Annotated in this window: 218 protein-coding genes, 2 tRNA genes and 1 pseudogene (1 of these 221 only partly in view); 123 read left to right on the plus strand and 98 right to left on the minus strand. The window is 64.7% G+C overall.

Annotation, left to right across the window (positions count from 1 at the left end):
• Positions 1 to 2,059, minus strand: partial view of a winged helix-turn-helix domain-containing protein gene (locus QAZ22_RS03120; protein WP_278205522.1) — the 5' portion only. Its footprint begins 767 nt before the window's first position; only the first 2,059 of its 2,826 coding nucleotides appear in the window; its start codon is at positions 2,057 to 2,059; its stop codon lies beyond the left edge, outside the window.
• Positions 2,060 to 2,298: 239 nt separating this feature from the next.
• On the opposite strand from QAZ22_RS03120, the gene QAZ22_RS03125 reads away from it, so the two are divergent.
• From QAZ22_RS03125 to QAZ22_RS03140, 4 genes are all read left to right on the plus strand, one after another.
• On the plus strand, positions 2,299 to 2,715 hold the full coding sequence (locus QAZ22_RS03125; RefSeq protein ID WP_278205523.1) for an organic hydroperoxide resistance protein: 417 nt from the start codon (positions 2,299 to 2,301) through the stop codon (positions 2,713 to 2,715).
• Between the two features lie 58 nt (positions 2,716 to 2,773).
• On the plus strand, positions 2,774 to 3,835 hold the full coding sequence (locus QAZ22_RS03130; RefSeq protein WP_278205524.1) for an alpha/beta hydrolase: 1,062 nt from the start codon (positions 2,774 to 2,776) through the stop codon (positions 3,833 to 3,835).
• 82 nt (positions 3,836 to 3,917) lie between these two features.
• Positions 3,918 to 4,694 carry an alpha/beta hydrolase gene (locus tag QAZ22_RS03135; protein WP_278205525.1) on the plus strand — a complete coding sequence of 259 codons (777 nt, stop codon included), beginning with the start codon at positions 3,918 to 3,920 and terminating at the stop codon, positions 4,692 to 4,694.
• Positions 4,695 to 5,058: 364 nt separating this feature from the next.
• Positions 5,059 to 6,312, plus strand: coding sequence for an epoxide hydrolase family protein (locus tag QAZ22_RS03140; protein WP_347566935.1), 1,254 nt, complete (start codon positions 5,059 to 5,061; stop codon positions 6,310 to 6,312).
• Positions 6,313 to 6,400: 88 nt separating this feature from the next.
• Here QAZ22_RS03140 and QAZ22_RS03145 read toward each other — a convergent pair.
• Together QAZ22_RS03145 and QAZ22_RS03150 are read right to left on the minus strand one after the other, a co-directional pair.
• Positions 6,401 to 6,477 (minus strand) — tRNA-Arg (locus QAZ22_RS03145).
• Positions 6,478 to 6,666: 189 nt separating this feature from the next.
• Positions 6,667 to 8,160: a HAMP domain-containing sensor histidine kinase gene (locus QAZ22_RS03150; RefSeq protein ID WP_278205526.1), complete on the minus strand. Its 1,494-nt coding sequence runs from the start codon at positions 8,158 to 8,160 to the stop codon at positions 6,667 to 6,669.
• Between the two features lie 23 nt (positions 8,161 to 8,183).
• Between QAZ22_RS03150 and QAZ22_RS03155 the strand changes: the two genes are divergently transcribed.
• From QAZ22_RS03155 to yidC, 4 genes are read left to right on the plus strand one after another with little or no spacing between them, the layout of a single operon-like run.
• Entirely contained in the window at positions 8,184 to 8,378 is a 195-nt protein-coding gene (locus QAZ22_RS03155; protein ID WP_278205527.1) for a hypothetical protein, read from the plus strand.
• 39 nt (positions 8,379 to 8,417) lie between these two features.
• Positions 8,418 to 8,552, plus strand: a complete 135-nt coding sequence (gene rpmH / locus QAZ22_RS03160) for a 50S ribosomal protein L34 (protein ID WP_008833937.1) — start codon at positions 8,418 to 8,420, stop codon at positions 8,550 to 8,552.
• 16 nt (positions 8,553 to 8,568) lie between these two features.
• A complete protein-coding gene (gene rnpA, locus QAZ22_RS03165; RefSeq protein ID WP_278205528.1) occupies positions 8,569 to 8,922 on the plus strand; it encodes a ribonuclease P protein component in 354 nt (117 codons plus the stop codon).
• A 14-nt stretch (positions 8,923 to 8,936) separates the two neighbouring features.
• Positions 8,937 to 10,760 (plus strand): membrane protein insertase YidC, encoded by a 1,824-nt coding sequence (gene yidC / locus QAZ22_RS03170; RefSeq protein WP_278205529.1) that lies wholly within the window; start codon positions 8,937 to 8,939, stop codon positions 10,758 to 10,760.
• A 641-nt stretch (positions 10,761 to 11,401) separates the two neighbouring features.
• On the opposite strand, the gene QAZ22_RS03175 is transcribed toward yidC, so the two are convergent.
• The 3 genes from QAZ22_RS03175 to QAZ22_RS03185 are packed head-to-tail and all read right to left on the minus strand — an operon-like array spanning position 11,402 to position 14,692.
• Positions 11,402 to 12,946, minus strand: a complete 1,545-nt coding sequence (locus QAZ22_RS03175) for a DHA2 family efflux MFS transporter permease subunit (protein WP_278205530.1) — start codon at positions 12,944 to 12,946, stop codon at positions 11,402 to 11,404.
• A complete protein-coding gene (locus QAZ22_RS03180; protein WP_278205531.1) occupies positions 12,943 to 14,235 on the minus strand; it encodes an efflux RND transporter periplasmic adaptor subunit in 1,293 nt (430 codons plus the stop codon). Before QAZ22_RS03180 ends, QAZ22_RS03175 begins: the two co-directional genes overlap by 4 nt.
• A complete protein-coding gene (locus QAZ22_RS03185) occupies positions 14,228 to 14,692 on the minus strand; it encodes a MarR family transcriptional regulator (RefSeq protein ID WP_278205532.1) in 465 nt (154 codons plus the stop codon). Before QAZ22_RS03185 ends, QAZ22_RS03180 begins: the two co-directional genes overlap by 8 nt.
• A gap of 161 nt (positions 14,693 to 14,853) precedes the next feature.
• Between QAZ22_RS03185 and QAZ22_RS03190 the strand changes: the two genes are divergently transcribed.
• The 3 genes from QAZ22_RS03190 (at position 14,854) to yihA (ending at position 16,564) form a co-directional block, all read left to right on the plus strand.
• Positions 14,854 to 15,174: a hypothetical protein gene (locus QAZ22_RS03190; protein ID WP_278205533.1), complete on the plus strand. Its 321-nt coding sequence runs from the start codon at positions 14,854 to 14,856 to the stop codon at positions 15,172 to 15,174.
• Between the two features lie 83 nt (positions 15,175 to 15,257).
• Positions 15,258 to 15,896, plus strand: a complete 639-nt coding sequence (locus QAZ22_RS03195; RefSeq protein ID WP_278205534.1) for a CatB-related O-acetyltransferase — start codon at positions 15,258 to 15,260, stop codon at positions 15,894 to 15,896.
• Between the two features lie 86 nt (positions 15,897 to 15,982).
• Positions 15,983 to 16,564 (plus strand): ribosome biogenesis GTP-binding protein YihA/YsxC, encoded by a 582-nt coding sequence (yihA, locus tag QAZ22_RS03200; RefSeq protein WP_278207776.1) that lies wholly within the window; start codon positions 15,983 to 15,985, stop codon positions 16,562 to 16,564.
• 85 nt (positions 16,565 to 16,649) lie between these two features.
• On the opposite strand, the gene QAZ22_RS03205 is transcribed toward yihA, so the two are convergent.
• Positions 16,650 to 19,079, minus strand: a complete 2,430-nt coding sequence (locus QAZ22_RS03205) for a DNA translocase FtsK (RefSeq protein ID WP_278207777.1) — start codon at positions 19,077 to 19,079, stop codon at positions 16,650 to 16,652.
• Between the two features lie 553 nt (positions 19,080 to 19,632).
• Complete coding sequence (locus QAZ22_RS03210) at positions 19,633 to 20,331, minus strand: TetR/AcrR family transcriptional regulator (RefSeq protein ID WP_278205535.1); 699 nt, start codon at positions 20,329 to 20,331, stop codon at positions 19,633 to 19,635.
• 134 nt (positions 20,332 to 20,465) lie between these two features.
• Between QAZ22_RS03210 and QAZ22_RS03215 the strand changes: the two genes are divergently transcribed.
• Positions 20,466 to 21,650, plus strand: coding sequence for an HlyD family secretion protein (locus QAZ22_RS03215; RefSeq protein WP_278205536.1), 1,185 nt, complete (start codon positions 20,466 to 20,468; stop codon positions 21,648 to 21,650).
• 124 nt (positions 21,651 to 21,774) lie between these two features.
• On the plus strand, positions 21,775 to 23,379 hold the full coding sequence (locus QAZ22_RS03220; protein WP_278205537.1) for a DHA2 family efflux MFS transporter permease subunit: 1,605 nt from the start codon (positions 21,775 to 21,777) through the stop codon (positions 23,377 to 23,379).
• Between the two features lie 97 nt (positions 23,380 to 23,476).
• On the opposite strand, the gene msrB is transcribed toward QAZ22_RS03220, so the two are convergent.
• From msrB to QAZ22_RS03240, 4 genes are all read right to left on the minus strand, one after another.
• Positions 23,477 to 23,980, minus strand: coding sequence for a peptide-methionine (R)-S-oxide reductase MsrB (msrB, locus tag QAZ22_RS03225; protein WP_278205538.1), 504 nt, complete (start codon positions 23,978 to 23,980; stop codon positions 23,477 to 23,479).
• A gap of 198 nt (positions 23,981 to 24,178) precedes the next feature.
• Positions 24,179 to 24,736, minus strand: coding sequence for a fasciclin domain-containing protein (locus QAZ22_RS03230; RefSeq protein WP_278205539.1), 558 nt, complete (start codon positions 24,734 to 24,736; stop codon positions 24,179 to 24,181).
• A 200-nt stretch (positions 24,737 to 24,936) separates the two neighbouring features.
• Complete coding sequence (locus tag QAZ22_RS03235) at positions 24,937 to 25,656, minus strand: anti-sigma factor (protein WP_278207778.1); 720 nt, start codon at positions 25,654 to 25,656, stop codon at positions 24,937 to 24,939.
• On the minus strand, positions 25,653 to 26,192 hold the full coding sequence (locus tag QAZ22_RS03240) for a sigma-70 family RNA polymerase sigma factor (RefSeq protein WP_278205540.1): 540 nt from the start codon (positions 26,190 to 26,192) through the stop codon (positions 25,653 to 25,655). Before QAZ22_RS03240 ends, QAZ22_RS03235 begins: the two co-directional genes overlap by 4 nt.
• 144 nt (positions 26,193 to 26,336) lie before the next feature.
• Here QAZ22_RS03240 and QAZ22_RS03245 point away from each other — a divergent pair, with 144 nt between their 5' ends.
• The gene (locus tag QAZ22_RS03245; protein WP_278205541.1) at positions 26,337 to 27,833 is read left to right on the plus strand and encodes an amidase; all 1,497 of its coding nucleotides are present in this window, start codon (positions 26,337 to 26,339) and stop codon (positions 27,831 to 27,833) included.
• 90 nt (positions 27,834 to 27,923) lie between these two features.
• The gene (argB, locus tag QAZ22_RS03250; RefSeq protein WP_192249238.1) at positions 27,924 to 28,817 is read left to right on the plus strand and encodes an acetylglutamate kinase; all 894 of its coding nucleotides are present in this window, start codon (positions 27,924 to 27,926) and stop codon (positions 28,815 to 28,817) included.
• A gap of 7 nt (positions 28,818 to 28,824) precedes the next feature.
• On the opposite strand, the gene bchE is transcribed toward argB, so the two are convergent.
• Positions 28,825 to 30,393, minus strand: coding sequence for a magnesium-protoporphyrin IX monomethyl ester anaerobic oxidative cyclase (gene bchE / locus QAZ22_RS03255; RefSeq protein WP_278205542.1), 1,569 nt, complete (start codon positions 30,391 to 30,393; stop codon positions 28,825 to 28,827).
• A gap of 312 nt (positions 30,394 to 30,705) precedes the next feature.
• Here bchE and QAZ22_RS03260 point away from each other — a divergent pair, with 312 nt between their 5' ends.
• On the plus strand, positions 30,706 to 31,767 hold the full coding sequence (locus tag QAZ22_RS03260; protein ID WP_278205543.1) for a class I SAM-dependent methyltransferase: 1,062 nt from the start codon (positions 30,706 to 30,708) through the stop codon (positions 31,765 to 31,767).
• A gap of 202 nt (positions 31,768 to 31,969) precedes the next feature.
• Here the strand turns inward: QAZ22_RS03260 and QAZ22_RS03265 are convergent, their stop codons facing one another.
• Together QAZ22_RS03265 and QAZ22_RS03270 are read right to left on the minus strand one after the other, a co-directional pair.
• Positions 31,970 to 33,949 carry a GGDEF and EAL domain-containing protein gene (locus QAZ22_RS03265; protein ID WP_278205544.1) on the minus strand — a complete coding sequence of 660 codons (1,980 nt, stop codon included), beginning with the start codon at positions 33,947 to 33,949 and terminating at the stop codon, positions 31,970 to 31,972.
• Between the two features lie 323 nt (positions 33,950 to 34,272).
• Positions 34,273 to 34,749: an Lrp/AsnC family transcriptional regulator gene (locus QAZ22_RS03270; protein ID WP_278205545.1), complete on the minus strand. Its 477-nt coding sequence runs from the start codon at positions 34,747 to 34,749 to the stop codon at positions 34,273 to 34,275.
• A gap of 138 nt (positions 34,750 to 34,887) precedes the next feature.
• Here QAZ22_RS03270 and phhA point away from each other — a divergent pair, with 138 nt between their 5' ends.
• Positions 34,888 to 35,721 carry a phenylalanine 4-monooxygenase gene (phhA, locus tag QAZ22_RS03275; protein WP_278205546.1) on the plus strand — a complete coding sequence of 278 codons (834 nt, stop codon included), beginning with the start codon at positions 34,888 to 34,890 and terminating at the stop codon, positions 35,719 to 35,721.
• A gap of 151 nt (positions 35,722 to 35,872) precedes the next feature.
• Here phhA and QAZ22_RS03280 read toward each other — a convergent pair whose 3' ends face one another.
• Positions 35,873 to 36,364, minus strand: coding sequence for a MarR family transcriptional regulator (locus QAZ22_RS03280; protein ID WP_278205547.1), 492 nt, complete (start codon positions 36,362 to 36,364; stop codon positions 35,873 to 35,875).
• Positions 36,365 to 36,459: 95 nt separating this feature from the next.
• Between QAZ22_RS03280 and QAZ22_RS03285 the strand changes: the two genes are divergently transcribed.
• Positions 36,460 to 36,621, plus strand: a complete 162-nt coding sequence (locus QAZ22_RS03285; RefSeq protein WP_278205548.1) for a hypothetical protein — start codon at positions 36,460 to 36,462, stop codon at positions 36,619 to 36,621.
• On the opposite strand, the gene QAZ22_RS03290 is transcribed toward QAZ22_RS03285, so the two are convergent.
• The 3 genes from QAZ22_RS03290 to QAZ22_RS03300 all read right to left on the minus strand — a co-directional run bounded on the left by QAZ22_RS03290 (position 36,616) and on the right by QAZ22_RS03300 (position 39,235).
• A complete protein-coding gene (locus tag QAZ22_RS03290) occupies positions 36,616 to 38,115 on the minus strand; it encodes a GMC family oxidoreductase (protein ID WP_278205549.1) in 1,500 nt (499 codons plus the stop codon). The genes QAZ22_RS03285 and QAZ22_RS03290 overlap by 6 nt on opposite strands.
• Positions 38,112 to 38,270, minus strand: coding sequence for a hypothetical protein (locus tag QAZ22_RS03295; RefSeq protein ID WP_278205550.1), 159 nt, complete (start codon positions 38,268 to 38,270; stop codon positions 38,112 to 38,114). Before QAZ22_RS03295 ends, QAZ22_RS03290 begins: the two co-directional genes overlap by 4 nt.
• A gap of 203 nt (positions 38,271 to 38,473) precedes the next feature.
• Positions 38,474 to 39,235, minus strand: coding sequence for a GGDEF domain-containing protein (locus QAZ22_RS03300; RefSeq protein WP_278205551.1), 762 nt, complete (start codon positions 39,233 to 39,235; stop codon positions 38,474 to 38,476).
• 150 nt (positions 39,236 to 39,385) lie between these two features.
• On the opposite strand from QAZ22_RS03300, the gene QAZ22_RS03305 reads away from it, so the two are divergent.
• On the plus strand, positions 39,386 to 40,093 hold the full coding sequence (locus tag QAZ22_RS03305) for a pyrimidine 5'-nucleotidase (RefSeq protein WP_278205552.1): 708 nt from the start codon (positions 39,386 to 39,388) through the stop codon (positions 40,091 to 40,093).
• Positions 40,094 to 40,446: 353 nt separating this feature from the next.
• On the opposite strand, the gene QAZ22_RS03310 is transcribed toward QAZ22_RS03305, so the two are convergent.
• The 3 genes from QAZ22_RS03310 to QAZ22_RS03320 form a co-directional block, all read right to left on the minus strand.
• Positions 40,447 to 40,944 carry a hypothetical protein gene (locus tag QAZ22_RS03310; protein ID WP_278205553.1) on the minus strand — a complete coding sequence of 166 codons (498 nt, stop codon included), beginning with the start codon at positions 40,942 to 40,944 and terminating at the stop codon, positions 40,447 to 40,449.
• Positions 40,944 to 41,393, minus strand: a complete 450-nt coding sequence (locus tag QAZ22_RS03315) for a hypothetical protein (RefSeq protein WP_278205554.1) — start codon at positions 41,391 to 41,393, stop codon at positions 40,944 to 40,946. The genes QAZ22_RS03310 and QAZ22_RS03315 overlap by 1 nt, the downstream gene beginning before the upstream one ends.
• A gap of 151 nt (positions 41,394 to 41,544) precedes the next feature.
• Positions 41,545 to 41,961 (minus strand): hypothetical protein, encoded by a 417-nt coding sequence (locus QAZ22_RS03320; RefSeq protein WP_278205555.1) that lies wholly within the window; start codon positions 41,959 to 41,961, stop codon positions 41,545 to 41,547.
• A 285-nt stretch (positions 41,962 to 42,246) separates the two neighbouring features.
• Here QAZ22_RS03320 and QAZ22_RS03325 point away from each other — a divergent pair, with 285 nt between their 5' ends.
• Positions 42,247 to 42,936: a sensor histidine kinase gene (locus tag QAZ22_RS03325; protein ID WP_278205556.1), complete on the plus strand. Its 690-nt coding sequence runs from the start codon at positions 42,247 to 42,249 to the stop codon at positions 42,934 to 42,936.
• A gap of 384 nt (positions 42,937 to 43,320) precedes the next feature.
• Positions 43,321 to 43,962: a response regulator transcription factor gene (locus QAZ22_RS03330; RefSeq protein WP_278205557.1), complete on the plus strand. Its 642-nt coding sequence runs from the start codon at positions 43,321 to 43,323 to the stop codon at positions 43,960 to 43,962.
• 12 nt (positions 43,963 to 43,974) lie between these two features.
• Here the strand turns inward: QAZ22_RS03330 and QAZ22_RS03335 are convergent, their stop codons facing one another.
• A complete protein-coding gene (locus QAZ22_RS03335) occupies positions 43,975 to 44,814 on the minus strand; it encodes an LOG family protein (protein ID WP_278205558.1) in 840 nt (279 codons plus the stop codon).
• Positions 44,815 to 44,957: 143 nt separating this feature from the next.
• Here QAZ22_RS03335 and dapD point away from each other — a divergent pair, with 143 nt between their 5' ends.
• The 4 genes from dapD to QAZ22_RS03355 all read left to right on the plus strand — a co-directional run bounded on the left by dapD (position 44,958) and on the right by QAZ22_RS03355 (position 47,328).
• Positions 44,958 to 45,812: a 2,3,4,5-tetrahydropyridine-2,6-dicarboxylate N-succinyltransferase gene (gene dapD, locus QAZ22_RS03340; RefSeq protein WP_278205559.1), complete on the plus strand. Its 855-nt coding sequence runs from the start codon at positions 44,958 to 44,960 to the stop codon at positions 45,810 to 45,812.
• A 72-nt stretch (positions 45,813 to 45,884) separates the two neighbouring features.
• Positions 45,885 to 46,247, plus strand: a complete 363-nt coding sequence (locus QAZ22_RS03345) for a DUF805 domain-containing protein (protein ID WP_278205560.1) — start codon at positions 45,885 to 45,887, stop codon at positions 46,245 to 46,247.
• Positions 46,240 to 46,617, plus strand: coding sequence for a DUF805 domain-containing protein (locus QAZ22_RS03350; protein WP_278205561.1), 378 nt, complete (start codon positions 46,240 to 46,242; stop codon positions 46,615 to 46,617). Before QAZ22_RS03345 ends, QAZ22_RS03350 begins: the two co-directional genes overlap by 8 nt.
• Before the next feature lie 9 nt (positions 46,618 to 46,626).
• Positions 46,627 to 47,328, plus strand: a complete 702-nt coding sequence (locus tag QAZ22_RS03355) for a hypothetical protein (RefSeq protein WP_278205562.1) — start codon at positions 46,627 to 46,629, stop codon at positions 47,326 to 47,328.
• On the opposite strand, the gene QAZ22_RS03360 is transcribed toward QAZ22_RS03355, so the two are convergent.
• Positions 47,303 to 48,337: a 2-dehydropantoate 2-reductase gene (locus tag QAZ22_RS03360; RefSeq protein ID WP_278205563.1), complete on the minus strand. Its 1,035-nt coding sequence runs from the start codon at positions 48,335 to 48,337 to the stop codon at positions 47,303 to 47,305. The two genes, QAZ22_RS03355 and QAZ22_RS03360, sit on opposite strands and share 26 nt — an antisense overlap.
• A 118-nt stretch (positions 48,338 to 48,455) precedes the next feature.
• Here QAZ22_RS03360 and dapE point away from each other — a divergent pair, with 118 nt between their 5' ends.
• The 4 genes from dapE (at position 48,456) to QAZ22_RS03380 (ending at position 50,939) form a co-directional block, all read left to right on the plus strand.
• On the plus strand, positions 48,456 to 49,655 hold the full coding sequence (gene dapE, locus QAZ22_RS03365) for a succinyl-diaminopimelate desuccinylase (protein WP_278205564.1): 1,200 nt from the start codon (positions 48,456 to 48,458) through the stop codon (positions 49,653 to 49,655).
• 2 nt (positions 49,656 to 49,657) lie between these two features.
• Positions 49,658 to 50,263, plus strand: coding sequence for a transporter (locus QAZ22_RS03370; RefSeq protein WP_278207779.1), 606 nt, complete (start codon positions 49,658 to 49,660; stop codon positions 50,261 to 50,263).
• Between the two features lie 80 nt (positions 50,264 to 50,343).
• On the plus strand, positions 50,344 to 50,625 hold the full coding sequence (locus tag QAZ22_RS03375; protein WP_278205565.1) for a type II toxin-antitoxin system ParD family antitoxin: 282 nt from the start codon (positions 50,344 to 50,346) through the stop codon (positions 50,623 to 50,625).
• The gene (locus QAZ22_RS03380) at positions 50,622 to 50,939 is read left to right on the plus strand and encodes a type II toxin-antitoxin system RelE/ParE family toxin (protein WP_278205566.1); all 318 of its coding nucleotides are present in this window, start codon (positions 50,622 to 50,624) and stop codon (positions 50,937 to 50,939) included. The genes QAZ22_RS03375 and QAZ22_RS03380 overlap by 4 nt, the downstream gene beginning before the upstream one ends.
• Here QAZ22_RS03380 and truA read toward each other — a convergent pair.
• The 4 genes from truA to def are packed head-to-tail and all read right to left on the minus strand — an operon-like array spanning position 50,888 to position 53,692.
• Positions 50,888 to 51,697, minus strand: coding sequence for a tRNA pseudouridine(38-40) synthase TruA (truA, locus tag QAZ22_RS03385; protein WP_278205567.1), 810 nt, complete (start codon positions 51,695 to 51,697; stop codon positions 50,888 to 50,890). The genes QAZ22_RS03380 and truA overlap by 52 nt on opposite strands.
• A 20-nt stretch (positions 51,698 to 51,717) precedes the next feature.
• Entirely contained in the window at positions 51,718 to 52,224 is a 507-nt protein-coding gene (locus tag QAZ22_RS03390; protein ID WP_278205568.1) for an N-acetyltransferase, read from the minus strand.
• Positions 52,221 to 53,156 carry a methionyl-tRNA formyltransferase gene (gene fmt / locus QAZ22_RS03395; protein ID WP_278205569.1) on the minus strand — a complete coding sequence of 312 codons (936 nt, stop codon included), beginning with the start codon at positions 53,154 to 53,156 and terminating at the stop codon, positions 52,221 to 52,223. The genes QAZ22_RS03390 and fmt overlap by 4 nt, the downstream gene beginning before the upstream one ends.
• A 5-nt stretch (positions 53,157 to 53,161) precedes the next feature.
• A complete protein-coding gene (gene def, locus QAZ22_RS03400) occupies positions 53,162 to 53,692 on the minus strand; it encodes a peptide deformylase (RefSeq protein ID WP_278205570.1) in 531 nt (176 codons plus the stop codon).
• A gap of 103 nt (positions 53,693 to 53,795) precedes the next feature.
• On the opposite strand from def, the gene QAZ22_RS03405 reads away from it, so the two are divergent.
• On the plus strand, positions 53,796 to 55,043 hold the full coding sequence (locus tag QAZ22_RS03405) for a DNA recombination protein RmuC (RefSeq protein WP_278205571.1): 1,248 nt from the start codon (positions 53,796 to 53,798) through the stop codon (positions 55,041 to 55,043).
• Positions 55,044 to 55,332: 289 nt separating this feature from the next.
• Entirely contained in the window at positions 55,333 to 56,202 is an 870-nt protein-coding gene (locus QAZ22_RS03410; RefSeq protein WP_278205572.1) for a transposase, read from the plus strand.
• Positions 56,203 to 56,434: 232 nt separating this feature from the next.
• Here QAZ22_RS03410 and QAZ22_RS03415 read toward each other — a convergent pair whose 3' ends face one another.
• Both QAZ22_RS03415 and QAZ22_RS03420 read right to left on the minus strand, forming a co-directional pair.
• Complete coding sequence (locus QAZ22_RS03415; protein WP_278205573.1) at positions 56,435 to 56,839, minus strand: GFA family protein; 405 nt, start codon at positions 56,837 to 56,839, stop codon at positions 56,435 to 56,437.
• Between the two features lie 29 nt (positions 56,840 to 56,868).
• The gene (locus QAZ22_RS03420; RefSeq protein WP_278205574.1) at positions 56,869 to 57,828 is read right to left on the minus strand and encodes a cation diffusion facilitator family transporter; all 960 of its coding nucleotides are present in this window, start codon (positions 57,826 to 57,828) and stop codon (positions 56,869 to 56,871) included.
• 248 nt (positions 57,829 to 58,076) lie between these two features.
• On the opposite strand from QAZ22_RS03420, the gene QAZ22_RS03425 reads away from it, so the two are divergent.
• Together QAZ22_RS03425 and sugE are read left to right on the plus strand one after the other, a co-directional pair.
• Positions 58,077 to 58,202 carry a hypothetical protein gene (locus QAZ22_RS03425; RefSeq protein WP_082953831.1) on the plus strand — a complete coding sequence of 42 codons (126 nt, stop codon included), beginning with the start codon at positions 58,077 to 58,079 and terminating at the stop codon, positions 58,200 to 58,202.
• 201 nt (positions 58,203 to 58,403) lie between these two features.
• Positions 58,404 to 58,718, plus strand: coding sequence for a quaternary ammonium compound efflux SMR transporter SugE (gene sugE, locus QAZ22_RS03430; RefSeq protein WP_278205575.1), 315 nt, complete (start codon positions 58,404 to 58,406; stop codon positions 58,716 to 58,718).
• Positions 58,719 to 58,800: 82 nt separating this feature from the next.
• On the opposite strand, the gene QAZ22_RS03435 is transcribed toward sugE, so the two are convergent.
• Positions 58,801 to 59,229 (minus strand): DUF6481 family protein, encoded by a 429-nt coding sequence (locus QAZ22_RS03435; protein ID WP_278205576.1) that lies wholly within the window; start codon positions 59,227 to 59,229, stop codon positions 58,801 to 58,803.
• A gap of 227 nt (positions 59,230 to 59,456) precedes the next feature.
• Here QAZ22_RS03435 and QAZ22_RS03440 point away from each other — a divergent pair, with 227 nt between their 5' ends.
• From QAZ22_RS03440 to QAZ22_RS03460, 5 genes are all read left to right on the plus strand, one after another.
• Complete coding sequence (locus tag QAZ22_RS03440; protein ID WP_278205577.1) at positions 59,457 to 60,509, plus strand: LLM class flavin-dependent oxidoreductase; 1,053 nt, start codon at positions 59,457 to 59,459, stop codon at positions 60,507 to 60,509.
• Positions 60,510 to 60,685: 176 nt separating this feature from the next.
• Positions 60,686 to 61,855, plus strand: coding sequence for an AI-2E family transporter (locus tag QAZ22_RS03445; RefSeq protein WP_278205578.1), 1,170 nt, complete (start codon positions 60,686 to 60,688; stop codon positions 61,853 to 61,855).
• On the plus strand, positions 61,855 to 62,766 hold the full coding sequence (locus tag QAZ22_RS03450; RefSeq protein WP_278205579.1) for an arylamine N-acetyltransferase: 912 nt from the start codon (positions 61,855 to 61,857) through the stop codon (positions 62,764 to 62,766). The genes QAZ22_RS03445 and QAZ22_RS03450 overlap by 1 nt, the downstream gene beginning before the upstream one ends.
• Before the next feature lie 3 nt (positions 62,767 to 62,769).
• Positions 62,770 to 63,768, plus strand: coding sequence for an LLM class flavin-dependent oxidoreductase (locus tag QAZ22_RS03455; protein WP_278205580.1), 999 nt, complete (start codon positions 62,770 to 62,772; stop codon positions 63,766 to 63,768).
• 70 nt (positions 63,769 to 63,838) lie between these two features.
• Entirely contained in the window at positions 63,839 to 64,633 is a 795-nt protein-coding gene (locus QAZ22_RS03460) for an inositol monophosphatase family protein (protein ID WP_278205581.1), read from the plus strand.
• A 109-nt stretch (positions 64,634 to 64,742) separates the two neighbouring features.
• Here QAZ22_RS03460 and QAZ22_RS03465 read toward each other — a convergent pair whose 3' ends face one another.
• Complete coding sequence (locus QAZ22_RS03465; protein WP_278205582.1) at positions 64,743 to 65,363, minus strand: L,D-transpeptidase; 621 nt, start codon at positions 65,361 to 65,363, stop codon at positions 64,743 to 64,745.
• Between the two features lie 482 nt (positions 65,364 to 65,845).
• Here QAZ22_RS03465 and dnaK point away from each other — a divergent pair, with 482 nt between their 5' ends.
• The 6 genes from dnaK to QAZ22_RS03495 all read left to right on the plus strand — a co-directional run bounded on the left by dnaK (position 65,846) and on the right by QAZ22_RS03495 (position 71,875).
• Positions 65,846 to 67,762, plus strand: coding sequence for a molecular chaperone DnaK (gene dnaK, locus QAZ22_RS03470; RefSeq protein ID WP_278205583.1), 1,917 nt, complete (start codon positions 65,846 to 65,848; stop codon positions 67,760 to 67,762).
• A gap of 221 nt (positions 67,763 to 67,983) precedes the next feature.
• A complete protein-coding gene (dnaJ, locus tag QAZ22_RS03475; RefSeq protein ID WP_278077510.1) occupies positions 67,984 to 69,114 on the plus strand; it encodes a molecular chaperone DnaJ in 1,131 nt (376 codons plus the stop codon).
• Between the two features lie 164 nt (positions 69,115 to 69,278).
• The gene (pmtA, locus tag QAZ22_RS03480) at positions 69,279 to 69,884 is read left to right on the plus strand and encodes a phospholipid N-methyltransferase PmtA (protein ID WP_278205584.1); all 606 of its coding nucleotides are present in this window, start codon (positions 69,279 to 69,281) and stop codon (positions 69,882 to 69,884) included.
• A gap of 355 nt (positions 69,885 to 70,239) precedes the next feature.
• Positions 70,240 to 70,836, plus strand: coding sequence for an NADPH-dependent FMN reductase (locus QAZ22_RS03485; RefSeq protein WP_278205585.1), 597 nt, complete (start codon positions 70,240 to 70,242; stop codon positions 70,834 to 70,836).
• Positions 70,836 to 71,552: an orotidine-5'-phosphate decarboxylase gene (pyrF, locus tag QAZ22_RS03490; RefSeq protein WP_278207780.1), complete on the plus strand. Its 717-nt coding sequence runs from the start codon at positions 70,836 to 70,838 to the stop codon at positions 71,550 to 71,552. Before QAZ22_RS03485 ends, pyrF begins: the two co-directional genes overlap by 1 nt.
• 35 nt (positions 71,553 to 71,587) lie before the next feature.
• Positions 71,588 to 71,875 (plus strand): DUF1330 domain-containing protein, encoded by a 288-nt coding sequence (locus QAZ22_RS03495; RefSeq protein WP_278205586.1) that lies wholly within the window; start codon positions 71,588 to 71,590, stop codon positions 71,873 to 71,875.
• 261 nt (positions 71,876 to 72,136) lie between these two features.
• Here the strand turns inward: QAZ22_RS03495 and QAZ22_RS03500 are convergent, their stop codons facing one another.
• The 7 genes from QAZ22_RS03500 to QAZ22_RS03530 all read right to left on the minus strand — a co-directional run bounded on the left by QAZ22_RS03500 (position 72,137) and on the right by QAZ22_RS03530 (position 80,156).
• Positions 72,137 to 73,195, minus strand: a complete 1,059-nt coding sequence (locus QAZ22_RS03500) for a D-alanine:D-lactate ligase-like protein (protein ID WP_278205587.1) — start codon at positions 73,193 to 73,195, stop codon at positions 72,137 to 72,139.
• A 98-nt stretch (positions 73,196 to 73,293) separates the two neighbouring features.
• On the minus strand, positions 73,294 to 74,169 hold the full coding sequence (locus QAZ22_RS03505; RefSeq protein ID WP_278205588.1) for an SMP-30/gluconolactonase/LRE family protein: 876 nt from the start codon (positions 74,167 to 74,169) through the stop codon (positions 73,294 to 73,296).
• Positions 74,166 to 74,804, minus strand: a complete 639-nt coding sequence (locus QAZ22_RS03510) for a 2-dehydro-3-deoxy-6-phosphogalactonate aldolase (protein WP_278205589.1) — start codon at positions 74,802 to 74,804, stop codon at positions 74,166 to 74,168. The genes QAZ22_RS03505 and QAZ22_RS03510 overlap by 4 nt, the downstream gene beginning before the upstream one ends.
• The gene (locus QAZ22_RS03515) at positions 74,801 to 75,736 is read right to left on the minus strand and encodes a 2-dehydro-3-deoxygalactonokinase (RefSeq protein ID WP_278205590.1); all 936 of its coding nucleotides are present in this window, start codon (positions 75,734 to 75,736) and stop codon (positions 74,801 to 74,803) included. Before QAZ22_RS03515 ends, QAZ22_RS03510 begins: the two co-directional genes overlap by 4 nt.
• Positions 75,733 to 76,500: an SDR family oxidoreductase gene (locus QAZ22_RS03520; RefSeq protein ID WP_278205591.1), complete on the minus strand. Its 768-nt coding sequence runs from the start codon at positions 76,498 to 76,500 to the stop codon at positions 75,733 to 75,735. Before QAZ22_RS03520 ends, QAZ22_RS03515 begins: the two co-directional genes overlap by 4 nt.
• A gap of 404 nt (positions 76,501 to 76,904) precedes the next feature.
• On the minus strand, positions 76,905 to 78,254 hold the full coding sequence (locus QAZ22_RS03525) for an EAL domain-containing protein (RefSeq protein ID WP_278207781.1): 1,350 nt from the start codon (positions 78,252 to 78,254) through the stop codon (positions 76,905 to 76,907).
• Positions 78,255 to 78,362: 108 nt separating this feature from the next.
• A complete protein-coding gene (locus QAZ22_RS03530) occupies positions 78,363 to 80,156 on the minus strand; it encodes a GtrA family protein (RefSeq protein ID WP_278205592.1) in 1,794 nt (597 codons plus the stop codon).
• A gap of 122 nt (positions 80,157 to 80,278) precedes the next feature.
• Between QAZ22_RS03530 and QAZ22_RS03535 the strand changes: the two genes are divergently transcribed.
• The 5 genes from QAZ22_RS03535 (at position 80,279) to QAZ22_RS03555 (ending at position 85,776) form a co-directional block, all read left to right on the plus strand.
• On the plus strand, positions 80,279 to 81,289 hold the full coding sequence (locus QAZ22_RS03535; protein ID WP_278205593.1) for a glycosyltransferase: 1,011 nt from the start codon (positions 80,279 to 80,281) through the stop codon (positions 81,287 to 81,289).
• The gene (locus QAZ22_RS03540; RefSeq protein WP_278205594.1) at positions 81,289 to 81,663 is read left to right on the plus strand and encodes a GtrA family protein; all 375 of its coding nucleotides are present in this window, start codon (positions 81,289 to 81,291) and stop codon (positions 81,661 to 81,663) included. Before QAZ22_RS03535 ends, QAZ22_RS03540 begins: the two co-directional genes overlap by 1 nt.
• Positions 81,664 to 81,742: 79 nt before the next feature.
• Positions 81,743 to 82,684: a glutathione synthase gene (gene gshB, locus QAZ22_RS03545; RefSeq protein ID WP_278205595.1), complete on the plus strand. Its 942-nt coding sequence runs from the start codon at positions 81,743 to 81,745 to the stop codon at positions 82,682 to 82,684.
• A 314-nt stretch (positions 82,685 to 82,998) separates the two neighbouring features.
• Positions 82,999 to 84,060: a cyclic nucleotide-gated potassium channel gene (locus tag QAZ22_RS03550; RefSeq protein WP_278205596.1), complete on the plus strand. Its 1,062-nt coding sequence runs from the start codon at positions 82,999 to 83,001 to the stop codon at positions 84,058 to 84,060.
• A gap of 186 nt (positions 84,061 to 84,246) precedes the next feature.
• Positions 84,247 to 85,776 carry a YifB family Mg chelatase-like AAA ATPase gene (locus QAZ22_RS03555; RefSeq protein WP_278205597.1) on the plus strand — a complete coding sequence of 510 codons (1,530 nt, stop codon included), beginning with the start codon at positions 84,247 to 84,249 and terminating at the stop codon, positions 85,774 to 85,776.
• Between the two features lie 51 nt (positions 85,777 to 85,827).
• Here QAZ22_RS03555 and QAZ22_RS03560 read toward each other — a convergent pair whose 3' ends face one another.
• Entirely contained in the window at positions 85,828 to 86,415 is a 588-nt protein-coding gene (locus QAZ22_RS03560; RefSeq protein WP_278207782.1) for a TetR/AcrR family transcriptional regulator, read from the minus strand.
• Between the two features lie 132 nt (positions 86,416 to 86,547).
• Complete coding sequence (locus QAZ22_RS03565; protein WP_278205598.1) at positions 86,548 to 87,138, minus strand: DUF308 domain-containing protein; 591 nt, start codon at positions 87,136 to 87,138, stop codon at positions 86,548 to 86,550.
• A 395-nt stretch (positions 87,139 to 87,533) separates the two neighbouring features.
• On the opposite strand from QAZ22_RS03565, the gene QAZ22_RS03570 reads away from it, so the two are divergent.
• Complete coding sequence (locus QAZ22_RS03570) at positions 87,534 to 88,730, plus strand: IS256 family transposase (protein ID WP_278203348.1); 1,197 nt, start codon at positions 87,534 to 87,536, stop codon at positions 88,728 to 88,730.
• A 239-nt stretch (positions 88,731 to 88,969) separates the two neighbouring features.
• On the opposite strand, the gene QAZ22_RS03575 is transcribed toward QAZ22_RS03570, so the two are convergent.
• From QAZ22_RS03575 to QAZ22_RS03605, 7 genes are all read right to left on the minus strand, one after another.
• A complete protein-coding gene (locus tag QAZ22_RS03575; RefSeq protein ID WP_278205599.1) occupies positions 88,970 to 91,141 on the minus strand; it encodes a malate synthase G in 2,172 nt (723 codons plus the stop codon).
• A 263-nt stretch (positions 91,142 to 91,404) separates the two neighbouring features.
• A complete protein-coding gene (locus QAZ22_RS03580) occupies positions 91,405 to 93,441 on the minus strand; it encodes a hydantoinase/oxoprolinase family protein (RefSeq protein WP_278205600.1) in 2,037 nt (678 codons plus the stop codon).
• A gap of 387 nt (positions 93,442 to 93,828) precedes the next feature.
• On the minus strand, positions 93,829 to 94,455 hold the full coding sequence (locus QAZ22_RS03585; RefSeq protein WP_278205601.1) for a CDGSH iron-sulfur domain-containing protein: 627 nt from the start codon (positions 94,453 to 94,455) through the stop codon (positions 93,829 to 93,831).
• Between the two features lie 164 nt (positions 94,456 to 94,619).
• The gene (locus QAZ22_RS03590; RefSeq protein WP_278205602.1) at positions 94,620 to 94,991 is read right to left on the minus strand and encodes an endonuclease domain-containing protein; all 372 of its coding nucleotides are present in this window, start codon (positions 94,989 to 94,991) and stop codon (positions 94,620 to 94,622) included.
• A 131-nt stretch (positions 94,992 to 95,122) separates the two neighbouring features.
• The gene (locus tag QAZ22_RS03595; RefSeq protein WP_278205603.1) at positions 95,123 to 95,470 is read right to left on the minus strand and encodes a hypothetical protein; all 348 of its coding nucleotides are present in this window, start codon (positions 95,468 to 95,470) and stop codon (positions 95,123 to 95,125) included.
• Between the two features lie 204 nt (positions 95,471 to 95,674).
• Positions 95,675 to 96,181 carry a hypothetical protein gene (locus QAZ22_RS03600; protein WP_278205604.1) on the minus strand — a complete coding sequence of 169 codons (507 nt, stop codon included), beginning with the start codon at positions 96,179 to 96,181 and terminating at the stop codon, positions 95,675 to 95,677.
• A gap of 10 nt (positions 96,182 to 96,191) precedes the next feature.
• Complete coding sequence (locus QAZ22_RS03605) at positions 96,192 to 96,704, minus strand: hypothetical protein (RefSeq protein ID WP_278205605.1); 513 nt, start codon at positions 96,702 to 96,704, stop codon at positions 96,192 to 96,194.
• 526 nt (positions 96,705 to 97,230) lie between these two features.
• On the opposite strand from QAZ22_RS03605, the gene QAZ22_RS03610 reads away from it, so the two are divergent.
• Positions 97,231 to 97,440, plus strand: coding sequence for a DUF1508 domain-containing protein (locus tag QAZ22_RS03610; protein ID WP_278205606.1), 210 nt, complete (start codon positions 97,231 to 97,233; stop codon positions 97,438 to 97,440).
• 853 nt (positions 97,441 to 98,293) lie between these two features.
• On the opposite strand, the gene lepA is transcribed toward QAZ22_RS03610, so the two are convergent.
• Both lepA and QAZ22_RS03620 read right to left on the minus strand, forming a co-directional pair.
• Positions 98,294 to 100,099 (minus strand): translation elongation factor 4, encoded by a 1,806-nt coding sequence (lepA, locus tag QAZ22_RS03615; RefSeq protein WP_278205607.1) that lies wholly within the window; start codon positions 100,097 to 100,099, stop codon positions 98,294 to 98,296.
• Positions 100,100 to 100,469: 370 nt separating this feature from the next.
• Complete coding sequence (locus tag QAZ22_RS03620; RefSeq protein WP_278205608.1) at positions 100,470 to 100,595, minus strand: hypothetical protein; 126 nt, start codon at positions 100,593 to 100,595, stop codon at positions 100,470 to 100,472.
• Here QAZ22_RS03620 and QAZ22_RS03625 point away from each other — a divergent pair.
• The 4 genes from QAZ22_RS03625 to msrA all read left to right on the plus strand — a co-directional run bounded on the left by QAZ22_RS03625 (position 100,582) and on the right by msrA (position 104,185).
• Positions 100,582 to 101,589 carry a TadE/TadG family type IV pilus assembly protein gene (locus QAZ22_RS03625; RefSeq protein ID WP_278205609.1) on the plus strand — a complete coding sequence of 336 codons (1,008 nt, stop codon included), beginning with the start codon at positions 100,582 to 100,584 and terminating at the stop codon, positions 101,587 to 101,589. The genes QAZ22_RS03620 and QAZ22_RS03625 overlap by 14 nt on opposite strands.
• A 522-nt stretch (positions 101,590 to 102,111) precedes the next feature.
• On the plus strand, positions 102,112 to 102,828 hold the full coding sequence (locus QAZ22_RS03630; RefSeq protein WP_278205610.1) for a DUF1223 domain-containing protein: 717 nt from the start codon (positions 102,112 to 102,114) through the stop codon (positions 102,826 to 102,828).
• An 84-nt stretch (positions 102,829 to 102,912) separates the two neighbouring features.
• Positions 102,913 to 103,230 carry a hypothetical protein gene (locus tag QAZ22_RS03635; protein WP_278205611.1) on the plus strand — a complete coding sequence of 106 codons (318 nt, stop codon included), beginning with the start codon at positions 102,913 to 102,915 and terminating at the stop codon, positions 103,228 to 103,230.
• 226 nt (positions 103,231 to 103,456) lie between these two features.
• Positions 103,457 to 104,185, plus strand: a complete 729-nt coding sequence (msrA, locus tag QAZ22_RS03640) for a peptide-methionine (S)-S-oxide reductase MsrA (protein ID WP_278205612.1) — start codon at positions 103,457 to 103,459, stop codon at positions 104,183 to 104,185.
• Positions 104,186 to 104,342: 157 nt separating this feature from the next.
• On the opposite strand, the gene QAZ22_RS03645 is transcribed toward msrA, so the two are convergent.
• A complete protein-coding gene (locus QAZ22_RS03645; protein ID WP_278205613.1) occupies positions 104,343 to 105,347 on the minus strand; it encodes a cytochrome d ubiquinol oxidase subunit II in 1,005 nt (334 codons plus the stop codon).
• A gap of 286 nt (positions 105,348 to 105,633) precedes the next feature.
• Positions 105,634 to 106,995, minus strand: a complete 1,362-nt coding sequence (locus QAZ22_RS03650; RefSeq protein ID WP_278205614.1) for a cytochrome ubiquinol oxidase subunit I — start codon at positions 106,993 to 106,995, stop codon at positions 105,634 to 105,636.
• Positions 106,996 to 107,291: 296 nt separating this feature from the next.
• On the opposite strand from QAZ22_RS03650, the gene QAZ22_RS03655 reads away from it, so the two are divergent.
• Both QAZ22_RS03655 and QAZ22_RS03660 read left to right on the plus strand, forming a co-directional pair.
• The gene (locus QAZ22_RS03655; protein WP_278205615.1) at positions 107,292 to 108,218 is read left to right on the plus strand and encodes an ABC transporter ATP-binding protein; all 927 of its coding nucleotides are present in this window, start codon (positions 107,292 to 107,294) and stop codon (positions 108,216 to 108,218) included.
• Between the two features lie 14 nt (positions 108,219 to 108,232).
• Positions 108,233 to 108,994 (plus strand): ABC transporter permease, encoded by a 762-nt coding sequence (locus QAZ22_RS03660; protein ID WP_278207783.1) that lies wholly within the window; start codon positions 108,233 to 108,235, stop codon positions 108,992 to 108,994.
• A 265-nt stretch (positions 108,995 to 109,259) separates the two neighbouring features.
• Here the strand turns inward: QAZ22_RS03660 and QAZ22_RS03665 are convergent, their stop codons facing one another.
• On the minus strand, positions 109,260 to 110,297 hold the full coding sequence (locus tag QAZ22_RS03665) for a phosphatidylglycerol lysyltransferase domain-containing protein (RefSeq protein ID WP_278205616.1): 1,038 nt from the start codon (positions 110,295 to 110,297) through the stop codon (positions 109,260 to 109,262).
• A 216-nt stretch (positions 110,298 to 110,513) separates the two neighbouring features.
• Between QAZ22_RS03665 and QAZ22_RS03670 the strand changes: the two genes are divergently transcribed.
• The 5 genes from QAZ22_RS03670 to QAZ22_RS03690 all read left to right on the plus strand — a co-directional run bounded on the left by QAZ22_RS03670 (position 110,514) and on the right by QAZ22_RS03690 (position 113,591).
• A complete protein-coding gene (locus QAZ22_RS03670; protein ID WP_278205617.1) occupies positions 110,514 to 111,020 on the plus strand; it encodes a MarR family transcriptional regulator in 507 nt (168 codons plus the stop codon).
• The gene (locus tag QAZ22_RS03675; RefSeq protein WP_278205618.1) at positions 111,017 to 111,697 is read left to right on the plus strand and encodes a GNAT family N-acetyltransferase; all 681 of its coding nucleotides are present in this window, start codon (positions 111,017 to 111,019) and stop codon (positions 111,695 to 111,697) included. Before QAZ22_RS03670 ends, QAZ22_RS03675 begins: the two co-directional genes overlap by 4 nt.
• Before the next feature lie 374 nt (positions 111,698 to 112,071).
• Positions 112,072 to 112,410: a hypothetical protein gene (locus QAZ22_RS03680; RefSeq protein WP_278205619.1), complete on the plus strand. Its 339-nt coding sequence runs from the start codon at positions 112,072 to 112,074 to the stop codon at positions 112,408 to 112,410.
• Between the two features lie 120 nt (positions 112,411 to 112,530).
• A complete protein-coding gene (locus tag QAZ22_RS03685; RefSeq protein WP_278205620.1) occupies positions 112,531 to 113,232 on the plus strand; it encodes a phosphatase PAP2 family protein in 702 nt (233 codons plus the stop codon).
• Positions 113,233 to 113,321: 89 nt separating this feature from the next.
• The gene (locus QAZ22_RS03690; RefSeq protein ID WP_278205621.1) at positions 113,322 to 113,591 is read left to right on the plus strand and encodes a helix-turn-helix transcriptional regulator; all 270 of its coding nucleotides are present in this window, start codon (positions 113,322 to 113,324) and stop codon (positions 113,589 to 113,591) included.
• Between the two features lie 24 nt (positions 113,592 to 113,615).
• On the opposite strand, the pseudogene QAZ22_RS03695 reads toward QAZ22_RS03690, so the two are convergent.
• Positions 113,616 to 113,705 (minus strand): annotated as a pseudogene (locus QAZ22_RS03695) (EamA/RhaT family transporter); the annotation flags it as partial.
• Between the two features lie 471 nt (positions 113,706 to 114,176).
• Positions 114,177 to 115,037, minus strand: coding sequence for an ATP/GTP-binding protein (locus tag QAZ22_RS03700; protein ID WP_278205622.1), 861 nt, complete (start codon positions 115,035 to 115,037; stop codon positions 114,177 to 114,179).
• 112 nt (positions 115,038 to 115,149) lie between these two features.
• Here QAZ22_RS03700 and QAZ22_RS03705 point away from each other — a divergent pair, with 112 nt between their 5' ends.
• Positions 115,150 to 115,935: a helix-turn-helix transcriptional regulator gene (locus tag QAZ22_RS03705; RefSeq protein ID WP_278205623.1), complete on the plus strand. Its 786-nt coding sequence runs from the start codon at positions 115,150 to 115,152 to the stop codon at positions 115,933 to 115,935.
• Between the two features lie 188 nt (positions 115,936 to 116,123).
• Here QAZ22_RS03705 and QAZ22_RS03710 read toward each other — a convergent pair whose 3' ends face one another.
• Both QAZ22_RS03710 and QAZ22_RS03715 read right to left on the minus strand, forming a co-directional pair.
• A complete protein-coding gene (locus QAZ22_RS03710; protein ID WP_278205624.1) occupies positions 116,124 to 117,056 on the minus strand; it encodes a CHAD domain-containing protein in 933 nt (310 codons plus the stop codon).
• The gene (locus QAZ22_RS03715) at positions 117,053 to 117,526 is read right to left on the minus strand and encodes a CYTH domain-containing protein (protein WP_278205625.1); all 474 of its coding nucleotides are present in this window, start codon (positions 117,524 to 117,526) and stop codon (positions 117,053 to 117,055) included. Before QAZ22_RS03715 ends, QAZ22_RS03710 begins: the two co-directional genes overlap by 4 nt.
• Before the next feature lie 90 nt (positions 117,527 to 117,616).
• Here QAZ22_RS03715 and QAZ22_RS03720 point away from each other — a divergent pair, with 90 nt between their 5' ends.
• Genes QAZ22_RS03720 through QAZ22_RS03735 form a run of 4 tightly spaced genes read left to right on the plus strand, consistent with a single transcriptional unit; the run spans position 117,617 to position 121,330 of the window.
• The gene (locus tag QAZ22_RS03720; RefSeq protein ID WP_278205626.1) at positions 117,617 to 118,318 is read left to right on the plus strand and encodes a CerR family C-terminal domain-containing protein; all 702 of its coding nucleotides are present in this window, start codon (positions 117,617 to 117,619) and stop codon (positions 118,316 to 118,318) included.
• Positions 118,315 to 119,268, plus strand: coding sequence for an HlyD family efflux transporter periplasmic adaptor subunit (locus QAZ22_RS03725; protein WP_278205627.1), 954 nt, complete (start codon positions 118,315 to 118,317; stop codon positions 119,266 to 119,268). Before QAZ22_RS03720 ends, QAZ22_RS03725 begins: the two co-directional genes overlap by 4 nt.
• The gene (locus QAZ22_RS03730; RefSeq protein ID WP_278205628.1) at positions 119,265 to 120,185 is read left to right on the plus strand and encodes an ABC transporter ATP-binding protein; all 921 of its coding nucleotides are present in this window, start codon (positions 119,265 to 119,267) and stop codon (positions 120,183 to 120,185) included. The genes QAZ22_RS03725 and QAZ22_RS03730 overlap by 4 nt, the downstream gene beginning before the upstream one ends.
• The gene (locus QAZ22_RS03735) at positions 120,182 to 121,330 is read left to right on the plus strand and encodes an ABC transporter permease (protein WP_347405204.1); all 1,149 of its coding nucleotides are present in this window, start codon (positions 120,182 to 120,184) and stop codon (positions 121,328 to 121,330) included. The genes QAZ22_RS03730 and QAZ22_RS03735 overlap by 4 nt, the downstream gene beginning before the upstream one ends.
• A gap of 69 nt (positions 121,331 to 121,399) precedes the next feature.
• On the opposite strand, the gene QAZ22_RS03740 is transcribed toward QAZ22_RS03735, so the two are convergent.
• A complete protein-coding gene (locus tag QAZ22_RS03740; RefSeq protein ID WP_278205629.1) occupies positions 121,400 to 122,377 on the minus strand; it encodes a threonine/serine dehydratase in 978 nt (325 codons plus the stop codon).
• A 315-nt stretch (positions 122,378 to 122,692) separates the two neighbouring features.
• Positions 122,693 to 123,016 carry a hypothetical protein gene (locus tag QAZ22_RS03745; RefSeq protein WP_278077043.1) on the minus strand — a complete coding sequence of 108 codons (324 nt, stop codon included), beginning with the start codon at positions 123,014 to 123,016 and terminating at the stop codon, positions 122,693 to 122,695.
• A gap of 167 nt (positions 123,017 to 123,183) precedes the next feature.
• Between QAZ22_RS03745 and mbfA the strand changes: the two genes are divergently transcribed.
• Complete coding sequence (gene mbfA / locus QAZ22_RS03750) at positions 123,184 to 124,167, plus strand: iron exporter MbfA (protein ID WP_278205630.1); 984 nt, start codon at positions 123,184 to 123,186, stop codon at positions 124,165 to 124,167.
• A gap of 158 nt (positions 124,168 to 124,325) precedes the next feature.
• On the opposite strand, the gene QAZ22_RS03755 is transcribed toward mbfA, so the two are convergent.
• Both QAZ22_RS03755 and QAZ22_RS03760 read right to left on the minus strand, forming a co-directional pair.
• The gene (locus tag QAZ22_RS03755) at positions 124,326 to 124,670 is read right to left on the minus strand and encodes an antibiotic biosynthesis monooxygenase (protein ID WP_278205631.1); all 345 of its coding nucleotides are present in this window, start codon (positions 124,668 to 124,670) and stop codon (positions 124,326 to 124,328) included.
• A complete protein-coding gene (locus QAZ22_RS03760) occupies positions 124,667 to 125,035 on the minus strand; it encodes an NIPSNAP family protein (protein ID WP_278205632.1) in 369 nt (122 codons plus the stop codon). The genes QAZ22_RS03755 and QAZ22_RS03760 overlap by 4 nt, the downstream gene beginning before the upstream one ends.
• A gap of 172 nt (positions 125,036 to 125,207) precedes the next feature.
• On the opposite strand from QAZ22_RS03760, the gene QAZ22_RS03765 reads away from it, so the two are divergent.
• Positions 125,208 to 125,882: a winged helix-turn-helix domain-containing protein gene (locus QAZ22_RS03765; RefSeq protein ID WP_278205633.1), complete on the plus strand. Its 675-nt coding sequence runs from the start codon at positions 125,208 to 125,210 to the stop codon at positions 125,880 to 125,882.
• A gap of 314 nt (positions 125,883 to 126,196) precedes the next feature.
• A complete protein-coding gene (locus tag QAZ22_RS03770) occupies positions 126,197 to 127,393 on the plus strand; it encodes an IS256 family transposase (protein ID WP_278205634.1) in 1,197 nt (398 codons plus the stop codon).
• 200 nt (positions 127,394 to 127,593) lie between these two features.
• On the opposite strand, the gene ligD is transcribed toward QAZ22_RS03770, so the two are convergent.
• The 3 genes from ligD to QAZ22_RS03785 form a co-directional block, all read right to left on the minus strand.
• Entirely contained in the window at positions 127,594 to 130,110 is a 2,517-nt protein-coding gene (ligD, locus tag QAZ22_RS03775) for a DNA ligase D (RefSeq protein ID WP_278205635.1), read from the minus strand.
• Between the two features lie 12 nt (positions 130,111 to 130,122).
• Positions 130,123 to 131,007, minus strand: coding sequence for a Ku protein (locus tag QAZ22_RS03780; protein ID WP_278205636.1), 885 nt, complete (start codon positions 131,005 to 131,007; stop codon positions 130,123 to 130,125).
• Between the two features lie 105 nt (positions 131,008 to 131,112).
• Complete coding sequence (locus QAZ22_RS03785) at positions 131,113 to 131,616, minus strand: ferritin-like domain-containing protein (RefSeq protein ID WP_278205637.1); 504 nt, start codon at positions 131,614 to 131,616, stop codon at positions 131,113 to 131,115.
• Between the two features lie 391 nt (positions 131,617 to 132,007).
• Between QAZ22_RS03785 and QAZ22_RS03790 the strand changes: the two genes are divergently transcribed.
• Positions 132,008 to 132,154, plus strand: coding sequence for a hypothetical protein (locus QAZ22_RS03790; RefSeq protein WP_082980733.1), 147 nt, complete (start codon positions 132,008 to 132,010; stop codon positions 132,152 to 132,154).
• Between the two features lie 245 nt (positions 132,155 to 132,399).
• Here QAZ22_RS03790 and QAZ22_RS03795 read toward each other — a convergent pair whose 3' ends face one another.
• The 3 genes from QAZ22_RS03795 to QAZ22_RS03805 are packed head-to-tail and all read right to left on the minus strand — an operon-like array spanning position 132,400 to position 135,899.
• The gene (locus tag QAZ22_RS03795; RefSeq protein WP_278207784.1) at positions 132,400 to 132,780 is read right to left on the minus strand and encodes a DUF1850 domain-containing protein; all 381 of its coding nucleotides are present in this window, start codon (positions 132,778 to 132,780) and stop codon (positions 132,400 to 132,402) included.
• Complete coding sequence (locus QAZ22_RS03800; protein WP_278205638.1) at positions 132,777 to 134,903, minus strand: TRAP transporter permease; 2,127 nt, start codon at positions 134,901 to 134,903, stop codon at positions 132,777 to 132,779. The genes QAZ22_RS03795 and QAZ22_RS03800 overlap by 4 nt, the downstream gene beginning before the upstream one ends.
• A gap of 36 nt (positions 134,904 to 134,939) precedes the next feature.
• Complete coding sequence (locus QAZ22_RS03805; RefSeq protein WP_278205639.1) at positions 134,940 to 135,899, minus strand: TAXI family TRAP transporter solute-binding subunit; 960 nt, start codon at positions 135,897 to 135,899, stop codon at positions 134,940 to 134,942.
• Between the two features lie 257 nt (positions 135,900 to 136,156).
• Here QAZ22_RS03805 and QAZ22_RS03810 point away from each other — a divergent pair, with 257 nt between their 5' ends.
• On the plus strand, positions 136,157 to 136,528 hold the full coding sequence (locus QAZ22_RS03810) for a YciI family protein (RefSeq protein WP_278205640.1): 372 nt from the start codon (positions 136,157 to 136,159) through the stop codon (positions 136,526 to 136,528).
• Positions 136,529 to 136,534: 6 nt separating this feature from the next.
• The gene (locus QAZ22_RS03815; protein WP_278205641.1) at positions 136,535 to 137,782 is read left to right on the plus strand and encodes an RNA polymerase sigma factor; all 1,248 of its coding nucleotides are present in this window, start codon (positions 136,535 to 136,537) and stop codon (positions 137,780 to 137,782) included.
• Between the two features lie 219 nt (positions 137,783 to 138,001).
• Here the strand turns inward: QAZ22_RS03815 and cysK are convergent, their stop codons facing one another.
• The 5 genes from cysK to hrcA all read right to left on the minus strand — a co-directional run bounded on the left by cysK (position 138,002) and on the right by hrcA (position 143,496).
• Positions 138,002 to 138,982, minus strand: coding sequence for a cysteine synthase A (cysK, locus tag QAZ22_RS03820; RefSeq protein WP_278077053.1), 981 nt, complete (start codon positions 138,980 to 138,982; stop codon positions 138,002 to 138,004).
• A 393-nt stretch (positions 138,983 to 139,375) separates the two neighbouring features.
• Positions 139,376 to 139,993: a LysE family translocator gene (locus QAZ22_RS03825; protein WP_278205642.1), complete on the minus strand. Its 618-nt coding sequence runs from the start codon at positions 139,991 to 139,993 to the stop codon at positions 139,376 to 139,378.
• Positions 139,994 to 140,447: 454 nt separating this feature from the next.
• A complete protein-coding gene (locus QAZ22_RS03830; protein WP_278205643.1) occupies positions 140,448 to 141,788 on the minus strand; it encodes a sorbosone dehydrogenase family protein in 1,341 nt (446 codons plus the stop codon).
• A gap of 382 nt (positions 141,789 to 142,170) precedes the next feature.
• The gene (locus QAZ22_RS03835) at positions 142,171 to 142,368 is read right to left on the minus strand and encodes a hypothetical protein (RefSeq protein WP_278205644.1); all 198 of its coding nucleotides are present in this window, start codon (positions 142,366 to 142,368) and stop codon (positions 142,171 to 142,173) included.
• Between the two features lie 30 nt (positions 142,369 to 142,398).
• The gene (gene hrcA, locus QAZ22_RS03840; protein ID WP_278205645.1) at positions 142,399 to 143,496 is read right to left on the minus strand and encodes a heat-inducible transcriptional repressor HrcA; all 1,098 of its coding nucleotides are present in this window, start codon (positions 143,494 to 143,496) and stop codon (positions 142,399 to 142,401) included.
• Between the two features lie 152 nt (positions 143,497 to 143,648).
• Between hrcA and rph the strand changes: the two genes are divergently transcribed.
• From rph to QAZ22_RS03885, 9 genes are all read left to right on the plus strand, one after another.
• Positions 143,649 to 144,365, plus strand: coding sequence for a ribonuclease PH (gene rph, locus QAZ22_RS03845; RefSeq protein WP_278205646.1), 717 nt, complete (start codon positions 143,649 to 143,651; stop codon positions 144,363 to 144,365).
• A gap of 202 nt (positions 144,366 to 144,567) precedes the next feature.
• Complete coding sequence (locus tag QAZ22_RS03850; RefSeq protein ID WP_278205647.1) at positions 144,568 to 144,978, plus strand: VOC family protein; 411 nt, start codon at positions 144,568 to 144,570, stop codon at positions 144,976 to 144,978.
• A complete protein-coding gene (gene rdgB, locus QAZ22_RS03855; protein WP_278205648.1) occupies positions 144,978 to 145,655 on the plus strand; it encodes an RdgB/HAM1 family non-canonical purine NTP pyrophosphatase in 678 nt (225 codons plus the stop codon). The genes QAZ22_RS03850 and rdgB overlap by 1 nt, the downstream gene beginning before the upstream one ends.
• Positions 145,652 to 146,830 (plus strand): radical SAM family heme chaperone HemW, encoded by a 1,179-nt coding sequence (gene hemW, locus QAZ22_RS03860; protein ID WP_278205649.1) that lies wholly within the window; start codon positions 145,652 to 145,654, stop codon positions 146,828 to 146,830. The genes rdgB and hemW overlap by 4 nt, the downstream gene beginning before the upstream one ends.
• A 70-nt stretch (positions 146,831 to 146,900) precedes the next feature.
• Positions 146,901 to 147,320: a HEPN domain-containing protein gene (locus QAZ22_RS03865; protein WP_278205650.1), complete on the plus strand. Its 420-nt coding sequence runs from the start codon at positions 146,901 to 146,903 to the stop codon at positions 147,318 to 147,320.
• The gene (locus QAZ22_RS03870) at positions 147,299 to 147,778 is read left to right on the plus strand and encodes a hypothetical protein (protein ID WP_278205651.1); all 480 of its coding nucleotides are present in this window, start codon (positions 147,299 to 147,301) and stop codon (positions 147,776 to 147,778) included. Before QAZ22_RS03865 ends, QAZ22_RS03870 begins: the two co-directional genes overlap by 22 nt.
• Positions 147,779 to 147,835: 57 nt before the next feature.
• Positions 147,836 to 148,138 carry a hypothetical protein gene (locus tag QAZ22_RS03875; protein WP_278205652.1) on the plus strand — a complete coding sequence of 101 codons (303 nt, stop codon included), beginning with the start codon at positions 147,836 to 147,838 and terminating at the stop codon, positions 148,136 to 148,138.
• A gap of 88 nt (positions 148,139 to 148,226) precedes the next feature.
• Positions 148,227 to 149,117: a 16S rRNA (cytidine(1402)-2'-O)-methyltransferase gene (gene rsmI, locus QAZ22_RS03880; RefSeq protein WP_278205653.1), complete on the plus strand. Its 891-nt coding sequence runs from the start codon at positions 148,227 to 148,229 to the stop codon at positions 149,115 to 149,117.
• Positions 149,118 to 149,168: 51 nt separating this feature from the next.
• Positions 149,169 to 149,546, plus strand: coding sequence for a YraN family protein (locus tag QAZ22_RS03885; RefSeq protein ID WP_278205654.1), 378 nt, complete (start codon positions 149,169 to 149,171; stop codon positions 149,544 to 149,546).
• 246 nt (positions 149,547 to 149,792) lie between these two features.
• On the opposite strand, the gene QAZ22_RS03890 is transcribed toward QAZ22_RS03885, so the two are convergent.
• Positions 149,793 to 150,599: an undecaprenyl-diphosphate phosphatase gene (locus QAZ22_RS03890; protein WP_278205655.1), complete on the minus strand. Its 807-nt coding sequence runs from the start codon at positions 150,597 to 150,599 to the stop codon at positions 149,793 to 149,795.
• A 160-nt stretch (positions 150,600 to 150,759) separates the two neighbouring features.
• Between QAZ22_RS03890 and QAZ22_RS03895 the strand changes: the two genes are divergently transcribed.
• The 11 genes from QAZ22_RS03895 (at position 150,760) to QAZ22_RS03945 (ending at position 162,441) form a co-directional block, all read left to right on the plus strand.
• Positions 150,760 to 151,452, plus strand: coding sequence for a glutathione S-transferase family protein (locus QAZ22_RS03895; protein ID WP_278205656.1), 693 nt, complete (start codon positions 150,760 to 150,762; stop codon positions 151,450 to 151,452).
• Positions 151,433 to 152,590, plus strand: a complete 1,158-nt coding sequence (queG, locus tag QAZ22_RS03900) for a tRNA epoxyqueuosine(34) reductase QueG (protein ID WP_278205657.1) — start codon at positions 151,433 to 151,435, stop codon at positions 152,588 to 152,590. Before QAZ22_RS03895 ends, queG begins: the two co-directional genes overlap by 20 nt.
• A complete protein-coding gene (locus QAZ22_RS03905) occupies positions 152,590 to 153,495 on the plus strand; it encodes an SDR family oxidoreductase (RefSeq protein ID WP_278205658.1) in 906 nt (301 codons plus the stop codon). Before queG ends, QAZ22_RS03905 begins: the two co-directional genes overlap by 1 nt.
• An 84-nt stretch (positions 153,496 to 153,579) precedes the next feature.
• Positions 153,580 to 154,662 carry a penicillin-insensitive murein endopeptidase gene (gene mepA / locus QAZ22_RS03910; RefSeq protein WP_278205659.1) on the plus strand — a complete coding sequence of 361 codons (1,083 nt, stop codon included), beginning with the start codon at positions 153,580 to 153,582 and terminating at the stop codon, positions 154,660 to 154,662.
• 360 nt (positions 154,663 to 155,022) lie between these two features.
• A complete protein-coding gene (locus tag QAZ22_RS03915) occupies positions 155,023 to 156,042 on the plus strand; it encodes a glucokinase (protein WP_278205660.1) in 1,020 nt (339 codons plus the stop codon).
• A 350-nt stretch (positions 156,043 to 156,392) separates the two neighbouring features.
• Positions 156,393 to 158,264, plus strand: a complete 1,872-nt coding sequence (locus tag QAZ22_RS03920; protein ID WP_278205661.1) for an ABC transporter ATP-binding protein — start codon at positions 156,393 to 156,395, stop codon at positions 158,262 to 158,264.
• Positions 158,261 to 159,082 carry a 4-hydroxy-tetrahydrodipicolinate reductase gene (gene dapB, locus QAZ22_RS03925; RefSeq protein ID WP_278205662.1) on the plus strand — a complete coding sequence of 274 codons (822 nt, stop codon included), beginning with the start codon at positions 158,261 to 158,263 and terminating at the stop codon, positions 159,080 to 159,082. The genes QAZ22_RS03920 and dapB overlap by 4 nt, the downstream gene beginning before the upstream one ends.
• An 84-nt stretch (positions 159,083 to 159,166) precedes the next feature.
• A complete protein-coding gene (locus tag QAZ22_RS03930; RefSeq protein ID WP_278205663.1) occupies positions 159,167 to 159,787 on the plus strand; it encodes a 2,3-bisphosphoglycerate-dependent phosphoglycerate mutase in 621 nt (206 codons plus the stop codon).
• Between the two features lie 425 nt (positions 159,788 to 160,212).
• A tRNA-Leu gene (locus QAZ22_RS03935) sits at positions 160,213 to 160,297 on the plus strand.
• Positions 160,298 to 160,444: 147 nt separating this feature from the next.
• Positions 160,445 to 162,136: a cyclic nucleotide-binding domain-containing thioredoxin-disulfide reductase gene (locus QAZ22_RS03940; RefSeq protein WP_278205664.1), complete on the plus strand. Its 1,692-nt coding sequence runs from the start codon at positions 160,445 to 160,447 to the stop codon at positions 162,134 to 162,136.
• Positions 162,136 to 162,441, plus strand: a complete 306-nt coding sequence (locus QAZ22_RS03945) for a UBP-type zinc finger domain-containing protein (RefSeq protein ID WP_278205665.1) — start codon at positions 162,136 to 162,138, stop codon at positions 162,439 to 162,441. The genes QAZ22_RS03940 and QAZ22_RS03945 overlap by 1 nt, the downstream gene beginning before the upstream one ends.
• 39 nt (positions 162,442 to 162,480) lie before the next feature.
• Here the strand turns inward: QAZ22_RS03945 and QAZ22_RS03950 are convergent, their stop codons facing one another.
• From QAZ22_RS03950 to QAZ22_RS03970, 5 genes are all read right to left on the minus strand, one after another.
• Positions 162,481 to 162,663 carry a hypothetical protein gene (locus tag QAZ22_RS03950; RefSeq protein ID WP_278208017.1) on the minus strand — a complete coding sequence of 61 codons (183 nt, stop codon included), beginning with the start codon at positions 162,661 to 162,663 and terminating at the stop codon, positions 162,481 to 162,483.
• A gap of 431 nt (positions 162,664 to 163,094) precedes the next feature.
• On the minus strand, positions 163,095 to 163,910 hold the full coding sequence (locus QAZ22_RS03955; protein ID WP_278205666.1) for an aspartate/glutamate racemase family protein: 816 nt from the start codon (positions 163,908 to 163,910) through the stop codon (positions 163,095 to 163,097).
• A gap of 53 nt (positions 163,911 to 163,963) precedes the next feature.
• On the minus strand, positions 163,964 to 165,205 hold the full coding sequence (locus QAZ22_RS03960; RefSeq protein ID WP_278205667.1) for a D-amino acid dehydrogenase: 1,242 nt from the start codon (positions 165,203 to 165,205) through the stop codon (positions 163,964 to 163,966).
• A 359-nt stretch (positions 165,206 to 165,564) separates the two neighbouring features.
• Positions 165,565 to 166,734 carry a cystathionine gamma-synthase gene (locus QAZ22_RS03965; RefSeq protein WP_278205668.1) on the minus strand — a complete coding sequence of 390 codons (1,170 nt, stop codon included), beginning with the start codon at positions 166,732 to 166,734 and terminating at the stop codon, positions 165,565 to 165,567.
• Positions 166,731 to 168,167 (minus strand): pyridoxal-phosphate dependent enzyme, encoded by a 1,437-nt coding sequence (locus QAZ22_RS03970; RefSeq protein ID WP_278205669.1) that lies wholly within the window; start codon positions 168,165 to 168,167, stop codon positions 166,731 to 166,733. The genes QAZ22_RS03965 and QAZ22_RS03970 overlap by 4 nt, the downstream gene beginning before the upstream one ends.
• A gap of 529 nt (positions 168,168 to 168,696) precedes the next feature.
• On the opposite strand from QAZ22_RS03970, the gene QAZ22_RS03975 reads away from it, so the two are divergent.
• Together QAZ22_RS03975 and QAZ22_RS03980 are read left to right on the plus strand one after the other, a co-directional pair.
• Positions 168,697 to 169,026 (plus strand): hypothetical protein, encoded by a 330-nt coding sequence (locus QAZ22_RS03975; protein WP_278205670.1) that lies wholly within the window; start codon positions 168,697 to 168,699, stop codon positions 169,024 to 169,026.
• Positions 169,023 to 169,670 carry a cysteine hydrolase gene (locus QAZ22_RS03980; protein WP_278205671.1) on the plus strand — a complete coding sequence of 216 codons (648 nt, stop codon included), beginning with the start codon at positions 169,023 to 169,025 and terminating at the stop codon, positions 169,668 to 169,670. The genes QAZ22_RS03975 and QAZ22_RS03980 overlap by 4 nt, the downstream gene beginning before the upstream one ends.
• A gap of 119 nt (positions 169,671 to 169,789) precedes the next feature.
• Here QAZ22_RS03980 and QAZ22_RS03985 read toward each other — a convergent pair whose 3' ends face one another.
• A complete protein-coding gene (locus tag QAZ22_RS03985; protein WP_278205672.1) occupies positions 169,790 to 170,143 on the minus strand; it encodes a helix-turn-helix domain-containing protein in 354 nt (117 codons plus the stop codon).
• Between the two features lie 111 nt (positions 170,144 to 170,254).
• On the opposite strand from QAZ22_RS03985, the gene QAZ22_RS03990 reads away from it, so the two are divergent.
• The gene (locus tag QAZ22_RS03990; protein WP_278205673.1) at positions 170,255 to 170,389 is read left to right on the plus strand and encodes a hypothetical protein; all 135 of its coding nucleotides are present in this window, start codon (positions 170,255 to 170,257) and stop codon (positions 170,387 to 170,389) included.
• A gap of 177 nt (positions 170,390 to 170,566) precedes the next feature.
• Entirely contained in the window at positions 170,567 to 171,025 is a 459-nt protein-coding gene (locus tag QAZ22_RS03995) for a type 1 glutamine amidotransferase domain-containing protein (protein ID WP_278205674.1), read from the plus strand.
• A 76-nt stretch (positions 171,026 to 171,101) separates the two neighbouring features.
• Here QAZ22_RS03995 and QAZ22_RS04000 read toward each other — a convergent pair whose 3' ends face one another.
• The gene (locus QAZ22_RS04000; protein WP_278205675.1) at positions 171,102 to 172,442 is read right to left on the minus strand and encodes an FAD/NAD(P)-binding protein; all 1,341 of its coding nucleotides are present in this window, start codon (positions 172,440 to 172,442) and stop codon (positions 171,102 to 171,104) included.
• A gap of 690 nt (positions 172,443 to 173,132) precedes the next feature.
• Between QAZ22_RS04000 and tauA the strand changes: the two genes are divergently transcribed.
• From tauA to QAZ22_RS04025, 5 genes are all read left to right on the plus strand, one after another.
• Positions 173,133 to 174,146 (plus strand): taurine ABC transporter substrate-binding protein, encoded by a 1,014-nt coding sequence (gene tauA / locus QAZ22_RS04005; protein WP_278205676.1) that lies wholly within the window; start codon positions 173,133 to 173,135, stop codon positions 174,144 to 174,146.
• A gap of 168 nt (positions 174,147 to 174,314) precedes the next feature.
• On the plus strand, positions 174,315 to 175,088 hold the full coding sequence (locus tag QAZ22_RS04010) for a taurine ABC transporter ATP-binding protein (RefSeq protein ID WP_278205677.1): 774 nt from the start codon (positions 174,315 to 174,317) through the stop codon (positions 175,086 to 175,088).
• The gene (locus tag QAZ22_RS04015) at positions 175,085 to 175,945 is read left to right on the plus strand and encodes an ABC transporter permease subunit (RefSeq protein WP_278205679.1); all 861 of its coding nucleotides are present in this window, start codon (positions 175,085 to 175,087) and stop codon (positions 175,943 to 175,945) included. Before QAZ22_RS04010 ends, QAZ22_RS04015 begins: the two co-directional genes overlap by 4 nt.
• A gap of 21 nt (positions 175,946 to 175,966) precedes the next feature.
• Positions 175,967 to 176,167, plus strand: coding sequence for a hypothetical protein (locus tag QAZ22_RS04020; protein ID WP_278205680.1), 201 nt, complete (start codon positions 175,967 to 175,969; stop codon positions 176,165 to 176,167).
• A gap of 41 nt (positions 176,168 to 176,208) precedes the next feature.
• Positions 176,209 to 177,138, plus strand: coding sequence for a TauD/TfdA family dioxygenase (locus QAZ22_RS04025; protein ID WP_278205682.1), 930 nt, complete (start codon positions 176,209 to 176,211; stop codon positions 177,136 to 177,138).
• Between the two features lie 174 nt (positions 177,139 to 177,312).
• Here QAZ22_RS04025 and QAZ22_RS04030 read toward each other — a convergent pair whose 3' ends face one another.
• Complete coding sequence (locus tag QAZ22_RS04030) at positions 177,313 to 177,498, minus strand: hypothetical protein (RefSeq protein WP_278205683.1); 186 nt, start codon at positions 177,496 to 177,498, stop codon at positions 177,313 to 177,315.
• A gap of 307 nt (positions 177,499 to 177,805) precedes the next feature.
• On the opposite strand from QAZ22_RS04030, the gene QAZ22_RS04035 reads away from it, so the two are divergent.
• The 3 genes from QAZ22_RS04035 (at position 177,806) to QAZ22_RS04045 (ending at position 180,771) form a co-directional block, all read left to right on the plus strand.
• The gene (locus QAZ22_RS04035; protein WP_278205685.1) at positions 177,806 to 178,168 is read left to right on the plus strand and encodes a septal ring lytic transglycosylase RlpA family protein; all 363 of its coding nucleotides are present in this window, start codon (positions 177,806 to 177,808) and stop codon (positions 178,166 to 178,168) included.
• Positions 178,169 to 178,404: 236 nt separating this feature from the next.
• Positions 178,405 to 179,682 (plus strand): polyhydroxyalkanoate depolymerase, encoded by a 1,278-nt coding sequence (locus QAZ22_RS04040; protein ID WP_278205687.1) that lies wholly within the window; start codon positions 178,405 to 178,407, stop codon positions 179,680 to 179,682.
• Positions 179,683 to 180,153: 471 nt separating this feature from the next.
• Positions 180,154 to 180,771, plus strand: a complete 618-nt coding sequence (locus QAZ22_RS04045; protein WP_278205688.1) for a transglutaminase-like cysteine peptidase — start codon at positions 180,154 to 180,156, stop codon at positions 180,769 to 180,771.
• Positions 180,772 to 181,113: 342 nt separating this feature from the next.
• Here the strand turns inward: QAZ22_RS04045 and QAZ22_RS04050 are convergent, their stop codons facing one another.
• Genes QAZ22_RS04050 through QAZ22_RS04065 form a run of 4 tightly spaced genes read right to left on the minus strand, consistent with a single transcriptional unit; the run spans position 181,114 to position 183,859 of the window.
• On the minus strand, positions 181,114 to 181,476 hold the full coding sequence (locus QAZ22_RS04050; RefSeq protein ID WP_278205690.1) for a helix-turn-helix transcriptional regulator: 363 nt from the start codon (positions 181,474 to 181,476) through the stop codon (positions 181,114 to 181,116).
• Positions 181,477 to 181,501: 25 nt separating this feature from the next.
• A complete protein-coding gene (locus tag QAZ22_RS04055) occupies positions 181,502 to 182,026 on the minus strand; it encodes a Smr/MutS family protein (protein ID WP_278205691.1) in 525 nt (174 codons plus the stop codon).
• Complete coding sequence (locus QAZ22_RS04060; RefSeq protein ID WP_278205693.1) at positions 182,023 to 183,129, minus strand: murein transglycosylase A; 1,107 nt, start codon at positions 183,127 to 183,129, stop codon at positions 182,023 to 182,025. Before QAZ22_RS04060 ends, QAZ22_RS04055 begins: the two co-directional genes overlap by 4 nt.
• Before the next feature lie 22 nt (positions 183,130 to 183,151).
• A complete protein-coding gene (locus QAZ22_RS04065) occupies positions 183,152 to 183,859 on the minus strand; it encodes a Tim44/TimA family putative adaptor protein (RefSeq protein WP_278205695.1) in 708 nt (235 codons plus the stop codon).
• Positions 183,860 to 184,061: 202 nt separating this feature from the next.
• Between QAZ22_RS04065 and QAZ22_RS04070 the strand changes: the two genes are divergently transcribed.
• Positions 184,062 to 184,559, plus strand: coding sequence for an FxsA family protein (locus QAZ22_RS04070; RefSeq protein WP_278205696.1), 498 nt, complete (start codon positions 184,062 to 184,064; stop codon positions 184,557 to 184,559).
• A gap of 394 nt (positions 184,560 to 184,953) precedes the next feature.
• Positions 184,954 to 185,445: a protein-export chaperone SecB gene (gene secB, locus QAZ22_RS04075; protein ID WP_278205697.1), complete on the plus strand. Its 492-nt coding sequence runs from the start codon at positions 184,954 to 184,956 to the stop codon at positions 185,443 to 185,445.
• 96 nt (positions 185,446 to 185,541) lie between these two features.
• Here the strand turns inward: secB and QAZ22_RS04080 are convergent, their stop codons facing one another.
• The 6 genes from QAZ22_RS04080 to QAZ22_RS04105 form a co-directional block, all read right to left on the minus strand.
• Positions 185,542 to 186,456 (minus strand): IS110 family transposase, encoded by a 915-nt coding sequence (locus tag QAZ22_RS04080; RefSeq protein ID WP_278203224.1) that lies wholly within the window; start codon positions 186,454 to 186,456, stop codon positions 185,542 to 185,544.
• 726 nt (positions 186,457 to 187,182) lie between these two features.
• The gene (gene dnaQ / locus QAZ22_RS04085; protein ID WP_278205698.1) at positions 187,183 to 187,887 is read right to left on the minus strand and encodes a DNA polymerase III subunit epsilon; all 705 of its coding nucleotides are present in this window, start codon (positions 187,885 to 187,887) and stop codon (positions 187,183 to 187,185) included.
• 108 nt (positions 187,888 to 187,995) lie between these two features.
• A complete protein-coding gene (gene coaE / locus QAZ22_RS04090; RefSeq protein WP_278207785.1) occupies positions 187,996 to 188,586 on the minus strand; it encodes a dephospho-CoA kinase in 591 nt (196 codons plus the stop codon).
• Positions 188,587 to 188,602: 16 nt separating this feature from the next.
• Positions 188,603 to 189,436, minus strand: a complete 834-nt coding sequence (locus QAZ22_RS04095) for a shikimate dehydrogenase (protein ID WP_278205699.1) — start codon at positions 189,434 to 189,436, stop codon at positions 188,603 to 188,605.
• A complete protein-coding gene (locus QAZ22_RS04100) occupies positions 189,429 to 190,028 on the minus strand; it encodes a Maf-like protein (protein WP_278205700.1) in 600 nt (199 codons plus the stop codon). The genes QAZ22_RS04095 and QAZ22_RS04100 overlap by 8 nt, the downstream gene beginning before the upstream one ends.
• Positions 190,029 to 190,442: 414 nt before the next feature.
• Entirely contained in the window at positions 190,443 to 191,264 is an 822-nt protein-coding gene (locus QAZ22_RS04105) for a pyruvate, water dikinase regulatory protein (RefSeq protein WP_278205702.1), read from the minus strand.
• 498 nt (positions 191,265 to 191,762) lie between these two features.
• Between QAZ22_RS04105 and hemE the strand changes: the two genes are divergently transcribed.
• From hemE to rho, 3 genes are all read left to right on the plus strand, one after another.
• A complete protein-coding gene (hemE, locus tag QAZ22_RS04110; protein ID WP_278205704.1) occupies positions 191,763 to 192,791 on the plus strand; it encodes a uroporphyrinogen decarboxylase in 1,029 nt (342 codons plus the stop codon).
• Positions 192,788 to 193,324, plus strand: coding sequence for a protoporphyrinogen oxidase HemJ (hemJ, locus tag QAZ22_RS04115; RefSeq protein ID WP_278205705.1), 537 nt, complete (start codon positions 192,788 to 192,790; stop codon positions 193,322 to 193,324). Before hemE ends, hemJ begins: the two co-directional genes overlap by 4 nt.
• Positions 193,325 to 193,492: 168 nt before the next feature.
• Entirely contained in the window at positions 193,493 to 194,758 is a 1,266-nt protein-coding gene (gene rho, locus QAZ22_RS04120) for a transcription termination factor Rho (protein WP_278205707.1), read from the plus strand.
• Positions 194,759 to 195,039: 281 nt separating this feature from the next.
• Here the strand turns inward: rho and QAZ22_RS04125 are convergent, their stop codons facing one another.
• Positions 195,040 to 197,076 (minus strand): thioredoxin domain-containing protein, encoded by a 2,037-nt coding sequence (locus QAZ22_RS04125; protein ID WP_278205708.1) that lies wholly within the window; start codon positions 197,074 to 197,076, stop codon positions 195,040 to 195,042.
• A 116-nt stretch (positions 197,077 to 197,192) separates the two neighbouring features.
• Here QAZ22_RS04125 and mnmE point away from each other — a divergent pair, with 116 nt between their 5' ends.
• From mnmE to QAZ22_RS04160, 7 genes are all read left to right on the plus strand, one after another.
• A complete protein-coding gene (mnmE, locus tag QAZ22_RS04130) occupies positions 197,193 to 198,506 on the plus strand; it encodes a tRNA uridine-5-carboxymethylaminomethyl(34) synthesis GTPase MnmE (protein ID WP_278205710.1) in 1,314 nt (437 codons plus the stop codon).
• A 732-nt stretch (positions 198,507 to 199,238) separates the two neighbouring features.
• Positions 199,239 to 201,113, plus strand: coding sequence for a tRNA uridine-5-carboxymethylaminomethyl(34) synthesis enzyme MnmG (gene mnmG / locus QAZ22_RS04135; RefSeq protein WP_278205711.1), 1,875 nt, complete (start codon positions 199,239 to 199,241; stop codon positions 201,111 to 201,113).
• 11 nt (positions 201,114 to 201,124) lie between these two features.
• Positions 201,125 to 201,766: a 16S rRNA (guanine(527)-N(7))-methyltransferase RsmG gene (gene rsmG, locus QAZ22_RS04140; RefSeq protein WP_278207786.1), complete on the plus strand. Its 642-nt coding sequence runs from the start codon at positions 201,125 to 201,127 to the stop codon at positions 201,764 to 201,766.
• A gap of 17 nt (positions 201,767 to 201,783) precedes the next feature.
• The gene (locus QAZ22_RS04145; RefSeq protein ID WP_278205712.1) at positions 201,784 to 202,581 is read left to right on the plus strand and encodes a ParA family protein; all 798 of its coding nucleotides are present in this window, start codon (positions 201,784 to 201,786) and stop codon (positions 202,579 to 202,581) included.
• A gap of 66 nt (positions 202,582 to 202,647) precedes the next feature.
• The gene (locus tag QAZ22_RS04150; protein WP_278205713.1) at positions 202,648 to 203,541 is read left to right on the plus strand and encodes a ParB/RepB/Spo0J family partition protein; all 894 of its coding nucleotides are present in this window, start codon (positions 202,648 to 202,650) and stop codon (positions 203,539 to 203,541) included.
• 644 nt (positions 203,542 to 204,185) lie between these two features.
• Positions 204,186 to 204,812, plus strand: coding sequence for a DUF1326 domain-containing protein (locus QAZ22_RS04155; RefSeq protein WP_278205715.1), 627 nt, complete (start codon positions 204,186 to 204,188; stop codon positions 204,810 to 204,812).
• 26 nt (positions 204,813 to 204,838) lie between these two features.
• Positions 204,839 to 205,627 (plus strand): DUF2182 domain-containing protein, encoded by a 789-nt coding sequence (locus tag QAZ22_RS04160; RefSeq protein ID WP_278205716.1) that lies wholly within the window; start codon positions 204,839 to 204,841, stop codon positions 205,625 to 205,627.
• Positions 205,628 to 205,876: 249 nt separating this feature from the next.
• Here the strand turns inward: QAZ22_RS04160 and holA are convergent, their stop codons facing one another.
• On the minus strand, positions 205,877 to 206,923 hold the full coding sequence (gene holA / locus QAZ22_RS04165; RefSeq protein WP_278205717.1) for a DNA polymerase III subunit delta: 1,047 nt from the start codon (positions 206,921 to 206,923) through the stop codon (positions 205,877 to 205,879).
• 517 nt (positions 206,924 to 207,440) lie between these two features.
• On the opposite strand from holA, the gene QAZ22_RS04170 reads away from it, so the two are divergent.
• From QAZ22_RS04170 to QAZ22_RS04190, 5 genes are all read left to right on the plus strand, one after another.
• Positions 207,441 to 208,673 (plus strand): 3-methyl-2-oxobutanoate dehydrogenase (2-methylpropanoyl-transferring) subunit alpha, encoded by a 1,233-nt coding sequence (locus tag QAZ22_RS04170; RefSeq protein ID WP_278205719.1) that lies wholly within the window; start codon positions 207,441 to 207,443, stop codon positions 208,671 to 208,673.
• Between the two features lie 2 nt (positions 208,674 to 208,675).
• The gene (locus tag QAZ22_RS04175) at positions 208,676 to 209,689 is read left to right on the plus strand and encodes an alpha-ketoacid dehydrogenase subunit beta (RefSeq protein WP_278205720.1); all 1,014 of its coding nucleotides are present in this window, start codon (positions 208,676 to 208,678) and stop codon (positions 209,687 to 209,689) included.
• A gap of 19 nt (positions 209,690 to 209,708) precedes the next feature.
• Positions 209,709 to 211,004 carry a dihydrolipoamide acetyltransferase family protein gene (locus tag QAZ22_RS04180; RefSeq protein WP_278205721.1) on the plus strand — a complete coding sequence of 432 codons (1,296 nt, stop codon included), beginning with the start codon at positions 209,709 to 209,711 and terminating at the stop codon, positions 211,002 to 211,004.
• A 250-nt stretch (positions 211,005 to 211,254) separates the two neighbouring features.
• Positions 211,255 to 212,652, plus strand: coding sequence for a dihydrolipoyl dehydrogenase (gene lpdA, locus QAZ22_RS04185; RefSeq protein ID WP_278205722.1), 1,398 nt, complete (start codon positions 211,255 to 211,257; stop codon positions 212,650 to 212,652).
• Between the two features lie 198 nt (positions 212,653 to 212,850).
• A complete protein-coding gene (locus tag QAZ22_RS04190) occupies positions 212,851 to 213,711 on the plus strand; it encodes a glycosyltransferase (RefSeq protein WP_278205724.1) in 861 nt (286 codons plus the stop codon).
• Between the two features lie 182 nt (positions 213,712 to 213,893).
• On the opposite strand, the gene QAZ22_RS04195 is transcribed toward QAZ22_RS04190, so the two are convergent.
• Positions 213,894 to 214,997, minus strand: a complete 1,104-nt coding sequence (locus QAZ22_RS04195) for a saccharopine dehydrogenase family protein (protein ID WP_278205726.1) — start codon at positions 214,995 to 214,997, stop codon at positions 213,894 to 213,896.
• Between the two features lie 121 nt (positions 214,998 to 215,118).
• Here QAZ22_RS04195 and QAZ22_RS04200 point away from each other — a divergent pair, with 121 nt between their 5' ends.
• Entirely contained in the window at positions 215,119 to 215,547 is a 429-nt protein-coding gene (locus tag QAZ22_RS04200; protein WP_278205728.1) for an Lrp/AsnC family transcriptional regulator, read from the plus strand.
• A gap of 225 nt (positions 215,548 to 215,772) precedes the next feature.
• Here the strand turns inward: QAZ22_RS04200 and QAZ22_RS04205 are convergent, their stop codons facing one another.
• Genes QAZ22_RS04205 through QAZ22_RS04220 form a run of 4 tightly spaced genes read right to left on the minus strand, consistent with a single transcriptional unit; the run spans position 215,773 to position 220,666 of the window.
• Positions 215,773 to 217,800 carry an aldo/keto reductase gene (locus tag QAZ22_RS04205; RefSeq protein WP_278205729.1) on the minus strand — a complete coding sequence of 676 codons (2,028 nt, stop codon included), beginning with the start codon at positions 217,798 to 217,800 and terminating at the stop codon, positions 215,773 to 215,775.
• A 57-nt stretch (positions 217,801 to 217,857) separates the two neighbouring features.
• Entirely contained in the window at positions 217,858 to 218,943 is a 1,086-nt protein-coding gene (gene ugpC, locus QAZ22_RS04210) for a sn-glycerol-3-phosphate ABC transporter ATP-binding protein UgpC (protein ID WP_278205730.1), read from the minus strand.
• 12 nt (positions 218,944 to 218,955) lie between these two features.
• Positions 218,956 to 219,792 (minus strand): carbohydrate ABC transporter permease, encoded by an 837-nt coding sequence (locus QAZ22_RS04215; protein WP_278205732.1) that lies wholly within the window; start codon positions 219,790 to 219,792, stop codon positions 218,956 to 218,958.
• 13 nt (positions 219,793 to 219,805) lie between these two features.
• The gene (locus tag QAZ22_RS04220; protein WP_278205734.1) at positions 219,806 to 220,666 is read right to left on the minus strand and encodes a sugar ABC transporter permease; all 861 of its coding nucleotides are present in this window, start codon (positions 220,664 to 220,666) and stop codon (positions 219,806 to 219,808) included.
• Between the last annotated feature and the right edge of the window lie 211 nt (positions 220,667 to 220,877).

Raw genomic sequence — 220,877 nt, forward strand, 5'->3', positions numbered from 1 at the left:
CGTCAAAGCCGAGATAGTTCGTCGTGGTCAGGTCAGAACGAGGGCCGTATCGCAGCGCCTCTTCGAGCGCAGTCCGCGCACGGTCATGCTCTCCGTTCAGATGGAGCGAAATTCCCATCAAAGAATGCGCCAATGTCGTGGAGACGGAGTCCTCGAGAGTGCCAGCGATGACGGAGCAGCGCTCCGCATAGCTGAGCGCCGTCCTGAACCCTCCCGTGCGCAGGTGGAACATCTGCAATGGACCCAAAACCTGGAGCTGATCGAGCCCATTGCCTCGCTCCTCGGCAATGGCGAAGCTTCTGTTCAATGCCGCACGCGCAGCGTCCTGTCCTCCGCGCGTGAACATCACGGATACGCCCGAGGCCGCCTGAAGACGCATCTCGTCGGGCCCTCCATGCGTGCTGTTGTCCAGAGCGAGAATTGCCTGGGCAGCCCAGCGGTGGCATTCGGTGAGCAAGGACATCGACAGGAAGACTGGAGCTGCGGCAGTGGCGAGCCGGATACCGAGTTGAGTGTTTCCGTTAGGCCCGAAGCACCACTCCAAGGCCGCTCGCACATTCGCAATGCCGGCGAGGTGAAGAGCGCGCTGCGCCGCGCTCGACAAGGTCGGCCATTCGGTTCCAGTCTCCTCCAGCCATCGCAGATAGTAGGTGACGTGGCGGGCGGCCAGCTCCGTGAGTTCGGCATCGTGGACGTCGAGATGGAGGGCATAGGCCCGCGTCGTATCGAGCAGCCGATAACGCATTGTTGCGCCGGCGGGTCTTGCCGCGACCATCGACTTGGCTACGAGGCTGTCGATGGCACCAAACACCAGAGTCTCGTCAGCGGTGCGGCTCGTCACGATCGCCAGGGCGGCCTCAATCGAAAAGTGGCCAACAAACACGGCGAGCCGGCGAAGCACTAGACGCTCGAACTCGGACAGAAGCCCGAAGCTCCAGTCCAAAGTGGCCTGGAGGGTCTTCTGGCGCGGCGGGGCGGTGCGCTGCCCCGGCCACAGCAGAGTCAGTCGTTCGTCGAGAAGGGCCGCGGTCTTGTGAAGGCCGTAGCTCGCAACCCGTCCGGCCGCCAGCTCAATCGCGAGCGGCATGCCGTCAAGCTTCCGGCATATGTTGGCCACGACCTTGGCATCTGCATCGTCGAGATCGAGGCGAGCGCCGCTCGCCGCGGCGCGTTCTACGAAAAGCTGGGATGCGGGGAAGCCCTGCGCAACTGACACCGTGAGCTCCGGATCGTCCGGCGGGTATGCCAGCGGCGCCAGCTTGTAAACGTTCTCCCCTTCGACTTGAAGCGGCTCGCGGCTCGTCGCGAGGATGTGAGTCTGCGGCGTGTTGGCGAAGATACGGGTTGCCAGGTCTGCAGCCGCATCGATGACATGCTCGCAGGTATCGAGGATCAGGAGGGTCCGCCGCCCCACCAGACAGGCGATCAGCTCGGGGATGGCGTCGTCGGACTGTGGTGACAGCCCGAGCGTCGAGGCCACTGTGGTCGCGACCAGGCTGGAATCGCTGAGCGCGCCTAGATCGACGAAATGCACGGCGCCAGCGAACATCTCGATCAGATCATGTCCCACCGACACCGCAACAGTGGTCTTGCCGACCCCACCGGTGCCAACGATTGTGACGAAGCGCGTGGCAATGAGCTGGGTTGAAAGCGCGATAGCATCATCGGCCCGCCCCACCATCCGAATGAGCCGGCTTGGTAGATCGGCGTGATAGCTGGCGGCGACCTCCCTCTGCACGTCGTTCCGACTGCCCGATCGCGAGATTGGCGCCACAAAGCAGTAGCCTCGTCCGGCCAAGGTCGCGATGTAGCGCGCGCCGTCCTTGCCGTCCCCCAGGGCTTTTCGCAGGTTGGCCATGTGAAATCGCAGGCTGCCCTCCTCCACGGTGACATCGGGCCAGACATGGGCCAGCAGGTCCTTCTTACTGACGACCTCGTTTGGGCGGGCAGCCAAGGTCGCCAGGATGTCGAAGGCGCGTGCACCGAGATCAACCGGCACGCCCTGGCGCAGAAGGAGTCGTTCGTTCGCAACCAGGGTGAAGGGACCAAATGAAATCATGTCGCTTGTCGCGGCTCCGACAGTATCATGGGGTCATCCTTCGCCTGATTGAGGAAGATCCTGGCTCGCAGAAGGCCTTCCCTCAGGACAGATCCGCCACGCCGGGTGACGATCTGCGGCGGGACTTGCTGCTGCTGGCGAGCACTAACAGCTCCTCATAACGCATAACGGGCAAGCAGGGCGACCTCTCTCTATGTATCGAAGCAGCACAGCCTTCCATTGACCAACGGAGAGTGATCATGCCCGCACAAACAAACAAACTCTATACCGGAAAAGTCCGCACCGCCGGTGGCCGGAACGGAGCATCTCGCAGCTCCGACGGGAGGCTGGACATCCGGCTCTCGCCACCCGGAGGCCCGGGCAGCGGCACCAATCCCGAGCAGCTGTTTGCCGCGGGCTGGTCGGCCTGCTTCGAGGGCGCGATGGCGATCGCCGCCCGCAAGATGAACGTCGCGCTGCCCGCCGGAACGGCAATCGACGCAGAGGTGGACCTCAACGTCGACGAAGGCGCCTACTTCCTCGGCGCGCGTCTCAGCGTGAGTCTGCCAGGTCTCGATCGCAACGTCGCACGAGCGGTCGTCGATGCAGCCCATCAGACCTGTCCCTACTCGAAGGCCACGCGCGGCAACATCGATGTCGAAATCAACCTGGTCTAGCCTCATGCCGACCGTCGGGTCGGAGTTGGCCAAAACCTCACAGCAAGGCGGTTTACCAATGAACGCAATCAGAACTCCAGAAGAGATCGACCATTCCCGCCGACGCCTGTTCGGCATCGCCGCAGCGACCTTCGCGGCTGCGCAACTCGGCGCGATCAGCGGCGCGAGAGCGCAAGGTGGCCAGACAGACGCCGCCGCTTCCGCCTCCATACAGCCCAGGACCTCTTTTGCTTCCCTGAAGCAAATCGACGCCGGCCTGCTGAACATCGGATATGCCGAGGACGGCCCTGCAGGCGGCCCCCCGGTCATCCTCCTGCACGGCTGGCCCTATGACATCTATAGCTATGTCGATGTCGCGCCGCTGCTTGCGGCCGCAGGATACCGCGTGATCATGCCCTATCTCCGTGGCTACGGCACGACGCGCTTCCTGTCGGACGCCACCGTCCGAAACGGCCAGCAGGCGGCGCTCGCCGTCGACATCATCGCCTTGATGGATGCCCTCGCCATCCAGAGGGCGGTCGTCGCAGGCTACGACTGGGGGGCGCGGACTGCCAACATCGTCGCCGCGCTGTGGCCGGAGCGCTGCAAGGCCATGGTGTCCGTCAGCGGATATCTGATCGGCAGCCAGGCGGCCAACATGGCGCCGCTGCCACCGCAGGCCGAGCTGCAATGGTGGTATCAGTTCTATTTCGCCACCGAGCGCGGCCGCGCAGGCTACGCGAAAAACACGGACGACTTCGCCAAGCTGATCTGGCGGCTCGCGTCGCCGCAATGGAAGTTCGACGACGCCACCTTCGCGCGAAGCGCGGCAGCCTTCGCCAATCCGGACCATGTCGACATCGTCATCCACAATTACCGGTGGCGTCTCGGCTTGGCCGCAGGCGAACCCAGATACGACGACCTGGAAAGAAAGCTCGCCACGGTTCCGACGATCGGTGTGCCGACGATCACGATGGAGGGCGATGCCAATGGCGCGCCGCATCCAGCCCCTGGTGCCTACGCCAAAAGATTTTCCGGCAAATACGAACACCGGCTGATCACGGGCGGCATCGGGCACAACCTGCCGCAGGAGGCACCACAGGCCTTCGCCCAGGCAGTCATCGACGTCGACCGGTTCTAGCCCCCGCGCGCTCAGGGTCACGATTACGTCTTCACGCGGCTTGCGCCAAAGTCCAACCAATCAACCGTCAAAGGACATCGAGATGAAAACACTGCTTGCAGCCTTGGCAATCGCCAGCGCCTTGTTCGGCAACGCATATGCGCAGGCCAACAAACCCACCGTCGTTTTGGTTCACGGCGCGTTCGCGGATTCGTCGAGCTGGAACGGCGTCGTCAAAATCCTGGAGAAGGATGGCTATCCTGTCGTAGCCGTCGCCAATCCGCTGCGTGGGGTCAAAAGTGACGCTGGCTACGTCGCCGACATCCTTGGCTCCATCAAATCGCCTGTCGTCCTCGTTGGCCATTCCTACGGCGGCTCGGTCATCAGCGAATCGGCCGAAGGCCATGCGAACGTCAAGGCACTGGTTTATGTCGCGGCCTTCGCGCCGGATGCGGGCGAGACCGCCGCGCAACTCGCCGGCAAATTTCCCGGCAGCTCGCTCGGTCCGACCCTCGCGCCGCCGGTCACCCTGTCAAGCGGTGGGAAGGACCTCTACATTCAGCAGGATAAGTTCCACGATCAGTTCGCCGCCGACGTCTCCGAAGCCGAAGCCAGGCTGATGGCCGCGGGGCAGAGGCCTATTGCAGAAGCTGCGCTGAGCGAAATCCAAACTGAAGCAGCGTGGAAAAAGCTTCCAACCTGGTTCGTCTACGGGGACGGCGACAAGAACATACCGGCGCAAGCCTTGGCCTTCATGGCTGCACGGGCCCACTCTCGGGATACCGTGGTCATCAAGGGCGCCTCGCATGTAGTGATGGTATCGCACCCTGAACCGGTGGCGCGGCTGATCGAGAAGGCCGCTACAGAGACATCACGATGAAAGCGGTGGTGATGACCGCCCAAGGCGGACCGGAAGTGATTGAACTTGTCTAGTTGTCCGAGCCGGAGTCCGGCCCGGCCGAGGTCGCATGGCAAACGAAGGTCTTGAACTTTCCCGGCGCAGGTTGCTGGGATTGATGGGAGCAACGACAGCGGTCGCCGTAATTTGGTGCCGGCACGGCGATTGCCGCGCCCGCAGTCGGGCAGGAGCGGCGCACCGCTCGGCTATTCTTCACCGACGTGGGGTGCGGCCCCGACGTCATGCTGCGGCGTGGGTGGACCTGCGATTCGCACGACTGGAGCTGGCAGATGCCGGCGTTCGAGAGCAAGTATCGCGTGATCGACGTGTTGTAGGCCATGGGGGCTTGGACCCGGCCGCGACACTCGGCGCGGTGCCGGCAGATTGGTGCGCTGTTCTGCGTAGCGACTTCGACAACCTTCGTGAGGCCTGTATGGAAAGCCGTCCTTTCGCGATCCACGTAACCGACGAAGCCATAGAAGACCTGCACCGTCGCCTGTGGAACAGTCATTGGCCCGGTTCGATCGATGCAGATAGCTGGGAGGACGGCACCAGCCTTTCGTTCCTCAAGCGTCTGCGAGATCACTGGCTGCACCAGTTCGACTGGAGGACGCAGGAGAGTCGGCTGAACAGGCTGCCGCAGTATGTTTCGACGATCCGAGGCCTCGGCATCCACTTCGTTCACCAGCCCGGGGTGGGACCTGCGCCCATGCCACTCGTCCTGACACATGGCTGGCCGGGTTCATTCGCGGAGATGGAGCGCATCATTCCACTTTTGGCCGATCCGGGTGCCAATGGCGGCGATCCCGGCGATGCGTTCCACGTCGTCGTGCCATCGCTGCCCGGCTACGGCTTCTCCCAAGCGCCTGCCGCTCCGGGCGTCAGTGCTCGGGAGATTGCCGCCATATGGCGAGAACTCATGGCCGGACTTGGCTATGACCGCTTCGCAGCCCAAGGCGGCGACATCGGTGCGGGTGTCTCGTGCTGGCTGGCGCGCAGTTTTCCGGAAAGCCTCGTCGGCGTCCACCTCAACTATGTCCCCGGCAGCTTCCGTCCGGGGCGGGATAAAAGCACCGCGCCATTATCCGCCGAAGAGATGGCCTTCCTCGACAAGGCGGCGGCCTTCGCGGCAGCTGAGGGCGCCTATGCGGCGCTCCAGGCCACCAAGCCGCTAACCCTGGCCTTCGCGCTCTCCGACAGTCCCATCGGTCTTGCTGCCTGGATTGCCGAGAAATTTCGCGCCTGGAGCGATTGCGGCGGCGAACTCGAGCGAGCGATACTCATCGACACGCTGCTCACCGACATTTCGATCTACTGGTTCTCAGGCAACATCTCTGTATCGTTGCGACTTTACAAGGAACTGCGCTCTCAGCCGCTGGCCTTCGAGGTAGGCGAGCGGGTTGGCGTGCCGTTCGGAGTGTCCGTCTTTCCGCGCGAGCTGCCCATGCCCCCGCGTTCTTGGGTCGAGCGTGCGCTCAACGTTGTGCGCTGGACCTGCATGCCCGCGGGCGGTCATTTCGCTGCACTCGAGCAACCCGAGGCGCTGGCCGAGGAAATCCGAGCGTTCTTTAGGCCGCTTCGTTCAAGGGACAATGTCTAGGACCGCCGGCCACGTGGAAGTTCCGTGCTTCCGCAACTGCCAGAAACACTGAAATGCCTTCAAAGTCCGGCCAATATCTGGAATTTGTTGGCGCGCCCGAAGAGATTCGAACTCCTGACCCCCAGATTCGTAGTCTGGTGCTCTATCCAGCTGAGCTACGGGCGCGCAACAGGCCGTGTAAGACACAACCCCGCGGTCCGGTCGAGACGGCCGGCCGCGATGTGGAGTGTTCCCTAACGACTGAATTTCGGAAAAGCAAGCCGATCCGGCAAAAGTTTTGTCGCAGGCATTGCGGCTGAGCCTCCGACGGCGTCGTTCAGGACGGAACGGGCGCCGTTGTTGGGATGGTTGCGGTCAAGCGGGGCGGCGCAGGCCGTTACGCGCCTGGTCGAGCCGCACCGGCTGGTCGGGGATGGTGACGGCGAAGACCGTGCGGCCGCCGATCGATTCGACGAGCTCCACCGATCCGCCGTGGGCACGGATCAGCTCATGGGCGATCGCCAGGCCAAGGCCGGTGCCGCCGCTGCGCGCCGAACCGCGGAAGGCGGCGAACAGGTTCTCGCGCGCTTTCGGTGGCAGGCCGGGGCCGGTGTCGGTGACGGTGATGCGGCTGACGCTGCCCGAGCGCTCGGCCGAGACAGCCAGCCGGCGCACCACCGCGCTCTCGGTATCGGCGGCCATCGCCTGCACCGCGTTGCGGCAGAGATTGCTGAGCACCCGGAACAGCTGGTCGGAATCGGCATCGACCTCGAAGGTCAGATCGACGGCGTTGATGAACTCGATGCCTTCCTCGATGTCGAGCAGGCCGTGCACGTCGTCGACCAGCTGGCGCAGCCGCAAGCGGCGGCGCGACGGCGCCGGCTCCTGCGTGCGGCCATAGGCGAGCACGCCCTCCGAATAGGCGACGGCGCGGTCGAGCGCGCGGAGCAGCTTCGGCGCGAAGGACTGCACGGTCGGATCCTTCACCTGGCGCAGGCGGTCCGACATCAGCTGCGCGGAAGCGAGGATGTTGCGCATGTCGTGGTTGATCTTCGACACCGCGAGACCGAGGTCGGCGAGGTGCTTCTGCTCGGAGAGCATTTTTTGCAGCCGATCCTGCATCTGCGCCAGCTCGCGCTCGGCGACGCCGATCTCGTCGGCGCGCTCGGTCGGGCAGATGATGCGACCGGGATCGTCGGGCGCTTCGGAGAAGGACAGGATCGAGCGCGTCATGGTGCGGATCGGGCCGATCATGATGAGGTCGATCGCCGCATAGACGAGCATGGCGGTGAACAGCGAGATAAGCAGCGAGACGACGGCGACGTTGCGCGAATAGCGCAGCATCGCGTTGCGCAGGCTGTAGTCCGGCATGATCAGCTCGAATTCCTTGTCGCTGTCGCCGACCGGACCGAAGACGCGCAGCATGCGGTTGCCGCCGGCGAACAGCGTTTCCAGCGCGCCTGTCATGCCGTTGACCAGGCCGACATTGGCGATGTCGACATGCTCGTCGACCTTCGGCGGCATGTCGGCCACGACCAGCAGCCGCGAGACGCCGCCGTCGCGCACCGCGATCGCCTTGGCGCCGATCGCCATCAGCACGTCGTTCTGGGCGGTGTGCGACAGCGAGTTGGGCTCGCCCTGCAGCAACACGATCGAGACGGCCGCGGCGGTGCTCAGCCGTTCCTTCAGCCAGTTCACCCGGTAGCTGGCGATCCAGGGCAGGAAGATCAGGATTTCGGCGAGCAGCACGAAGACGATGGTGAGAAAAAGAAGCTTGGTCGACAGGCCGCGCGACAGCGGCACCCGGCGCGGCGAGCTCTCAGCCGCCGGGCGTGCCTTTTCATCCGTGGACTGGATTTCACTCGTCATGACGCGGTCTTCACGAAGGCTTGATGGGGCAAGATTATGCGATTTGCGGCTTTTTTGCCAATTTCGCCCCCGACGTCGCAAAAAAATCGCCCGCGGCAGGCTGGATTGACTTCCAAAAACCTTCTTTCTATAAGCCCGCTCACGCTCGGGCCATTCGTCCCGGCGCGGTTTCGATCGCGCCTAAAACCGGCTGGGCGAAAGCTCCTGTTACAAAGTGACAGAATCAAGAAGGGCCGCACGCCGCGGTATTAAAACAAATGAAGCGTACCTACCAACCGTCCAAACTCGTCCGCAAGCGCCGGCACGGTTTCCGTGCCCGCATGGCCACCAAGGGTGGCCGCGGTGTCGTCGCAGCCCGCCGCAACCGCGGCCGCAAGCGGCTCAGCGCCTGAACGAAAGACGAGATCGTTGCCCGCAACCGGCAAGCCAAAGGGACAGACTCCCGGGCGGCTTCTGAAACGCGCGGATTTCCTGGCTGCGCGCGGCGGCGAGAAGCGCCGCGGGCGGCTTTTTCTCGTCGAGGTTCTCGACCGTGGCGACGACCTTTCGCCGCGTGTCGGCTACACCGTCACCAAGAAGGTCGGCAACGCCGTGATGCGCAACCGCGTCCGGCGGCGGCTGAGAGAAGCCGTGCGCATGCATGCCGCCGATGACATGGCGCCCGGTAATGACTATGTCATCGTCGGGCGCGAAGACGTGCTTGCCGTTCCGTTCGGCCAGTTGAAGGCCGAGCTTTCCCGCCGGCTGCGCGGAACACGATAGGCCAAGGGCTTTCGATGGAAAACAACCGCAATTTCTTCATCACCATCGCGCTGTCGGTGCTGATCCTGACGCTGTGGCAGGTGTTCTACATGAACCCGCGCATGGAACAGCAGCGCGAGCAGGCCCGCATCGAGCAGCAGCGCGCCGAAGCGCAGAAGAAGGAAGCGGGCGGCGCCAATCCGACCGGCGCTGCCACATCGGCAACGCCGCAAGGCATTCCCAATACTCCAGGCGCCGACGGCTCGGCACCGGCAAATCTGCAGCAGGCGCTCGCCGCAACCACGCGCGTCAAGATCGATACGCCCAGCCTGTCGGGCTCGATCAACCTTACCGGCGCCCGCCTCGACGATCTCAAGCTCAAGCACTACACCGAGACTGTCGACAAGAATTCACCCCAGATCCAGTTGCTCAACCCGGAGCCGTTGTCGAACGGCTATTTCGCCGAGATCGGTTTCGTCGGCGACAGCAATGTCGGCGCGCTGCCCGGGCCGAAGACGGTGTGGAGTGTTGACGGCAATGCGACGCTGAGCCCCTCGACGCCGGTGACGCTCACTTTCACCAACGACAAGGGATTGGTCTTCAAGCGCACCTTCTCGGTCGACAACGACTATATGTTCACGGTTTCCGACACCGTTCAGAATACCGGCAGCGCCGCCGTCTCGCTGTTCAATTACGGCCGCGTCGCCCGTTTCGACAAGCCGGCCGTCGCCAGCACCTATGTGCTGCACGAGGGTCTCATTGGCGTCACCGGCAGCGAAGGCCTGCAGGAGCACAAATACGCGGCGATTGAGAAGGACAAGCAGGTTAAGCCCGGAAAGTCGACCGACGGCTGGCTCGGTATCACCGACAAATACTGGGCCGTGACGCTGATCCCTTCGGAGAAGCAGCCGTTCCAGCCCAGCTACTCCTATGTCGACATCAACAACGGGCTTCGTCACAGCTATCAGTCCGATTTCATGACCGATGCAATCGCGGTCGGGCCTGGGCAATCGACAACAGTCGAGACGGAGATCTTTGCCGGAGCCAAGGAAGTCAACAAGGTCAACGCATACGCTCAGGACCGGAACATCCGGCTGTTCGATCGCCTGATCGACTGGGGTTGGTTCATCTGGATAACCAAGCCGATGTTCTACCTCATCGACACGCTGTACAAATTCTTCGGTAATTTCGGGCTGGCGATCCTCGCCACCACCGTCATCGTCAAGGCCATCTTCTTTCCCTTAGCCAACCGGTCCTACGCGTCGATGGCGAACATGAAGAAGGTGCAGCCGAAGATGCTGGAGATCCGCGAGAAATACGCGGACGACAAGATGAAGCAGCAGCAGGCGATGATGGAGCTCTACAAGACCGAGAAGATCAATCCGCTGGCCGGCTGCTGGCCGGTGGCGCTGCAGATCCCGGTGTTCTTCTCGCTCTACAAGGTGCTCTACATCACCATCGAGATGCGGCACGCGCCGTTCTTCGGCTGGATCCACGACCTTGCCGCGCCCGATCCGACCTCGGTGTTCAACCTGTTCGGCCTGCTGCCCTTCGCGCCGCCGGCCTTCCTGCCGCATCTTGGCGCCTGGGCGGTGGTGATGGGCATCACCATGTTCCTGCAGATGCGCATGAACCCGGCGCCGCCGGATCCGACGCAGGCCGCGGTCTTCACCTGGATGCCGGTGATCTTCACCTTCATGATGGGCAGCTTCCCGGCCGGCCTCGTCATCTACTGGGCCTGGAACAACCTGCTCTCGATCCTGCAGCAGGGCGTGATCATGAAGCGCCAGGGCGCCAAGATCGAATTGTGGGACAATCTGGCGGCGATGTTCCGCAAGAAACCATCGCCGGCGGAATAGAAGCCGCATGATCTTCCAAAGCGAACCTTGGCCATTGGCCGGGGTTTTCGTTGGAGATACCGATGGGACAGCGCCAACCTACGTGATTGGCCGTGTCCCTCTTCCCGGTCGTCATTCTAGGGCGGAGCAAGGAGCGAAGCGACGCGCGCAGACCCTAGAATCCATGCCGTTACGCTAACGCGTTGCAACGGTTACAGAATTCTGCACTGCCACACTCTGCGGCAGAGGTCACGGAATGGATCTTCGGGTCAAGCCCGAGGATGACGACGTCACGGGGCCGGTTCGGCCGATCTCCAACGTCGGCGCCATTCGGACAAGGCGATCGCGTATGGCTTTCTGAGCTCAGATAACCGGCATGTCCTGATCGGCGTCATCCTCGGGCTTGACCCAGGACAAGATCGAGGATGACGGCGTTGCGTTGGCCTTCGCCGATAAACCCATACGTCATTGCCCTCGATGCCACGGGGCGGGAATAATTTTCGGCAAATATCAGGAGTTCCTGAAACTCCGAGCAGCCCCGCCTCGTATGATTCCCGGTCCTCCCCAATAAGGCCGCGACGGCTTCCGGCGCGACGACGCCGGTGTTTGGGAGGCCGTCCGGCAGACCGGGGTCCCCGCGGGCGGGACCCCGGTCTTTCCTGTCACTCCACGACGGCGCTGTGATCGACCTTGGCCGGCGTGCCGGGCTTGCGCAGCAGCAGCACCAGCGGGATGGCGGCCAGGGACAGGATCATCATCAGCTTGAAGTCGTCGACATAGCTGATGATCGTCGCCTGCAGCGTGACCAGGCCGTCGAGGGCCGCGCGGCCGGCGGCGGTGTAAGGGCTGAGCGCCTGTGCGATCGTCGGGTCGGCGAAGGCCTGATTGTAGGGCGTCACATAGTCGGCGATGTCGGCGTGGTTGATCTGCTGGTTCTGCGTCAGAAGCGCGGTGACGACCGAGATGCCGACGCTGGAGCCGATGTTGCGCGACAGATTGTAGAGGCCCGTGCCTTCCGCGCGCCTTTCCGGCGCCAGCGTGGCGAAGGTGATGGTGGTGAGCGGGACAAACAGAAAGCCCAGCCCGGCGCCCTGGATGAAGCCGGTGCTGACGATCGTCCATTGCGAGACGTCGGGCGTCCAGCCGGTCATGTCGTACATCGCCCAGGCGGTGATCGTGAGACCGATGAAGAGCAGCCAGCGCGTGTCGACCTTGCCGACCAGCCGGCCGACGAGGAACATACAGGCCATGGTGCCGAGGGCGCGCGGTCCCATGACGATGCCGGCGGTCACCACCGGATAGCCCATCAGCGTCTGCAGGTAGGGCGTCATCAGCGCCAGCGAGGCGAGATAGGTGATGCCGATGATGAAGATGAACACCATGCCGACGGCGAAATTCCGGTCGAGAAAGAGCCTTGGATTCACGAAGGTGTCGCGAGCGGTGAAGGTGTGGACGATGAAGATGTAGAAGGCCGACACGCAAACCAGCGCCTCGACGATGATCTCGGACGAGGAGAACCAGTTGAGCTGCTCGCCGCGGTCGAGGAACATCTGCAGCGAGGCGATGGCGACGCTGAGCATGCCGAAGCCCAGCCAGTCGAGCCTGGCCTTCAGGTCGAGCTTGGTTTCCTGGACGAACATCGAGACGCCGGCGAAAGCCAGCGCGCCGATCGGCACGTTGATGTAGAAGACCCAGCGCCAGGAAACGTTTTCCGTCAGCCAGCCGCCGATGACCGGGCCAAGCACCGGGCCGACCATCACCGAGACGCCGAACAGCGCCATGGCCGAGCCGCGCTCCTCGACGCTGTAGATGTCGAGCAGGATGCTCTGCGAGAGCGGAACAAGGGCCGCGCCGAACAGGCCCTGCAGCAGGCGGAAGCCGACGATCTGCGTCAGCGACTGGGCAAAGCCGCACAGCACCGAGGCGACGACGAAGCCGGTGATGGCGACCAGCAGGATGCGCTTGCGGCCGAAGCGGTTGGCAAGATAGCCGGAGGGCGGCGTCATCACGGCCGCGGCGACGATGTAGGAGGTGAGCACCCAGTTGATCTGGTCGGCGCTCGCCGAAACGCTGCCCTGGATATAGGGCAGCGCCACATTGGCGATGGTGGTGTCCAGCGCCTGCATGATGACCGCCAGGATGACGCAGGCGGTGATGGCGCCGCGATTGGCGACCGCAGGCGCGCCTGTCGCGGAAGCTGTGCTCATGACTTCTGCCCGAAACGCTTGACGAGGTCGGTGACGAAATCGGGCAGGCCGCGGGCATGGCCGGTGTCGATGCTGACCACGGCGCTCATGCCGCCCCTCAGCGGTGGCTTGCCTTCGGCATCGTCGATCGTCACCCGCATCGGGATGCGCTGCACGACCTTGACCCAGTTGCCGCTGGTGTTCTGCGCCGGAAGCAGCGAGAAACTCGAGGACGAGGCCGGGCTGATTGAGCCGACCTCGCCATGCCAGACTTCGCCCGGATAGCCGTCGATGCTGATCGTCGCCTTCTGCCCGGGCCGGACATAGGTGAGCTCCGTTTCCTTCGGCTCGGCCGCGATCCAGATGTCGGTTGACGAGACCAGGCTGAAGGCCGGCTGCGAGGCCGGCAGGTATTTGCCGACCTGCAACGCGTCGACATTGGTGACGATGCCGTCGAACGGCGCCTTGACCACCGAGTCGTTGAGGTTGCGCTGAGCGTCGTCCACGGCCGACTGCGCCTGAAGATAGAAAGGGTTCCTCTCGACCGGCTGGCTGGCGTCGCCGCCAAGCTGGGCGAGCGTCGCCTGCGCCTGCGCCTTGGCGACCGTCACTTTCTGGCGGGCGGCGACGAGATCGTGCTGGGCCTGGTCGAAAGTCGCCTTCGAGGCGGTGGAGGTCTTGAGCAGATCCTGCTGACGCTGGAAGGCGGACTCGTAATAGGGGATGTCGGCCTCGGACTGCTCGATCTGCGCCAGCGACTGCTGGTAGCTCGCCTGCAAGGTCAGCACCTGGTTGCGCACGGTGCCGAGCTGCGCCTGAGCACCGGCGAGCGCGGTCTCGAACGAGGCCGGCCGCAACCGGAAGAGCACCTGGCCCTTCTTCACCGCCTCATTGTCATGCACGTCGATCTCCTGCACGGTGCCGGAGACGTCGGTTGAGACGCCGAGCGACTGCGCCTGGATATAGGCGTTGTCGGTGGTCATGACCTGGCCGCCGACAACGTAGGAGTAGCCGCCGACGGCCAGCGCGACCGGGAGCAACGCAAACAGGACCGGCCGGGTCAGGCTGCGCCGCGGCTTCGCTGGGGCTGGCGGGGCGATCGTCACGGCGGCCGGCTTCGGCTGTGCCGAAGGGGCCTCCAGCGTGGCGGGTTCCGGGGTGACGGGCGCTTCCAACTCGCCGTTCTCTGCGACGGGGTTGCCACCCCGCCTTTGCTCGCGCTGGCTGTCCAGACGGATGACGTGGTCGCTCTTTCTTTCGCCGGCGTTGTCGCCTTCGGCGGGCTTTCTCGGTGAAGTTGGTTCAGACATGGACTTTCTCCCGGTCGGCGGCCGGCTGGGCGCAGGCCTCGAGCAGATTGGATTTGATCAGGCAAAGGGTTTGCAGCAGCTGTTGCTGCGCATCCGCGGAAAGGCCGGCGAAGGCCTCCTCGCGCGTCTTCAGGCCGTTGCTGCGCATCACTTCGATCAGCGGATGCACCCGCGGGGTCAGGTAGAGGAGCCACGCCCGGCGATCGGCAGGATCGGGCCGGCGCTCGATGAAGCCGCGCGCCTCCATCTTGTCGAGCAGCCTCGCCAGCGTGATCGGCATGATCTCGATGAGGTCGGCGACCTTGTTCTGGTGAATGCCTTCATGCCGCGACAGGTAGGCCAGCACCTGCCATTGCGCGCGGGTCAGGCCCGAGCTGCCCGAACGCTGCTCGAAACGCTTCCTGAGCAGGCACGCGACATCGTGCAGCACGAAGCTGATATTGGGCGAAGAGGGCATGGGAGGAGACCGGAGTCGGCGGACAAACTTTCGTGAGCATGCTTATTATCATCATGCACATAATCCTGCTGGACGCCGCGCGCAAGACCGGTTAAGCCGCCTGGAGCAAATGTCGCATCGGTGTGGCGCAACGAAAGGAGCCGACACGGGCGGGCGAAAAGATGAAGATGAACCGGCTCAGAATCGCGATCGTGGCTGCCCTGTTTGGGTGCGCGTTTCCCGCGGCCGCCAAGGAGGCGGTGAGCTGCGGCGGCGCGGCGATGCTGGGCGGCGCGCAGCTCAACTGCAGCCATGTGCAACCCAAGGCGCCGCCGCAGTTCTGCACCTTCAGCTGGGCACTGCACACGATGGGCGGCGACCAGAAAATCGTCGAGGGCAGCTTCTCCTTGCCGCCCGGCGCAGCCAATGTCCAGGTCTACCAGGGCAGCGGTTTCGACAGCGCGCTCTCGAACCCGATCGTGATCTGTCGCGGCAGCCATTGAGCATGGTTGGTGCCGTGACCGGATCACGTTAGTTTGATCGGCGCAACAGCTTAACCGTGCCCGCCAAATCGTGGACCGACCCGATGACCGGACCTAATCCCCACATCAAGCATCCGATTGCGATGCATCCGCGCGTCGGCTTCCTGAAGCCGCTGGTCAACGCGCCGAACATCGAGATCGGCGACTTCACCTATTACGACGACCCGGAGGGGCCCGATAAATTCGCCGAGAAATGCGTGCTGCACCACTATCCCTTCATCGGCGACAGGCTGATCATCGGCAGGTTCTGCGCGATCGCCGAGGGCGCGCGCTTCATCATGAACGGCGCCAACCACGCGATGTCCGGCTTCTCGACCTATCCGTTCAACATCTTCGGTCATGGCTGGGAGGAAGGCTTCGACCAGGAGACCTGGTCGAAGGAGATCCGTGGCGACACGATCGTCGGCAACGACGTCTGGATCGGCATGGATGCGATAATCATGCCGGGTGTCGAGATCGGCCACGGCGCCATCGTCGCGGCGAAATCGGTTGTCACGCGCGACGTGCCGCCCTATGCGATCGTCGCCGGCAATGCGGCCAAGGTGGTGAAGATGCGCTTCGACGAATTCACGGTGCGGCGGCTTTTGAAAGCGGCCTGGTGGGACTGGCCGGTCGACAAGATCAGCCGCAACCTCAACGCCATCCGTGGCGCCGACATTTCCAAGCTGGAGGCCGCCGTTTGAACGCGCCGGATAGAACCACGAACGAAACGGCGATCAGTCCGGAACTGTTCACCCGCGCGTGGATCTTCATCCGCGGCGTGCCTTCGATGAAATTCCTGCCGCCGGAGGGGCCGCCGGAGATCGCCTTCGCCGGCCGCTCCAATGTCGGCAAATCCTCGCTGATCAACGCGCTGGTCGGCCAGAAGGGCCTGGCGCGCACCTCCAACACGCCGGGGCGGACGCAGGAGCTCAATTATTTCGTGCCGGACGGCTTTTCCGGCGAGGGCGCCGACCTGCCGCCGATGGCGCTGGTCGACATGCCGGGCTATGGCTACGCCAGCGCGCCGAAGGACAAGGTCGACGCCTGGACGAAGCTGATCTACGAATATCTGCAGGGCCGCGTGACGCTGAAGCGCGTCTATGTGCTGATCGATGCCCGCCATGGCATCAAGGCCAAGGATGAGGAAGTGCTGTCGCTGCTCGACAAGGCGGCGGTGTCCTACCAGATCGTGCTGACCAAGACCGACAAGATCAAGGCGGCCGGCGTGCCAAGGCTGATCGAGGAGACGCTGGCCAAGATCAAGAAGCGGCCGGCAGCGTTTCCAGCGGTGCTCGCGACCTCGTCGGAAAAGGCTGCAGGCCTCGACGAGCTGCGCGCGGCGATCGCGCTGGTGGCGAACGGCGGCTGAAGACGCGCCGCGAATGCGCGTCTGATTGAATAAGGCGGGCAGGATCAAAGCCGTATCTGCTCAGCTTGGCCCACCCGACCCCTGCTCAATCCGTCTCGTCGCGCTCCGGCGCGTGGTCGCGCCGGCCGGTCAGGATTTCGCGCTTGCCGACGTGGTTGGGAGCGCCGACCAGGCCTTCCTTCTCCATGCGCTCGACCAGCGAGGCGGCGCGGTTGTAGCCGATGCCGAGGCGGCGCTGGATGTAGGAGGTCGAGCATTTCTTGTCGCGCTTGACCACCTTGACGGCTTCCTCGTAGAGGGCGTCGCCATCCTCGGCGTCGATCGAGCCCTTGTCGAAGACCGGACCGGTGTCGGCCGCCTCTTCCTCCGCCTCCTCGTCGGCGGTGACCGTATCGAGATATTCCGGACGGCCTTGCGCCTTCAGATGCGCCACGACGTGCTCGACCTCCAGGTCGGAGACGAAGGGGCCATGCACGCGCGCGATGCGCCCGCCGCCGGCCATGTGCAGCATGTCGCCCTGGCCGAGCAACTGCTCGGCGCCCTGCTCGCCAAGGATGGTGCGGCTGTCGATCTTCGACGTCACCTGGAAGGAGATGCGGGTCGGGAAATTGGCCTTGATGGTGCCGGTGATGACGTCGACCGACGGACGCTGCGTGGCCATAATCAGGTGGATGCCGGCGGCGCGCGCCATCTGCGCCAGCCGCTGGATGGCGCCTTCGATCTCCTTGCCGGCGACCATCATCAGGTCGGCCATCTCGTCGACGATGATGACGATGTAGGGCATCGGCGCGAGGTAGATTTCCCGTTCCTCGAACAGCGGCTCGCCCGTGCCTTTCTCGAAGCCGACCTGCGTTTGCATGACCACGACCTCGCCGCTGTCGCGGGCGGCGGCGGCGCGCTGGTTGTAGCCGTCGATGTTGCGCACGCCGAGGCGCGCCATCTTGCGGTAGCGCTCCTCCATCTCGCGCACCGCCCATTTGAGCGCCGTGACCGCTTTCTTGGAATCGGTGACGACGGGCGTGAGCAGATGCGGGATGCCGTCATAGACGGACAGTTCCAGCATCTTCGGGTCGACCATGATGAGGCGGCATTCCTCCGGCTTCATCCGGTAGAGCAGCGACAGGATCATGGTGTTGATGGCGACCGACTTGCCGGAGCCGGTGGTGCCGGCGACCAGCAGATGCGGCATCTTGGCCAGATCGGCGATGACCGGCTCGCCGCCGATCGTCTTGCCGAGGCCCAGCGCCAGCCTGCAGGACGTGTTGCGGAAGCCGGCCGATTCGATCAGCTCGCGGAAATAGACCGTCTCGCGGGTTTCATTGGGCAGCTCGACGCCGATGACGTTGCGGCCCGGCACGACGGCGACGCGCGCCGAGATGGCCGACATGGAGCGGGCGATGTCGTCGGCCAGCCCGATGACGCGGCTCGACTTCACTCCCGGCGCCGGCTCGAACTCGTAAAGCGTCACGACCGGACCCGGCCGGACATGGATGATCTCGCCCTTGACGCCGAAATCCTCGAGCACGCTTTCGAGCAGGTCGGCGTTCTGCTCCATCCGCTCCTGCGACATGTAGAAGCCCTGGCCCTCAGGCGGCATCTGCAGCAGATCCTCGGATGGAAGCTCGTAACCGGCCGGGACGGCCGAAGGCGCGACCTTGCCGGCGACCGGCAGGGAGGGCGCGGACCTCGCGGTCCGGGCGCTCCTTGCAACGGCAACCGGCGCGGCGTCCGCCGCTTCGGGCGCGCGCGGTTCGGTCTCCAACGGAGCGGGCCGGGCGGCGGGCGCGACGGCCGGCGCCGTCACCGAGGCAGGGCTTGCGGTCGGCCCATTCGAGCGCCACTCGATGACGCGGTAGAACGAAATTGCCTCGCCTACCGAGGCGGAGCGAGATGGGCTCGGCTGCGCCGGCGCAGGCCTCGCCGGCGCGGGAGCGATGGGCGGCTGCGCCGGATCGTGCAGGCGTGCCCGCGCCAGGCGTTCGGCGAGCAAAGGCATGCTGAATTCGAAGAACGCATCGTCGGAAAGGTAGGACCAGCGGAATTTCGGCTGCGGCTTTTGCGCCGGAGCGGCGACCGCCTGGGGCGACGTGGTGATGGCCTGCTGCGGCCCGACTGCGGAGGCAGCGGCGGGAACTGCCCGGGTCGGATTTGCCGTTTGAGCCGCCGGCGGCGCAGGACGGGTGGAATCGCCGGCGGGAGCCGCCGTTTTGGCCGACGCTTCGTCGTCAGGCTGCACTGCTGGCCGCTTGTCGGAATCCGGGGTGCGGGTGAAACGCACATTGGGCGCGAGGAAGAAATATTGCTGCCAGGGCTGACGGGCGAACTCGCCGCCGCCAGCCGAATCGAACGAGGCTGTGTCCGATTCGCCTCCGATCGGGTCCCGCAGCGTGACAACCTGCCCCGTTTGGCCCTGCCGCGGCGAGTCCGCGCCTTGCCCGCCCGCCTCGGCCGCACGACGGTGATCGTCGTTGTCGTAGGCGGAAACACCGGAAAGATTGGCACGGGAGAAACGCATGGATGTCATACTCGAGACTCGTCGAACGGAGGTATCCCGAGACATAGAAAGCGATGGTTAACAAGACCTTCCAACGGGCTCGCGAAGGAGCAAGGGGCGGGAGCCTAGGATGGTGTAGCGCCGCGTTCCTTCACACCCCCGTCTGTCCTGCCGGACATCTCCCACACAAGGGTTACGGCATGCACACATTTCCAAGCGACTGGTCTTTGGCGATAGCGTGCATGGCAGCTTGGCGCATGCATTGTCTAATGTAGCGCTGGTCGACCCCCACTCCGTCTCGGCTTCGCCGAGCCACCTCTCCCCCGATCGACGGGGTAGAGGAAAGGCGCCAAGCCTCTTGCCGCCAGCGCTCGTCCAGCAAGGCTCCCTTCCTTTCCCGCCGGAGGGGGGAAAGGTGGCGCTGCGAAGCAGCGACGGATTGGGGGAACCACGTGGCAATCAACCCTCAGGTCGATCAGTCAATCACGGAAGATGTGTGCATCCCCTAGCCCCACGAGGGGGGAGATTGGCAGCGCCGCGCCGTCCACTGCGACGAACCCGACAGGCAGCTCGGTCAGGCCGGTTCCGACGCCTGCTCCTCGGCGGTAAGCGTCGCGGTGCCGTAGGCCTTCAGGAAGACGTTCACGCCGGAGCGCACGACATGGTCGATCTCGGCCTGGGTCGGCGCCTTGGTACGGTAAGAGAAGATGCACTGGCGAAACAGCCCGGCGAGGCAAAGGTCGGTAAGCTGATAGGCGGCGAGGTCAACATCCTCGATCTTCAACAGGCCGCGCTCGACAGCGGCGTTGAGGAAGGCGGCGACCTTGTCGTGGCCGCGCTTGGGGCCGCGCTCGTAAAAGCGCGCGCCAAGCTCGGGAATCCGGTCGGACGCGCCGATCACGGTGCGCTGCGCCTGTATGACCTTGGCCGAGGTGATCTTCATGACCAGCACCTTGCCAAACTTCACCAGCGTCTCGCGCAGGTCGTCGGCGTGGTCCAGGACGTCATACATATTCTTGAAGATGGTGCCGCGCTCTTCCTCGATGAGGGCCTCGAACAGTTCTTCCTTGTTGGCGAAATAAACGTAGATCGTGCCCTTGGAGACGCCGGCCTCGCGCGTGATGTCGTTCATGGATGCGGCCTCGAAGCCCTTGTCGATGAAGACGCGGCGCGCGCCCTCGATGATCTGGGCCCGCTTGACCGGATCCTGGCCGGCTGCCGGACGGCCTTTGCGCAGGTCGAGCAGATCGCTATCTGCTGTCGTTTCGACCATTGAAGTCATACCTCACGAAATATTTCGAACCAGGCGGTTCGATTTGCTCTTGATATGGGCCTCTTTACGCGCTATGTCAATCATCAATTCGAACCGAACGGTTCAGTCTGACTGACTTACCCAGAGAGATTATCATGTCCTCGAACGCGCCCGCCACTGCCGAAGTCCGTAATTTTCCCAACGCCAAGGTCCAGCCGTCGACCGAAGCGCCGGAAGTTCCTTTGCAGCCCACTCCCGTCGCTCCCGTCGAAGCGCCCGCCAAGAAGAAGCGTTCGGTCCGCTCGTTCCTGCTGCCGATCATCGGGCTTGCCCTCCTCGGCGCCGGCTCCTGGTACGGCTACAACTACTGGGCCGACGGCCGGTTCATGATCTCCACCGACGACGCCTATGTCCAGGCCGACATGTCGTTCGTGTCGCCGAAAATCTCCGGCTATGTGGATAAGGTGCTGGTGAGCGAGAACCAGAGGGTCAAGGCCGGCGATCCGCTGTTCGTCATCGACGACGGCGACTACAAGATAGCCGTTGCCCAGGCCGAGGCGCAGATCGCGACCTTGGCGAAGACGCTCGACCGCATCGACGCGCAGACCAAGGCGGCACAGGCCTCGTTGGCGCAGGCGCAGGCGCAGAAGATCGCCGACCAGGCGGCGGCCGACAACGCAGCGCGCGCCCAGGACCGCGCGGCGCAGCTGCTCAAGACCCATGTCGGCACGCAGGCGCAGTTGGACGACGCCCAGACCGCGCTCGACCAGGCCAAGGCGGCCCTTGCCGGCGCCGACGCGCAGATCACCGCGGCCCAGGCCAATATCGGCGTGCTCGAAGCCCAGCGCGCGGAGCAGGCAAGCACGCTCGCCTCGCTGCAGTTGACCCGCGACAAGGCCCAGCGCGACCTTTCCTTCACCGTGCTCAAGGCGCCTTATGACGGCGTCGTCGGCAACCGCTCGGTCGAGCAGGGCGACCTCGTCAGCCCCGGCCAGAAGCTCGCCGTCGTCGTGCCGATGGACAAGCTCTACATCGTCGGCAACTTCAAGGAGACGCAGCTTGGCCGGCTGGTGCCCGGCGAGAAGGTCCGCATCACGGTCGACGCCATCGACGGCCAGACCTTCGAGGGCACGGTCTCGTCGCTGGCGCCGGCCTCGGGTGCGGTGTTCTCGCTGCTGCCGCCGGAAAACGCCACCGGCAACTTCACCAAGGTCGTGCAGCGCGTGCCCGTGCGCATCGACGTGCCGGCCGACGTGCTGAAGACCGGCAAGCTGCGCGCCGGCCTGAGCGTCATCGTCGCCGCCGACAGCCGCACCGCGCCGGCCGCGACGACCAACTGAGCAGTTTGGGGGGGCGGTTCGGCGGCCGATCGAGCGCCGGGCCGCCCAGCCTGCCAGCTATTTGTTTCGATGCAATTCCGGACGGAAACCACTTTGCCGGAATTTGCTCCAGGGAGGCCATGACATGGCAACCGCGACCATCACAGCAGGATCAGTGCCGGCACGGCCGGCAGCCGCCGCGCCCGCCGACCACATGCCGGTGCGCCGCGTCATCGCCTTCCTGGCGATGGTCTTCGGCATGTTCATGGCGATCCTCGACATCCAGATCGTCTCGGCATCGCTGGCCGAGATCCAGGCGGGCCTCAGCGCGAGCTCCGACGAGATCCCGTGGGTGCAGACCGCCTATCTGATCGCCGAGGTGGTGATGATCCCGCTGTCGGGCTTCCTCAGCCGCATGCTGTCGACCAGGGTGCTGTTCACCATCGCCGCCGCCGGCTTCACCGCGGCCAGCGCGCTCGCCGCGACCGCGACCAACATCGACCAGATGATCGTCTACCGCGCCATCCAGGGTTTCATCGGCGGCGGCATGATCCCGAGCGTCTTCGCGGCCGCCTTCACCATCTTCCCGCCGTCGCGCCGCGCCGTCGTCTCGCCGATGATCGGCCTGGTGGCGACGCTGGCGCCGACCATCGGCCCGACGGTGGGCGGCTATATCAGCCACGCCATGTCCTGGCACTGGCTGTTCCTGATCAATGTCGTGCCGGGCATTTTGGTGGCGACGGCGGCCTGGTCGCTGATCGATTTCGACAAGCCCAACCTCAAGCTGTTCTCGAAGTTCGACTGGTGGGGCCTGATCGGCATGGCCGCCTTCCTTGGCTGCATGGAATATGTACTGGAAGAAGGCCCGAACCATGACTGGCTGCAGGAGCAGGCCGTCTTCGTCTGCGCCGTGATCATGACCGTCGGCGGCGTCATTTTCTTCTGGCGCGTCTTCACCGCTGAGGAACCGATCGTCGACCTCAGGGCCTTCAGCAACGTCAACTTCGCCTTCGGCTCGCTGTTCTCCTTCGTCGTCGGCATCGGCCTTTACGGGCTCACCTATCTCTATCCGGTGTTCCTGGGGCGCATCCGCGGCTACGATTCGATGATGATCGGCGAAGCGCTGTTCGTCAGCGGCCTGGCCATGTTCTTCACCGCACCCGTTGCCGGCATCCTGTCGAACAAGATCGATCTCAGGCTGATGATGATGATCGGCTTCTTCGGCTTCGCCACCGGCACCTGGTGGATGACGCATCTCACCGCCGACTGGGATTTCTACGAGCTGCTCGTCCCGCAGATCCTGCGCGGCTGCTCGATGATGCTGTGCATGGTGCCGATCAACAACATCGCGCTCGGCACTTTGCCGCCGGAGCGCTTGAAGAACGCGTCGGGCCTGTTCAACCTGACCCGCAATCTCGGCGGCGCGGTCGGCTTGGCGATCATCAACACGGTGCTGATCGACCGCAACGCCTTCCACTACGCAAGGCTCTCCGAGCATGTCGAGTGGGGCAGCCAGGCGGCGCAGACCAAGCTGCAGAACATGACGCTGAACTTCGAGCAGACCGCCGGTCTCGACGCCACCAGCGCCGCGATCTCGAAACTGTCCGGCATGGCGCATCAGCAGGCGGCGCTGCTGTCCTTCATGGACGTCTTCTTCATGCTGACGGCGCTGTTCGCCACGCTCGGACTGCTCGTGCTGTTCATCAACAAGCCGGCCGACCAGCGCGGCGGTGGCGGCGGAGGCCATTGAGGAAGCCGGAACCCCCGCCTGGCATCCTCACGCGCGACCCCGGAAATCGTTGCCGATTTCCGGGGTCGTTTCTTTTTGGATAAAGGGAAGCGCTGCCTCAGGCGGCTGCCGGCTTGAAGCTCAGCGCCACGCCGTTGATGCAGTGGCGCAGCCCGGTGGGCGGCGGGCCGTCGTCGAAGACATGGCCGAGATGGCCGCCGCAACGCCGGCAATGCACCTCTGTGCGCGTCATGCCGAGCGAACGGTCCTCGGTCTTGCCGATGGCGTTGGGAATCTCCTGCCAGAAGCTCGGCCAGCCGGTGCCGGAATCGAACTTCGTTTCCGACGGATAGACCGGGAGGTCGCAGCCGGCGCAGGCGAAGATGCCCTTGCGGTGCTCGTTGAGCAGCGGGCTGGTGCCCGGATATTCGGTGCCCTCTCTGCGCAGCACGTCGAAGGCAGCGTCCGAAAGGATGGCGTGCCATTCGGCATCGGTCTTAGTGACCTCGAAGGTCTCGGCGGCCAGAGCAGGCTTGGCGCCGCCCATGCGCAGCGCCGCTCCGGTTCCGACGGCGAGGGCGGTGGCGGCGGCACCGCTCCAGAGAAAGTCGCGACGGTTCATGGCCGTTCCTCCTGACATGATCTTACAAACTAGGACGCCGCCGGAAAGTCAAAAGCCGGTGACGGCCCGCCTGCGCCACCCCGCATCGACCCAAGCCCTGGCGATGCGGAGCGGCGCTTGACGGCAGCGCGGATCGTGGGAGAGAGAACCGTGCGGCCGGCGGGGACACACCTCACTTCGCCGGCCGCACGCGCTTTGTTACATCTTCGGCAGAAGAACCTTGTCGACGACGTGGATGACGCCGTTCGACTGGCGCACGTCGGCGATGGTGACATGGGCGACGTTGCCGTTCTCGTCGGTCACCGTGACCTTGCCCTTTTCCGACTTCAGCGTCAGCGCGCAGCCGCCGACCGTCTTGACCTCATGCGCGCCGCCATCGGCCTTGGCCATCTTGGCGACGTCGGCGGCCATCGCCTTGGCGGCGATGACGTGGCAGGTGAGGATCTTGGTCAGCTTGTCCTTGTTCTCGGGCTTCAGCAGCGTCTCGACCGTGCCGGCAGGCAGCGCGGCGAACGCCTCGTTGGTCGGGGCGAAGACGGTGAAGGGACCGGGGGTTTGCAGCGTGTCGACCAGGCCGGCGGCCTTGACGGCGGCGACCAGCGTGGTGTGGTCCTTCGAATTGACGGCATTCTCGATGATGTTCTTCTTGGCATACATCGGCGCGCCGCCGACCATCGGATTGGCGGCATAGGCAACGGCGCCGAGCGCGGAAAGGCCGATCGCCGATGCAAGCAAAAGGGTGGCGAGTTTACGCATGATATCAGTCTCCTCGGGTTGTTTTTCCCATCCTTGGGAACGCGAGGAGATACGAGGCGTCAAAAACTTAGTTTCGCGAGCCTCGATATTTTTCATTCGCCGATCTGAATTCGGATGCGCCGTACTTAAGCACACGGAATCGCTTCCGCCCAACGGCGATAGGCAGATAGACTTCGGTTAACCTTGAAAATTTCCGGCGATCAGATGCCCTTCAGATCGCCGGCGGCGACGACGGGGCCTGTCGGCTGGCCGGTCGGCGAACCGCCGGCCGGCTCGAGGCTGACGGCGAGCACGGCGCCCTGCGCCAGCTTCCGCTGGACGGCGGGCGTGACCGCCATGCGCGCGGTCTGGCCAGCCGGGATGACGCCCATCGAGACCGGCGCGTTCTTGCCCTCGATCATCCACAGCTCGAAGTCCTTGCCGGCGCTTCGCTCGCCGGAAACCAGCGAGAGGCCGACCTCCTGGCGCGCCGCGTCATAGACGGCGAGGTATTTGACGTTGCTGTTGTCGGCGGCGAGCGAGGCGACCAGCCTGGTCTCGGGGGGCGGCAATGACGGATTGACGAAGGGCAGGGCGACAAAGACGGCCAAAGCGGCAAGCGCGGCGGCGGCAAGCCCGCGCCAGAAGGCGAGGCTCCCCAGCAGGCCGGTGCCGGGAGCGGATGCGGCGGCCGAAGAGGCAAAGAGCCGGCGGTCGATCGCCGCCTTGACCGAGGCCGGAGGCTCGACCGCGGCATAGGCGGCCGCCATCGGCGCGAAGTGGACCTCCCAGGCATCGACCAGGCGGGCAAACGCCGTCTCGGTGTCGATGCGGCGCGAAGCGATCTGGCGTTCGTCGGCCGACAGAACGCCAAGAACGTATTCGGCGGCGAGCAGGTCGTCGCCTCCGCGTTCCGGTCCGTTGTCTTCCGCCAGCGTCATCTTTCCAGACATTCTCTCAGTTTGAGCAGGCTTCGCCGCAGCCAAGTCCGCATGGTGTTCAGCGGAACCTTGTAGCGCTCCGCCAGCTCGGCATAGCTCTCGCCGTTGAGATAGGCGCCCCGGACCGCCGCAGCCCGGTCCTTCTCCAATTCGTCGAGGCAATGGTGGATGCGTTCGGTCTCGCCGCCCGCGACAGCCATGGCCTCAGGCCCCGGCGCCGGATCGGCGACATCGAGCGCCGCATCGATGTCGGCAGAAGGACCGCGCCGCGCCCTGATGCGATCGATCGAATGGTTGCGCGCAATGGCCACCAGCCAGGAAATCGGGCTCAGATCGGAAACCGCGAATCGGTCCGCCTTCGTCCAGATCTTGACGAAGACCTCCTGCAGCGCTTCTTCCGCCTCTGCCCTGTCCCTCAATACACGAAGACAGATGCCGAAAAGTTTCCCGCTGGTCTGCTTGTAGAGCAGATCGAACGCAGCCCGGTCCTTCATCGAAGTCCGGACGATCAGCTTGCTGATGTCCTGAGGCCCCATGCGGGCAAATTAGAAGATTGCGATTTATTTGCAACGGGGCGCCAAGGCCTTTGTCCGCAAAGATTTATCATGCCGTCGGTCTGTCGAATCCCGATTCCGATTTGCCGCTTCATGCGATAGCCTTGCACAAAAGAGGGGGCGGCAATGTCGATCGAACGCGTGCTTTGGGAACAGGATGCGACCGGACTTGCCGAGCTCGTGCACAGAGGAGAAATTTCGCCGCAGGAGCTGGTCGACGCCGCGATCGCGCGCGCCGAGGCGACAAGACCCGACATCAACGCCATAGCCACGCCGCTCTACGACACCGCCAGGGCGAGGGCGAAAGCGGTCGACCGCAAGCTGCCGCTCGCCGGCGTGCCCTTCGCGCTGAAGGATCTCGGCATCGGCATCAAGGGCGTGCCGATCCATGGCGGCAGCCGCATCCCGGCCTTCACGGCGGACTACAACTCGGTGATGGTCGAGCGATATCTGTCCGCCGGCTTGATCCCGATCGCCACCAGCACCTCGCCCGAGCACGGGCTGCGGCTGATGACGGAATCCGCCCGCTTCGGCATCACCCGCAATCCCTGGAACACCGGCCACACCACCGGCGGCTCATCGGGCGGTTCGGCGGCGCTTGTGGCGGCGGGGGTGGTGCCGGCGGCGCACGCTTCCGACGGCGGCGGCTCGATCCGCGTGCCTTCGGCCTGCAGCGGGCTGGTCGGATTGAAGACCTCGCGCGGCCGAGTGCCCCTGACGCCGCTCACCAGCGAAAGCTGGTACGGCATGGTCGTCGACCACGCCGTCAGCCGCTCGGTGCGCGACACGGCGCTGCTGCTCGACCTGACGCATGGCGCCGATCCGCTATCGCCCTATGCGGCGCCGGCGCCGAAGGGCTCGTTTGCCGCAGCAGCGGCGCGCGATCCCGGCAAGCTCAGCCTCGCCGTCTACCGCAAGTCGCCGCTCGGCCTGCCGATCTCGGCCGAGACGATTGCCGCGCTGGACGCGGCGGTGGCGCTGGCGCGCGAGGGCGGGCACGCGGTGGAAGAGATCGACCTGCCCTATATCGGCCGCGACTTCATGGCCGATTTCTGCAAGAGTGTCGCCTCGGCGGTCGCAGGCATGATGCGGGCCGAGGCGCTGCGCGTCGGCCGGCCCGTCGCCGGCGAGGTCGAGCGCGCGACGCGCGTGCTCGGCCGCCTCGGCGAGATGCTGTCCGCCGGCGAAGTCTATGACGCGGTGCAGCGGTTGAACGCCACCGCGCGGCGGATGATCGAGGAGACCGCGCGCTTCGACGCCGTGCTGATGCCGATCATCGCCCACCCGCCGCTCGCCTGCGGCGCGATGGACGCGAAGGGCGCCGACGAGCTCATCGAAAACACGCTCGACAAGCTGCACCTCACCGGGCTGCTTAGGATCAAGTCAATCTTCGGCCAGCTGATGGACAAGAGCCTGTGGTTCACCCACTGGCCGGCGATCCACAATGTCAGCGGCCAGCCATCGATCGCGCTGCCGGTGCATGTCACGGCCGCCGGCCTGCCGCTCGGCATCCAGGCCGCGGGACGGCCGGGCGACGAGGAGACGCTTTTGTCGCTGGCCGCGCAGATGGAGAAGTTGTCGGGGTGGCTCAAGCGGCGGGCGCCGCTCAAGGCGCCCGGCTGATTTCGCAATTGTGACTGCAAAGCCGTTTGCGGCCTGCGGCAATTACCGCTAAGACGCCGCCGTCCTTTCCTAGAAGCCGGGAACATATCGATGACGGACATCGCCGCCACTGCCGAAATGCAGGCCGCGCTGCTTTCCAGGGCGCTGCCCTATATGCAGCGCTACGAGAACAAGACCGTGGTGGTGAAGTATGGCGGCCATGCCATGGGCGACAACGAGCTCGGCAAGGCCTTCGCCCGCGACATCGCGCTGCTCAAGCAGTCCGGCGTCAACCCGATCGTCGTGCATGGCGGCGGGCCGCAGATCGGCGCCATGCTCAACAAGATGGGCATCGAATCCAAGTTCGAGGGCGGCCTGCGCGTCACCGACCAGAAGACGGTCGAGATCGTCGAGATGGTACTGGCCGGCTCGATCAACAAGGAGATCGTGGCGCTGATCAACGCCGAAGGCGAATGGGCGATCGGCCTCTGCGGCAAGGACGGCAACATGGTGTTCGCCGAAAAGGCGCGCAAGACCATGATCGATCCCGATTCCAACATCGAGCGAGTGCTGGATCTCGGCTTCGTCGGCGAGCCGGTCGAGGTCGACCGCACGCTGCTCGATCTTCTGGCGCGTTCCGAGATGATCCCGGTGCTGGCACCGGTGGCGCCCGGCCGCGACGGCCATACCTACAACATCAACGCCGACACGTTTGCCGGCGCGATCGCCGGCGCCTGCCGCGCCTCGCGCCTCTTGTTCCTCACCGACGTGCCCGGCGTGCTCGACAAGAACAAGAAGCTGATCGACGAACTGACGGTGGCCGAGGCCAAGGCGCTGATCAAGGACGGCACGATCTCGGGCGGCATGATCCCGAAGGTCGAGACCTGCATCGAGGCGATCGAGCGCGGCGTCGAGGGCGTCGTCATTCTCAACGGCAAGACGCCGCATTCGGTGCTGCTCGAGCTGTTCACCGAGCACGGCGCCGGCACGCTGATCGTGCCTTAGCATACCGTCAGCCGGCTAATCTTCTCCACTCGGCTGCTGAGCGCCCTTCGATGGCAGAGACAGTCGGCTGGCGCACCGGGCGCCGGACGATCATCGATTCCTCGTCGGCGTCCTGCGGCGCGCCCCAGAATTCGGCGAGCGTCGGTCCGTCCTGGACGCGGCGGTAGCGGACGAGAAAGCCCCAGACCTCGCGGAACCAGACGCGGCGGCCCATCCTCGTGTACCAGCGCATCGAATGCCGCTGCTCGGGATCGGGGTGGAACAGGATGCGCGCCAGCGCCTTCGGCCGCGATTGCACGGCAAGCTCGATCAGCTTGACGGCGAAGAACAGCATCCAGGGTTTCAACCGCGTCATATGCAGGACCTGGTGCTTGTAATCCCAGAGGCGGACGTCCTTCTGGATCACCTTGCGATCCTTGGCGATGCGGAAGAACGGCGTCCAGCGGTGCGGCGTGACATAGAGCGCCTGGATCTGGTCGGGATCATAGGCGATGAGCTGGCGAAAGCCGCGCCAGAGATCGCGCAAGCCTTCGTCCTCGAAGCCGGCGACCCAGGTCGCCATCGACAGGATGCCGTGCTGCCTGAGCAGCCGGATCGCCTCGCGATCGGACTTGGTGCTGCTACCCTTGCGGATCAGCGACAGCGTCGCCTCGTCGGTGTTCTCCATGCCGAGCAGCCAGCGGATGACGCCGGCCTTGCGGTAGAGATCGAGGATATCGGCGTCGCGCACGATATCGTCGGCGCGCGTCGAGCCGACGATCAGCACCGGCACGTTCTCCGCGATCATGGCTTCGAGAAAGGCGCGCCAGGCCTTCTTCGATGAAGTCGGGTTCTCGTCGGCCAGGTTGATCAGCTCGACACCATGCTCGCGGTGCAGCCAGGCGATTTCCTTGGCGAATCTGACCGGATCGCGATGGCGCCAGCGGGTCCAGAAACCGCGCTGGCCGCAATAGTTGCACAGATGCGGGCAGCCGCGCGAGAACTGCATGACCACGGCCCGCTTGCCGCCCCAATAGCTGTAGCGGCGATGGTCGATCAGTTCCCAGCCGACGCGACAGGTGTCGAGGTCGGCGATCGTCGCTGCCGGCGGCGTGGCGAAAGGGCGGCCGAGATCGTCGCGATAGGCGATGCCGGCGACGCTTCCGACCGGCAGGCGCAGTTCCAGCGCCTCGACCAGCGCCACCGCCGTCGCCTCGCCCTCGCCGCGCACGATGAAGTCGAAGACGGCCGTTGCAGCCAGCACGTCGCGCCAGTGATAGGTCGGGAAGACGCCGCCATAGACGATGATGACCCCCGGAGTGCGGGCCTTGATCATCGCGGCGATCCGCAGCGCTGTCGGATGCGCCGAGGTCGAGCCGGAATGGCCGATTAGGATCAGATCCGGATCACCGCTCAAAGCGTCATCGACGAGCGCGGGAAGCGGCATCGGCCCGAATTCGGCGTCGACCAGGCGCACCGGGTGGCCGGCGTCGAGCAGCGGACCGCCGATGGCCAGCAACCCGAGTGGCGGCAGATGATCGTCGGGCACGCGGCTGCCGATGGCCGTATGCGGCGGGTTGATCAACACGATGTTCATGGCGGACCTCCTTGTCGGTCCGCCGTTGCTAGACACCGATGTCGAAGCCGCCTTGGCGCGGTTCAGCAGTTTCGATGCAGCTTTCCAACAGATTTGACGGGCGTGCCCTCAAAGCGCCCAAAGCGCAGCCGGCGTCGAGGTGGTGGCACGCATTCCGCACGTTGATCGCGCCGCGGCTTTCGGCGGCTCAAACCTTCGGAGACAAGTACATTAGCATTACCTAATACAGTTTATCCTAAACTTTTATTAAACCTCTATGCATCTTTATATGCATCTATAAATTGTCGGTGGGGGACCACAAGGAATGCCCATATGGCGTTGAATCCTGATTTGAAAATTGATGAAGCAAGCCTCATCACATCGACGTTGATCAAGAAGCACAAGGCCGCGTCCGCGGAGACGGTCGACGCCGTCGAGCTCAAGGCGCGGGCGGCCCAGCTTGCCCTTGTGCTGGACCTCGCCCACCAGGCCTTCGCGCGCCAGGAGCCGGCGGGGCAAATCGTCGAACGCCTGGCCGGTCGATTGCATGAATTGCGCCGCGATGTCGCCCCCGCTCTGTGGCAGGAACTGATCCCGCTCGCTCAGCAGCACCGTGTGGCGGACTATCTGAAGCAGGATCCGTTCACGCGCTGGTCCTTCGAAAAACCGCGCGGCTATTCGGGCGACGCGACACTGCTGGACATCTACTACAAGCATCCGAGCGCCAACGAGATCGTCGCTTCGTCGAGCCAGCTCGGCCGCGAGATCTTTGCCTATACGAGCGAGGCGGCGAGTTCTGTGGCAGGGCGCGAGCGTCGCGAGATACTGGCTAGAACGGTCGATGAAACGGCCGCGCGGGCGGAAAATGCCGAGGTGCTGGCAATCGCCTGCGGCCATTTGCGGGAGGCCGAACTCTCAAAGGCGCTGGCGGAAAAGAGATTGAAGCGCTGGATCGGTCTCGACCAGGACCCGGTCAGCGTCGGCACGGTCAACCGAGACCTCGCCGGCACCGCCGTGGAGGCCATGGACGGATCCGTGCGCGGTCTTTTGCGGCGTGCCTACCCGCTTGGCACGTTCGATCTCGTCTATGCGTCCGGCCTGTACGACTACCTGCCGCTCCCCGTCGGCGCCCGTCTGCTTCAGAGAGCCATGGAACTGGTCAAGCCGGACGGGGAATTCCTCTTCGCCAATTTCAGCGACGAGATCACGACCGACGGCTACATGGAGACCTTCATGGACTGGCCGCTCATCCTGCGTTCGGCGGGCGACATGTGGGACATCATCAATGCCGCGGTGGACAAGAACCATGTCGATGCCGAGGTCTACTACGGATCCAACAGGAACATCGTTTACGGCAGGATCCGCAAGCGCGGGGGCACCCGGGCGCCGGCATAGGCGGCAGCGGAGCTGCCTTCAAGGATCCATTTCGATTTCCAGTCGGGCCGCAAAGCGGCCCGACTTTTTCATGGACTGCTGGCGCGCGCCCAATCCTGTTTGCCGAGGGATGGCGCCCAGAGCATTTCATGCGCTTTGGGTTTTGATTTTTACGCATGTCTTTGCCCCGAGACCGGTTTCCGGCCTTTCGGGGAGACATGCTTCAGGCGACGAGCTCCCGCCTGGCCTGCTTGATCTCTTCGATCGGAACCGGGCGGCCGGTAAGGAAGCCCTGAACCGACTGAATGCCCATGTGCTGCAGCAAACTCTGCTGCTCCTTCGTCTCGACGCCCTCGACAAGCACCGTGTGGCCCAGATTGCGCAGAAGCCTGACCATGTCCTGCAACAGGCTCAGGCCTCGAATCGTCTGGCAGTCATGCAAGAAGCTGCGGTCGATCTTGACGACGTCGAACTTGAACCGACGTAGCCAGGCCAGACCGGCAAAACCGGTTCCAAAATCGTCCAGCCAGATTTGAACCCCCAGGTTCCGCAACTGCTCGATATTTCTGGCGGCCTGCGCCTCAAGGAAAATATCGCTGCCTTCGGTCACTTCGAGCGCCAGCTTCTGGGGCGCCATGCCGTGCCGGCCAAGGATCTCGGTGATGTGCAGCGGAAAATTCGGAGCCTTGAGCTGGACGACCGACACGTTCGCGGACACGACCGATCCCAATCCGTGCTCGACCATGTCGCCGCAGGCCCGATCGATCAGCCACATTCCGAGTTCCTCGATCCCGCCGGTCTGCTCGGCGACGGGTATGAAGACGGATGGGCTGATCATGCTGCCGTCGAAGTCGCGCAGCCGCATCAACGACTCATGGCCAAGCACCTGGCCGGTCGTCGCATCGCAGATCGGCTGGTAAACGACGGAGACCAGTCGTTCCGAAACGGCGTGCTTGAGCAGCTCCGAGAGATTCTGGCTGGCGCGCTTCTGGTCGGTGGCCTGCGCGTCATAGATCGTGAGGGTCGCGCGGCCTGAGAATTTCGACGCATAGAGCGCGCGGTCGGCCTCTTGCAGCAGTATCCGAAGCTCTATGCTGTGATCCGCGCGCGTCAACGAGGCGCCTGCGCTGATGGTAACGATGTTGAGCTTGTCGTCCCGATCGGGATGCGAAATCTTCAGATCCTCGACAGCCCGGCAGAATTGGTGCGTCACGTCGCGAAGATGATCCCGTCCGGCGACCTTGCAGAGCACGACGAATTCCTCCCCGCCATAACGTCCCGCGATGGCGTGGTTGGCCGCCGCCGTTTCGTCGAAGGCGCGGGCAAGTTCGATAAGGCAGTCGTCGCCGGCTTGATGGCCGAGCCGGTCATTGAACCGCTTGAAGTAGTCCACATCCATGAGAATGACGCCTATTTCGTCATTGTCCGTGGCCCATTCCTTGCACAGTTCCGCGAATTCCCGCGTGATCGCCCTGCGGTTCTTGAGCCCGGTAAGCGGGTCCGTGTCGGCGATCTCGATGAGCTTCTGACCGTTCTCGATGGCGACCTGCTCCTGGATCTGCGCCTGAAGCGCATGCAGGAAGGTCTGGTACCGCTCCATGGCGAGACGCCATGAAAGATAAAGCGACAAAACGAGGCAATTCGCGAAATAGGTCGAAAGCACCAGGCGTGTGGCAAAGCCGGCATGAAGGTAGAACAGCGTGGCGCCGACGAAGGCGACCGTCACCGTCGCGGACGACAGCGCCGAGAGCCATAACCGGAAATTGAAGAACAGGTTGGCGCCGAGAATGAACACCGTGCCGAAGATGATGAAGTGGGACAGCGCCTCCTGATATGCGGTGCCTAGCGCCGACAGCAGCCATCCGATGGCGCCGGTCACGATCGCCAGGGCAGCAACGTAGTGCAGGGTGGTGATGGCCCGACTGTGTCGGGCGACGAGTTCGACAAGCACCAGGAAGGTCAATCCCAACGACAGGCGCGTCAGGATCAAACGGTCGGCGACGTCCGGGAACAGAAACAAGTCGAAGGCGCCGTAGGAGATATAGCTCAACACCGCCGCCGCTATGCCCCAGCGCACGACCTTGCGATTCTGATCCGCGTTCTTCTGCAGGAGCATCGCAAAAAGTATCGGGTCGGCCGATTTCCACGAGGGGCGTGAAATCGCTTCGGTGACCCTCTGTGCCACATCCTCCGTCAGTTGCATTCAGTGCTCCTTGGCGATCATCCTGCGCGCGAGCGTCAAGTCCTCGCGCGAGGACGAAGGCAAGCCTGACCTATTATGAAACACTAATGTTGCTAACCGGCGGTAAACGCATCGCGCGATCGCTCCGACACGACGACCCGGCAAGGATTCCACACGGCAGCCTGGCGTTACGAGCCAGTTCACAATCATGCTTTCCTCCCATCTGCAAAGGCAGTATCTCGCAACAATAGGGCTGCCGCCAATCTCCGAACATGTCTTTACCTTAACGCTTGTCCGGCCCCATTCCATTTGCCGTCGAATTGAGCGCCCCGATACAGGGACAGTCACCGTCGCAGATGGCTGAGCGGCACGTGGCCGGGGCCTTTGATGTTCTGCAGCACGAGCTGGGTGTGAACGTCGCGCACGCCGGGGAGCCGCATCAGCCGGTGCATGACGAAGGCGTTGAGATCGTCCACCGACGGCACCATGACATGCAGCAGGAAATCGTGGTCGCCGGTCATCGTCCAGCAGGACGAGACCTCGTCCATGCGCTGCACCGCGGCGATGAAGCTCTCCGGCGAACCGTCGCTGTGGCTCACCAGCCGCACCTGGATGAACACCTCGACCATCAAGCCGACGGCGCGGCGGCTGAGCACGGCGGCAAAACCCTTGATGATGCCGGCGCCTTGCAGCGCTTCGAAGCGGCGCGCGCAAGGCGTGGTCGACAGGCCGATCTCCTGCGCCAGCTCGGACACCGGCTTGCGCCCATCACGCTGCAGGATGTCGAGCATCTTTATCTCGAACTCATCCAACTGAGGCATTTTCACTCCCATCTGCTCGTTTCAAAGCCAAGTTTACCTCAAAACCGCTCGTCAGGATACAAACGAGGCTGAATTGCCTCATCGGCCTTGGCTACCATTGCTCGACCATCCGCGGATCATGATTTTGAGGAGGAAGACATGACGATCAGCGTTGCCGACTATGCCCGCGACTGCGCAGCGCAGGGCCTGCGCGGCGACTATTCGGTCTGCCGCGCCGATTTCACCGTTGCGCAGGATTACAATTATTCGGCCGAGGAGCAGGCGGTGTGGCGCACGCTCTGCGACCGCCAGACGAAGCTGACGCAGAGGCTTGCGCACCATTCCTATCTCGACGGCGTCGCGGCGCTTGGCCTGCTCGACAAAATTCCGGATTTCGACGCCGTCAGCGAGACGCTGCGCAAGCTGACCGGCTGGGAGATCGTGGCGGTGCCGGGCCTGATCCCCGCCGGCCCGTTTTTCGATCACCTGGCCAACCGGCGCTTCCCGGTCACCAACTGGCTGCGGACCCGCAAGGAACTGGACTACATCGTCGAGCCGGACATGTTCCACGACTTCTTCGGCCATGTGCCGATCCTGACCCAGCCGGTGTTCGCCGACTTCATGCAGATGTATGGCGAGAAGGCCGAGGATCTGATTGCGCTCGGCGGCGACGAGATGATCACCCGGCTCTACTGGTACAGCGCCGAATACGGCCTCATCCAGGAACCGGGACAGCCGCTGAAGGCATTCGGCGCCGGGCTGATGTCGTCCTTCACCGAGCTGCAGTTCGCGGTCGAAAGCAAGGATGCCCACCACGTGCCGTTCGACCTCGAGACGGTGATGCGCACCGGCTACGAGATCGACAAGTTCCAGCGCGCCTATTTCGTGCTGCCGTCCTTCGATGCGCTGCGCGACGCCTTCGCCAGCGATGCGCTCGCCGGTATCGTGACGCGCTTCAAGGGCCAGCCGGCGCTCGACCCGGCGACGGTTTAGGCATCGAAACAAAGGCGCGGCGCCTGAAACCGCTCGGCGCGCTTCAAGATCCGGCTTTCGCCCAGCCGGCCGTCAGAGCGGTTCGGCCGCCGGCAAGGCGGCTGAACCGCTCTGGGTTTATTCGGAAGGCGCTTCCTCAGTCGCTGCTTTCTCAGCCGGCAGCGACCGGCTCAGCCTTGAGCCTCGCCAGTTGCTCGCTCTGCAGGTCGAGCGCGGCGTTGATGAAGCGCAGCACGGCAGCCAGCTCGGCGTCGCTGAAGCTCGCCACCACCTTTTCGCCCTCCCGCGCTATGGCGCCATAATAGCGCTCCGACAGCTCTCTGGTCAGCTCGGTCGCCTCGATCACCACCTTGCGCCTGTCCTCCAGGCTGCGGGTTCGAGTGACAAGCCCGCGCGCCTCCAGCCGATCGATCAATGCGGTGACGGCCGCCGGCGTGAGTCCCGTTGCCGCGGCTACGGCGCCCGCCGACTGCGGGCCGCCATAGAGCAGGCCCAGGCAATGCCGCTCGGCCGCGATCAGCCCGAGCCGCGCGCCTACCGCCTCGTCATAGGCCTGCGTCGCGTCCTGCCAGCGCATGACGGCGAGGCTGACGGCCTTTGTCATTTCCGCGCGATTCGTGCTTGACGGGTTTGTTTCGACCATCTAACTATTAATCTGTCTAACATTAAGACCATCGTATCAATATGCGACGTCACCCTTTGCAAGGCAAGGGCAAAGTCGCCAACAAGGAGTGAACAATGATTCAACAGCGCACCCCTCTCTCGAACGAGGAGGAATACAGATACGCCAAGCTGGCGATGGAATGGTACGGCTGGGGCTCGCCCATCGGGCTTGGCATCCTGCTGGTAGCACTTGCCGCCGCGGCCGTGCTGGTGCGCGTCGCCGTATACGGGCTATAGCGAGCTCACAATCTCCCCGCCATGGCGGCGCCGGCCGCCGTTCGATGTCCCGGCGCCGCCCCTGATCACCTTGCCAAGGTGGTCGCCCAGCCGGCAGGCGAGCGCGGTGATGGTGGTCGTCGGGTTGCACTGTCCGGAGGTGCAGAACACCGAGGAGCCGCCGACATAGAGGTTGTCCATGCCATGGACCTTGCAGTTGGCGTCGACGACACTCTTCGAGACATCGGTGCCCATCCGGGTGCCGCCCATATGATGGTTCCCCGCCGTCTCCTCATCCGTCGGGTAGTCGCCGCCATTGCCGATCCAGTCAGCGATGCGCACGCGGCCGAGATTCTTCTGCGCCAAGGTCGCGCCGAAAAGCCTCAGGCCTTCGAGCAGCGTGCGGCGCTCAAGCGGCGACTTCTTCCAGCGCAGTTCGATGCGCGGCACGCCGGCGTAGTCGACATCGGTCTTCGACAGCTCGATCCGGTTCGAGGCGAGCGGCGCCTGTTCCCAGGCAACGTAGAGCTGGGCGGCACAGCGCAGGCGCTGGCCGAGTTGGTCGGACATCCACTCCGCCATATTGGGCGCGGTGCAGGCGAGGTCGGCGATCAGCCGCTTGACGTGGGGATAAGGCGACTCGATCAGGCGGATGCCGAAATTCAGGATCTGCAGCCGCTCCATCGCGGCAAGCGTCGGCGAAAAGAAAGCTTCGTTCGAGGCGTCGACCTCGAACTCGTCGTAGTTGGCGAGGATGGCGTTGCCGCCCTGGAAGGTCGGATGCTCCATCCAATAGCGGCCGAGCGCGGCGGCGTTCGGCACGACGCCGCCATTCGAGCGCTGATTCGACCACAAAAGTAGCCTGGAGTTCTCCAGCCCGCCGGTGCAGATGATGAAGTAGTCCGCCGCGAAGGCGCCGGCGTCCTGGCCGTCCGAGCACAATCTGGCGCCGGTGACGCGCTTGCCGTCGCCGGCGAGCTCGGTCGCGTAGGTATTGAGCACGACGGCGATGTTCTTGCTCCGGTCGAGCTCGTCGGCGAATTTCTCGCCGAAGCGCACTGCCGGGCTCTTGATCAGCTGCACCCAGCGGATGTCGTCCGAAATCGGCACATCCGGCCGGAAATCGGGCAGTTCGAGAATGTCCTGGACTTCCCGCAGATAGGGCTCGATATCGGCGCGGCCGATCGGCCAGCCGGTGTCCGGCGCCCAGGCCTTGGGCTCGAAATCCTGTTTGTCGAGCACACGGCACCAGCCCGCCCAATGGTTGGAAGAGCCGCCCATGAAGCGCAGACGGGTGATGTCGAGATCGAAATAGTAGTCGCCGACCGTGGTGCCGCGATAGAAATCCTGGGATTCATCGCCGAACTCGCGCGAGCCGGCCTCCAGGACGACCACCGGAATGCCGGCGGCGCCCAGTTTCCTGGCGATCGTGGTGCCGGCGGGGCCGGAGCCGAGGATGCAGGCCATGGGCCTGAAGCCCGCCTGCTTATAGGCCTCGTAGCTGTCGAAGATCATGCGAGGTCGCTCCGCCTCAGGATCCAGCCATTGATCTCTATGATTTCGTCGCGGACGATCTCGTCAGGGCCGACGGCAGGCTGGTTGCGGAACAGCGACAGCGCGGGCAACGCGATCAGCGCCTGCACGATCGCGCGGCGCGACATCTTTCTCATGAAATGGCTCATGACACGTCTTTCGATGGGGCTCGATACACGCACGCCGTCCTCGGACGGCACACATGCCGCCGCAGAGGCTAATTTCGTGCCAGGTCCAGGTGAAAACCCGGTTACACCCACGTGATCGCGGCGGTTGAATCTGGAAAGGGTTAGGACTTCGCTAACGCCTCGTTGCTCCGCTCGGCGCGCGCGGAACGGCTTCATGCGGCTTCCGAAATGTCGCGATCGAGAATGGACAGGTTGCGGCCGCGATGCTTGGCCTCGTAGAGCCTGCGGTCGGCGGCGCGCATCAGCTCCGACACGGTGGCGCTCTCGCCGCAGGTGATGCCGCCGATCGAGACGGTCAACGGCACGGTCCGCTCATCGACGGGACGGAAGCGGATCAGCTCGACCTCGCGGCGGATGCGCTCGGCCACGCGCCTCGCTTCCGGCTCGGTGGCGCCGACAAGGAAGGCGGCGAATTCCTCGCCGCCGATGCGGCCGAGCACATCGCCGCCGCGCACGCCACGCTCGATGGCGCTGGCAATCAAAAGCAGCGCGTCGTCGCCGGTCAGGTGACCGTAATTGTCGTTGATGGTCTTGAAGTGATCGGCGTCGATGATCAGCAGCGCGCCGCGATCGGCCTTGCGGCGGGAACCGTCGAGCGCGGCGAAGAAGGTCTCGCGGTTGAGCATGCCGGTCATGTCGTCGCGACTTGCCTTCTCGGACAGGCGCCTGTGGGCGGCGGCGAGCTGCGCATGCGCGCGGGCAAGCTCGCGATGCGCGTTCTTCAGACGGTCGCTTTGCCAGAAGGTGCCGGCGCTGGCGATCCAGGCGAGCATCAAAGGGCAGACCGTGGCCGTCAGCCAGACGGTGCGGCTGACCGGAAAGCCCATGGCCGGGACCACAACCAGCGTCAGCAAGAGCGAAACGGCGACCGAGGCGAAGGCGACGACTGCGGACTTCAAAATTATACGACTCATCGCTGACTCCCCACGGAATGCCTCTGTGCCAGCAAGCGCTGAAGGCGACCTTTCCGGGACGGTTAAAATTTGAAGCGAGCCGCCATTTTCACGACGCAAGACGCGCGGAAGTTGTGGATAAAGTCCGCGCCAGCATGCCATAAGGAAGGCATGACAACGACACCCGACCCCTCGCGATTTGCCCATGTCACGGATTGGGTGTTCGACCTCGACAACACGCTCTACCCGCATCATTCGAATCTGTTCGCGCAGATCGACGTGAAGATGACCGCTTATGTCGGCGAGCTGCTGACGCTGTCGCGCGAGGACGCGCGCAAGCTGCAGAAAGAGCTCTACCAGGAGTATGGCACGACGCTGAACGGGCTGATGGCGCGCCACGGCATCGACCCGGACGACTTCCTCGAGAAGGTGCACGACATCGACTATTCCTGGCTGGTGCCCGATCCGGTGCTGGGCGCCGCGATTCGCCAGCTTCCAGGCCGCAAATTCATCTTAACCAATGGCGACCGCCGGCATGCCGAGCGCGCCGCGCGCCAGCTCGGCGTATTGGACCATTTCGACGACATTTTCGACATCGTCGCGGCCGGCCTCAACCCCAAGCCGGCGCGCCAGACGTACGAACGGTTCGCGGCGCTGCATTCCGTCACCGGCCACAACGCGGTGATGTTCGAGGATCTGGCGCGCAACCTCTCGGTGCCGAAATCGCTCGGCATGACGACGGTGCTGGTCGTGCCGCGCAATTTCGAGCCGACCTTCTCGGAGATCTGGGAGCGCGATCCGGCAAATGAGGACGACGTGGATTTCGTCACCGACGACCTCGCCGGCTTCCTGACGGCGATCGTCGACGTCACCGCCTGAACCAACCCCAGATTGCTGACGTATCGCATGCCTTGGAGATTGGCCTAAACGCCGACCGCTTCGTCATCCTGGGGCGGAGCAAGGAGCGAACCGACGCGGCGCAGACCCCAGGATCCCATGCCGTGACGTCAAGACGTTGCGACGGTGCAGAATTCTGCTTCGCTGCACCCTTCGCACGGGGTAGCGGCATGGATCCCAGGGTCTCCGCGACGGAGCTTCGCGCCTGCTTCGCCCTGGGATGACGACGTTGGGAGGCTTCAGCCAATTCCAAACGTCTGCCATGGCTCGAAGCGAACGATGAAACCTTACCCGCCGACAAGCCCTTCACGTTTCAAAATCCCTGCATCGAGGGCCTAGTCGAAGTCGGGGACCGTACCGGGCGGCAGCCCTGGTTGGCCGTTCAGGTTTTTCAGGAACCGGCACCAGTCGGGTACGGCCTGGCGCTTGCCGTTGCCGTTGCCGTCGGACGAGAACCCGTTGCCGAAGCCGCTGCCGCAATTGGCGTTGCCGTTGAAGCTGCCTGCGTTGCCATTGCCGTTGTAACTGCCGGCATTTCCGTTGCCGTTGAAATTGCCGGTATTGCCATTGCCGTTGAAGCTGCCGCGATTGCCGTTGCCGTTGAAGTTTCCGGTGTTCCAGTTGCCGTTTGAGCCATCGGCGTTACCCAGGCCGGCAATCGCAACATCGCGGCGGCCGATGGGAAGATCGGCGATCCTGACCACCGTCGAGGCGTCGGCAACCACGATCGCGGCAAGCAGCGTGCAAACCGCGATGCCGTTCCCATCGAACAGCCTCGCGGTCGCCTGGCGAGTGCCGCGCCGGACCGAAGCGAGTGGCCCGAGCCTGGCCATCAGCGGTTTCCCCGGCCGTTGAAATTGCCGTTGAAGGCGCCGACGTTGCTGTTTCCGTTGAAGGAGCCGCCGTTGAAGTTGCCGTTGAAGGCGCCGACATTGGCGTTGCCGTCGTATTCGCCGGTGTTGCCGTTGCCGTTGAAGGCTCCGATATTGTGGTTTCCGCTGGTCGAGGAGGTGTTGTTGTTGCCGTTGAACGCGCCGACATTGCCGGTCCCGCTGTTGAAGGCGCCGATATTGCCGCTGCCGGTGTTGTTGTAGCCGGCATTGCCGCCCAGGCTGCCGAGCGGGTCCATGCTCCTGACATCTGAGCCGATGTAGTGGCCATACTGACCGGCGGTTTGCGCGATCCGGGATGTGCTGAAGGCCTGGCTGCCGGTGTCGGCGGCCTTCGCGGCGGTCGCGCTCAGAAGGCCAAGGCACAGTGCTGATATGACGCTCGGTTTCATGAGCGAATTCCTTCCATGGCTCTGCTTTTGAAAAAGGCTTCCTGCTTGAGAAAGGACTGGGACCGCCGGCGATAGCCTGGCGTGGGGGACGGGCGCGAGGCTCGGCGGTCCCAGAAGCGTCAGCGTCTTTCGATGCCGACGGTTTGCGACGCTACTGGTTGGCGTTGCCGTTGCCGTTGCCGTTGCCCATGCCCCAGTTGCCGTTACCGTTGGCATTGCCGTTGCCGAAGCCGAAGTTGCCGTTGCCGTTCAGGTTGCCGTTGCCGAGGCCGAAGTTACCGTTGCCGTTCCCGTTGCCGTTGGCGACGCCGGCATTGAGGTTTCCGTTGAAGTTGCCGTTGAAGGCGCCGAGGTTGGCATTGCCGTTTCCGTTGCCGTTGCCGATGCCGAAATTGCCGTTGCCGTTGAAGTTGCCGTTGAAGGCGCCGGTGTTGGCATTGCCGTTTCCGTTGCCGTTGCCGACCCCGACGTTGCCGTTGCCGTTGCCGTTGCCGCTACCGATCGACAGTGCGGATGCCGAAACTGTCAGAGCCGACAGGATAGCCGCGGCCAGGATGATGCTTTTCATGACGTTCTCCTTGGTTGTGGTGTTGAAGATCTCGGCCGGCACGAAGATGACCGAGACGACACAACAAGGATGCCGGCAGAAATGACGCCGAAACATTGGGGCTGATCGGCATGGGCTGTCGGTTTTTCAGCCGATGCCCTTGTCGGGAAAAGTCGAAGTCATCGGGAAAAAACTGACAAGCATAAAGGCATATGGCGGGTGTATATTGCTCGGATACTCATGCCTTTTCTCGCCGACCCGTGGACGGCTTGCGACCCACACGACGGCAAAGAGAAGAGAAGGTTGATGCGGGCGGGTATCGCTACAGGCAAGGACGACAAGGCTCGGGACGACAAGGCCCGGCGCCGGAAATTGGCGCGGCACCTGGTTGCCGTGCAGGAGGAACAGCGCCTGCGCCTGTCGCGCGAGCTGCACGACGATCTCGGCCAGATGCTGGCAAGCGTGGCGCTGGAACTGCACAACATACGCGCGGACTCCGCGGAACTCGATGCCCGCCTCGCGCGCGCGGCCCAGCTAATCGACCAGCTGAGCGCCAGGGTGCACGATGCCGCCTGGAGCCTGCGGCCCGCTGATCTCGAACGCCTGGGGCTTCGCACCTCGATCGAGGATCTGGCCGGCATGCTGTGCGCTCAGCTCGGCATCCCATGCGACGTCGATCTGGAAGCCCTGTCGAGGCCGCTCGAGCCCGAAATCGGCCTGACGCTCTATCGCATCGCGCAGGAGGCCCTCACCAACATCGGCAAGCACGCCAAGCCGAGCCGGGTCAGCGTGACGGCCCACATTCGGGGCAACAGGCTGCGGCTGGCCGTCGAGGACAATGGCCATGGTTTCGACGCCGATGTCGCACCCGGCTCTCAGCATTTGGGACTTGCCGGGATGAAAGAGCGCCTTGCCTTGATCGGGGGCGAGCTGACGGTCGAAACCGCCAAGGGCAAGGGGACCGCAATCTATGCCGATGTGCTTTTGACCGGCTGACCCGGATGAACGGCTTAACGCCGGCACCCTCCTCCCCGCGACATCATCGGACAAGAATGCCGGTTCCGGCTCGGCGACCGGCTGACCGGTTCGGCGTTTGGACAGAAACCGGCCATCCGCTCTAACTATTTGTTTTTCGTGCCGTTCAGGACACCTCTTTCCGGTAATTGCTCTAAGTGAAGCGTTCCACATCCGAAAGTGTCGGCCGAGGCTTACAATCCGACTCATGGGGTTAGGCGGGGGATGGCTTTGCCCGTTGCGGCCGTTCAGGCCTGCTGAGACAGACGGGCGTCCCGCGCCAGGCGGGGCAGTTGCCTAGACCATCAAGGACAAAGAGGACCCCTCCACGCGGCGGGGCCTTTGACAGACTGATGGAGGTTAAAGGTGTGCTGCAGGCGCATATTCGTGGTCGATGACCATCCGATCATCCTGTCCGGTGTCGGCGCGATGATCAACAGCCAGGACGATCTGACGATCGTCGGACTGGCGGCGAATGCCGACGAGGCCCTCGAAGGCATCGGCAGAGCTCTTCCCGACGTCGCCGTGGTCGATATCTCGCTTCCCGGCGTCAACGGGGTCACGCTGATCGAGCGGCTCGTCGAGCGGTTTCCCGAGATTGGCTGCATAGCGCTGACCGCGCATGAGGACCCCGGCTGCCTGCGCCAGGTGCTGGCGGCCGGGGCGCGCGGTTTCGTAGTCAAACGTTCGACCGCGACGGATCTGCTGCAGGCCATCCGATGCGTGCTGGCCGGCGACAATTATGTCGATCCGGCACTTGCCGCGCGCATCCTGAGCCCCCGCCATGGCACGCAATGCGACCCCGGCAATCTCAGCGAGCGGGAGCGATCGGTGATCCAGCTGGTTGCCCTCGGCTACAGCAACAAGGAAATATCCTCGCGGCTCAACCTCAGCATCAAGACGATCGAAACCTACCGGACCCGGGCAACCGACAAGCTGGAACTCCACTCCCGCGCCGCCATCGTGCGCTTCGCGCATTCGAACGGCTGGCTGGCCGAGCTGCAATAGAGAGCAGCATCTTCAAAGACTGTAGAAGCGGCGGACGATGTCCCAGGCTTCGTCGGCGGTGTCGACGAAATCGATGATGTCCTGGTCGCCGGGCGAGATGGTGCCCTGCTCGGCAAGGAAATCGAGGTCGATCGCCCGTTGCCAGAACGCCTTGCCGAACAGGATCACCGGCACGCGCTCCATGCGCCCGGTCTGGATCAGCGTCAGCGTCTCGAAGAATTCGTCCATCGTGCCGAAGCCGCCCGGGAACACGGCGACCGCTTTGGCGCGCATGACGAAATGCATCTTGCGGATGGCGAAATAGTGGAAGTTGAAGCAGAGCTCCGGCGTCACATAGGCGTTCGGCGCCTGCTCGTGCGGCAGCACGATGTTGAGGCCGATCGACGGCGCGCCGACATCGTCGGCGCCGCGGTTTCCGGCTTCCATGACGCCAGGTCCGCCGCCGGTGACGACGACGAATTCGCGATAGTAGGACGTGGCCGACTGCTGCGAGCACAGCCGGGCGAACTTGCGCGCCTCTTCGTAATATTTGCTGTTCAGCTCGAGGTTCTTCTTCTGCGTCTCGTTCTTCGCCGCCCAGGCGACGCCGCCCGGCTCCGGCAGCCTCGCCCCGCCGAACAGGATGACCGTAGAACGGATGCCGCGCTCGGCAAGGATCATCTCGGGCTTCAGCAGCTCGAGCTGCAGGCGCACCGGGCGCAATTCGCGCCGCGTCATGAAGTCGGGATCGTTCCAGGCCAGACGATAGGTTTCGGCCCGCGTCTGCGGCGTGTCCGGCACGCTCTTCGACCGCTCCAGATCCTCGTCCGAATGCGGCAGCGGCGTCCAGCCCGCCTTTTCCATGGGTGTCATTGAGTCCACCGTTCCAAATCCTTTACTTGCGCCGTCCCGTGACGCAGCCGCGATTGACCCTCATCCAGGCTTCACATAGGGTCCGCGCGATTTCAAAACAGGTTAAGGCGCAGCCCTTAACAGCTTTGTAATGGAGCAAATTCATGTCGAAGCCCGATCTGGCGAGCCTCGAAAAGACCATCGAAAAGGCCTTCGAGGAGCGCGACACGATTTCGACCGCGACACGCGGCGAAACACGCGACGCCATCCAGTCGGCGCTCGACCTGCTCGACCGCGGCGTGGCCCGTGTCGCCGAGCGGCAGGACGACGGCAAGTGGCTCGTCAACCAGTGGCTGAAGAAGGCGGTGCTGCTCTCCTTCCGGCTGAACCCGATGGAGATCATCAAGGGCGGCCCGGGCCAGGCGGTGTGGTGGGACAAGGTGCCGTCCAAGTTCGACGGCTGGAGCGCCGTAGACTTCGAGAAGGCCGGCTTCCGCGCCGTGCCCTCCTCGGTCGTGCGCCGCTCGGCCTATGTCGCGCCGGGCGCGGTGCTGATGCCGTCCTTCGTCAATGTCGGCGCCTATGTCGATTCGGGCACGATGGTCGACACATGGGCCTCGGTCGGCTCCTGCGCCCAGATCGGCAAGAACGTGCATCTTTCCGGCGGCGTCGGCATCGGCGGTGTGCTGGAGCCGATGCAGGCCGGCCCGACCATCATAGAGGACAATTGCTTCATCGGCGCGCGCTCCGAGGTGGTCGAGGGCTGCATCGTGCGCGAAGGCTCGGTGCTCGGCATGGGCGTGTTCATCGGCCAGTCGACCAAGATCGTCGACCGCGCCACCGGCGAGGTCTTCTACGGCGAGGTGCCGGCAAATTCGGTGGTAGTCGCGGGATCGCTGCCGGGCAAGCCGCTGCCCAGCGGCGAGCCGGGACCTGGCCTCTACTGCGCCGTCATCGTCAAGCGCGTCGACGCCAAGACCCGTTCCAAGACCTCGATCAACGAATTGCTGCGCGATTGATCTTTTGCGGAAACGGACGCACCTTCCGCCGGCGCGACATTCCGTCGCGCTGGTTCAACACGGAGGGGCGTCATGGACTGGAAATATCTGCTGACGAGTTTCGACGGTCGCATCAACCGCGCCAAGTTCTGGGCCGGCATCGGCATATTCATCGTTCTTGCCATCGTCGCGTTCATTCTCGACTCGATCCTCGGCACACGTTTCACCGCGGCCAGCGGCGATCAGATCGGCGTCGTCGGCATCCTCGTCATGCTGGCATCGATCTATTTCGCGATTGCCCTCTATGCCAAACGCTGGCACGACCGTAACAAGTCGGGCTGGTGGACGCTGATCGGCCTCATACCCATCATCGGCGGCATCTGGTTGCTGGTCGAGCTCGGCATCCTGGAAGGCACCAGAGGCGCCAATCAATACGGACCGGACCCGCTTGCCTGAAAAAGCAGACTTCATCTGGCTCTTCTTCGAAACCTCGGGCCGCGTCAGCCGCGCGGCCTATTTTCTCGGCGGATTGCTGGTCGCCCTGATCCAGGCTTTTCCGCTCTACCGCTTCACGCTGGTGCCGGAAGGCTCGGCCGAGAGCAATCTGTGGTCGTTCGTCTTCTTCCTGGCCTTCCTCGGCTCGCTGTGGTCGAACATCGTGCTGGCGGTGAAGCGGCTGCACGACCTCGACAAGCCCGGCATCGCGGCACTGGTGCTGTTCGTCCCTGTCGTGTCGATCGTCGCATTCCTGGTGCTCTGCCTGTTCCCGGGACAAGCCGGATCCAATCGCTACGGCAGCCGTACCAACTCACCCGCCGACCGCTGAACAGCCGCCATGCGCTACCGCACGCTCGACCCGACGCTGATCATCGAGACCGCTGAAAGGCTGGAGGAGCGCGTGGCCGAGCGCTTTCCGGACGCAGGCCTGCGTGGCGTCGCCGCCGAACTGGTGTCGCTGTCGCGCGACCTGGCGAAAGCCGCCAAGGAGCTGGAGGCGCCGATCTGGTGGCTGCGCGGCGTCATCATCGCGGCCTTCATTGCCGGGGTGGCGATGTTCCTGTTCGTCGGTACCGTCCTGCCGCTCGACCGCATTTCGGGAACCGACGATGCCGTGCAGTCGGTGCAGGGCATCGAGGCGACGATCAACACCGCCATCCTCGCCGTGCTCGGCTTCCTCGCCCTGATCCGCAGCGAAGAACGGATCAAGCGCAAGCAGGTCTTCCGCCAGCTTCACGGATTGCGCTCGCTGATCCATGTCATCGACATGCACCAATTGACCAAGGACCCGGCGGCGCTGTCGGCCGGTTTCACGCCGACGGCGCATTCGCCGGCCCGCATCACCAATGCCGCCGACCTCGCGCGCTATCTCGACTATTGCTCGGAGATGCTGTCGATTACCGGCAAGATCGCCGCGCTGTTTGCCCAGTCGGTCAATGACGCCGTGGTTGTCGACGGCGTCAACGACATCGAGAACCTGGCCTCCAACCTGTCGAGAAAAATCTGGCAGAAGATCACGCTGATCGAGGACCGCCACTGACGGCATCAGGCGACAGTCCCGGCGGGCCGCGCTTTTCCGCTTCCGCCTGACGGACCAGCGCCGCGACGCGCTCGATCGTAGGCGCCGGCGTGCCGGCCTGCCTGGCCAGGCCGAGCACCGCGCCCTGTAACTCGTCGATCTCGGTCGGGCGGCCCCGCTCGAGGTCGTCCCACATCGAGGCGCGCGCTTCGGGATCGATCGCCAGCATGCGGCGCGCCAGAAGTCCGAACAGCCAGTCCGGAAGCCGCAGCACTTTCGGCAGCAGCCATGGCGGCGGCCCGGCGATGCGCGCCGGCTCGATGCCTGAGGCTTTCATCGCCGCCCGTGCCTCGTCGATCTGGTCCGCCAGGATGACGCGCCAGCGGCGATCGGCGAGTTCCCTCGTCAGCGGCAGGTTGGACAGCGCCACCAGCGCGTTGTTGAGGTTCATCAGCAGCTTGCTCCACTGCACCGCCTTCATGTCGGCATGGGTCCGAACCGCGAGCCCTTCGACGTCAAGCAAGGTGGCGAGGCCGGGTACGGTATCCTCGATCAGCACCTTGCCGTCGCTGGCGCGCCGGACCCGGAACGGCGTCTCGCCGTCCGGCGATTGCACGACGTTGAACGCAACCATACCGGCCAGCACGCGACGCGCTGGAAGCCCGACGCGCAGTTTGTCCGCGTTGTCGACGCCATTCTGCAGGCTGACCACGATGGCATCGGGCCGGGCATGGGCTGCGACGAGCGCCGCCATCTCCTCGGTCGCGCCGCTCTTGACCGTGACAAGAACGATATCCGCATTGCGCAGCGCCAACGCCGGATCGTCGGTGACCGCGAGCGCCTCAGGGTCGATGCGCCGATCGCGACCGTCGAGATCGCTGACCCGAAGCCCGTCCTCGCGCATGGTCTCGACGATGCGGCCACGGCCCAGGAAATTCACCTTTCGCCCGGCAAGCGCCAGGCAGCCGCCGACATAGCAGCCGATGCTGCCGGCGCCGGCAACCGCAATCGTTCTTCCGTCATTGGCCATGCGATCATCCCGTGCTGGCTCGCGCGACTATACGACATGACAACCATATTGTCGGCGGCATGATCGGCGATCATCTGCCACCGTGACAGAGTTACTGCTTTCGACTATCGCTTTGCCTATGAAATTGCCGACCGACCCCGCCCAGAATCTTGCCGCTCTGATCCGCTGTCCTTCCGTGACGCCCGCCGAAGGCGGCGCGCTGCGGACGCTGGAGGACATGCTGAAGCCGCTCGGCTTCTCGGTCGAGCGGCCGCTGTTCTCGGAAAGCGGCACGCCGGACATCGAAAACCTCTATGCGCGCCGCTCCGGCAATGGCCCGCATCTGATGTTTGCCGGCCATACCGACGTCGTGCCGGTCGGCGACGAGGCGGCCTGGACGCATCCGCCCTTTGCCGCCGAGATCGCCAATGGCGAGATGTATGGCCGCGGCGCCGTCGACATGAAGGGCGGCATCGCCTGCTTCATCGCCGCCGTGGCGCGCCACATCGAAAGAAATGGCGGACCGAAAGGCTCTGTTTCGCTGCTGATCACGGGCGACGAAGAAGGGCCTGCCATCAACGGCACGACGAAGCTGCTCGACTGGGCGGCCGCCAAGGGCGAGAAATGGGACGCCTCGATCGTCGGCGAGCCGACCAATCCGGATGCGCTCGGCGACATGATCAAGATCGGCCGCCGCGGTTCGCTGTCCGGCAGCGTCATCGTCAACGGCCGCCAGGGCCACGCCGCCTATCCGCAGCTTGCCGACAACCCGGTGCGCGGTCTCATCAGCCTGGTCGACGCGCTGCTGCATCCGGTGTTCGACAAGGGAACCAAGGATTTCCAGCCCACCAATCTCGAGGTGACGTCGATCGACGTCGGCAACCCGGCGACCAATGTCATCCCGGCCAAGGCGACCGCCACGTTCAACATCCGCTTCAACGACACTTGGGACGCCGAAACAATCCAGGCCGAGATCCACAACCGGCTCGACCAGGCGGCCGGGCGCAAGAAATACCGGCCGGGCAAGAAGACGCCAGTCGACTACGAGCTTGTCTGGCGCGACCGGCCGAGCCATGTCTTCCTCACCCGCGACGACAAGCTGATCGACACACTGAGCGCGTCGGTTGCCGCCGTGGTCGGCAGGACACCGGCGCTCTCCACCTCCGGCGGCACGTCGGATGCACGCTTCATCAAGGATTATTGCCCGGTGGTCGAGTTCGGGCTGGTCGGCAAGACGATGCACATGGTGGACGAGCGCGTGGCGGTCGCCGACCTGGAGACGCTGACGCAAATCTACGAACGTTTCATCCAAGACTGGTTCGGACAGGGCCTCGCGTGACCATGCTCTCGGCAGACGAAACCTATGCTTCGCTGGCCGGCGCCTGGCGGCTGATGCTCGGCAAGGCCGACGGCCTGCGCATGCTCGACCTCACGGCGGACGGTTTCTGGAATTCCTTCTTCGCCATCGTCGTGGCGGCGCCGGCGTTGATCGTCGGCTGGGTCGGCATCGCCAACGAGATCGGCGATCCGAACGCTTTTGCCGGTCGCCTCGGCATGCTGCTCAAGCTGGCGACGGTCGACATCGGCTCCTGGGTGCTGCCGCTGGTGGCGCTTGCGCTGGTCGCGCCGCGCGCCGGCATCGGCGGCCGCTTCGTCCACTACGTCGTCGCCTCCAACTGGGCCTCCGCGATCATCGCCTGGCTGATGCTGCCGTCGGCGCTGCTGAGGCTGTTCCTGCCCTCGACCGACGAGATCAGCGGGTTGGTCTCGCTGCTTCTGTTCGCGCTGTCGATGGTGCTGACCTGGCGCATGACCAACGCGACGATCGGCAAGGGCGCGGCCATCGGCACGGCGGTGTTTGCCGGCATGTTCGTGGCCTCCCTGCTCGTCCTGTTCGGCCTGCAGGCGCTGCTCGGCATCGACATGCCGAACGGCGCAAGGGGCTGATCCTCCGGATTGAAGGCGGTCTTCCAATTTACGGTCGGTTTGGTATGATAATTTCATACCGACTCTCTCGGAGAGAGCACATGTCCGCCACGGAAAAACGCACTTTCAGCCTGCCGTCGGAGCAAGCCGCCTTTATCGACCAGCTTGTTCAGTCGGGCGCCTACGCCACCAGCAGCGAGGTCATCCGCGCCGGGCTTCGCGCGCTGCAGGAGCGCGATGCCGCAGTGGAGCGCTGGCTGCGCGAGGAGGTCGCTCCGACCTATGACGCCTGGAAAGCCAATCCCGGCAAAGGCATATCGCCGGAGGAAATGGCCGAACGGGCGCGCAAGCGCCATGCGACGCATTCTCAGAAGAAGCCGTGAAGCGTCGGGCTGTCATCTATACGCCTGACGCAGGCGATGACCTCGATCGTATCTATAATGTCATTGCGCAAGCCAGAAGCGCTGCGACGGCCGACCGTTACGACAGCCGTCTACGCGCCTTCTGCGAGCGCCTCGAATATGGCTCTGAACGCGGCACGCGCCGCCATGACGTGCGGCCAGACCTCCGGATCATCGGATTTGAGCGCCGCATAACCGTTGCCTTCGTTGTGGAACCCGAGCGCGTGGTGATTTTGCGCTTGTTCTACGGCGGCGCCAATTGGTCAGACGATCTGGCAGAAGGCGGCACCGACTGATCGGTTTGCTCCGCGGGGTAATCCACCCCGACCAGAAACAGCCCGTCCGGCGGCGCCACCTGGCCGCAGGCGGCGCGGTCGCGCGCTTCGAGCGCCGCCTTGAGGTCGGCAGCGCTCCACGAGCCGTCGCCGACCCGCCGCAAGGAGCCGACCATCGAGCGCACCTGGTTGTGCAGGAACGAGCGCGCCGAGGTCCGCACCTCGATGAGATCGCCCATACGGCTGACGTCGAGTTGGGCAAGCGTGCGGACGGGGCTTTCGGCCTGGCATTGGGTAGAGCGGAAGGTGGTGAAATCGTGCCGCCCGAGCAGCACCTTCGCCGCCTCGTGCATGGCCTCGGCATCAAGCCGTTTCGGCACCCACCAGACCTTGCCCTTTTCCAGCGCCGACGGCGCGCGGCGGTTGAGGATGCGGTAGAGATAATGGCGGCCGGTGGCGGAGAAGCGGGCGTCAAAATCTTCGGCGACGATGCCGGCCGTCAGGATGGCGACACGCGCGCCGGCCGCCTGCAGATGGGCGTTGACGGCATCGCGCACCTTGTCGCCCGTCCAGGCCTTGGCGAGATCGACATGCGCCACCTGCGCAGTGGCGTGCACGCCGGCATCGGTGCGGCCGGCGGCACGTATTCTCACCTGTTCGCCGCAGAACTTTTCGATCGCCTGCTCGATCGCCTGCTGCACCGAAAGCTGGTCCGCCTGATGCTGCCAACCGGCGAATTGGCTGCCGTCATATTCGATATCGAGCCGAAAACGCGGCATGTTCTGAGGCTTGCGCCCGCCTAAGCGGCGAGCGCGGTGAAGGCCGAAGCGTAGACCAGCTTGCCGGCCTCGGGCGCTTCGCCCCAGGCCAGCGCCTGCAGCGCCTCGCCCTGGTATTGGCTCTCGAACTTCTCGGCGCGGGCATGGCTGTAGCCGAAGCGGCCGTAATAGGCCGGGTCACCCAGCACCACGGCAAGCCGCTCGCCGGCTTCCTTGAGGCGGACATGCGCCTCGCGGATCAGCGCGCCGCCGATGCCGGTGCCGTGGAAGGACGGCTCGACCGCCAGCGGCGCCAGCGCCACGGCCGCGAAGCGCTTGCCGCCCGTCTGCACCAAGAGCCTGGAAAACAGGATGTGGCCGACGACCTGGCCATCCTCTTCCGCCACCAGCTCGACGACGGCATCGCCGCCGGTCACCAGCGCGTCGACCAGGCCGGCCTCGGTCCGCTGGCCGAACGCATGCTCTTCGACGAGGCGGATCGCCTCGCGATCCCGCGGCGTCGCCGCGCGTATCGACATCATGCTCATTTGAGTTTCGTTCCTTTTTCGATCTTGGCTCCGCGCAAGAACTCCTGCGCGGCGGCGGGCCTTCCGCCCGCCCGTTGAACTTCGACCAGCCGGACCGCGCCTGACCGGCAGGCGACCGTCAGCCGGTCATCGAGAATACCTCCCGACTCGCCGACGCCATCGGAAAGCGTCGAGCGAAGCAGTTTCAGCCGCTCCACGCGGCCACCAATTTCGACCTCGCACCACGCGCCCGGAAAGGGCGAGAGGCCGCGAATGTGATTGTGGACTTCGCCGGCAGGCCGCGTCCAGTCTACGCGTGTCTCCGATTTATCGATCTTTCGGGCGTAGGTCACTCCTTCCGTCGGCTGCGGGGTAAATGTCAGACAATTTATCCCCAGCCGCGTCAGTGCTTCCACCATCAGCGAAGCGCCTTGAGCCATCAGGCGGTCATGCAATTCGCCGGCGGTCATATCGGGTCCGATGGCGCATTTTTCAACCAACGCCACCGGACCGGTGTCCAGACCCTCTTCCATGCGCATCACCATCATGCCGGTTTCGGCATCGCCGGCCATGATGGCGCGCTGGATGGGCGCGGCACCGCGCCAGCGCGGCAAAAGCGAGGCATGGCCGTTGAGGCAGCCGAGCCTGGTCGCCTCCAGCACGGGTTTCGGCAGAAGCAGGCCGTAGGCGACGACCACGGCGACGTCGGCCCGCAACTCGGCAAAGGCTCGCTGCTCGGCCTCGCCCTTGAGCGATGTCGGCGTCCGCACCTGGAGGCCAAGCCGCTCCGCCTCGCGCTGCACAGGCGACGGCGTAAGCTCCAGTCCGCGCCGGCCCGCCGCGCGCGGCGGTTGCGTATAGACGGCCGCGATGTCATGGCCGGCCTCGGCAATGGCGCTGAGCGTCGGCACGGAAAAATCCGGCGTGCCCATGAAGATGACGCGAAGGGGCATGACCCCTAGCCCACCATCTTGCCCGGCGCCTTGTCCTTGGCGAGCTTCTTGAATTTCCTGACCACCATGTCGCGCTTCAGCTTCGAGATGTGGTCGATGAACAGCACGCCGTTGAGATGGTCGATCTCATGCTGCAGGCAGGTCGCCATCAGGCCTTCGGCCTGCATCTCCTGCAGCTTGCCGTCGCGATCGAGATACTTCACCCGAACCGCTGCGGGACGCTCGACCTCGGCATAGTAGTCGGGGATCGACAGGCAGCCTTCCTCATAGACCGAGCGCTCGTCGGAGCTTTCGAGGATTTCCGGATTGATGAAGACATGCGGCGCAGGCGGCTCGCCCTCCTTGGCGAGGTCGATGACCAGCAAGCGCCGCGGCTCGCCGACCTGGATTGCCGCCAGCCCGATGCCCGGCGCGTCGTACATGGTTTCCAGCATATCGTCGGCGAGCTTGCGCAAATCGCCGTCGACGCGCTCGACCGGTTTGGAAACCTGGCGCAGGATCGGATCGGGAAGGATGATGAGCGGCTTGATCGACATGGCGTCTCACCTAAGACGTCGTTGGAAAAGCGTCAACGGGGGCGGCTGCGACCTGTTCACGTTTTGATCTGTTTCGGCGGGCCGAATCGGCTATGCTGCCCGCATGAACGACATGTCCTTGATCCTTTCTCAACCGGTCGCGCGGCTCGGCGCCACCACGATCACGCTCGGCGGGGTGCTCGGCTTCGGCGCGCTGCTGCTGCTGGCATTGGTCCTGGCGCTCGTCATCGCCTTGTGGCGCGCGGGCAAGGCGCGCGCGATCGCCGCAGCCGAAGCGGCCGATCATGCCCGTGACACCGAGGCGCGGATGGCGGACATCCTGCAGGCGCAGGCCGAGATGCAGGGGCGCATGGGCGCGATCGCCGAAGTGTTCGGCGCCAGGCAGGCCGAGCTGACCCAATCGCTCGGCCAGCGGCTCGACGCCATGACCGGCCGCCTCGGCCAGACCATGGCGGAGCAGACGAAGTCGACGCATGAGAGCCTGGCCAAGCTGCAGGAGCGGCTGGCAGTGATCGACACGGCGCAGGGCAACATCCAGTCTCTCGCCGGCCAGGTCGTGCAGCTGCAGGCGATCCTTTCCAACAAGCAGACGCGCGGCGCCTTCGGCCAGTCGCGCATGGAAGCGATCATCGCCGACGGTCTGCCGCACGGCGCCTACGAGTTCCAGGCGAGCCTCTCCAACGGCAGCCGGCCGGACTGCCTGGTGCGGATGCCAAATGGCGCGCCGATGCTTGCCATCGACGCGAAGTTCCCGCTGGAAGCGTGGAACGCCATCCGCGCCGCGGAGGGCGCCGAGCTGCAGAAGGTGGCGGCGCAGGCGTTCAGGCGGGACATCGAGGTGCATGTCCGCGATATCGCCGAAAAATACCTGATCCAGGGCGAGACGCAGGACACCGCCTTTATGTTCGTGCCGTCGGAATCGGTGTTCGCCGAGATCCATGAGAATTTCGAGGCAGTGGTGCAGAAGGCGCACCGCGCCCGCGTCGTTATCGTCTCGCCGTCGTTGCTGATGCTGTCGATCCAGGTCATCCAGGCGATCCTCAAGGACGCGCGCATGCGCGAGCAGGCGCATCTGATCCAGGGCGAGGTCATCCGCCTGATGGAGGACGTGGCGCGCGTCGACGAGCGCGTGCGCCGGCTGCAGACGCATTTCGGCCAGGCGGCCAAGGATATCGACGACATCCTCGTCTCGACGTCGAAAGTCACCAAGCGCGGCCAGAAGATCGAGGCGCTGGAATTCGGCGAGACGGAAGCCGAGCCGCCGCGTCCGGCGAAGGCCGAGGCAGGCGCGCGCGTGGCGGACTCGAAGACAGGCCAGCTCAGGTTGCGCGTCGTCGAAGACGGGGAGTAGATGGGTTGTTACGCCGTTGGCGATTAGCCGAGCCGCTCTTTCCCATCGTCATCCTAGGGCGGAGCAAGGAGCGAAGCGACGCGGCGCAGACCCTAGGATCCATGCCGTGACGCTAAAGCTTTGCAACGGTTACAGAATTCTGCGCCGTTGCGCTCTACGGCAAGGGTCACGGCATGGATACTCGGGTCAAGCCCCATAGGCGCTAACTTAGGCTTGACGGTGATCGTGGTGAGTGATTCACCGTGGTTATGAGCGATTCGCTGCAGTGGCGTCGATGTCGGACGTGGCGATGCTGAAGCGTCTGAAGGCCAGTGCTGATTGGGTGGGCGGCCTGGTTTCGGAATTGCTTGCCGAGCGCTGCCCCGAAGCCTTCGCCGGCTTGTACGGAGGCCTGCGGATGATGGCGGTGGACGCCACGGTAGTTGCGCCGCCTGGTCCCAAGCGGGTCTATTGGATGGTGCACACGGTGTTTGATCTTGCAACGCTGAAGCTCTGTTCGGTGGAGGTCACGGATCGCCATGAAGCCGAGCGGCTGTCGCGCGGCGCCAGGGCCGGAGAGCTTCGGATCGCCGACCGTGCCCACGCCAAGGCCGACGATCTGGCTCGGGTAATCGAGGCAGGGGCTGATTTTCTGGTTCGTGCCCCTTCAAACTATCCACGCCTGCTGGATGGCCAAGGCCGGCTATTGGATCGCTTGGCGCTGTGCCGTGAAGCGGGCAAGAAGGGCGTGCTCGATCTTTCGGTGGGCGTCCAGGACGGCAAGTCCAGGGTCGCGATACCCGCTCGGGTGGTGATCCTGCCCATGCCGCCCGAGGCGGCTGAGAAGGCCAGACGAGCGGCGCGCCGTTTGGCGGCCAAGGCGAGATACAAACCCAGCCAGGCCGGCATCGAGATGGCCGGCTATCTGGTGCTGTTGACATCGCTGCCGCCGGATGACTGGCCGCCTGAGCGGCTCGCCTCGACCTATCGTCTGCGATGGCAGATCGAGCTGGCGTTCAAACGCATGAAGTCGCTGGTGGGTCTGGAAGATCTCCGCGCAAAGGATCCCGACCTGGCTCGCCTGTGGATCAACACCGCTCTGCTGGCCGCCCTGCTGGCCGAAGATGACCTGCCGGCCCTCGATCCCGAGGCGCCGGACTCTCTCCCCCTGGCCGCCTGAACCGATCCGCCCTGCCGATCTGGCGTCTCGTGGCCTTGGCAATCTCCAACATCTCGATGGCTGTATTACTGGGGCCTACCAGGTTGATCTCCCTCGACCTGCTGCTCCACCGCTTGCGCGAACCACCCCGACGACGACGCGCCATCGCACATCGATTGCTAAGTTAGCGCCTATGGGGTCAAGCCCGAGGATGACGAAGTTCAGGAGGTCTGAGACAGCCCACTAAAGCCCCTTACTCCTCCTCGACGACCCTGGTGCCCTCGAATTCCGGCAGCCAGTGCAGCGCCGAGCGATGCCAGTATTGCGTCCTCGGCACCAACTGGTCGCGCTGGCGCGCCGTACCCGTCCTGATGCCATAAACCTTCGGCCCGTCGCCGACGGAGGTGGCGTAAAGATGCGAGCCGCACTCGCCGCAAAAGCCCTGCGCCCGCTTGGCGCCGCTCGACCCGGTCTTGATGTAGACCTTGGGCTCGCCCTTGGTGATGCGGTAGTCCTCCTCCGGCACCCGCACGGTGACGCGGAACGCCGTGCCGGTGAGCTGCTGGCAATCCGTGCAGTGGCAGATCGAGGTCTTTTCGGGATCGACCTCCGCCTCGTAGGTGATGGCGCCGCAATGGCACCCGCCGTCGATCTTCATCAGCTTTCCTCCTTAAGGGTTCACCCAATCTAGTGCTCGTCGGAGGCCTCGGCGATAGTCTTGCGTCGCATCTCCCATGTGCCAGTCGCCTGCGGCTTGACGAACAGCCTGGCGATCTCGGGCATCTCCTCGTTCAGCCGCGCCTCCAGGCGCTCGATGCACGCCTCGATCTCGGGCGCTGTGAGATGATCCTCGAACTCGATGCTCAAGCCGGCGACGATCTCTTCAGGGCCGATATGGACGCTCAATATGCCGTTCGCCCGCTGCACGGCCGGGTCCTGCCCGGCGATCGCCAGAACCTTGCGTTGCACTTCGGGCGAAGCTGGCTCGCCGAGCAGCAGGCCCTTGCTCTCGCGCGCCAGGAAGATCGCGGTCGCGCCTAGGATGATCGCGATGCCGATCGAGCCGGCGCCATCGAGTTCAGGAATCTCTAGCAGTTCGGACGCAAGGATGCACGCGAACGCGACGATCAGGCCAAGCAGCGCGACGCTGTCCTCGAAGAGCACGGTGTAGACGCTGGGATCCTTGCTCAGCCGCACCGCCTCGAACCAGCCCAGCATCCCCTTCTGCTTCCGGAATTCCTTCAACGCCACCAGCCAGGAACTGCCTTCGAACAGGAAGGAGAGGCCGAGCACGATGTAGTTGACCTTGGCGTTGACGAGCGGCTCGGGCGCCATGATGTGGATGACGCCTTCATAGAAGGAAACGCCGGCGCCCAGGGCGAAAACCAGCAGCGCGACGATAAAGCTCCAGAAATAGAGTTCGCGTCCATGACCGAGCGGATGCGTACGGTCGGCCGGGCGGGCGGCGCGATGCATGCCGTAGAGCAGGAGCGCGCCATTGCCGGTGTCGACCAGCGAGTGGACGCCTTCCGACAGCATGGCGGAAGAACCGGTGAAGAATGCCGCGGCGAATTTGGTCAACGCGATCGCCAGATTGCCGGCGAGCGCGGCGTAGATCACCCTTTTCGAACCGCTATGCCCTGCCATCCGTTTCCGATCCTGCCCCCAGGCACCGAGCTTAGCGGCCCGCCGGCCGAAGCTCTACAGACAATGCGCCAGCCGATCCGAGGTTCAAGACGCCGACGAACCATCCTGCAGCCGCCGCCCGAAATCCGGTCGACGCCGAGGGAAAACGGTTGACATCCAGGTGCCGGCTTTCGAAGCGTCAAGCAGCCTCTTGCGGTCGGGCGCTTCTCTTGTTTCACTTGGGCTGCCCACAATCGGAGGAGCGAATCATGGCTAAGGGTGCGATGAAGGCGGGCAAGGAACCCCGCAAGCCGAAGAAGGACGCGAAGAAACCAGCCGCGGCCCCGGCTCCGAAGGCACCGCCGGTCAAGGCGATGCGCATCAAGGAGAAGTAAGCCGCCAGAGCGGCTGATCCGTCTCGATGCGGAATTGAACCGGCGGCATGCCGAGTGCTGCCGGTGTTTCGTTGATTGGGGAGCAGGACCTTCCTATATCGACGCGGCGAGGACGACCTCGCTTCCCCGAAAGAAATCGGCCGGGACGACCCGCCACCTCAAGCATCGGATGACCGGTGCCGGAATGACGGAGTCTTTGCGATGTCCTGGATTTTTCTCTTCTTCGCCGGCCTGTTCGAGATCGGCTGGGCCATCGGCCTCAAATATACCGACGGTTTTTCGAAGCCGCTGCCGACCCTTCTCACCATCGTCGCTATGATGGTCAGCCTTGGTCTGCTCGGCCTGGCGCTGAAGATGCTGCCCGTGGGCACCGCCTATGCGGTGTGGACCGGCATCGGCACCGTGGGCACGGCATTGCTCGGCATCTGGCTGCTCGGCGAGCCGGCGACCGCGGTGCGGCTTGCCTGCATCGGCCTGATCGTCTGCGGCATCGCCGGGCTGAAGCTCGTCGCCTGACGTCAGAACAAACGCCTTCAGGGCCGCTACTGGCGACCCTGAAGCATCTTCGAACGAAACTATATCAGCGGGCGTCGAGGCCTTAGCGGGCGGAGAAGCCCGGAGGCGTGCGGCCGACACGCGCCTTGCGGGCGGCGTAGCGTGCGTCGCGCTTGGCCTTGCGCTCGGCCTCTTCGGCAAGCAGGCGGGCGATGCGCTCGGTCTCTTCGGCCTCGCGGATCTTGGCCTCGGCCGCCGCCGCCTGTTCGGCAGCAATACGAGCAGCCTCTGCCGCTGCCTCGCGCTCGGCCTTCTCGGCCGCTTCGCGCGCCAGCTTTTCCTGCTTCAGCCTGGCCTTCTCGGCCTCGCGGATCGCGCGGGCCTCGAGGATCGCCTTACGTTCCGCCTGGCGCGCCAAAACCGCTGGATCATCCGCCGCCGGCTTTGCCTTGAAGCGCTCGAGGAGCGCCTTCTTTGCCTCGTTCGCGGCGTTGCGCCGCTCGAATATGTCTTTTTCCCTGTAGATAGCCAAGTCCACTTCCCTGCAGTCAATTCGCGACGCTTACATACGCGCGAAAGCGATGAGTTCAAGCGCCAAAACGGTATGCCAGCCATGAAAATCTGCGCTGTTGCCGCCGGGATACGTCAAGGCCGCGCGATGCACTGTTCACAAATCGCGCCACTGGCGAACAGCAAGGCCGACCGCTACCTCTAGCGCCGACAATCAACGCTCAAACCGCGCATCGGGATGCAATCGAAATGGAACTCGGCCTCTACACTTTCGCGGATGTCAGCCCGGAACCGGGGCCCGGCGCCATCGGCCCGCATGAACGGCTGCGCAACCTGATCGAGGAGATCGAGCTGGCCGACCAGGTCGGTCTCGACGTGTTCGGCCTGGGCGAGCATCATCGTCCCGACTATGCGGCGTCGGCGCCGGTCGTTGCCCTTGCGGCGGCAGCGGAGCGGGCGAAGCGCATCAAGCTCACCAGCGCGGTCACCGTGCTTTCCTCCGACGATCCGGTACGGGTCTTCCAGCAGTTCGCGACGCTCGACCTTCTGTCCGGCGGCCGCGCAGAGATCATGGCCGGGCGCGGCTCCTTCATCGAATCCTTCCCGCTGTTCGGCTACAATCTGGAGGATTATGACGAGCTCTTCGCCGAGAAGCTGGACCTGCTTTTAGCCATCCGCGACCAGGTGAAGGTGACGTGGCAAGGACGCTTGCGCGCGCCGATCAACGGCCGCGGCGTCTATCCACGGCCTTTCCAGGACAAGCTGCCGATCTGGATCGCCATCGGCGGAACGCCGCAGTCCGCCGCTCGCGCCGGCGCGCTCGGCCTGCCGCTCGCGCTTGCCATCATCGGCGGTGAGCCGGCCCGCTTCGCGCCGCTGTTCGAGATCTATCGCGAGGCGGCAAGGCGCGGCGGCAACGATCCCGCCACGCTTGCCACCAGCCTCAACGTGCATGGCTTCATCGCCGAGACGACCGAGAAGGCAGCGGACGATTTCTACGGCCCGCAGGCCGAGGTGATGAACCGCATCGGCCGCGAGCGCGGCTGGGGGCCAACGTCGCGGGCGCATTTCGATCACGCGCGAGGTCCGGGTGGTGCCTTGTTCGTCGGCAATCCCGAAGAGGTGGCGCAAAAGATCGTCGCCCAGCACAAGAACTTCGGCAACGATCGCTTCCTGCTGCAGATGGCTATCGGCACCATGCCGCACGCCAAGATCATGAAGGCGATCGAGCTTTACGGCACCAGGGTGGCGCCGATCGTGCGCAAGGAAACGGCGAAGACCGCGCCGGCGCCGGCCGCCTAAAGCGCTTCGCGCTGAAACGGATTGAGGCGGCGCGCTTTAGACCTTTGTTCTTATGCATGTCGTTTTCGCAAAACCGCCGCACACTTTCGCGCGACATGCACCAACGGAGCCAGCCGCCAGCTAACGGAACCTTGGCGCGGCGCGCACGTTTCCTTCGACGATCGCGAGGGGAACCTATGAAGGCCGAAACGACCGCTTCGGGCGCGAGCGTTGCCGAAAGCCCGGATTCGCGCGCCGGCGCCCGCGCCGAATTGCGGCTGATGCGATCGCTGCTGATCGGCATCTTCGTTCTGCTGACGGTATTCGCGCTCTATTTCGCCCGCGCTTTCTTCATGCCGGTGATCCTCGCCTTCCTGCTGGCGCTGACGCTGACGCCGATCGTGCGTTTCCTGCGCAAGCACGGTATTCCCGACGTGCTCTCCGCGACCCTCCTGGTGTTGCTCTCGGTCTTTTTCGTCGCCAGCGCCGGGTATCTGCTCAGCGGCCCGGTCATCGACCTCATCAACAACACCTCGTCGATCGGCCAGCAACTCACCGAGCGGCTGGCGCCGTTCAAGCGCCCGCTCGAAAGGATGATGGATATCTCACGCCAGCTGGAGGCGCTCACAGAGACAGCGCAGGAAGCGGGCGTGCAGAAGGTCGCGGTGGCGTCGTCCGGCATCCTGCCCACGGCAGCCGGCAACATTCTGGGGGCCGGCACCAGCATCACGATCGTCTTCGTGCTGTCGCTGTTCCTGCTCGCCTCAGGCACCTTGTTCTACGAGAAGATCGTCCAATCCTTCGCCAGCCTCAGCCAGAAGAAGCGTGCGCTGCGCGTCGTCTATGACGTCGAGCGCGAGATCTCGCATTACCTGCTCACCGTCGCGGTCATCAATGCCGGCCTCGGCACGGTGATCGGGCTTGGCCTGTGGGGGCTCGGCATGCCGAACCCGCTGGTCTGGGGCGCGGCCGCGGCGCTCCTCAATTTCCTGCCCTATGTCGGCGCGCTGATCACCATCCTCCTGGTGACGGTCATCGCGCTGATCAGCTTCGACACGATCTCCTACGCGCTGCTGGCGCCCGCCTTCGTGCTGTTGTGCGACGTCGTCGAAGGCCAGTTCGTGACGCCGACGGTGGTCGGCCGGCGGCTCGAGCTCAACGCCGTGGCGATCTTCATCGCCATCGCCTTCTGGTCATGGCTGTGGGGTTTCGTCGGCGCGCTGATGGCGGTGCCGCTCCTGGTGGTCGTCAAGGTGTTCTGCGACCATTTCGACGGGCTCAGCCATGTCGGCAACTTCCTGGCAGCACAGCAGACCATCCTCATCGACGACGAACCGGGCGAGAACAACCACAAGTCCGGGGCGTGATGCCCTGGCCCAATGTCGAGACCTGCCCATCGTTTGCGGCAGCGGCGGGGAGTGCCTATATCGGGCCGATCAAGCCGGACCCCGTGTTGATGAGCGACTTCGATCTCGACGCCTATTTCGCCCGCATCGGCTATAGCGGGCCGACCGACAGCTCGCTCGCCACGCTGCGGTCGCTGCATTTGGCCCATCCGCGAGCGATCCCCTTCGAGAATATCGATGCGCTGATGGGCGTTTCTGTCGGGCTCGATCCGGCCTCGCTGCAGGACAAGGTTTTCAGCCAGGGCCGCGGCGGCTACTGCTTCGAACACAATCTGATCTTCATGCATGCGCTCGGAGAGCTGGGCTTCACCGTCAGCGGGCTTGCCGCCCGCGTGCTGTGGGGCCAGCCGGACGACGCCGTCACGGCGCGCAGCCATATGCTGCTGCGGATCGAGCTCGATGGAAGAACCCATATCGCCGATGTCGGCTTCGGCGGCCTGACGCTGACGGCGCCGCTGCTGCTCGAGCCGGACCTGGAACAGCAGACGCCGCACGAGGCGTTCCGCATCGCTGAAACCGGCGATCATTTTCGCCTGCAGGCCAATATCGGCGGCAATTGGCGCACCCTCTACCGCTTCGACATGCAGCGGGCCTACGAGGTCGATTACCAGGTGAGCAGCCATTTCCTGTCGACGCATCCGAGCTCGCATTTCCTTTCCACATTGGTTGCTGCGCGCGCCCTGCCGGACAGGCGCTATGCGCTACGCGATAACCGGCTGTCGACCCATCATCTCGGCGGCCGCACCGAGCAACGGGAGATCGCGAGCGCCGCCGAGCTCGCCGACGTGCTGGAGGGCGAGCTCGCCGTCGTCATTCCCGACCGCGCCGCCTTCGAGGCGAGGCTGCGGCAGAAGAACATCATGGAGACCTGATCAATGACGGCCCTTTCGGTTCTCGACCTGTCGCCGGTCACCCAAGGCAGCGATGCCTCGCAGTCGCTCGCCAATTCGCTCGACCTCGCACGCCACGCCGAGCGGCTGGGCTACAAGCGCTATTGGCTCGCCGAACACCACAACATGCCGGGCATCGCCAGTGCGGCGACCTCCGTCGTCATCGCGCATGTGGCGGGCGGCACGAAGACCATTCGCGTCGGCGCCGGCGGCATCATGCTGCCCAACCATGCGCCGCTGGTGATTGCCGAGCAGTTCGGCACGCTGGCGGCGCTTTTCCCCGGCCGCATCGATCTCGGCCTCGGCCGCGCGCCGGGCACCGACATGATGACGGCGCGGGCGCTGCGCCGCAATCTGGAAGCCAGCGACAACTTCCCCCAGGACGTGGTCGAGCTGATGGGCTATTTCCAGCCGGCCGAGGAAGGGCAGCGCATCCGCGCGGTGCCGGGAGAAGGCCAGGACGTGCCGGTCTGGATCCTGGGCTCCAGCCTCTACGGCGCGCAGCTCGCGGCACTGCTTGGCCTGCCCTATGCCTTCGCCTCGCATTTCGCGCCGGCCGAACTCGACCACGCGCTGGAGGTCTACCGCACGCGCTTCCAGCCGTCGGGCCAGCTCGACAAGCCCTATGTCATGCTCGGCCTCAATGTCTTTGCGGCGCCCACGGACGCCGAGGCGAAGCTCTTGTTCACCTCTCTACAGCAGGCTTTCGTCAATCTGCGCAGCGGCCGGCCAGGTCAGCTGCCGCCGCCGGTCGAGAACTATGACCGCGACCTCGATCCGGTCGCCAGGACCATGCTTGCCGAGGCGCTGTCCTGCGCCGTCGTCGGCTCGCCGGAAACGGTTCGCCAGGGTATCGACGCCTTCGTGCGCCGCACCGGCGCCGACGAATTGATGGTGACGGCGCAGATGTTCGACCATGCGGCGCGGGTGCGTTCCTTCGACATTCTTGCCGACGTCTACAAGTCGACGTCGCAAGCGGCCTGACCACCCGATGGCTTTTGCCTGACATACTCGTCTGCTAAGGGCAGACCCTTCCTCAAGCGCGAGCCTTCCCGTGACCGACGACCTCGACCAGCGCATGCAGTTCGCCATCGACCTCGCGCGGCGCGCCGGCGAGCTTGGGCTGAAATATTTTCGCGACCTCGAAAACCTGACGATCGAGAGCAAGGGCCATCAGGATCTTGTCTCGGACGCCGACCGCGAGGTGGAACTTTTCGTCCGCGCGGCGATCGCCGAAGCCTATCCGGGCGACGGCATCGTCGGCGAGGAGCACGCGCCGGCGGCCGGCAAGACCGGCTATGTCTGGGTGATCGACCCTATCGACGGCACCGCCAATTTCGTGCGCGGCATTCCCGCCTGGTGCGTGGTGATCGCCTGCGCCAGGGACGGCGAGACCGTCGTCGGCGTCATCCACGAAGCCTCGACCGGCGAGACCTTCCACGGTCGCCTTGGCGGCGGCGCTTTCGTCAACGGGCGGCTGATCAAGGCGAGCGGCGCCACGGCGCTTTCCGAAGGCTCGGTCGGAACCGGGCTTTCAAACCGGGCCGCCACCGAACATGTCGCGGTGCTGATCAGCCTGATCATGGCCGAAGGCGGCGTGTTCTTCAGGAATGCTTCCGGCGCGCTGATGCTGGCCTATGCCGCGGCCGGACGGCTGCTCGGCTATGTCGAGGAGCACATGAATGCCTGGGACTGCCTGGCCGGCATGCTTCTGGTCGAAGAGGCGGGCGGAACGATCCTCAAGCCGGATCCGAAGACCGTCATCAGCCAGGGAACGCAAGTGATAGCCGGAGGACGGCACATCTTTCCGAAGCTGCGCACGCTTTGCACGGAAGCGTTCCAAAACTGATCCTTTGGCACGGGAAGACCGCAAACAGGTGTGCGAAGGCATCGCGGACAATCCTGTAAAACAGCATCGCGGTTGCCAACCAAGGCCACGACGGGCAGAGACCTGGCGTCTACAAGACGATCACCTTGGTGCCGATTGGGGCGCGGTCGTAGAGATCGATGATGTCCTGATTCATCAGGCGGATGCAGCCCGCCGAAACGGCTTTGCCAATGGACCACCATTCTGGGCTGCCGTGCAGGCGATATCCGGTGTCGCCCTTCTCGTTGAAGAGATAGAGCGCCCGTGCGCCGAGCGGATTCATGAGTCCGCCTTCCATATGGGCCGGTATGACGTGGCCTCGATTGCGTTCGCGAACGATCATCGCCGACGGCGCGCTCCAATCCGGCCATTCGCGCTTCCTCGCGACGTGAGCGGTACCATGCCACTCGAAGCCCGCCTTGCCGACGCCGATCCCGTAGCGCATCGCCTGACCGTCGCCCAGCACGTAGTAGAGGAATTTCGCCCCTGTATCGACAATGATGGTGCCGGGCGCCTCATCGGTCGGATAAGCCACCGTCTGCCGGTGGAATTTCTGGTCGACCTTGTAGATGGGAACCGGTGGAATGCGGAAGCTGGCGTCGGTGAGGCCGCCATAGGCCGCAGGAGACGTCTGCAATGCGCCGCCGGTGGTGCAGCCGGAGAACGCGACCATTCCGGCAAGTATCCCGATCAGGATCGATTTGGCGCGCATGATCCAAGCCGGCGCTCGTGCCGGCGATCTGCCGCATCTTGCCTATTCGTAGTCCCGCACGCCTCGATTGCCAAGCGGCCATGTTCTCCGCTGGCGGATTGCCGGCGTACGACGGCAAAGACGTTTTTCAGACTTATTCGCGACGCAAAGTCACGCCCCACAGGGCAAAGCTTCCCCCCGGCCGATATGCAACCGGGCATCGATGAGATCGTCCCGTCCGAAAAAATCCTCTCCGGACAATTAGATAGAGCAAATCCGGATCGACCCCGGCATATGGCGGGCTGGTCCGTTTTCCAGGCTCACGCGGGGCAGCAGACACCTTGCGCAGGATGCTTGCGCCCCGTGCCGCCTGTTCTTATATACGCGCCAGCCGTCCGGCCTTGAAAAACCGGGGACCGTGGCGGAATTTCTTGTGAACAGGGGCTTTCGTCGGAACGCCTTATCAGGGTCCTGAGAGCCTGCTTAGCGGAGAGACTAGAACAATGGCAAAAGTTATCGGTATCGACCTCGGAACCACGAACTCCTGCATCGCCATCATGGACGGCAAGGAGCCCAAGGTTATCGAGAATGCGGAAGGCGCGCGCACGACCCCTTCCATCGTCGCCATCAACAGCGACGGAGAACGCCTCGTCGGCCAGCCGGCCAAGCGCCAGGCGGTCACCAATCCTGAAAACACCATCTTCGCGGTCAAGCGCCTGATCGGCCGCCGCTATGACGATCCGGTGACGGAGAAGGACAAGAAGCTTGTCCCCTACAAGATCGTCAAGGGCGACAATGGCGACGCCTGGGTCGAGGCCGGCGGCAAGAAGCTGTCGCCCAGCCAGATCTCGGCCATGATCCTGCAGAAGATGAAGGAAACGGCGGAAGCCTATCTCGGCGAGAAGGTCGAGAAGGCGGTCATCACCGTTCCGGCCTATTTCAACGACGCCCAGCGCCAGGCGACCAAGGACGCCGGCAAGATCGCCGGGCTCGAAGTGCTGCGCATCATCAACGAGCCGACGGCAGCCGCGCTCGCCTACGGTCTCGAGAAGAAGGACGGCAAGACCATCGCCGTCTATGACCTTGGCGGCGGCACGTTCGACATTTCGGTGCTCGAGATCGGCGACGGCGTCTTCGAGGTGAAGTCGACCAATGGCGACACCTTCCTCGGCGGCGAGGACTTCGACATGCGCCTGGTCGAGTACCTGGCGGCGGAGTTCAAGAAGGAGCAGGGCATCGACCTCAAGGCCGACAAGCTCGCGCTGCAGCGCCTGAAGGAAGCCGCCGAAAAGGCCAAGATCGAGCTGTCGTCGACGACGCAGACCGAGATCAACCTGCCCTTCATCACCGCCGACGCCACCGGGCCGAAGCACCTGACGATGAAGCTCACCCGGGCGAAGTTCGAGAGCCTGGTCGAGGATCTCGTGCAGCGCACCATCGACCCCTGCAAGGCGGCGCTCAAGGATGCCGGCCTCAAGGCGGGCGAGATCGACGAGGTGGTCCTGGTCGGCGGCATGACCCGCATGCCCAAGATCCAGGAGATCGTGAAGCAGTTCTTCGGCAAGGACCCGCACAAGGGCGTCAACCCGGATGAGGTGGTCGCGCTCGGCGCCGCCATCCAGGCCGGCGTGCTGCAGGGCGACGTCAAGGACGTGCTGCTCCTCGACGTGACGCCGCTGTCGCTCGGCATCGAAACGCTGGGCGGCGTGTTCACCCGGCTGATCGAGCGCAACACCACGATCCCGACCAAGAAGAGCCAGGTGTTCTCGACGGCCGAGGATTCGCAGTCGGCGGTGACGATCCGCGTCTTCCAGGGCGAGCGCGAGATGGCGGCCGACAACAAGCTGCTCGGCCAGTTCGACCTTGTCGGCATCCCGCCGGCTCCGCGCGGCGTGCCGCAGATCGAGGTCACCTTCGACATCGACGCCAACGGCATCGTCAACGTCTCGGCCAAGGACAAGGGCACCGGCAAGGAGCACCAGATCCGCATCCAGGCCTCGGGTGGTCTGTCCGACGCCGACATCGAGAAGATGGTGAAGGACGCCGAGGCCAATGCCGAGGCCGACAAGAAGCGCCGCGCCCTCGTCGAGGCCCGCAACCAGGCCGAATCCCTGGTGCATTCGTCCGAGAAGTCGCTGAAGGACTATGGCGACAAGGTCTCGGAGGCCGACCGCACCGCGATCGCCGACGCCATCAGCGCGCTGAAGGCTGCCGCCGAGGGCGACAACGTGGCCGACATCGAGGCCAAGTCGCAGTCGCTCGCCGAAGCTTCGATGAAGCTTGGCCAGGCCATGTACGAGGCCTCGCAGAAGGAAGCGGCCGAAGCCGACGCCAAGGCGGACGCCGCCAAGGATTCGGACGTGGTCGACGCCGACTTCGAGGAAATCGACGAAGACGACGACAAGAAGAAGTCGGCCTGAGCCGGCCGACGGCGAATAATGCGAAAAGCCCGGCGCGAAGCCGGGCTTTTTTGCAACCTTCGCTGAAAAAGTGCAGGTCCGGCCTAAAAAGTGACGGAAAAACATGGCGTGAGCCCGGCTCGGCTCTGGCATCCGGGCAGCATCGCTCCTAAATCGAACAACGTGCCGGCAAACGACGCAACAATGCTTGAAGACATTGAGCATCCGGACCGCGGGAAAAAATGAAAGCTGATTTCTACGAAACGCTGGGCGTGCAAAAAGGCGCCGACGACAAGGAGCTCAAGAGCGCTTTCCGCAAGCTCGCCATGCAGTTCCATCCCGACCGCAACCCCGGCGATCATGCCTGCGAGCACAAGTTCAAGGAAATCAACGAAGCTTACGAGACGCTGAAGGACCCGCAGAAGCGCGCGGCCTACGATCGTTTCGGCCACGCCGCCTTCGAACAGGGCGGCATGAATGGCGCGGCGCACGGCTTCGGCGCCGGCGGTTTCGCCGACATCTTCGAGGACATTTTCGGTGACATGATGGGCGGCCGCCAGCGCCGCTCGTCGGGCGGCCGCGAGCGCGGGGCGGACCTGCGCTACAACATGGAGATCTCGCTCGAGGAGGCATTCTCCGGCAAGACGGCGCAGATCCGCGTGCCGGCCTCGATTTCCTGCTCGGAATGCTCCGGCAGCGGCGCCAAGCCCGGCACGCAGCCGGTAACCTGCGCCATGTGCCATGGCCACGGCAAGGTGCGGGCAACACAGGGTTTCTTCTCGATCGAGCGCACCTGCCCGCAATGCCAGGGCCGAGGCCAGACGATCAAGGACCCCTGCCCGAAATGCGCCGGCCAGGGCCGCGTCACCGAGGAGCGTTCACTGTCGGTCAACATCCCGGCCGGCATCGAGGACGGAACCCGCATCCGGCTTGCCAATGAGGGCGAAGCCGGCCTGCGCGGCGGCCCTTCGGGCGATCTCTACATCTTCCTCGCGGTCAAGCCGCACGAATTCTTCCAGCGCGACGGCGCCGACCTCTACTGCAAGGTGCCGATCTCGATGACGACCGCCGCGCTTGGCGGCTCGTTCGAGGTCACCACGCTCGACGGCACGCAGACCAAGGTGAAGGTGCCGGAAGGCACCCAGAACGGCCGCCAGTTCCGGCTGAAGGGCAAGGGCATGCCGGTGCTGCGGCAGCCCAATGTCGGCGACCTCTACATCCAGACGGCGGTCGAGACGCCGCAGAACCTGTCGCGCCGCCAGCGCGAGCTTTTGGAAGAGTTCGAGCAGCTCTCCTCGAAGGACAACTCGCCCCAGTCGAGCGGCTTCTTCGCCCGCATGAAGGACTTTTTCGAGTCCTTCGGCGACCGCTGACGTTTTTTTGACGCAAGTCGTCATCGCAAAACCGCTTCACACTTTTGGGGCGACTTGCGTTGGCGACATTCCCAAGGGTCATCAACACCTTATGCCACGTTGACGCCTTGCCTTGTTCCACCTAGCTGATAAGTAGCGGTCGGGGAGCGTTGAGGAGAGCTCGCATGGCACGTGGTCCCGGGTTGCGCAAAGCGCTGGCGGAAAAATTCGACGACGAGCTGAAGTTCTTCAAAGGCTGGATCGACAAGCCGAAAGCGGTCGGCTCCATCGTTCCCACCAGTTCCGTCACCGCTCGCAAGATGGCCTCGATCGTCAACCCGAAATCGGGCCTGCCGGTGCTGGAGGTCGGACCCGGCACGGGCGTCATCACCCGCGCCATCCTGGCCCAGGGCGTGAAGCCGGAAAACCTCTACGCGATCGAATATTCGACCGACTTCGTGCGCCATCTGCGCCGGCTCTATCCGCGCGTCAACATCATCGAGGGCGACGCCTTCAATCTCGACGCCACGCTCGGCGACAAGCGCGACATGGTTTTCGATTCCGTCGTCTCCGGCGTGCCGCTGCTCAATTTCCCCGTCGCCCAGCGCATCGCCTACATCGAAAGCCTGCTCGACCGCATCCCCGCAGGCCGGCCGATCGTGCAGCTGACCTACGGCCCGATGTCGCCGATCCCGCCCGGCCGCGGCGACTACACGGTCAAGCATTTCGACTTCATCATCCGCAACATTCCGCCGACGCAGCTGTGGATCTACAGGCGCAAGGCGCATTAGATTCTGCCTGCGAAAGTGTTCGCTTATCGCCGGTGGCGGCAGCGTCCTGGCGGTTGGCCGAAACGCCAGTCACTTCGTCATCCACGGGCGGAGCAAGGAGCGAAGCGACGCGGCGCAGACCCGAGGATCCATTCCGTGACTTCGAAGCGTTGTGGCGATCCAGAACTCTGCTCCGCTGCGCTCTACGATTGAGGTAACGGAATGGATCCTCGGGTCTTCGCGACGCCGCTTCGCGGCTGCTCCGCCCGTGGATGACGAAGTTCGCAGGTCGCGACCAATCCTCCAACGTTTTCTGATCTCATTGCGTTGATTTGAGCGACCCTTGGCTGTACCTGTCCGAGAACAAGGGTGGCCAATGGCAGTGATCCCAAGAATCCTCGTCTTCGCCGGCTCGGTCCGCACCGGCGCATTCAGCGGCCGGACGGCCGACGTGGCGCAGAAGGAGCTCGCCATGCAGGGCGCCGAGGTGACGCGCATCTCGCTTGGCGACTATCCGCTGCCGATCATGGACGAGGACCTCGAGCAGGAAAAAGGCATTCCCGAAAACGCCGTGAAGCTCGCCCGGCAAATCGCCGATCATGACGGGCTTCTGATCGCGACGCCCGAATATAACGGCTCGATCCCGCCGCTCTTGAAGAATTCGATCGACTGGGTGAGCCGGCTCCGGCGCGACGGCAGCCGCTCGTTCAGGCCGCTTTACGGCAAGCCTGTCGGCCTTTGCTCCTCCTCGGAGGGCAAGTTTGCCGGCATACGCTGCATCAACCATCTGCGCGCGGTTCTGGTGCGCTGCCAGATGGAAGTGATCACGCCGGAATGCTCGGTTTCCAGCGCCAATGAGGCCTTCGCCGAGGACGGACAATTCCGCGACGCCAGACTGCAGCAATCGATGGAGCGCCTATGCCATACACTGATCGAAACCTCGCGCATGCTGTCGGTGCGGATCGAGGCCTGATGCATCCGGTCGAGACCTTGCACGCCAAGTCCATGCAAGAGAGGCTGATCGTCGGCCTCGACGTGCCGACGCTGCAGGAAGCCGAGAAGGCGGTGCGCGAGCTCGAAGGCGTCGTCTCCTTCTACAAGATCGGCTATCAGCTCGCCTTTGCCGGCGGGCTCGATTTCGCACGCGAGCTGGTGAGCGGCGGCACCAAGGTCTTCCTCGACATGAAGCTGCTCGACATCGACAACACCGTGGCCAAGGGGGTCGAGAACATCGTCAGGATGGGGGTCTCGATGCTGACGCTGCATGCCTATCCCAAGGCCATGAGGGCGGCGGTCGAGGCGGCCAAAGGCAGCGATCTCTGCCTGCTCGCGGTGACCGTGCTGACGTCGATGGACGAGCAGGACATGATCGATGCCGGCTACGAATATGATCCGCACACGCTGGTTCTGCGGCGCTCCGAACAGGCGCTGCATGCCGGCATGGGCGGCATCGTCTGCTCGGCCGAGGAGGCTTCCGCCGTGCGGCGGATCGTCGGGCCCGACATGGCGGTGGTGACGCCAGGCATAAGGCCGGCGGGCAGCGACCACGGCGACCAGAAGCGCGTCGTGACGCCGGCGCAGGCGATCCGCAACGGCTCCAGCCACCTCGTCGTCGGCCGGCCGATCGTCGCGGCGCCGGACCGGCGCACGGCGGCCGAGGATATCCTGGCCGAAATGTGCTCGGCATAGGCTGGTCCGCGCGCGAAACAAACAGGGAGAAAAGAATGCCAAAGGGATATTGGATCGCCCGCGTCGATGTGCGCGATCCGGAGGGCTACAAGGACTATGTCGCCGCCGCCAAGCTCGCCTTCGATCGTTTCGGCGTGAAATTCCTGGCGCGCGGCGGCGAGCATGAGAAGGCCGAGGGGCCAGGCCGGGCGCGCAACGTGATCATCGAGTTCGAATCGCTCGCGGCAGCGCATGAGTGCTACCACTCGCCGGAATATCAGCGTGCCGTCACCATCCGCCAGAAGGTAGCCGACGGCGAGATCGTGCTGGTCGAGGGGGTTTAGTTCGCCGGCGCAGGGTTGGCACCCTGGAAATTGGCCGAAACGCCCATCTTGTCGTCATCCACGGGCGGAGCAAGGAGCGAAGCGACGCGCGCAGACCCGAGGATCCTGTGACTTCAACGCGCCGCTACGGTCCAGAATTCTGCTCCGCTGCACTCCACGGCCGAGGTAACGGCATGGATTCCAGGGTCTGCGCCGCGTCGCTTCGCTCCTTGCTCCGCCCTGGAATGACGAAGCTTGTCAGGTCTCAGCCAATCATGAGTGTCACGCCCTCAACCGGTTCGCCGCCGTCTCAGCCATCGCGTCCGCAAGGCCCATCCCCCATTGCCTGCGGCAATAGTCGCGAAAATCGAAGCAGGGCAGACCGGGGCAGACTTCGAACTCGATGAGATGGATGGTGTCGTCCGCCTCGACCCTGAGATCGATCGAGAAGACATCCCTCAGGCCAAGCCCAGCGATCAGCTTTTGCGCCATGGCGCGGATCGCCTGGTCGGCCGCCGGCTGGCTGGCGGCGACCGGCTCGAGTTCCGGCTCGGCATAGATGCCGGCCTCCCTGGCGGCCTGGCCGGTGTCGCCATAGAGCGCCATCGAGTCGGCCATGGTCTGGAAGTCGGCGCCGGACTCGACGAAGGCGATGCCGAGCGCCTCCATGCCGGTTTCCTGCTTCAGCCCCAGGAAGCTCGCGCGCACGTTGCGGCCGGCGACATAGGGTTGGACGACGACATCGTCGCGGTAGTGGGCAAAGACGCGCCGGCTAAGCTCCAGCGCATGGCCGGGATCGGTGATGCGCGAATCCGGCCAGATGCCGATCTTGGCGCCGAGCCGGTTGGGCTTGACGAACCAGCCGGCGGGCGAGGCCGGCGGCTCGACCAGCCACGTGCCGTTGCGCGCCAGGCCGGCCGGCGGCACCGGCAGGCCGAGCGCCGCGAGCACGGCGCCGGAGCGGAACTTGTCCTGGCAGAGCGCGAACAGCGAATCGTCGGCGCCGATGGTGCGCAGCCCGTTCAGCCGCGCCATGGCGGGCGCTGCGCCGCCGCGGAAATAGGCGACGCCGTCGGTCAGCGTCCAGACCAGCGTCGCCTGCGGATTGGCCTTCGCCAGCACCGCAGTCGCATCGTCCAGCTCGACGGCCATGAAAGCGAGGCCGCGCCTTTCGCAGGCGGCGGCGAGCTGACCGAATTCCGGCGCGAGATCGGTCGACTGCGCCAGATAGGACGAGATCTCGGTGGCGCGTTCAGCTGGATAGCCGTCGGCGACGAGCCGGTCGAAACAAGCTTTCTCCGACTCATGGACGAGAATCAGCGTCGGCTGGCTGTGCGGCATGGAATGGACGGCTCCGGCAAATCAGGTGCTACCATCGCATGGCTGGCGCGGCTGGCTTGCGGGAAACCGACCGGGCCGGGCGATAATCCGCCAGCCGCTCAGGCGATCAGCACGCGCGGCTCGAAGCGACCTTTGACCGGAATATCGAGCAGGAAGGTCATGCCAGCCTGCGGGTCGAGAGCGCGCTGCTTGTCGTCCTTGCCCTTCCAGGCCGACGTCACGGCGATGCGGTCGGCTTTCTGGCCGACAAAGGCGGGGCAGGAAGGCTGCGTCACCGGCATCGCGATCTCGCGCAGCAGCGTGCCGTCGGGCGAATAGGCCTTCACCGCCTTGCCGCCCCAGACCGCGTTCCACAGCACGCCGTCGCTGTCGACGACCGACCCGTCGACATAGCCTTTCTGCGAGCGATGATCGACGAAGACTTTCGGCTCGCCTGTCGGCAAGCCTGTCGCCGGATCGCAGGCGACACGCATCAGAAGTCCGGTTGCCGTATCAGTGTAATAGGCAATCGCTCCGTCCTCGGAAAAGCAGATCGAATTGGAGACGGTGATGTCCGAGAACAGCCGGCGCAATTCGCCCTTGAAGAACCAGTAGATCGAGCCGGCGCCCTTGCCCTCGGCCTTGCCCATCGTACCGGTCCAGAAGGCGCCGCATGGGTGGACGCGGGAATCATTGGAGCGGGTAAGCGGATTGTCGGCTTCGATCGGCGTGTGCAGCGTCAGCTTGCCGGTCTTGACGTCCCTGACCTGCAGGCCGACTTCCGTGGCGATCAGCTGGCGGGCATCGTCGATGACGGCGATGGCGCTGGCCATGACGCCAAGATCATGGATTTTCAGCGCGCCGGCGAGCGGCTTTTCCAGAAGCTTGCCGTTGACGATGTCGAACCAGAACAGCGTGTCGGTGGCGGGATCGTAGCTCGGGCCTTCGCCAAGCTCGCAAATGTGGTCGCTGAGAACCGAAACGCTGTCCATCATTGCCCTCCGAAGGCTTCGTCCCAGGCGGCGACCGCGGCGCGGGCGCGCTGCGCCACGTCCTCGACGCCGGCGCCCGGCTTGTAGAGGCTCGATCCCAGGCCGAACACGCTGACGCCGACCGCCTTGTAGCCGACAAAATCCTTGTCGGAGACGCCGCCGACGGCGCCGATCAAGGTCGTTGCCGGCAGCACCGCGCGGACCGCCGCTATGCCGCCGGCGCCGAGCACGCTCGCCGGAAAGAATTTGAGCGCCGAGGCGCCGAGCCGGATCGCCTGGAAAGCTTCTGTGGGCGTGAACACGCCCGGCATCGTCACCATGCCGTGATGCATCGCGCGACCCATCACCTCGGCATCGATGTTGGGGCTGACCAGCAGCCGGCCGCCGGCCTTGTGCAAGGCATCGACATGGGCGGCCGTCAGCACCGTGCCGGCGCCGACCAGCGCGGTCTTGGGCAACGCCTCAACGATGCTGGCGATGGAGACGAACGGTTCCGGCGAGTTCAGCGGCACCTCGATCGCCTCGATGCCGGCATCATGGACCGACTTGCCGATCGCTACCGCTTCGCCCGGCTTCAGCCCGCGCAGGATGGCGACGAGACCGCGTTTCAATTTCGGAAAAGGCGCAGTCTGCGTCACGCGACACCTCCAATCATGCCATTTTCGCGCGCGGCCTCGACGAGGCCGGCGCGCACCGCTTCATCCGCATCGACGATCCGGAAGGCAAGGCCGGCGAGCCCGAGAGCGACAGCGTAGAGCGCGGCCAGCGCGCCGGAGGCGATCAACACCACCGGCGCCTCGCTGGCGCCATAGCGGCGCTTGGCCGAAGCGATCTCGCCGCCGATCAAGAGACCGGACAGGCAGGCCGCCGCCTCGTCCGACTTCAAATCCTGCAGCAGCCCGGCGGCGCGGATCGCGAACAGTTTCGAGGTGACGTCGCCGCCCTCGCCCAGCGCTTGGCCGCACCACTGGCGGAAAAACGGGCTGTCCGACGCGACAGGCGCCGGATGCTCGCCCAGCGAATGCTTCAGGATCGAGTGCGCGGCAAGCACCGAAAACAGCTCGCCCGTCGGCCAGGTTCCGAAACCGGCGACCGCGCCGTCCTCGACCGCGACCCATTTCGAATGGGTGCCCGGCATGCAGACGAGATGGCGACCCTTTGCCGGCAAACCGGCGCCGGCAAGCTGCGTTTCCTCGCCGCGCATGACATCCGGCGCGTCGGCCAGGCGCTGGGCGAGGCCCGGAACGATGCGGATGTCGCGGCTCGAGCCTTCGATGCGGGCAGCGCCTGCAAGGATGGCGCCGATCGGCGCCGGCACGGCGACATAGGGCGCCTCGATCCAGCCCTGGCGGGAACCCGCCATGCCGCAGATGATGACGGGCAAGGCCTCCGGCGCGCCCATGGCGGCGAGATGGCCTTCAAGCACCTTGGCAAAGCCTTGTTCGCGCGCGGTGATCAGCCCGTCGTCGCCGCGCCGCTCCGCGAGCACATGGCCCGCGGCATCGAGCAGCCAAGCCCTGAGCCTCGTCGTGCCCCAGTCGAGGGCGGCGACCGCCGGCGCGCCGCTCACAGCACGCCTCCGTCGACGATCAGCATCTGCGCCGTCAGCATGCGCGAGGCATCCGAGGCCAGGAACAGCACCGTGCCGACGATGTCGTCCGGCTGCATGACTTGCTTGATGCATTGCTTGGCGACATGGGCGGCAAGCGCCTCCTCGGTGACCCAAAGTTCGCGCTGGCGCTCGGTGATCACCCAGCCTGGCGCAACCGCGTTGACGCGGATGCCGTCGGCGCCGAGCTTGCCGGCAAGGCCCTTGGTGAGGCCGAGTATGCCCGCCTTGGCGGCGGTGTAGGCCGGCAGGTCGGGGTGGTTGATGAGATAGGACGTGGAGCTGAAGTTGATGATCGAGCCGCCGCCGGCCCGCTTCATGCCCGGCGCCACCGCCTGGGCGGTGAAGAAATGCGGCCGCAGGTTTATGGCAAGATTGTTGTCCCAGAACTCGACCGTGACGTCCTTCACCTCATGGCGGTCGTCGAGCGCAGCATTGTTGACGAGCGCCGTGACATCGCCATGCGCCTTTGCCGCCTTGGCCACCGCGGCGCGCAGCGCCTCGACGTCGCGCAGGTCGGTCTTGAGATAGAGCGGCCGCCGGCCGAGCTGCTTTTCGACGCGGTCGGCGAGCGCCGTGCTGGACTTGTCGGCGATGTCGATGAAGGCGACCTTGGCGCCCTGCCGCATGAAGCCCTCGGTCAGCGCCGCGCCGATGCCGGAACCGCCGCCGGTGATCAGCACCGAAGCGCCGTCGAGGTCGGCGAAACGCGCCGATGGCATCATGATTTCTTTCTCCCTTTGGCCGGCGCGCATCCTAGCCATGCCGGCCCCCGGGGCAAGGGAGAAAAGGCGAATTCAGTAGCTTATGTCCGACAAATGATATCTGCACCTCCTCCCCGGAAGCAGCTCAAGGTTCGTTGAGATTCAGGTCAGGCCGAGTCGAAAATGGTGGCATCCGAGAACCGGCCTACGCCGGCCGTAGCCTTCATAGAGCGGAGACCCTTAAGAGGGCTTCGGCCGGCGAAGGCCGGAGCGGAACGTACTTAAAGTACGTGAGCACCGGCCTATGCCGGCTGCAGCCTTAATTTAGCTGCCAAACCATTCGTGAATGCTTCGGCCGGCGAAGGCCGGAAGCGCAGGAGGCCGCCATTTGCAGACCGGCCTCACCTGAATATCAACAGACCTTGTCAGATCGCCTTGGCATGCAGCGCGCCGCGGTAGGAATCGCGAAGATAGCCGAGCGTGGCGTCGGCATCGACCGGCTTGCCGAACAGGTAGCCCTGGCCACCGGCGCAGCCGAACTGGACGAGGCGGTCGGCCTGCGCTTCCTCCTCGATGCCTTCGGCCACCACGTCCATGCCGAGCCCTTCGCACATGGCGAGGATGGCGCGGATGATGTGTTCGGAGGGCCGGTCGTCGAGGATGGAGGAGACGAAGGCGCGATCGATCTTGAGCTTGTCGAAATGGAATTCGCGCAGCCGTCCGAGCGAGGACTGGCCGGTGCCGAAATCGTCGAGCGAGACGCGGATGCCGACCCGGCGCAGATCCTCGACGATCTTCTCGGCCGAAGCCGGATCGGTCATCAGGCCGGTTTCGGTGATCTCGATCTCCAGCCGGCGCGGATCGAAACCGGTGCGGTCGAGGATGGCGAGGATATGCAGGCCGGTGTTCTGGTCGACCAGCTGCGAGGGCGACAGGTTGAAGGACAAGAACAAGTCCTTCGGCCAGCTGCGGGCCGATTCGGTCGCCTTGCGCAGCACCAGTTGCGACAGCGGGCCGATGATGCCGCGCTCCTCGGCGATAGGAATGAAGACGTTCGGCGGCACCATGCCGAGATCGCGGTCGGTCCAGCGGGCCAGGGTCTCGAAGCCGATGGTGCGGCGACTGTTGAGATCGACGATGGGCTGGAAATGCGGCTCGACCTCGCCGGCCGAGACGGCACGGCGCAGCGCCTGCTCGATGCGGGTGACGCGTTTTGCGGCCTCCTCCATCTCGCGGGTGTAGACGACGACGCGGCCACGGCCCGAGCGCTTGGCGTGGTACAGCGCTGTCTCGGCCTTGTTGATCAGGATCTCGGTGGTCTCGTCGCCGGAATAGAACAGCGAGCAGCCGACCGAGGCCGACAATCTCGCGGTGCGCTCGCCGACGTCATAGGGCGCCGACAGGATCTCGATCAGCATGCGCGACTTCTCGGCCGCCTGCTCCTCGCTGAACACCATCGGGTAGAGGAAGGCGAACTCGTCGGCGCCGATGCGGCAGACGGTGGAATAGCCGTCCATCGAGGCGCGCAGGCGCATCGCCACCTGGATCAGGATGTCGTCGCCGGCCTTGTGGCCGAACAGGTCGTTGATCGGCTTGAAACCGTCGAGATCGAGGATGCCGACCGTGAAGGGCGCGGGATCGTCGGCGCGGTCGCTGATCAGGCGATCGACCTTGTCGAAGAAGCGACGATGGTTGCCAAGTCCGGTCAGCGGATCGGTGAAGGCCAGATCCGTGTTTTCCCTGCCTGGCTGCCCGGTGCCAAACGTCGTTTGCATCATGTCCCTGTTGTGATGGCGGTATTTATCCTCAGACTGGCAGCAAAGCGTTTAGGAAAAGTATCGGAAAATCGATTTTTCGAGCGCTCGCCGGAGTCTGCGCGACGCTTAACCGGCTCGCCTGACGCGATAGACTTCGATCGGGCTGCCTTTGGTCTCGGCGACCGGCTCGAGCCAGTCCGGAACGCTGCCTTGAAGCAGGTCGGAAAGGAGGCCGAGCGGTGCCTTTTTGACCAGCATCACGCTTTCGAAGCTGCCGCGGCAGATCGCCACGAGGCCGACGCGATGCGCCTCCACGATCTTGCGCGCCTCGTCCGGCGTGCCGAGAAACGCGTCCAGCACCAGAAGATTGCCGGCGACATTGCGATGATAGGGGCCGGCGAAGACGCGATGCCCGGAGAAGGCCAGGATCGGCGACCCGATGTCGGAGGGGGCGAGCACGGCGGTTTCGGGCATGCGGCCAAGCGCCGCGAAGCTGGCGTCCTTCCCGCAATCCCTGTCGATGTCGCCGGCGTCCGCGACGGGCGCGTTTTTTTCCAATGCCGTCGAGGTCGCCGCGGCGGCGCCCATCCAGACCGGATTGATCGACACAAGCCAGACCGCGGCGAGACGCATGGCGACGGCGAGCGAGGAATTGTTCTGCGCCCGCGCCCGCCATGTCGCGATCCAGGCGGACAGCGGGATCACGGCAAGGGCGATCGAGAATGTCGAGCCGCGCACCTGCCAGGCGGCAACGCCGAAGGCGACGAGAAGCAGCGCGGCAACGAGACTGTCCTGACGGCGCCAACCGCCGCGACCGAAACGCCGCGCCATCAGGACGATCGCCACCAGCGGCGTCGCGTAGCGCGCCGCCACCAGCGCCGGCGTATCGACAATCAGCGCGAACAGCGACTGGGCTTCGCTGATGTGGTCCAGCCATAACTCCTTGAGGCGCGGATCGAGGTCGGCATAAGGCGAGGCCAGGCATTGCGGGAACAGCGCGAGCGTGACCAGGCCGACGGCCACGGCCAGCATGGCGAGCGACAACAGACGGTGCCACCGGCTTCGCGCGGTGAATTCGACCGAAGCGATGGCCGAAAGCCCGACGCCGGCGATGGCGGCGACAACGAACTGCACGGTCGAGAAGGCGTCGCATTGCGCCTCGCCCCATGCCGAGGCCGGGATGGTGGCGAGGAAGACAAGACTCGATACGCCGGCGAAGCCTAAACCGAAATCCCTGGCGATCCCGCGCTCGCCGCTCGCGTCGGCGACGAAAAGCAGCGATACGCAGACGCCGATGGTGGCGACATAGGGAACGGTTTCCATGCCGACGGCGAGCGTCAGCGCCGCGCAGAGGCCGGAAAACAGCGCTGCCGCCCGGTGGACCGGGGCCTCGAGCAGCAAAGCGAGGCTCGCCATGGTCAGCATCAGCTGGACATTATGGTGGTCGAGCGCGCCCGGCGAATAGATGCCGAGGAACTGATAGCCGGCAGCGCCGACGATGACGGAAGGCAAGACAGCGCTGCGGCCGGCGAATGCGCGCGCCGCGCGGATGGTGAAGAACAGCGCCGAGCAGAACAGCAGCGTCGGCCAGAGCACCTGCGCGATCTCCTCCGCGAGAGGCCTGCTGCCGGTCAGCGCGGAGGCGGCCAGAATGATGGCGGCGATCGGTGTGTCGACCAGCCTGGACCAGTGCATGACGAAGCCGCCCTCGAGGCCCATCCTGTACTGGTGCAGGTCGAACCAGCCCTGGCCGTTGAGCAGATCGCGAACCTCGACCAGCCGCATCAGATTGTCGTTGTCGACATCGGCCAGCGCGCTGAAGCCCATCCATGCGTTGAACGCGAAGGCAGCCAGCGTTGCCAGTAACGCCAGCATGAAATCGAACTTCCAGGTGGCGGCGCCGTCCTTGGCTGCGCTCATGGTCGAGGCCTTTGGAGCTAGAGGCTTAAACCTAGCCTTAACGGCTTCAATAAATAGTAAAGCGGCCTGAGATGCCGGCATTGGCGCGGCCGGAGGGCTCAAGCCGGGCACCGGAGACAGACATGCCGCACGAAGTCCGCAACGAACCGGCGATCGCCGTGCTGCTGCCTTGCTACAATGAGGAGCTGACGATCGGCGAGGTCGTGCGGCGTTTCCGCGAGACCCTGCCGTCAGCGTCGATCTATGTCTACGACAACAATTCCAAGGACCTGACCGCGCTCAAGGCCCGCGCCGCCGGCGCGATCGTCGTGCGCGAACCGCGGCAGGGCAAGGGCAATGTCGTGCGCCGCATGTTCGCCGACATCGAGGCCGACATCTATGTGATGGCCGACGGCGACGGCACCTATGCGCCGGAGGATGCGCCGCAGCTGATCAACGTCCTGCAGACCGAGCGCTCCGACATGGTGGTGGGCACCAGGCGCGGCGTGACCGACGACGCCGGCCGCTCCGGCCACGCCTTCGGCAACCGCATCTTCAACCGGCTCTACAAGGGCCTGTTCGGCGCCGATTTCACCGACATCTTTTCCGGCTACCGGGTCTTTTCGCGGCGCTTCGTCAAGAGCTTCCCGGCGGTTTCCGGCGGCTTCGAGATCGAGACCGAAATGTCGGTCCATGCCTCGCAGCTCAAGCTGCCGGTGAGCGAGATGGCGCTCGACTACGGCCGCCGCCCGGAAGGTTCTTCGTCGAAGCTGTCGACCTTCCACGACGGCGCCAGGATTCTGTGGATGTTCGCCATGCTGATGAAGGAGACGCAGCCGCTGCGCTTCTTCGGCACATTCGCCCTGTTCTTCCTGGCGGCCAGCATCGGCCTGATGATACCGGTGCTGATCGAGTTCGCCGAGACGGGGCTGGTGCCGCGCATGCCGACCTGGGTGCTGTCGGTCGGCATGCTGCTCTTGTCCATGCTGTCGATGGTGACCGGGCTGATCCTCGATTCCGTGTCGCGCGGCCGGGCCGAGCAGAAGCGCATCTTCTATCTTTCGATCCCTTCCGGCCGCGGCGAGCGCCGCGCAGGCGCCAACGGGCAGGCACCGCTGAAGGGTGAGGCAGGCAAGGCCTCGCGGGCGGCCTGATGGGCCGGCTTACCCGCTTCGTCCTTGCCGGCGGCATCGGCTTCGTCGCCGACGCGGTCGCGCTCTGGCTGCTGCTTGCCGTCACGCCGCTCGGGCCGCTGGCGGCGCGCGTGCTTTCGATCGGCTTTGCGCTCACCGTCACCTGGCAGTTCAACCGGCACCTGACCTTCGCGCCGTCGAGCCGGGGCATCGCGCAGGAGGGCGCGCGCTATGGCGGCGTCGGTGTCGCCACCAGCATCGTCAACTATCTCGTCTATTGCGCCTTCCTGTTCGCGCTGCCGGCCCTGCCGCCGCTGGCGGCGCTGGCGGTCGCCTCGATCGTCGCCATGGCGCTGTCCTTCCTCGGCTATTCCCGGCTGGTCTTCGACCGCTGAGCTTCTGCACCAAGCGAGCACGATTGGCAGACGCCGCCGATTTCCTTATATCGGCGGCAGAGCTCACCGGAGACTGCAGATGCCGCTGAAGATCGCCGTCCAGATGGACCATGTCTCCACCGTGTCGATCGTCGGCGACACGAGCTTCGCGCTGTCGCTGGAAGCGCAGCGGCGCGGCCACAAGCTCTTCCACTACACGCCCGATCGACTGTCGATGCTGGGCGGCAAGGTGTTCGCGCGCGTCGAGGAGATGCAGGTGCGCGACGAGAAGGGCAACCACTATTCGCTGGGCGAGCCGGTGCGCACGGATCTGTCGGAGATGGACGTGGTGCTGCTCAGGCAGGATCCGCCCTTCGACATGAACTACATCACCACCACGCATATCCTGGAACGCATCCATCCGAAGACGCTGGTGGTCAACGACCCGGCCTGGGTGCGCAACAGCCCGGAAAAGATCTTCGTCACCGAGTTTCCGGAGCTGATGCCGGAGACGCTGATCACCAAGGATCCCCGGGAAGTGACCGCCTTCCGCAAGGAGTTCGGCGACATCATCGTCAAGCCGCTCTACGGCAATGGCGGCGCCGGTATCTTCCATCTGCAGGAGGCCGACCGCAACCTTGCCTCGCTGCTCGAAATGTTCGGCCAGTTGTTCCGCGAGCCCTATATCGTGCAGCGCTACCTCAAGGACGTGCGCAAGGGCGACAAGCGCATCATCCTGATCGACGGCGAGCCTGTGGGCGCCATCAACCGCGTGCCGGCCGAGCACGACTCGCGCTCCAACATGCATGTCGGCGGCCGCGCCGAGAAGACCGAGCTGACGGAGCGCGAGCGCGAGATCTGCGCCCGCATCGGCCCAGCGCTCAGGGAACGCGGCTTCATCCTCGTCGGCATCGACGTGATCGGCGACTGGATGACCGAAATCAACGTGACCTCACCGACCGGCATTCGCGAAGTGCAGCGTTTCGGCGGAGCCGACATCGCCAGCCTGTTCTGGGACTGCGTGGAAGACAAAAGGCGATAGCAGCGCCTCCGGTTCACGAAAACGGTGAACCGCGCTATCTGACGGAGACCTGCTTCGCGCTGAAGTTGCTCTCAGCCGGCCTGACGTGCTGCTCGGCGCTCACCCCGATACAGACGAAGCGCTCGTTGCCTTGCACCCAGGCGTCGTGGCCTGGGCGATATCGTGCAGGGCGCGCCCTGCGTGGACGCCTCGCGGGTTCCGTGATCCGTCTTGAGGACCGGCTTCATACATTCGGGTCGCAGCGACCGTAAGCACCTTTGCGCTTGCCTTGAAGGCATCTATTTTGGAGGGTAGTCGCCGGTCGTGGGCACAGAATGTCGGTACTGTCTTCCTCAAGACTCTACATGCCGCTCAACGCGGTGCTGGCCGCGCCCGGGCTTCTGGCGGTGGCTGCGCTCACGATACCGGACATGTCCGGATCTGGCAGACTGGGTCTGGCTGCCGTGCTCGCGGTCATTTGGGGCGCCTATCTTCTGCAGATGGCAGCGACGCTGCTCAAGCGCCGGGCGGGAGACGTTCGGACGCCGACAATCGCCATCGATGTGCTCGCGGTCTTGGTTCCACTCGCCGCGTTTCTGTTCATCGGCGGGCCCGACTGGAGCCTCTATTGTGCCGTGTGGCTGCTGAAGCCGCTGCGCGACTCGACTTTCTTCCCGCTGCTGGGCAGGGTCCTGACCAACGAAGCGCGAAACCTGATCGGCGTCACCACCGTCTTCGGCGTCGTTTTGTTCGGTGTCGCGCTCGCGGCCTATGTCATCGAGCGCGACATCCAACCGGAAAAGTTCGGCAGCATTCCCCAGGCGATGTGGTGGGCTGTGGTCACGCTGTCCACCACCGGCTATGGCGACGCCATTCCGCAAAGCTTCGCCGGACGCGTCCTTGCCGGGCTGGTCATGATGAGCGGCATCGGCATCTTCGCGCTCTGGGCTGGCATTCTTGCCACCGGCTTCGCTCAAGAAGTCCGTCGCGGGGATTTCGTCCGCAATTGGCAATTGGTCGCCGCCGTGCCGTTGTTTCAAAGGCTCGGCCCGGCCGCGCTGGTCGAGATCGTGCGCGCGCTACGACCTCGCATCGTGCCGGCGGGCGCCGTGATCTGCCGCAGTGGCGAGCCCGGTGATCGGATGTTCTTCGTCGTGGAGGGGCGCGTCAGCGTCGCGACACCGAACCCGGTGGAGCTTGGCCCTGGCGCCTTTTTCGGCGAGATGGCGCTGATCACCGGCGAACCGCGCATGGCGACCGTCAGCGCCACAACGGCGGTCTCGCTGCTGTCGCTGCACTCGGCGGATTTCCAGATGCTGTGCAGCAGCAGCCCGGAGATCGCGGAAGTCATCCGCAAGACCGCGCACGAGCGGCGCGGCGCGGCGCCGACGGCTTGACCGTACCAGCTGCGCAGCGCCGGATTGCGTATCACCTCGGCCCCAGGATCGTCGCTGGACGGCGCCCGCCCTTTGTGTTCCCGTAATGTTCTTGCGCGCTGCGCAAATCTGTGGTTGTCTAACCCGACTTCGCTCGCGGCTTGATCGCAAAGCCGCGCGCGAGTCTGTATCGGGGGCTCGGTAAAGATGGTGGCGCGGGTTCGCACGGTGGCTTTCCAGGGCATCGAGGCCGTGCCGGTCGATGTCCAGGTGATGGTAGCACCTGGCAAGGTCGGCATGCAGATCGTCGGCCTGCCGGACAAGGCGGTGGCCGAAAGCCGCGAGCGTGTGCAGGCCGCGCTTCATGCTTCTGGGCTGTCGATGCCGTCGAAGAAGGTGACGGTGAACCTTGCGCCGGCGGATCTGCCCAAGGAAGGCAGCCATTACGACCTGCCGATCGCGCTTGGATTGATGGCAGCACTTGGCGCCATTCCCGGCGACATGCTGGCCGGCTATGTCGTGCTCGGCGAGCTGTCGCTCGACGGCACCATCACGGCGGTGGCCGGCGCGCTGCCGGCGGCGATCGGCGCCAATGCCGAAAGCAAGGGCCTGATCTGCCCCTTCGCCTGCGGGCCGGAGGCGGCCTGGGCCGGCAAGGATTTCGACATACTGGCGCCGCGCAGCCTGATCGCCGTCGCCAATCATTTTCGCGGCACGCAGGTGCTGTCGCGGCCAGAGGCCGGCATCCAGGTCGCGGCGCGCGACCTGCCGGACCTCGCCGACATCAAGGGCCAGGAAAGCGCCAAGCGGGCGCTGGAGGTGGCGGCCGCCGGCGGTCACAACCTCCTTATGGTCGGCCCTCCAGGCTCCGGCAAGTCGATGCTGGCGCAGCGCCTGCCCTCGATCCTGCCGCCGCTGGCGCCGAAGGAATTGCTCGAAGTCTCGATGATCGCTTCCGTCGCCGGCGAGCTCGGCGAAGGTAAGCTGACGGATCGGCGGCCGTTCCGCGCCCCGCATCATTCGGCGTCGATGGCGGCGATGGTGGGCGGCGGCTTGCGGGCGCGGCCGGGCGAGGTGTCGCTCGCCCATCACGGCGTGCTTTTCCTCGACGAGTTCCCGGAATTCACGCCGCAGACGCTGGACGCGCTGCGCCAGCCGCTGGAGACCGGCGACTGCGTGATCGCGCGCGCCAACCACCGCGTCACCTACCCGGCGCGCATCCAGCTGGTGGCGGCGATGAACCCATGCCGCTGCGGCATGTCGGGCGAACCCGGCTATCGCTGCCTGCGCGGCGAGCGCTGCCGCACCGAATACCAGGCGCGCATTTCCGGCCCGCTGCTCGACCGCATCGATCTTCGGATCGAAGTGCCGGCGGTCTCGGCGAGCGACCTGATCCGGCCGGACCGCGCCGAGACGAGCGCGGCGGTGGCGCAGCGCGTGGCCCGCGCCCGGACCCTGCAGCGCGAGCGGCTCGAGAGCCTGGGCGCGTCCGTGACCACCAACGCGCATTGCCCGCCTGCGATCATCGAGGAAATCGCCAAGCCCGACGCGGCCGGGCTGACGCTGCTCAAGGACGCCAGCGACAAGCTCGCCTTTTCGGCGCGGGCCTATCATCGCGTGCTCAAAGTGGCGCGCACGCTGGCCGACCTCGACGCCAGCGAAACCGTGGGCCGCATCCATCTCGCCGAGGCGATTTCCTACCGCATGAGCGCGGAGCGGATGGCGCAGGCAGCGTAATCAAGGAATCTGCAAGGAGGCCCGGTCCGTTTCTCCGCCCCGAGTTCCTCTTCAACCGGCCTCGGGGATCAGCTTCTGCAACGTCGGCGCCATGATCGTGGCGAAAGCCGCTGTATCGCCATAGGCTCGCGCGGAAAGCATCGCCCCGTGAACGGTCGCCATGAAGGCCTCCGCCTCGACGCGCGGCACGGCGGAAATTGCCAGTGTGCCTTGCGCGGCGCCGCGCTCGATGACGCCGGTCAGCCAACCCGAGAGAAACTGAAAATACGCCCGGACTTCCGCGGCGACCTCTGGCGGAAGGGCCGGAAGCTCGCTGGCGAGCAAGGCGCAGACACAGAACGGCCTGCTCGCGTCCTCAATGCACTGGGCCCAGAAGCCGGCGTAGGTCCGAAGCAATTCAGGCGGCTCAGGCACATTGCGCTCAAGCTCCGCCATGCCTGTGACGGCATCCTCCAGGTAGCGCCTGACCAGGGTTTGCACCAGATCGACCTTGCTGGGGAAATGATGGTGGATGCTGGCCTTGCGGATACCGATCACCTCGGCGATATCGGCGTAGCTGAACCCGTTATAGCCGCCGGCGACGATGAAGCTTCGCGCGGCGGCCAGGATGTCATCGGCAGTGTTCGAGGGCTTGTTCATAGACATGCCAAGAGCAATTCCAGGAAAAGTGTATAGCGGTTGTCCGTCCGAAATTGCGTAAAAACAAATAGGTGGAGCAGTTCAGCGTTTCCGTGAAACGATGAACTGCTCTAACGTCCGGCGGAGAAAACCTCAACTCACGGCCCGCGGCGACTTGCGAAGGGCGCCGCCGACCGACAGCCACATGGCGGACACGAGGAAGTAGAAGGCGCCGAAAGCGGCATAGGGCGCAACATTGGCGATGCCAATGGCCTCCATGCCCGACGCCATCTTTACGAAGAACAAGCCCGCCAGCGCCGATTGGGCGCCGCTCAGGATCATCGCCCATTGGGCGCCGTTGATTTTCCAGCGGCGCACCGCGGTCAGCAGCTGAAGCGCGCCGGAGACGACGGCCCAGACACCATAGACCGCAAGCACCGCGCTCATGCTGCGGCCAAGCGCGACGGCAACGGCAATCGCGGTGATGATGCTGACGACCAAGTTGAGCAGCTGCGACCTGTTGCGGCCGAGCCCGCCGCTGCGCTGCGCGTCGAGATAATTCGCAAGCGCGTCCCATGCAGGGTAGGCCACCAGCATGACGGCAGCGAGCGGTGAGCCGGTCTTCGCGACGGTGAGGGCCGCCGCGACCCAGGCAGCCGATACGGCAAACCGCAGATAATAATAGTTTTTGAGCCATGCGTTTGAAGACAGGGCACGGCTTTGATCATTCATTTGTGCAGACATGATGAGATCTCTCGTTTGAACTATCTACCAACTAGTAGGTAGATAACGGATCGTCAATGCGCCGCCGATCACCTCGACATCTCATCTATGTGATCGATCGTTTCGCGCGCATTTCCGGCCGATGCACCGGCCAATAGCGTGCATGGCAGCTTGGCGCATGCATTGTCTTATGCTGCGCTGGTCGACCCCCACTCCGTCTCGGCTTCGCCGAGCCACCTCTCCCCCGATCGACGGGGTAGAGGAAAGGCGCCAGGCTTTTTGCCGTCAGCGCTCGTCCAGCAGGGCTCCCTTCCTTTCGGTAGTGTGCTGAGAGTTCTGCAAATTCGCTGAGAGAGGGCGGTCATGGCAGGCTGGTGATTGTTCACGTCACCTGATTCCCGCGAAGGAACGCCACCATGACCAAGATCGAAGATAAATCCGCCATAGCTGCCGTCAAAGACATTCTGCTTTCGAACCCGGATGGGCTGCACGAAGTGATCCGCGCAGTGATGCAGGAGGTCCTCGAGGCCGAGATGGACGAGGCGCTGGGCGCTTCGAAGAGCGAACGGACACCGGAGCGGCTCGGCTATCGCTCTGGGTATTACGGCCGCACGCTTGTCACCCGTGTCGGCAAGCTGGAGCTGCGGGTTCCGCAGGACCGGCAGGGGCGCTTCTCCACCGAGCTGTTCGAGCGCTACCAGCGCTCCGAGCGGGCCTTGGTGGCGACGCTTGCCGAGATGTACGTGCAAGGCGTGTCGACCCGCAAGGTCAAGGCGATCACCGAGGAGCTGTGCGGGCATGCCTTCTCGGCCTCGTCGATCTCGGCCATCAACAAACGGCTGGACGAAAGCCTGAAGGCCTTTGCCGAGCGCCCGCTTCAAGAGCCCTTTGCTTACCTCGTGCTCGATGCCCGCTACGAGAAGGTGCGCGAGGCCGGCATCGTCATGAGCCAGGCGGTGCTGATCGCGGTCGGCATCGACTGGGACGGGCGGCGCCAGATCCTGGCCGTGGAGATGGCCAATCGCGAGAGCCGCTCGGCCTGGAAGGACTTCCTCGTGGCGCTCAAGGCGCGCGGTCTTAGGGGCGTCGAACTGGTCGTGTCCGACGACCATGCCGGCCTGGTCGCGGCGATCGGCGAGGTGATTCCGGAAGCGGCCTGGCAACGCTGCTACGTGCACTTCCTCAGGAACGCGCTCGATCACCTGCCGCGCAAGCACGGCGACGACTGCCTGCAGGAGCTCAGATGGCTCTACGACCGGCGCGATCTCGCCGAGGCCAAGGCCGATCTCGCCGCGTGGCTGGCCAAATGGTCGGGCCGCTATCCGCGGCTGACGACGTGGGTGGAGGAGACCATCGAGCGCACGCTGACCTTCTTTCGCCTGCCGCGCCAGCACCACAAGCACCTGAAGTCGACCAACATGCTGGAACGCCTCAACGAAGAGATCAGGCGCCGCACCTATGTCGTGCGCATCTTTCCCAACGCCGAAAGCTGCCTGCGCCTGGTCAGGGCGCTGGCCGTCGAAACCAACGAAAACTGGATGGAGGCCAACCGCTACATCAACATGGACGACCTGCGCGAGCATAAGAAGCTCGCTCTGCGCCAAGCCGCATGACCAGCCTCATGGCCGCCCCTTTTTGCAGAACTTGACGCACACAACCTTCCTTTCCCTCCGGAGGGGGGAAAGGTGGCGCTGCGAAGCAGCGACGGATTGGGGGAACCACGTGGCAATCAAGCCTCAGCCTGATCAGTCACGCCAGTCACAGAAGATGTGTGCATGGCGTAGACGAATGTGGGGGGAGCGCCATATGCGATTGCCCTGCCCTCAAGGGGAGGGCGCCGGCGCTACCGGCCTCAGGCCTGCTCCCTCGCCTTCAGCTCCAGCCGCCGGGCATGCAGCACCGGCTCGGTGTAGCCGTTGGGCTGAACCGTCCCCTTGAACACCAGGTCGCAGGCGGCCTGGAAGGCGATCGAACTGTCGAAGTCCGGCGCCATCGGGCGGTAGAGCGGGTCGCCGACATTCTGGCGGTCGACGATCGCCGCCATGCGCTGCAGCGAATCCCGGACCTGGATTTCCGAGCACACCTTGTGGCGCAGCCAGTTGGCGATGTGCTGCGAGGAGATGCGCAGCGTGGCGCGGTCCTCCATCAGGCCGACATCGTTGATGTCGGGCACCTTCGAGCAGCCGACGCCCTGGTCGATCCAGCGCACGACGTAGCCCAGAATGCCTTGCGCGTTGTTGTCGAGCTCGCGCTGGATCTCGTCCGGCGTCCAGTTCGGCCGCACCGCCACGGGTACCGACAGAATGTCGTCGAGCTTGGCCTTCGGCCGGTTCTTCAGCGCCGCCTGGACGGCGTGCACGTCGACCTTGTGGTAATGCGTGGCGTGCAAAGTCGCCGCCGTCGGCGACGGCACCCAGGCGGTGTTGGCGCCGGCCTTGGGATGGGCGATCTTCTCAACCAGCATTGCCGCCATCAAATCGGGCATCGCCCACATGCCCTTGCCGATCTGGGCGTGGCCGGCGAGCCCGCATTCGAGCCCGATGTCGACATTCCAGGCCTCATAGGCGGAGATCCAGGCGGCCTGCTTCATGTCGCCCTTGCGGATCATCGGGCCGGCTTCCATCGAGGTGTGGATCTCGTCGCCGGTGCGGTCGAGGAAGCCGGTGTTGATGAACACGACGCGCTCTCTTGCGGCGCGGATCGCTTCCTTAAGGTTGACGGTGGTGCGCCGCTCCTCGTCCATGATGCCCATCTTGATGGTGTTCTTCGCCATGCCGAGCAGCACTTCCACGCGGTCGAAGATCTCGACGGCGAAGGCGACCTCCTCCGGCCCGTGCATCTTGGGTTTTACGACGTACATCGAGCCGGCGCGGGAATTCGCCCGCCGCCCGTTCGAGCCGACATCGTGCAGCGCGATCAGCGCGGTGAGCGCCGCGTCCATGATGCCTTCCGGCACCTCGTTGCCGTCGCGGTCGAGGATCGCCGGATTGGTCATCAGGTGGCCGACATTGCGCACCAGCATCAGCGAGCGTCCGGGCAGCAGCAGCTGGCCGCCATTCGGCGCCGTGTAACGGCGATCCGGGTTGAGCTTGCGGGTAAAAGTCCTGCCACCCTTGGTGATCTCTTCCGCCAGATCGCCTTTCATCAGGCCGAGCCAGTTGCGATAGACGACGACCTTGTCCTCGGCGTCGACCGCGGCGACCGAATCCTCGCAGTCCTGGATCGTCGTCAGCGCAGCTTCGAGGATGACGTCGGCAATGCCGGCCGGATCGGTCTTGCCGATCTCACTGGCGTGGTCGATGACGATCTCGATATGCAGGCCGTTCTTCACCAGAAGCACGGCCTCCGGCGTGGCGGCATCGCCGCGGAAGCCCGCGAACTGTTTCGGGTCGGCGAGCGTGGTGGCGCCGGCGCCTTCGCCGACCTTCAACGCGCCGTTCGCCACCGAGAGCCCGTTGACGCCGGCCCATTTGCCGGTGGTCAGCGGCACGGACTGGTCGAGGAAATCCTTCGCCCAGGCGATGACTTTCGCGCCGCGCGTGGGATTGAAAGCCTTGCCCCTCTCGGCGCCGCCGGTCTCGGGAATGGCGTCGGTGCCGTAGAGAGCGTCGTAGAGCGAGCCCCAGCGCGCATTGGCGGCGTTGAGCGCATAGCGCGCGTTCATCACCGGCACCACGAGCTGCGGCCCGGCGACGACCGCGATCTCCGGATCGACATGTTCGGTCGAGACGCCGAAGGCCGGCCCTTCCGGCACCAGATAGCCGATCTCCTTCAGGAAGTTCTTGTAGGCCGCCATGTCGACCGGCGCCCCGTTCTCGCGATACCAGCCGTCCAGCTTTTCCTGCATGGCGTCGCGCTTTGCCAGCAGGGCGCGGTTCTTCGGCGCGAGATCATGGACGATGGCGGAAAAGCCTTCCCAGAATTTTTCCGGGTCGATGCCGGTGCCGGGTGCGGCCTCTTCGGCCACGAAGTCATGGAGCTCCCGGGCGATTTGCAACCCGGCGATCTCGATGCGGTCGGTCATCAGCACGTCTCCAGATGGTGGCTTGCCGGGGCTTTGGCATGTTGAGGGGCAGGGGTCAATTCGGCTTAGGATGTAGGCTCCCTTCTCCCCGTTCTACGGGGAGAAGGTGGCGGCAGCCGGATGAGGGGCGGCGCGACGTTCACAATTAGCATGCGTTGATCTGTCGATTGAGAGGTCGATGAGAACCGCAACATACGCAGGCGCCGCCCCTCATCCGCCCTTCGGGCACCTCTCCCCGTAGAACGGGGAGAAGGAAAGGCGCCTCACACCGCAATCCTTGGCCGCCCTGACGCCACCGCCACCACATGCGCTTCGATGAACATGCGCTGTCCCTCGATGGTCGAGACCTTGAACTCGGTGGCGACGTCGAGCTCGGCGCTGTCGGTGCCGGCCTCCTTCGCGCGCTCGGCCGCGATCGCCCGCACGTCGGCCTCGGCCGCGGCGATCGCTTTCGCTTCGTCGGTGAAGTCTTGCACCGTTTGCCCTGATGCGAGCCGAAACAGCCCTTCCTTGGGCTGGCTGACGCGGGCCTCGGCCGAGACGCGGACTTGGCCGACCACAGCGCCGAGCGCATTGGCGACGTCGGTGTCCTCCGGCACGATGCAGCCATTGCCGATCAGCGGCGGCAGCCCGGCATAATGCAGCGGCGCCGAGGCGCCGAGGCCGATGACCGGACGGTCGAGCGCGACGGTGAAGCGGGCGATGCCGGGATGGGCGTCGACGGCGCGCTGCACCAGCGCATGCGCGACAGTTGCCGCGCCATCCAGCCCGTCCTCGGCGAAAGCGGTCTCGAGAATATATTCGGCCGACCAGCGGGTCAGCGTGGTGAGCACGCGCTCGGCGAGCGCCTCCGGCGTCGCCGCGATCGGCTGGCCGCGGCCGTCGCGCCTGCGGGCGAAAAGCTCGGCGCCAAGGCGGGCGGCGGCGGGATTCCAGTTCGACTGCTTGCCGAGCACATGGGCGGCATCCGACGGCGTGAAGCCGCAGATGTGCACCAGCCCGCGCGCCACCAGCCGGTTGAGCGTAGCGTTCTGCGCATTCGAGCTGAGCAGCCGGTCGAGCGCCAGCGGGGTGGCACTGATCGCCTCGTAGAGCTTTGCTTCCGGCGCGGTGAGGCCGGCGGCGAGCCGGTCCGGCACGCCGGTGCGCACGGCAAAGCGACCGTCCATGCGGCCGGAGTTCGGCGCGCGCAGCTGCCGCTCCAGCTCCGACGTGACAGCCTCGCCATGCACCATGCCGGCCAGCGCCAGCGGCACCAGGCGACGCGGTCCGAGCAGGATCTTCGGGTCGAGCGCGCCGTCTTCCAGCGCCACTTCGGAATCGCCGCCGAGGCCGAAGGTGCGCATGGCGACGGCTTCGACCATGGTGCGAAAGCCGCCAACGGTGGCGCCTTCCGGATCGAGGCGCGGGCGGCCGCCGTCGAGCACGGCGACGTCGGTCGTGGTGCCGCCGATGTCGGAGACCATGGCGTCGTCGAGGCCGGTCATGTGGCGGGCGCCGACCAGGCTGGCGGCCGGGCCGGACAGGATCGTCTCGATCGGCCGCTGGCGGGCAAAGGCCGCCGACACCAGCGCGCCGTCGCCGCGCACCACCATCAGGGGTGCCGCGATGCCGCGCTGGGCCAGAAAACCTTCCGTCGCCGCCACCAGCCGGTCGATCATCGAGATCAGCCTTGCGTTGAGCAAAGTGGTGAGCGCGCGGCGCGGGCCGCCGAGCTTGGCCGACAATTCGTGGCTGGCGGTGACCGGCTGGCCGGTCTTGTCGCGGATCAGGTCTCTGGCCGCGAGCTCGTGCGCCGGGTTGCGGGTGGCGAAATAGGCGCAGACGGCAAAGCCCGACACCGAACGCCCGAGCTCCGGAAGTGCGGCCTCGAGGCCGGAGAGGTCGAGCTTCGCCGCATTGCCGTGCACGTCATGGCCGCCGGGACAGAACACCACCGGATCGGTGCCCAGCGCCGTCTTCAGCCCGTCGCGGGCAAGGTCGGCCTCGGAAAAGCCGATCATGATGAGCGCCACGCGCCCGCCCTGGCCCTCGACCAGCGCGTTGGTGGCGAGCGTGGTCGACATCGACACCAGCTTGATCGCCGCCGGATCGGTGCCGGCCTTCTCCAGCACAGCATCGACCGCGCCGGAAATGCCGACGGCGAGGTCGTGACGCGTGGTAAGCGCCTTGGCCTTGGCCAGCACCTTGCCTTTATTCGGGGTATCGAGGGGGCCGCCCTCCTCCGACCACAGCACGGCATCGGTATAGGTGCCGCCGGTGTCGATGCCGAGGAAGAGGGGGGAGTGCTTGGCGGTCATTTTTGAAGATGGTCCGGGTCGGGGCTTTGTCGCGAAGCCCTTAGCCGATACGGGCTGGCGGATAAAGGCGGGAGAGGTGGGCCAGGGGGGTTAGAGCAAGTTCCTCCCCGCAAGCGCTACGCTATGCACACATCTTCTGTGACTACTGATCGACCTGAGGCTTGATTGCCAGGTGGTTCCCCCAATCCGTCGCTGCTTCGCAGCGCCACCTTTCCCCCCTCCGGAGGGAAAGGAAGGGAGCGCTGCTGGACAAGCATTGACGGCAAAAGGCTTGGCGCCTTTCCTCTACCCCGTCGATCGGGGGAGAGGTGGCTCGGCGAAGCCGAGACGGAGTGGGGGTCGACCAGCGCTACATTGGACAATGCACGCGCCAAGCTGCCATGCACGCTACCCCTCGAACCCCACCCTCTTGTGGCTCCCGTCGCAGAACGGCTTGTTGGCCGAGTGCCCGCAGCGGCACAGGAACACTTTCATGGTTCGGGCGACGGTGTGACCGGTGCCGGTGACGATCTCGGCATTGCCTTCGAGCTTGAGCGGGCCGTTGGTGGTCGGCGTCACGTTGAGCGGGCCATCCCGCGCGTCCAGCACCTGCGCTTCCTTCAGCGGCGGCTCGCCGGTGGCGGTGAAGCCGGCCTTGATGTGGCTGTTGTCGCAGAACGGCTTGTTCTGCGAGGCGCCGCAGCGGCAGAGCGTGGCGCGATGGAAAGTCTCGCCGCCCAGCACGATCTCGGCATGGACCGCCAGCGGGCCGTTCTCGCGCAGGCGCACCGTGTTGACCACCGGCGGCTTCTCCTGCGGCCCGCCATCCTTGCGCCGGTAAGTGATCGCGCCCGACGGGCAGTTCTCGGCCAGCGCCACCACATTCTCGACGCTTGCCGCATCGGGATGGATCCACTCGCCCGGCGCATTGGGCACGAAGACATGCGGATTGCCGAGCACGCAATTGCGCGAATGGATGCAGCGCCTGCCGCTGAAGGAAACGTCGACCTTCTCGCCTTCGACCGTGCCTGCCATCTGGGTGGGTCTCCTGTTTTGGGGGATGGAAGACGAGGCTAGGGCGAGGGTGGGAAAGGCGTCAAGGATGAACTCCCCCTTCTCCCCCTTGTGGGAGAAGGTGGATCGGCGCGCAGCGCCCGAGACGGATGAGGGGTGTTCCAGCTTGGCAAAGGCGCCCGGCATCATCGCCAGGGCTGCAGATTGTCATCGCGCACATAAGCGATGATGGTGTCGCAGACAGCACCGAGGTCCTTCAGAACGTCGTCGTTCCAGAACCTCAGCACACGAAATCCCCTCGCCTTCAATTCGGCGTCGCGCTCCTGGTCGCGATGCGAATCCGCGTGCTGGCTGCCATCGATTTCGACGATAAGCCCGGCTTCCGCACAGACGAAATCGGCTATGAACTTGCCGACCGGCAGCTGCCGCCGAAACCTGATGTTGTCCAGACGCCGGCTACGCAATTCCTGCCACAGGCGACCTTCTGCCTCTGTTGGTTCGCGACGCATCGAACGTGCGAAATTGCGTTTGGCTGGAGCTACGGGTTGGTGCGGCATGGCGGAAGACTAACCAACCTCCACGCTTCGTCCAATCCCAGCGTCTCACTCCGTCCAGCACCCCTCATCCGTCTCGGCGCTGCGCGCCGAGCCACCTTATCCCACAAGGGGAGAAGGGGGAGATTTGGCGCTCACTCCGCCAGGTCCACCGTCTCGGTGGAATGCTCCACGCAGATGAAGCAGCAGGTGTCGCAGGGCTGGTCGTTGTCGGGGCCGACGCCGGCGGTGACGGAATCGTTGCCGACCACCCAGGCGCCCCAGCAGATATGCTCGCCATTGTCGCAGGAGATCGGCACGGATTTCTTCGCCCCCGGACGGATGAGGAAGACCTTGTCGTTGCCCGGCCAGACTTTTTTGCTGTCGCGGCTGAACAGCTCCACCGCCACGCCGTCGGACCGCTGGTTGCGCACGAACACCGACATGTCGGCGGCGACGGCCGGCGTGGCGAGGAGGATGGCGGCTAGAGAGAGGCGAATCATGATGAGGTCCCCGAGGGCAGTAGAGCACGGGTGGCGCAGGTAATCTCCCCCCTCGAGGGGGAGATGGCCGCAAAGCGGCCAGAGGGGGTCCTCGCGCGTGGAGTGCCGGCGTCGTCTGCTGCAGCGGTAGAAGTCGGCGCTCCACGCGCAGCGACCCCCTCTGTCGCCTGCGGCGACATCTCCCCCTCAAGGGGGGAGGTCGCGTTACCTCACCACCACATGCGGCGCGAATTTTCTCACCGCCTCCACCATCGCCTCGCCGCGCATGTCGAGCGAGGAGATTTCCATGTGCACGGTGGTCTTGCCGAAGGGCATTATCCCGAACGCGTTGGCGGCCGAATATTTGATGGCGTCGGGCGGCTCCTCGGTGAGCTCGAAATTGAGCATCGCCGCGCCCTTGCCGCCGGAGGCGAGGCGCACGCTCCTGACCTTCGCCCACGGCACCAGCACGTCGCCGGCGCGAGCATCGCGGAAGCCCTGGCTGTCCAAGGTCACCTTGACCGAGGTGTCGAAGGCGCCGCGGGCGATGAAAAAGCCGAGCGCCAGGCAAGCGACCGAGAGCAGCGCGATCCACAGCACATGCCCGCCACTCGCTCCGGCAGCCAGGCCCTGCAGCGCGCCGAAGCCGAAGACGCCGCCGATCAGGAACGGCCCGAAGGCCGGAAAGATCTTGCCGGTGGGGCTGTTGCGGATTTCGAGCGGCGCGGCCATGTCCGCCCGCTCAGCGTTCCGATTTCAGCAGCGTCCAGATCCAGCCGATGAAGGTGAGGACCAGGAACGGGTAGCCGAGCGCCGGCAGCGGCGACGAGGTGGGCAGCAGCGGCGCGCCCCAGAGGATTATCAGGACCGAGACGACGAAGAGCGCGGCCGACACCAAAGCGGTGAGCCGCATCCACAGCGCGAAGGTGTCTTTCGCGCTGACCATGACGAGCCCAGCCGCCCAAAGCGCAATGCCGCCGGCATAGGACGGCACGCTCGCCTGCAGCCCCGCCGCATTGCCGGCCAGCAGCAGGCTTTCGCCGGCAAGGAAAGTCAAGAAGCCGGCCGCGACGAGATCATTGCCGAGCCGCTGGTATTTCATGGTGATCAGCGCCGTGGCGACGACGAGCGCCACGCCGTCGATGGTCCAGACCGTCTCGCGCAGCGCATCGCTGGCGACGAAGGTGCCCGCCAAGCCGAACGCGCCTCCGATGGCGAGGCCGATTGCGGCGACGGTGTCTAAGGTGGAGCGCATGTGGTGGGTCCCGAGCTCGAGGGGGAGGATACGCTGATGGGGTGGGATGGTGAAGGGCGCGCTGAGAGTTCGAGGTCGTGGGAGCTAACTGGCCCTTGAAGACTGCGTCAGCAATGCAGACCTATTTCGCAGTGCAATAGAATCAGTTTTGATCCGAATATTTGCTTTTTGGCCGAACAGAAGTATTGTCTAACAAAGCGGTGGTGGCTTCGCGCTGAGTTATCCCGCTGGGAGGAATTGTGTAAGCGTTTGAATTTATTGGAAAAATTTTGAAACCGTTGACTGGCGTTAACGGTTTATTAGCATGTCTTGACTCCCGGCATTGCTTAACCTCATCTAGCATCCGTCCAGAATCAAGAAACCGCCGCAAAGCTGGGGATCTGCGGCGGTTTCGAGAGTTCTAACCCGCACAAGATTTGGACGTCAGGCGCGGGATATGGCGTATTTGGTACACTGATCTTGAATCAGAATAATCCGCCATGGTCAAGCCTGACGTTCGCTTACGCCAACTTAAGGAGCTACTCCAATGGCGCAGCGTACCTATCCTTCGTACTGGTTGTACAAGGACAATCGTGGTGAATGGCGTTGGACGTACGAGGCTGCGAATGGCGAAACTATCGCCGTAAGCAGTGAAGGCTACAAGCGTCGTGTCGATGCCGAGCGTGGCATCGACATCATGAAAGCCTCTACCAATAGCCCGGTCTGGTACCCGGCGAATCTCGAAAACGCCGCATGACACATAGAAAGGCCCGCCAGCAGGCGGGCCTTTCTACATGTCCTGTATCTGGGAAGGACACGTCGATGCCGTCATTTGGAATTTCTGCCATACTGAGAATCATTCATATGAACGATCGGCCGCAGCGGACAGAGTTGCGCCGAAGATTTACTCCAAGAGACGGCGGCTATGATTTTCACGCTAGCCTCCGCCGATTTTGCCAGCGCTTAATGGCCGGGGAGCCGCTCGACACCTTGCTGGCAGCTACTTCAACGATTTCACAGGGGCCCGAGCGGCGATCCGCCCAACTCGGCTTGCAGCAGTTGGCGGTCTGGAGAGACCAAAATCCAGGTGCAGAGCTGGAGTTTCCCGCAACAACGGTGCGAAGCACTGGAGGAACGTTCTCGGTTACCTTCACACCAAACTTCGGTCTCCGAAGAGAGGGCCAGTCCGTCGCAATCCATGTTTGGAATACGGCAACACCACGGCTGGAGCCCAGGTTGGTTCGGGCAGTCCTCTCTTCTATCCAGCCCGCCTACCAAGCGGCGAGCAATCGTCCTGACGACATCGCTGTCCTCTGCTTGCGTACCATGCGCCTTATTCGTCTTGGTGACGCATCGGACGTCGCAGAATTAGGGCATCTGATCTTCGCGGGCATAGACGGTATCTTTCAGGAGATGGCTGAGGCCTCGCGAGAACCGCCGCCCGCGCCCGGAGATCACCCGGCGCCACCGCCCGGGGAATAACCTCCACCGCGCAGCTTCAACGCCGCGCTGGCGGGGAGCCCGCTGCCTGCCGGCAGCTCCCCCGCTTTCGAAGCCTGCCATCGATTCACTGGATCGATGGCTTGGCGCTTTGCGCGCCAACCGGCTTCTCAATCCCCCATCTTCAGCGCCTGGATAAATGCCTCCTGGGGAATATCCACCTTGCCGAACTGGCGCATCCGCTTCTTGCCCTCTTTCTGCTTGTCGAGCAGCTTGCGCTTGCGGGTCACGTCGCCGCCGTAGCATTTGGCGGTGACGTCCTTCCTGAGCGCCGAGACCGTCTCGCGGGCGATGATGCGGCCGCCGATCGCCGCCTGGATCGGGATCTTGAACAGGTGCTGCGGGATCAGCTCCTTCAGCTTCTCGCACATGGCGCGGCCGCGCTTTTCGGCGGCAGAGCGGTGCACCAGCATGGAGAGAGCGTCGACCGGCTCGTCATTGACCAGGATCGACATCTTCACCAGGTCGCCCTCGCGGTAGTTGGTCAGGTGATAGTCGAAGGAGGCGTAGCCCTTGGAGATCGACTTCAGCCGGTCGTAGAAATCGAACACGACCTCGTTGAGCGGCAGGTCGTAGGTGAGCATGGCGCGTTTTCCGACATAGGAGAGATCGGCCTGGATGCCGCGCCTGTCCTGGCAGAGTTTCAGGATGCCGCCAAGATAGTCGTCCGGCGTCAGGATGGTGGCGCGGATCCACGGCTCCTCGATCGAGGCGATCTTGACCACGTCGGGCATGTCGGCCGGGTTGTGCAGTTCCTTCGTCGTGCCGTCGATGAGGTTCATGCGGTAGACGACCGAGGGCGCGGTGGCGATGAGGTCGAGGTTGAACTCGCGCTCCAGCCGCTCCTGGATGATCTCCAGATGCAACAGCCCGAGGAAGCCGCAGCGGAAGCCGAAGCCGAGAGCGGCCGAGGTCTCCATTTCAAAGGAGAAGCTGGCGTCGTTGAGGCGCAGCTTGCCGACGGCGGCGCGCAAATCCTCGAAATCGGCGGCGTCGACCGGGAACAGGCCGCAGAACACCACCGGCTGCGCCGGCTTGAAGCCGGGAAGCGCCTTGGCCGTCGGGCGGCGGTCCTCGGTGATGGTGTCGCCGACGCGGGTATCGGCCACTTCCTTGATCGAGCCGGTGAAGAAGCCGAACTCGCCTGGGCCGAGCTCGTCGACATTGACGCGGGCCGGCTTGAAGACGCCGGTGCGCTCGACGAGATATTTCGCGCCGGTGCCCATCATGCGGATGGTCTGGCCCTTCTTCATCACGCCGTCGATGATGCGCACCAGAACGATGACGCCGAGATAGGCGTCGTACCAGCTGTCGACCAGCATCGCCTTGAGCGGAGCGGCGATGTCGCCCTCGCGCGGCGGCGGCAGCTGGTGGACGATCGCCTCCAGCACGTCCGGCACACCCAGCCCGGTCTTGGCCGAGATCAGCACGGCGTTGGAGGCGTCGAGGCCGATCACCTCCTCCACCTGCTCGCGGATGCGCTCCGGCTCGGCCGCCGGCAGGTCGACCTTGTTCAGCACCACGACGATCTCGTGGTTGTTGTCGATGGCCTGGTAGACGTTGGCCAGCGTCTGCGCCTCGACGCCTTGGGAGGCGTCGACCACCAGCAGCGAGCCCTCGCAGGCGGCCAAGGAGCGCGACACCTCATAGGCGAAGTCGACATGGCCGGGGGTGTCGATGAGGTTCAGCACATAGTCCTCGCCGTTCTTGGCGCGGTAGTTGAGCCGGACGGTCTGGGCCTTGATGGTGATGCCGCGCTCGCGCTCGATGTCCATCGAGTCCAGCACCTGCTCCTTCATGTCGCGCTCCTCCAGCGCGCCGGTGAGCTGGATCAGCCGGTCGGCAAGCGTGGATTTGCCATGGTCGATATGGGCGACGATGGAGAAATTGCGGATGTGGTCGAGGGGCGTCGTCATGCGGCGCGCTTTAGCAGGGGCGGGTTTAAGGGGCAAGCGGCGGGGGCGGGGTGCGATCGGAGCAGAGCAGACAAACATGCTGGTCGACGTCCGGGCACAACCAATTGTCGGCGTCGGCGCTGCCCCTCATCGCCCTGCCGGGCACTTCTCCCCGTATAGTGACGGGGAGAAGGGGGCTGGCCTTAACGGCGGCGCCCTTCTTGCAACGCTGGCAATTGGCGAAACCATCAATGAGAGCGCCCCTCTCCCCGTCACTATACGGGGAGAGGATGCCGGCAGGCAGGTGAGGGGCAGCACAGGCTTTGGAAGACAGGACATCCGCCCAGGAACATTCAAATCCGCTTAAACTTTCATCCATCCCTTTAAGGCATCATTCGACCCGTTGGGGATGGCGGGCTTTGCCGCCGATGGCTTTGGGGTCAGAAATGTTTTCGTCGCCAAGAGATTTCGTCCGCTCGGAAAGCGGCTCGATGATGCCGGTCATGATGATGATCACGATCCCGCTCCTGCTCGCGGTCGGGTTTTCCGTCGACTACACCTCGGCGGTGACCACCAGAAGCGCCATGCAGAACGCGCTGGACGCGGCGGTGCTGTCGATCACCACCCTGCCGACCACGACGTCGAATGCCGACCGCCAGACGGCGCTGCAGCAGGCCTATGCGGCCAATAGCGGGCAGGGCACGGCGACGCTCACCGGCGTCAACGTCGCCGCCGACGGCACGGCGACCTTCAGCGCCAAGGCGAGCTATCCGATGCCGACCGATTTCATGCAGATCGCCAGGATCAAGACGGTGACCGTCGGCGTCGGCTCCTCGGTGCGCAAGACGCCGGCGCTGACGCAGGCCGACTTCAAGGTGACGAAAGTGTCGGGCTATTGGGCGAAGACCATGACGCTCTACGGCACCAAGTTCGGCGAAACCACAGCCAAGCCGTTGATGACGATCAGCTATACCTATAACGGCTATGGCGATCCGAAAGGCTACGGCACGACGACGGTGAGCACGATCAACGGATCGACGACGACGGTGGTCCAAAAACAGGTGTGCACGACCAGCACGGTGAAGAGCTTCACCAATCTGCCGACCGGAGCGATCACGCAGACCAGCGGCAGCAAGAAATATGTGACGACCTGCGCCAACACGTTCTATCCCGCCAACAGCACCGGCGCGGTGATCGACGTCAGCCAGATGGACAAGCTTTATCTGGAGATGAAGGTGCCTTCGGGCAATCCGACGACGCTGCGGTCGGACGATGCCGCCACCTCGAACCGGCTCTATATCGGTACCAGCGCCACCAACATGCCCGAGGTTGCGACCGGCCAGACGGTCGACATCTTCACCGCCGTGCCCTGCGGTGAGACCGGCTACCAAGCCTGGGAGGACGGCGGCAACCCGGTGCCGGCCGATGTCAGCAATGCCGACTTCTTCTACACGACCACCGGCAAATGCGATTTCAACCGCCGGCCGTCGGAGACGATGCTGACGCAGTAGGGGCGCTTTTCGCTTCCCCCGTTGTGGGAGGAAGGGCGCGGCGCCGCCGCTGCTGATCTCCCCCACGAGGGTAACGGTATGCACACATTTCCAAGCGGCTGGTCTTTGGCGATAGCGTGCATGGCAGCTTGGCGCATGCATTGTCTAATGTAGCGCTGGGTCGACCCCCACTCCGTCTCGGCTTCGCCGAGCCACCTCTCCCCCGATCGACGGGGTAGAGGAAAGGCGCCAGGCTTTTTGCCGTCAGCGCTCGTCCAGCAGGGCTCCCTTCCTTTCCCTCCGGAGGGGGGAAAGGTGGCGCTGCGAAGCAGCGACGGATTGGGGGAACCACGTGGCAATCAAGCCTCGGCCTGATCAGTCACGCCAATCACGGAAGATGTGTGCATCCCCTAGCCCCAAGAGGGGGGGAGATCGGACGTCGCGCCGGCCTTCGCCAATCTCCCAATCACAAACCGGTGAAGCTGTAACGAAGCTTCCTGCCACGGCGAAATGGGAGCATCGCCGCAACGGAGACTGCTTCTCATGACCGGACCAAAGACAACGCTCGGCAGGCTCGCCGGCGCGGCATTTGCCGCGCTTGCCGCCACGGCCGGGGCTGCTTCCGCACAGCCGCTCACCGTGGTGGAGCTGTTCACCAGCCAGGGCTGCTCGTCCTGCCCGCCGGCCAATGCCAATCTGATCAAGGTCAAGGACCAGCCGGGCGTGCTGGCGCTGTCCTTCAACGTCACCTATTGGGACTATCTCGGCTGGAAGGACACGTTCGGCCGGCAGGAATTCACCCAGCGCCAGGTCAATTACGAGCCGCTGCTCGGCCATGACGGGCCGTTCACGCCGCAGGTGGTGGTGAACGGCAGCGCCGATGCGGTCGGCGCCAAGCCCGGCGAGATCCAGAATTTGATCGCCCAGAGTCTGATCAATAAGGGCGGCCGCACAAAGGGTCCGGACGTCGCGCTTGCCGGCGGCAAGGTCAGCATCGGCGCCGGCAAGGCGCCCGGCGGCGCGGCCGACGTCTGGCTGGTGCGCTACAGGCGTGGAGTCGTCGAGGTGCCGGTGGCGCGCGGCGAGAATACCGGACGCACGCTGCCGCATGCCAATGTCGTGCATTCGCTGCAGCGGCTCGGCCGCTGGAACGGCCAGGCGACGACGCTGCCGCTGCCTGCGGCAGGCGGGGGCTTGAGCACCGCGGTGCTGGTGCAGACCCCAGGCGGCGGGCCGATCCTGGCGGCGGCCGCCAACTGATCATCCTTTTCGCGCGGCGCCGCAGGTCGCGGCAACGCATTCAACGGGCTCGCATGCGCGCGCCACAACCCAAGGAGACTATCCATGACCAAATTCCTGACGGCGCTCGCGCTTGCGCTCGCAACCTTCGCCGCCGGCGCCCGCGCCGACGACGCGACCAACGCCATGAAGCCAGCCAACGCGATGGCCACCGACGCGATGAAGCCGGCGACGGATGCGATGAAGCCCACAACGGACGCGATGAAACCGGCCGATGCCATGAAGCCCGATGCGATGAGCACCGAGGCGATGAAGCCGACCACCGATGCGATGAAGCCTGCGGATGCGATGAAGCCTGCGGACGCCATGAAGCCGGTTACGGATGCGATGAAGCCGGCGGACGCTATGGCTCCGGCGCAGTAAGGTCGCCCTATGGCTTGCGACGCCCCCTTACCCAGCCTCCGCTTCGCTCGGCTGACCTCTCCCCGGTGGGGAGAGGAGATCGCCGGCGCCAGCCTCTTCTCCCCTCGGGGAGAAGGTGGCCCGAAGGGCCGGATGAGGGGGAGCGCCGCGGCTCGCCGCACGGCAAAGTGAGACCCTCTCGGCGGCTTGTGTCGTGTATATTGGAACAACAACAAGGAGATCCGACATGAACGGCATCGACAAAAAGACGGCGCGGCGATCGCTGGCTCCGCTTGCGGCGCTGGTGCTGACGGCGGCGGCCGCCGCATTCTGGCAGACGCCGGCCCGCTCGGCCGAGGACGCGGTGGTGATCCCGCCGCCGGCCGTGGACGAGAAGGCGGCGAGCGGCACCGAGAAGGCCATCTTCGCGGGCGGCTGCTTCTGGGGCGTGCAGGGCGTGTTCCAGCACGTCAAGGGCGTCAGCAAAGCCGTTTCCGGTTACACCGGCGGCAGCGCCGAGAACGCCGTCTACGAAGTGGTCGGCACCGGCCGCACCGGCCATGCGGAATCGGTCGAGATCACCTACGACCCGTCCAAGGTGACCTATGGCCAGCTCCTGCAGGTCTATTTCTCGGTCGCGCACAATCCGACGCAACTCAACTACCAGGGGCCGGACCAAGGCACACAGTATCGTTCGACGATCTTCGCCGAGAACGACGAGCAGAAGAAGGTGGCCGAAAGCTACATCGCCCAGCTCGACAAGGCCAAGGTGTTTTCGAAGCCGATCGTGACGACGCTGGAGACCGGCAAGACCTTCTATCCAGCCGAGGACTACCATCAGGACTTCCTGACGCTGAACCCGACCTATCCGTATATCGTCTACAACGACCTGCCGAAGATCGAGAATTTGAAGGCGCTGTTCCCGCAGCTCTACAGCGAAAAGCCGGTGTTGGTGCTGGCATCGAGCAAGAGCTGAGTACCTAATCTCCCCCCTCGAGGGGGAGATGTCGCCGAAGGCGACAGAGGGGGTCGCCGCGCGTGGAGTGCCGGCCTTCAGCATGACGTCGGCGATCTATGTGAGACGACCCCCTCTGGCCTGCCGGCCATCTCCCCCTCAAGGGGGGAGATCACATTCAATCATACGTCAGATCCGTCGCCTTCCCGCCGAACACGCGATAGGCGTAGAACGAATAGAAGATGATGATCGGCAGCACGACGACGACGCCGGCCAGGATGACCGCCAGGCTTTCCGGCGCTGAAGCCGCCTGCCAGATCGTCAGCCTTTCGGGCACGACATAGGGATAGAACGACCAGGCGAGCCCGGCGAAGCCGAGCGTGAAGATGGCGGCCAGGGTGAGGAACGGGCGGAGCGCGTGCCGGTCGTTCGGCTTCGGCAGATGGAAGGTCTGCCGCCACAGCCCGAGGAACAGCAGCGCCGACGCGATCGGCAGCGGCGAGAGATAGAGGAGCTCCGGCCAGAGGAACCATTTGTCGAAGATGCGCGGGCTGGCGAAGGGGGTGGCCAAGGACACCGCCACCATGCCGAGCGCCGTCAGCACCAGCGTGGTGCGCAGCCAGCGCACGGCCTTCACCTGCAATTCACCCTCGGTCTTGTAGATCAGCCAGGCCGAGCCCATGGCAGCGTAAGCCGCCGACAGGCAGAGCGCCACCAGCGCGCCGAAGGCCATGCCGCCAAAGCCGACATCCAACCCGAGCACATAGACGCCCAGCATGTAGCCCTGCGCCAGCGAGGCGGTCGCCGAGCCCAGAAAGAAGATGCGGTTCCAGCGCTGCTTCTTGCCGGCCGGCACCTTGGCGCGGAAATCGAAGGCGACGCCGCGCAGGATCAACCCGACCAGCAGCACGAAGACCGGCAAATAGAGCGCGGTCAGGATGGTGCCGTGCGCCATCGGGAAGGCGACCAGCAAGAGCCCCACCGCCAGCACCAGCCAGGTCTCGTTGGCGTCCCAGAACGGACCGATGGCCGCGATCATCGTGTCCTGCTCGGCATCCTCGGCGGCGGCGAACAGGATGCCGATGCCGAGATCGAAACCGTCGAGCACGACATAGATAAGGATGGCGAGGCCCATCAGGCCGGCGAAGATCAGCGGCAGCGCGGTCGGCCAGTCGAAGGTCATTTTCTTATCCTCATGCGCCAGTCTTGATTTCCGAGGTCGCCGCTGCCCCTCATCCCCCTGCCGGGACCTTCTCCCCGTATAGTGACGGGGAGAAGGGGGCCGGCCGCGGCCCCGGCGCTTTTCCTGCAACGCTGACGATTGGCGAAATCGGCGACGAGGGCGCCCCTCTCCCCGTCACTATGCGGGGAGAGGATGCCGGCAGGCAGGTGAGGGGCGGCGCCAGCATCCGGCGTTAAGTCGCGATATCTTCGCAAATCGACCACTGCTCTGACCCTCGGTTGCGAATTCACTCCCCGGCAGCCGGCTGCGACAGCGCCGCGTTCATGACGCCCGGCAGCGGCGAGGTGTCGCCGTCCTTGGCCGCCTTCAGCGCCAGATGCACCAGCACGCCGAGATAGGCGATCAGGAGCAGCACATAGAGGATCAGATAGACGGCCAGGGTCAGCGCGACATGGCTGCCGGCGACGGGGCCGACGGCGTCGGCCGTCTTCAGCACGCCGGTGACCAGCCAGGGCTGGCGGCCGATCTCGGTCGTGTACCAGCCGGCGAGCGTCGCCACCCAGCCCGACAGCGCCATCGGCACCATGATGAGCGCCAGCGGCTTCGGCAGGCTGTGGCGGCGCTTGAGGAACCAGGCGGCCGACCAGGAGACGATGAGCATCAGTATGCCGGTGCCGACCATGATGCGGAAACCCCAGAACACCGGGAAGACCGGCGGATGGTTGCCCGGATAGTCGTTGAGGCCGGGCACGACGCCGCTCGTGGAGTGGCGCAGCACCAGGCTGGCGCCGTCGGGAACGGCGAGCTCGAACCTGTTTTCCTTGGCCGCCTCGTCGGGCAGGGCGAACAGCACCAGCGGCACGTTGGGACCGGTGTTCCAGTTCGCCTCCATGGCGGCGATCTTCTGCGGCTGGTGCGCGAGCGTGTTCAAGCCGTGCTGGTCGCCGGCAAAGATCTGGATCGGGATCAGGATGGCGGCGGTGAAGACGCCGGTGCGCAGCGCCTTCCACATCGATTCGGAACGGTCGCCGTAAAGATAGCGCAGCGCCGACAGGCCAGCGATCAGGAAGGAGACCGTCAGGCCGGAGGCAAGCAGCATGTGGACCAGCCGGTAAGGCATGGACGGGTTGAAGACGATCGCCCACCAGTCAACGGCATGCGCCTTGCCGTCGATCATCTCGAAGCCGGCCGGCGTCTGCATCCAGGAGTTCAGCGCGATGATCCAGAAGGCCGACACCGTCGTGCCGCCCGCCACCAGCACGGTCGCCAGCGTGTGGATGCGGTTGGAGACGCGGCGGAAGCCGAACAGCATGATGCCGAGGAAGGCCGCCTCGAGGAAGAAGGCGGTGAGCACCTCATAGGCAAGCAGCGGGCCGGCGATGTTGCCGACTGTCTCCATATAGCCCGGCCAGTTGGTGCCGAACTGGAAGCTCATGGTGACGCCCGAAACCACGCCCATGGCGAAAGAGAGCGCGAAAACCTTCACCCAGGTGAAATAAGCGCGCATCCAGGCGGAGTCGCCTGATGCGTTGTAGCGGAGCTTGAAGAAGAGAAGCACCCAGCCAAGTGCAATGGTGATCGCCGGAAACAGGATATGGAACGAAATATTCGCGCCAAACTGGATACGCGACAGAATGAGCGGGTCCATGCTCGGCTCCGGCTGCAATTTATGCTTGAAGGATAGGCTTCGAACACGCGCCGGTCAAAGCGGCGCGGCGTCACGCGAGGCGCGTTGTCGCAGCGCCAGGCGCGACGCCGCGCCGGCATGAATAATCCTGCCGGGTGACAGCTTGCCGACGCCGCGGGCGCGGCGCGACGGCCGTTGAGCCGCCGGGCGGCGAGCGCAACTGTCCAGAGCTGTCAGGAGGGCTGCAAATTGCCGGTTTGAATAAACCGGCATCCGACCTATATGAGGTCACGTTTTCCAGCCGGCCACATTTCAGCATGTCATCCATCATCTCGATTTCCGGTGTCACGAAAACCTATGCCACCGGCTTCAAGGCGTTGAAGGAAATCAATCTCGACATCGAGCGCGGCGAGATCTTCGCGCTGCTCGGGCCGAACGGCGCCGGCAAGACGACGCTGATCTCGATCGTCTGCGGCATCGTCAACCGTTCCGCCGGCACCGTCACCGTCGACGGCCACGACATCGGCAGGGACTACCGCGCCGCGCGCAGCCTGATCGGGCTGGTGCCGCAGGAGCTGACCATCGACGCTTTCGAGACGGTGTGGGCGACGGTCAATTACAGCCGCGGCCTGTTCGGCAAGGCGCCGAACAAGGATTTCGTCGAGAAGGTGCTTAGAGACCTCTCGCTGTGGGAGAAGAAGGACGCCAAGGCGATCACGCTGTCGGGCGGCATGAAGCGCCGGCTGATGATCGCCAAGGCGTTGTCGCACGAGCCACGGGTGCTGTTCCTCGACGAGCCGACGGCGGGCGTCGACGTCGAGCTGCGCCAGGATATGTGGGCGATGGTGCGGCGGCTGCGCGAGGACGGCGTCACCATCATCCTGACCACGCATTACATCGAAGAGGCCGAGGCGATGGCCGACCGCGTCGGCGTCATCAATCGCGGCGAGATCATCCTGGTCGAGGGCAAGGCCGAGCTGATGCGCAAGCTCGGCCGCAAGCAGATGACACTCGAGCTGCGCGCGCCGCTCAAGGCCATCCCCGTGGGTCTGTCGCGCTATGCGCTGGAGCTGTCCGCGGACGGCAACGAGATCACCTATACCTATGACAACCAGAGCGACCGGCCGGGCGTCGCCTCGCTGATCCGCGACTTCGAGGCCGCCGGCCTGCAGTTCCGCGACCTCGATACCAAGAACAGCTCGCTGGAAGAGATCTTCGTCAATCTTCTGAGGCAAGAGCCATGAACAGGCACGCGGCCATGAACCTTCGTGCGGTGTGGGCGATCTACCGGGTGGAGATGGCGCGTGCGTTCCGCACGGTGCTGCAGAGCATCATCTCGCCGGTGATCTCGACGTCGCTTTATTTCGTCGTCTTCGGCTCGGCGATCGGCTCGCGCATCAACGAGATCGACGGCATCAGCTACGGCGCCTTCATCGTGCCGGGCCTGATGATGCTGTCGCTTCTGACGCAGTCGATCTCGAACGCGTCCTTCGCCATCTATTTCCCGAAATTCGTCGGCTCGATCTACGAACTGTTGTCGGCGCCGGTGTCCTATCTCGAGATCATCCTCGCCTATGTCGGGGGCGCCGCGACCAAGTCGATCATGCTCGGCCTGATCATCCTGGGCACCGCGGCGCTGTTCGTGCCACTCAGGATCGAGCATCCGTTCTGGATGATCGCCTTCCTGGTGCTGACGGCGGTGACCTTCAGCCTGTTCGGCTTCATCATCGGCATCTGGGCTAAGACCTTCGAGCAGCTGCAGCTGGTGCCGCTCCTGATCGTCACGCCGCTCACCTTCCTCGGCGGCAGCTTCTATTCGATCCACATGCTGCCCGGCATCTGGAAGACGATCACGCTGTTCAATCCGGTCGTCTACCTGATCAGCGGGTTCCGCTGGAGCTTTTACGGCAAGGCCGACGTCTCGGTCGGCGTCAGCCTCGGCATGACGCTGGTGTTCCTGGCGGTCTGCATCGCGATCGTGGCCTGGATCTTCAGGACGGGGTACCGGTTGAGGAATTGAGGGAAATTGGCTTCCGCGCTGGAGCGGGCGCAACCCTTCGTGATTAGCCGTAACGCTTATCCCGTCGTCATCTTCGGGCTTGACCCGAGGATCCATGCCGTGACTTGGAAGTGCTGCCTCCGGCGCAGAATTTTGCTCCGCCGGATTCCTCGGCTTATGTAACGGCATGGATCCCAGGGTCTCCGCGACGCCGCTCCGCGGCTGCTTCGCCTTGGGATGACGAAGCTGCGAGGTTTCGTCAAATCGCTAAGGTTGGTAATGTTTTCTAAATCGCCTTGATCAGCCGCAATAGCCCAAGCATCTCCATCAGCGTGCCCTTGCGGAAGGCGATGTAGGTCGGCTCCTCCTGCCCGTGGAAGCGGCGCTTGAAGGCGGCCTGGCCCTGCAGGTTGAAGCGCGAGCGGTTGACCCAGGGCGACTCGTAGGCGCGCTGGAAGGCGCCGCGCCAGAATCTCGATTCGGCAAAGCCGCTCGGCTCGACGTCGAGCAGCGGCGACAGGCCGAGCGTGACGACCGAGATGCCCTCCTCGCGAAAGCGGTCGACGGCGAATTTGGTCAGGCCGATCTCGGCATGCGGCGTGGCGTCGACATGCTTGCGCTTGAAGGCGGTGGTGTAGCCGATGACCTTGCCGTCGCTGAACAGCGGATCGAAGTCGAGGATGGCGACCAGCTCGCCCTCCGGATCGTGGAGAACGAAGCGGCGCATGTCGGCGCCGAGATGGTCGGCGAAGGGGCGGTTGAGGAAGCCCATCTCCCAGCGTTTGACGATGCGCTCGCCGCGCCAGTTCTCGGAAAGCCGCGACACCTCGTCGAGGAGCATGTTTTTCCTGTCCTCGGCGAAGGTGAAGCCCTTCTTCGCCAGCCAGCGCTCGGAATAGCGCACGGTCTCGTTGCGCTTGCCGGAGAAATCATGCGCCGGCAGCTGCAGCCTGGTGTCGACGCCCAGCCGATTGACCTGATAACCGAGCCCGGCCAGCACCCTTGCGGTCGCGGCGCTTATCTGCACGAACCAGGGGCCGCCGGCGGCCTCGACGAAGCGCTTGATGTAGCCGGGCCGTTCCGCCGGGTCGACCACCGGATCGCCAAGCGCGAAATGGTGCTTCATCTTGGTGCCGAAGGCGATATAGCCGTCGCCGTCGCTGAAATAGGACAGTTTCTGCTGCACGGCGGTGGAATAGGCGAGCGAGAAGTCGCCATGCCGCCGCACCAGCGCCAGCCGCTCGAGATGCGTCAGCTCCCGCTTCGGCACCTTGGGCGCCGCGCCTTCAAGAAACCTGTCGATATGGATGCGCAGGGAGGGCATGAGCTTCCGCGTGCCGATGAACAGAGACCCGCAGCCCATGGGCCTCGAATCAGTCGCCTTGGCGCGACCGACTGTCGGTCATGTCGCGCCAGCGCCATATAGGATGCTATGGGCGGCGAATGAAGAGGAAATGTCCGAAGGCTTCACGGTGCCGTGCAGCTTGACTTTCCATGTATTGTTATATAACTAGTTATCGTTATTTCGATGAGCTCGGCCATGGAAGACATATTGCGATCCCTCGGCTTTCTGTGCCTGGGCAGCAGGCTGAAGCGCATCGGCGAGCAATTGCAGGCCGATACGCAGCGCGTGCTGGATCAACTGGATGTGCGGATCCAGTCGAGCCAGTACCCCCTGCTCGCGGCGCTCGACAGGCTGGGGCCGCTGCCGGTCGGAGAGCTGGCGCAATCGCTCGGCGTCGCGCAGCCGGGTGTCACGCGGGCCGCGTCGCTGCTCACCGAGCTGGGCGTGGTCGAGGTCACGCAATCGAACGACGACCAGAGGCGCAGGATCGTCTCCTTGTCGGCAAGCGGCCGGCGGCTGGTCGATGCTGCGAAGCGCGACGTCTGGCCGCGCATCGAGGACGCCGTCGCGGAATTGTGCGCGGACCTCTCCGGGCCGCTGCTTGGCCAGCTCGCCGCCATCGAGGATCGGCTGGCCGCGACCTCGCTCGACCGCCGCGCTGAGAAAGCCAGGGCCGTTGCGCCCAAGGTCGTCGCGCCATGAAACACGTTCTCGACCGCCCCATCTGGAGCGCGCTTGCGACGCGCCACCAGGCCTTCGCGGAAGGCGACAGCCTCGCCCGGCGGTATCGGCCGTCGATCGTTCCTTTCGCCGCCACCGCGATGGACGACGAAGAAAGCCTGCGAGCTCTGGGCAAGCTGCTGCCGCCGCTTCAAAGCTCGATCGTGGTCCAGACCGATCCGATCGTCCTGCCCGCGGAAGTTTCCGCGGTCTCGACAGCGACCTTGGTGCAGATGACAGCCGAGCGGCCGATGCAGGCCGTGTCCGACGAACGGGTGCAACCACTGACACCCGACGATGCGGCCGAGATGCTTGCCCTGGCCTCGCTCACCAAGCCCGGCCCGTTCACGCTGGAAGCCTTGAGCCTCGGCGAGTTCTGGGGCGTGAAGATCGGCGGAAGGCTCGCGGCAATGGCCGGCGAGCGCATGAAGCAGCCCGGCTACTCGGAGCTCAGCGGCGTGTGCACGCATCCCGATTTCCGCGGCGGCGGCCTTGCCAGACTGCTGTCGCTGTTCGTGGCAAACCGGATCATGGCGCGGGGCGAGGTTCCCTATCTCCACGCCTATGACAGCAACGCACCGGCCATCGGGCTCTACGAGTCCATCGGCTTCCGCTTGAGAACCACCCTGAACATGGTCGTGGTTCACCGCGCTGGGTAGCTGGGGTTGCGGATGCCCATCGCTTCGTCATCAAATGGCGAGGTGGCTGGAACTGTGACCCGTCGATCCCTAAAGGCGGCCTATCACATTTTCGTGACATCGGCGTGATTAAGCAGGGCCGATTTGCCGGCTTGGTTCGGCTACGACCGTGCAGTCATCGGGTGCCAATCGCTGGCGGCAACTTCGCGACGCGAGTCAACCGCAGCCTCGCGGCACCGGCGCGCCGACCGGGGCCGGGCGCATTTTTGCGACATCCGACTTCGATCCCTTGGCAGCGCGCCTTCGCCCTATCCTCCAGCTTGACGGCTCCACGTACTTCGGAAACAAGAACGGCGACGGCCGCGGCAAAGGCCGCTTCGAGAGGGGAGGAAACCGTGAGTTTCTGGGGATTGGCGCAGCTCGGCATCTCGACCGTGATCTTCCTGCTGGCGGCAACCGCGGCCAAGCAATGGGGGTTGGCGCCGAGCCTGGCCAAGATCCTTTTGACGCTCGCCCTCTATTCGGCCGGCAATCTGATCATGCTGCGGCTGATCCGCGAATTCGGCATGTCGGTGTCGTTCAGCCTGTCGGCGGTGATCCAGCTGGTGTCGGTGAACGTCGTGGCGCTGGTCTTCTTCGGCGAACGATTGAATGCATTGCAGGCCACGGGCGTCGTGCTGGCGATCGCGGCCGTCGCTCTGATCACGCTCGGGCCCTATATGCAGCGGCTGTAGCCGGACCCGGAGCGTTTCACCGTTTCACGGAAACGGCGAACCGCTCTATCTCTTTGTTTTGACGCAATTCCGGACGGAAAACCGTTACACACTTTTCCTGGAATTGCTCTAAGGCCCCCAATGAAATCGACCGCCAACGCGCTGCTCAACAGGATAGAATTCCCGGTGCTTTTGGCCGGGCTGGTGATCGCCGCCGGGCTATGGGGCCTGGTGGAACTCATGGAGGCGGCGCGCGCCACCAGCCCGCACGCATTCGACACGGAAATCCTGCTCGCCTTCCGCCATGCCGGCCAACCGGACAGTCCGATCGGCCCGCCATGGCTGCAAGGCGCGATGCGAGACATCACCGCGCTCGGCAGCACCGCGGTGCTGGTGCTGATCACGACCGCGGCGATCGTCTACTTCCTGCTCATCCGCCGACCGGGGACGGCACTGTTCGTGTTCGTTTCGGTGGCCGGCGGGCAGGTGGTATCCAGCCTGCTCAAGCATGAGGTCGACCGGCCGCGGCCCGATCTCGTCTCGCATCTGGTCTACGAAACCTCGCTGTCCTTTCCCAGCGGCCACGCGATGCTGTCGGCGGTGACCTATCTCACGCTGGGCTCACTCGCCGCGCGGTTCCTGCCGAACCGCAGGACGAAGATCTTCGTGCTCGGCTTCGCCGTGCTCACCACGGTGCTGGTCGGCACCAGCCGCGTCTATCTCGGCGCGCATTGGCCGTCAGACGTGCTTGCCGGCTGGTGCGCCGGCTTCGCCTGGGCCATGCTGTGCTGGCTTGCAGCGCGCCTGCTGCAGCGGCGCAATGTGGTGGCGGACGGCGAGTGATCCCCGCCAATCCTTTTGAATGATGCCTTGGACATTGTAATGTTTATCCTGTACATCGATATTGCACGTTTTGACATGGATACAGGTCGATGATGACTGCCGCACAGATGCGCGCTGCGAGGGCATTGGCCGGTATCGACCAGCGAACGCTCGCCGAGCGCGCCGGGGTTTCGCTTCCGACAATACAGCGCATGGAAGCGAGCGAGGGCGTCGTCAGGGGCGTCGTCGATTCGCTGATGAAGGTCATCCAGGCACTCGATCTGATCGGGGTGGAGCTGATCGGCGAGAACCAGGCCAGCGAGCGCGGCGGCCGGGGCGTTCGCCTCAAATCGACCGCGGCGCAGACCCAGCAGGGCTGAGCCGCGGTCACTATCAAGCCAACCAAGTTTCGGGTTTGCGCGCGCGGCGATCAGGCAGCCGGCGACGATCAGGCATGCTCCCGTCAGCGTGGTCCAGGCCACTTCCTCGCCGAAGGATCGTGCCGGCGATCATCAATGGCGGGCCAGGACTGGTGGTGACGGTCGCCGGCGCTGTCGTCCAGACGTTCAGCTTTCGCAGTCGACGCGGAGGGCAGTATCGCAGCGGTCTATACCGTCCGAAATTCCGACAAGCTGGCGAGGATCGGCAGGCCGAAGTGATGCGCAGGGCGAGGGGTAACCTCAGAGTGCCGCTGCAATGCCAGAATCCGAAACGCTGGCGGGACAGCGCCCCCCTCTGGCCTACCGGCCATCTCCCCAACAAGAGGGGAGATCGGATGTCTCGCAGGCCTTCGCCAATCGCCAACGCTGCAGGACGAGCGGCACCGAAGCCGCCAATCTCCCCCCACATGTGGGGAGATGCCCGGCAGGACAGAAGGGGCGAAGGAACGCGGCGCTACAGTACCTTCTTGATCGTCCCACCCAAGGTCTCTGCTCATGCTTGGCCCTGGCAGTAGCGCGACTGGCTCAATCCAGCGACAGCGCCGCAACCGCGCCTTCGTTCATCAGCGGGACATAGATGGTCGAGTTGCCGTCCGTGCCGATATCGGCGCTGCCCGGCTTGAAGGTGGCGATCGCTTCCGGCGCGCCGCCGGCCTTGTAGCTGTAGAGCCTGCCGGTCATGTAGGCGGTGGCGTAGATGGTGTCCCAGATGGCGACGACTCCGTCGAGGTCGGCGAAATTCTGGGCGCCGAACAGCGGCGTAACCTTCTTCGTGGCGAGGTCGACCGCCAGCAGGCCGCCGGGCTCACCGGTGCTGAAGTCGGGCTTGATGCCCTTGCCCCAGGACGCGACGATCAATCTCCCGCCATCGGCGAAGACGCCGTTGGGCGAGGCGAGCAGCGCATCCTTGACGAACAGCTCCGGCTTGTCGCCGTCGATGCGGTAGATCGTGTCGGCCAGCATGTCCGTGACATAGACCTTGCCCGAGGCATCGGCCGTCATGTCGTTGAGGAAGACGGCCCCCGGCACATCGATGCTGGAGACCAGCTTGCCGCTGGCGAGATCGACGACGCGGACCTTGGTGATGTCGGCGGCGTAGAGCTTGCCGCCCGAGATCGCCATGCCCTTGGGCGCGTCCATGCCATCCACCCAGTGCCCGGCGATGACCTTGCCGTCCATGGACAGCAGCGACAGATAGCCGTTGCCGTCCGCTTTGCCTGGATTGCCGACGATGTTGGACACGACGATCCGCATGTTGGCGGCATCGACCAGCGCCGATTCCGGCTGCTCGAAGCCGCCGGCGCGCCAGACCTCGCCGGCCTGGGCGGCGGGAGCCGTTACGATGCCGGCGACGGCAAGAAGGATCGAAGCGATGAGGGTCTTCATGATTGCTCTCCCGTTGTGATGAGGAAGAGCTAGTTTTTTCGAACTTTTCCGGAAGGCGGTTCGCGCCTAGTATCGAAGATCGATACGAATTCACGCAAACGAGGTGCATTCCATGAACGGTCCGATCTTCGAGGCGCTGAAACGGACGCTCAAGGCCAAGGGCCTGACCTACCGGACGCTGGCCGAGCGCATGGGTGTTTCCGAGCCGACGGTGAAGCGCATCTTCCATGAGCGCAACTGCAAGCTCGACCGGCTGATGGACATCTGTGCCGCCGCGGAAGTGGAACTGGAGAACGTGCTGGGTTCGATGAGCCGGGGGCCGGGGCCGGCCAACCACGTCGCGCCGGAGATCGAGCGCAGGCTTGCCGCGCGGCCGGCGCTGCTCTTCGTCTTCATCATGCTGTCGGAAAAATTCACACCCGAAGGCATCATGCGCTCGCAAGGCCTGAGCGAGGCCTCGATGTTCCTCTATCTGCGCGATCTGGAAGAGCTTGGCCTGGTGGCGCTCGGACGCGGCCTTTCGGCCAGGCTGCTGGTCGAGACACCCATCCAGTGGGATTTCGAGGGGCCGCTAAAGCCGCATTTCGAGACGACCAACAAGAACTTCATCGGCTGGGCGATCGGCCATATGGACGGCCAAGCGACCTTCGTCAGTTTCTCGCGGCGCATGCGACCGGAAACGGCCGAGATGGTGCGGCGGGAGGCTGAGGATCTCGCCGAGCGCGCAAGGCTGCTTGCCCACCATGACCAGCACACCACGCCGGAAGACCAGCTCGTCGGCTACAAATGGACTTTTGCCTTCGGCGCCACGCCGTTTCCGGCGATCATGCCGATCGGGCCGCATCCGCGCGATGCGGGGGCAAAGGCGGCGAAGGAGAAACGGGCGCTGCCGGCATAGCTCCCCCTTCTCCCCTTGTGGGAGAAGGTGGATCGGCGCGCAGCGCCGAGACGGATGAGGGGTGTTCCAGCTTGTCCGAAGCGCTCGTCCAAAGCCGCAATCGCCAACGCCTCATTCCCTGGAACACCCCTCATCCGTCGCCTTCGGCGACACCTTCTCCCACAAGGGGAGAAGGACAGGCGCCGCGCCTAAGCCGCTTTCGCCTCCTCATGCGGCGGCGCGAGATCGTCACGCGCCTTGCGCGCGAGCTTCTTGGCCGAGCGCTTGGGGCTGTCGCCGAACAGATCGGCGGCATCGGCAAGGCAGGCCTTGCCGAGGCTCCTTTCCGAACGTTTCAGGAGCTTGCGCAGAAGCTTGGTGTCTTCTGCCGGGCCGAGCGGCTCGCCGTCGGCGGCAAGCAGCGCGCGCATGACGAAGACGTCATGCAGTTCGCCAAGCAATTCGCCGAGCTTGTCGACCGCCTTGCGGCGCGCCTTGATCGGCGTCGGCCACAGGCGCCCCAGCAGCGACAGATGCATCGAGTGCGTCTTGGCGGCCTTGCGCAGATCGTGAAAATCATCGGCCTCGCCGCGCGAGCCGGCCTTGTCCAGCGCCTTTTTCGCGCGCCGCAAGGTGGCGCGGGCGCCCTCGGCCAGTATGTCGGCCGCCTGCTCGGGCTGGTCCGGCAGGGACAGCCTGTCGATGCGCTCCAGCCCTTCGCGGCAAGCAGCGATCGCCGCGTTTATGGCGGCGTCGAGACCAGGGCCGGCATGGAGCTCATGCTGGCGCAACACCAGCCGCTCGCGGACGGCGTCGAGGCCGCCGCCGGCGGTCTGCTCCGGAAAGGCGGAGGCCAGGCGGTCGATCGTCTCGATCAGGGCGGTCGCCTCGCGCGGACCGGCAAGCAGCGCCGATACCTGCTTATAACATTCGTTTTCGGTCTGGCAGAACGATTCGTCTCCGGAACGAACCAGGCGCAACAAGGCCCGCAGGCTCTTCAGCCGCTTGCGGCATTTGTGCAGCCCCTGCTCCGGCTTGTCGCGCGCCGTCTCGAGATGGCCGAGCGCCTTGCCGATCTCGTCGGCCAATATGCGCCTGACCTCGCCAGTCAGCGGCAAGCGCGGATCGATGCGAAAGCTCATGCGGCGATCTCCGGAATCCCCCCGAGGGCCAGCGACGCGTTGTAGAACCTCGACTCGCCGGTGACCTCGCGGCCGAGCCAGTCGGGGAGCATTTCGTCAGGTACGTCCTCCGGCGTCTCCAGCTCCGCGACCACGAGCCCCGAAAGCACTCCGCCGAACACATCGACTTCATAGAGATAGCCGCGGTGTCTAACATGGTGGCGTGTCTTCTCGATGACACGCCCAATGGCGAACGCCATCATCTCCTCGGCCTCGTGGAGAGGGATCGCATATTCGAACTCGTCGCGCTCGCGCGCCCTGTCGCCGAACTTCAGCGTCAGCTTGGCGGAGCGTTCGTCGCTGATGCGGATTCGCACCGTGCGGCCGGGCTGCGCGGCGACGTAGAATTGGCGAATGCGGATAGCCGCCTCGACCAGGCTGCGCCAGGCGGGATCAGAGACCAGGAACTTGCGCTCGACTTCCTTGCCCATGGCCGCGCACTAAAGCGTGTGCAAACCGACATGGCAAGCCGGGCCGAGAATCAATTTGACTTTAATCAATCGATTGATTAAACGAACAGTATGAGCAAGCAAACGAACGCCAACCGGCCGCCACGCGAAGCCTCTCCCGCCGATCAAACGCGCGCGGCGTTGGTGCAGGCGGCACTCAAGCTGTTCGGGCGGCACGGCTTCGACGGCACCTCGACACGCGAGATAGCGGCCGAGGCGAAGGCCAATATCGGCTCCATCGCCTATCATTTCGGCGGCAAGGAGGGCCTGCGCGCCGCCGCCGCCGACTTCATCGTCGAAACCATCCAGGGGATCGCCGGCCAGGCGCTCGGGGCCCAGGCGGCCGCCCCCATGAACCCGGAGGCGGCGCGGGCGCAGCTCTTCGCCGCGCTGGAGCGGATGGTCGGCTTCATCGTGGCAAGCCCCCAGGCCGGCGAGATCGTACAATTCGTACTGCGCGAGCTGTCGCATCCGACGGCGGCGCTGGACCGTATCTATGCCGGCGTGTTCGAACCGACGCACCGCCGGCTTTGCCGGATCTGGGAGCAGGCGACCGGCGAGCCGGCCGAGAGCGAGGCCACGAAGCTCACCGTGTTCACCATGATCGGGCAAGTCATCTATTTCCGCATCGGCCGCGAGGCGGTGCTGCGTAGGATGGGTTGGCGCGAGATCGGCAACAAGGAGGCCGCCAAAGTGGTGGCGGTCGCGACCGACAACCTCAGGGCAATGCTGGCGGCACGCGACGCGGCCGCCGGCAAGAAGGGCAAATCATGAGTTTTCTCTGTTCGCTGCCGCTTGCGGCCCAGCTGTTCGGCGCCTGCGCACCGGCCGCACCGCTCGCCGTCGGCTATGTCGAAGGCGAATATGTGTTGATGGCACCGATCGAGGTGGCCCAGGTGGCGACGGTCGGCGTCAAGCGCGGCGACCGCGTCACGCCGGGCATGCCGGTGGCGACGCTGGAAGATGCCGACGCCAAGATCGCCGTCGCCCAGGCCGAGGCCGCGCTGGCGCAGGCCGAGGCGCAGCTCGCCGACCTGCAGGTTGGCAAGCGGCCGGACGAGATCGCCGTGCTCAAGGCGCAGGTCGACATGGCGAAGGCGCAGGCCGCCGACGCCAAGCGCAAATACGACCGCGCCAGCGACCTCTACAAACGCGGCACCGGCACCCAGGCCGACTACGACACCGCTTCGGCTTCGCTGGAGACCGCTAATGCGCAGGTCGGCCAGGCCGAAGCCAACCTCGCCGTCGGCGGCCTGCCGGGGCGCGCCGAGACGATCAAGGCGGCCGAGAACCAGGTCAAGCAGGCGCAGTCGGAACTGGGGCAGGCCAAGTGGCGCCTGTCCAAGCGCGTGCTGGCGGCGCCGTCGCCGGGCCGCATCGACGACGTGATCCGCAATCCCGGCGACACCGCCGGACCGACCGCGCCGGTGCTCTCGATGCTGCCCGACGGCGCCGTAAAACTCAGCGTCTTTGTGCCGGAGACTGCCTTCTCCTCGGTGAAGGTCGGCACGCTGCTTAGCGTGCGCTGCGATGGCTGCGGGCCGGACCTCAAGGCGCGCGTCAGCTATGTCTCGCCCGATCCGGAATTCACCCCGCCGGTGATCTACTCGCTGGAGAACCGGCAGAAGCTGGTCTATCTCGTCGAGGCACGGCCGGAGGGCGATGCCGGTCCGCTGCAGCCCGGCCAGATCGTCGATGTCGACCTAGCGGATTTGGGCAAATGAACGTCATCGACGTCCGCGGACTGGTCAAGCGGTTCGGCAACAAGACCGTCGTCGACCATGTGACGATGACGGTGGCCGAGGGCGAGATCGTCGGCTTCCTCGGGCCGAACGGCTCCGGCAAGACGACGACCATCCGCATCATGTGCGGGCTTTTGACGCCGGATGAGGGCGAGGGCACGGTGCTGGGCTTCGACATCCTCGCCGACTCGCTCAAGATCAAGCGCGAAGTCGGCTATATGACGCAGAAATTCTCGTACTACGAGGATCTGACGATCGGCGAAAATCTGGAATTCGTGGCGCGGCTCTACCAGCTGAAGCCGGTCGAGGACTATGTATCGCGGACGCTGCAGGAGCTTGGCCTGAGCACGCGCCGCAATCAGCTGGCCGGAACGCTTTCCGGCGGCTGGAAGCAGCGGCTGGCTCTGGCCGCCTGCATCATGCACAAGCCGAAGCTGCTTCTGCTCGACGAGCCGACGGCGGGCGTCGACCCGAAAGCGCGGCGCGAGTTCTGGGACGAGATCCACAGGCTGGCCGGCGGCGGGCTGACGGTGCTGGTCTCCACCCACTACATGGACGAAGCCGAACGCTGCCACCGCATCAGCTACATCTCCTACGGCAAGCTGCTGGCCACCGGCACGGTGGACGAGGTGGTGAGGAATGCCGGGCTGACCACCTTCGTCGTGCAGGGGCCGCGCCTCGACCGGGTGGCCGAAGCGCTCGATGGCCGCCCGGGCGTCGACCAGGTGGCGCCGTTCGGCGCCACGCTGCACGTCGTCGGCTCCGACAAGGCGGCGCTCGAAAAGGCGCTTGCCGACGTCGAGAAGGAATACAAGGGCGTGACGGTGGCGCCGGGCGAGACCAGCCTGGAAGACGTGTTCATCCAGTTCATGGCCGGCTCGAAGGACAATATGGCATGAAAGATGGCTTGAGAGCGGTCTTTTCCTTCGCGAGGCTCGGGGCGCTCTTGATCAAGGAGTTCATCCAGATGCGGCGCGACCGCATCACCTTCGCCATGATGCTGGGCGTGCCTTTGCTGCAGCTCGTGCTGTTCGGCTTCGCCATCAACAATGATCCAAAGAGCCTGCCGACGGCGCTGGTGGCGATGAGCAATGATCAGTACACGCGCGCCATGGTTTCCGCCCTGCAGATGACCCGCTACTACCGTTTCGACCATGTAACCGAGAGCGCGGCCGAGGCCGAGATGCTGATAGCCAAGGGCGCCGTCTCCTTTGTCGTCACCATCCCGGCCGACTTTGCCAGGCGCGTCGAGCGCGGCGACAGTCCGCAGATCCTGATCGAGGCCGACGCGACGGATCCGGCGGCGGCTAGCGGGGCCATTTCGACGCTGGGCACGGTGGCGAGCCAGGCGCTGCTGCGCGCCCAGGGTATGCAGGCAGCGGCCGCCGAGTCGGCCAAGCAGCAGCTGCAGGTAGTGGTGCACCGGCGCTACAACCCTGAAGGTATCTCGCAATACAACATCGTTCCGGGCCTGCTCGGCGTTATCCTGCAGATGACGATGGTAATGATGACGGCGATGGCGCTGACCCGGGAGACCGAGCGCGGCACCATGGAGAACCTGCTGGCCATGCCGTCCAGCCCGACCGAGATCATGCTGGGCAAGGTGCTGCCTTTCCTCGTCGTCGGCGCCGTGCAGATGACGGTTGTGCTGGTGGCGGCGAAGCTTCTGTTCGGCGTCCCGTTCGTCGGCAGCCTGACGCTGCTGCTCTCCTCGGTGCTTGTCTTCGTGCTTTCGCTGGTGCTGCTCGGCTACACCATCTCGACCATGGCGCGTTCGCAGATGCAGGCGATGCAGCTCACCTTCTTCTTTTTCCTGCCGTCGCTGCTGCTCTCCGGCTTCATGTTCCCCTATCGCGGCATGCCGGGCTGGGCCCAGATTTTGGGCGAGATCTTCCCACTGACGCATTTCCTGCGCATCACCCGCGCCGTCATGCTGAAGGGCGCCGACTTCACCGCGGTAGCCGCCGAGATCGGCTGGCTGGCGGTGTTCGTGGCGGTGTTCGCAGGCGTAGCATTGGCGCGGTTCAGGAGGACGCTGGATTAGGCGTTTTGCAGCGCACGCCCTTTTTATGCTGGCGGGACAGCGGCGCTTCCGGCCTGCGCGCGGCAGAACCTACACCGCCGCTATAATCTCCGCATAGGTGGCGAAATCGACATTGCCGCCGGAAAGCACCACGACGACGCATTTGCCGGCGAGGTCGATTTCGCCGGATGAGAGCGCGGCGAGCGCGACGCAACCGCCAGGCTCGACCACCAGCTTCAGGTAGGCCATGGCATCGCGCATCGCCTGCGCGGCGGCCTTGTCGGAGACGGCGATGGCGCCGGCGAGGTTCCGGCGGTTGATCTCGAAGGTGATGGCCCCGGGCTCTGCGGTGAGGAGCGCATCGCAGATCGAGGTATGGCCGGGTTGGTTCGAGACCCTTTCGCCTTTGGCCAGCGAACGGCGCGTGTCGTCGAAATGCTCGGGCTCGACCGCCCAGACGGCGGTGCGCGGCGAGGCGTCCTTGACGGCGACGGAGATGCCGCTCGACAGCCCGCCGCCGCCGCAGGGGATGACCACCGCGTCGAGGCTGACGCCGAGCGTCTTCGCCTGCTTCATCAACTCCAGCCCGATCGTGCCCTGGCCGGCAATGATGGCCGGATCGTCGAACGGCGGCACCAGCACCATGCCCTTCTCGACATAGGGGCGGACGATGGTCATGCGGTCGTCCTTGTAGCGGTCGAACGGCACCACCTCGGCGCCCATCTTGCGCACATTGCCCACTTTCAGCGCCGGAGCGTCGGCCGGCATGGCGATGACCGCCTTGACGCCGAACATCGCGGCGGACGCCGCGACCCCTTGCGCGTGGTTGCCCGACGAGAAAGCGACGACACCGCGACCGCGTTCCTCCTCGGTGAGCGACGACAATTTGTTATAGGCGCCGCGGATCTTGAAGGAGCCGGTGCGCTGCAGCGTCTCCGGCTTGAACAGGATGCGCCCGCCATAGCGCTCGTTGAGCTCGGGCGATTCGATGAGCGGTGTTTCCACGGCCAGGCCGGAAAGCCGCGCGGCGGCGGCCTGGATGTCGGAAATGCCGGGTAGGGTGGTCATCGTGTGAGGTCTCGCGGAGGATCGGACCACCCATGCTGCACGCAAACCGTGCCGACGCGCCAACGAAAAAATGTGATGGAGACAATGTTGATTGGCAGTTTGGGAAGCTGGCGTTCCTTCGCGCCCCCCTCTGTCCTGCCGGACATCTCCCCCACAAGGGGGGAGATCAGACGTCACGCCGGCTTTCGCCAATCTCTGAGGTTGCAAGAATGGGCGGGGGCACCGAAACCGCTAATCTCCCCCCTCGTGGGGGAGATGGCCGGCAGGCCAGAGGGGGGCGCTGTCCCGCCGACATTGCGCCCTTGTCAGGGCCCCTCACCCCAACAACGTCGGCGTCCGCTTCTTGCCGCCCAGCTTGCGCCAGCTGTTGAAGCGGTGGGTGGCGGCGGCAAACGAGATCTTCATCTGCTGGGCGACCGTATAGCGGGACTTGCCCTCGTCGAACATGCGGTAGCAGCACTCGACGCCCTCGTCGGTGAGCTTGCCGTCCGGCGTCTTGTTGTGCGGATTGGCCGGGTCGAATTTTTCGGCCTGCTGCTCGACCAGACCCTTGAGGCGCTGCAGGTCGGCCTCGATGCTGGCGATGAGATCGAGAACAGGCTTCGGGTCGAATGCGTGCGGGGGCTTCTTGTCCGTCATCCCTTGTTTCCTTCGATTTTGGCTTATGCACCATATAGGTGAACATTCGGCAATAATGAAGTGGGAACGCCGGATCGGCGAATTCTGTCTGCCTTGCGTCGTCCGTGATTGACCCTCGGCCCGCGAAACCCTAGTTTAGAACCGTTCTAAACTAGGGTGATTTTCTCATGCTTTCCCGTGTTTTCGGCTTCGGCCGCCGCTCCTTCGATTCGCTGTCGGAGCAGGAGATCCTGGCGCTGGCGATATCGTCGGAGGAGGACGACGGGCGCATCTACCGCGCCTATGCCGACGGGCTGGCGGAAGACTTCCCGCAATCGGCCAAGGTGTTCGAGGCAATGGCGGAGGAAGAGGACGGCCACCGCGATTCCCTGATCGAGCTTCACCGCAAGCGCTTCGGCGAGCGCATTCCGCTGATTCGCCGCGAACATGTCAGAGGCTATTACGAGCGCAAGCCGGACTGGCTGGTGCGGCCGCTCGGCATCGAGCACGTGCGCCGCCAGGCCGAGGACATGGAGCGGCAGGCCTACCGCTTCTATGTCGAGGCGGCCAAGCGCACCACCGACGCCTCGACGCGCAAACTGCTCGACGATCTGGCCGCGGCCGAGCTCGGCCATGAGAATTCCGCGCATGAGCTGGAGCAGACGCATGTCCCGGGCGAGGTGAAGGAGGAGGAGGCAAGCGCCGAGCAGCGGCAGTTCATCCTCACCTATGTGCAGCCGGGGCTCGCCGGGCTGATGGACGGGTCGGTGTCGACGCTGGCGCCTATTTTCGCCGCCGCCTTTGCCACGCACGCCACGTTCCAGACTTTTCTCGTCGGTCTTGCCGCTTCGATCGGCGCCGGCATCTCGATGGGCTTCACCGAGGTGGCCTCCGACGACGGCAAGCTTTCGGGGCGCGGCTCGCCGCTGAAGCGCGGGCTGACGGTCGGCCTGATGACGACGCTGGGCGGGCTCGGCCACGCGCTGCCCTACCTCATCCCCTATTTCTGGACGGCAACCATCGTCGCCGCGATCGTGGTGTTCTTCGAGCTCTGGGCGATCGCCTTCATCCAGAACCGCTACATGCAGACGCCATTCTGGCGCGCCGCCTTCCAGGTGGTGCTGGGCGGCGCGCTGGTGTTCGGGGCAGGCGTGCTGATCGGGAATGCTTGAGCCGTCTCCTTCTCCCCTTGTGGGAGAAGGTGTCGCCGAAGACGACGGATGAGGGGTGTTCCAGGGAACGCCAGCGTCTCACTCCGCTGGAGCACCCCCTCATCCGTCTCGGCGCTGCGCGCCGATCCACCTTCTCCCACAAGGGGAGAAGGGGAGCCTTATCCGTTCACCGCTCGGCTGTCCTCAGGCGCCTCGGCCCTCTCATGCAGCCCGTAGTCGCGCACGACATGGGCGATGCGGAGACGATAGCCGGCAAAGATTCCACCGCGGCCGGCCTTCTGCGCCTGGCGGTGCTCCTCGGTGTTGCGCCAGGCCTTCACCGCATCCTCGTCGCGCCAGAAGGACAGCGAGAGCACGCGTTTCGGATCGGTCAGGCACTGGAAGCGCTCGACCGAGATGAAGCCGTCGATGCTTTCGAGCAGGGGCTTAAGCTCGGCGGCGATGCCGAAATAGGCATCGCGCTTTCCCTCCGCCGGCTCGACCTCGAAAATGACAGCGATCATGCCTCTATCCCTTCCCTGACCGTTACGCCGGTATCGAAAGCCTTCATCGGCCCATGCGGGCCCGACACCAGTTTCAGGAAGATACGGTCTTCCTTCAGGATGAATTTCTCGCGCCGCGCGAACTCGTAGTTTGCCTTGCCGACGGGGTCGGCGGCAAGGCGGGCGCGATAGGCTTCGTAGGCCGCGAGGTTCTCGATGCTGTAGGCCGCATAGGCCGTGGTGGCCGAACCCTCATGCGGCGCAAAGTAGCCGATCAGGTCGGCGCCGCAGCGCGGGATGGCCTGGCCCCAGGCGCGCGCATATTGCTCGAAGGCGGCCTTGCCGAACGGATCGATCTCGTAGCGGATGAAGCAGGTGATGGTCATGTCGGTCTCTCCTTCGGCGGTTGGCTGTTTGGCGACGACGGTTCGATCATGGTCGAAACATCGCTTCACTCGGTGTGCTAGGCATTCTTGTGTCAGGAGCGTTTGCCTCGCTCCTTGAGCCGACATGAGAATAGTGCTTCCCTGGCGGGAATGCTTCGATAAGGATCGAACCATGCGTGAAGGACCCGATATCGCCCGCATCGCCAGCCTGGTCGGCGACTCGGCCCGCGCCAACATGCTCAACGCGCTGATGGGCGGCACGGCGCTGACCGCGTCGGAACTGGCGCTGGAGGCCGGCGTGTCGCTGCCTACCGCGTCCTCGCATCTGTCCAAGCTTATGGACGGCGGGCTGCTGACGCTGGCGAGCCAGGGACGCCATCGCTATTACGGCCTCGCCGGCCCGCAGGTGGCGGGCATGATCGAAGCGATCATCGGCGTGGCCGAAGCCGTCGGCCCGAAGCGGGTGCGGCCCGGCCCGCGCGACGCGGCCATGCGCGTGGCGCGTGTGTGCTACGACCATCTCGCCGGCGAGCAGGCGGTGGCGATGCTCGATCGCCTGGTCGACAGGAAAGTTCTGCTGCGCGACGACAACGAGATCAGGCTGTCGCCGTCAGCCGTTTCGCATTTCGCCGCGCTCGGCATCGAGATCCATACCAAGGCCCGGCGGCCGGTCTGCCGCGCCTGCCTCGACTGGAGCGTGCGGCGCACGCATCTGGCCGGCGCGCTCGGCGCCGCCATCCTCGACAAGGTCATCGCCGAGAAATGGGCGCGGCGCGAGAAGGACAGCCGCGCCGTGGTGTTCTCGCCGGCGGGCAGGCAGGCGTTCGAGAGGTTGTTTCTCTCCTAGGCGGCCAATTTCGCGATGCTGGCCGGACAGCATGGCAGCTTCGCGCATGATCGTCCAACGCAGCGCTGGTCGACCCCCACTCCGTCTCGGCTTCGCCGAGCCACCTCTCCCCCGATCGACGGGGTAGAGGAAGGCGCCAGGCTTTTTACCGCCAGCGCTCGTCCAGCAAGGCTCCCTTCCTTTCCCTCCGGAGGGGGGAAAGGTGGCGCTGCGAAGGGTAGTGTGCTGAGAGTTCTGCAAATTCGCTGAGAGAGGGCGGTCATGGCAGGCTGGTGATTGTTCACGTCACCTGATTCCCGCGAAGGAACGCCACCATGACCAAGATCGAAGATAAATCCGCCGTAGCTGCCGTCAAAGACATTCTGCTTTCGAACCCGGATGGGCTGCACGAAGTGATCCGCGCAGTGATGCAGGAGGTCCTCGAGGCCGAGATGGACGAGGCGCTGGGCGCTTCGAAGAGCGAACGGACACCGGAGCGGCTCGGCTATCGCTCTGGGTATTACGGCCGCACGCTTGTCACCCGTGTCGGCAAGCTGGAGCTGCGGGTTCCGCAGGACCGGCAGGGGCGCTTCTCCACCGAGCTGTTCGAGCGCTACCAGCGCTCCGAGCGGGCCTTGGTGGCGACGCTTGCCGAGATGTACGTGCAAGGCGTGTCGACCCGCAAGGTCAAGGCGATCACCGAGGAGCTGTGCGGGCATGCCTTCTCGGCCTCGTCGATCTCGGCCATCAACAAACGGCTGGACGAAAGCCTGAAGGCCTTTGCCGAGCGCCCGCTTCAAGAGCCCTTTGCTTACCTCGTGCTCGATGCCCGCTACGAGAAGGTGCGCGAGGCCGGCATCGTCATGAGCCAGGCGGTGCTGATCGCGGTCGGCATCGACTGGGACGGGCGGCGCCAGATCCTGGCCGTGGAGATGGCCAATCGCGAGAGCCGCTCGGCCTGGAAGGACTTCCTCGTGGCGCTCAAGGCGCGCGGTCTTAGGGGCGTCGAACTGGTCGTGTCCGACGACCATGCCGGTCTGGTCGCGGCGATCGGCGAGGTGATTCCGGAAGCGGCCTGGCAACGCTGCTACGTGCACTTCCTCAGGAACGCGCTCGATCACCTGCCGCGCAAGCACGGCGACGACTGCCTGCAGGAGCTCAGATGGCTCTACGACCGGCGCGATCTCGCCGAGGCCAAGGCCGATCTCGCCGCGTGGCTGGCCAAATGGTCGGGCCGCTATCCGCGGCTGACGACGTGGGTGGAGGAGACCATCGAGCGCACGCTGACCTTCTTTCGCCTGCCGCGCCAGCACCACAAGCACCTGAAGTCGACCAACATGCTGGAACGCCTCAACGAAGAGATCAGGCGCCGCACCTATGTCGTGCGCATCTTTCCCAACGCCGAAAGCTGCCTGCGCCTGGTCAGGGCGCTGGCCGTCGAAACTAACGAAAACTGGATGGAGGCCAACCGCTACATCAACATGGACGACCTGCGCGAGCACAAGAAGCTCGCTCTGCGCCAAGCCGCATGACCAGCCTCATGGCCGCCCCTTTTTGCAGAACTTGACGCACACAACCCTGCGAAGCAGCGACGGATTGGGGGAACCACGTGGCAATCAAGCCTCGGCCCGATCATTCACGCCTGTCACATAGGATGTGTGCAATAGCGTAGACAAAAGTGGGGAGATGGCCGGCAGGCCAGAGGGGGGGTACTGTCCCTCGGCGCTGAAAATTACCCCCGCTTCAACACCTTGCCCAGCTTGAAGAAATCCTTCCACGGATCGGCCTTTTTCAGCTCGCTCAGCGTCGTCTCGTCGCCGAGCGGGAAGGCGTTGGGCGGCAGGCCCTTTTCGAGTTCCGGCCAGGTCACCGGCATCGATATCGTGGCGAACTTCTTGGCGCGCGAGGAGTAGGGCGCGACCGTGGTCGCGCCGCGGCTGTTGCGCAGATAGTCGACGAAGATCTTGTCGGTGCGCGCCTTCTTCGACAGCGTTGCCGTGTAGCGGTCGGGCGATGCCTGTTCCAGCGCCCGGGCAAAATCATGGGCGAAGTCCTTGACCTCGTCCCAGTCCGCCGACGCCTTCAGCGGCACCAGCACGTGATAACCCTTGCCGCCGGAGGTCTTGACCAGGTTGGGCAACGACAGCTCGTCGAGCTGCTTGTGGATGTCGAGCGCCGCTTCGCGCACGCGGCTGACGTCGACACCTTCGTCGGGATCGAGGTCGAAGATGATCTGGTCGGGCTTTTCCAGCTCATCGATGGTCGAGCCCCAGATATGGACCTCGACCACGCCATACTGAACCAGCGCCGCAAGCCCGTCGAAATCCTTGATGAACAGGATCTCCTCGCCGTCGGTCGGATCCTTCATCCTGGCGATCTTGTCGCTCATGCCCGGCGAGGCATGTTTCTGGAAGAAGCGCTGGCCGTGGATGCCGTCGGGCGCCCGCACCAGGCTCAGCGGCCGGTTGACGACGAATTGCTGCATGCGCGGCCAGACCAGCGCGTAGTGGTCGAGCAGATCCTGCTTGGAGACCTTTTCGTCGGGCCACAGCAGCTTGTCGGGATGCGAAAGTTTTATCGAGGTCGTCGCCGTTCCGGCCGCGGTTTTCGGCGCGGTCCTGCCGCCGCCCGATTTTGCCTCGGCCTTACCGCCGGCTTGCTTCGGCTTTTCCTGCACGACTTCCTCCGCCGGCTTGTCCTCACGCAATCCCTGGAACGAGGCGTGGCGGATTATACGGTCGGATGTCCAGCTGCGAAACTCCACCTCGCCGACGAGCTCGGGCTTGACCCAGGTGAGGCCCTTGCCCTTCGGCACGGCCGTGGAGAAAGGCGACTGCTTCGCCTCGATGCCGTCGAGCTTCTTCTTGAGACCGGCCATCACCTTGCCGGAAAAGCCTGTGCCGACGCGACCGGCATAATGCAGCTTGCCGCCTTCGAAATAGCCGACGAGCAGCGACCGCAGCCCGCGTCCGGTCTTGTCCGAGGGCAGGTAGCCGCCGATGACGAATTCCTGGCGCAGCGTGCATTTCGACTTCACCCAGGTGAGGCCACGCCCGCTGCGGTAAGGCGCGTCGGCGCGTTTCGAGACCACGCCTTCGAGACCCATGCGGCAGACATGCTCCAGCATGACCTTGCCGGGTTCGTGAAAATGATCGCTGAAGCGCAGCGCCGAGTCCTGCGGCTGCTCGCCGAGCAGTTCGGCCAGGACCTGCTTGCGCTCGACCAGCGGCTCACGGCGCAAATCCTTGCCATCGAGCCGCATCAGGTCGAAGACATAGTAGATGAAGCGATCGGCGCGGCCGGCCGAAAGTGCCGCCTGCAGCAGCGGAAAGGACGACACGCCGTTGTCGGCCAGCACGACGATCTCGCCGTCGATCACCGCGTCGCGGCATTTCAGCCCGGCAAGCGCCGCGGTGACGGGGCCTTCGAATTTCTTCGTCCAATCGAGGCCGGCGCGCGTCATCAGCCTGACATCGCTGCCGGCGATCTGCGCCTGGATGCGGTAGCCGTCGAATTTCACCTCGTGCAGCCATTCATCGCCGGAAGGCGCATTCTTTTCCAGCGTGGCGAGCTGCGGCTCGATGAACTCCAGGCGCTTGGCGCGTCCGGCCTTTGCCTTGGCGGCGGCCGGTCTGTCGGAGTGCCAGACCTTTGGCTTCGCGCCCCTGGCCGCCTCGCCTTCGCCGACCTCCTCGATGGTGAGGCCGGATTTCACCGATTGCGGCTCGTCCGCCAGGATATCCTCGCCGGGACGGGCGGCGGCATCGTCGGCCTTGATCAACAGCCAGTTGTCGCGCTTTTCGCCGCGGCGGGGTTTCAGGCGGACCAAATGCCAGCGTCCATGCAGCTTGTAGCCCTGGAGCTCGAAGCCGATATGGCCTTTCTTCATGCCTTCGGCGGGATCGCCTTCCGGGACCCAGCGACCGTCGTCCCAGACGATGACCGAGCCGCCGCCATACTCGCCCTTCGGAATTGTGCCCTCGAACGAGGCATAGTCGATCGGATGGTCCTCGACATGCACGGCCAGCCGCTTCTCATGCGGATCGAGGCTCGGGCCGCGCGTCACCGCCCAGCTCCACAGCACGCCGTCATGCTCGAGCCGGAAATCATAGTGGAGGCGGGTGGCGGCGTGTTTCTGGATGACGTAGATGCCGCCGGCCTCGCCTTTCTTGTGCCGAGGCAGCTTGCCGGAAGGCTCGGTGGTTTTGCGGAAATCGCGCTTGGCATGATATTGCTCGAGGCTGGCCATGACGTCATGCTCCTATGCGGATTTGCGGCTTCCATGCCGATTGTGACCGGCAGCGGAAGCCTTGGCCTTGGCCCGCGCCGGCCGCGCTTTCGATGAAGATTTGCCGGCTTTCCTGCCGCCTTCCGCGTTCAGGCTCTTCTTCAGCGCGTCGAACAGATTGACCACATTGGACGGCTTCGCCGGCGCCCTGGCCTTGGGCGCCTTCTTGCCGGCCTTCTTGGCGCGGATCAGCTCGAGCAGCGCGTCCTCGTAGCGGTCGTCGAACTTTGAAGGGTCGAACTTCGTCTTTTTCTGGTCGATGATGTGCTCTGCAAGATCGATCATCTCGTCATCGGTCCTGATTGCCTCGATGTCGTCGAAGACCGTTTCGGGCTGGCGCACCGTGTCGTCGTAGCGCAGGGTCGTCAGCACCATGCCCTTGCCGAGCGGCTCGATCGCCACCGGGCGTTCGCGCTGATAGAGCACGACGCGCGCGAGACCGGCCATCTTCTTCGCCGCCATCGCGTCGCGGATGACGGCGAAAGCCTCTTGCGACACCTCGTCCGCCGGCGAAACATAGTAGGGCGTGTCGAGATAGATCTGCTCGATCGAGGATTTCTCGACGAAGCCGTCGAGGTTCATCGTGTGCGAGGACTCGATCTCAACGGCCTCGATCTCGTCTTCCTCGATATGGACGAACTCGCCGTCGCTCACCTCGTAGCCCTTGATCTCCTCGCCTTCGTCCAATGGCTTGCCCGTTTCGGCGTCGACATAGATGCGTCTGACGGTGTTGCCGGTCTTGCGGTTGAGGATGCGGAACGAAACCTTCCCGGCATGGGTGACGACGTTGGTCAGCTCGATGGCGCAAGTGACCAGCGACAGTTTCAGATAGCCCTTCCAGGCGGGGCGCGGTGCCATTGCCAGCTCCTACTGCGAACGCCTGCGCGATGCGGTCCCAACGGCAACGGGCAGGGCGCGCTTGGGTTCCGGGCAAGCCGGCGCGCGCCGTCGCGGCATAGCCCGTCAGGCCGCAAGCAGGTTGATCCTGTTTTCCGCCATTTCGCTGAGCTTGCGGTCGGTCGCTTGCTCTTCCTTGAGGTTCTTGGCCAGCACGTTGGCGCAGTCGCTGCGGCCGAGCTGCTTGGCCCAGGCGATCAGCGTGCCGTAGCGCGTCATCTCGTAGTGCTCGACCGCCTGCGCGGACGCGATCAGCGCGGCGTCGAGAACCTCCCGGTCGTCGATATCGGCACTCACCTCATCGGCTTCCTCGAGGATGCCGTCGATGGCTGGGCAGCTGACGGCCTTGGCCTTGACGCCGTGCAGCTCGAACACCTGCTCGACGCGATCGATATGGCCCTTGGTCTGCTCGAGGTGTTTTTCGAAGCCGGCCTTCAGCTGCGGATCGGTCGCCAAGCCGATCATCTTCGGCAGCGTCCGCTTTATCTTTTTCTCGGCATAATAGATGTCGCGCAGCATATGGATGAAGAGGTCGTCCAGCGTCTTGATGTCTTTCGAAAAGAAACCCATGGCTGTTGCCTTCCATTGCTTGTTCCGGGTTGGGGATTCAATCGGCGGCGCGGCCGCCTTCGTCGGAGCCGCGCGGGCTTGAAGGAATCAACGTGTCCCTTCCGGGCCGGTTCCTGACCTTTTGCGTAACGCGCAATGAAATTTCCGGATCGAACGTGAAACAGAAGCGCGTCCAAGCGACATCGAGACGAAACCTATGTGATGCAAAAGCCACACGAGCCGGAAACGCGACAAAAGGCACCGAAAGACCGCGAATCAGCCGCATTCCAGCCACGAAGCAACGAGTTTCGGACCACAAATTAACATCGCGTTCACCGACTATTCACGCCTCGACGCTATGCTCCCGGGCAATTCGGAAGGGACATCCGAAAGCGGGACAGGGACAGGTAAAATGAACTTCTGGAACCACATCGCCGGCTATGCCGCCGCCATTCGCGAATTCGTCGCGCCGACCTATCGGCCCGAGCGCTATTACATGCGCGGCCCGGGTCCGGCCTGCGCCCGCCGCGGCAACTCGCTCGGCATCGGCACGCACTGACCGTCATGCCCGACAGCCGCCACAACAGCCGGATCTGCAAGCCGGCCGCCGACAACCGCGCCACGACCTATCGTGACGAGCGCCCCGCCGTCGCCGACGGCAGGCGTGCGACAACGCCGCGACTTTGACGCCGCCGGCTGGCTCAGTGCTTCAAGGCACAAGCAGCCGGGGCCGACATGACCGACCTGCCCCAACCGAAACGTCCCTTTGTCCAGCCGCGAATTTGCGCTGCTCCTGATCCCGCATTATGGCGCCGGCTTGCCCGAGCCCTCGCAAGGTTCGAGCATAATCGCATCCGTTGCCGCCTTGCCCAGCTCCCTGCAATCTTCGGCCGTGCACAGCGTCCAGCCTTCCCCGGTCGCGCCGGAAGCCGCAAGCACAAGGCGCGGCTGAGCGCCGATCCGCGGCGCATAGACCCACCAGCCGTCCCGCAGCACTGAGCCCTCGGGCGGCTCCATGCCGGCGCCGGAGCCTTTGACGCGCGCTTCGACGATCAGTAGACCCGAAGACGTCACATTCCAGTCCTCCTGCCAACGCGTCCGCTCCACCGAATGTGTCCAGGACAGCGTGAAGGCGGCCGTGGCCAGAACCATCGTTTTCCCGCCAGCAAGGATACAGAGGCTCACGCAGCGTCCCTTACCGAAGCCTGGTTGGCGCGCCAGCAATGCCAGCCGGTCCATACCAACGCCAGCGCCCAGCCGGTCTCGTCGGTAAGCGGCAGCGCCGCCACCAGAAGCACGCCGGCGGCGAACGCGACCAAGCGCTCCCACCAGGCCATGCGGCGGGCGAGGAAGCCGACGGCGGCGGCGCCCCAGAGCACGATACCCATGCAGGCCTTGACGACGATGTAGGCGACCTCGACGGGATAACCGAACGAAGCCGCGATCGGGCCGGCATCCTGCAGCATCAGCGCCGGCGTGTAGACCGCCATGAACGGCACGACGAAGCCGGCGATGGCGAGCTTGGTCGCTTGGATGCCGATCTTGAGGCCGCTTTCCCTGGCCATGGGAGCGGCGGCGAAGGCGGCAAGCGCCACCGGCGGGGTGAGGTCGGCCATGATGCCGAAATAGAAAACGAACATGTGGCTGACGATGAGCGGCACGCCGAGCGACAGCAGCGCCGGACCGGCCAGGGAGGAGGTGATGATGTAGTTGGGGATGGTCGGGATGCCCATGCCGAGCACCAGGCAGGTAAGCATGGTCAGCACCAGCGACAGGAACAGATTGTTCTCGCCGATGGAGATGATCCAGCCAATGAAGGTCGAGGCGATGCCGGTCAGCGTCAGCGTGCCGATGACGATGCCGACGATGGCGCAGGCGATGCCGACCGGCAGCGCGTTCTTCGCCCCTTCGGCCAGCGAGTCGACACAGATGCGCAGCGTCTCGCGCCCACCCCTGAACGTGAAGCAGGCGATGATGAGCGCCGCGATGACGAGGCCGAGGCTATCGACGCCGAACCGCATGAAGGAGGCGGCGGCAAGACCAAGCGCCAGCCAGAAGACGACGCGGAAGGCGAACGGTCCGATCAAGGCCGCCAGCGGCGTGCCGAGGATCAGCACGATGGTCAGCGCCAGACCCATCGTACCGGCGAAGATCGGCGTGTAGCCGGCAAACAGAAGATAGACGAGCACGGCGAGCGGCAGCGCCAGCGGCCAGTGCTTTCGCACCGCTTCCCAGGGGTTGGGCAGGTCACCCTTGGCCATGCCGCGCAGGCCCGCCTTGCCGGCCTCCAGATGCACCTGCCAGAAACAGGCGCCGAAATAGAGCAGCGCCGGAATGATCGCCGCCTTTACAACCTCGGCATAGGCGATGTTCAGCGTCTCGGCCATGATGAAGGCGACCGCGCCCATCACCGGCGGCATGATTTGGCCGCCCATCGAGGAGGTCGCCTCGACGGCCCCGGCAAAGGCCGAGCGGAAGCCGAAGCGCTTCATCAGCGGGATGGTGAACTGGCCGCTAGCCACCACATTGGCGACGCCCGAACCGGAGATGGTGCCCATCAGCGCCGAGGAGAGTACGCAGACCTGGGCCGGGCCGCCGCGCCAGGAGCCGACCAGGCCGAGCGCGAAATCGTTGAACAGCGCGATCATGCCGGCGCGCTCGAGGAAGGCCGCGAAGACCACGAAGATGAAGATGTACGCCGCCGAAACATAGACCGGCGTGCCGTATATGCCCTCGGTGCCATAGGCGAAGGTGTCGACCAGTTGGGCGAAATCGTAGCCGCGATGGACGAAGGGCGGCGGCAGATGGTTGCCGACGAAGCAATAGGCGATGAAGATGAAGGCGATGACTGCGAGCGGCAGCCCCATCAGCCGCCGCGCCGCCTCGAAGACCAGCACCACCAGAGCCGAGCCGACGATCAGGTCCGGCGCGGTGAGGAAGCCGGAGCGGCGGATGAGATCGGTATAGAACACCCAATTGTAGAGGCCGGTGGCGAAGCCCAGCCCACCGAGCGTCCAAAAAGCGGTTTTCGCCGCCATGCCGGTGGCGCGCAGATTGGCGATCAGGCCGAAGCCAAGCAGCAGCAGGAAGCCGACATGCATGGCTCGCACCACCTGGCTGGGCAGGCTGCCATAGGCGGCGATGTAGATCTGGAAAACGGAAAAGGCGACGGCAATCAGGAAGGCCGCCTTCCCGGCGATACCTTCGCCGAAGCCCGGCGGCAGGCCCTCGACCTGCTCCTCGACGACAGGGAGATGAAAAGTGGCCGAGGTGCCGCCGGTCGTTGCTCCAGATGTTGCTTCGCTCATCCGACGCGTTCCCAAACAAGCGAGATGTAGTGCTCGCTACTTGATGAGCCCTTTTTCCTTGTAATATTTCTCCGCGCCGGGATGCAGCGGCACCGGCATGCCTTCCAGCGCCTTGGCCGGATCTATCGCCTTGGCGGCGGCATGGGCGGCGGCGAGCTGATCGAGATGGTCGAACATCAGCCTGGTCATCTGGTAGGCGGTCTCGTCGGAAACGTCTGCCCTGGTGACGAGGAAATTACCCACAGCGGCGGTCGCGACATCTTCCGTCTGACCCTCATAGGTTCCCTTGGGAATGACCACCGAAAGATAGGGCGAGCCGATCTTGGCGACGTCCTCGGCCGGCACGGCGACGACGTTGATCGGCACCGAGGTGGCGAGGTCGCGGATCGAGGCGACGCCGAGGCCCGCGGATTGCAGCGTGGCGTCGAGCTGGCGGTTCTTGATCAGCTCCACCGATTCGGCGAAGGGCAGATATTCGACCCGTCCGAGATCCTCATATTTCAGCCCCGCGGCAGCGAAAATGGCGCGGGCGTTGAGTTCGGTGCCGGAGGCAGGCGCACCAACCGACAGGCTCTTGCCCTTGAGGTCGGCGAGCGTCTTGATGCCGGACTCCTTGCTGGCGACGATCTGGATGTAGTTGGGATAGATGGCGGCAATGCCGCGCAACTTGTCGAGCTTGCCGGGGAAGCCGGCCTCGGTGTTGCCTTCGGCGGCGAGCTTCACCGAATCGCCGAGCGCGAAGGCTATCTCGCCCTTGCCCTGCTGCAACAGGTTGAGGTTCTCGACCGAGGCCTTCGTTGCCTGCACCTGGGTGCGGGCGCCTTCGATGCCCTTGCCGTAGACCTCGGACAGCGCGACGCCGAGCGGATAATAGACGCCCGACGTGCCGCCGGTCAGCACGTTGATGAATTCCTGCGCCCCGGCCGACATGGCGCCGAGGCCGAGCGACAGCGCCAGCGTCCCGGCGGCAACAAATTTTGTCCTGAAATCGAGCATAGGGTTTCCTCCTCCTGAAACGATCGCGCCGCGCCGCCTCCCCCGGCACGAATTCGGGGGAGTTTAGACAGCGAGCGACAAATGCCAACCCGCAATTGCAGCCATTAGACGAACGGTTGAGTGGTGGCGAAAAGCTCCGGCTTGCGCTCGACTGCTTTGGGGACGAAAGATTTTTCGGACGCCTGTCGAAATCGGCCGACGCCGCACGACATAGGTCGGCACGCGACGATGCGGCCTTCAGAAAACGGGAGAAGACCATGCGATACATGCTCTTGATCTATAATGACGAAGCCGCGATGGCGAACGCTCCGAAAGAGCAAACCCAACAGACCCTCGCGGCCTACCGCGCCTATACCGAGGCGCTCAAGAAATCCGGCGCTTATATCGCCGGCGAGCGGCTGCGTCCGACCCAGGCGGCCACCTCGGTGCGGCTGGCCAGCGGCAAGACCAATGTGCTCGATGGCCCCTATGCCGACACCAAGGAGCAATTGGCGGGCTTCTACATGATCGAGGCGGCCGACATCGACACGGCCATCGAATGGGGTGCGCGCTGCCCCGCGTCCTCCACCGGCACGGTCGAGGTGCGGCCGATCTGGGAAATGGCGGAGTACGTCGCCGCCGCGGAGTGACCCGCGATGGATGATCGCTCGGGGATCGCGCGGGCGGCGGCGGAAGCGGCCGCCCGGCGCAGCTACGGCAAGCTGGTCGCGTGGCTCGCGGCGCGTACGCGCGACGTCGCCGGCGCCGAGGACGCGCTGGCCGACGCCTTCGCCGCCGCGCTCGAACGCTGGCCCCGAGCCGGCGTGCCGGAGCAACCGGAAGCCTGGCTGCTGTCGGTGGCGCGCCGGCGCAACGTGGACGCAGTGCGGCGGCGGCTGACCGGCGAGGCGGCGCGCGATCACCTGAAGCTGATCGCCGAAGAGATGGAGGCGCGCATGAACGGCGAGGAGCTGCCGGACGACAGGTTGCGGCTGATGTTCGCCTGCGCCCACCCGGCGATCGACACCAGCGTGCGCGCGCCATTGATCCTGCAGACGATCCTCGGTTTCGACGCCGCGACGATCGCCTCGGCCTTCCTGGTCTCGCCGGCGACGACGGGCCAGCGGCTGGTGCGGGCCAAGGCGCGCATCCGCGAGACCGGGATTCCGTTCCGCGTGCCGGAGCAGGCGGAACTCGGCGATCGGCTGGGCGCGGTGCTGGAGGCGATCTACGCCACCTTCGCCGAAGGCTGGTCGGACCCGACCGGCACCGACAGCCGGCGGCGCAATCTCGCCACCGAAGGCATCTGGCTTGGACGGCTGGTCGCCTCGCTGATGCCGGACGAGCCGGAAGTGCTCGGGCTGCTGGCGCTGATGCTGTTTGCCGAGGCGCGACGCTCGGCGAGGCGCGGCGCGCAAGGGGATTTCGTGCCCTTGGCCGAGCAGGATATCGCGCTCTGGGACGGCGGCCTGATCGACGAGGCGGAAGCCTTGTTGGTGCGCGCCGCGCAAAGAGGCATCATCGGCCGCTACCAGCTGGAGGCCGCCGTGCAGTCCGCGCATACGGCGCGCCGGCGGGGCTGCGGCACGGATTGGGCGGCGATCCGCCAGCTTTACGACGCGCTGCAGGCCGTGGCCGAATCGCCGGTGGTGGCGATCAACCGTGCGGTGGCGATCGCCGAAACCGAGGGGGCTCCGGCCGGCCTGGCGGCGCTTTATGTGCTGGGCGAGGACAGAAGGCTGCGGGACTACCAGCCCTATTGGGCCGCCCGCGCCGGGCTGTTGGCCAGGCTCGGCAACTCGAAGCAGGCGGCCCAGTCCTACGACCGGGCGATCGGCCTCGAGCGCGACCCGGCGCTGCGGCGTTTCCTGCAGGGCGAGAAGGCGAAGCTTGTTAGGGGTTAGGGCAGGAAGCCCCCAACCTCGTCATTCCAGGGCGGAGCAGCCGCGAAGCGGCGTCGCGGAGACCCTGGAATCCATTCCGTTACCTTGGCCGACGGATGCAAGCGGAGCAGAATTCTGCACCGTTGCTACGCCTTGAGGTCACGGAATGGATCCTCGGGTCTGCGCGCGTCGCTTCGCTCCTCGCTCCGCCCGTGGATGACGAGGTTCGGAGGCTTCGGCCTAAGCCCCCAGCCCGTCGAACAGGATCGTCGAGAGGTAGCGCTCGGCGAAGGAGGGGATGACGACGACGAGGTTCTTGCCCTTGTTCTCCGGCCGCGAGCCGACGACGATCGCCGCCTGGAGCGCGGCGCCCGACGAGATGCCGACCGGGACGCCTTCGAGGCGGGCGACGAGGCGCGCATTGGCGACCGAATCCTCGTTCGAGACCCTGACGATCTCGTCATAGATCGAGGTGTCGAGAATCTTGGGCGCGAAGCCGGCGCCGATGCCTTGAATCTTGTGCGGGCCGGGCTGGCCGCCGGAGAGCACCGGCGAGGCCTCCGGCTCGACCGCCACGACATGCAGCGAGGGCTTGCGCTTCTTCAGCACCTGGCCGACGCCGGTGATGGTGCCCCCCGTGCCGATGCCGGCGACGAAGATGTCGACCTCGCCATTGGTGTCGTTCCAGATCTCCTCCGCCGTGGTGCGGCGGTGGATCTCCGGGTTGGCCGGGTTCTCGAACTGCTGCGGGATGATGGCGTTGGGCAGCGTCGCGGCAAGCTCGTCGGCCTTGGCGATGGCGCCCTTCATGCCTTTCGGCCCTTCGGTGAGCACCAGCTCGGCGCCAAGCAGCGCCAGCATCTTGCGGCGCTCGACCGACATCGTCTCCGGCATGGTGAGGATCAGCTTGTAGCCCTTGGCTGCCGCTGCGAAGGCCAGCGCGATGCCGGTGTTGCCGGAGGTCGGCTCGATCAGCGTGGTCTTGCCGGGCGCGATCTTGCCGGCCTCCTCCAGCGCCTCGATCATGGCGACGCCGATACGGTCCTTGACCGAAGCGATCGGGTTGAAGAATTCGAGCTTGGCGAGGACATTGGCGACGATGCCCTTCTCCTTGGCGAATTTATCCAGCCGAACCAGCGGCGTGTCTCCAATCGTCTCGGTGATCGAGTTGAAGATGCGGCCGCGGCCGGGGACACGCGCGGAGGTGACGGGCTTGTTCATTGGTTTCGCTCCCAAGGCAAAGGCATAGGCAAACAGAATAAGGCTTTCAGCCGCGCAAGATAGGCCGGCCGCCGAAAATATCCGAGTGGGGCGGTTGCTGAAAACCACCCCGCGCCGGAAAATAGGATTCCTTTCACGCCACTTATCGGAGGTTCGATATAGCCGAAGCTCCCCAGCTTCGTCATCCTGGGGCGAAGCAAGGAGCGAAGCGACGCGGCGCAGACCCCAGGATCCATGCCGTGACATCAGAGAGCCGCAGCGGTGCAGGCTTTGGTCCGGACATCCGATGTCGGTGATCCGGGAGCCTGGTTCTGAACCGCTGCACTTTTCGTGTGGCGCTACGGCATGGATCCCAGGGTCTACGCTTCGCTTCGCCCTGGGATGACGAAAGAGCTATTGACGAGCGGCGATGGCCGCCGCCGCACCCATCATGAAGCCGGCGGCAGTGCGGTTCAGCGCCTTGAGGGCGCGCGGCGACTTCAGGAACCAGCGCGCCTTCGCGGCCAACGCCAAATAGGGTACCAGCACGACGAAGAGCACGACTACGGTGAGCGCCACCAGGATGCCGTAGTCGGCCAGCGTGATGGTCTTCAGGTCGACGATGGTCGGCGTGATGGCGAGATAGAAGATCATCGTCTTCGGATTGCCGAGCGTCACCGTCAGCCCGGCAAGGAAGCTTGCCACGAAGCCGCCCTTGCCCTTGCGCGCCTCGACGGTCTCGGGCGAGATGCCGCTGGTCCAGAAGCGCCAGGCGAGGAAAGCGAGATAGGCGACACCCGTCCATTTGATGGCGAGGAAGACCATACCGAAGGTCTGCGCGACGAAGGCGAGGCCGAGCACGACGGCGGTGAGATAGGTGATGTCGCCGAGCATCAGGCCGAACGACATCGCCAGCGAGGAGCGGAAGCCGGAGCCGAGCGCGCGGGCGACAAGCGCCGTGACGCCGGGGCCCGGAATGGCGGCGGCGACGCCGAGGGCGGCGCTGTAAGCGAGGAATCCGGTGAGTGTCATGGTTGGAACCTGGCCGTAGGGACCGATGCAGAACCGGGCTTCTATCATTATAACGGGTCGGTGGTAATTCCCTCACGGCGGGATTCGTTGCGCCAGTTCGACGGAGTGCTCATCCCCTTGTTGGCAGTCCGTACACGTTGGAGATTGGCCGAAACGGCCCGGCCTCGTCATCCACGGGCGGAGCAAGGAGCGAAGCGACGCGCGTAGACCCGAGGATCCATTCCGTGACCTCGAAGCGTAGCAACGGTGCAGAATTCTGCTCTGCTGCGTTCTACGATTAGGGTCACGGAATGGATTCCAGGGTCTCCGCGACGCCGCTGCGCGGCTGCTACGCCCTGGAATGACGAGGTTGGAGGGGCTTCCCCCAATCGCCAGCGTTTGCACTGATTTCGTGGGAATGGGCGGCCTGTCTCGTCTTCGGCAACGGCAACTTCAACCCCCCTCTGTCGAACAGCTAGCCACCATACGTAATACGCCAGATGGTGCCGTTGCCGTCTTCGGTGAGAATCAGCGCGCCGTCCTTCGCCACCGCCACGCCCACCGGCCGACCCCAGACCTCGTCATCCGAAATGACGAAGCCGGTGGCGAAGTCCTCATACTCGCCGGTCGGCTTGCCGTCCTTGAATTTCAGCCGCACCACCTTGTAGCCGCTGCGGACGTTGCGGTTCCACGAGCCGTGCAGGGCGACGAAGGCGTCGCCCTTGTAGTCGGCCGGGAAATTGCCGCCTTCGTAGAAGGCGATGTTGAGGGGTGCAGAATGCGCCTGCATCAGCACATCGGGCACCGTGACCTTGCCGGCGAGGTCGGGGCGCGCGCCCTTGTGGCGCGGATCCTCGTTGGCGCCGATATAGTACCAGGGCCAGCCGTAGAAGGCGCCGTCCTTGACGGCCGTTGCGTATTCGAACGGCACGTTGTCGCCGAGCTCGTCGCGCTCGTTGACGACGCACCAGGGCGCCCCCGTCGCCGGCTGTATGGTCATGCCCGAGCAGTTGCGCAGGCCGGTGGCGACCATCCTGCGGTTCTTGCCGTCGGGGTCGAAGGCGAGCACGTCGGCGCGACCCGCCTCCGAGCCCCAGGCGGCACCGAGCGGTTGCGATCTCGCCCATTCCTCGAGACCGCCTTTCGGCCGGGCGCCCATATCCTCGCCGACGTTCGAGCCCGAGCCGACCGAGAGATAGAGCGTCTTGCCGTCGGGCGAGAAGGCGATGTCGCGGGTCCAGTGATGACTGGCCGGAATCTTCTCGACGATGGTTTCCGGCTCGCCGGAAGCCTCGAGGTCGCCGTCGCGATAGGCAAAGCGAACCACGCTGTCGCTGTTGGCGACATAGACCCATTGCGGCTTGTCGCCCGGCGGGTAGAAGGCGATGCCGTAGGGCTGGCTGAGGCCTTCGGCGAAGATGGATTTTTCCGCCGGTTTCGCGCTGCCCGCAGCCAGGCGGTAGACGCGGATCTGGTTGGCTTCGCTGTCGGCGACGAAGAGGTCGCCGTTCGGCGCGACGCGCACGACACGCGGATTGTCTATGCCGGAGGCAACCAGTTCCGCGGAAAAACCGGGCGGCACTATCGGCTTCGCGCCTTCGGGGCGGTCGGCCAGGCCGGGGGCATTCGATGCCAGCCTGCCGGTGCGGGGAGACGGCAGGTCGCGCGGCCTGATCAGGCGGCGCACGCCGGGCCGGTCGGCTTTCCAGTCGCCGAAAGCCTTTTCGCCTGTGAGCAACGGTCGGTCGGCCTGCTGCGCGAAGGCTCCGGAAGCCAGGAGCCAGACAATGCCTGCAAGGCCGGCGATCCGTATCATGCTGCTCTCCATGGTTTGCGCCGCCGTGTCGCAATCGGCTGAGGCCGCCTCGACGTCGTCATTCCAGGGCGAAGCAGGAGCGAAGCTCCGTCGCGGAGACCCTGGAATCCATTCCGTGACCTTAACCGTAGAGCGCTGCGGAGCAGAATTCTGCACCGTCGCAACACCTCCAAGTCACGGCATGGATCCTGGGGTCTGCGCTGCGTCGCTTCGCTCCTTGCTCCGCCCCAGGATGACGAAGCTAAAGGCGCCTCAGCCAATCTCCAAGGCAACCTGACAACGCAAGCACCAGCCGACCGATCAAATTTCCGTGCCAGGAAACTAGGATCGACAGGCGTTCCGAAAAGAGGGATGGCCCGATTTCTTGGCGGTTCCGGGCAGGTCAGCTCTCTTCGACATCCAGATCCTCGTCGAGCCGCTTTTCCAGCGCGACCAGATCGGCCGGCAGCGGCAGGCCCATGGCGCGCATTTCCCTGAGCTTCTCGCGCAGCTGTTCCTGCACCTCGTGCTCGTCCTGCGGCTGGTTCACCATTTGCTCGAGCAACAGGCTGATCTGGGCCTTGAACGATTCCAGCGCCATTTCCACCCTCCTTGCGGCGATCCCGCTCGCCTACCTCAGCATGCGCGAAATCAATTGGGCAGTGTAGTCGACCATAGGCACGATGCGGGCGTAGTTGAGCCGGGTCGGGCCGATGACGCCGAGCGCGCCGACGACGCGTGCGTCCTTGTCGCGATAGGGCGCGACCACGAGCGACGAGCCGGACAGCGAAAAGAGCTTGTTCTCCGAGCCGATGAAGATGCGCACGCCCGGACCTTCCTCGGCAAGGTCGAGGAGCTGCAGCAGGCCGTCCTGCGTTTCCAAATCCTCGAACAGATGGCGCAGCAATTCGAGGTCGGCCTGGGCGGTGACGTTCTCCAGAAGATTGGCGCGGCCGCGCACGATGAGGCGCGCCGGCAGGCCGCTTTCGGCGCCGGCCCAGACCGCGAGGCCCTTCTCGACCAGGTCCTGCGACAGCGTGTCGAGGGCCGCCCTCGTCTCGTCCTTGATGCGGGCGATCTCGACGCGCGCCTCGGCCAGCGTGCGGCCGCGAATATGGGCGTTGAGGAAGTTCGAGGCCTCGTGCAGCTGCGAGACGGTGATGCCGGCGGGCAGGTCGACGACGCGGTTCTCGACGTCGCCGCTCTGCGACACCATGACGGCAAGCGCCTTGGTGGGTTCGAGCTGGATGAACTCGATGTGCTTGAGCGCCACCTCGTTCTTGGCGGCGAGCACCAGGCCGGCGCCGCGCGACATGCCCGACAGCATCTGGCTGGCCTCGGTCAGCATATGCTCCAGCGTCGCGCCCGAGCCCGAGGCACGCACCTGCGCCTCGATGACGCGGCGCTCATCGTCGGACAGATCGCCGAGCTCCATGAAGGCGTCGACGAAGAAACGCAGGCCGGTCTGGGTCGGCAGCCGGCCGGCCGAGACGTGCGGAGCGTAGATAAGACCGAGATGCTCGAGGTCGCTCATCACGTTGCGGATGGTGGCCGGCGACAGCGACGAGGGCAGGATGCGCGACAGGCTGCGCGAGCCGACGGGCTCACCGTCGCGCAGATAGGAATCGACAATCCGCCTGAAGATGTCGCGCGAACGCATGTCGAGCGATTGAAGTACGGGCGATTGAAGCACCGGCGACTGCGACGCGGGATCGACTGCCTTGTTCATTCCAGTCAAAACCTCCTGTTAGAAGATATAGACTCCCGCCCCAATGGCAACCCGGCCCCCGTTTTCCTTTGCGCCCCGTTTTCCTTTGCGCGTAAGGCCGCATGCGTCTACAAGCCGCCGACGAATCCAAGAGAAGAGCAGAAAGAGCCTCTATGCGCCCCTCCAAACGCCAAGCCGATGAAATGCGCGCCATATCCTTCGAGCGCGGCGTCTCCAAGCATGCCGAAGGCTCGTGCCTGGTGAAGTTCGGCGACACGCATGTGCTGTGCACGGCGAGCCTTGAGGAAAAAGTGCCGGCCTGGATGCGCAATTCCGGCAAGGGCTGGGTGACGGCCGAATACGGCATGCTGCCGCGTTCGACCGGCGAGCGCATGCGGCGCGAGGCCTCCGCCGGCAAGCAGGGCGGCCGCACGCTGGAGATCCAGCGACTGATCGGCCGGAGCCTGCGGGCGGTGGTAGACCTGCAGGCGCTGGGCGAACAGCAGATCACCGTCGACTGCGACGTCATCCAGGCCGACGGCGGCACCCGCACGGCCTCGATCACCGGCGGCTGGGTAGCGCTCTACGATTGCCTGCGCTGGATGGAGGCGCGCCAGATGGTGAGCGTCTCCAAGGTTTTGAAGGACCATGTCGCCGCGATCTCCTGCGGCATCCATGATGGCCAGCCGGTCATCGATCTCGACTATCTCGAGGATTCCTCGGCCGGCACCGACGCCAATTTCGTCATGACCGGCAAGGGCGGCATCGTCGAGATCCAGGGCACCGCCGAAGGCGAGCCCTTCTCCGAGGAGCAGTTTGCCGCGCTGATGGCGCTGGCGAAGAAGGGTATTTCGCGGCTGGTGAGTTTGCAGCAGATGGCGGTGGTGTAGGGCGCCGCAGAGAAGAACGAATGAGGTTGGCGATCCGTCACACCCCCCTCTGGCCTGCCGGCCATCTCCCCCTCAAGGGGGGAGATTGGCTGTCGCGACGACTTTCGCCAATCGCCAATGTTGCAGGAGAGGTGCCGGCGCAGCCGCAGCTAATCTCCCCCCTTGAGGGGGAGATGCCCGGCAGGGCAGAGAGGGGGGCCTCGTGACTCCCTCCGCGATTTTGGAATCCGCGCTCTACGTTACTGATCTCAATGCCGCCGAGGCCTTCTACCGCGACATCCTCGGCCTCGAGCCAGTGGGCAAGGTCGAAGGCCGCCATGCCTTCTTCCGTTGCGGCAACGGTGTGCTGCTCCTCTTCAACGCCGCGGCGACGAAAGTTCCGCCGGCGCCCGATGCCAGGCTGAAGGTGCCGCCGCACGGCACGGTCGGCGAAGGCCATCTCTGCTTCACCGCGAGCGCCGCCGAGATCACTGAATGGCGCAAGCATCTGGCGGCGAAGAACATCGCCATCGAAAGCGATTTCGAATGGCCGCAGGGCGGACACTCGATCTATATCCGCGACCCTTCGGGCAATTCGATCGAGTTTGCCGAGCCAAGGATCTGGGGCCTGTGATGCATTCATTAAACGGACAAAAGATCGTCGTCGCCAGCCACAACGAAGGCAAGCTGCGCGAATTCGCCGACCTGATGGCGCCGTTCGGCTTCGAGGCGAAATCGGCCAAGGAATACGGCCTGCCGGAACCGGACGAGACCGGGACGACCTTCGAGGAGAACGCCTATATCAAGGCATACGCCGCGGCCAAGGCGACCGGCCTGCCGGCGCTGTCGGACGATTCAGGGCTCTGCGTCGACGCGCTCGACGGCGCGCCCGGCGTCTACACCGCCAACTGGGCCGAGACTGCCGACGGCAGCAGGGATTTCGGCATGGCCATGCGCAAGACCGAAACGGCTTTGCAGGAAGCCGGCGCGACCGAGCCGGCGCAGCGCACCGGCCGCTTCGTCGCCGTCATCTGCCTCGCCTTCCCGGACGGCGATGCCGAATATTACCGCGGCGAGGCCGAAGGCACGCTGGTGTGGCCGCCGCGCGGCACGCTCGGCTTCGGCTATGATCCGGTGTTCCTGCCCAACGGCTTCGACAAGACGTTCGGCGAGATGAGCGCCGAGCAAAAGCATGGCTGGAAGCCGGGCCAGGCGACGGCGCTGTCGCATCGCGCCCGCGCCTTCCAGAAATTCGCGCAAGCTCGCTTGGATTTGGCGCGCTTGGATTTGGCAAGGCAAGGTTCGGAATGATCGGGACCGGCCAGAGCATGCCGCTCGACCGCAGCCCCGGCTTCGGCGTCTATATCCATTGGCCGTTTTGCGCGGCCAAGTGCCCTTACTGCGATTTCAACAGCCATGTCCGCCACCAGCCGGCCGACCAGGAGCGGTTTGCCCGCGCCTTCGAGACGGAGTTGGCGACGATGCGCGACCGCACCGGCGCGCGCGAGGTGACCAGCATCTTTCTCGGCGGCGGCACGCCATCGCTGATGCAGCCGGAAACCGTCGCGGCGGTGCTGGAGGCGGTGGCGAAGAACTGGACGGTGCCCGCCGGCATCGAGGTGACGCTGGAGGCCAACCCTTCCTCGGTCGAGGCCGAGCGTTTCCGCGGCTATCGCGCGGCCGGCGTCAACCGCGTGTCGCTCGGCGTGCAGGCGCTGAACGACAAGGACCTGCGCTTCCTCGGCCGACTGCACAATGTCGAGGAGGCGCTGCACGCGATCGGACTCGCCCGGGAAATCTTTCCGCGGCTTTCCTTCGATTTGATCTACGCACGGCCGGGCCAGACGCCGGAGGCTTGGGCTTCGGAGCTCGAGGAAGCGATCGGCCACGCCGCCGACCACCTCTCGCTCTACCAGCTCACCATCGAGGAAGGAACGCCCTTCCATGCGCTGCATGCGGCACGCAAGTTCGTCCTGCCCGACAACGACCATGCCGCCGACCTTTATGCGCTGACGCAGGAAGTAACCGCAGCGCGTGGGCTGCCGGCCTATGAGATCTCGAACCACGCGCGATCGGGGGCTGAAAGCCGGCACAACCTGACCTACTGGCGCTACGGCGAATATGTCGGCGTCGGGCCGGGCGCGCATGGCCGCTTCGTCGAGAACGGCCGCCGCACCGTGACGGTCGCGGAAAAAATGCCGGAGACCTGGCTCAACCTGGTCGAGGCCAGGGGCCACGGCGTCACCGATGGTGAAGTTCTCACCCGCGCGGAAGAGGCCGACGAATTCCTGCTGATGGGATTGCGGCTTGCCGAAGGCATCGATCTTCAGCGCTACGAAACGCTCTCGGGGCGCGGCCTGTCGAGCGCAAGGCTTTCGGTACTGCAGGAAGAAGGGCTGGTGGCGCCGGTCGGCAACGCGCGCCTCCGCGCCACGACCGCCGGCATGATCGTGCTCGATGCGGTGGTGGCGGATTTGGCGCGGTAGCTTATTACGCCTGTGTTGCAAGTTTTCTTCGGAAGCGAACTCCGATATCATCCCCAGTTGGGGGTGAAGAATGACAAGGGATGAGTGGCGACGAAAATCCAGGACATTTGCGCAAAGTGCGCGGCTGCTTTTGAATGGCGCTGAGTATGACACAGCTTACTACCTTTCAGGCGTGGCTGTTGAATGCGCCCTGAAGGCAAAAATCGCTTCTGCATTCCGAGCTAATGACCTTCCCGATAAGAACTTTGTGCACCAGATTTATAGCAACGGTCACAAGCTCAGCGAATTGGTAAAATTGGGCCAACTGGCAACTGCCTTGACGGCAGAGGAGCAGGCAAGCGCAGCTTTTAGGGCCTATTGGAATACCGTGAAGGCCTGGGATGTTGATTCGCGGTATAAGACTTGGACTCCGGCAGAAGCGGCGAGCATGGTGACGGCCGTCACTAATCGCGGAACGGGTGTATTGGCATGGATAAGACGACACTGGTAGAATCCGATGTCAGAGCCGGGTTGACGGCGGTCAAAGCGCTGGAAGCTGCAGGGCTACCTATCGCCGCTGCGATGTGGCTGCGGCTTCAGGATTCATCAAAGTGGCAGCTCTATATAACGTCTCCCGATGTGGAGACATACGGACCTACAACTGTAAATCGGTTTATCGATCGTATTTTGCTGGCAATAAAATCGCCGGTTTCCCTTGACGAAGTGACCGCAGCCAATACGACAAATCACTTTGTGAATAAGATATCTCCGCTGTCAATTCTGAAAGCGGGAAGATCAAATTCCTTGACGCTTGAGAACAATATTTTTCGATTCGGAAACGGCGCATTTGATGGCGTGGATGTAGCCGAAGGTGTTGTTTACAAGATTGCCCCTGGAGTGAAAGCTTCAAAGGAAGCTCCCAAGCCGGATGTAGCAGCTTTAAAAAAGGCGCGAGCACTCGCTGCTTGAGATCGACCTAGCCGTGGCCCGACGCCAATGGCGCTGGGATCAACAAGATCAAGCGTCGTGCTTCTGGCGGTGCTTGCCGCGGTGCTTTTCGCCATGCGCCTCGCCGTTGCGGACCTGTTTCTGGTCGGCCTTGTCGCGGCGGCCGCCTGGCTGGGCGGCGATCGGATGTGGGGGGATGCCCTCGCGGGCGGTTTTGCTTTCAAGTCGGCTGATGAAAATGTCGAAGCGATTGGGCATCGTCCGGTCCTGCCTCCTCCCGGGAATCAGGGATTAAATCGACCGCTGCCGGTTTCGTTCCTCACTGTGGCGAAGGCATGGCGATTTCCTTACCTCGACTTCACGTTTTGCAACCGCGCGTGAGCCGTGCCAAACAGACTCGTTCTTGCGCAATTCCGGGCGAAAACCGCTACCCAGCTTTTCCGGAAAACGCTCGGATGGAGGGCGATCCTTGACCGGTGACAAACGCAGCTACCTGATCGGGCAGACCGAGATGCCGGCGCGGCCGCTGGCGCCGGCGCTCTATCTGGTGGCGACGCCGATCGGCAATTTGGCCGACATCACGCTGCGCGCCCTGGAGACGCTGGCCGCCGCCGATATCGTCGCCTGCGAGGACACGCGCGTCTCGCGCGTGCTGCTCGAGCGCTACGGCATCCGCCGCCGCACCACCGCCTATCACGAGCACAATGCCGCCGAGGCCGGGCCGAAGCTGATCGAGGCGCTGGCCGCCGGGCAGAGCGTGGCGCTGATCTCGGATGCCGGCACACCTTTGGTCTCCGATCCCGGCTACCGGCTGGTCGGCGAGGCGCTGGAGCGGGACATCCGCGTCGTGCCCGTGCCCGGGCCGTCCGCGGCGCTTGCCGCGCTGACCGCTTCAGGCCTCCCGTCCGACGCTTTCCTGTTCGCCGGTTTCCTGCCTGCCAAGGCCGGCCAGCGGCTGACCAAGCTCGAAAGCTTCAGGCAGGTGCCGGCAACGTTGATCTTCTACGAATCGCCCCGCCGGCTGGCGGAGACGCTTGGCGCGATGGTAGAGGCGCTCGGCGGCACGCGGCGAGGCGCGATCGGCCGCGAGCTGACCAAGGCGTTCGAGGAAATGCGGACGGGCACGCTCGGCGAGCTTGCCGGTCACTATGCGGCGGCCGACACGCCGAAGGGCGAGATCGTCATCTGCGTCGGCCCGCCGGAGGCGGGGGAAGATCAGCCGGCCGATATCGACCGGCTGCTGTTGTCGCTGGTTGCCGAAATGCCGGCCTCCAAGGCGGCGGCGGAAGCGGCGAAGATGACCGGCGGGCAGAAGCAGGCGCTTTACCGGCGGCTGCTCGAGCTGAAGGACAGACCATGATCCCAAAAAGTGGAAGCCGGTTTTTGGATAAGATCATGGTCAAGCAAAAAGATGGCTGAGCGCACTGTCGGTCATCGGCGAAAGGCCTATCGGCGCGGGCATCGCGGCGAATGGCTGGCGGCGATGGCGCTGATGCTGAAAGGCTACCGCATTCTCGCCCGCCGCCACCGCACCAAACTCGGCGAGATCGACCTGATCGCCAGGCGCGGCGACCTGGTGCTGTTCGTCGAGGTCAAGGCGCGGCGGACGCTGATGGAGGCGATGGATGCGATCGCCCATGCGTCGGAGCGGCGCATCGAGGGTGCCGCCGATCTCTGGCTGTCGCGCCAGCCGGACTACGGCCGGCTTTCGGTGCGCTTCGACATGGTGGCGGTGCTGCCCTGGCGCTGGCCGGTGCATGTCGAGAATGCGTTTTATGGGAGGAATTGAGCCCCTCCCTTCGTCATCCTAGGGTGTAGCAGTCGCGAAGCGACGTCGCGGAAACCCAAGGATCCATGCCGTGACCTTTCCGCGCTTCTGCGGTGCAGAATCTGCATCAAGAGCGTTGCGCCTAGCGAGGGTTATTCGCGACCGTTGCATTCTACGATCAGCGTCACGGCATGGATCCTCGGGTCTGCGCTGCGTCGCTTCGCTCCTTGCTCCGCCCGTGGATGACGAAAGCGCGGAGGCTGCCGCTCACCCCCAGATCATCAGCGCCACCAGGCCGAGCCCGCCCACCGCCAGGCGCCACCAACCGAACAGCGCGTAGCCTTTGCGCGAGACGTAATCGAGCAGGAAGCGGACCACGATCAGGGCGCTGACGAAGGCGGCGACGAAGCCGATGGCGATGATCGGCAGGTCGGCCGAGGTCAGCACGTTGCGGTTCTTGAACAGGTCGAAGGCGAAGGCGCCGACCATGGTCGGCATGGCGAGGAAGAAGGAGAATTCCGCCGCCGCGCGCTTGTCGACGCCGAGTAGCAGCGCGCCGACGATCGTCGAGCCGGAGCGCGAGGTGCCGGGGATCAGCGACAGGCACTGGAACAGGCCGATCTTGAGATAAAGGCTCAACGGGAAACGCTCGACGTCGTGATGGACAGGCTTCAGGTTCATGCGGTCGACGGCAAGCAGCACCACGCCGCCGATGATCAGCAAGATGCAGATCAGCCGCGGCGATTCGAACAGGAAGGTCTTGATGAAGTCGTGCGCCAGCGCGCCGATGACCGCGGCCGGCAGGAAGGCGATCAGGATGCCGATGACGAAATGCCGGGTCAGCCGGTCACGCGGCAGGTCGAGCAGCATCTTCCAGAGGCGGTGGAAGTAGACGCTGAGGATCGCCAGAATCGCGCCGAGCTGGATCAGGATCTCGAAGGCCTTGCCGGTCGAATGGAAGCCGAGGAAATGGCCGGCGAGCAGGATGTGGCCGGTCGAGGACACCGGGATGAACTCGGTCAGGCCCTCCAGCAGCCCAAGCAGCAGCGCTTCGACGATGGTCTGGCTTTCCATGGCAACCTCAGGATTTCGGGGATAGCTGAAGACAACGGCTTGCTTGTCACGGCGCGGAAGTCCCCCTATAGGTCGCAACACCGTGACGGCCGCATGACGGGCCGCCAAGACTTACCGGCGCAGGGGGCGATTCGCCAGTGCGCCCTATCATCGCGGAACCATGCTGACGCTTTTCCACCATCCGATGTTCGCCACCTGCCGGTTCGTGCGCCTCGCTTTCGGCGAGTATGGCGAGGAGCTGGCGCTGATCGAGGAGAAGCCCTGGACGCGGCGCAAGGAGTTTCTGGCGCTGAACCCGGCCGGCACGCTGCCGATCCTGCTTGCCGAAGGCGACGTGCCGATCGTCGGCGCCATGGTGATCGCCGAATATCTCGACGAAACGCGCGGGGTGCTGAAGCGCGACAAGCGGCTGTTCGCCGAAGACCCGATGCAGCGCGCCGAAATCCGCCGGCTGACCGACTGGTATCTCAGCAAGGCCGAAGGCGAGGTCACCCGGCATCTGGTGCGCGAGCGCGTGCTGAAGCCGGTGATGCCGGAAACGGCGGGCGGCGGCTCGCCCGATTCGGCGGCGATCCGCGCCGCGCGCGCCAACATCCGCCAGCATATGAAATACACCAACTGGCTGGCCGGCACGCGCCATTGGCTCGCCGGCAACAAGGTGACCTATGCCGACCTCGCCGCGGCGGCGACGCTTTCGGTGCTCGACTATCTCGGCGAGATCGACTGGCGCGAGCACTCGGCGGCGCGCGAATGGTATACACGCGTGAAATCACGGCCGTCGTTCCGGCCGCTGCTCACCGACCGGGTGCGCGGCCTGTCGCCGGTATCGCATTATGCGGACCTCGACTTCTGACAAGAAGAAGCTGCGCGCCCTGATCGACGCGGAGGCGCGCCGCGCCGGCTTCGAGGCGATCGCGGTGACCAGACCGGACGCGATCCCGCTGGCGCCGGCGCGGCTGGCCGAATTCGTCGCCGACGGTTTTCACGGCTCGATGGACTGGATCGCAGAAACGGTTCTGCGGCGGGCCGAGCCCTCGACGCTGTGGCCGGAGGTGCGCTCGATCATCGTTCTGGCGATGAACTACGGTCCGGACCGCGACCCCCGCGATATTCTCCAAAAACGCAATCGCGGCGCGATCTCGGTCTACGCGCAAAACCGCGACTATCACGACGTGATGAAGGGCCGGCTGAAGGAGATCGCCGGCAAGATCGTGGCGCGGGCGGCTGGCGATGTCAAAGTCTTCGTCGATACGGCCCCGGTGATGGAAAAGCCGCTGGCGGAAGCCGCCGGCCTCGGCTGGCAGGGCAAGCACACCAATCTGGTGAGCCGCGCGCATGGCTCGTGGCTGTTCCTCGGCACCATCTTCACGACGGCCGAGCTCGAGCCGGACACGGCGGAAATCGACCATTGCGGCTCCTGCCGCGCCTGTCTCGACGTCTGCCCGACCGATGCCTTCCCGGCGCCCTACCGGCTCGACGCACGGCGCTGCATCTCCTACCTCACCATCGAGAACAAGGGGCCGATCCCGCGCGAATTCCGCGAGAAGATCGGCAACCGCATCTATGGCTGCGACGATTGCCTGGCCGCCTGTCCGTGGAACAAATTCGCCAGCGTCGCCTCGGAGGCCAAGCTTGCCGCGCGCGAGGACCTGCGCGAACCGAAGCTTTCGGAACTGCTCGCGCTCGACGATGCGGCGTTCCGCTCCTTGTTCTCGGGCTCGCCGATCAAGCGCATCGGCCGCGACCGTTTCATCCGCAACGTGCTGATCGCAGCCGGGAATTCGGCTGATATATCGCTGATCGACACGGTGCTTGGCCTGCTCGATGATGATTCGCCGCTGGTGCGGGGTGCGGCAGTTTGGGCGCTATCGCGCCTGGCGCCGCGGCGCGATTTTGCGAAGCTCGCCGCGCCGGCCCTAGAGACCGAAGACGACAAAGTGGTGCGCGACGAATGGCTTTCGGCGCTGCCGGATCATGCAGAGGATTCCTGATGGGCGAAAAACGGTTCTTCATCTTCGGCGCCGGCTATTCCGGCAAGGCCTTCGCCCGGGCCAACAGCCAGGGTGCGCCCATCCTTGGCACGACCCGTTCGTCGGGAAAATTCGAGGCGTTGAAGCAAGCAGGCATCGAGCCGCTTCATTTCGACGGATCGCTGACCCCCGAGATCGGCGATGCCCTTCGGCAAATGACGCATCTCATCGTCTCGGTCGCCCCGGACGAAGCGGGCGATGCTGTGCTCAACGCCGCCAGGGAGGCGATCCGCGCAAAAATGCCGGCGCTCGAATGGATCGGCTATCTTTCCACCGTCGGCGTCTATGGCGACCATGGCGGGGCCTGGGTGGATGAGGGCGCCGACTGCAAACCGGTGTCGAAGCGCTCGACGGTGCGGGTGGCGGCCGAACAGGACTGGCTGACGCTCGGTCGGGAGATCGAAAAACCGGTGGCGACCCTGCGGCTGTCCGGCATTTACGGTCCGGGCCGCAACGCGCTGGTCAATCTCGAGGACGGCACCGCAAGGCGGCTGGTCAAGCCCGGCCAGGTGTTCAACCGCATCCATTGCGACGACATCGCCGGCGCGCTCTGGCATCTGGCGCAACGCAATCTTGGCGGCATCTTCAACGTCACCGACGACGAGCCGGCGCCGCCGCAGGACGTCGTCGCCTACGCGGCCGGGCTGATGGGCATCGAGCCGCCGCCGGAAATTCCTTTCGAGACCGCCCAACTTTCGCCCATGGCGCGTTCCTTTTATGGCGAGAACAAGCGCGTCGCCAACAAGGCGATCAAGGCGGCCGGCTACAGCTTCCGCTTCCCGAACTACCGGGTGGCGCTGGAGCGGATGTGGGCCGACGGCAACTGGCGGGACGGAGAGCCGCGCAGCCCGATGAACCGCTCGTGATCGAAGCGCCGCGCATGGCATGATATGCTTCGCGCCCAAAGCGCCCGAGATTGCGTCGCGCCACTGGAGAGGGGACCCGACCTGATGACGTTGCGATCGCTGCCCGACAGGAGGCCGTTCCTGACCGCCGCGCTTGCGCTGATGACCTTGGCCGCGCTGGCGGCGGCCGCGATTTCGGCCGAACCACGTGCAAAAGACCTGTTCGGCGCCAAGAAGCTGCCGGCGGTAGCGCCCGCGCAATCCTTCGGCTTCTACTCCAAAGGCTGCTTTACCGGCGGCGTCGCCCTGCCGATGGACGGACCGAGCTGGGAAGTGATGCGCCCGTCGCGCAATCGTCGCTGGGGCCATCCGGCGATGATTGCGCTGATCGAGAAGCTCGCGCGCGACGCCCAGACGGACGGCTGGCCGGGGCTTCTGATCGGCGACGTCTCTCAGCCGCGCGGCGGGCCGATGATGACCGGCCACGCCTCGCACCAGATCGGCCTCGACGCCGACATCTGGCTGACGCCGATGCCGAGGCGCCCGCTGACGTTTGCCGAGCGCGAGAATATGAGCGCCACGCTGATGGTCGACGAGAAGACGCATCTGGTGAAGGACGCGCTGTGGACGCCGGCGCATACGCGGCTGCTCAAGCGCGCGGCGAGCTACCCGGAAGTCGAGCGCATCCTGGTCAATCCGGGCATCAAGAAGAAACTTTGCGATACGGTCACCGGGGACCGCTCGTGGCTGCGCAAGATCCGCCCGTTCTGGGGCCATGACTATCATTTCCACATGCGCATCGGCTGCCAGCCTGGCTCGCCCGGCTGCAAGGCGCAGGAGGCGACGCCCGACGACGACGGCTGCGGCAAGCCGCTGGCCTGGTGGTTCGCCGAGGAGCCCTGGCGCCCGAACAAGAACCCGGATGCGCCGAAGGCCCGCGACCTGATGACCATGGCCAATTTGCCGAAAGAGTGCCAGGCGGTGCTTGCCGCTCCGGATGCACCGTCGCTGGCGGCCGTCACCTATCAGGGCGGCGGCGCGGCAGCGGTCGCGGCGGCCAAGCCGGAACCGACCGTACCAGCCGAGACGATCTCCAGCGACAACTCCGCGATGCCTGCGGCGGCAAGCGCCTTCGCACCGACACCGAAGATCGGCATTCCGTTGCCAAGGCCAAGGCCGGGGAACTGACGCCGGGGCATTTCGCCCTGACGGGCCAATTGTCGAACCAGGCGCTGCCCCTCATCGCCCTGCCGGGCACTTCTCCCCGTATAGTGACGGGGAGAAGGGGCTGGCCGCAACCTCGGCGCTCTTCCTGCGACGTTGGTGATTGGCGAAATCGGTGGCGACAGGGCCCCCTCTCCCCGTCACTATACGGGGAGAGGATGCCGGCAGGCAGGTGAGGGGCAGTGCCAACGCCGGAAAAATGGGACGAGTACGGAATTCGAACCTGAAACGATTGCTCCGGAACTGGCGCCAACCGGCTTTCCCTTTGCCGGCCCATGCGCTAGTTCAACCCAACAGACGGCCGGAACGGGGCGAACAAAGAGCATGGTTGGCGAAGACGATACAGCGTTGCGGTTTCCGGTCCTGATCGGCGACATCGGCGGCACCAATGCGCGCTTCTCGATCGTGCTGGACGCCAATTCGGAAGCGACCGAGCCGCAGATCGTCCAGACGGCCAATTTCAAGACCATCGACGAGGCGATCCAGGCGGCGGTGCTAGACCGCTCGTCGATCCAGCCGAATTCGGCGGTGCTGGCGGTGGCCGGCCCGGTCGACGGCGACGAGATCCGGCTCACCAACTGTCCCTGGGTGGTCAAGCCGCACCAGATGTTTGCCAATCTGGGCTTGAGCGAGATCTTGGTGCTCAACGATTTCGAGGCACAGGCGCTGGCCGTGGTGGCGCTCGGCGAAGAGCATATGGAGAAGATCGGCGGCGGCACGCCCGAGCCCAGTGCCGGCCGGGTCGTGCTCGGCCCCGGAACCGGGCTCGGCGTCGCCGGGCTGATCTACGCGCTTCGCCACTGGATACCGGTGCCGGGCGAGGGCGGGCATATGGACATCGGCCCGCGCACGCCGCGCGACTTCGAGGTGTTCCCGCATATCGAAAAGCTCGAGGGCCGCATCTCCGGCGAGCAGATCCTGTGCGGTCGCGGGCTGGTCAATCTCTATCGCGCGGTGGCCAAGGCCGACGCAAAGCCGGCGCCTTTCACCACGCCGGCGGAAGTCACCGCGGCAGCGCTCGCCAAATCCGATCCGGTGGCGGAAGAGGCGCTGTCGCTGTTCGTCACCTGTCTCGGCCGCACCGCGGGTGATCTGGCGCTGGTGTTCATGAGCCGCGGCGGCGTTTTTCTCACCGGCGGCATCGCGCAAAAAATCGTGCCGGCGCTGAAAGCCGGCAATTTCCGCGCCGCTTTCGAGGACAAGGCACCGCACAGCGCGCTGATGCGCGCAATGCCGGTCTATGTCATCACCCACCCGCTGGCGGCGCTGCTTGGTCTCGCCGCCTATGCCAGGACGCCGTCGCTGTTCGGCGTCCAGACGGCGGGGCGGCACTGGCGGACGTGAGGCTGGCGCGGTCAGGCCCAGATGTCTGAAAGGCCTGTGCCAAGTACCCCCCTCTGTCCTGCCGGACATCTCCCCCTCAAGGGGGGAGATCGGACGTCACTGCGGCTTTCGCCAATCGCCAACATTGCAGGATCGAGCGAAGCGCTAAAGCTGCCAATCTCCCCCCTTGAGGGGGAGATGGCCGGCAGGCCAGAGGGGGGTGCCTGGCGCCGGCCTCCAAAATAAAATCATCCTTCGCCGCCTCCGCGACGCCGCGACGAAGTTTCGCCATAGGCAAGCCGTGGCCGGGGCGCTAAGAGGGGGACCGAAAAAGCCGCCCCGTCCTGTCAGAACCACGAAGCGCTCCCGATTTGACACTTGAAACCCCAAGCAAGCAAAAGGCCCGGCCCGGCGAGGTCAATGCGGTGCTGCGCCGTATTCTCGCCGAGAACGGTCGTGACCATCGCTGGTCCTATGTCGTCGTCATCGCCTGCTCGCTGCTGGTCTCGGGCACGACGGCGTTCTCGGCCTGGGTCATGGCGCCGATGGTCAACCAGATATTCTACGAGCGGCGTGGCGACGCGATCGTGTGGATTTGCGCAGGCTTCATGGGAGCTTTCGTGCTGCGCGGCTTCGCCGGCTACGGCCAGGCCGTGGCGCTGGCCAAGATCGGCAACAATCTGGTGGCGCGCTACCAGAAGCGCATCTTCGACCACCTGATGAAGCTCGGCGTCGGCTTCTTCAACGACACGCGTTCGGGCCGACTGGCGGCGCAGGTCAACGAGAATGTCGGCGGCATTCGCGACCTGCTGTCCCTGACCCTGACGTCGATCACCCGCGACGCGGTCACGCTGGTCGGCCTCGTCGGACTCATGATCTACCAGGACCCGGTATTGTCGCTGAGCTCGCTGCTGATCGGACCGCCGCTGATCTGGGCCGTGGTCTACATCACCCGTCGCGTGCGGCAAATCAACCGGGAATCCGTGCTGATCAATTCCCGGCTGATCGGCGCCATCCAGGAGGCCACGCAAGGCATCGCCATCGTCAAGGCCTTCACCATGGAGGGAGAGCTGGCGCGGCGCATCGACCACATGGCGGACACGGCGGAGCAACGCAGCAACAAGATCGCCCGCGTCTCGGAGCGGCTGTCGCCCATCTCCGACATGCTGGCCGGTCTCGCCGTCACCGCCGTCATCGCCTATTCCGGTTATCGCGCGCTGGTTCTCGGGCAGCCGCCAGGCGCGGTCTTCTCCTTCATCACCGCGCTGATCCTCGCCTACGATCCGGCGAGGCGACTGGCGCGCATGCAGGTCGGCATGGAGCGGGCCCTGGTCAACGCTCGCATGATCTACGAGCTGCTCGACCTCGAACCGCAACAGGAGGACGCGCCCGACGCCGTCGAGGCGAAAATCACCAGCGGCGAGGTACGCTTCGACAACGTCTCGTTCGGCTATTCCGCCGACATGCCGGTGCTCAGGAACCTGAGCTTCACCGCCGGCGCCGGCAAGGTCACGGCGATCGTCGGCGCGTCGGGCGCCGGCAAGTCGACACTGGTGGCGCTCCTGCAGCGCTTCTACGACGTCGACCAAGGCAGCATCGTGGTCGACGGCCAGGACATCGCCAAGGTGACCAAGCAGTCGCTGCGCGGCTCGATCGCCTATGTCTCGCAGGCGCCCTATCTCTTCGAAGGCACGATCCGCGACAACATCCGCTACGGCCGGCTGTCGGCCAGCGACGCCGAGATCGAGCTGGCGGCGCAACAGGCGGCCGCCGACGAGTTCATCCGCCAGCAGCCTCAGGGCTACGACACGCCGGTCGGCGAGAACGGCGTGACGCTGTCGGGCGGCCAGCGCCAGCGCGTCTCGATCGCCCGCGCCATAGTGCGCCAGGCGCCGATCCTGCTGCTCGACGAGGCGACGTCGGCGCTCGACAACGAAGCGGAAGCGCGCGTCCAGGAAGCGCTGACTCATGTCATGGAAGGGCGCACCACCATCGTCATCGCGCACCGGCTGTCGACGGTGGTCAATGCCGACCACATCATCGTGCTGGAGGAAGGCCGGCTGGTCGAGGAAGGCACGCATGCCTCGCTGATGGCCGACCCGCACAGCGTCTACGCCCGCTTCCACCGGGTCCAGGGCAACAAGGGGCTGGGGCTTGTCGATGACGCCAAGGCAAGCCAGACTTCGGGCCAAACTCCGTTGCCGCGCAGCCGCGCGAAGAAGGTCGTCGGGAGAAACGCATGAGCGAAGCAGGCGATATGGGCCTGGTGGTGGTGGGCGCCGCCGGCCGGATGGGCCAGACGCTGATCCGCGCCATCCACTCCATGCCCGGCGCGCGCGTCGCCGCAGCGGTGGAACGGCCGGGCTCGCCCTATCTCGGCAAGGATGCCGGCGAGCTCGCCGGCATCGGCATCATCAACGTGCCGATCGTCGACGACCCGCTGCCGGCCTTCGCCAAGGCCGACGGCGTTCTGGACTTCACGGCGCCTGGCGCAAGCGTCGAATTCGCCGGCTACGCCGCGCAGGCGCGCATCGTCCATGTCATCGGCACGACCGGCTGCTCGGCCGACGACGATGCGAAGATCGCGGCTGCCGCGCGCCACGCGACGATCGTCAAATCCGGCAATATGAGCCTCGGCGTCAATCTTCTGGCAGTGCTGGTGGAGCAGGCCGCGCGCGCGCTCGAGCCGCAAGATTTCGACATCGAGATCCTGGAGATGCACCACAAGCACAAGGTCGACGCGCCGTCCGGCACGGCGCTGCTGCTCGGCGAGGCGGCGGCGAAGGGCAGGGGGATCGCGCTCGAGGACAACAGCGTGCGGGCGCGCGACGGCCATACCGGCGTGCGCAAGGCCGGCACGATCGGCTTCGCCACCTTGCGCGGCGGTTCGGTGGTCGGCGAGCACAGCGTGATCATTGCCGGCACCGGCGAGCGCATCACGCTCTCCCACCAGGCCGAGGACCGGGCGATCTTCGCCCGCGGCGCCGTAAAAGCGGCGCTTTGGGCCCGCGCGAAGAAGCCCGGGCTCTATTCCATGCGGGACGTGCTCGGCCTGAGCTGAGGCATCCTGTCGTATTTCGTTCTCGCGCAATTCCGGACGGCTGCACAGTTTTCGCGGAATTGCGCAAACCCTAGAGGAGCAAACATGTCGGGAACTCTCGTGCTCGTGCGCCACGGCCAGAGCGAATGGAACCTGCAGAACCTGTTCACCGGCTGGCGCGACGTGGGTCTGACCGAGCAGGGCAACGCGGAAGCGCTCGCCGCGGGCGAGAAGCTGAAGGCGCGCGGCCTGAAGTTCGACATCGCCTACACCTCGGCGCTGAAGCGGGCGCAGAAGACCTGCCAGATCATCCTCGACGTGGTCGGCCAGGGCGATCTGAAGACCATCCGCGACCAGGCGCTCAACGAACGCGACTATGGCGACCTTTCCGGCCTCAACAAGGACGACGCGCGCAAGAAATGGGGCGAGGAGCAGGTGCATATCTGGCGCCGCTCCTATGACGTCGCGCCGCCCGGCGGCGAAAGCCTGAAGGACACCGGCGCGCGCGTATGGCCCTATTACCTGCACGACGTGCAGCCGCATGTGCTGCGCGGCGAAACGGTGCTGGTCGCAGCCCACGGCAATTCGCTGCGCGCGCTGATCATGGCGCTGGACGGCAAGAGCGGCGAGGAAATCGTCAAGCTCGAGCTCGGCACCGGCGTGCCGGTGATCTACAAGCTCAACGCCGATTCGACAGTGGCGAAGAAGGAAGTGCTGGAGGGGTGAGGCTCTGGCCTCCTTGTGGCGGTCAGAGGGCAGGCGGGCGATCTCCGAGGGCATTCCCAGCACGTTTGTTTCCGTCCCGCCCTCACCTTTTCGGCGTTGGCGCTGCCCCTCACCTGCCTGCCGGCATCCTCTCCCCGTATAGTGACGGGGAGAGGGGCGCTCTCTTCGCCGGTTTCGCCAATCTTCAGCGTTGCAAGACGAGAGCCAGCGTTGCGGCCAGCCCCTTCTCCCCGTCACTATACGGGGAGAAGGTGCCGGCAGGCGGATGAGGGGCGGCGCCGACGCCCCGAAACTAAGCCGGCAGGCTGCGGACGTTTCTTAATCGAGCATGATCTTTTCCGAAACTGGGTTCCCACTTTGGGGATCATGCTCTGAAAAAAGCGCGTTGACACGTATCGCTTGCCCGCTTACATGAGCGCCCACCAGCCCAGATGGCGGAATTGGTAGACGCGCACGGTTCAGGTCCGTGTTCCGCAAGGAGTGGAGGTTCGAGTCCTCTTCTGGGCACCATCCTTCGCTCTTCGAGCTTCGGATGGCAGGCCATCCCGGAGTTCCAAGAGCGATGGGGGTCACCGGCGCCGTCGGCAGCCAACAACCTCCTCTTCCGGCCGAACAAACCGCTTCAAACCCGGCGGCCATAACGCTACGGTCCGCCCCATGGCCCTCTCCGTCAGTCCGACCATTGCCGCCCGCCGCGACCAGATGTTTCCCGTGCTCGCCGACGCGGATATCGAGCGCATGCGTCGTTTCGGCGAAGCGCGCAGCTATGCCGCCGGCGAGCATATCGTCACCGCCGGCACGGTCTCGCCCGGGCTGATCCTCATCCTGTCGGGCAAGGTCGACATTACGCAGGCCGGCGGGCTCGGCCCGCGCGAGGCGATCATCACCTACGGCGCCGGCAACTTCATCGGCGAGCTGGCGCAGCTTTCGAGCCGACCGTCGCTGGTCAGTGCGGAGGCGGCCGGGCCGGTCGAGGCGATCGTCATCCCCTCGCAGCGGCTGCGCGACCTGATGGTGCAGGAGGCGAATCTCGGCGAGCGCGTCATGCGGGCGCTGATCCTGCGCCGCGTCGGCCTGCTCGAGAGCGGTATCAGCGGGCCGATCGTCATCGGCCCTCCGGGCAATGGCGACGTGCTGCGGCTTGAGGGATTTCTGCGCCGCAGCGGCCTGCCGCACCGCGCTCTCGATTCCGACACCGACCCCTGCGCCAAAACGTTGATCGAGCGTTTTCATGTCGATCCCCACCATCTGCCGATCGTGCTCTGCCCGAACGGCAAGCTGCTGCACAATCCGGGCGAGGGCGACCTTGCCCGCTGTGTCGGCCTGCTGCGGCCGGTCGACGCCGACAAGGTCTACGACGTGGCCATCGTCGGCGCGGGGCCGGCGGGGTTGGCGGCCGCGGTCTATGCCGCCTCCGAAGGGCTGTCGACGATCGTGTTCGACTGCCGTGCCTTCGGTGGCCAGGCAGGTGCTTCCTCACGAATAGAGAACTATCTCGGCTTCCCGACCGGCATCACGGGGATGGCGCTGATGGCGCGCGCCTACAACCAGGCGCAAAAATTCGGCGTCGAGATGGTGATCCCCGATGAAGCCAAATTGCTCGGCGCCGCCGACGACATGACCGGCTACCGGCTCGATGTCGGCGACGGCGAGGCCGTGCGCGCCCGCACTGTGGTGATCGCCAGCGGCGCACGCTACCGCCGCCTCGACATCGCCAACCTGGCGCAGTTCGAGGGGACGTCCGTGCATTATTGGGCCTCGCCGATCGAGGCACGGCTTTGCCGGGACCAGGAGGTGGCGCTGGTCGGCGCCGGCAATTCGGCCGGCCAGGCGGCGGTCTATCTGGCGAGCCAGGTGCGCAAGGTGACGCTGCTGGCGCGTCGCGACAGCCTCGACGCCACCATGTCGCGCTATCTGGTCGAGCGCATCGAGGCGCAGCCGAACATCGAAGTGCTGCCCGAGACCGAGATCGAGGCGCTGGACGGCCACGAAGGCAATCTGGAGGAAGTGCGGTGGCGCAGCCGGGCGACCGGCGTGGCGACGACGCGCCCCATCCGCCATGTCTTCCTGTTCATCGGCGCCGACCCGAATACCGACTGGCTGACGCGTTGCGACGTGGCGCTGGACGCCAAGGGTTTTGTCCGCACCGGAGCGGACGTGGCGCCGGGACACGGCCCGATGGAGACCAGCCGCAGCGGCGTGTTCGCCATCGGTGACGTGCGCTGCGGCTCGACCAAGCGCGTCGCCGCCGCCGTCGGCGAAGGCGCCCAGGTGGTTGCGGCGCTGCATGCCTATCTGGCGCAAAATGGCGGCCGCGCCAGTCATCCCGAATTGACGAGGAGATCGTGATGGACGAATGCAGGCATACGGACGACATCCAGGACGTGACGCCGAGCGCGCTCGGCTGCGAGGAATGCCTGAAGAGCGGCTCCTGGTGGGTGCATCTGAGGCTCTGCCGCACCTGCGGCCATGTCGGATGCTGCGACGACTCGCCCAACCGCCACGCCACCAAGCATTTTCATGCCACCCAGCATCCCATCATCGAAGGTTACGACCCGCCGGAAGGCTGGGGCTGGTGCTATGTCGACGAGGTGTTCATCGACCTCGGCGAGCGAACGACGGCGCAGAACGGCCGAATCCCGCGCTTTGTCTAGATTGCGCGGAACACCGGCGGGTGTCGGTCGTCAGGCCGCCTATTTCACCGAACTTGTCACGGTCCGGTCGATGGCGGCGGGATCGTGGTCATTGCCGGCGAGTGCGCCGATGATCAGCAGGCTGACGATGATCGGGACAAACAGAATGGCGACACGCGCCTGCACGTAGAAAATGGTGCGCCATTCATTGCGCTTTTCGGGGCTGTCGTTCATCGCGCTCACTCTGTCCTGCCTCCCGGAGCGGGACATAGTAGCGAAGCGTTAAACATCTCCTTCCGATTCCGTTAACGGAGGGCGATCTCATGTAACCGCGTAGGCAGAGCCGGCCCCTCTCGTCCGCTTCGCGGCCACCTCTCCCCATTTTGTCTAGGGCATGCACACATCTTCTATGACTGGCGTGACTGATCGGGCCGAGGCTTGATTGCCACGTGGTTCCCCCAATCCGTCGCTGCTTCGCAGCGCCACCTTTCCCCCCTCCGGAGGGAAAGGAAGGGAGCGTTGCTGGACGAGCGTTGAGGCCAAAAAGCTTGGCGCCTTTCCTCTACCCCGTCGATCGGGGGAGAGGTGGCTCGGCGAAGCCGAGACGGAGTGGGGGTCGACCAGCGCTACATTGGACAATGTATGACGGTCCCCTGAAAAGTTCGCCGCGCTGATTACAGTGCCGGCAGCGCAAACAATCTGCCACCTGCCGGCACGACGTCGTCGATGCCGGCGAGCCGCAGGCAGTGCCAGGCCATGGCGTGGTTCGAGGAAGTGACGGGGATGCTGATCTTCCGTTCGAGCTCCGCCACCGCCTCGGCAACGCGCAGGCTGGTGCAGGAGATGAAGATCGCGTCCACTCCCGGCGCCGCCGCCATGCGCTCGGCCGCCGCCTCGATCGAGGCAAGCGAGATACGAGCCGCCTCGCGGTCGTCGCGCCGGTTGAAGGTGGCGACGGCGGCGATGTCGAGGCCGCGGCCGGTGAAATAACGGACCAGGCCCTGGTTGATCTCGGGGGCGTAGGGCGTGAGCAGCCCGATGCCCTTGGCGCCGAGCGCCTTGAAGGCGGCGAGCGCGCCGGTGACCGGCGTGGTGCAGGCGACGCCCGGCCGCGCCTTCCTGATCTCGGCGAACACGGCCTCCTCGCCGAGCGTCATGGTGGCCGAGGTGCAGCCGAAGCCGACGACGTCGAGCGGAATGCTGGGCAGGATGAGGTCGACGGTCGGCGCGATGCGCGGGCCGATGGCGCGCAGCGTGTCGGGCGTGATGTCGTTGTCGTTGAAGAGCCGGGCTTCGTAGAAGGCGACGCCCGGAATGCGCACCAGCGCGCGGAACTCGTGCTCCAGCGTCTGGTCGGTGGCGAGGATCGCAAGGCCGATCGCCGCGCGCGAGGCAAGGCCGCCGTCGAGCTCCGACGGCAAGATGCCGAGGTCGACCGGCTTGGGATCGACCGGTGCCGAAGATTCAAGGCGGGCTGCGCTGACAGACATGGCATTCCCCTTCTCGTCGATCTCGGTTCGGTTCCCGTTTGGAATCCGACCGTTCAGTTCAAAAGTCCATCCATCGAAATGGCCGGCTTGCGGCCGGCGATCAGATCGGCGGTGATGCGGGCCGAGCCGTGCGACATGGTCCAGCCGATATGGCCGTGCCCGGTGTTGAGATAGAGGTTGCCGAGGCGCCGCCGTCCGAACTCGGGCAGATTGTTCGGCGTCATCGGCCTCAGGCCCGCCCACATCTCGGCGCGGTCATAGTCGGCGCCCTCGGGATAAAGCTCCTGCGTAACGCCCTTCATGAAACCGAAATCGGCCGGCTTGTGGCTGGTGTCGTAGCCGGCGAATTCGGCCGTTGCGGTGACGCGTATGCGGTCGCCGAAGCGCGAGACGGCGACCAGATTGTGCTCGTCGACCGAAGCGATGGTCGGCGGATGCGGCCGGTTGCCGACGGGAATGGTCAGCGAATAGCCCTTGATCGGATAGATCGGCAGGCTGATGCCGATCGTTTTTGCGATCAGCGGGCTGTAGGAGCCGAGCGCCAGGACATAGGCGTCGCCCCTGAAGTTGCCCTTGTCGGTGAGCACCCGGGTGACGCCGTCGCCCGAAGTCTCGATGCCGGTGATCGTCGTTCCCGTGTGGATCACGCCGCCGCGCTCCAAGACCTTGGCGGCAAGCGCCCGGGTGAATTTTGCAGGATCGCCGGTCTCGTCGGTCGGGCAATGGATGCCGCCGGCGATTTTTTCCTTCGCCGAGCCAAGCGACGGGTCGAGCGCGACGACGCCGGCGCGGTCGAGCACCCTGATCTCCTGCCCGTCGGATTCCAGCAGCTTCATATGCTCGACGCCCTTGTCGAGCGCCTGCTGGCTGCGGTGGAAATAGAGGATGCCGCGATCGTTGCGGTCATAGTCTATCTGCTCGTCGGCGATTACCTCGTGCAGGACCGATTGCGAATAGGCGGCAAGGCGATGCTTGAGCAGCGTGTTGCGCCGGGCCTTCTCGGCCGTGCATTCCATCAGGAACAGCCACGACCAGCTATAGAGCCTGGGATCGGCCGAGAGCTTGAAGCGCAGCGCCTGATCCTTCAGCACCAGCGATTTCAAAAGGATCATCGGCGCCTTGGGCGACGACCAGACGAAGGAATGGCCGGGAGCGATCATGCCGGCATTGCCCCAGCTGGTCTCGGCGGCGACTTCGGCGCGGCGCTCGAGGATGACGACCTCGTGCCCGTCCTTCTGCAACTGGTAGGCGGTGGTGACGCCGACAACGCCGCCACCCAACACGATCACGCGCATCACGCCTCCGGAGATCGCAAGCTGGCTCACTGTAAGGTGTAAGCTGCAGTCTGCAATGGCACACATACGGAGTGTCGGCGGGACAGCGCCCGGTGGGGTGAGCGCTTCTGGCGACGACGTTGGAGATTGGCTGATGGCCCTCGTGACGTCGTCATACTCGGGCTTGACCCGAGTATCCATGCCGTGACCTCCGCCGTAGGGTGCAACGGAGCAGAATTCTGAGGTGCAGCAACGCCTTAGCGTCGCGGCATGGATTCTAGGGTCTGCGCGCGTCGCTTCGCTCCTTGCTCCGCCCTAGAATGATCGAAGGACAGGTCGCCAGGACAGAGAGGGGCGCGAAGGATCGCGACGAAGGCTGTTTATCCCCCCAACGCTTGCTCCAAATCCGCAATCAAATCATCCCCATCCTCAATTCCACAGGACAACCGCACCAGCGAATCGGAGATGCCGATCGCGCCGCGCTTTTCGGCCGGAATCGAGCCGTGCGTCATCAGCGCCGGATGCTCGATCAGGCTTTCGACGCCGCCGAGGCTCTCGGCCAGCGTGAAGAGCTGCGTGCGTTCGAGGAAGCGTTTGGTGCCGGCAAGGTCGCGGTCGAGATCGACCGAGATCATGCCGCCGAAGGCGTGCATCTGGCGCTTGGCGATCTCGTGCTGCGGGTGGCTGGCAAGCCCGGGATAGATGACGCGGCGCACGTCCTTCCGGCCTTCCAGCCATTGCGCGATCTTCAGGCCGTTCGCCGAATGGCGCTCCATCCTCAGCGCCAGCGTCTTGATGCCGCGCAGCGCCAGAAAACTGTCGAACGGGCCGGAAATGGCGCCGATGGCGTTCTGCAGGAATTTCAGCCGGTCGGCCAGATCCTTGTCGTCGCCGACGACCGCCACGCCGCCGACCATGTCGGAATGGCCGTTCAGGTATTTCGTCGTCGAATGGACGACGATGTCGATGCCGAGCTCCAGCGGCCGCTGGATGTAGGGGCTGGCGAAGGTGTTGTCGGCGACGGTAAGCAGACCCTTACGCTTTGCAAGCGCCGCAAGGCCTTCGAGATCGACGATGCGCAGCAGCGGATTGGTCGGCGTCTCGACCCAGAGCAGCTTTGTCTCGGGCCGGATCGCGGCTTCGACCGCCGCCAGATCGGTGAAGTCGGCGAAACTCACTTGAAGCCCGGCCGAGCGCTTGCGCACCCGCTCCATCAGTCGGAACGAGCCGCCATAGATATCGTCGGTGGCAACGATATGAGCGCCGGCATCGAGCAGCTCCAGCAGCGTTCCGATCGCCGCCAGACCGGAGGCGAAGGCGAAGGCTTTCGTGCCGCTTTCGAGATCGGCCACCGCGCGCTCGAAGGCGAAGCGCGTCGGGTTCTGGCTGCGGGCATATTCAAAGCCCTTGTGCACGCCGGGCGACTGCTGGCCGTAGGTGGAGGTGGCGTAGATCGGCACCATCACCGCGCCGGTGGTCGGGTCGTGGCTCTGGCCGCCATGAATGGTGCGGGTGGAAAAGGCCAGGCGGTTCCTGCCAGATGTCGTCATTTTGCGCGGCGCCTCAGATGGTTGATCAGGTCGATACGGGTTATCAGGCCGATGAACTCCTCGCCATCGAAGACGATGGCGACCTCGTTGCGGTCGAAGACGGGTAAGAGCGCATCGAGCGTCTGGCTGGCCTGCAGCGTGTGCAGGCTCGACGTCATGGCCGTGCGCACCGGCGCGTTGAAACGGTCCCAGCGGCCATCATAGGGGCCGTCGACCTTGGCCAGGATGTCACTCTCGTCGACGATGCCAACCAGCTTGCCGTCGTCGAGCACCGGCAATTGCGAGACATCGGAGCGGCGCATGCGGCCATAGGCGTTGAGCAGGGTTTCCTCGGGACCGACGGTCACGATGTCACCGGTGCGCGGCGAGCGCATGACGAGGTCGCGCAGGTCGCCATGCTGCTCCTGGTCGGCCAGGCCCTGCTCGGCCAGCCAGATGTCGTCGAACACTTTCGACAGATATTTGTTGCCGCTGTCGCACACCAGCGTGACGACACGCTTCGGCGTCGTCTGCTCGCGGCAATAGCGAAGCGCTGCCGACAGAAGCGTGCCGGAGGACGAGCCGGCCAGGATGCCCTCGCGGGACAGGAGATCGCGCACCGCCAGCATGCTCTGCTTGTCGGTGATGGAATAGGCCTTCTTGACCAGCGAGAGGTCGGCATTGGGCGGCACGAAATCCTCGCCTATGCCTTCGACGGTCCAGCTTCCGGCCTCTTCCATCTTGCCGGTCTTGATCAGCGGCGCCAACACCGAGCCGACCGGATCGGCCAGCACCATCTCGGTTTTCGGAGAATGTTTTGCGAAATAGCGGCCGAGCCCGGTGAGCGTGCCGCCGGAGCCGACGCCGACCACCACCGCATCGACGTCGCCGTCGAGCTGGGTAAAAATTTCCGGGCCGGTGGTGGTCTCGTGCGCCAGCGGGTTTGCCGGGTTGGCGAACTGGTTGGCATAGAAGGCGCCGGGCAGCTCGGTGGCGATCTTCTCGGCCATGTCCTGGTAATATTCGGGATGGCCCTTGCCGACGTCGGAACGGGTCATGCGCACTTCGGCGCCTAAAGCGCGCAGATGCTGGATCTTCTCGCGCGACATCTTGTCGGGCACGACGAGGATTATGCGGTAGCCTTTGGGGATGCCGACCTGGGCGAGGCCGAGGCCGGTGTTGCCGGCGGTCGCCTCGACGATGGTGCCGCCGGGCTTCAGCCGGCCCGCCTTCTCGGCCGCCGCGATCATCGACAACGCGATGCGGTCCTTGATCGAGCCGCCGGGATTCTGGCTTTCCAGCTTGATGAACAGCCGGCACTTGCCGGTGTCGAATTTGGTGAGCTCGACAACCGGCGTCTGGCCGATCAGGTCGAGCACCGAGGCGTAGGGCGGACGCAGCCGCGCCAAATTGCCTTCCGCGCCGTCCGGCGCCGCTTTCCTGTGCACGCTCATCTCGGACCCTCCATGGAAGCAAGTTCGACGCGGGTTACAATCTCGCGCATGATGCCGGCCGGACTCCATTCCGGCTTCACGCATCACACAGGAGCGTCTTTTCCAGCCCTTTTGGCTTGGAAAGAAGATAGATCGTGCCAATCCGGCGGCGAGTGGGGGAATGGAATTTCGCGAGGTGCGTAATCTGCCCCCTCGCGGGGGAGATGTCGCCGAAGGCGACAGAGGGGGTCACCGCGCGTGAAGCGCTAACCTCCCTCTGCAGCAGGTAGGTCGAGCCCGGTCGAAACGACCCCTCTGCCTGCCGGCCATCTCCCCCTCAACGGGGGAGATTACGCTTCAATTGCCGCCTAGCCCCTCGATCCCAATCAGGAATCCGGATTACCGAGGCCGGCGAGATGGCGGCATCTTGCCGACCGATCACCACAGCGGCCAACCACCGCGATGCTTCAACGAACCATGTGGTTCGTTGCCGCTGCCTTTTCCACCATGCTAGCCGAATTCCGCGCGGGGCCAACGCAAGGAGCAGCCGATGAAGATTCTTGCCTATGACAATTTCAAGCCCGGCGTCACGCTCGACGATCTGCGGCCCTATCTGCGCGACGAGGTCTCGAATGTCTGGCGGCTTTGGAAGGCAGGCATCGTGCGCGAGAATTATGCGCGCGCCGATGTCGGCGGCGTCATTATCGTCTTCGAGCTCGACAGCATCGAGGAAGCCAGGCGCTACACCGACGATTTCCCGCTGTCCAAGGCCGGGTTGCTGGAATGGCACTTCATCGCCTTCGACGCGCCGCTGCCGCTCGAATTCCTGTTCGACCCGACCGTCGACATCGCCAAGCCCTGGGATCGGACGGCGGCATGATCTGGTCAAGCGAAGGCATCGAGATCCCGACCAGCATGGCCGAATGGTGCGATCCGCGCCGCATGGCGCTGGTCGTCTACGACATGCAGGTCGGCATCTGCCGCCAGGTCGCAGGCGCGGCGACGATCATCGAACGCACCGGCACGGCACTGGAAGCGGCGCGCTCGGCCGGCATGCGGGTGGCGTTCACGCGCCATCTGTCGCTGCCGAAGAAATGGATGGGCGCCACGCAGTTGCGCACCGCCATGGCCTGGCAGCGGCAGGGCGATCCCGCTGCGGTAGAGCCATGGTTTCTGCGCGACGCCGAAGCGACGCGGATCGTACCCGAACTGGAGCCGCGCCCCGACGAGGCGGTGTTCGACAAGCTAACCATGTCGGCCTTCGATTCCACCGCCTTCGGCTTTGCCTTGCGTGACTGCGGCGTGCGCGCCGTGGCGCTCGCCGGCATCGCCATGGAGATCGGCATCGAGCCGACGGTGCGCCAAGCGACCGACAATGGCTTCGTGGCCGTTCTGATCGATGACGCCTGCGGCTTCGGCAACCGGGAAGCGCGCGACCGCTCGCTGGCCACGCTTCGTTTCCTCGGCGAAGCGGTTGTCACCGATGCCGCGGGCTTTTGCGGCGCGCTTGCCAGCACGGTCTGAGGAAGTGGGCTTGTCAATGCATGTCGCGCAAAAAGTGCGCAGCGGTTTTGCGATAACGGACATGCATAAAAACAAAGACTTAAAGCGCGTCGCCTGAATCCGCTTCGGCGCGACGCGCTTTAGGCGGCGGCTTCGACATCGGTGCGGAAGCGCACGCCCTCGGCGCGGCCATGCACGCTGCCCCAGTCGTAGAGCGCCTGCAGCGCAGCGGCAAGGTCGTGGCCGCGCTCGGTCAAAGTATAGCGCCCCTTGCCGTCGGGCGATGCCTCGAGCCTGACGAAACCGATCTCGACGAGATCGCCCAGGCGCTGGGTCAGCATCTTGTCGGAAAGCGACGGGATCGTCCGGCGCAATTCGGAATAGCGCAGCGGCCGCTCCTTGATCCGGGCCAGGATCACCGTCTTCCACTTGCCGCCGAGTGCATCGAGCGCGAACTCGACCGGGCAGCCATAGAGTCTACCGCGTTGGGTCATGTGCAGATGGTAGGCAAGGCGGGGCCGCGACGAAAGCGGAAATTGCCCGGCCATGTGGCCAGATTGCCTTGTCCGACTTCGCAGGCAACACTTTCAGAAAGGAGTGCGACAATGAGCGTGCGGGATCCAAATCCGGTCAATGGGCGAAAACCCAAACGCGTGGCGATCATCATCGCCAATCCGGCCGTCTCGACCACGACCGGGTGGCCGGTCGGCTTCTGGTGGAGCGAACTCACGCATCCCTAGTTCGCCTTCACCGAACGCGGCTATCAAGTCGAGATCTTCTCGCCCGACGGCGGCAAGTGCGAGGCCGATGCGCTGAGCGACCCGCGCGATCCATCGGGCTATTCGGAGACCGACCTCATCTCGCTCGGCTTCATTTCGAGCCCGAAACTTTCTGCCCTGGTCGACAACACGCGACCGGTGGCCGAGATCGATGTCGAGCGCTTCGACGCAATCGTCGTCGCCGGCGGCCAGGCGCCGATGTTCACCTACGAGCGCGCTACCGATTTGCAGCGGATATTCGTCGCCTTCCATGAAGCCGGCAAGGTGGCCGCCGCGCTCTGCCATGGCACCGCCATCCTTCGCTACGCGAGGCACACCGACGGAACGCTGCTCGCCGCCGGCAAGACCGTCACCGGCTTTGCCAATGCCGAGGAGGACTTTGCCGACAAAGCCACCTGGGAGATGGGCGCGCTCGAACGCGGCAAGCATCTGATGCCGTGGCGAATCGAGGACGAACTCAAGGCGATCGGCGCCAACTATGTCCAGGCCGGCTTGTGGCGCGGCTTTGCCGTGCGCGACGGCAATCTCATCACCGGCCAGCAGAATTTTTCCGGCGCCGAGACCGCGCGGGTCGTCTGCGAGGCGCTTGGCGGCTGAAGGTCAAACCGGAACCTGGAGTATTTGTTTTTACGCAATTCCGGACGGAAAACCGGTACGCTTTTCCTGGAATTGCTCAGCCCAGCAATTGCTTGCTGAGCTTGGCGCATTGGACGCGGATGTCGGGAATGGCGTCGATCTCGAAGAAGGTGCCGCGCGTCAGCGGGCCGACGGCGAGGAGCTTCGACGACACCGTGCCGTCGGCCGCGATCAGCTCGCATCTGGCGGTGACGTCGAGGCCGAGGCGCAGCGGATCGGGACGGGCCAGGCCGCGCTCGACCAGCGAACGCACGAGCCCGTTCGACGTCTTCGAGATGTCGCGGGCAATGCCCATGCAGTCATAGATGCGCGCGACCTCGAGCCTTTCCTGCGCCTGCGTGCCGCGCTGCTGGATCGTGACGGTGAAGCCGTCGTTCGGTTCGATGTCCGCGACGCGTCCGGCAACGAGGCGGATGCGACCCGAGCCGACCGCTTCGGTGACACGCTCGTAAACCTCCGGCGCCATGCGGTGGCGATGGATGTCCCACCAGGCTTTGGTGTGCTCGACGAAGCGGCGTTTGGCCGAGGGCGGCCAGTTCTGCCAGATCTTCTGGTTGAAGGGCCTCAAGCCGTCGACGACGTCGCGCCAGTCGCCGCCGGCCTTCTGGTTCTCGCGGATCAGGTTGCGGAACCAGCCGACGAAATAGGAGAGCTGGGTGCCGAGCGGGATGTCGGCGACATCGAGCTTGATCGGGTTGCCCTTGCGATGCGGCGAGGGCAGCAGACCGCGCCGCGACACGGCGACGATCTCGCCGCGATGGCCGCGCTGCTCCAGCGAAAGAAAGGCGTCGACCATGCTGAGGCCCGTGCCGAGCACCAGCACGGGAGCCTGCGGGTCGAGCGCCGTGTCGGCCTCCGATCCCATCCGGATGGCGCGGCCCTGGAAGGCACCCGGCTGCTCGTCATGGCCGGTGGCCAAGACGGCAAGGTGGCCGACGACGCTGGTGCCGTTGGCCAGGGCCACCTCGACGCCCGACGGGGTCGGCGAGACCGACAGGCTCTCCTCGCGGATCAGCCGCAAACGGCCGCGCTCGCGCTCGCGGTCTTCGAGATCGTCGAGCAGCTCCTTCAGATAGCGGGCATAGAGGCTGCGCGGCGCATAGAACGGCCCCTGGTCCGGCAGGGCGAGGCCGCGCTCCAGCACCCAGCGCGCGAAATTGTCCGGATCGTCGGCATAGGCGCTCATGCCCGAGGCCTTGACGTTGAGCACATGCGCGGAAAGCAGCGTCGAATAGGCCATGCCCTGGCCGAAATGCGGACGCTTCTCGATCAGCGTGACGCGCAGATCGGGGTTCGGCGATTTGAGCAGATGCGCAGCCAGCACGACGCCGCTGGCGCCGCCGCCGACAATGATGATGGAATTGCCGCGTCCAACCATGGCTGAAATTCAGGAGGCTCGAGGGGCCGCGATCGGGCCTAGACAGCCGGGGCCGACTGCCATGAGGCAGCCGATGCCGCGGCCGGCCGGCCGGCGCCACGAACGAATAGCGGTATGCGATTCAGTTGGTCGCGCATCGTTCTCTCTCCCTAATGTCGATAAGATTACTATACTAACCCGTTCGCACACGAAAGCCGGTTTCAATTCCGCCGCTATCTGGGGCATGGATTTACCTGGAAAAGGTGACAGCGGGATTTTTGTTCGCAGCCTGACCAAGCGTATTGGTCGGCTTCGTCATCCTAGGGCGAAGCGACGCGAAGCGGAGCGCAGACCCTAGGATCCATTCCGTTACATTCATGATAGGTGCCACGATGCAGAACAAAGACCCGGCGCAACACCGGACAGTTCTGTACCGTAGCATCACCTCTATTTTACGGCATGGATTCTAGGGACGCGTCGCTTCGCTCCTTGCTCCGCCCTAGAATGACGACAGAAGGGACGGCTCGCCAATCTCCGAGAGGCTCCGGTCACCAAGCACCCGCGACCAACCTTTTGCGCCTCCGCCGCTGGTACCTAGCGACACTTTTCCAACAAAGCCCGTTTGGTTGGAAGGATTTAACTCTACAAACCCGATAGAATTAACAGACGATAGAAAGGCAATCCGGTTTTCTCCTTTGAATGGAGCCTTTCATGTCGACCATTTCCAGACGCATTCTTGTCCTGTCGTCGGCAGCGCTGGCAAGCGCCGCCCTGCTCGGCCCAGTCATGGCCGAGGATTTGAAAATCACCATCGGCTACCAGACGGTGGTCGAGCCCTCGAAGGTGCCGCAGGCAGATGGCGCCTATGAGAAGGCGACCAAGGCCGCGATCGACTGGCGCAAATTCGATTCCGGCGCCGACGTCATCGCGGCGATCGCTTCTGGTTCGGTCGACATAGGCTATGTCGGCTCGAGTCCGCTGGCTGCGGCCGCCAGCCGCGAGCTGCCGATTGAGACCATCTTCGTGGTCGGACTGATCGGGCCGTCGGAAGCGCTCGTCGCCCGCAACGGCGCCGGCATCGAGAAAGTCGCCGACCTCGCCGGCAAGAAGGTGGCGGTGCCGTTCGTTTCAACCACGCATTACAGCCTGCTCGCGGCGCTGAAGCACGAGGGCGTCGATGCCAAGGCGGTCGAGATCCTCAATCTCAGGCCGCCGGAAATCGCCGCCGCCTTCGCGCGCGGCGACATCGACGCGGCCTATGTCTGGGACCCGGCGCTCGGCCAGATCAAGACCTCCGGCAAGGTGGTGCTCGATTCCTCGCAAGTGGCGGCCTGGGGCGCGCCGACCTTCGACGCCTGGATCGTGCGCGCCGACTTCGCCGACAAGCATCCGGAAGCGGTGCGCGACTTCGTCAAGGTGACGGGCGAGGCTTATGCCCAATACCTGGCCAAGCCAGAGGCCTGGTCGGTCTCTTCGCCTGAGGCCGGCAAGATCGCCAAGATCACCGGCGCCAAGCTGGAAGAGGTGCCGGAACTGCTCAAGGGCTATGTCTTCCCGACGCTGGACGAGCAGGCCTCCGACAAGTTCCTCGGCGGCGGCACGGTCAAGGCGATCGCGGCGGCATCGGCCTTCCTCAAGGAGCAGGGCAAGATCGACGCGGTGCTGCCCGACTATTCGAAATACGTCACGACCAAATATGCCAGCGAGGCGCTCGCCTCGAACTGAGCTTTTCTCCAGGCAGTTCCGGAAGGAAGACCGCCCTTCCTGGAATTGCTCGACAAGCGCGGCCCTTCTTCCCTGGCCTTGCGCTTGCCTGTCCCGGAGCCGCTCACGAGGCGCGGCTTCGGGGCAGGCCCCTGACCCAGCGCTTGATCCAGCGGAGGTTTGAGCCCAATGCCGCATCTGACGCTCGACAAGGTCACCGTCCACTATGACGGCCAACCGGCGCCGGCGGTCGAACGCGTTTCGCTCGACATAGGCAAGGGCGACTTCGTCGTGCTGGTCGGCCGCTCGGGTTGCGGCAAGACCTCACTGCTCAACGTCGCTGCCGGCTTGGTGAAGCCGGCGCGCGGCCGGGCCATGATCGCCGGCCAGCCGATCACCGCGCCCGGACCCGACCGCGCCGTGGTGTTCCAGAATGACGCGCTGTTTCCCTGGCTGACCGCGCGGGAAAACGTCGCCTTCGCGCTTCGATTGCGCGGCGTGAGCGCCGACAGCCGGGCACGGCGCGCCGACGAATTGCTGTCGCTGGTCAAACTCGACGGCGCCGGCGACAGGCGCATCTGGGAACTCTCCGGCGGCATGCGCCAGCGCGTCGGCCTGGCGCGCGCGCTGGCCGCCGAACCCGAATTCCTGCTGCTCGACGAGCCGCTCGGGGCGCTCGACGCGCTGACGCGCGAACGCATGCAGACGACGCTGCTCGACCTCTGGTCGGCTGCCCAGGTCGGCGTGCTGATGGTCACGCACGGCATCGAGGAGGCGCTGGTGCTTGCCACCAGGGTCGTCGTGCTGGCGCCGGGACCCGGCCATGTGGTGCGCAGCTTCGAAACCCATTTCGGCCGGCGCTATGCCGCCGGCGAGCCGATTCGCGCGATCAAGGCGGATCCGGCCTTTGCCGCGGCCCGCTCGGAGCTGACCGACGCGATCTTCGAGGGAGAGGCGGCATGAGCGTCGGCACCTACAGCGAACGACGGGAAGCCAAAGCCGGCGAGCGCGATGGATTCTCGGTGCCATGGTCGCGGCCGCGACGCGACCGGACGGGCATTTCGGCACGGCTGGTCAGCGCCATAACCATCCTCGTCCTGTTGGCCGCTTGGACGGTGTCGGCCCGGCTGCAACTGGTCTCGCCGGTCTTCCTGCCATCGCCCGCCGCCGTCTGGGCAAAGTTCGTCGTCGTCGCCCGCGACGGTTTCGTCGACGCGACGCTGATCCAGCACGTCGCCGCCAGCCTCTGGCGCGTGTTCGCCGCGCTGATCGCGGCGATCGTCGTCGGCATTCCGATGGGGCTCGCCATCGGCATCAGCAGGGTCGGACGCGGCGTGTTCGATCCGCTGCTCGAGTTCCTGCGGCCTATCCCGCCGCTCGCCTATCTGCCGCTGATCGTCATCTGGTTCGGCATCGGCGAACCGTCGAAGATCCTGGTGATCGCCATCGCCATGCTGGCGCCGGTGGCGCTGTCGACCGCCGCCGGCGTGCGCGGCGTGTCGCGCGAGCGCATCGACGCGGCGCGTTCGCTCGGCGCGACCCGGAGCCAGCTTGTCCGCCATGTCGTGCTGCCCAGCGCGCTGCCCTCGATCCTCACCGGCCTGCGCATCGCGCTCGGCGCCGGCTGGTCGACGCTGGTGGCGGCCGAGCTGGTGGCGGCGACGCGCGGGCTGGGCTTCATGATCCAGTCGGCCGCGCAGTTCCTGGTCACCGATGTCGTGGTGATGGGCATCCTGGTGATCGCGACGATCGCCTTCGCGCTGGAATTCGTCATCCGCAGGATCGAGCGCGCGCTGGTGTCCTGGGCGGGGCGGGAATGATCCGAGCCAAGGAGAATGACGATGGCCCATTCCACCGCAGTGCTTTTCGCGCATCTCGGCCGCTCGCTCGGGCACTGGCTTCTGCACCTTCCCGACGAGGACAAGCCGTCACGGGACGACGCGCCCCGATCGCCGGCGCCGGTCCGGCTCGACGCGGAGCGCGGCCGCCTGCCGCCACACGACGAGAGTTTCTACTGGGCCTGGCAATACTGGTCGCAGTGACCGGCCCTTTCCCTTCCCCAACCAGCAAAGAGGAGATCCCCATGAGCAACCTAGCCGCCGTCGACCAGGTCATTCCGCCAACCGACATCTTTCCGCTGACCGCCCGCGTGGGCGCGGAAATCAGGGGCATCCAGCTTGGCGGAAGCCTGTCGGGCGCCACCATCGCGGCGATCAACCAGCTGCTTTTGAAGCACAAGGTCGTCTTCTTCCGTGGCCAGGAGCATCTCGACGATTCCGAGCATGAGCTGTTCGCGCGGCGCCTGGGCGATCTCGTGCCGCATCCCACGCAAGGGCCGGTGTCGGGCACCGCCTCGATCCTCAATCTGGATTCGAGCCGCGGCGGCGGCCGCGCGGACCAATGGCACACGGACGTCACCTTCGTGGACGCCTATCCGAAATTCTCCGTGCTTCGCGGCGTCGTCATTCCCGCGGCCGGGGGCGATACCATCTGGTCCAACACGCACGCCGCCTATGAAAGCCTGCCGGCGCCGCTCAAGCTGCTGGCCGACAATCTCTGGGCCATCCACAGCAATGCCTACGACTATGCCGCCGTGCGGCCTCGCGCCACCGCCGAGGAAAGGAAGCATTTCGAGGAGGTCTTCACCTCGACCGTCTACGAAACCGAGCACCCCGTCGTGCGCGTGCATCCGGAAACCGGCGAGCGCTCGCTGTTGCTCGGCAATTTCGTCCAGCGCTTCGTCGGCCTGTCGAAGAGCGACTCCGCCAAGCTCTATGAATTGTTCCAGAGCTATGTGACGACGCCCGAAAACACCGTGCGCTGGCGCTGGCAGGCCGGTGACGTCGCGATCTGGGACAATCGGGCCACCCAGCATTACGCGGTGAACGACTATGGCGACCAGCACCGGATCGTGCGCCGCGCCACCGTCGACGGCGATGTGCCGGTGAGCGTCGACGGACGCCGCAGCGTCACTCACGTCAAGACGGCCAAGCCGGCGGCAAAGGCCGCGTGAAGGCAGGCGCGGCACCACCCCTTCTCCCCTTGTGGGAGAAGGTGGATCGGCGCGTAGCGCCGAGACGGATGAGGGTGCTCCAGCGGAGTGAGACGCCGGCTTTCCCTGGAACACCCCTCATCCGTCGCCTTCGGCGACACCTTCTCCCACAAGGGGAGAAGGGGGCCTTTTCCCTCAAACGCGCGGGCGGTTCGCCCAGCCGAGGCCGAGCAGGCCGACCAGCGCGGTGACGAGGCCGATGTAGAGCCATTGTCTCTGGCCGGTCATGAAGCTGCCCTGGACCAGCCCGAGCCCCTGCAGCGACCACAGCACACCGATCGCCAGCACGAGCAGCGCCAGCAAATTCCCGATCAATCGCATCAGCGAGATCCCCCTGGAAAGTCGATCCTCCACCGGAATGCGCGCGCAATAAAGGAGGGAAAGGAAGCCAGGCAATCGCTTCCGCTTCTACTTGCGGATTGACGGCCGATCCTACTCGAGACTTCCCGCAATCCGGCTCGGTCTTCACAAAGAATACGCCTGCGTGCTCCGGAAATTTCATGACAAACTGTTTCGCGGCGACTCCAAACGTGTGCCTTTGCCATGGAACCGCCAGATCAATGCCGCATTTCCCGCCTCATTCGGCACTTACGGCGGGTTGTCTATAAACGGAGCCCACCCCTAAAAGATGAAGAAAACCAACCGCACCGCGCTTGTCGCGGTAACGATCGCGGCTGGCCTGACGGCTGGCGCGTCGAGCGCCTCCTCGGCCGCCGCGCAATGCGGACGCGCCTCTTGGTATGCGCTGCATTCGAGAACCGCTTCCGGCGAGCGCATGAACCCCGCCGCACTGACCGCAGCGCACCGCAGCTTGCCGTTCGGCACCAAGCTCAGGGTCACCAACAAGAACAACGGCCGCAGCGTCGTCGTGCGCATCAACGATCGCGGACCGTTCGTCAGGGGCCGCATGCTCGACCTTTCCCGCGGCGCCGCCAGCCAGCTCGGTTTTATCGGCTCGGGCCACACCGCGGTGTGCATGGCGCGCGTCTGATATGTCTGATATGTCCGGTAAGAGGGGCCGGACATATTTCCTACATATTTCGGCGGTGCACATTGAGCCGGCTGTGCCCTTCGAGCCGGTTTTCCAACGCTTTCGACGAAAGACCTATTCGTCACGCCACGTGACGTATTGCATCCCAACAGTATCTTGTTAACCTCGCTGCGAGACATTCGAGGCTCGGCGCTGCTCGTCGGCCCTTTGGTCGTCAGGTAGCAGCGAGGTTCCCGATGTTCTACCAGCTCTACGAAATGAACCATGCGGCGCTGCAGCCCGCCCGCCTCTACGCCGACGCGGTGCGGCTTTTCTATTCCAACCCGCTCAATCCCGTCTCGCACACGCCGCTCGGCCGTTCGGTCGCGGCAGCCGCCGAACTGTTCGAGCGCACCACGCGCCGCTACGGCAAGCCGCAATTCGGCCTGACCGAGACGGTGATCGACTGGAAGACCGTCGACGTCACCGAAAAGAACGTCTGGTCGAAGCCTTTCTGCAACCTCACCCGCTTCGAGCGTTCGCTTCCGGCGGGCCGCAAGCCGGACCCGAAGCTTCTGATCGTGGCGCCGATGTCCGGCCACTATGCGACGCTGCTGCGCGGCACGGTCGAGGCGATGCTGCCTCACGCCGACGTGCACATCACCGACTGGGTCGACGCCCGCATGGTACCGCTGTCGAAGGGGAGCTTCGATCTCGACGACTATATCGACTATGTCATCGACATGTTCCATGCGCTGGGTCCGGACACCCATGTGATGGCGGTCTGCCAGCCATCGGTGCCGGTGCTGGCGGCGGTAGCGCTGATGGAAAAGCGCGGCGATCCCTTCGTGCCGTCGACCATGACGCTGATGGGCGGTCCGATCGACACCCGCCGCAACCCGACCGCGGTCAATCTGCTGGCCGAGGAAAAGGGCATCGGCTGGTTCCGCGACAACGTCATCATGCAGGCGCCCTGGCCGGTGCCCGGATTCGGCCGCGAGGTCTATCCCGGCTTCCTGCAGCTCTCGGGCTTCATGAGCATGAATCTCGACCGCCATATCATCGCCCACAAGGACTTCTTCATGCACCTTGTGAAGAACGATGGCGACAACGCCGAGAAGCACCGCGACTTCTATGACGAATATCTGGCGGTGATGGATCTGACCGCCGAGTTCTACCTGCAGACCGTCGACACGGTGTTCGTGCGCCACGCCTTGCCGAAGGGCGAAATGACCCATCGCGGCGAGGCCGTCGATCCGAGCCTCATCCGCAACGTCGCCCTGTTCACCGTCGAGGGTGAGAACGACGATATTTCCGGCCTCGGCCAGACCCAGGCCGCGCACGACCTTTGCGCGAACATCCCGGCCGACAGGCAAGCCCATTACATGCAGCCGGCCGTCGGCCATTATGGCGTCTTCAACGGTTCACGGTTCCGGTCCGAGATCGTGCCGCGCATCGTCGACTTCATCGCCAGCTATGGCCGCCAGACCCGGGTGGCGGCGAAGCCCAAGCTGGTCCGCTCCGCCAAGAGCTGAGCACGGCGCCGAAACGCTTGCCCGGCGGCTATGCTTGCGCTGGCAGGTCGCGTGCCTTGGTGATCGGCCGAGACACCCGCTGCCTCGTCATCCTAGGGCGAAGCAAGGAGCGAAGCGACGCAGCGCAGACCCTAGGATCCATGCCGTTGCATACGAATGGTGCAGCGGTGCAGAACAACCTCCGTCTTGCGCCGCCTTTGCTCTTCGCGCAACCTCACGGCATGGATTCCAGGGTCTCCGCGACGGAGCTTCGCTCCTGCTTCGCCCTGGAATGACGAGGAGGCGTCTGCGCCGAAGGGAAGCTAACGGCGGGCGGTTTCGGGCGGGCGCCGACGGCGCTGTTGCGAAAGTGCCGCTGTCAGGATCGCGCGGGTAACCATGCCGTCAAACTAGCCGTTGTCTCTAATTGACACGGACTGTAAATCGCCTTTAACGTTTCGTTAATAAAAGAACAGGGCGGACCGGGGGACAATGACTTCCTCACCGATGACGCGGATGCTGCGCTTGTGCGCAGTCGCAGGGTTGGCGATCTCGGCTCACTGGGCGGTGCCGGCATGGGCGGCAGGCGCCATGGTCACCGGCGGCCTGACCTCGCAGCCGATCGGACACTACGATTTCTGCAAGGCGCATCCGAGTGAATGCAACATCCGCCCGGCCAATCTCGCGCCGGCCACGATGACCGACGGCCTGTGGCGCAGGCTGATCAGCGTGACCGCCAAGGTCAACGCCGCCGTCAAGCCGATGAGCGATCTCGACAATTACGCCAAGGACGAGGTCTGGACCTATCCGGACAACGGCTTCGGCGACTGCGAGGACTATGTGCTGGAGAAGCGGCGCGAGCTCTATCGCATGGGCATGTCGCTCGCCGATCTCTTGATCACCGTCGTGCGCAAGCCCGACGGCGAAGGCCATTCCGTGCTGACGGTGCGCACCGACAAGGGTGACTACATCCTCGACAATCTGACCGACAAGGTCAAAGCCTGGGACGCGACCGGCTACCGCTATCTCAAGCGCCAGGCGATCGACAACACCGGCCGCTGGGTCTCGATCCGCGACGGCCAGCCGGTGCTTGTGGGATCGGTGCAATAGGCAAAGCTGGCGGCGCCAATTTCGTCATTCCAGGGCGAAGCAAGGAGCGCAGCGACGCGGCGTAGTACACTGAAGCTTCGGCCCTCGCGCCGTCGTCATCCTATGGCGGAGCAAGGAGCGAAGCGACGCAGCGCAGACCATAGGATCCATTCCGTTACCTATAAGCGTCACCGCGGTGCATAACGACCTCTGTTCTGCGCCGCCTACCCTTCGCGCGAAGTCACGGAATGGATCCTCGGGTCTGCGCGTCCGCTTCGCTCCCGCTCCGCCCGTGGATGACGAAGTTCGGGCGCTTCGGCTAAACCCCACCCGCTAAACCCCACCCCTTGTCATCCGGGGTAACTATCCCCTCAGCGCCGCCCGAACCGATGCGGTGATCTTCCGCAGCTCCGCCTCGTCCAGTTTCTCGATGCTCTCGGCCAGGAGATTGGCCAGCTCGGTCGCGGCGGGCGACAGGCCGGAGGTATCGATCCTGACCCTGGGATGCGAGGTCTCGGCGAGGCGGGCGAGATCCTCCGCGTCGTCCCAGATGATGTTGAAATAGCCGATGATCTTCTGGATCAGCGTCCAGGTCGGCGCGCCGCGCCGGCCATGCTCCAGCGCCGACAGATAGGCGGCGCTGACGCCGATGGCCTGAGCCATCGCCTTCTGGCTGACGCCGCGCTCGGCACGCAATGCCCTGAGCTTCTCGCCGAACGGGGTCACCGTCGTGTCCTCAAGGCCGGCATCCTCATGACCGCGTCCGCCGCAAGCGGATATAGAGCGCGCCCGAGCCGCCATGATTGCGGGCGGCATGATCATGACTCGAAACAAGGTGCCGGAAGGCCGGTGTCGACAACCAGTGCGGCACCGAGCGCCGCAAGATCCCGTCGCCGCCCGAGGACGAGCCCTTGCCGGTGATGACCAGCACGTAGCGGATGCCGCCGGCATGCGCGCGGTGCAGGAAGCCGAGCAGCAGCGAATAAGCCTCGTCCTGCGTCATGCCATGCAGATCGACGCGGCCCTCGATCGGCAGCCGGCCTTTCTTCAGCTTGTCGAGCGTCTGGTCGTCGAGCGCATGCGAGACATGCTGCGGCTTCCGCTTCGCGGCAACGACCGAAACGCCGTTGGCCGGCGCGGACGCCGGCGCCGGCTTGGGCTCGACGATGTCTGGAATCTCGACCGCGGCCTTGCCTTTCAGCGGCCGCGTCGTCCGCGCCACCAGGTTCCATAGGATACGATCGTCCTCGCTGAGCTTGTCGTCGCGGCGGGTCACGCGCCCCTCCTGTCGACCAGCCCGCGCGGGACCAGCGCGTAGAAGTCGGCGGCGTCGCGCACAACGCCGGCGATTTCGCCGGCGGCATCGCCTGAGCCCGCGAAGAGATCGCCCCGCGCCGGACCGGTGATGGCCGAGCCGGTGTCCTGCGCGATCATCAGCCGCCGGAACGGTTTCCGGTCGAAGGCCGTGAGCGTCGGCGCATCGATGTAGAAGGGCGTGCCGAAGGTGTGCAGCAGCCGGTCGACGGCGACCGAGCGGCCGGGCGTCAGCGGCACCTTGGCGGCGGCGATCGGGCCGAGCGCCGTATCCTCGACCGGCGCTTCGCGGAAGAAAATGTAGGAGCGGTTCCGCCAGAGGATCTCGTCGACGCGGTTGGGATGCGCCTTGAACCAGGCGCGGATCGACTGCATCGTCACCTTCGCAAGCGGGATTTCGCCGAGCTCGCTCAGGATCTTGCCCGGACCGGTGAAGCGCTGGCCGGATTTGGCGGCGTAGGTGACGCGGGAGAGCCTGCCATCGGTCATCTTTAGTCGCGCCGCGCCCTGGACGTGGATGAAGAAGGCGTCGACCTTGTCGGCGAGCCAGGCAATCTCGAGCTTCCGGTCGGAAAGCGCGCCGCGCTCGATCTCGCCGCGGTCGAAATATTCGACCGGACCGGCAGGCGTATCGCGCGCGAAGGCGAGATAGGGGTCCATGCCGCCACGGCGGTTTTTGTCATCGATGTCGATCAAATCGGCGGGGCGCGAGAGCAGCGGCACGGTGAACCGCTCCGTCCTCGCCGGCGAGGCCTCGGCCTCCGGCTCGTAGAAGCCGGTGACGAGGCCGGCGCCGCCGTTGTCCGCCGTCACCAGTGCGGGAACGAAATGGCGCTCGAAGAACGATCGCGCCTCGGACCGATTCGTCGGTGAAACGGTCCGCGCTTCGGCGTAGGCCTCGGCAAAGCCGTCGAACGCGACGCCGAGCGAACCGGTGCGGTAGGGCTTGGTCGGCGCGTGGAAAGCGGAGCGTCTAAACGCCGCGAAAGCGGCGAGATGGTCGTCCGCGTCCCAGCCCTGCAGGTCGCCGAAGGATTTTTGGATGAATGTGGGAGAGAGCGGCACGACCTGGCCCCGCCGCTTGGTCTCAGTCTTCTTCTTCCGTGGCGACGAGCTTCCAGTTCGGATCCCGCGAGCGGGTATCGCGGAAGAAGGTCCAGACGTCCTTGACCTCGGCGACCTTCTCGGGATCGCCGTCGATGACGGCGCCGACCTTGTCGCGGGTCGCCGAAATCAGCTCGCTGACGATGCGCAGCGTGATATGCGCCTCCGAGCCCTTCATCTCGGCGGCGACGATATCGACCTTGTCGATGCCGACAAAGGAAGACTGGATCTTTTCCGCCTTCGCCTCGCGCTCGCCGATCGCGGCAACGAAGCTGTCATAGACTTCGCGCGACAACAGGTTCTTCAGCGTTTTGCGGTCGCCGTCGGCAAAGGCCATGACGATCATCTCATAGGCCATCTTGGCGCCGTCGATGAAGGTCTTCGGATCGAAGGTCGGATCGTTGTCCTTGATCGTGCGCAGACCCTTGTTGAGATCGGTATCCGGTTTGGCGAAGGCGTCGATCGCGGCATAGGTCTCGGCCGTCGCCTCCCCCGGCATGCGCTTGCGCGGCAGCGACACCACATTCTCGGATTTCTGCGCCGCGTCCTGGTCGCGCGTGCGGCTTGCCGAATAAGGGTCGAAAGGCGGGCGCTCGTTTCCGGTGCGACGGCCCAGCACGTTGCGGAGCTGGAAGAAGATCACCACCGCCGCAATCAAGAAGAAAATCGTGCCGAAGTCGAAGAAACCCATATCTTCCGCCAATTCGATCCCTGTCCTGGCCGGACCACCAGAGCCCCTAGGATGGCGGCGGTCGCATAGCGTTCATTACCCAAAGCATATAGAACGGCGGGCGCAATCATTCAAATCAAAGGCAGCCATACCTATCTAATGGCCCCAGTGCCAGCGGCGATTGCCCGCGAGGCCGCAAAAGAAGAAAGCGATCGATAGAGATTTGCGACTTTCAATCTTCCCGCTGTTCCTGATCCTGCTGCCGCTTCTGGAGATAGCAGGCTTCGTCGTCGTCGGCCGCGAAATTGGCGCGCTGGCGACGGTCGGGCTCGTCATCCTTTCCAGCATCGCAGGCAGCCTGCTGCTTCGCCACCAGGGTTTCGGGGTGATGGCGCGGGTGCGGGCGGAAATGGATGCCGGACGCGATCCCAGCCGCCAGCTCGCGCATGGCGCGATGATCGTGCTGGCGGCGGTCCTGCTCATCATTCCAGGCTTCATCACCGACATCATCGCCATCCTGCTGCTCCTGCCGCCGGTGCGGGATCTCGCCTGGCGCCTGCTCAAGAACCGCATCGTGATGGCGACCAGCTTCAGCAGCGGCTTTTCAGCCCGCCGGCGCGACAGGGTCATCGATCTCGACGACAGCGATTACACGCGTGAGGACGACTTCAAACGCGGGCCGGACCACAATTCCCCCTGGCGGCGACTGAAGGATGACTAGGTCTTTCGACCAAAGGATTGAGCAGTCGTAGCATTGGCAAGTAGGACGCCTATCGCTTCGTCATCCTATGGCGGAGCAAGGAGCGAAGCGACGCGGCGCAGACCATAGGATCCAGCCGTGACCTGGGAGCACCGTCCGCGGCGAAGAATTCTGCTCCGCAGCATTCTTCGGCCGAGGTCACGGCATGGATTCCAGGGTCTTCGCGACGCCGCTTCGCGGCTGCTCCGCCCTGGAATGACGAGGTTGGAGCGCTTTGGCCAATCCCCAGCGTTTGCGCTTCCCGTTCCGTCTGCCGATAAAGGCAGCAAAACTTGTTTTGTCCTGCCGAGCATGGTAGCGAACCCGCGATTTCAATCCGGTCAGCAATGCTGCCCAGGCAAAAGGACAAAGGCTCATGGCCAGCAACGATGACGCCGCCGCCAATGGCAACGGCAACCAGGCACAGCCCTCGCTCAACGTGCTTGCGCAATATGTGAAGGACCTGTCCTTCGAAAGCCCTGGAGCGCCGAACTCGCTGCGCGGCCGCGACAAGGCGCCCGGCATCGCCATCAATGTCAACGTCAACGCCAATCCGCTTTCGGACAAGCAGTTCGACGTCAATCTGACGTTGAACGCCAAGGCCTCCTTCGATCAGGAAGTGCTGTTCAACGTCGAGCTGGTCTATGGCGGCGTCTTCGCCATCAGCGGCTTCCCGCAGGAGCACATGCTGCCGATCCTGTTCATCGAGTGCCCGCGGCTTCTGTTCCCCTTCGCCCGTCAGATCATCGCGGACGCCACCCGCAATGGCGGCTTCCCGCCGCTGATGCTCGACCCGATCGATTTCGCGCAGATGTTCCAGCAGCGCATCGCCGAGGACCAGGCCGCGAGCAAGGTCCAGGTGAGCTGAGACAGGCTTGGCCGGTTGGTCGAGAAGCCCGGCCTAGCGCCGGGCTTTTATTTTCTTCGACCTTCGCGAATTGCCGCTACGACATCTCGCTCGTCATCAACTCTGAAGGATCGAGGCGTCTCTAAGCCTAGCGTTTAGGGTGACGATGATCTTTCGCATGACGGCGGCGATGGCCACCATTGGCTTCTTGCCGTTGGCGCGAAGGCGTTTGTAGAATGGTGCGAACTCGCCCCTTCCGGCAGCGGCGTGCAAGGCGGGCATGTAGAGCATGCTCCTGACCTCTGGTCGTCCGCCACGGATTTTGCGGTAGCCGTGTTTTTGGCCACTGTCGTTTGGATGAGGCGCGAGCCCTGCAAGGGCTGCAGCCTTGCGGCGTGTCATGGACCCCAGTTCGGGCAAGGTGGCCAAGAGCTTGGCCGCCACGATCGGGCCGAGACTGTCCATGGCCGTGCAGATGGCTGCCCGGTGCTTGAGGGTGGTGCTGTTGGCGACGAGCTCGCGGATGTCGGCCTCGATGGCCTTGATCTGATTGTCGATGGCTTTGATCAGCGCCTTGAAGGAGGCGGCGAGCTCGCGGCCGCCGGGAGCCTTGAGGCGGTTCTTCTCGGCGCCCCTGAGGGCTATGAGCTCCTGGCGGCGGCGGACCAAGGCGCGCAGGCGGATCTCCTCAGCGTCTGGAGCCTGCCACAGGCACAGCTTATCCCAGCGCTCACGGCCATAGGCCCAAAGCATGCCGGCATCGATGGCGTCGCTCTTGCCGTGCGTGCCGTAGGAGCGGATGAAGCTCTTGACCTTGAGCGTGTCGGCACGATGGCAGGCGATACCGGCGCGCAGGCACTCCTCGAGCAGCAGGCTTTCATGGCCGCCGGTCGGCTCGCACACGACAAGGTCGATGTGTTTGTAGCTCTTGAGCAAGGCACGGATCGTGCGCCGCTGATTGGCGATAGTGCGGGTGGTGGCGCCGTCACAGACGGTGATGGTGTCCTTGGCGATGTCGAAGCCGAGGCACAATTGCGGTTGTGATGCAGGAAGGCCATGCTGGTGGTATCCTTAAAGGGCTTCGGATTGTTTGCGGGCGTGGCGTGAGCCGGCGGCCAATCAACTCTCCAAGCGATGGCGGACAAAGACGGCAGGGACCTTGATGACGTCGGGTGCTACCCGGTCCCAGGGACGGTCGCCTGCCGCCGGGACTGCTGGCTGTGATGGGCCGCAGTCCCGGCCGCCAAACTACCCGATCCTTCTCAAACAATCCTAGGGCGGAGCAGGAGCGAAGCGACGCAGCGCAGACCCTAGGATCCATGCCGTTACGCTAAAGCATTGCAACGGTTACAGAATTTTGCACCGTTGCACTCTGCGGCGACGGTCACGGCATGGATACTCGGGTCAAGCCCGAGTATGACGAAAGAATGGGCGATACAGCTAACCGCGTGGGTTGGCGCCAACGAGCAAGTGCTCAACCTACAGCCGCTTATTGTTGGCTCGGCTGGCTCCGACCTTCGCGATTTGCCATGACGAATCGTCCGGCCGTCATCCTAGGGCGGAGCAAGGAGCGAAGCGACGCGCGCAGACCCTAGGATCCATGCCGTTACGCTAAGGCGTTGCGACGGTTACAGAATTCTGCACCGTTGCACTCTACGGCAAGGGTCATGGCATGGATACTCGGGTCAAGCCCGAGTATGACGAATTCATGAGGGTTTCCGCTAGCTAATCTCCGAGGTAGGCACCAGAAGCGGCCGCTCAACCGGCAGCCACCTTCAGCCACAACGCCTTTTCGCCGAGCGTGCCGACGAGGCCGGCATGGGCAGCGCGATCCGCCTCTGTGAGGCGCGGCGGCAGGGCGATCGGCCGAGCGCCGATCGAGATGTCGATATCGACCACCTCGCCGGCGCCGTTCATCTGCACGGCCACGGTCTCGAGGACCAGCGCCGCCTGCTTGCCGCCGATGAGCTCAATGTAGACCTCGGCCAGCAATTCGGAGTCGAGCAGCGCGCCGTGCTTGGTGCGGCGGGTGTTGTCGATGCCGTAGCGCCGGCAAAGCGCATCCAGCGAATTCGGGCCCATCGGATGCTTGCGGCGCGCCAGCGCCAGCGTGTCGACGATGCGGCCGGGATCGATGGCCGGATGGTCGAGCCGGCTGAATTCGAGGTTGAGGAAACCGATGTCGAACGTGGCGTTGTGGGCGATCAGCTTGGCGCCGTCGGTGAAGGCCAGCCATTCGTCGGCGATTTCGGCGAAGGTCGGCTTGCCGACCAGATCGGCGGCGCTGATGCCGTGCACGGCCTGCGCCTCGGCATGAATGGCGCGCCCCTGCGGATTGATGAATTTGTGGAAGGTGCGGCCGGTCGGGAAGCGGTTGACCAGCTCGACGCCGCCGAGCTCGATGATGCGGTCGTCGCGCAAATCGAGGCCGGTGGTTTCGGTATCGAAGATGATCTCACGCATTTCGAATCAGCTTGCTCCAGGAGGGCAGAATCATACACCGGAACAAAATGGCAATGGGGGCTGCTGACAACAGGCGTCAGGAAGCGTTTTTGCCGGACTTATCCCCGGTCAATTCTTGGCCATCGTCAAATCGCCGACGATGGCGGTGACCGCCGCCCGCGCGGCGTCAAAACCATGGCCGGTGTCGACGATGAAATCGGCCTGACGGCGCTTCTCGGCGTCCGGCACCTGCTTGGCAAGGATGGAGGCGAATTTCTCCTCGCTCATGCCGGGCCTTTCGAGCACACGGGAGCGCTGCACCTCGGCAGGCGCGGTGACGACCACGACCTTGTCGACGCGGTTGCGGCCGCCTGTTTCGAACAGCAGCGGGATGTCGAGCACGGCGAGCGGCGCGCCGGCGGCACGGTGCCTGGCCAGGAACGCATCGGCATCGGCGCGCACCAGCGGATGGATGATCGCCTCGAGCTTCTTCAGCGCCGCGGGATCGCCCAGCACCTTCTCGGCCAGCCGGGCGCGATCGACCACGCCCGCCTTCGTCGTGCCGGGAAAGGCCGCTTCGACCAGAGGCGCCGCCTTGCCGGCATAGAGCCGATGCACGGTCTCGTCCGAATCATGCACCGGCACGCCGGCCTCGGCGAACATTTTTGCGGTGGTCGACTTGCCCATGCCGATCGATCCGGTGAGGCCGAGCACGATCATGGCTTTGCCCGCCATCTCAATGCGTTTCGATATCGGCGACGATCATGCGCCGCAATTCGGGCGTGACTTCCGGCCGCTTGCCGAACCAGCGCTCGAAACCGGGCACCGCCTGATGCAGCAGCATGCCGAGGCCATCGACCGTCTTCAGGCCGCGCGCTCTGGCCGCGGCCAGAAGCGGCGTCTCCAGCGGCACATAGACGATGTCGGTGACGATGGCATGGCCGGGCAGACCCGCCGGATCTGCGGCGAGGGTTTCGTTGCCGTGCATGCCGAGCGCGGTGGTGTTGATGAGCAGGCCGGCATCGGCAAGCAGTTCGCCGGCCGCACCGGCTGCATGCGCGGAAACGCCGGCACCGAACCGGTCGGCGAGTTCCTCAGCCCTTGCCAACGTGCGGTTGACGATGCGGATGTCGCTCACGCCGCGCTGCTTCAGCGCGTGGATGACCGCGCGGGACGCGCCGCCCGCGCCCAGCACCACGGCCGGCCCGTTCGCCGCCCAGCCAGGGGCGTGTTCGTCGAGATTGCCGGCAAAGCCGAGACCGTCGGTGTTGCCGCCCCACAAGACACCGTCTTCCAGCCACAGCGTGTTGACCGCGCCGATTGCTTCGGCCGCCTCGTCGCGGCGCTCGACCAGGACAAAGGCCGCTTCCTTGTGCGGTATGGTGACGTTGCCGCCGCGATAGCCGTTCTCGCCCAGCGATTTCAGGAACGCGGCGAAGTCGTCCGGCGCGATGTCGATCGCGTGGTAGCTGCCGTCGATGCCGTATTTCGCCAGCCAGTAGCCGTGAATCTTCGGCGAGCGCGAATGCGCGATCGGATGGCCGGTGACGAAAGCCTTTCGCTCAGCCATCGATCGCTCCCAGCGCGCGCAGCTCTTTCAGCACCGGCAGGAGCGGCAGGCCGACGATCGTGAAATAGTCGCCTTCGATCTTTTCGAAGAGCTGGATGCCCTCGCCCTCGATCTGGTAGGCGCCGACACTTGCCAAAGCCTTGGCGCCGACGCGCGCCAGGTGCCGGCCGATGAAGGCGGGATCGAGCTTGCGCATGGTCAGGCCGGCGACGCCGACATGGCGCCACAGCACTTCGCCGTTGCGGCAGAGCACGGCGGCGCTGTTCAGCTGATGCGTCTTGCCCGACAAAGCCAGGAGATGCCTCCTCGCGCCTTCCATGTCGGCCGGCTTGTGGAATATCTCGTCGCCGAGCGACAGCGTCTGATCGCAGCCGAGCACCAGCGCGCCCGGTCTGCGCTCGCTGACATCGGTCGCCTTGGCTTCGGCCAGGATCGCAGCGACATCTTCGGGAGACACGCCGCTGTCCTGCAAAGGCGCCTCGAGCGCCCGCTCGTCGACGTCGGCCGGCACCGCCTCAATGTCGAGCCCGGCATTGACGAGCATCGCCTTGCGGAACGGGCTGCCCGAAGCGAGGATGATTTTCTCGGCCATGGTTTTCGCCAACTAGCTCCCTTTGTTGGTTCCGGCCGGTTGGGCGCTTTGCCGGCGACCGAGATTCCATTGCTGGTCCGTTGCGCCAGCACAAACCGTGGAGATTAGCCGGAGCCATCTCCAACGTCGTCATCCTAGGGCGAAGCAGGAGCGAAGCTCCGTCGCGGAGACCGTAGGATTCCATGCCGTTCACTCGATCGAAGAGCGCAACGGAGCAGAATTCTGCATCGTCGCAACGCTTCGGCGTCACGGCATGGATCCTGGGGTCTGCGCCGCGTCGCTTCGCTCCTTGCTGCGCCTCAGGATGACGAAGCGATGGGCGTTTCGGCCAATCTCCAAGGCATGCGATCCGTCGTGACTTTTCGATCTACCCGGCGACAGTGGCAGGTCCACCCTCACCCGGCTCGATCTCCGTTATCTCGTCTTTCCGCGCAGGGCAACGATGGCCGCGGCCGTTTCCTCGATCGAGCGCCGGCTGACGTCGATCATCGGCCAGCCATGTTTCGTGCATAGCTGGCGTGCATAGGCGAGCTCTTCGTTGATCGCGGCGCGATCGACATAGTCGGTCGAAACATAGGGTGCGGTGTTGCCGAGGATGCGGTTCTGGCGGACATGCGAGATGCGCTCGGCGGTGGCGACCAGGCCGACGATCAGCGGCGTCTTGGCGGCGATCAGGCTTTCCGGCAACGGCACGCCGAGCACGATCGGAATGTTGGCGGTCTTGATGCCGCGATTGGCGAGGTAGATGCTGGTCGGCGTCTTCGAGGTGCGCGAGATGCCGATCAGCACGATATCGGCATCGTCCATGTTCGCCGGAAGCTGGCCGTCGTCATGCTCCATGGTGAAGTTCAGCGCATCGATGCGGCGGAAATATTCGGCGTCGAGCACATGCTGGGCGCCGACGCGCCGCCCGGCAGGCGTGCCGAGATAGGACTGGAAGACGCTGAGCACGGGTTCCAGCACCGAGACGCAAGGCAGGCCCATGGCGGCGCAGCGTTCGTCGATGCTGCGCGCCAGCTTCTGGTCGACGACCGTATAGAGAATGATGCCGGGCTCTTCCTCGATATCCTCGAACACCTTGGCGACCTGCTTTTCGGTGCGGATCAGCGGATAGATGTGCTCGATGGCGCGCGCATCCTTGTATTGGGCGGACGCGGCGCGGCCGGCCGCCAGCAGGGTCTCGCCGGTGGCGTCGGAAATCAGATGCAGGTGGAAGAAGCTTTGCGGTTTGTTCACAGGGGGTGGTTCCAGACTGTGGGCAATTGTGGACAAGGCTGGATGAGGAAGCCTGGTCGCTGGGGGCGACTGTATCAGATGGCACCTTGTCCACAATTCGCCCCGCTGTAGGCTTTGTCGCGGCGCTGGGGACAAAACTGGGGATCAACTTTTCTTGGGCGATATCGTCCACAGCGCAAGACCTGGAAGCGGGAATGCCAAACTGCTGACTCGAAAGCCGGAATCCGATTCTTCCCCAGATCCCTCCAATTTGCGAATGAGGCTGCGCGACAATATGCTGACTGGCCTTTTCGAGCGGCAGACGGGACAGGTCGCAACCACCACAACCAACAGACTCTTAGAATCAGAAGACTCTTTTAAAATAGATATTTGATTTAAGAGGGCGCGGCGCATGACCCCGAACCAAAGGTTCGGAAAGCATCAAGCGCCAGACAAAAAGTGCTACAGCGTCCTTTGCGCGTCTTAGGACGCGAGGCGCTGGAGAGGGACGAACGCTGAATGCCTGGGAAACGGATCATGCTGGACGTCCTCAAGGGCGAGACGGTTTCACCGCCGCCGCTCTGGATGATGCGTCAGGCAGGCCGCTATCTCCCTGAGTATCGCGAGACCCGGAAACGAGCCGGATCCTTCCTCGACCTCTGCTACGATCCCGATCTTGCCGTCGAAGTGACGCTGCAGCCGATCGAACGCTTCGGCTTCGATGCCTCGATCCTGTTCTCAGACATCCTCGTCGTTCCCAATGCGCTCGGACGGGAAGTCCGCTTCGAAGAGGGACATGGGCCGATCCTGAAGCCGATTGCCGCGGCTGAGATTCCAGCTCTGAACGGCGAAACGTTTCACGTGAATCTCGAACCGGTCTACGAAACGGTCCGCCGGCTGCGCGCGAAGCTGCCGGACCAAACGACGCTGATCGGCTTCTGCGGCGCGCCCTGGACGGTGGCGACCTATATGATTGCCGGCCACGGCACGCTGGACCAGGGGCCGGCGCGGCTTTTCGCCTATCGCGAGCCGGAGGCTTTCGGGCGGCTTCTGAAGATACTGGCCGACTATTCGGCCGCGTATCTCATCCGTCAGATCGAGGCAGGCGCCGATGTGGTGCAGATTTTCGATTCCTGGTCGGGCGTGCTCGACGAGGCTTCCTTCGAGGCGTTCTGCGTCGAGCCGGTGGCGGAGATCGTGCGTCAGGTGATGGCGGCATATCCCGATGTGCCGGTGATCGGCTTTCCAAAAGGCGCCGGCGAGCGCTATCGCGAGTACAGGAAGAAGACGGGCATCGCCGGTCTCGGCCTCGACTGGACAGTGCCGTTGTCGATGGCGAAGGAGCTGCAAGGTGAAGGCGCGGTGCAGGGCAATCTCGACCCGTTGCGGCTGGTCGCCGGCGGCAAGGCGCTGGCCGACGGCGTCGACGCCATTCTTCGCACGCTGGGCGGCGGGCCGCTGATCTTCAATCTCGGCCATGGCATCACGCCGGAAACGCCGGTGGCGCATGTCGAGGCCATGGTGAAAATGGTGAGGAGCCGAGGATGACCGGCAAGAACGATGATAACAGCACCGGCCAGGCGATGAAGCGCATGACGATCGGCATTGTCGTTCTCGTCGTGCTGACCGCCCTGCTCTACCTCACAGCACCCGACAGCTTCTATCCCTGGGCGAAGGCGATCCATGTCATTGCCGTCATCTCCTGGATGGCCGGCATGCTCTATCTGCCGCGGCTTTTCGTCTATCACGTCGAAGCCGAGAAGGGTTCCGTGCAGTCAGAGACCTTCAAGGTGATGGAGCGCCGGCTGCTGAGGGCGATCATCAATCCGGCGATGACCCTGACTTGGGTCTTCGGCCTCTGGCTCGCCTGGAAAGGCTTTGGATTCCAGGGCGGCTGGCTGCACGCCAAGATCCTCGCGGTGCTGTTGCTTTCAGGCCTGCATGGCTATCTCGCCGGGGCGGTGAGAAAATTTGCCGAGGACCGAAACGAAAAGCCGGCGAGGCACTGGCGGATCGTCAATGAAATCCCCACATTGCTGATGATCGTCATCGTCATCCTGGTCGTCGTGAAGCCGTTCTGAGGCTTCTCCACACCCGGCAAAAGGCGGCTTGCTCTTTCAGACGACGGACGATAAAAGACGGGTCTTCCTTCCCGTCACGCGCCGCCCTTTTTTCGCTTCGGCCGCGCTCGGCATTTGTCGCATACCAGCCGATATTTTCTCCCCAAAAGCCTACCCAGAGTCCATCTAATGCAAGAAATGAAACTCGCAGAGTTCAAGAACAAGAAGCCGCCGGAGCTGATCGCCTACGCCGAATCGCTCGAGGTGGAGAACGCCAGCGTCATGCGCAAGCAGGAGCTGATGTTCGCGATCCTGAAGAAGCTCGCCACCCAGGACATCGAGATCATCGGCGACGGCGTGGTCGAGGTGCTGCAGGACGGTTTCGGTTTCCTGCGCTCGGCCAATGCAAACTACCTGCCAGGTCCCGACGACATCTATATCTCGCCCTCGCAAATAAGGCGCTTTTCGCTGAAGACCGGCGATACCGTCGAAGGACCGATCCGCAGCCCGAAAGAGGGCGAGCGCTATTTCGCGCTGCTCAAGGTCAACTCGATCAATTTCGACGACCCGGAAAAGATCCGGCACAAGATCCATTTCGACAATCTGACGCCGCTCTACCCGACCTCGCGGCTGAAGATGGAGGTCGACAATCCCACCAGCAAGGACATCTCGCCACGCGTGATCGACCTGGTCGCGCCGATCGGCAAGGGGCAGCGCGCGTTGATCAATGCGCAGCCGCGAACCGGCAAGACGGTGCTGTTGCAGAACATCGCGCATTCGATCACCGCCAACCATCCGGAATGCTACCTGATCGTGCTTCTGATCGACGAGCGTCCGGAGGAAGTCACCGACATGCAGCGCTCGGTGAAGGGCGAGGTGATCTCCTCGACCTTCGACGAGCCGGCTGCGCGCCACGTCCAGGTCGCCGAGATGGTGATCGAGAAGGCCAAGCGCCTGGTCGAACACGGCCGCGACGTCGTCATCCTGCTCGATTCGATCACGCGTCTCGGCCGCGCCTACAACACCGTCGTGCCGTCATCCGGCAAGGTGCTGACCGGCGGTGTCGACGCCAACGCGCTGCAGCGGCCGAAGCGCTTCTTCGGCGCCGCCCGCAACATCGAGGAGGGCGGCTCGCTCACCATCATCGCCACGGCGCTGATCGATACCGGCAGCCGCATGGACGAAGTGATCTTCGAAGAGTTCAAGGGCACCGGCAACTGCGAAATCCAGCTCGACCGCAAGGTGGCCGACAAGCGCATCTATCCGGCGATCGACATCCTCAAATCCGGCACCCGCAAGGAAGACCTGCTGGTTCCGCGGCAGGACCTGCAGAAGATCTTCGTGCTGCGCCGGATTCTCGCGCCGATGGGAACGACCGACGCGATCGAGTTCCTCATCGACAAGCTCAAGCAGACCAAGACCAACGCCGACTTCTTCGATTCGATGAATACGTGATTGGGTGAGGCGGGGAGCATCCCGTTTCGCCGGAAGAAGATGGCTCCTCGGTTGGAGTGAATGGCGATTGTTGGCGCTGCCCCTCATTGCCCTGCCGGGCATTTCTCCCCGTGAACGGGGAGAAAGAGGCAGCTTGTACGCAGCGCTCCTTCTTGCAACGCTGGGGATTGGCGAAATCGGCGGCGATAGCGCCCTTCTCCCCGTTCACGGGGAGAAGATGGCGGCAGCCAGATGAGGGGCGGCGCCGACGCTCGAAAACAGGGCATATGAGGGATTCCGGCTTACGTGCCGTTGGAGTCTGGCCTTCGCCGCAACAACCCTTCCAACTCGCCCGCATCAGTCACCGCCGGCAGGCACACCTGTCCGCTGCAGAACCAGGCGCCAAGCTTGTCCGTCGGCGGCAGCACGCCGCCGGGCAAAAGCGGTCGATTCGTTTCCGTACCAATCGTCACGACGATATCGACCCGACGCGGATCGGGATTTCGATTCATGACCGGAACGAGGCTTGGAGATTCCGGCTTGTCTATGATGACGAGCTTCAGCGGTTCGAGCGCCAGCGCGCAGGCGTTGACGATGCCGGCTTGGCCATAGGCCTGTTGCGCGGCGCGGCCCATGGCGAGCTCGGCGGTCGTCCAGGCTTTCTCCCAAAGGTCGAGATCGCCGGTGAGCGAGGAGAGCCGCACCAGCGCTTCGACGATCTGGCCGGTGGCCGACGGGATCGCTTCGTCGGCATCGCCGCGGATGCGGATCGGAACGTCGCCGCTGTCCGACGCCGTCAGGTAGTAGCCGGTGTTTTCGCCGTCCTGATGCCAGCGGTCGAGTTCCGTGACGAACCGTCGGGCGTGATCGGAGTACGCCTCATCGCCGGTCGCCTCGAACAGGGCGATCGCCGCGTTGGTCATGGCGGCATAGTCGCTCGACAGCGCCGGAAAGAGTTTCTTGTCGGCCAGCATCGAATGCGGCAAACGGCCATCCCGGCCGGCTTCGACGATATGGGCAAAGGCCTTGGCCGCGGCGTCGATCCATTCGCGCCGACCGAGGGAACGGCCGGCTTCCGCAAGCGCCGCGATCGTCAGGCCGTTCCAGTCGGTAAGCGCCTTGCCGTCGCGGCCCGGCCTGACCCGCTTTTCCCGGATGGCCAGCAGCTTCGCCTTCAGCGGCGCGAGCCGGGCGTAATCGGCGATACCCTGGCGTTGCTGGGCTTCGCTCTGGCGGATGATCGGCTTGCCTTCCCAGCCATGCGGGGCAGCCAGCTCGAAATATTGGAAGAATGGACCTGAATCGCCGCCGAGCGCGGTTTCGACCTCTTCCCTGCTCCAGGTGTAGAAAAGCCCCTCCTCGCCGTCGCTGTCGGCATCGAGGCTGGCGGCGAAGGCGCCGCCATCGGCGCGCATCTCGCGAAGCAGCCAGGCGACGGTTTCTTCGATTCGTATGCGGAACAAGTCGTTGCCGGTGGCCGCGAAGGCCCAGTTGCACATGCGGATGAGCTGGGCGTTGTCGTAGAGCATCTTTTCGAAATGCGGCACCAGCCATTGGTCGTCGGTCGAATAGCGGCTGAGACCGCCGCCGACATGATCGTAGATGCCGCCGGCGAGCATTTTTTCCAGGCTGGCGAGCACGGCGTCGCGATGCGCGGTCTGGCCGTCGCGTAGCCAGGACAGCCACAGGCTGTGCATGAAGGGCGCATTGGGGAATTTGGGAGCGCCGCGCAAGCCGCCGAGATCGCGGTCGATCATGCCGTCGATGCGGCCCGCAAGATCGGCAAGGGCCTCGCGGTCGAGCACCGCCTTGCCTTTCGCGCCGGCCAGCCGCTGTTCGACATGGGCGGTCAGCCCGTCGGCGCTTTCGGCGAGGCTTTGCTGCTTTTCGCGCCAGGCCTTGTCGACCGCTTCCAGCACCTGGACGAAGCCCGGCCGGCCGTAGCGGGCCTCGCGCGGAAAATAGGTGCCGCCCCAGAAAGGCTTGCCGTCGGGCGTGAGAAACATCGTCAGCGGCCAGCCGCCCTGCTCGCCCATGGCATGGAGCGCCGCCATATAGATCTGGTCGATGTCCGGCCGCTCCTCACGATCGACCTTGATATTGACGAAGAGCCGGTTCATGACGGCGGCGACGGCGTCGTTCTCGAAGCTTTCATGCGCCATGACATGACACCAGTGGCAGGCGGCATAGCCGATGGAGAGTAGGATCGGCCGTCCGAGATCCTTGGCTTCGGCAAGCGCTGCCGGCGACCACGCCCGCCAATGCACCGGATTGCCGCTGTGCTGCTGCAGATAGGGGCTGGCTTCTTCGGCAAGCAGGTTTCGCGCGGGTAAGGTCACGATGGGCGGCTCGGCTTGGTTGATGAGCGAAGCAATTCCGGGAAAGCCGCGCAGCGGCTTCCGTGCGGAACGGTGCGTGAAGGAAGATACCTAGGGTGGTTCGGCAGGTCGGGCAAATGGTAACTTCGAAGGATTCGATCGTGGCGCTGTCGAGCGGCCGCCTGCCCGCCGGCATTGCCGTGATCCGCATCTCCGGCCCCAACACTCGATTCGTAGTCGAAACAATCGCCGGCGGCGGCGTTAAGGATCGATTTACCACGCTGCGCAAGCTGAAGGCGTCCGACGGTTCGATCATCGATCACGGACTTGTCCTGTTCTTCCCCGGCCCCGGCAGCTTCACCGGCGAGGACGTTGCCGAGTTCCATGTCCACGGCAGCCGCGCCGTTGCCGCCAAGATGCTGGAAACGATCGTCGGTTTCGAGGGCGTCAGACATGCCGAGCCCGGCGAATTCACCCGGCGCGCCTTTCTTAACGGGAAGCTCGATCTGGTCGAGACCGAGGCGCTGGCCGATCTGGTCAACGCCGAGACGGAGGCCCAGCGCCGCTTCGCCCTGCGCAATGCCGAAGGAGCGCAGAGCGAACTTTATGCGAGCTGGCGCCGCCGGCTGATCCATGCGCGGGCGATGATCGAAGCGGAGATCGACTTCGCCGACGAAGAGGACGTGCCGGGCTCCGTGTCCGATGCGGTTTGGGCCGAGGTGGCGGCGATGATCGACGAAATCGAGCGTCACATCCAAGGTTTCAAGGCGGCCGAAATCATCCGCGACGGCTTCGAGGTCGTCATCCTCGGTGCGCCGAACGCCGGCAAGTCCAGCCTGTTCAACGCGCTGGCCAAACGCGAGGCGGCGATCGTCACCGACGAGCCGGGCACCACGCGAGACCTGCTCGAAGTGGTGCTGGACCTCAACGGGATGCGGGTGCGGATCGTCGATACGGCGGGGCTGCGCGAGACCACCGGGAAGGTGGAGACGATCGGCATCGAACGGGCGCGCGCCAAGGCCGGCGGCGCGGACCTGGTCCTCCTGCTGGAAGACATGGTCGATCCGCAGTCGGTGGGCGAGGTTCCGACAGGCGTTCCGTTGCTGAAGATCGGAACGAAGGCCGATCTCAAGGGTACGCTCAACGGTGACTATGACCTGGTCATCTCCTCCAAGGACGGCTCAGGACTTTCAGGACTGCTGGATGAGATCGCGCGGCGCGCGGCCGCGGCGATCGGCAACGCGAGTGATGTCCTGCCGTCCAGGCTGCGCCATGTCGAGCTGCTGAGGCAGGCGAAGGACTTTCTCGTCGCGGCGGTATCGGGGCAGAGCCAGGAGTTGCGCGCGGAGGAACTGCGGCTGGCAACCGACCGGCTCGGACGGATCGTCGGCGCGGTGGATGTCGAGGACATGTTGGATGTCATCTTCTCGCAGTTCTGCATCGGCAAGTGATTCACGTGAAACGAGACACCGCATGATTCACGTGAAACAGCGCGGCGGCGCTACGGAGTGGGCGGGGAGCTGCGTCAATTCAATTAGGCCAGGACGAGAGCCGCTGCATTCCTTCGCGCCCCCCTCTGCCCTGCCGGGCATCTCCCGCACTTGGGCTACGGCATGCACACATTTCTAGGCGGCTGGTTGGTGATGGCGTGCATGGCAGCTTGGCGCATGCATTGTCTTATGTAGCGCTGGTCGACCCCCACTCCGTCTCGGCTTCGCCGAGCCACCTCTCCCCCGATCGACGGGGTTGAGGAAAGGCGCCAAGCCTCTTGCCGTCAACGCTCGTCCAGCAAGGCTCCCTTCCTTTCCCTCCGGAGGGGGAAAGGTGGCGCTGCGAAGCAGCGACGGATTGGGGGAACCACGTGGCAATCAAGCCTCAGGTCGATCAGTCACGCCAGTCACAGAAGATGTGTGTATGCCGCAAGCACTTGGGGGGAGACTGGCAGTTCTGCCGAAGGCGCCATCCCTGCAACGTTGGCGATTGGCGAAAGCGAGGGTGACGTCTGATCTCCCCCCTTGTGGGGAGATGGCCGGCAGGCCAGAGGGGGGCGCTGTCCCGCCGACTTCCCAACGGATGACCCGCCCGGCTATTCATTGTTTCACGTGAAACGAATCCTCCCCTTCGCCTTGACAGCGCCGAGCCGCGGGGACATGTGTCGGTAATCTTGAAGCCGGATTCTTGAAATGACCAATCACTATGACGTGGTGGTGGTGGGCGGCGGCCATGCCGGATGCGAGGCGGCAAGCGCTGCAGCGCGTGCCGGCGCCAGGACCGCGCTGGTGACGCTGCGTTTCGACACGATCGGCGTCATGTCCTGCAACCCGGCCATCGGCGGCCTGGGCAAGGGACATCTCGTGCGCGAGATCGATGCCATGGACGGGTTGATGGGGCGCATTGCCGATGCCGCCGGTATCCAGTTCCGCCTGCTCAATCGCCGCAAGGGCCCCGCCGTGCGCGGGCCGCGCACCCAGGCCGACCGCAAGCTCTATCGGCTGGCCATGCAGGCCGCGATCAGCGAGCAGGCCAATCTCGACGTGGTCGAAGGCGAAGTTCTGGATCTCGAGATCGAAGACGGGCAGGTCGCGGCCGTGCTGGTCTCGGGCGATCGGCGCCTCGCCTGCGGCGCCGTGGTGCTGACCACCGGCACCTTCCTGCACGGGCTGATCCATATCGGCGAAAGGAAGATCGTCGCCGGCAGGATGAACGAGCAGGCAAGCCACGGGCTTTCGGCCACGATGGCCCGCACCGGCTTCAAGCTCGGGCGGCTCAAGACCGGGACGCCCCCTCGCCTCGACGGTCGCACCATCGACTGGGCGTCGCTGGACGCCCAAGCGGCGGACGATGATCCGGTGCCGTTTTCGCTGATGACCGACCGCATCGCGAATCCGCAGATCCGTTGCGGGATCACGCGCACGATGCCGGCCACCCATGAGCTGATCCGCGCCAATCTCGGCCGCTCGGCCATGTATTCCGGCTCGATCGAAGGTGTCGGGCCGCGTTACTGCCCATCGATCGAGGACAAGATCGTCAAGTTCGGCGACCGCGAAGGCCACCAGATTTTCCTGGAGCCGGAAGGCCTCGACGACGACACGGTCTATCCGAACGGCATCTCGACCTCGCTGCCGGAAGATGTGCAGCTCGACATTTTGAAGACCATACCCGGGCTGGAGAAGGCGACGATGCTGCAGCCGGGTTATGCGATCGAATACGATCATGTCGATCCGCGCGAGTTGTCAACGACTTTGGAGACGAAGCGTGTCGCCGGCCTGTTCCTGGCCGGGCAGATCAACGGCACGACCGGCTATGAGGAAGCCGGCGCGCAAGGCCTGCTTGCCGGCATCAACGCAGCGCGCAAGGCGTCGGCGAGCGAGCCGGTCGTGCTCAGCCGCACGGAGGCCTATATCGGCGTGATGGTCGACGACCTCACCAGCCGCGGCATCGCCGAGCCCTATCGCATGTTCACCTCGCGGGCCGAGTTCCGGCTTTCGCTGCGGGCCGACAATGCCGACGAGCGACTGACGCCCCTGGCCGATCGGCTCGGGATAGCCTCATCGGAGCGCATGCGCCGGTTCGACGAGATGGCGGGCAAGCTCGACGATGCTCGCGCGCTGGCAAAGTCGGTCACCCTCACGCCGAACGAAGCGGCGCGGCATGGGCTTGAGATCAACAAGGACGGCGTGCGCCGCTCGGCCTATGAGCTGCTTGCACATCCGGGCGTCGACATGGCTTGGCTGAAACGCGTCGAGCCCCGCTTCGCCGAGCTCGATGCGAAGACGACCGAGCGGCTCGAGACGGAAGCAAAATATTCCGTCTATCTCGAGCGCCAGCAGGCCGACGTTGCGCAGATTAGGCATGAAGAGTCGCGGTTGATCCCGGAGAGCATCGACTTTTCCGATGTGCCGGGCCTCTCCAACGAGTTGAAGCAGAAGATGAAGCTGCGCCAGCCGCGTTCGATCGCCGATGCGCAGCGCATGGAAGGCATGACGCCGGCGGCGCTTGCGATCATCGTCGCTCACGTCCGCAATGCCGAGCTCGTCGCGAGAAGGTCTGTGGCGTGAGCGCCGATGACCTGGGCGCCAGTGCTTGGGCGGACCTGCAGGGGGCGGCGGGTCCGGTTTCACGTGAAACATTCGAGCGGCTGCAGGCGTTCGAGCAGCTCTTCCTGAAATGGAACCGCAGCATCAATCTGGCGGCGCCGTCGACGCTGGACGACGTCTGGCGCCGCCACATCCTGGACAGCGCGCAACTGGCGCGAATCGCTCCTGCAGCTACGCGGTGGGTCGACCTCGGTTCGGGCGGCGGCTTTCCCGGATTGGTGCTCGGTTTCCTGCTGGCTGAGCGGCCGGGCGCCTCGATCGATCTGGTCGAGAGCAACCGCAAGAAGGCGTCGTTCCTGCAATCGGTGATCGGCCAGTTCGGCCTGCCGGCGCGGGTGCTCGCGCGACGCATAGATGATAGCTATGCCTTTGTTACCGAACCGGAAATCGTCACGGCGCGAGCGCTGGCCGCGCTTCCGGACCTGCTCGATCTCGCCGCGCCCTGGCTGACTAAAGGAGCACGAGCGCTTTTCCACAAAGGCCGGGATTACCGGGCCGAAGTGGAAGAAAGCGCTCACCGCTGGGCCTTCGATCTGGTAGAACATCCAAGCATGACCGACCCTCACGGCATCATCCTGGAAATCACCGATCTGCGCTCGGCGACCCCGCAATGAATTACTGGCATCGACCCATGAAAACTGGACCGCGTATCATCACTGTCGCCAACCAGAAGGGCGGCGTCGGCAAGACGACGACGGCTATCAATCTGGCCACGGCGCTGGCCGCGATCGGCGAGCGCGTGCTGATCGTCGACCTCGATCCGCAGGGCAATGCCAGCACCGGCCTCGGCATCGACCGCAAGGATCGCACGGTCTCGTCCTATGACGTGCTGACCGGCGAGCTCGATCTGGAGGCAGCCGCGATGCCGACGGCAGTACCCGGCCTGTCCATCATACCGTCGACGCTCGACCTGCTCGGCATCGAGATGGAGATCGCCTCGGCGCCCGACCGCGTGCTCAGGCTGCGCAATGCGCTGCGCGCCGCCGCCGAGCGGGCGGCGCCGTTCGGCTACGTGCTGATCGACTGCCCGCCCTCGCTCAATCTTTTGACCTTGAATTCAATGGCGGCAGCCGATTCCGTTCTGGTGCCGCTGCAATGCGAGTTCTTCGCGCTCGAAGGCCTCAGCCAATTGCTCGAGACGGTCGAGCAGGTTCGCGGAACGATCAATCCGGATCTCACCATCCAGGGCATCGTGCTCACCATGTATGACGGGCGCAACAACCTCGCCAATCAGGTGGTGCAGGATGTGCGCACCCATATGGGCGACAAGGTCTACGAGACGATCATCCCGCGCAACGTGCGTGTTTCGGAAGCGCCGTCCTATGGCAAACCGGCGATCCTCTACGATCTCAAATGCTCGGGCAGCCAGGCTTATCTGCAGCTCGCCTCCGAGGTGATCCGCCGCGAGCGCAAGCTGCGCGCCGCTTGAACCGCAAGCGATCCAGCAGGTTTGGTTAATTAGCCGATTCGATTCCGAAACGATCTGGACATTATAATGAGCGAAGACCAATCAAGAAAAAGACTGGGCCGTGGCCTCGCGGCACTGATCGGGGAGATCGACCGTCCAGCGGCGCCGGAAAAGCCGAGCACGTCAGTCGCGGCGGACGGCAAGGTGCCGATCGAGTTCGTCAGCCCGAACCCGAAGAACCCGCGCCGGCATTTCGGCGATGCCGATCTGACCGATCTCGCGCAGTCGATCCGCGAGCATGGCGTCGTACAGCCCGTGGTGGCGCGGCGCTCGCCCTCGCAGCCCGGCCGCTACGAGATCATCGCCGGCGAGCGTCGCTGGCGGGCGGCGCAGCGTGCCGGCCTGACCGAGATCCCGCTCATCGTGCGCGACGTCAACGACCGCACCGCGCTGGAATTGGCGATCATCGAGAACGTGCAGCGCGCCGACCTCAATCCGGTCGAAGAGGCGCAAGGCTACCAGCAGCTCATCGACGAGCATGGCTACACCCAGGCCGATCTCGGCCAGGTCATCGGCAAGAGCCGCAGCCATGTCGCCAACACGCTGAGACTCCTGAAGCTGCCCAATGTCATCCAGAGCATGCTGGTCGACGGCGATCTGTCGGCCGGCCATGCCCGCACGCTGGTTACAGCCGAGGACCCGGCCGGGCTTGCCAAGCGCATCGTCAAGGAGGGGCTTTCGGTTCGCCAGGCCGAGGCGCTGGCGCAGATGCCCGCCGGTCCGACGCCGGCCAAAGCGAAGCCCGCGGCGAGCGCGCTGGAGAAGGATCCCGACACGCTGGCGCTGGAAAAGCTGATGACCGACACGATCGGCATGATCGTGAGCATCGAGCACAAGGGCAAAGGCGGCACGCTGCGCGTCAATTATCGCACGCTGGAGCAGCTCGACGAGCTGTGCCGGCGGTTGAAGGACGAGCGGTAAGTTTCTGATACCCAACGAGCTGGCCGGCTAATGAAGTTCTGGCTTAAGGCTGGATATGGCTGATATATCGGTGATAAACATCAAGGGGCTGGGCGTTATGCCGGCCTTTTTGTTGGCGATTGACGAAAAGCAGCGGCCATCTGCGTCGTCATTCTAGGGCGGAGCAAGGAGCGAAGCGACGCGCGTAGACCTAGAATCCATGCCGTGACGCTAAGGCGTTGCAATGGTTACGGAATTCTGCGCCGTTGCATTCTATGGCGAGGGTCACGGGCATGGATCCTCGGGTCAAGCCCGAGGATGACGAAGCGCAGGGGTTCGGCCCATCCTAGCGGACGGGACAGCGCCCCCCTCTGTCCTGCCGGACATCTCCCCCACAAGGGGGGAGATCAGCCGGCACCTCGGCTTTCGCCAATCGCGGACGTTGTTTCTATCTTTGCCCCTAATATCGCGCTTTCGATCACAAAGCCGAGCAGTGCCGCTTGGCTTGACTGCGCCGGGCATCGGCGTACGCTTAAATTAGCAAGTCGAAATTATATGCCCTGGCGTGCCGGACAGTCGCGGCGTGGGGCTATTGCCGCAATCGAGGTGAAGCGGCACCACCCAAAGCGACCCTGCCGATGCGCCTGAGACAATGGGAGGTGTAAATGGCAGTCAGCTGGCAATTGTCTGGAAGTTATTTCGAAAATTGTAGCTGCGATGTCGTGTGTCCTTGCTTGCTGTCCACCAACGCGCAGCTGACATCGAAGCCGACGAGAGGCGTTTGCGACGTCGGCCTGGTTTTTCACATCGACAAGGGCAATTTCGGCGACGTTCGCTTGGACGGTCTCAGCGTCGCGATGGTTGCCCACACGCCCGGTCCGATGGCGGACGGCAATTGGACAGCCGCCGCCTATATCGACGAAAGGGCCGACGACAGGCAGACGGAGGCGCTGGGCGCGATCTTCACCGGCGCCGCGGGCGGTCCAATGGCATTGCTGGCACCCATGATCGGCACCAACCTCGGAGCCAAGAAGGTTCCGATAAGCTACCAGATAGACGGGAAGAAGCGGTCGGCAGAGATTGCAGGCGTCATGAAAATGGCGGTCGAACCGCTGCCGACCATGCGCGAGGACGGGCAGATGTGGGCAGCCACCGGGCATCCGATCAATCCCGACTGGCTGGCCCTGGCGATGGGGGCGGAAGGCAGCACGTTCAGCGACCATGGCATGAGCTGGGACAATTCGCGCCGCAACGGACATTACGCCCCGATCAATTGGTCCGGCCAGCAATAGCACTTGGCAGCATGCTCGGACCGCCCATGGCGTTGACGTTGCAGCGAAACATCATTCTCGCGCTGCTGATCGCTATCGCGGCGTCGGCGTGGGCCTTGCTCATCTGGCAGCAGATGGGCATGGATGCGGACATGCGCATGGGAATCTACTCACCCACCATGGGCATGAAGGCGCCGCTGTTCCTTGCCGTCTGGATGATCATGATGGTTGCGATGATGTTTCCAACGGCCGCGCCGATGATCCTGACGTTTCACCAAGTGCAGGCCGGCAAACGGGGGCGCGGCGAAACCTTTGTCTCGACCTGGGTGTTCGCGGCCGGGTACATGCTGATATGGGGCGCGATGGGCGTTCTCGCCTTTGCCGGCGCGGCGGGCTCGGAGGTGCTTGCCGCGTATGTCGGCTTGTCCACGGCGACGGCCGCGCGCATCGGCGGGGCGCTGCTGATGGCAGGGGGCGCCTACCAGCTCTCCCCGCTGAAATATCTGTGCCTCGCCAAATGCCGCACCCCGGTCGGCTTCATCCTGACATCGTGGCGCGACGGTCAGTGGGGCGCGGTGCGCATGGGCGTGCAGCATGGGCTCTTTTGCCTGGGCTGCTGCTGGCTTTTGTTTCTCGCTCTTTTTCCCATTGGGATCATGAACCTCGCCGCGATGGCCGTGGTCACCCTATTAATCTTTGCGGAAAAGACCCTCCCGTCGGGAGAGCGGATAGCAAAGGTGTCTGGTGTCGCCCTGCTCCTCTACGGCGCGACGGTACTGGTCTTTCCACAGGCGCTGCCAACCTTCCAGCCGGCGGACGCCATGACAATGAACTGATCAGCTTTTACCCGGCTAAGGAACTCTTGGCTTAGGACTAGGAAAGGGCTAACACGCTGGCTCTTATTACTTTGTGGCGCTGGTAATTGGCGAAATCGGCGAAGCGACTAATCTCCCCCCTTGAGGGGGAGATGGCCGGCAGGCCAGAAGGGGTCGTTCGACGTAAATCGCCGACGTCATCTTTCGACGCGAAGGGCGCTGGCGACCCCCTCTGTCGCCTTCGGCGACATCTCCCCCTCAGGGGGGAGATCAGCTGCGCTGCCCCAGCCTGGCGCTTTCCACCGCGATGCCCAGCAATGCCTGGCGCGCCAACGCTTCCGACAGATCCGGCCGCTTGCGGGTCTGCAGCACCGCGGCCTGCAGGCGGTTCAGCGCGCGGCCGAGCGCTTCGCTGTTCCAGCGCTCGAGCGTCTTTTCCACCAGCTTGCGGCGCGAGAAGAAAACCGGTGGACGGGCGCCTGCCACGACCGAGGCGGCGTTTCGGCCGCCCGATTCCATCTGGCCGCGCATCACCTGGATCGCCTGCAACTGCCGCATCGCGGAGGACAGCACCAGAAAAGGGTGGCCGCCAGACTGGCAGTGGCGGGTGAAGGCGGTGTCGAAATCGCCGACCTTGCCGTCCAGCACGGCGTCGACCGCGTCGTCGAAGGAAGCGCCGGAGACGTCGCCGGACAGCGCGTTGACGTCGTCGAGGTCGATCTCCTTCTTGCCGTGGGCGTAGAGCACAAGCTTCTCGATCTCGCCGCGCGAGGCCAGACGGTCGCCGCCGAGATTGCGTCGCAACGCCTGCCGGGCGTCGAGCGTCATCGACATGCCGGCCTTGCGCAGCTCGTCGTCGATCACCGAATCGAGATCACGGGCTTCGTCGGCATAGCAGGGCAAGGCAATGGCGTTGCCGGCCGCCTCGACGATGGCGCGCAGGCCCGTGCCCTTCTTCAGGTCGCCGGCCTCGATGAGAATGATCGCATCCGGCGCCGGCTCGGCCGTCAGCGCCTTGATGTCGTCGGCCAGCGCCTTCTGGCCGCTGGCGTTGCGCACCCAGAGCAGCCGCCGGTCGGAAAACATCGGCACGGTGCGCGCCTCATCGAGCAGCCGGCCTTCGTCGCGGTCGACTTCCGCGCCGTCCAGCTTGACCACCGAGAACGGATCGTCGAGCGGCAGGCCGGTCTTGACCGCGAAGGTCTTCGCCCGCTCGGCGACCAGGCCGCGGTCGGGGCCGTAAAGCAGGACGATGGCCATGGCCGGGTCCGGCCGCGCCAGCCACGAATCGACCTCGTATCCTTTCTTCTGTGCCATGCGGGGTGAGTTAGCACGATGGGAATGCTCGGTGAACTGTGCGTTGTTGCATTGATCCCACCCTATCAGGCGTCGGCGCCGCCCCTCATCCCCCTGCCGGGACCTTCTCCCCGTATAGTGACGGGGAGAAGGGGACCGGCCGCAACCTCGGCGCTCGTTCTGCAACGCTGGTGGATTGGCGAAACCCTTGATGACGGCGCCCCTCTCCCCGTCACTATACGGGGAGAGGATGCCGGCAGGCAGGTGAGGGGCAGCGCTGCCGTCGACAACTAACCCGAAGCCAACGTGGTCGAAGCATTGCAGCCTCTTGCGCCTAAAGCCATGCGAGCATTCGCCAAATTGCGCGCGGCCTGAAAACATCGACAGGAAATTTCGGCGCCATATCTGCATCTTGTCGGCCATGTGCCGCATCGGCTCCGCGAGGCCGATGGCCGGGAGGACGGTCGCCATCTCGACCGATGAAATGGCGGCGCGGATGTGCAAATATCGCACCGGCAACATTGGAGGACGTGAGCTCATGGCCGATGCTGGAATGTTGCGCTTTCATGTGCCCGAGCCCGAGGTTCGGCCCGGCGGCACGCCCGACTTCTCGAATGTGACCATTCCCAAGGCGGGATCGGTGCCGCGCCCGGAGATCGACGTCGATCCGCGCACCATCCGCGACATGGCCTTCTCCATCATCAGGGTGCTCAACCGCGCCGGCGAAGCGGTGGGGCCTTGGGCGGGCCTGCTCACCGACGAGGAGCTTCTGGAAGGCCTGCGCCACATGATGACGCTCAGGACCTTCGACGCGCGCATGCAGATGGCGCAGCGCCAGGGCAAGACCTCCTTCTACATGCAGCATCTCGGCGAGGAGGCGGTGAGCTGCGCCTTCCGCAAGGCGCTCAAGCCGGGCGACATGAATTTCCCGACCTATCGGCAAGCCGGTCTGCTGATCGCCGACGGCTATCCGATGGTCACGATGATGAACCAGATCTATTCCAACGAGGCCGATCCGCTGAAGGGCCGGCAGCTGCCGATCATGTACTCGTCGAAGGAGCACGGCTTCTTCTCGATCTCCGGGAACCTGGCGACGCAATACATCCAGGCGGTCGGCTGGGCGATGGCCTCGGCGATCTCGAAGGATTCGCGCATCGCCGCAGCCTGGATCGGCGACGGCTCGACGGCGGAATCCGATTTCCATGCGGCGCTGGTCTTCGCCTCGACCTACAAGGCGCCGGTCGTGCTCAACGTGGTCAACAACCAGTGGGCGATCTCGACATTCCAGGGCATAGCGCGCGGCGGCTCCGGCACCTTCGCGGCGCGCGGCCTCGGCTTCGGCATTCCGTCGCTGCGCGTCGACGGCAATGATTATCTCGCCGTGCATGCCGTCGCCAAATGGGCGATCGAGCGGGCGCGGCGCAATCTCGGGCCGACGCTGGTCGAATATGTCACCTATCGCGTCGGCGCGCATTCGAGCTCGGACGATCCGTCCGCCTACCGGCCGAAGGCCGAATCCGATGCCTGGCCGCTCGGCGATCCGGTCGTCAGGTTGAAGAACCATCTCATCCACAGGAAAGTCTGGTCGGAGGATCGCCACACCCAGGCGGAGGCCGAGATCCTGGAGACGGTGATCACGGCGCAGAAGGAAGCCGAAAGCCACGGCACGCTGCATGCCGGCGGCAAGCCGTCGACGCGCGACATGTTCGAAGGCGTCTATGCCGAGATGCCGCCGCATCTCAGGCGCCAGCGGCAGCAGGCGGGGGTCTGACCATGCCGAGAAAAACCATGATCGAGGCAATTCGCGACGCCATGGACGTCTCGATGGCGCGTGACGAGCGCGTCATCGTCTATGGCGAGGATGTCGGCTTCTTCGGCGGCGTCTTCCGCTGCACGCAAGGCCTGCAGGCCAAATACGGCAAGAACCGGTGCTTCGACGCGCCGATCAGCGAATCGGGCATCGTCGGCTCGGCCATCGGCATGGCGGCCTATGGACTGAAACCCTGCGTCGAGGTGCAGTTTGCCGACTATGTTTATCCGGCCTACGACCAGATCGTCTCGGAGGCCGCGCGGCTGCGCTACCGTTCCAACAATGATTTCACCTGCCCGATCGTGGTGCGCATGCCGACCGGCGGCGGCATCTTCGGCGGCCAGACGCACAGCCAGAGCCCGGAGGCCTTGTTCACGCATGTCTCGGGCCTGAAGACCGTGGTGCCGTCCAACCCGCACGACGCCAAGGGGCTGTTGATCGCGGCGATCGAGGATCCGGATCCGGTGATCTTCCTTGAGCCGAAGCGGCTCTATAACGGTCCCTTCGACGGCCATCACGACAAGCCGGTGACGCCGTGGTCGAAGCATGAGCTCGGCGAGGTGGCGGACGGCCACTACACGATCCCGCTCGGCAAGGCGGCGATCCGGCGGCCGGGCTCGGCGGTCACCGTGCTCGCCTATGGCACCATGGTCTATGTCGCCGAGGCCGCGGCCGCGGAAACCGGCATCGATGCAGAGATCATCGATCTCAGGACGCTTCTGCCGCTCGACCTCGACACGATCGTCGCTTCGGTGAAGAAGACGGGGCGCTGCGTCGTCGTGCATGAGGCGACGCTGACCTCCGGCTTCGGCGCCGAGCTGGTCGCGCTGGTGCAGGAAAACTGCTTCTACCATCTGGAAGCCCCGGTGGCACGGGTCGCCGGCTGGGACACGCCCTATCCGCATGCGCAGGAGTGGGAGTATTTCCCCGGCCCGGCCAGGGTCGGGCGCGCGCTCGTCGAGACGATTGAAGCTTGAAGAAGGGGGAAGCCTGAGGATGGGCGAATATGTGATCAAGCTTCCCGATGTCGGCGAAGGCGTCGCCGAGGCCGAGCTCGTCGAATGGCACGTCAAGATCGGCGACCTGGTGCGCGAGGACGCTGTGCTGGCGGCCGTCATGACCGACAAGGCGACCGTCGAGATCCCCTCGCCGGTCGACGGCGAGATCCTTTGGCTCGGCGCTGAGATCGGCGACACGGTGGCGATCGGCTCGCCGATCGTGCGGCTGAAGGTAGCCGGCGAAGGGAATGTGAAAGCCGACGGCGACGCCAAGGCCGCGCCGAAGGCAGAAACGCCGGCCGAGCCCGCAGCGGCAAAGTCCGACCCAGCAGCGCCAAAACCGCCGCAAGTCTCGGCGCAGCCTTCCGTCGCCGCGCCCAAGGGCACGCGCCCGGCGTCCGTCACCGGCGCGCCGCGTCCGGAAGGCGAAAAGCCGCTGGCTTCGCCCGCCGTCCGGCTGCGCGCCAAGGAAGCCGGCATCGATCTTCGCCAGGTTCCGGGCAGCGGCCCGGCCGGGCGCATCAGCCATGAGGACCTGGATGCCTTCCTGGCGCGCGGGCCGCAGCTTGCCCGTCCCACCGGGCTTGCCCCAAAGGACGGCGTCGAGGACATCAAGGTCATCGGCCTGCGGCGCAAGATCGCCGAGAAGATGGCGCTCGCCAAATCGCGCATCCCGCATATCACCTATGTCGAGGAGATCGACGTCACGGCGCTGGAGGAGCTGCGCGCCACGCTCAACAAGGAAAAGCGCGCCGATCGCCCCAAGCTGACGCTGCTGCCCTTCCTGATGCGGGCGATGGTCAAGGCGATCGCCGACCAGCCGAACCTCAACGCCCTGTTCGACGACGAGGCCGGCATCATCCACCAGCATGAAGGCATCCATATCGGCATCGCCGCGCAGACGCCCACCGGGCTCGTCGTGCCGGTGGTCAAGCATGCCGAGGCGCGCGACCTGTGGGATTGCGCCGCGGAGGTGAACCGGCTGGCCGAGGCGGCCAAGTCCGGCACGGCGAGCCGCGACGAGCTCTCGGGCTCGACCATCACCATCACCTCGCTCGGTGCGATGGGCGGCGTGGCGACGACGCCGGTCATCAACTATCCGGAAGTGGCGATCGTCGGCGTCAACAAGATGATGGTGCGGCCGGTGTGGGATGGCACCCAGTTCATCCCGCGCAAGATGATGAACCTGTCGTCCAGCTTCGACCATCGCGTCATCGACGGTTGGGACGCCGCGGTGTTCGTGCAGCGCATCAAGGCGCTCATGGAGACGCCGGCGATGATCTTCGTGGATTGAGGGGGATGAGGTTTATCGCAAACGTAGGTAAGGCAGGGAAAGGCGCGGCGCCGGGATGTCGGCTCCCCCTTCTCCCCTTGTGGGAGAAGGTGTCGCCGAAGGCGACGGATGAGGGGTGCTCCAGGGAACGCCGGCGTCTCACTCCGCTGGAACACCCCTCATCCGTCTCGGCGCTGACGCGCCGATCCACCTTCCCCCACAAGGGGGGAAGGAAAGGCGCGCACCGGCCATCGCCGAGAGGACAGCCGTCATGAAAGAAATCTCCTGCAAGCTGCTGGTCATCGGCGCCGGGCCGGGCGGCTATGTCTGCGCCATCCGCGCCGGCCAGCTCGGCGTCGACACCGTCATCGTCGAGTTCGGCAAGCCGGGCGGCACCTGCCTCAATGTCGGCTGCATCCCGTCCAAGGCGCTCATCCATGCCGCGGAGGAGTTCGACAAGGTTGCGCATATGGCCGGCGGCAAGGATCCGCTCGGCATCAAGGTCGCCGCGCCGACGCTCGATCTGGCCACGACGATCACCTGGAAGGACGGTATCGTTAGCCGGCTGAACAGCGGCGTCGCCGGGCTGCTGAAGAAGGCCAAGGTCAAGACCGTGCAAGGCTGGGCGACGTTCCGAGACGGCAAGACCGTCGAGGTCGAGACCGAGACCGGAACGCAGGTGATCCGCGCCGAGACGGTCGTGATCGCCACCGGTTCGGCGCCGGTCGAGCTGCCGTTCCTGCCTTTCGGCGGCCCGGTCATCTCATCGACCGAAGCGCTGGCGCTGAGCGAAGTGCCGAAGAAGCTCGCCGTCGTCGGCGGCGGTTATATCGGGCTCGAGCTCGGCATGGCCTTCGCCAAGCTGGGCGCCAAGGTCATCTTGGTCGAAGCCCTGCCGCGCGTGCTCGCGCAGTACGATGCCGAGCTGACGAGGCCGGTGCTGAAGCGGCTCGGCGAGCTCGGCGTCGAGGTGATGAGCGGCGCCAAGGCTAAGGGACTGTCGACCAGGGGCGATGCGCTGCTGGTGGAAACCGCCGACGGCAAGAACGCCAAGATCGCGGCCGACAAGGTCCTGGTGACGGTCGGGCGCAAGCCGCTGACCGAAGGTTGGGGGTTGGACCAGATCGACCTCGACAGGGCGGGAAGATTCATCCGCATCGACGACCAGTGCCGGACCTCGATGCGCGGCATCTACGCCATCGGCGACGTGACCGGCGAGCCGATGCTGGCGCATCGCGCCATGGCGCAGGGCGAGATGGTGGCCGAGATCGTCGCCGGCCACAAAAGGAGCTGGGACAAGCGCGCTATTCCCGCGATCTGCTTCACCGATCCGGAGCTGGTCACAGCCGGCCTGTCGCCGGAAGAGGCCAAGGCGTTCGCCGGCGAGATCAAGATCGGACAGTTTCCCTTCGCCGCCAATGGCCGCGCCATGACCAGGCAAGGCGAGGACGGCTTTGTGCGGGTCGTGGCTCGCGCGGACAATCATCTGGTGCTGGGCATCCAGGCGGTCGGGCAGGGTGTTTCGGAACTGTCGACGGCCTTCGGCCTGGCGCTCGAGATGGGCGCGCGGCTGGAAGACATAGCCGGCACCATCCACGCCCATCCGACCCAGGGCGAAGGTTTTCAGGAAGCGGCGCTGAAGGCGCTCGGGCACGCGCTGCATATTTGAGTCCGGCGCCGGGTCGACCCCCACTCCGTCGAGCTTCGCTCGACACCTCTCCCCGATCGACGGGGGAGAGGAAGTCGCGAACCTCCTCAGCTCGCCAGCCGTCTGCTCCAGCTATCAACGCTCCCGCGTGGATCGCATGGCGTTTCATGCTCATTGTTGCTATGGCCTCCTTCCAAGACTTATCGCCGGCATATCAGCATGGATCTGAAGAAATATATTACGATTCGCTACAATACCGCCGCCAGCTTCACGCCCAGCCAATGGAGCGGCAAAGGACGGGTGAATCTCGACCCTGTCTGGCTGGTCGAACGGCTGGCTCTGTTTGACAATTACTGCGCTGCCTCGCTCGAAACACAGTCTCTGAAGGACTTTACGGTCCTCATCGCGCTGGATGCCGATACGCACGAAAATTATGTCCGGGCCGTCTGCAACTGCGTGGATGGTGTCGAGGTGAGGCCGATCCTGGTCGAGGCCGGTGAGGACCACGGCGCCCGGTTCAATGCTTTCGTCCAGGCAGACACCGATGCCCGGTTCGTGTCGCTCACGCGGCTCGACAGCGACGACGCGCTTGCGCCGAGCTTCATGGCACGGATCGACCATTTGGCGCGAAGGGAGATCGAAAAGGGCACGGTGGACGAGCAACCTCTCTACATTGCCTTTCCGCACGGCCAGAATTTTGACACGGCAACCGGCCGCTACACCGACCATGAGTACGCCCTGTCGGCTTTCGGAACTTTGGTCGAGAAGAGATCGCCGGCGATGAATGGCGTCTACAGCGACCATCACCAGAAGATGGCGACCCGCTACAACACGATCATCGCGCCATCGAAGGATGCCCAATGGTGTATCGTCGTCCATGACAACAACGTCGCCAACGTTCTCAGGGGCAAGCCGACCGAGACGCCTTCCTTCAGAGTGGGGCGGCCAGGCGCGAAGCCACGCGAGCTTGTCCGGCAGGAGAAGGCGCCACAAGCCGCTCGGAGCACCGGAATCGCCTCGCGGACCACAGGCAATCTTGTCCGGTTTCTATCAGGGCGTCCCTTGAATTTGCGCAAATAGCGGACGCGCCGCAGGTCGGAGTTCTCCCTTCTCCCCTTGTGGGAGAAGGTGGCCGCGAAACGGCCGGATGAGGGGTGTTCCAGGGAATGCCAGCGTCTCACTCCGCTGGAGCACCCCTCATCCGTCTCGGCGCTTCGCGCCGATCCACCTTCTCCCACAAGGGGAGAAGGAGAGGGCGTTGCTCAGCTCGCCAGCCGGCTCACCATCTCGTGCTGCGCGTAGGCGCGGCCGAAGCGGTTGGCCAGGAAAGCGTCGAGCGCGATGTCTTCCTGGCGGACAAATCCCTTTGCCGGCAGGGTGCCGTCGGCCAGCATGTCGAGCACGGCGCAGATGCCGGAGGCGGTGGTGATCTGGATGGCGCTGCGCACGACATTGCCGACGCGGTGCGAGTAGATCTTGTTGGCGTAGGTCTCCTGCAGCAGGCGACCGTTCCTGCGCCCCGAAACGGTGACGAAGACGATGACCACATCCTGCAGCGTGGCCGGCAGGGCGCTTTCGAAGATGTCCTTCAGCACGTCGCGGCGGTGGCGCAGCCCGAGGTCGTTGAGCAGCGCCTTCATGATCGCGGCGTGGCCGGGATAGCGGATGGTGCGGTAGTTCAGCGTGCGCACCTTGCCCTTCAGCGTCTCGGCCAAAGTGCCGAGACCGCCCGAGGTGTTGAAGGCTTCGTAGGTGACGCCGTCGAGCGAGAACTCCTCGCGCTCCTCCAGCGGCGGCACCTCGATCAGCTCGCCTTCGACGATCGCCTCGCAGGGCTCGCAATACTCGTTGATGACGCCGTCAGTGCTCCAGGTCAGGTTATAGTTCAGCGCGTTCGACGGATATTGCGGCAGCGCGCCGACGCGCATGCGCACGCTCTCCAGCGTGTCGAAGCGGCCGGCGAGATCGTTGGCGACGATCGAGATGAAGCCCGGCGCCAGGCCGCATTGCGGAATGAAGGCGCTCTTGGCGTCGCGCGCCAGCTCCTTCACGCGGCGGGTCGAGACGACGTCTTCGGTGAGGTCGAGATAATGCACGCCGGTCGCTGCCGCGGCCTCGGCGATGCGCGTGGTGAGGTGGAAAGGCGCAGCGCTCAGCACGGCGAACTTGCCGGCCAGAATCTTCTCAAGCGCGCCGGGCGCTGCGATGTCGAGCTCCTGTGTTTCGACGCCGGCCGGCAATTCGGCCGCAGCGAGCTGGGCGGCGGAGCGGTCGACGAGCGTGACGCGATAGTCACCCGTGGCGGCGAGCATCTCGGCGATGGTCGAGCCGATCTTGCCGGCGCCGACGACAACGATGTTCTTCATGGTCAATTCCCCTGCCAAATTCGAATTGGCTGAATCATTGCAGCTTGCCTGTCGAAAGGAAGCGTGAAATCTGGCAGAGTGAAGCGCAACTTTAAGCGATTTGCCGAAAGGTTTCGTCGAAATGCTCACGGAAGCTGAACAGGCCCTGCTTTCCTTGCTGCGCGCCAACGCCCGCGCCTCGACCGCGGAGCTCGCGCGTAAGCTCGGCGTGTCGCGCACCACGGTGCAGAGCCGGATCGAGCGGCTGGAACAGCGCGGCATCATTACCGGCTACGGCGTCAGACTTTCACCCGACTATGAACAGGGGCTGGTCAAGGCGCATGTGCTGCTCACCGTCACGCCCAAGTTCGCCGACAAGGTGGTGCGCAGTCTCGAGGCGATGCCGCCGGTCAGGACGGTGCATTCGGTGAGCGGCAATTTCGACATGATCGTCATCGTCGACGCTCCGTCGATCAGGGATCTCGATGCTCTGCTCGATCAGATCGGCGCGATGGACGGGGTGGAGCGGACGTCGTCGTCGATCATTTTGTCGACGAGGGTGGATCGGTGAAACTGGTGAAATGTCGGCGGGACAGCACCCCCCTCTGGCCTGCCGGCCATCTCCCCCTCAAGGGGGAGATCGGACACTTCGGCGTCGCGCCCTGCCTTGCGACGTTCGAGATCGGCGAAAGTCGAGGTGACGGCCAATCTCCCCCCTTGAGGGGGAGATGCCCGGCAGGGCAGAGGGGGGCGCGAAGGAACGCGACGTCTGCCATTTCGCTCCTGAATAAACTCGCTACGCCCTCCTTCTCTCCGGCCCCTCGTCCAGCCACCCCAAATCCTCCGGCGAAAGCTCAATATCCAGCGCCTTGAGGCTGTCCTCCAGCTCGTCAAGCGTGCGCGGGCCGATCAGCGGCACCGACGGGAAGGGCTGTGCGAGCACATAGGCCAGCGCGACATGGATCCGGCTCTTGCCGAGTTTTCCGGCCAATTCGATCGCGCGGTCGCGGCGGCCGAAATTCTTCTCCGAATACCAGACCCGCACCAGCTCCTCATTGTCGGTCCGGTCTCGGCCGGCGCGGTCGGTGAAGAAGCCGCGGCCCTGGCTCGACCAGGCGAAGTTCGGCATCTGGCGTGCCGTCAGCCAGGCCTTCCACGCATCGGTCGAGGAGGTGATGCAGCCCGCCCAGATCGGTTCCAGCATCTCGGCCAGCGAGAAGTTGTTGGAGAGCGCGCCGGGCTTCTGCTTGCCGTTCTTTTCGGCATAGCGAATAGCCTCGTCCATGCGCTCCATCGTCCAGTTGGAGCCGCCGAACAGGCCGCGGATGCGGCCGGCCTTGGCCTCGCGGTCCATGGCATCGACGAATTCGCCGACCGGCACGTCCGGATTGTCGCGGTGCATGAAATAGATGTCGACGTGGTCGGTCTGCAGCCGGTCGAGCGACTGGGCGAGCTGCCTGCCGATCACATCGGGATAGCAGAGCGGCGAATGCGCGCCCTTGGCGATGATGACCGACTGCTCGCGCACGCCGCGATTCATCAGCCATTGCCCGAGCAGCGTCTCGGTGTAGCCGGCGCCATAGACAAAGCCGGTGTCGAACAGATTGCCGCCGGCCTCGAAGAAAGCGTCGAGCAGGATCGAGCCGGAGGAGAAGGTGCGGAAATCCTCGAAGCCGAGCGCCAGCCGCGACGCTGCGCGCGGCAGGCCCGGGATGGCGCGCTTGCCGATGGCGGTACCGCCGGTGCGGAGCGGCCGGCCGGAGATGGTGTTGACGCGCTTAGCCGGCTTTTCGATCTCGTATTCCAGCCCGACGGCCGCGCGCCATTTGTCGAGCACACGCAGCGTGCCGAGGCTGTCGGCCCAGGCCATGCCCGGCCAGGCGAACTCCCGGCGGCCGGCCCGGATCGCCTCGCCGGCGGCGTCGACCTCGAAGGAATAGAGGTGGCGGGTCTCGTTGACGCTGAGGGTTTCACGCGTGCCGCCGGACCGGATCACGTCGATCCGGCCCGGTCCGACATCGCGGTTGCCACCGGCGAACCAGAAGTCGGGCACCTCGATCTGGCCCTTGGTGCCGAAGATGCGCAGCACATTGTCCTGGTTGAGCGAAATGCTGCAGGAGACCTCGGCGACGATGCCGCCAGGGAAATGGAGCAGCGCCGAGGCCCATTCGTCGACGCCGGACTGGCCGAGATGGGCGGCGCCCACCACCTTGTCCGGCTCGACAAAAGCTTGTCCTGTCGCGGCGCCGGCTATCAGCCGCGCCATCGACACCGGATAGCCGCCGACATCGAGGATGCCGCCGCCGGCCAGCTCGTTGGCGTAAAGCCGATGCTCGGGCATGAAGCCCGGCATGGCGAAGCCGAAGCTCGACTTGATCATGCGCACCTCGCCGATGACGCCCGATTTGATCAGCTCGACCAGCTGCAGCGTCTGTGGGTGCAGCCGGTACATGAAGGCTTCGCCGAGAAAGGTGCCGGCCTTGCGCGCCGCATGCATCATGGCGTCGGCCTCGAAGGCGGTCAGCGCCAGCGGCTTCTCGCACAGCACATGCTTGCCGGCTCCGGCTGCCTTGATCGCCCATTCGGCATGACCGGGATGCGGCGTCGAGATGTAGACGGCGTCTACACCATCGTCGGCCAGCAGCGCGTCATAGCCGTCGAGGATGCGGGCGCCCGGAAAGGCTTGCGCCAGTCCCGGCTTGCCGGGGTTGCGGGCGCCGAGCGCAACCAATTCGCCGGTGCGCGACTGCGCCACGCCGCCGGCAAAGGATCTTGCGATGCTGCCGGGCCCGAGGATGCCCCAGCGTATTTTTTGAGATGTCATGTCGAATTCTCCATGGGTCGCCGCCACGCCTGGCATGCCGGCAAGAAAAAATCGGGTTCAGCGAATCCTCGCGCCTGTCTTGTCGAAGAGCAGCGCGCGCTCGGCCTTAATCGAGACAGTGAAATGGTCGCCGCTGGCGCGCTGGCGCGCCGCCTCGCGTTCGACGATCAGCTCCTCGGCTCCGGCATTGGCGTAGACGTAGCTCACCGAGCCCAGATGCTCGGCGACGTCTGCCTTGACCGGAATATCGCAGCCGCCCTCGCCGGCCTCGAAGAAATGCTCCGGTCGAACGCCGAGCACGACCTCGGCGCCGACGGCCGGCAAAGCTTCGCAGAGCGGCTTCTTCAGCCTGGCGCCGCCATGATTGACGAGCTCGACGATCGCTGCGCTGTTCGACGTCTCGACGACTTTCGCCGCCAGGAAATTCATCTTCGGCGAGCCGATGAAGCCGGCGACGAAACGGTTGGCGGGGTCGTCGTAAAGGTCGAGCGGCGCGCCGATCTGCTCGACATTGCCACCTTTAAGCACCACGATGCGGTCGGCCAGCGTCATCGCCTCGGTCTGATCGTGCGTCACATAGATCATGGTGACGCCGAGCTCCTTATGCAGGCGCGAGATCTCGACCCGCATCTGGACCCTCAGCTCGGCGTCGAGATTCGAGAGCGGCTCATCGAAGAGAAAAACCTGCGGCTCGCGCACGATGGCGCGGCCGATGGCGACACGCTGGCGCTGGCCGCCGGACAATTGCTTCGGCCGCCGCTGCATCAGCTCGTCGATGCACAGGATCTCGGCGGCGCGCTTGACCCGTCGTTCGGTGTCGGCCTTGGGGTTGCCGTTCATGCGCAGCCCGAAGGAGAGGTTCTGCTCCACCGTCATGTGCGGATAGAGGGCGTAGGACTGGAACACCATGGCGATGCCGCGGTCGGCCGGCTCGACATCGTTCATCACCTTGCCGCCGATGGCGATCCTGCCGTCGCTGATGTCCTCCAGGCCGGCGATCATGCGCAAAAGTGTGGACTTGCCGCAGCCGGACGGGCCGACGAAGACGACGAACTCGCCGTCGGCGATATCGATGTTGGCACCATGGACAACCTCGAAGGTGCCGAAGCGCTTGACGACATTGGTGAGGGTGACCGCGGCCATCTCGCTCCTAACCTATTTGACCGCGCCGGCGGCGATGCCGGCGATGAAATGACGCTGCAAAAGCACGAAGACGACGAGCATCGGAACCGTCAGCATCACGGCGCCGGCCATGATGCCGCCCCAGGAGACCTTGGTGAGGCCGATCAGCGTGCCGAGCGCCACCGGCGCCGTCATCGCGCCGGGCTGGCTGTTGATCAGCAGCGGCCAGAGATAATTGTTCCATGAGGCGAGGAAGAGGATGATGGCCAGGGCCGCCAGCATCGGCCGCGCCAAGGGCAGCGCGACGAAGAGGAAGATGCGCCACTCCTTCACGCCCTCGACCCGCGCGGCGTCGAACAGCTCGGCCGGCATCATCGAAAAGGCCTGGCGCATGAAGAGCACGCCCAGCGAATTGAACAGCGGCGGCACGATGAGCGCGATCCAGGTGTTGGCCAAGGCGAAGTCGCGCGCCACCATGATGAATTGCGGGATCAGCACCACCGCATAGGGAAGCGTGATGGTGCCGAAAATGATCGCCACCACCAGCCCCTTGCCGAGGAACTCGTAGCGCGCCAGCGCCCAGCCGGCCATCGAGGTGAGCAGCACCGACAGGAAGGTGTAGGTCACCGCCACCGAGACGGAGATGCCGATGGCGCCGACGAAATTGGTGTCGCGCTGCAGATTGTTGAAATTGTCGAGGAAGCCGTCATGCGGCAGAAGCTCGATGCCGGGGCTGAAGATGCCGTTGTCGGGCATGGTGGAGAACACCACCATCATCCACAGCGGGAACAGCCAGACCAATGCCAGCGGCGTCAGGAAAAGATGCAGCGCGATCGTGCGGCCGAGCCGTCTTTGAGAGCGCGAGGTCATTTCGGCTCCCCCGTCATTTTGGTTCTCTCGTCAGCCAGAGCTGCACCAGCGTGATGGCGATGGCGAGCCCCGCCATCGTGTAGGCGATCGCCGAGGCATAGCCGAAATTGAGCGAGCGGAAGCCCTGGCGGTAGAGCAGGAGACCCAGCGTCTCGGTGCCGCCGCCCGGCCCGCCACGCTCGGTGATCAGAAACGGCTCGGTGAAGAGCTGCATGGTGCCGATGATCGACAGCACGGCGCAGAAGACGATGACCGGCTTCAAGAGCGGCAGAGTGATGTGGAAGAACTGTCTCACCTTGCTGACGCGGTCGAGCGTCGCCGCCTCGTAGACGTCCTCCGGAATCGACTGCAGGCCGGCCAGGATGATGATGGCGTTGTAGCCCGCCCAGCGCCAGGTCACCGCGATCATGATCAGCGCCATGGCCGGCGTGACGTTGGAGAACCAGTCGATCTTGGGCAGGCCGACGCTGTCGAGCAGCTTGTTGACGATGCCGAAATCGAGGCTGAACATCAGCCGGAACACCGCCGAATAGGCCACCTCGCCGACCACGACCGGGGCGAAGAAGGCGAAGCGGTAGAGGCTGCGCGCCTTCAGCAGCGGCGAATTCAAAAGCACCGCCATCACGATCGCCAGCGAGATCATCACCGGCACCTGGATGACGAGGATCAAGAGCGTGTTCTTCAAAGCGTTGAAGAAGGCGGGGTCGCCGATCAGGCGGCCCCAGTTGAAGGCCGGCGCGAAGCGCCACGGCACGGTGCGGGTCGCCTGGAAGGAGATCAGGAACGAACTGATGATCGGCCAGATCCAGAAGATGGCGAAGATCAGCAGGTAGGGCGTGAGGAAGCGATACGCGGTGGCGTTCCGGTAGCGCATCGTCTTCCTCCTTTCTGGTTGTTTGTTTCACGCCTGTGGTGGCGGGCGGTGTTGATACCGATGCGGCCGGTGGTAGGCCGCCATCATTTGACGAGGTCGGCGCTGCCCCTCATCCGCCTGCCGGCACCTTCTCCCCGTATAGTGACGGGGAGAAGGGAGCTGACCGCGGCCTTGGCGCTCTTCCGCGCAACGCTGGTGATTGGCGAAACCG

The sequence above is a fragment of the Mesorhizobium sp. WSM4906 genome, from assembly GCF_029674625.1.
In the GTDB taxonomy this organism is placed as follows: Bacteria; Pseudomonadota; Alphaproteobacteria; order Rhizobiales; family Rhizobiaceae; genus Mesorhizobium.

What these genes read in the sequence shown, in the direction of transcription:
- QAZ22_RS03550 (WP_278205596.1), top strand. Translation starts at nt 82,999, where the DNA reads ATGTCGGTACTGTCTTCCTCAAGACTCTACATGCCGCTCAACGCGGTG.
- QAZ22_RS04015 (WP_278205679.1), top strand. Translation starts at nt 175,085, where the DNA reads ATGAGCGTCGGCACCTACAGCGAACGACGGGAAGCCAAAGCCGGCGAG.
- QAZ22_RS03650 (WP_278205614.1), bottom strand. Translation starts at nt 106,995, where the DNA reads ATGGACCCGCTCATTCTGTCGCGTATCCAGTTTGGCGCGAATATTTCG.
- QAZ22_RS03505 (WP_278205588.1), bottom strand. Translation starts at nt 74,169, where the DNA reads ATGATGGACAGCGTTTCGGTTCTCAGCGACCACATTTGCGAGCTTGGC.
- QAZ22_RS03985 (WP_278205672.1), bottom strand. Translation starts at nt 170,143, where the DNA reads ATGACCCAACGCGGTAGACTCTATGGCTGCCCGGTCGAGTTCGCGCTC.
- QAZ22_RS03500 (WP_278205587.1), bottom strand. Translation starts at nt 73,195, where the DNA reads ATGCCGCACAGCCAGCCGACGCTGATTCTCGTCCATGAGTCGGAGAAA.
- QAZ22_RS03685 (WP_278205620.1), top strand. Translation starts at nt 112,531, where the DNA reads ATGAAATCGACCGCCAACGCGCTGCTCAACAGGATAGAATTCCCGGTG.
- QAZ22_RS03945 (WP_278205665.1), top strand. Translation starts at nt 162,136, where the DNA reads ATGGACGAATGCAGGCATACGGACGACATCCAGGACGTGACGCCGAGC.
- QAZ22_RS03450 (WP_278205579.1), top strand. Translation starts at nt 61,855, where the DNA reads ATGCCCTGGCCCAATGTCGAGACCTGCCCATCGTTTGCGGCAGCGGCG.
- QAZ22_RS04205 (WP_278205729.1), bottom strand. Translation starts at nt 217,800, where the DNA reads ATGACATCTCAAAAAATACGCTGGGGCATCCTCGGGCCCGGCAGCATC.
- QAZ22_RS04035 (WP_278205685.1), top strand. Translation starts at nt 177,806, where the DNA reads ATGAAGAAAACCAACCGCACCGCGCTTGTCGCGGTAACGATCGCGGCT.
- QAZ22_RS03605 (WP_278205605.1), bottom strand. Translation starts at nt 96,704, where the DNA reads ATGCGCTCCACCTTAGACACCGTCGCCGCAATCGGCCTCGCCATCGGA.
- QAZ22_RS03930 (WP_278205663.1), top strand. Translation starts at nt 159,167, where the DNA reads ATGTCGGGAACTCTCGTGCTCGTGCGCCACGGCCAGAGCGAATGGAAC.
- gshB (WP_278205595.1), top strand. Translation starts at nt 81,743, where the DNA reads ATGCCGCTGAAGATCGCCGTCCAGATGGACCATGTCTCCACCGTGTCG.
- QAZ22_RS03440 (WP_278205577.1), top strand. Translation starts at nt 59,457, where the DNA reads ATGGAACTCGGCCTCTACACTTTCGCGGATGTCAGCCCGGAACCGGGG.
- QAZ22_RS04095 (WP_278205699.1), bottom strand. Translation starts at nt 189,436, where the DNA reads ATGGCTGAGCGAAAGGCTTTCGTCACCGGCCATCCGATCGCGCATTCG.
- QAZ22_RS03220 (WP_278205537.1), top strand. Translation starts at nt 21,775, where the DNA reads ATGGCAACCGCGACCATCACAGCAGGATCAGTGCCGGCACGGCCGGCA.
- QAZ22_RS03715 (WP_278205625.1), bottom strand. Translation starts at nt 117,526, where the DNA reads ATGGGCAAGGAAGTCGAGCGCAAGTTCCTGGTCTCTGATCCCGCCTGG.
- QAZ22_RS03415 (WP_278205573.1), bottom strand. Translation starts at nt 56,839, where the DNA reads ATGAAGATCGACGGCGGGTGCCATTGCGGCGCCATCACCTACGAGGCG.
- hemW (WP_278205649.1), top strand. Translation starts at nt 145,652, where the DNA reads ATGATCGGGACCGGCCAGAGCATGCCGCTCGACCGCAGCCCCGGCTTC.
- QAZ22_RS03755 (WP_278205631.1), bottom strand. Translation starts at nt 124,670, where the DNA reads ATGATCGCTGTCATTTTCGAGGTCGAGCCGGCGGAGGGAAAGCGCGAT.
- QAZ22_RS03655 (WP_278205615.1), top strand. Translation starts at nt 107,292, where the DNA reads ATGTCATCCATCATCTCGATTTCCGGTGTCACGAAAACCTATGCCACC.
- rho (WP_278205707.1), top strand. Translation starts at nt 193,493, where the DNA reads ATGCAAGAAATGAAACTCGCAGAGTTCAAGAACAAGAAGCCGCCGGAG.
- QAZ22_RS03540 (WP_278205594.1), top strand. Translation starts at nt 81,289, where the DNA reads ATGGGCCGGCTTACCCGCTTCGTCCTTGCCGGCGGCATCGGCTTCGTC.
- dnaQ (WP_278205698.1), bottom strand. Translation starts at nt 187,887, where the DNA reads ATGCGTGAGATCATCTTCGATACCGAAACCACCGGCCTCGATTTGCGC.
- QAZ22_RS03310 (WP_278205553.1), bottom strand. Translation starts at nt 40,944, where the DNA reads ATGGCCAGGCTCGGGCCACTCGCTTCGGTCCGGCGCGGCACTCGCCAG.
- QAZ22_RS03730 (WP_278205628.1), top strand. Translation starts at nt 119,265, where the DNA reads ATGAACGTCATCGACGTCCGCGGACTGGTCAAGCGGTTCGGCAACAAG.
- QAZ22_RS03665 (WP_278205616.1), bottom strand. Translation starts at nt 110,297, where the DNA reads ATGCCCTCCCTGCGCATCCATATCGACAGGTTTCTTGAAGGCGCGGCG.
- QAZ22_RS03955 (WP_278205666.1), bottom strand. Translation starts at nt 163,910, where the DNA reads ATGTCTGTCAGCGCAGCCCGCCTTGAATCTTCGGCACCGGTCGATCCC.
- QAZ22_RS03410 (WP_278205572.1), top strand. Translation starts at nt 55,333, where the DNA reads ATGCTGAAGCGTCTGAAGGCCAGTGCTGATTGGGTGGGCGGCCTGGTT.
- QAZ22_RS03585 (WP_278205601.1), bottom strand. Translation starts at nt 94,455, where the DNA reads ATGGCAGGCACGGTCGAAGGCGAGAAGGTCGACGTTTCCTTCAGCGGC.
- mepA (WP_278205659.1), top strand. Translation starts at nt 153,580, where the DNA reads ATGACGTTGCGATCGCTGCCCGACAGGAGGCCGTTCCTGACCGCCGCG.
- QAZ22_RS03130 (WP_278205524.1), top strand. Translation starts at nt 2,774, where the DNA reads ATGAACGCAATCAGAACTCCAGAAGAGATCGACCATTCCCGCCGACGC.
- QAZ22_RS04025 (WP_278205682.1), top strand. Translation starts at nt 176,209, where the DNA reads ATGAGCAACCTAGCCGCCGTCGACCAGGTCATTCCGCCAACCGACATC.
- QAZ22_RS03815 (WP_278205641.1), top strand. Translation starts at nt 136,535, where the DNA reads ATGGATGATCGCTCGGGGATCGCGCGGGCGGCGGCGGAAGCGGCCGCC.
- QAZ22_RS04045 (WP_278205688.1), top strand. Translation starts at nt 180,154, where the DNA reads ATGACTTCCTCACCGATGACGCGGATGCTGCGCTTGTGCGCAGTCGCA.
- dnaJ (WP_278077510.1), top strand. Translation starts at nt 67,984, where the DNA reads ATGAAAGCTGATTTCTACGAAACGCTGGGCGTGCAAAAAGGCGCCGAC.
- QAZ22_RS03565 (WP_278205598.1), bottom strand. Translation starts at nt 87,138, where the DNA reads ATGTCTGCACAAATGAATGATCAAAGCCGTGCCCTGTCTTCAAACGCA.
- dapE (WP_278205564.1), top strand. Translation starts at nt 48,456, where the DNA reads ATGAAATTGCCGACCGACCCCGCCCAGAATCTTGCCGCTCTGATCCGC.
- QAZ22_RS03560 (WP_278207782.1), bottom strand. Translation starts at nt 86,415, where the DNA reads ATGAACAAGCCCTCGAACACTGCCGATGACATCCTGGCCGCCGCGCGA.
- QAZ22_RS03595 (WP_278205603.1), bottom strand. Translation starts at nt 95,470, where the DNA reads ATGATTCGCCTCTCTCTAGCCGCCATCCTCCTCGCCACGCCGGCCGTC.
- QAZ22_RS03525 (WP_278207781.1), bottom strand. Translation starts at nt 78,254, where the DNA reads ATGCAAACGACGTTTGGCACCGGGCAGCCAGGCAGGGAAAACACGGAT.
- QAZ22_RS03890 (WP_278205655.1), bottom strand. Translation starts at nt 150,599, where the DNA reads ATGGAAAGCCAGACCATCGTCGAAGCGCTGCTGCTTGGGCTGCTGGAG.
- QAZ22_RS03825 (WP_278205642.1), bottom strand. Translation starts at nt 139,993, where the DNA reads ATGACACTCACCGGATTCCTCGCTTACAGCGCCGCCCTCGGCGTCGCC.
- phhA (WP_278205546.1), top strand. Translation starts at nt 34,888, where the DNA reads ATGACGATCAGCGTTGCCGACTATGCCCGCGACTGCGCAGCGCAGGGC.
- QAZ22_RS03295 (WP_278205550.1), bottom strand. Translation starts at nt 38,270, where the DNA reads ATGAGAAAGATGTCGCGCCGCGCGATCGTGCAGGCGCTGATCGCGTTG.
- QAZ22_RS04000 (WP_278205675.1), bottom strand. Translation starts at nt 172,442, where the DNA reads ATGGTTGGACGCGGCAATTCCATCATCATTGTCGGCGGCGGCGCCAGC.
- QAZ22_RS03885 (WP_278205654.1), top strand. Translation starts at nt 149,169, where the DNA reads ATGGCTGAGCGCACTGTCGGTCATCGGCGAAAGGCCTATCGGCGCGGG.
- QAZ22_RS04195 (WP_278205726.1), bottom strand. Translation starts at nt 214,997, where the DNA reads ATGAAGAACATCGTTGTCGTCGGCGCCGGCAAGATCGGCTCGACCATC.
- QAZ22_RS03175 (WP_278205530.1), bottom strand. Translation starts at nt 12,946, where the DNA reads ATGAGCACAGCTTCCGCGACAGGCGCGCCTGCGGTCGCCAATCGCGGC.
- QAZ22_RS04180 (WP_278205721.1), top strand. Translation starts at nt 209,709, where the DNA reads ATGGGCGAATATGTGATCAAGCTTCCCGATGTCGGCGAAGGCGTCGCC.
- QAZ22_RS03495 (WP_278205586.1), top strand. Translation starts at nt 71,588, where the DNA reads ATGCCAAAGGGATATTGGATCGCCCGCGTCGATGTGCGCGATCCGGAG.
- QAZ22_RS03625 (WP_278205609.1), top strand. Translation starts at nt 100,582, where the DNA reads ATGATGATGATCACGATCCCGCTCCTGCTCGCGGTCGGGTTTTCCGTC.
- dnaK (WP_278205583.1), top strand. Translation starts at nt 65,846, where the DNA reads ATGGCAAAAGTTATCGGTATCGACCTCGGAACCACGAACTCCTGCATC.
- QAZ22_RS04145 (WP_278205712.1), top strand. Translation starts at nt 201,784, where the DNA reads ATGAAAACTGGACCGCGTATCATCACTGTCGCCAACCAGAAGGGCGGC.
- QAZ22_RS04020 (WP_278205680.1), top strand. Translation starts at nt 175,967, where the DNA reads ATGGCCCATTCCACCGCAGTGCTTTTCGCGCATCTCGGCCGCTCGCTC.
- ligD (WP_278205635.1), bottom strand. Translation starts at nt 130,110, where the DNA reads ATGGCCAGCCTCGAGCAATATCATGCCAAGCGCGATTTCCGCAAAACC.
- hemE (WP_278205704.1), top strand. Translation starts at nt 191,763, where the DNA reads ATGCCTGGGAAACGGATCATGCTGGACGTCCTCAAGGGCGAGACGGTT.
- QAZ22_RS03425 (WP_082953831.1), top strand. Translation starts at nt 58,077, where the DNA reads ATGGCTAAGGGTGCGATGAAGGCGGGCAAGGAACCCCGCAAGCCGAAG.
- QAZ22_RS03790 (WP_082980733.1), top strand. Translation starts at nt 132,008, where the DNA reads ATGAACTTCTGGAACCACATCGCCGGCTATGCCGCCGCCATTCGCGAA.
- QAZ22_RS03290 (WP_278205549.1), bottom strand. Translation starts at nt 38,115, where the DNA reads ATGATCTTCGACAGCTACGAGGCCTATAAGCAGGCGGGCTTCAGGCCC.
- QAZ22_RS03765 (WP_278205633.1), top strand. Translation starts at nt 125,208, where the DNA reads ATGCGTGAAGGACCCGATATCGCCCGCATCGCCAGCCTGGTCGGCGAC.
- QAZ22_RS03230 (WP_278205539.1), bottom strand. Translation starts at nt 24,736, where the DNA reads ATGCGTAAACTCGCCACCCTTTTGCTTGCATCGGCGATCGGCCTTTCC.
- truA (WP_278205567.1), bottom strand. Translation starts at nt 51,697, where the DNA reads ATGCCGCGTTTTCGGCTCGATATCGAATATGACGGCAGCCAATTCGCC.
- QAZ22_RS04040 (WP_278205687.1), top strand. Translation starts at nt 178,405, where the DNA reads ATGTTCTACCAGCTCTACGAAATGAACCATGCGGCGCTGCAGCCCGCC.
- QAZ22_RS03185 (WP_278205532.1), bottom strand. Translation starts at nt 14,692, where the DNA reads ATGCCCTCTTCGCCCAATATCAGCTTCGTGCTGCACGATGTCGCGTGC.
- QAZ22_RS03345 (WP_278205560.1), top strand. Translation starts at nt 45,885, where the DNA reads ATGGACTGGAAATATCTGCTGACGAGTTTCGACGGTCGCATCAACCGC.
- QAZ22_RS03770 (WP_278205634.1), top strand. Translation starts at nt 126,197, where the DNA reads ATGACCAAGATCGAAGATAAATCCGCCGTAGCTGCCGTCAAAGACATT.
- QAZ22_RS03390 (WP_278205568.1), bottom strand. Translation starts at nt 52,224, where the DNA reads ATGAGCATGATGTCGATACGCGCGGCGACGCCGCGGGATCGCGAGGCG.
- QAZ22_RS04100 (WP_278205700.1), bottom strand. Translation starts at nt 190,028, where the DNA reads ATGGCCGAGAAAATCATCCTCGCTTCGGGCAGCCCGTTCCGCAAGGCG.
- QAZ22_RS03210 (WP_278205535.1), bottom strand. Translation starts at nt 20,331, where the DNA reads ATGGTCGAAACGACAGCAGATAGCGATCTGCTCGACCTGCGCAAAGGC.
- QAZ22_RS03810 (WP_278205640.1), top strand. Translation starts at nt 136,157, where the DNA reads ATGCGATACATGCTCTTGATCTATAATGACGAAGCCGCGATGGCGAAC.
- QAZ22_RS03760 (WP_278205632.1), bottom strand. Translation starts at nt 125,035, where the DNA reads ATGACCATCACCTGCTTCATCCGCTACGAGATCGATCCGTTCGGCAAG.
- QAZ22_RS03805 (WP_278205639.1), bottom strand. Translation starts at nt 135,899, where the DNA reads ATGCTCGATTTCAGGACAAAATTTGTTGCCGCCGGGACGCTGGCGCTG.
- QAZ22_RS03355 (WP_278205562.1), top strand. Translation starts at nt 46,627, where the DNA reads ATGCGCTACCGCACGCTCGACCCGACGCTGATCATCGAGACCGCTGAA.
- QAZ22_RS04220 (WP_278205734.1), bottom strand. Translation starts at nt 220,666, where the DNA reads ATGCGCTACCGGAACGCCACCGCGTATCGCTTCCTCACGCCCTACCTG.
- QAZ22_RS03785 (WP_278205637.1), bottom strand. Translation starts at nt 131,616, where the DNA reads ATGGGTTTCTTTTCGAAAGACATCAAGACGCTGGACGACCTCTTCATC.
- QAZ22_RS03315 (WP_278205554.1), bottom strand. Translation starts at nt 41,393, where the DNA reads ATGAAACCGAGCGTCATATCAGCACTGTGCCTTGGCCTTCTGAGCGCG.
- QAZ22_RS03720 (WP_278205626.1), top strand. Translation starts at nt 117,617, where the DNA reads ATGAGCAAGCAAACGAACGCCAACCGGCCGCCACGCGAAGCCTCTCCC.
- QAZ22_RS03370 (WP_278207779.1), top strand. Translation starts at nt 49,658, where the DNA reads ATGCTCTCGGCAGACGAAACCTATGCTTCGCTGGCCGGCGCCTGGCGG.
- QAZ22_RS04200 (WP_278205728.1), top strand. Translation starts at nt 215,119, where the DNA reads ATGCTCACGGAAGCTGAACAGGCCCTGCTTTCCTTGCTGCGCGCCAAC.
- QAZ22_RS03970 (WP_278205669.1), bottom strand. Translation starts at nt 168,167, where the DNA reads ATGAGCGTGCACAGGAAAGCGGCGCCGGACGGCGCGGAAGGCAATTTG.
- QAZ22_RS04030 (WP_278205683.1), bottom strand. Translation starts at nt 177,498, where the DNA reads ATGCGATTGATCGGGAATTTGCTGGCGCTGCTCGTGCTGGCGATCGGT.
- QAZ22_RS03630 (WP_278205610.1), top strand. Translation starts at nt 102,112, where the DNA reads ATGACCGGACCAAAGACAACGCTCGGCAGGCTCGCCGGCGCGGCATTT.
- QAZ22_RS03570 (WP_278203348.1), top strand. Translation starts at nt 87,534, where the DNA reads ATGACCAAGATCGAAGATAAATCCGCCATAGCTGCCGTCAAAGACATT.
- mnmG (WP_278205711.1), top strand. Translation starts at nt 199,239, where the DNA reads ATGACCAATCACTATGACGTGGTGGTGGTGGGCGGCGGCCATGCCGGA.
- QAZ22_RS03465 (WP_278205582.1), bottom strand. Translation starts at nt 65,363, where the DNA reads ATGCGCGCCAAATCGATCCTGATCGGGATACTTGCCGGAATGGTCGCG.
- msrA (WP_278205612.1), top strand. Translation starts at nt 103,457, where the DNA reads ATGAACGGCATCGACAAAAAGACGGCGCGGCGATCGCTGGCTCCGCTT.
- QAZ22_RS03700 (WP_278205622.1), bottom strand. Translation starts at nt 115,037, where the DNA reads ATGAAGACCCTCATCGCTTCGATCCTTCTTGCCGTCGCCGGCATCGTA.
- mbfA (WP_278205630.1), top strand. Translation starts at nt 123,184, where the DNA reads ATGCTTTCCCGTGTTTTCGGCTTCGGCCGCCGCTCCTTCGATTCGCTG.
- QAZ22_RS03155 (WP_278205527.1), top strand. Translation starts at nt 8,184, where the DNA reads ATGGGGCAAGATTATGCGATTTGCGGCTTTTTTGCCAATTTCGCCCCC.
- QAZ22_RS03420 (WP_278205574.1), bottom strand. Translation starts at nt 57,828, where the DNA reads ATGGCAGGGCATAGCGGTTCGAAAAGGGTGATCTACGCCGCGCTCGCC.
- QAZ22_RS03530 (WP_278205592.1), bottom strand. Translation starts at nt 80,156, where the DNA reads ATGAGCGCAGCCAAGGACGGCGCCGCCACCTGGAAGTTCGATTTCATG.
- QAZ22_RS03800 (WP_278205638.1), bottom strand. Translation starts at nt 134,903, where the DNA reads ATGAGCGAAGCAACATCTGGAGCAACGACCGGCGGCACCTCGGCCACT.
- QAZ22_RS03555 (WP_278205597.1), top strand. Translation starts at nt 84,247, where the DNA reads ATGGTGGCGCGGGTTCGCACGGTGGCTTTCCAGGGCATCGAGGCCGTG.
- argB (WP_192249238.1), top strand. Translation starts at nt 27,924, where the DNA reads ATGACGGACATCGCCGCCACTGCCGAAATGCAGGCCGCGCTGCTTTCC.
- QAZ22_RS03405 (WP_278205571.1), top strand. Translation starts at nt 53,796, where the DNA reads ATGAACGACATGTCCTTGATCCTTTCTCAACCGGTCGCGCGGCTCGGC.
- QAZ22_RS03670 (WP_278205617.1), top strand. Translation starts at nt 110,514, where the DNA reads ATGGAAGACATATTGCGATCCCTCGGCTTTCTGTGCCTGGGCAGCAGG.
- QAZ22_RS03690 (WP_278205621.1), top strand. Translation starts at nt 113,322, where the DNA reads ATGATGACTGCCGCACAGATGCGCGCTGCGAGGGCATTGGCCGGTATC.
- coaE (WP_278207785.1), bottom strand. Translation starts at nt 188,586, where the DNA reads ATGATCGTGCTCGGCCTCACCGGATCGATCGGCATGGGCAAGTCGACC.
- QAZ22_RS03735 (WP_347405204.1), top strand. Translation starts at nt 120,182, where the DNA reads ATGAAAGATGGCTTGAGAGCGGTCTTTTCCTTCGCGAGGCTCGGGGCG.
- QAZ22_RS03610 (WP_278205606.1), top strand. Translation starts at nt 97,231, where the DNA reads ATGGCGCAGCGTACCTATCCTTCGTACTGGTTGTACAAGGACAATCGT.
- yihA (WP_278207776.1), top strand. Translation starts at nt 15,983, where the DNA reads ATGAAATTCCTGCCGCCGGAGGGGCCGCCGGAGATCGCCTTCGCCGGC.
- secB (WP_278205697.1), top strand. Translation starts at nt 184,954, where the DNA reads ATGGCCAGCAACGATGACGCCGCCGCCAATGGCAACGGCAACCAGGCA.
- def (WP_278205570.1), bottom strand. Translation starts at nt 53,692, where the DNA reads ATGTCGATCAAGCCGCTCATCATCCTTCCCGATCCGATCCTGCGCCAG.
- QAZ22_RS03905 (WP_278205658.1), top strand. Translation starts at nt 152,590, where the DNA reads ATGGGCGAAAAACGGTTCTTCATCTTCGGCGCCGGCTATTCCGGCAAG.
- QAZ22_RS03865 (WP_278205650.1), top strand. Translation starts at nt 146,901, where the DNA reads ATGACAAGGGATGAGTGGCGACGAAAATCCAGGACATTTGCGCAAAGT.
- QAZ22_RS03535 (WP_278205593.1), top strand. Translation starts at nt 80,279, where the DNA reads ATGCCGCACGAAGTCCGCAACGAACCGGCGATCGCCGTGCTGCTGCCT.
- QAZ22_RS03975 (WP_278205670.1), top strand. Translation starts at nt 168,697, where the DNA reads ATGAAGATTCTTGCCTATGACAATTTCAAGCCCGGCGTCACGCTCGAC.
- QAZ22_RS03445 (WP_278205578.1), top strand. Translation starts at nt 60,686, where the DNA reads ATGAAGGCCGAAACGACCGCTTCGGGCGCGAGCGTTGCCGAAAGCCCG.
- bchE (WP_278205542.1), bottom strand. Translation starts at nt 30,393, where the DNA reads ATGAACATCGTGTTGATCAACCCGCCGCATACGGCCATCGGCAGCCGC.
- QAZ22_RS04215 (WP_278205732.1), bottom strand. Translation starts at nt 219,792, where the DNA reads ATGACCTCGCGCTCTCAAAGACGGCTCGGCCGCACGATCGCGCTGCAT.
- sugE (WP_278205575.1), top strand. Translation starts at nt 58,404, where the DNA reads ATGTCCTGGATTTTTCTCTTCTTCGCCGGCCTGTTCGAGATCGGCTGG.
- tauA (WP_278205676.1), top strand. Translation starts at nt 173,133, where the DNA reads ATGTCGACCATTTCCAGACGCATTCTTGTCCTGTCGTCGGCAGCGCTG.
- QAZ22_RS03375 (WP_278205565.1), top strand. Translation starts at nt 50,344, where the DNA reads ATGTCCGCCACGGAAAAACGCACTTTCAGCCTGCCGTCGGAGCAAGCC.
- QAZ22_RS03150 (WP_278205526.1), bottom strand. Translation starts at nt 8,160, where the DNA reads ATGACGAGTGAAATCCAGTCCACGGATGAAAAGGCACGCCCGGCGGCT.
- QAZ22_RS03660 (WP_278207783.1), top strand. Translation starts at nt 108,233, where the DNA reads ATGAACCTTCGTGCGGTGTGGGCGATCTACCGGGTGGAGATGGCGCGT.
- QAZ22_RS04170 (WP_278205719.1), top strand. Translation starts at nt 207,441, where the DNA reads ATGGCCGATGCTGGAATGTTGCGCTTTCATGTGCCCGAGCCCGAGGTT.
- QAZ22_RS03600 (WP_278205604.1), bottom strand. Translation starts at nt 96,181, where the DNA reads ATGGCCGCGCCGCTCGAAATCCGCAACAGCCCCACCGGCAAGATCTTT.
- QAZ22_RS03960 (WP_278205667.1), bottom strand. Translation starts at nt 165,205, where the DNA reads ATGCGCGTGATCGTGTTGGGTGGCGGCGTTGTCGGCGTCACCACCGCC.
- QAZ22_RS03740 (WP_278205629.1), bottom strand. Translation starts at nt 122,377, where the DNA reads ATGACCACCCTACCCGGCATTTCCGACATCCAGGCCGCCGCCGCGCGG.
- QAZ22_RS04190 (WP_278205724.1), top strand. Translation starts at nt 212,851, where the DNA reads ATGGATCTGAAGAAATATATTACGATTCGCTACAATACCGCCGCCAGC.
- QAZ22_RS03895 (WP_278205656.1), top strand. Translation starts at nt 150,760, where the DNA reads ATGCTGACGCTTTTCCACCATCCGATGTTCGCCACCTGCCGGTTCGTG.
- QAZ22_RS04155 (WP_278205715.1), top strand. Translation starts at nt 204,186, where the DNA reads ATGGCAGTCAGCTGGCAATTGTCTGGAAGTTATTTCGAAAATTGTAGC.
- QAZ22_RS03580 (WP_278205600.1), bottom strand. Translation starts at nt 93,441, where the DNA reads ATGACCGCCAAGCACTCCCCCCTCTTCCTCGGCATCGACACCGGCGGC.
- QAZ22_RS03260 (WP_278205543.1), top strand. Translation starts at nt 30,706, where the DNA reads ATGGCGTTGAATCCTGATTTGAAAATTGATGAAGCAAGCCTCATCACA.
- cysK (WP_278077053.1), bottom strand. Translation starts at nt 138,982, where the DNA reads ATGAACAAGCCCGTCACCTCCGCGCGTGTCCCCGGCCGCGGCCGCATC.
- QAZ22_RS03280 (WP_278205547.1), bottom strand. Translation starts at nt 36,364, where the DNA reads ATGGTCGAAACAAACCCGTCAAGCACGAATCGCGCGGAAATGACAAAG.
- QAZ22_RS03300 (WP_278205551.1), bottom strand. Translation starts at nt 39,235, where the DNA reads ATGAGTCGTATAATTTTGAAGTCCGCAGTCGTCGCCTTCGCCTCGGTC.
- QAZ22_RS03675 (WP_278205618.1), top strand. Translation starts at nt 111,017, where the DNA reads ATGAAACACGTTCTCGACCGCCCCATCTGGAGCGCGCTTGCGACGCGC.
- QAZ22_RS03520 (WP_278205591.1), bottom strand. Translation starts at nt 76,500, where the DNA reads ATGATGCCATCGGCGCGTTTCGCCGACCTCGACGGCGCTTCGGTGCTG.
- QAZ22_RS03265 (WP_278205544.1), bottom strand. Translation starts at nt 33,949, where the DNA reads ATGCAACTGACGGAGGATGTGGCACAGAGGGTCACCGAAGCGATTTCA.
- dapB (WP_278205662.1), top strand. Translation starts at nt 158,261, where the DNA reads ATGAGCGAAGCAGGCGATATGGGCCTGGTGGTGGTGGGCGCCGCCGGC.
- QAZ22_RS03240 (WP_278205540.1), bottom strand. Translation starts at nt 26,192, where the DNA reads ATGGGGCCTCAGGACATCAGCAAGCTGATCGTCCGGACTTCGATGAAG.
- QAZ22_RS03270 (WP_278205545.1), bottom strand. Translation starts at nt 34,749, where the DNA reads ATGCCTCAGTTGGATGAGTTCGAGATAAAGATGCTCGACATCCTGCAG.
- QAZ22_RS03830 (WP_278205643.1), bottom strand. Translation starts at nt 141,788, where the DNA reads ATGATACGGATCGCCGGCCTTGCAGGCATTGTCTGGCTCCTGGCTTCC.
- QAZ22_RS03965 (WP_278205668.1), bottom strand. Translation starts at nt 166,734, where the DNA reads ATGACGACATCTGGCAGGAACCGCCTGGCCTTTTCCACCCGCACCATT.
- QAZ22_RS04010 (WP_278205677.1), top strand. Translation starts at nt 174,315, where the DNA reads ATGCCGCATCTGACGCTCGACAAGGTCACCGTCCACTATGACGGCCAA.
- QAZ22_RS03245 (WP_278205541.1), top strand. Translation starts at nt 26,337, where the DNA reads ATGTCGATCGAACGCGTGCTTTGGGAACAGGATGCGACCGGACTTGCC.
- QAZ22_RS03590 (WP_278205602.1), bottom strand. Translation starts at nt 94,991, where the DNA reads ATGCCGCACCAACCCGTAGCTCCAGCCAAACGCAATTTCGCACGTTCG.
- QAZ22_RS03940 (WP_278205664.1), top strand. Translation starts at nt 160,445, where the DNA reads ATGGCCCTCTCCGTCAGTCCGACCATTGCCGCCCGCCGCGACCAGATG.
- QAZ22_RS03780 (WP_278205636.1), bottom strand. Translation starts at nt 131,007, where the DNA reads ATGGCACCGCGCCCCGCCTGGAAGGGCTATCTGAAACTGTCGCTGGTC.
- yidC (WP_278205529.1), top strand. Translation starts at nt 8,937, where the DNA reads ATGGAAAACAACCGCAATTTCTTCATCACCATCGCGCTGTCGGTGCTG.
- hemJ (WP_278205705.1), top strand. Translation starts at nt 192,788, where the DNA reads ATGACCGGCAAGAACGATGATAACAGCACCGGCCAGGCGATGAAGCGC.
- rph (WP_278205646.1), top strand. Translation starts at nt 143,649, where the DNA reads ATGCGCCCCTCCAAACGCCAAGCCGATGAAATGCGCGCCATATCCTTC.
- QAZ22_RS03215 (WP_278205536.1), top strand. Translation starts at nt 20,466, where the DNA reads ATGTCCTCGAACGCGCCCGCCACTGCCGAAGTCCGTAATTTTCCCAAC.
- QAZ22_RS04160 (WP_278205716.1), top strand. Translation starts at nt 204,839, where the DNA reads ATGGCGTTGACGTTGCAGCGAAACATCATTCTCGCGCTGCTGATCGCT.
- QAZ22_RS03835 (WP_278205644.1), bottom strand. Translation starts at nt 142,368, where the DNA reads ATGGCGCTGGAATCGTTCAAGGCCCAGATCAGCCTGTTGCTCGAGCAA.
- holA (WP_278205717.1), bottom strand. Translation starts at nt 206,923, where the DNA reads ATGGCACAGAAGAAAGGATACGAGGTCGATTCGTGGCTGGCGCGGCCG.
- lpdA (WP_278205722.1), top strand. Translation starts at nt 211,255, where the DNA reads ATGAAAGAAATCTCCTGCAAGCTGCTGGTCATCGGCGCCGGGCCGGGC.
- QAZ22_RS03195 (WP_278205534.1), top strand. Translation starts at nt 15,258, where the DNA reads ATGACCGGACCTAATCCCCACATCAAGCATCCGATTGCGATGCATCCG.
- QAZ22_RS03915 (WP_278205660.1), top strand. Translation starts at nt 155,023, where the DNA reads ATGGTTGGCGAAGACGATACAGCGTTGCGGTTTCCGGTCCTGATCGGC.
- QAZ22_RS03990 (WP_278205673.1), top strand. Translation starts at nt 170,255, where the DNA reads ATGAGCGTGCGGGATCCAAATCCGGTCAATGGGCGAAAACCCAAACGC.
- QAZ22_RS03135 (WP_278205525.1), top strand. Translation starts at nt 3,918, where the DNA reads ATGAAAACACTGCTTGCAGCCTTGGCAATCGCCAGCGCCTTGTTCGGC.
- mnmE (WP_278205710.1), top strand. Translation starts at nt 197,193, where the DNA reads ATGGTAACTTCGAAGGATTCGATCGTGGCGCTGTCGAGCGGCCGCCTG.
- rdgB (WP_278205648.1), top strand. Translation starts at nt 144,978, where the DNA reads ATGCATTCATTAAACGGACAAAAGATCGTCGTCGCCAGCCACAACGAA.
- QAZ22_RS03710 (WP_278205624.1), bottom strand. Translation starts at nt 117,056, where the DNA reads ATGAGCTTTCGCATCGATCCGCGCTTGCCGCTGACTGGCGAGGTCAGG.
- hrcA (WP_278205645.1), bottom strand. Translation starts at nt 143,496, where the DNA reads ATGAACAAGGCAGTCGATCCCGCGTCGCAGTCGCCGGTGCTTCAATCG.
- QAZ22_RS03645 (WP_278205613.1), bottom strand. Translation starts at nt 105,347, where the DNA reads ATGACCTTCGACTGGCCGACCGCGCTGCCGCTGATCTTCGCCGGCCTG.
- QAZ22_RS03745 (WP_278077043.1), bottom strand. Translation starts at nt 123,016, where the DNA reads ATGACGGACAAGAAGCCCCCGCACGCATTCGACCCGAAGCCTGTTCTC.
- lepA (WP_278205607.1), bottom strand. Translation starts at nt 100,099, where the DNA reads ATGACGACGCCCCTCGACCACATCCGCAATTTCTCCATCGTCGCCCAT.
- rpmH (WP_008833937.1), top strand. Translation starts at nt 8,418, where the DNA reads ATGAAGCGTACCTACCAACCGTCCAAACTCGTCCGCAAGCGCCGGCAC.
- pyrF (WP_278207780.1), top strand. Translation starts at nt 70,836, where the DNA reads ATGCATCCGGTCGAGACCTTGCACGCCAAGTCCATGCAAGAGAGGCTG.
- pmtA (WP_278205584.1), top strand. Translation starts at nt 69,279, where the DNA reads ATGGCACGTGGTCCCGGGTTGCGCAAAGCGCTGGCGGAAAAATTCGAC.
- dapD (WP_278205559.1), top strand. Translation starts at nt 44,958, where the DNA reads ATGTCGAAGCCCGATCTGGCGAGCCTCGAAAAGACCATCGAAAAGGCC.
- QAZ22_RS03285 (WP_278205548.1), top strand. Translation starts at nt 36,460, where the DNA reads ATGATTCAACAGCGCACCCCTCTCTCGAACGAGGAGGAATACAGATAC.
- QAZ22_RS03360 (WP_278205563.1), bottom strand. Translation starts at nt 48,337, where the DNA reads ATGGCCAATGACGGAAGAACGATTGCGGTTGCCGGCGCCGGCAGCATC.
- QAZ22_RS03125 (WP_278205523.1), top strand. Translation starts at nt 2,299, where the DNA reads ATGCCCGCACAAACAAACAAACTCTATACCGGAAAAGTCCGCACCGCC.
- QAZ22_RS03455 (WP_278205580.1), top strand. Translation starts at nt 62,770, where the DNA reads ATGACGGCCCTTTCGGTTCTCGACCTGTCGCCGGTCACCCAAGGCAGC.
- QAZ22_RS03180 (WP_278205531.1), bottom strand. Translation starts at nt 14,235, where the DNA reads ATGTCTGAACCAACTTCACCGAGAAAGCCCGCCGAAGGCGACAACGCC.
- QAZ22_RS03575 (WP_278205599.1), bottom strand. Translation starts at nt 91,141, where the DNA reads ATGACCGACCGCATCGAGATCGCCGGGTTGCAAATCGCCCGGGAGCTC.
- QAZ22_RS03325 (WP_278205556.1), top strand. Translation starts at nt 42,247, where the DNA reads ATGCGGGCGGGTATCGCTACAGGCAAGGACGACAAGGCTCGGGACGAC.
- QAZ22_RS03190 (WP_278205533.1), top strand. Translation starts at nt 14,854, where the DNA reads ATGAAGATGAACCGGCTCAGAATCGCGATCGTGGCTGCCCTGTTTGGG.
- QAZ22_RS03235 (WP_278207778.1), bottom strand. Translation starts at nt 25,656, where the DNA reads ATGACGCTGGCGGAAGACAACGGACCGGAACGCGGAGGCGACGACCTG.
- ugpC (WP_278205730.1), bottom strand. Translation starts at nt 218,943, where the DNA reads ATGGCCGCGGTCACCCTCACCAATGTCGTCAAGCGCTTCGGCACCTTC.
- QAZ22_RS03205 (WP_278207777.1), bottom strand. Translation starts at nt 19,079, where the DNA reads ATGCGTTTCTCCCGTGCCAATCTTTCCGGTGTTTCCGCCTACGACAAC.
- msrB (WP_278205538.1), bottom strand. Translation starts at nt 23,980, where the DNA reads ATGAACCGTCGCGACTTTCTCTGGAGCGGTGCCGCCGCCACCGCCCTC.
- QAZ22_RS04065 (WP_278205695.1), bottom strand. Translation starts at nt 183,859, where the DNA reads ATGGGTTTCTTCGACTTCGGCACGATTTTCTTCTTGATTGCGGCGGTG.
- QAZ22_RS03635 (WP_278205611.1), top strand. Translation starts at nt 102,913, where the DNA reads ATGACCAAATTCCTGACGGCGCTCGCGCTTGCGCTCGCAACCTTCGCC.
- fmt (WP_278205569.1), bottom strand. Translation starts at nt 53,156, where the DNA reads ATGCCCCTTCGCGTCATCTTCATGGGCACGCCGGATTTTTCCGTGCCG.
- QAZ22_RS03980 (WP_278205671.1), top strand. Translation starts at nt 169,023, where the DNA reads ATGATCTGGTCAAGCGAAGGCATCGAGATCCCGACCAGCATGGCCGAA.
- QAZ22_RS03705 (WP_278205623.1), top strand. Translation starts at nt 115,150, where the DNA reads ATGAACGGTCCGATCTTCGAGGCGCTGAAACGGACGCTCAAGGCCAAG.
- QAZ22_RS04175 (WP_278205720.1), top strand. Translation starts at nt 208,676, where the DNA reads ATGCCGAGAAAAACCATGATCGAGGCAATTCGCGACGCCATGGACGTC.
- QAZ22_RS03305 (WP_278205552.1), top strand. Translation starts at nt 39,386, where the DNA reads ATGACAACGACACCCGACCCCTCGCGATTTGCCCATGTCACGGATTGG.
- QAZ22_RS03870 (WP_278205651.1), top strand. Translation starts at nt 147,299, where the DNA reads ATGGATAAGACGACACTGGTAGAATCCGATGTCAGAGCCGGGTTGACG.
- QAZ22_RS03485 (WP_278205585.1), top strand. Translation starts at nt 70,240, where the DNA reads ATGGCAGTGATCCCAAGAATCCTCGTCTTCGCCGGCTCGGTCCGCACC.
- QAZ22_RS03335 (WP_278205558.1), bottom strand. Translation starts at nt 44,814, where the DNA reads ATGACACCCATGGAAAAGGCGGGCTGGACGCCGCTGCCGCATTCGGAC.
- QAZ22_RS03725 (WP_278205627.1), top strand. Translation starts at nt 118,315, where the DNA reads ATGAGTTTTCTCTGTTCGCTGCCGCTTGCGGCCCAGCTGTTCGGCGCC.
- queG (WP_278205657.1), top strand. Translation starts at nt 151,433, where the DNA reads ATGCGGACCTCGACTTCTGACAAGAAGAAGCTGCGCGCCCTGATCGAC.
- QAZ22_RS04150 (WP_278205713.1), top strand. Translation starts at nt 202,648, where the DNA reads ATGAGCGAAGACCAATCAAGAAAAAGACTGGGCCGTGGCCTCGCGGCA.
- QAZ22_RS03320 (WP_278205555.1), bottom strand. Translation starts at nt 41,961, where the DNA reads ATGAAAAGCATCATCCTGGCCGCGGCTATCCTGTCGGCTCTGACAGTT.